This window comes from Streptomyces scopuliridis RB72, assembly GCF_000718095.1.
GTDB classification, from domain to species: domain Bacteria; phylum Actinomycetota; class Actinomycetes; order Streptomycetales; family Streptomycetaceae; genus Streptomyces; species Streptomyces scopuliridis.
In genome coordinates this window covers 286,417-513,840 of record NZ_JOEI01000005.1, presented here as the reverse complement: position 1 = coordinate 513,840, position 227,424 = coordinate 286,417, and the positions used below count along the sequence as shown (strand labels likewise).

At 70.9% G+C, this 227,424-nt stretch carries 197 protein-coding genes and 10 pseudogenes (2 of these 207 cut by a window edge); 110 read left to right on the top strand and 97 right to left on the bottom strand.

Translation table 11 applies throughout. From position 1 onward, the window contains the following. Nucleotides 1-38, bottom strand: the 5' end (the start) of a protein-coding gene (locus IF11_RS0107705; RefSeq protein WP_030350703.1) for a phosphotransferase enzyme family protein. It extends 835 nt beyond the left edge of the window; only the first 38 of its 873 coding nucleotides appear in the window; the start codon lies at nucleotides 36-38; its stop codon lies off the left edge, out of view. 125 nt (nucleotides 39-163) lie between these two features. On the opposite strand from IF11_RS0107705, the gene mgt reads away from it, so the two are divergent. The 3 genes from mgt (at nucleotide 164) to IF11_RS0107690 (ending at nucleotide 2,544) form a co-directional block, all read left to right on the top strand. Then, a complete protein-coding gene (gene mgt / locus IF11_RS0107700; RefSeq protein ID WP_030350702.1) occupies nucleotides 164-1,375 on the top strand; it encodes a macrolide-inactivating glycosyltransferase in 1,212 nt (403 codons plus the stop codon). A 262-nt stretch (nucleotides 1,376-1,637) separates the two neighbouring features. Beyond that, complete coding sequence (locus IF11_RS0107695; protein WP_030350701.1) at nucleotides 1,638-2,186, top strand: DUF1697 domain-containing protein; 549 nt, start codon at nucleotides 1,638-1,640, stop codon at nucleotides 2,184-2,186. After that, entirely contained in the window at nucleotides 2,179-2,544 is a 366-nt protein-coding gene (locus tag IF11_RS0107690) for a nuclear transport factor 2 family protein (RefSeq protein ID WP_030350700.1), read from the top strand. The genes IF11_RS0107695 and IF11_RS0107690 overlap by 8 nt, the downstream gene beginning before the upstream one ends. On the opposite strand, the gene IF11_RS0107685 is transcribed toward IF11_RS0107690, so the two are convergent. Both IF11_RS0107685 and IF11_RS0107680 read right to left on the bottom strand, forming a co-directional pair. After that, the gene (locus IF11_RS0107685) at nucleotides 2,541-2,969 is read right to left on the bottom strand and encodes a PaaI family thioesterase (protein ID WP_420894571.1); all 429 of its coding nucleotides are present in this window, start codon (nucleotides 2,967-2,969) and stop codon (nucleotides 2,541-2,543) included. The two genes, IF11_RS0107690 and IF11_RS0107685, sit on opposite strands and share 4 nt — an antisense overlap. Nucleotides 2,970-3,068: 99 nt before the next feature. Beyond that, the gene (locus IF11_RS0107680; RefSeq protein ID WP_030350698.1) at nucleotides 3,069-3,686 is read right to left on the bottom strand and encodes a LysE family translocator; all 618 of its coding nucleotides are present in this window, start codon (nucleotides 3,684-3,686) and stop codon (nucleotides 3,069-3,071) included. Nucleotides 3,687-3,797: 111 nt separating this feature from the next. On the opposite strand from IF11_RS0107680, the gene IF11_RS0107675 reads away from it, so the two are divergent. Continuing rightward, on the top strand, nucleotides 3,798-4,250 hold the full coding sequence (locus IF11_RS0107675) for an Lrp/AsnC family transcriptional regulator (RefSeq protein ID WP_030350697.1): 453 nt from the start codon (nucleotides 3,798-3,800) through the stop codon (nucleotides 4,248-4,250). Between the two features lie 41 nt (nucleotides 4,251-4,291). Here the strand turns inward: IF11_RS0107675 and IF11_RS0107670 are convergent, their stop codons facing one another. From IF11_RS0107670 to IF11_RS0107585, 19 genes are all read right to left on the bottom strand, one after another. Then, the gene (locus tag IF11_RS0107670; protein WP_030350696.1) at nucleotides 4,292-4,558 is read right to left on the bottom strand and encodes a DUF1876 domain-containing protein; all 267 of its coding nucleotides are present in this window, start codon (nucleotides 4,556-4,558) and stop codon (nucleotides 4,292-4,294) included. Nucleotides 4,559-4,690: 132 nt separating this feature from the next. Then, the gene (locus IF11_RS0107665) at nucleotides 4,691-7,411 is read right to left on the bottom strand and encodes an FG-GAP-like repeat-containing protein (protein WP_030350695.1); all 2,721 of its coding nucleotides are present in this window, start codon (nucleotides 7,409-7,411) and stop codon (nucleotides 4,691-4,693) included. A 121-nt stretch (nucleotides 7,412-7,532) separates the two neighbouring features. Continuing rightward, the gene (locus tag IF11_RS37690; RefSeq protein ID WP_051745624.1) at nucleotides 7,533-8,336 is read right to left on the bottom strand and encodes a DUF4253 domain-containing protein; all 804 of its coding nucleotides are present in this window, start codon (nucleotides 8,334-8,336) and stop codon (nucleotides 7,533-7,535) included. Nucleotides 8,337-8,436: 100 nt separating this feature from the next. Then, nucleotides 8,437-9,195, bottom strand: a complete 759-nt coding sequence (locus tag IF11_RS0107655) for a hypothetical protein (protein ID WP_030350693.1) — start codon at nucleotides 9,193-9,195, stop codon at nucleotides 8,437-8,439. After that, on the bottom strand, nucleotides 9,192-9,809 hold the full coding sequence (locus IF11_RS0107650; RefSeq protein ID WP_030350692.1) for an RNA polymerase sigma factor: 618 nt from the start codon (nucleotides 9,807-9,809) through the stop codon (nucleotides 9,192-9,194). The genes IF11_RS0107655 and IF11_RS0107650 overlap by 4 nt, the downstream gene beginning before the upstream one ends. Before the next feature lie 137 nt (nucleotides 9,810-9,946). Beyond that, on the bottom strand, nucleotides 9,947-10,720 hold the full coding sequence (locus IF11_RS0107645; RefSeq protein WP_030350691.1) for a sirohydrochlorin chelatase: 774 nt from the start codon (nucleotides 10,718-10,720) through the stop codon (nucleotides 9,947-9,949). A gap of 58 nt (nucleotides 10,721-10,778) precedes the next feature. Beyond that, nucleotides 10,779-11,720: an ABC transporter permease gene (locus IF11_RS0107640; RefSeq protein WP_030350690.1), complete on the bottom strand. Its 942-nt coding sequence runs from the start codon at nucleotides 11,718-11,720 to the stop codon at nucleotides 10,779-10,781. After that, nucleotides 11,707-12,498: an ABC transporter ATP-binding protein gene (locus IF11_RS0107635; RefSeq protein WP_030350689.1), complete on the bottom strand. Its 792-nt coding sequence runs from the start codon at nucleotides 12,496-12,498 to the stop codon at nucleotides 11,707-11,709. The genes IF11_RS0107640 and IF11_RS0107635 overlap by 14 nt, the downstream gene beginning before the upstream one ends. A 46-nt stretch (nucleotides 12,499-12,544) precedes the next feature. After that, nucleotides 12,545-13,657, bottom strand: a complete 1,113-nt coding sequence (locus IF11_RS0107630; RefSeq protein ID WP_030350688.1) for an aliphatic sulfonate ABC transporter substrate-binding protein — start codon at nucleotides 13,655-13,657, stop codon at nucleotides 12,545-12,547. 255 nt (nucleotides 13,658-13,912) lie between these two features. Next, on the bottom strand, nucleotides 13,913-15,328 hold the full coding sequence (locus IF11_RS0107620) for a sulfate adenylyltransferase subunit 1 (protein WP_030350686.1): 1,416 nt from the start codon (nucleotides 15,326-15,328) through the stop codon (nucleotides 13,913-13,915). A gap of 2 nt (nucleotides 15,329-15,330) precedes the next feature. Then, nucleotides 15,331-16,269 (bottom strand): sulfate adenylyltransferase subunit CysD, encoded by a 939-nt coding sequence (cysD, locus tag IF11_RS0107615; RefSeq protein ID WP_030350685.1) that lies wholly within the window; start codon nucleotides 16,267-16,269, stop codon nucleotides 15,331-15,333. After that, entirely contained in the window at nucleotides 16,266-16,898 is a 633-nt protein-coding gene (gene cysC / locus IF11_RS0107610; RefSeq protein ID WP_420894570.1) for an adenylyl-sulfate kinase, read from the bottom strand. Before cysC ends, cysD begins: the two co-directional genes overlap by 4 nt. After that, nucleotides 16,895-17,596, bottom strand: coding sequence for a phosphoadenylyl-sulfate reductase (locus IF11_RS0107605; protein WP_030350683.1), 702 nt, complete (start codon nucleotides 17,594-17,596; stop codon nucleotides 16,895-16,897). The genes cysC and IF11_RS0107605 overlap by 4 nt, the downstream gene beginning before the upstream one ends. Then, entirely contained in the window at nucleotides 17,593-17,769 is a 177-nt protein-coding gene (locus IF11_RS41230; protein WP_165371890.1) for a hypothetical protein, read from the bottom strand. Before IF11_RS41230 ends, IF11_RS0107605 begins: the two co-directional genes overlap by 4 nt. Further along, nucleotides 17,766-19,463: a nitrite/sulfite reductase gene (locus IF11_RS0107600; RefSeq protein ID WP_030350682.1), complete on the bottom strand. Its 1,698-nt coding sequence runs from the start codon at nucleotides 19,461-19,463 to the stop codon at nucleotides 17,766-17,768. The genes IF11_RS41230 and IF11_RS0107600 overlap by 4 nt, the downstream gene beginning before the upstream one ends. A gap of 140 nt (nucleotides 19,464-19,603) precedes the next feature. Then, entirely contained in the window at nucleotides 19,604-19,687 is an 84-nt protein-coding gene (locus IF11_RS42895; protein ID WP_326614601.1) for a putative leader peptide, read from the bottom strand. 121 nt (nucleotides 19,688-19,808) lie between these two features. Next, a complete protein-coding gene (locus tag IF11_RS0107595) occupies nucleotides 19,809-20,336 on the bottom strand; it encodes a GNAT family N-acetyltransferase (RefSeq protein WP_030350681.1) in 528 nt (175 codons plus the stop codon). 116 nt (nucleotides 20,337-20,452) lie between these two features. Then, entirely contained in the window at nucleotides 20,453-21,778 is a 1,326-nt protein-coding gene (locus IF11_RS0107590) for a helix-turn-helix domain-containing protein (protein ID WP_078490523.1), read from the bottom strand. Between the two features lie 183 nt (nucleotides 21,779-21,961). After that, nucleotides 21,962-23,614, bottom strand: a complete 1,653-nt coding sequence (locus IF11_RS0107585) for an acyl-CoA dehydrogenase family protein (protein WP_030350679.1) — start codon at nucleotides 23,612-23,614, stop codon at nucleotides 21,962-21,964. Nucleotides 23,615-23,631: 17 nt separating this feature from the next. Here IF11_RS0107585 and IF11_RS0107580 point away from each other — a divergent pair, with 17 nt between their 5' ends. Next, on the top strand, nucleotides 23,632-24,798 hold the full coding sequence (locus IF11_RS0107580) for a YihY/virulence factor BrkB family protein (protein ID WP_078490522.1): 1,167 nt from the start codon (nucleotides 23,632-23,634) through the stop codon (nucleotides 24,796-24,798). Here IF11_RS0107580 and IF11_RS0107575 read toward each other — a convergent pair. Genes IF11_RS0107575 through IF11_RS36465 form a run of 4 tightly spaced genes read right to left on the bottom strand, consistent with a single transcriptional unit; the run spans nucleotide 24,795 to nucleotide 31,760 of the window. Next, the gene (locus IF11_RS0107575) at nucleotides 24,795-28,427 is read right to left on the bottom strand and encodes an SAV_2336 N-terminal domain-related protein (RefSeq protein ID WP_051745620.1); all 3,633 of its coding nucleotides are present in this window, start codon (nucleotides 28,425-28,427) and stop codon (nucleotides 24,795-24,797) included. The two genes, IF11_RS0107580 and IF11_RS0107575, sit on opposite strands and share 4 nt — an antisense overlap. Further along, nucleotides 28,417-29,421 (bottom strand): AAA family ATPase, encoded by a 1,005-nt coding sequence (locus tag IF11_RS0107570; RefSeq protein ID WP_030350676.1) that lies wholly within the window; start codon nucleotides 29,419-29,421, stop codon nucleotides 28,417-28,419. The genes IF11_RS0107575 and IF11_RS0107570 overlap by 11 nt, the downstream gene beginning before the upstream one ends. A gap of 45 nt (nucleotides 29,422-29,466) precedes the next feature. Then, nucleotides 29,467-31,365, bottom strand: coding sequence for a VMAP-C domain-containing protein (locus IF11_RS0107565; protein ID WP_030350675.1), 1,899 nt, complete (start codon nucleotides 31,363-31,365; stop codon nucleotides 29,467-29,469). Beyond that, on the bottom strand, nucleotides 31,362-31,760 hold the full coding sequence (locus tag IF11_RS36465; protein ID WP_037727150.1) for a CU044_2847 family protein: 399 nt from the start codon (nucleotides 31,758-31,760) through the stop codon (nucleotides 31,362-31,364). The genes IF11_RS0107565 and IF11_RS36465 overlap by 4 nt, the downstream gene beginning before the upstream one ends. Before the next feature lie 120 nt (nucleotides 31,761-31,880). Between IF11_RS36465 and IF11_RS0107555 the strand changes: the two genes are divergently transcribed. Next, complete coding sequence (locus tag IF11_RS0107555) at nucleotides 31,881-32,621, top strand: helix-turn-helix domain-containing protein (RefSeq protein ID WP_030350673.1); 741 nt, start codon at nucleotides 31,881-31,883, stop codon at nucleotides 32,619-32,621. Here IF11_RS0107555 and IF11_RS0107550 read toward each other — a convergent pair. Then, nucleotides 32,561-32,968 (bottom strand): VOC family protein, encoded by a 408-nt coding sequence (locus IF11_RS0107550; protein ID WP_030350672.1) that lies wholly within the window; start codon nucleotides 32,966-32,968, stop codon nucleotides 32,561-32,563. The genes IF11_RS0107555 and IF11_RS0107550 overlap by 61 nt on opposite strands. A gap of 143 nt (nucleotides 32,969-33,111) precedes the next feature. Between IF11_RS0107550 and IF11_RS0107545 the strand changes: the two genes are divergently transcribed. Together IF11_RS0107545 and IF11_RS0107540 are read left to right on the top strand one after the other, a co-directional pair. Next, on the top strand, nucleotides 33,112-33,891 hold the full coding sequence (locus IF11_RS0107545) for a response regulator transcription factor (protein WP_106979118.1): 780 nt from the start codon (nucleotides 33,112-33,114) through the stop codon (nucleotides 33,889-33,891). Between the two features lie 7 nt (nucleotides 33,892-33,898). Continuing rightward, nucleotides 33,899-35,014 (top strand): sensor histidine kinase, encoded by a 1,116-nt coding sequence (locus tag IF11_RS0107540; protein WP_030350670.1) that lies wholly within the window; start codon nucleotides 33,899-33,901, stop codon nucleotides 35,012-35,014. 88 nt (nucleotides 35,015-35,102) lie between these two features. Here IF11_RS0107540 and IF11_RS0107535 read toward each other — a convergent pair whose 3' ends face one another. Both IF11_RS0107535 and IF11_RS41935 read right to left on the bottom strand, forming a co-directional pair. After that, on the bottom strand, nucleotides 35,103-35,993 hold the full coding sequence (locus IF11_RS0107535; RefSeq protein WP_030350669.1) for a S1 family peptidase: 891 nt from the start codon (nucleotides 35,991-35,993) through the stop codon (nucleotides 35,103-35,105). 797 nt (nucleotides 35,994-36,790) lie between these two features. Beyond that, a pseudogene (locus IF11_RS41935) lies at nucleotides 36,791-37,419 on the bottom strand (serine hydrolase domain-containing protein); the annotation flags it as partial. Nucleotides 37,420-37,423: 4 nt separating this feature from the next. Here IF11_RS41935 and IF11_RS41930 point away from each other — a divergent pair. From IF11_RS41930 to IF11_RS0107515, 4 genes and pseudogenes are all read left to right on the top strand, one after another. Further along, nucleotides 37,424-37,543 (top strand): annotated as a pseudogene (locus tag IF11_RS41930) (NAD(P)H dehydrogenase); the annotation flags it as partial. A 201-nt stretch (nucleotides 37,544-37,744) separates the two neighbouring features. Beyond that, nucleotides 37,745-38,068, top strand: a complete 324-nt coding sequence (locus IF11_RS0107525) for a hypothetical protein (RefSeq protein WP_030350668.1) — start codon at nucleotides 37,745-37,747, stop codon at nucleotides 38,066-38,068. A 541-nt stretch (nucleotides 38,069-38,609) separates the two neighbouring features. Next, complete coding sequence (locus tag IF11_RS0107520; RefSeq protein ID WP_051745615.1) at nucleotides 38,610-40,337, top strand: glycoside hydrolase family 13 protein; 1,728 nt, start codon at nucleotides 38,610-38,612, stop codon at nucleotides 40,335-40,337. Nucleotides 40,338-40,430: 93 nt separating this feature from the next. Next, nucleotides 40,431-40,697: a GlsB/YeaQ/YmgE family stress response membrane protein gene (locus IF11_RS0107515; RefSeq protein ID WP_030350666.1), complete on the top strand. Its 267-nt coding sequence runs from the start codon at nucleotides 40,431-40,433 to the stop codon at nucleotides 40,695-40,697. A 76-nt stretch (nucleotides 40,698-40,773) separates the two neighbouring features. Here the strand turns inward: IF11_RS0107515 and IF11_RS0107510 are convergent, their stop codons facing one another. Together IF11_RS0107510 and IF11_RS36455 are read right to left on the bottom strand one after the other, a co-directional pair. Next, nucleotides 40,774-41,802: a sporulation protein gene (locus IF11_RS0107510; protein ID WP_030350665.1), complete on the bottom strand. Its 1,029-nt coding sequence runs from the start codon at nucleotides 41,800-41,802 to the stop codon at nucleotides 40,774-40,776. A 153-nt stretch (nucleotides 41,803-41,955) separates the two neighbouring features. Then, nucleotides 41,956-43,009 (bottom strand): annotated as a pseudogene (locus IF11_RS36455) (ATP-dependent Clp protease ATP-binding subunit ClpX). Nucleotides 43,010-43,131: 122 nt separating this feature from the next. On the opposite strand from IF11_RS36455, the gene IF11_RS0107500 reads away from it, so the two are divergent. From IF11_RS0107500 to IF11_RS0107485, 3 genes are all read left to right on the top strand, one after another. Beyond that, the gene (locus IF11_RS0107500) at nucleotides 43,132-44,292 is read left to right on the top strand and encodes a TetR/AcrR family transcriptional regulator (RefSeq protein WP_030350664.1); all 1,161 of its coding nucleotides are present in this window, start codon (nucleotides 43,132-43,134) and stop codon (nucleotides 44,290-44,292) included. Nucleotides 44,293-44,556: 264 nt separating this feature from the next. Next, on the top strand, nucleotides 44,557-45,663 hold the full coding sequence (gene rsgA / locus IF11_RS0107490) for a ribosome small subunit-dependent GTPase A (protein WP_030350663.1): 1,107 nt from the start codon (nucleotides 44,557-44,559) through the stop codon (nucleotides 45,661-45,663). A 140-nt stretch (nucleotides 45,664-45,803) separates the two neighbouring features. After that, entirely contained in the window at nucleotides 45,804-47,300 is a 1,497-nt protein-coding gene (locus IF11_RS0107485; protein ID WP_063759135.1) for a bifunctional transcriptional activator/DNA repair enzyme AdaA, read from the top strand. 4 nt (nucleotides 47,301-47,304) lie between these two features. Here IF11_RS0107485 and IF11_RS0107480 read toward each other — a convergent pair whose 3' ends face one another. Both IF11_RS0107480 and IF11_RS0107475 read right to left on the bottom strand, forming a co-directional pair. Beyond that, nucleotides 47,305-47,670 carry a PPOX class F420-dependent oxidoreductase gene (locus IF11_RS0107480; RefSeq protein ID WP_030350661.1) on the bottom strand — a complete coding sequence of 122 codons (366 nt, stop codon included), beginning with the start codon at nucleotides 47,668-47,670 and terminating at the stop codon, nucleotides 47,305-47,307. Between the two features lie 246 nt (nucleotides 47,671-47,916). Continuing rightward, a complete protein-coding gene (locus IF11_RS0107475; protein WP_030350660.1) occupies nucleotides 47,917-48,909 on the bottom strand; it encodes a helix-turn-helix domain-containing protein in 993 nt (330 codons plus the stop codon). 343 nt (nucleotides 48,910-49,252) lie between these two features. Here IF11_RS0107475 and IF11_RS0107470 point away from each other — a divergent pair, with 343 nt between their 5' ends. Both IF11_RS0107470 and IF11_RS0107465 read left to right on the top strand, forming a co-directional pair. After that, nucleotides 49,253-50,680, top strand: a complete 1,428-nt coding sequence (locus tag IF11_RS0107470; protein ID WP_030350659.1) for a protein phosphatase 2C domain-containing protein — start codon at nucleotides 49,253-49,255, stop codon at nucleotides 50,678-50,680. A gap of 111 nt (nucleotides 50,681-50,791) precedes the next feature. After that, nucleotides 50,792-52,534: a pyruvate dehydrogenase gene (locus IF11_RS0107465; RefSeq protein ID WP_030350658.1), complete on the top strand. Its 1,743-nt coding sequence runs from the start codon at nucleotides 50,792-50,794 to the stop codon at nucleotides 52,532-52,534. Between the two features lie 143 nt (nucleotides 52,535-52,677). On the opposite strand, the gene IF11_RS0107460 is transcribed toward IF11_RS0107465, so the two are convergent. Beyond that, nucleotides 52,678-55,785 carry an alpha-mannosidase gene (locus IF11_RS0107460; protein WP_030350657.1) on the bottom strand — a complete coding sequence of 1,036 codons (3,108 nt, stop codon included), beginning with the start codon at nucleotides 55,783-55,785 and terminating at the stop codon, nucleotides 52,678-52,680. A gap of 229 nt (nucleotides 55,786-56,014) precedes the next feature. Between IF11_RS0107460 and IF11_RS0107455 the strand changes: the two genes are divergently transcribed. Continuing rightward, nucleotides 56,015-56,407, top strand: coding sequence for an ATP-binding protein (locus IF11_RS0107455; protein WP_030350656.1), 393 nt, complete (start codon nucleotides 56,015-56,017; stop codon nucleotides 56,405-56,407). Between the two features lie 176 nt (nucleotides 56,408-56,583). Here the strand turns inward: IF11_RS0107455 and IF11_RS0107450 are convergent, their stop codons facing one another. Beyond that, nucleotides 56,584-57,642, bottom strand: coding sequence for a DUF2637 domain-containing protein (locus IF11_RS0107450; RefSeq protein WP_030350655.1), 1,059 nt, complete (start codon nucleotides 57,640-57,642; stop codon nucleotides 56,584-56,586). Between the two features lie 210 nt (nucleotides 57,643-57,852). After that, nucleotides 57,853-58,701 (bottom strand): (2Fe-2S)-binding protein, encoded by an 849-nt coding sequence (locus IF11_RS0107445; RefSeq protein ID WP_030350654.1) that lies wholly within the window; start codon nucleotides 58,699-58,701, stop codon nucleotides 57,853-57,855. A gap of 117 nt (nucleotides 58,702-58,818) precedes the next feature. On the opposite strand from IF11_RS0107445, the gene IF11_RS0107440 reads away from it, so the two are divergent. Beyond that, entirely contained in the window at nucleotides 58,819-59,652 is an 834-nt protein-coding gene (locus tag IF11_RS0107440; protein ID WP_030350653.1) for a GntR family transcriptional regulator, read from the top strand. A gap of 38 nt (nucleotides 59,653-59,690) precedes the next feature. Here the strand turns inward: IF11_RS0107440 and IF11_RS0107435 are convergent, their stop codons facing one another. From IF11_RS0107435 to IF11_RS0107405, 7 genes are all read right to left on the bottom strand, one after another. After that, nucleotides 59,691-60,455: an enoyl-CoA hydratase/isomerase family protein gene (locus IF11_RS0107435; protein ID WP_030350652.1), complete on the bottom strand. Its 765-nt coding sequence runs from the start codon at nucleotides 60,453-60,455 to the stop codon at nucleotides 59,691-59,693. A 66-nt stretch (nucleotides 60,456-60,521) separates the two neighbouring features. After that, a complete protein-coding gene (locus tag IF11_RS0107430) occupies nucleotides 60,522-61,655 on the bottom strand; it encodes a cytochrome P450 (protein WP_240627780.1) in 1,134 nt (377 codons plus the stop codon). A 221-nt stretch (nucleotides 61,656-61,876) separates the two neighbouring features. After that, nucleotides 61,877-63,247, bottom strand: a complete 1,371-nt coding sequence (locus IF11_RS0107425; RefSeq protein WP_030350650.1) for a cytochrome P450 — start codon at nucleotides 63,245-63,247, stop codon at nucleotides 61,877-61,879. A gap of 9 nt (nucleotides 63,248-63,256) precedes the next feature. After that, the gene (locus tag IF11_RS0107420; protein ID WP_030350649.1) at nucleotides 63,257-63,847 is read right to left on the bottom strand and encodes a GTP-binding protein; all 591 of its coding nucleotides are present in this window, start codon (nucleotides 63,845-63,847) and stop codon (nucleotides 63,257-63,259) included. Then, the gene (locus IF11_RS38600; protein ID WP_078490517.1) at nucleotides 63,822-64,202 is read right to left on the bottom strand and encodes a DUF742 domain-containing protein; all 381 of its coding nucleotides are present in this window, start codon (nucleotides 64,200-64,202) and stop codon (nucleotides 63,822-63,824) included. Before IF11_RS38600 ends, IF11_RS0107420 begins: the two co-directional genes overlap by 26 nt. Then, nucleotides 64,199-64,609 (bottom strand): roadblock/LC7 domain-containing protein, encoded by a 411-nt coding sequence (locus tag IF11_RS0107410; protein WP_030350647.1) that lies wholly within the window; start codon nucleotides 64,607-64,609, stop codon nucleotides 64,199-64,201. The genes IF11_RS38600 and IF11_RS0107410 overlap by 4 nt, the downstream gene beginning before the upstream one ends. Next, entirely contained in the window at nucleotides 64,606-65,757 is a 1,152-nt protein-coding gene (locus IF11_RS0107405; RefSeq protein ID WP_030350646.1) for an ATP-binding protein, read from the bottom strand. Before IF11_RS0107405 ends, IF11_RS0107410 begins: the two co-directional genes overlap by 4 nt. A gap of 591 nt (nucleotides 65,758-66,348) precedes the next feature. Between IF11_RS0107405 and IF11_RS0107400 the strand changes: the two genes are divergently transcribed. The 4 genes from IF11_RS0107400 (at nucleotide 66,349) to fumC (ending at nucleotide 73,435) form a co-directional block, all read left to right on the top strand. Beyond that, nucleotides 66,349-68,220 (top strand): ABC transporter transmembrane domain-containing protein, encoded by a 1,872-nt coding sequence (locus IF11_RS0107400; RefSeq protein ID WP_078490516.1) that lies wholly within the window; start codon nucleotides 66,349-66,351, stop codon nucleotides 68,218-68,220. After that, complete coding sequence (locus IF11_RS0107395; protein ID WP_051745613.1) at nucleotides 68,217-70,061, top strand: ABC transporter ATP-binding protein; 1,845 nt, start codon at nucleotides 68,217-68,219, stop codon at nucleotides 70,059-70,061. Before IF11_RS0107400 ends, IF11_RS0107395 begins: the two co-directional genes overlap by 4 nt. A gap of 252 nt (nucleotides 70,062-70,313) precedes the next feature. Then, complete coding sequence (locus IF11_RS0107390; protein WP_030350643.1) at nucleotides 70,314-71,975, top strand: NAD-dependent malic enzyme; 1,662 nt, start codon at nucleotides 70,314-70,316, stop codon at nucleotides 71,973-71,975. Then, nucleotides 71,972-73,435, top strand: coding sequence for a class II fumarate hydratase (fumC, locus tag IF11_RS0107385; RefSeq protein ID WP_030350642.1), 1,464 nt, complete (start codon nucleotides 71,972-71,974; stop codon nucleotides 73,433-73,435). The genes IF11_RS0107390 and fumC overlap by 4 nt, the downstream gene beginning before the upstream one ends. A gap of 63 nt (nucleotides 73,436-73,498) precedes the next feature. Here fumC and IF11_RS0107380 read toward each other — a convergent pair whose 3' ends face one another. The 3 genes from IF11_RS0107380 to IF11_RS0107370 all read right to left on the bottom strand — a co-directional run bounded on the left by IF11_RS0107380 (nucleotide 73,499) and on the right by IF11_RS0107370 (nucleotide 76,944). Further along, a complete protein-coding gene (locus IF11_RS0107380) occupies nucleotides 73,499-73,801 on the bottom strand; it encodes a hypothetical protein (protein WP_030350641.1) in 303 nt (100 codons plus the stop codon). Nucleotides 73,802-73,962: 161 nt separating this feature from the next. Then, the gene (locus IF11_RS0107375) at nucleotides 73,963-74,751 is read right to left on the bottom strand and encodes a hypothetical protein (protein WP_030350640.1); all 789 of its coding nucleotides are present in this window, start codon (nucleotides 74,749-74,751) and stop codon (nucleotides 73,963-73,965) included. Nucleotides 74,752-75,111: 360 nt separating this feature from the next. Beyond that, the gene (locus tag IF11_RS0107370) at nucleotides 75,112-76,944 is read right to left on the bottom strand and encodes a PucR family transcriptional regulator ligand-binding domain-containing protein (protein WP_030350639.1); all 1,833 of its coding nucleotides are present in this window, start codon (nucleotides 76,942-76,944) and stop codon (nucleotides 75,112-75,114) included. Between the two features lie 256 nt (nucleotides 76,945-77,200). Here IF11_RS0107370 and IF11_RS0107365 point away from each other — a divergent pair, with 256 nt between their 5' ends. From IF11_RS0107365 to IF11_RS0107335, 7 genes and pseudogenes are all read left to right on the top strand, one after another. Beyond that, nucleotides 77,201-78,103, top strand: a complete 903-nt coding sequence (locus tag IF11_RS0107365; protein WP_030350638.1) for an FAD binding domain-containing protein — start codon at nucleotides 77,201-77,203, stop codon at nucleotides 78,101-78,103. 2 nt (nucleotides 78,104-78,105) lie between these two features. Next, nucleotides 78,106-78,699 carry a (2Fe-2S)-binding protein gene (locus tag IF11_RS0107360; RefSeq protein ID WP_030350637.1) on the top strand — a complete coding sequence of 198 codons (594 nt, stop codon included), beginning with the start codon at nucleotides 78,106-78,108 and terminating at the stop codon, nucleotides 78,697-78,699. Between the two features lie 2 nt (nucleotides 78,700-78,701). Further along, the gene (locus IF11_RS0107355) at nucleotides 78,702-81,116 is read left to right on the top strand and encodes a xanthine dehydrogenase family protein molybdopterin-binding subunit (RefSeq protein WP_051745612.1); all 2,415 of its coding nucleotides are present in this window, start codon (nucleotides 78,702-78,704) and stop codon (nucleotides 81,114-81,116) included. Nucleotides 81,117-81,293: 177 nt separating this feature from the next. Continuing rightward, nucleotides 81,294-82,754, top strand: coding sequence for an NCS2 family permease (locus IF11_RS0107350; protein ID WP_030350635.1), 1,461 nt, complete (start codon nucleotides 81,294-81,296; stop codon nucleotides 82,752-82,754). A gap of 101 nt (nucleotides 82,755-82,855) precedes the next feature. After that, nucleotides 82,856-84,010 carry an XdhC family protein gene (locus IF11_RS0107345; RefSeq protein ID WP_030350634.1) on the top strand — a complete coding sequence of 385 codons (1,155 nt, stop codon included), beginning with the start codon at nucleotides 82,856-82,858 and terminating at the stop codon, nucleotides 84,008-84,010. 307 nt (nucleotides 84,011-84,317) lie between these two features. Further along, nucleotides 84,318-84,740: an RNHCP domain-containing protein gene (locus IF11_RS0107340; protein WP_078490515.1), complete on the top strand. Its 423-nt coding sequence runs from the start codon at nucleotides 84,318-84,320 to the stop codon at nucleotides 84,738-84,740. A gap of 167 nt (nucleotides 84,741-84,907) precedes the next feature. Then, nucleotides 84,908-85,969: pseudogene (locus IF11_RS0107335) on the top strand (enoyl-[acyl-carrier-protein] reductase FabV); the annotation flags it as partial. A 35-nt stretch (nucleotides 85,970-86,004) separates the two neighbouring features. Here the strand turns inward: IF11_RS0107335 and IF11_RS0107330 are convergent. The 5 genes and pseudogenes from IF11_RS0107330 to IF11_RS0107315 all read right to left on the bottom strand — a co-directional run bounded on the left by IF11_RS0107330 (nucleotide 86,005) and on the right by IF11_RS0107315 (nucleotide 89,968). Continuing rightward, on the bottom strand, nucleotides 86,005-87,030 hold the full coding sequence (locus IF11_RS0107330; RefSeq protein ID WP_030350631.1) for a LacI family DNA-binding transcriptional regulator: 1,026 nt from the start codon (nucleotides 87,028-87,030) through the stop codon (nucleotides 86,005-86,007). A gap of 73 nt (nucleotides 87,031-87,103) precedes the next feature. Beyond that, nucleotides 87,104-87,253 (bottom strand): triose-phosphate isomerase, encoded by a 150-nt coding sequence (locus IF11_RS38595; RefSeq protein ID WP_206300710.1) that lies wholly within the window; start codon nucleotides 87,251-87,253, stop codon nucleotides 87,104-87,106. A gap of 9 nt (nucleotides 87,254-87,262) precedes the next feature. Next, a pseudogene (locus IF11_RS43135) lies at nucleotides 87,263-87,349 on the bottom strand (hypothetical protein); the annotation flags it as partial. Between the two features lie 307 nt (nucleotides 87,350-87,656). After that, nucleotides 87,657-89,480 (bottom strand): dihydroxyacetone kinase family protein, encoded by a 1,824-nt coding sequence (locus IF11_RS0107320; protein ID WP_030350630.1) that lies wholly within the window; start codon nucleotides 89,478-89,480, stop codon nucleotides 87,657-87,659. Beyond that, nucleotides 89,477-89,968 carry a sugar phosphate isomerase/epimerase family protein gene (locus IF11_RS0107315; RefSeq protein WP_078490513.1) on the bottom strand — a complete coding sequence of 164 codons (492 nt, stop codon included), beginning with the start codon at nucleotides 89,966-89,968 and terminating at the stop codon, nucleotides 89,477-89,479. Before IF11_RS0107315 ends, IF11_RS0107320 begins: the two co-directional genes overlap by 4 nt. A 129-nt stretch (nucleotides 89,969-90,097) precedes the next feature. On the opposite strand from IF11_RS0107315, the gene IF11_RS0107310 reads away from it, so the two are divergent. Next, a complete protein-coding gene (locus IF11_RS0107310; protein WP_030350628.1) occupies nucleotides 90,098-90,832 on the top strand; it encodes a GntR family transcriptional regulator in 735 nt (244 codons plus the stop codon). Between the two features lie 229 nt (nucleotides 90,833-91,061). On the opposite strand, the gene IF11_RS0107305 is transcribed toward IF11_RS0107310, so the two are convergent. Further along, nucleotides 91,062-92,327: a lactonase family protein gene (locus IF11_RS0107305; RefSeq protein ID WP_051745610.1), complete on the bottom strand. Its 1,266-nt coding sequence runs from the start codon at nucleotides 92,325-92,327 to the stop codon at nucleotides 91,062-91,064. A gap of 103 nt (nucleotides 92,328-92,430) precedes the next feature. Here IF11_RS0107305 and IF11_RS0107300 point away from each other — a divergent pair, with 103 nt between their 5' ends. From IF11_RS0107300 to IF11_RS0107290, 3 genes are all read left to right on the top strand, one after another. Beyond that, nucleotides 92,431-93,705 carry a VWA domain-containing protein gene (locus IF11_RS0107300; protein WP_030350626.1) on the top strand — a complete coding sequence of 425 codons (1,275 nt, stop codon included), beginning with the start codon at nucleotides 92,431-92,433 and terminating at the stop codon, nucleotides 93,703-93,705. Continuing rightward, the gene (locus IF11_RS0107295) at nucleotides 93,705-94,568 is read left to right on the top strand and encodes a hypothetical protein (protein WP_030350625.1); all 864 of its coding nucleotides are present in this window, start codon (nucleotides 93,705-93,707) and stop codon (nucleotides 94,566-94,568) included. Before IF11_RS0107300 ends, IF11_RS0107295 begins: the two co-directional genes overlap by 1 nt. A 137-nt stretch (nucleotides 94,569-94,705) precedes the next feature. Next, nucleotides 94,706-94,942, top strand: coding sequence for a hypothetical protein (locus tag IF11_RS0107290; protein ID WP_030350624.1), 237 nt, complete (start codon nucleotides 94,706-94,708; stop codon nucleotides 94,940-94,942). Between the two features lie 171 nt (nucleotides 94,943-95,113). Here the strand turns inward: IF11_RS0107290 and IF11_RS0107285 are convergent, their stop codons facing one another. Beyond that, entirely contained in the window at nucleotides 95,114-96,232 is a 1,119-nt protein-coding gene (locus IF11_RS0107285; protein WP_030350623.1) for an FAD-dependent oxidoreductase, read from the bottom strand. 53 nt (nucleotides 96,233-96,285) lie between these two features. On the opposite strand from IF11_RS0107285, the gene IF11_RS0107280 reads away from it, so the two are divergent. Then, entirely contained in the window at nucleotides 96,286-96,972 is a 687-nt protein-coding gene (locus IF11_RS0107280) for a TetR/AcrR family transcriptional regulator (protein WP_037727144.1), read from the top strand. A gap of 12 nt (nucleotides 96,973-96,984) precedes the next feature. Here the strand turns inward: IF11_RS0107280 and IF11_RS38585 are convergent. The 4 genes and pseudogenes from IF11_RS38585 to IF11_RS0107265 form a co-directional block, all read right to left on the bottom strand. Further along, a pseudogene (locus IF11_RS38585) lies at nucleotides 96,985-97,395 on the bottom strand (diaminopimelate decarboxylase); the annotation flags it as partial. Then, nucleotides 97,392-97,832, bottom strand: coding sequence for an SAV_915 family protein (locus tag IF11_RS36450; protein ID WP_420894590.1), 441 nt, complete (start codon nucleotides 97,830-97,832; stop codon nucleotides 97,392-97,394). The pseudogene IF11_RS38585 and the gene IF11_RS36450, both read right to left, overlap by 4 nt. Before the next feature lie 187 nt (nucleotides 97,833-98,019). Beyond that, nucleotides 98,020-98,664 (bottom strand): LysE family translocator, encoded by a 645-nt coding sequence (locus tag IF11_RS0107270; protein WP_030350620.1) that lies wholly within the window; start codon nucleotides 98,662-98,664, stop codon nucleotides 98,020-98,022. Nucleotides 98,665-98,756: 92 nt separating this feature from the next. Continuing rightward, a complete protein-coding gene (locus tag IF11_RS0107265) occupies nucleotides 98,757-99,611 on the bottom strand; it encodes a helix-turn-helix transcriptional regulator (protein WP_030350619.1) in 855 nt (284 codons plus the stop codon). A gap of 106 nt (nucleotides 99,612-99,717) precedes the next feature. On the opposite strand from IF11_RS0107265, the gene IF11_RS0107260 reads away from it, so the two are divergent. Further along, the gene (locus IF11_RS0107260) at nucleotides 99,718-101,448 is read left to right on the top strand and encodes an AMP-binding protein (protein ID WP_030350618.1); all 1,731 of its coding nucleotides are present in this window, start codon (nucleotides 99,718-99,720) and stop codon (nucleotides 101,446-101,448) included. Continuing rightward, entirely contained in the window at nucleotides 101,445-103,082 is a 1,638-nt protein-coding gene (locus tag IF11_RS0107255; RefSeq protein ID WP_276311376.1) for an AMP-binding protein, read from the top strand. Before IF11_RS0107260 ends, IF11_RS0107255 begins: the two co-directional genes overlap by 4 nt. Before the next feature lie 47 nt (nucleotides 103,083-103,129). Here IF11_RS0107255 and IF11_RS0107250 read toward each other — a convergent pair whose 3' ends face one another. After that, on the bottom strand, nucleotides 103,130-103,921 hold the full coding sequence (locus tag IF11_RS0107250; RefSeq protein ID WP_030350616.1) for a hypothetical protein: 792 nt from the start codon (nucleotides 103,919-103,921) through the stop codon (nucleotides 103,130-103,132). A 198-nt stretch (nucleotides 103,922-104,119) separates the two neighbouring features. On the opposite strand from IF11_RS0107250, the gene gcl reads away from it, so the two are divergent. Beyond that, nucleotides 104,120-105,889 (top strand): glyoxylate carboligase, encoded by a 1,770-nt coding sequence (gcl, locus tag IF11_RS0107245; RefSeq protein WP_030350615.1) that lies wholly within the window; start codon nucleotides 104,120-104,122, stop codon nucleotides 105,887-105,889. 482 nt (nucleotides 105,890-106,371) lie between these two features. On the opposite strand, the gene IF11_RS0107240 is transcribed toward gcl, so the two are convergent. Both IF11_RS0107240 and IF11_RS0107235 read right to left on the bottom strand, forming a co-directional pair. Next, nucleotides 106,372-107,262 carry a 2-hydroxy-3-oxopropionate reductase gene (locus IF11_RS0107240; protein ID WP_030350614.1) on the bottom strand — a complete coding sequence of 297 codons (891 nt, stop codon included), beginning with the start codon at nucleotides 107,260-107,262 and terminating at the stop codon, nucleotides 106,372-106,374. Nucleotides 107,263-107,360: 98 nt separating this feature from the next. Further along, entirely contained in the window at nucleotides 107,361-108,209 is an 849-nt protein-coding gene (locus tag IF11_RS0107235) for a TIM barrel protein (protein ID WP_030350613.1), read from the bottom strand. 368 nt (nucleotides 108,210-108,577) lie between these two features. Here IF11_RS0107235 and IF11_RS0107230 point away from each other — a divergent pair, with 368 nt between their 5' ends. Beyond that, nucleotides 108,578-108,892, top strand: coding sequence for a hypothetical protein (locus tag IF11_RS0107230; protein WP_240627885.1), 315 nt, complete (start codon nucleotides 108,578-108,580; stop codon nucleotides 108,890-108,892). Here the strand turns inward: IF11_RS0107230 and IF11_RS42890 are convergent. The 3 genes and pseudogenes from IF11_RS42890 to IF11_RS0107215 form a co-directional block, all read right to left on the bottom strand. Beyond that, a pseudogene (locus tag IF11_RS42890) lies at nucleotides 108,852-109,094 on the bottom strand (hypothetical protein); the annotation flags it as partial. The gene IF11_RS0107230 and the pseudogene IF11_RS42890 sit on opposite strands and share 41 nt — an antisense overlap. A gap of 6 nt (nucleotides 109,095-109,100) precedes the next feature. Then, the gene (locus IF11_RS0107220; protein ID WP_030350611.1) at nucleotides 109,101-109,946 is read right to left on the bottom strand and encodes a hypothetical protein; all 846 of its coding nucleotides are present in this window, start codon (nucleotides 109,944-109,946) and stop codon (nucleotides 109,101-109,103) included. A gap of 133 nt (nucleotides 109,947-110,079) precedes the next feature. Beyond that, nucleotides 110,080-110,637, bottom strand: coding sequence for an NADPH-dependent FMN reductase (locus IF11_RS0107215; protein ID WP_030350610.1), 558 nt, complete (start codon nucleotides 110,635-110,637; stop codon nucleotides 110,080-110,082). Nucleotides 110,638-111,022: 385 nt separating this feature from the next. Here IF11_RS0107215 and IF11_RS0107210 point away from each other — a divergent pair. The 9 genes and pseudogenes from IF11_RS0107210 to IF11_RS0107170 form a co-directional block, all read left to right on the top strand. Continuing rightward, nucleotides 111,023-111,379 (top strand): annotated as a pseudogene (locus tag IF11_RS0107210) (transposase); the annotation flags it as partial. Nucleotides 111,380-111,458: 79 nt separating this feature from the next. Then, nucleotides 111,459-111,854: a tyrosine-type recombinase/integrase gene (locus IF11_RS38575; protein WP_240627884.1), complete on the top strand. Its 396-nt coding sequence runs from the start codon at nucleotides 111,459-111,461 to the stop codon at nucleotides 111,852-111,854. Nucleotides 111,855-111,889: 35 nt separating this feature from the next. Next, nucleotides 111,890-112,132 (top strand): annotated as a pseudogene (locus tag IF11_RS0107200) (YkoF family thiamine-binding protein); the annotation flags it as partial. Between the two features lie 83 nt (nucleotides 112,133-112,215). Next, entirely contained in the window at nucleotides 112,216-112,605 is a 390-nt protein-coding gene (locus IF11_RS0107195) for a helix-turn-helix domain-containing protein (RefSeq protein ID WP_030350606.1), read from the top strand. Between the two features lie 148 nt (nucleotides 112,606-112,753). Then, nucleotides 112,754-113,269, top strand: a complete 516-nt coding sequence (gene uraD / locus IF11_RS0107190; protein WP_030350605.1) for a 2-oxo-4-hydroxy-4-carboxy-5-ureidoimidazoline decarboxylase — start codon at nucleotides 112,754-112,756, stop codon at nucleotides 113,267-113,269. Beyond that, nucleotides 113,266-113,676, top strand: coding sequence for a hydroxyisourate hydrolase (uraH, locus tag IF11_RS0107185; protein ID WP_030350604.1), 411 nt, complete (start codon nucleotides 113,266-113,268; stop codon nucleotides 113,674-113,676). Before uraD ends, uraH begins: the two co-directional genes overlap by 4 nt. Before the next feature lie 5 nt (nucleotides 113,677-113,681). Further along, nucleotides 113,682-114,629, top strand: a complete 948-nt coding sequence (pucL, locus tag IF11_RS0107180; protein WP_030350603.1) for a factor-independent urate hydroxylase — start codon at nucleotides 113,682-113,684, stop codon at nucleotides 114,627-114,629. Nucleotides 114,630-114,664: 35 nt separating this feature from the next. Beyond that, complete coding sequence (locus IF11_RS0107175) at nucleotides 114,665-116,041, top strand: 8-oxoguanine deaminase (RefSeq protein WP_030350602.1); 1,377 nt, start codon at nucleotides 114,665-114,667, stop codon at nucleotides 116,039-116,041. A 279-nt stretch (nucleotides 116,042-116,320) separates the two neighbouring features. Then, a complete protein-coding gene (locus IF11_RS0107170) occupies nucleotides 116,321-117,718 on the top strand; it encodes a nucleobase:cation symporter-2 family protein (RefSeq protein ID WP_078490538.1) in 1,398 nt (465 codons plus the stop codon). Nucleotides 117,719-117,801: 83 nt separating this feature from the next. On the opposite strand, the gene IF11_RS0107165 is transcribed toward IF11_RS0107170, so the two are convergent. Further along, nucleotides 117,802-118,641: a chitosanase gene (locus IF11_RS0107165; protein ID WP_030350600.1), complete on the bottom strand. Its 840-nt coding sequence runs from the start codon at nucleotides 118,639-118,641 to the stop codon at nucleotides 117,802-117,804. 183 nt (nucleotides 118,642-118,824) lie between these two features. Between IF11_RS0107165 and IF11_RS0107160 the strand changes: the two genes are divergently transcribed. Beyond that, nucleotides 118,825-120,978 carry a HEAT repeat domain-containing protein gene (locus tag IF11_RS0107160; protein WP_030350599.1) on the top strand — a complete coding sequence of 718 codons (2,154 nt, stop codon included), beginning with the start codon at nucleotides 118,825-118,827 and terminating at the stop codon, nucleotides 120,976-120,978. Between the two features lie 104 nt (nucleotides 120,979-121,082). Here the strand turns inward: IF11_RS0107160 and IF11_RS0107155 are convergent, their stop codons facing one another. Next, entirely contained in the window at nucleotides 121,083-121,703 is a 621-nt protein-coding gene (locus IF11_RS0107155) for a TIGR03086 family metal-binding protein (RefSeq protein ID WP_244888226.1), read from the bottom strand. Between the two features lie 235 nt (nucleotides 121,704-121,938). Between IF11_RS0107155 and IF11_RS0107150 the strand changes: the two genes are divergently transcribed. The 6 genes from IF11_RS0107150 to IF11_RS0107125 all read left to right on the top strand — a co-directional run bounded on the left by IF11_RS0107150 (nucleotide 121,939) and on the right by IF11_RS0107125 (nucleotide 127,929). Next, a complete protein-coding gene (locus tag IF11_RS0107150; protein ID WP_037727141.1) occupies nucleotides 121,939-122,679 on the top strand; it encodes a DUF1684 domain-containing protein in 741 nt (246 codons plus the stop codon). 78 nt (nucleotides 122,680-122,757) lie between these two features. Next, nucleotides 122,758-124,275: an ABC transporter substrate-binding protein gene (locus IF11_RS0107145; protein WP_030350596.1), complete on the top strand. Its 1,518-nt coding sequence runs from the start codon at nucleotides 122,758-122,760 to the stop codon at nucleotides 124,273-124,275. Between the two features lie 123 nt (nucleotides 124,276-124,398). Beyond that, the gene (locus tag IF11_RS0107140) at nucleotides 124,399-125,364 is read left to right on the top strand and encodes an ABC transporter permease (RefSeq protein WP_030350595.1); all 966 of its coding nucleotides are present in this window, start codon (nucleotides 124,399-124,401) and stop codon (nucleotides 125,362-125,364) included. Further along, nucleotides 125,361-126,275, top strand: a complete 915-nt coding sequence (locus tag IF11_RS0107135; RefSeq protein ID WP_078490511.1) for an ABC transporter permease — start codon at nucleotides 125,361-125,363, stop codon at nucleotides 126,273-126,275. The genes IF11_RS0107140 and IF11_RS0107135 overlap by 4 nt, the downstream gene beginning before the upstream one ends. Further along, nucleotides 126,272-127,102, top strand: coding sequence for an ATP-binding cassette domain-containing protein (locus IF11_RS0107130; RefSeq protein WP_030350593.1), 831 nt, complete (start codon nucleotides 126,272-126,274; stop codon nucleotides 127,100-127,102). The genes IF11_RS0107135 and IF11_RS0107130 overlap by 4 nt, the downstream gene beginning before the upstream one ends. Beyond that, a complete protein-coding gene (locus tag IF11_RS0107125) occupies nucleotides 127,099-127,929 on the top strand; it encodes an ABC transporter ATP-binding protein (protein WP_051745606.1) in 831 nt (276 codons plus the stop codon). The genes IF11_RS0107130 and IF11_RS0107125 overlap by 4 nt, the downstream gene beginning before the upstream one ends. A gap of 97 nt (nucleotides 127,930-128,026) precedes the next feature. On the opposite strand, the gene aceB is transcribed toward IF11_RS0107125, so the two are convergent. Then, a complete protein-coding gene (gene aceB, locus IF11_RS0107120) occupies nucleotides 128,027-129,658 on the bottom strand; it encodes a malate synthase A (protein ID WP_030350591.1) in 1,632 nt (543 codons plus the stop codon). 212 nt (nucleotides 129,659-129,870) lie between these two features. Further along, nucleotides 129,871-130,491 carry a nucleotidyltransferase family protein gene (locus IF11_RS0107115; protein ID WP_051745603.1) on the bottom strand — a complete coding sequence of 207 codons (621 nt, stop codon included), beginning with the start codon at nucleotides 130,489-130,491 and terminating at the stop codon, nucleotides 129,871-129,873. 187 nt (nucleotides 130,492-130,678) lie between these two features. Between IF11_RS0107115 and IF11_RS0107110 the strand changes: the two genes are divergently transcribed. Beyond that, complete coding sequence (locus IF11_RS0107110; protein ID WP_030350589.1) at nucleotides 130,679-130,996, top strand: DUF5955 family protein; 318 nt, start codon at nucleotides 130,679-130,681, stop codon at nucleotides 130,994-130,996. A 218-nt stretch (nucleotides 130,997-131,214) separates the two neighbouring features. Here the strand turns inward: IF11_RS0107110 and IF11_RS0107105 are convergent, their stop codons facing one another. Next, nucleotides 131,215-132,027 carry an IclR family transcriptional regulator gene (locus IF11_RS0107105; RefSeq protein WP_030350588.1) on the bottom strand — a complete coding sequence of 271 codons (813 nt, stop codon included), beginning with the start codon at nucleotides 132,025-132,027 and terminating at the stop codon, nucleotides 131,215-131,217. Nucleotides 132,028-132,296: 269 nt separating this feature from the next. Here IF11_RS0107105 and allB point away from each other — a divergent pair, with 269 nt between their 5' ends. The 5 genes from allB to IF11_RS0107080 all read left to right on the top strand — a co-directional run bounded on the left by allB (nucleotide 132,297) and on the right by IF11_RS0107080 (nucleotide 138,390). Then, on the top strand, nucleotides 132,297-133,634 hold the full coding sequence (gene allB, locus IF11_RS0107100; protein ID WP_030350587.1) for an allantoinase AllB: 1,338 nt from the start codon (nucleotides 132,297-132,299) through the stop codon (nucleotides 133,632-133,634). Continuing rightward, the gene (alc, locus tag IF11_RS0107095) at nucleotides 133,631-134,749 is read left to right on the top strand and encodes an allantoicase (protein ID WP_030350586.1); all 1,119 of its coding nucleotides are present in this window, start codon (nucleotides 133,631-133,633) and stop codon (nucleotides 134,747-134,749) included. The genes allB and alc overlap by 4 nt, the downstream gene beginning before the upstream one ends. Nucleotides 134,750-135,282: 533 nt before the next feature. Further along, nucleotides 135,283-136,506, top strand: a complete 1,224-nt coding sequence (locus IF11_RS0107090) for a sensor histidine kinase (protein WP_030350585.1) — start codon at nucleotides 135,283-135,285, stop codon at nucleotides 136,504-136,506. Continuing rightward, nucleotides 136,503-137,192: a response regulator transcription factor gene (locus IF11_RS0107085; protein ID WP_030350584.1), complete on the top strand. Its 690-nt coding sequence runs from the start codon at nucleotides 136,503-136,505 to the stop codon at nucleotides 137,190-137,192. The genes IF11_RS0107090 and IF11_RS0107085 overlap by 4 nt, the downstream gene beginning before the upstream one ends. Nucleotides 137,193-137,196: 4 nt before the next feature. Next, entirely contained in the window at nucleotides 137,197-138,390 is a 1,194-nt protein-coding gene (locus IF11_RS0107080; RefSeq protein WP_030350583.1) for a cytochrome P450 family protein, read from the top strand. Between the two features lie 19 nt (nucleotides 138,391-138,409). On the opposite strand, the gene IF11_RS0107075 is transcribed toward IF11_RS0107080, so the two are convergent. Next, on the bottom strand, nucleotides 138,410-139,420 hold the full coding sequence (locus IF11_RS0107075; protein ID WP_030350582.1) for a Gfo/Idh/MocA family protein: 1,011 nt from the start codon (nucleotides 139,418-139,420) through the stop codon (nucleotides 138,410-138,412). A 101-nt stretch (nucleotides 139,421-139,521) separates the two neighbouring features. Here IF11_RS0107075 and IF11_RS0107070 point away from each other — a divergent pair, with 101 nt between their 5' ends. The 7 genes from IF11_RS0107070 (at nucleotide 139,522) to IF11_RS0107040 (ending at nucleotide 146,639) form a co-directional block, all read left to right on the top strand. Next, nucleotides 139,522-140,325 carry a GntR family transcriptional regulator gene (locus IF11_RS0107070; protein WP_051745602.1) on the top strand — a complete coding sequence of 268 codons (804 nt, stop codon included), beginning with the start codon at nucleotides 139,522-139,524 and terminating at the stop codon, nucleotides 140,323-140,325. Between the two features lie 310 nt (nucleotides 140,326-140,635). After that, the gene (locus tag IF11_RS0107065) at nucleotides 140,636-141,652 is read left to right on the top strand and encodes a sugar ABC transporter substrate-binding protein (protein WP_206300605.1); all 1,017 of its coding nucleotides are present in this window, start codon (nucleotides 140,636-140,638) and stop codon (nucleotides 141,650-141,652) included. Then, a complete protein-coding gene (locus tag IF11_RS0107060) occupies nucleotides 141,649-142,716 on the top strand; it encodes an ABC transporter permease (RefSeq protein ID WP_030350579.1) in 1,068 nt (355 codons plus the stop codon). Before IF11_RS0107065 ends, IF11_RS0107060 begins: the two co-directional genes overlap by 4 nt. After that, entirely contained in the window at nucleotides 142,713-143,585 is an 873-nt protein-coding gene (locus IF11_RS0107055) for an ATP-binding cassette domain-containing protein (protein ID WP_051745600.1), read from the top strand. Before IF11_RS0107060 ends, IF11_RS0107055 begins: the two co-directional genes overlap by 4 nt. A 231-nt stretch (nucleotides 143,586-143,816) precedes the next feature. Next, nucleotides 143,817-145,010 (top strand): ROK family glucokinase, encoded by a 1,194-nt coding sequence (locus tag IF11_RS0107050; protein ID WP_030350577.1) that lies wholly within the window; start codon nucleotides 143,817-143,819, stop codon nucleotides 145,008-145,010. Beyond that, on the top strand, nucleotides 145,007-145,585 hold the full coding sequence (locus IF11_RS0107045) for a hypothetical protein (protein ID WP_030350576.1): 579 nt from the start codon (nucleotides 145,007-145,009) through the stop codon (nucleotides 145,583-145,585). The genes IF11_RS0107050 and IF11_RS0107045 overlap by 4 nt, the downstream gene beginning before the upstream one ends. 409 nt (nucleotides 145,586-145,994) lie before the next feature. Next, a complete protein-coding gene (locus IF11_RS0107040; RefSeq protein WP_030350575.1) occupies nucleotides 145,995-146,639 on the top strand; it encodes a hypothetical protein in 645 nt (214 codons plus the stop codon). Nucleotides 146,640-146,659: 20 nt separating this feature from the next. On the opposite strand, the gene uppS is transcribed toward IF11_RS0107040, so the two are convergent. Further along, on the bottom strand, nucleotides 146,660-148,279 hold the full coding sequence (uppS, locus tag IF11_RS38565; protein ID WP_051745598.1) for a polyprenyl diphosphate synthase: 1,620 nt from the start codon (nucleotides 148,277-148,279) through the stop codon (nucleotides 146,660-146,662). Nucleotides 148,280-148,536: 257 nt separating this feature from the next. Here uppS and pcaDC point away from each other — a divergent pair, with 257 nt between their 5' ends. The 8 genes from pcaDC to IF11_RS0106995 all read left to right on the top strand — a co-directional run bounded on the left by pcaDC (nucleotide 148,537) and on the right by IF11_RS0106995 (nucleotide 155,232). Beyond that, nucleotides 148,537-149,829 carry a bifunctional 3-oxoadipate enol-lactonase/4-carboxymuconolactone decarboxylase PcaDC gene (pcaDC, locus tag IF11_RS0107030; RefSeq protein ID WP_030350573.1) on the top strand — a complete coding sequence of 431 codons (1,293 nt, stop codon included), beginning with the start codon at nucleotides 148,537-148,539 and terminating at the stop codon, nucleotides 149,827-149,829. Nucleotides 149,830-149,886: 57 nt separating this feature from the next. Further along, nucleotides 149,887-150,519, top strand: a complete 633-nt coding sequence (locus IF11_RS0107025; protein ID WP_030350572.1) for an MBL fold metallo-hydrolase — start codon at nucleotides 149,887-149,889, stop codon at nucleotides 150,517-150,519. A 45-nt stretch (nucleotides 150,520-150,564) separates the two neighbouring features. Next, nucleotides 150,565-151,344, top strand: coding sequence for an exodeoxyribonuclease III (locus tag IF11_RS0107020; protein ID WP_030350571.1), 780 nt, complete (start codon nucleotides 150,565-150,567; stop codon nucleotides 151,342-151,344). A 66-nt stretch (nucleotides 151,345-151,410) separates the two neighbouring features. Continuing rightward, on the top strand, nucleotides 151,411-151,851 hold the full coding sequence (locus IF11_RS0107015; protein ID WP_030350570.1) for a DUF6278 family protein: 441 nt from the start codon (nucleotides 151,411-151,413) through the stop codon (nucleotides 151,849-151,851). Nucleotides 151,852-151,974: 123 nt separating this feature from the next. Beyond that, nucleotides 151,975-152,718 carry an amino acid ABC transporter ATP-binding protein gene (locus IF11_RS0107010; protein ID WP_030350569.1) on the top strand — a complete coding sequence of 248 codons (744 nt, stop codon included), beginning with the start codon at nucleotides 151,975-151,977 and terminating at the stop codon, nucleotides 152,716-152,718. A 12-nt stretch (nucleotides 152,719-152,730) separates the two neighbouring features. Beyond that, a complete protein-coding gene (locus IF11_RS0107005) occupies nucleotides 152,731-153,669 on the top strand; it encodes a glutamate ABC transporter substrate-binding protein (RefSeq protein ID WP_030350568.1) in 939 nt (312 codons plus the stop codon). A 10-nt stretch (nucleotides 153,670-153,679) separates the two neighbouring features. Continuing rightward, nucleotides 153,680-154,324: an amino acid ABC transporter permease gene (locus tag IF11_RS0107000; RefSeq protein WP_030350567.1), complete on the top strand. Its 645-nt coding sequence runs from the start codon at nucleotides 153,680-153,682 to the stop codon at nucleotides 154,322-154,324. Continuing rightward, on the top strand, nucleotides 154,321-155,232 hold the full coding sequence (locus tag IF11_RS0106995; RefSeq protein ID WP_030350566.1) for an amino acid ABC transporter permease: 912 nt from the start codon (nucleotides 154,321-154,323) through the stop codon (nucleotides 155,230-155,232). The genes IF11_RS0107000 and IF11_RS0106995 overlap by 4 nt, the downstream gene beginning before the upstream one ends. Before the next feature lie 162 nt (nucleotides 155,233-155,394). On the opposite strand, the gene IF11_RS0106985 is transcribed toward IF11_RS0106995, so the two are convergent. Next, nucleotides 155,395-156,117 carry a hypothetical protein gene (locus IF11_RS0106985; protein WP_030350565.1) on the bottom strand — a complete coding sequence of 241 codons (723 nt, stop codon included), beginning with the start codon at nucleotides 156,115-156,117 and terminating at the stop codon, nucleotides 155,395-155,397. A 105-nt stretch (nucleotides 156,118-156,222) separates the two neighbouring features. Here IF11_RS0106985 and ggt point away from each other — a divergent pair, with 105 nt between their 5' ends. Together ggt and IF11_RS40760 are read left to right on the top strand one after the other, a co-directional pair. Then, nucleotides 156,223-158,040, top strand: a complete 1,818-nt coding sequence (ggt, locus tag IF11_RS0106980) for a gamma-glutamyltransferase (protein WP_030350564.1) — start codon at nucleotides 156,223-156,225, stop codon at nucleotides 158,038-158,040. A gap of 202 nt (nucleotides 158,041-158,242) precedes the next feature. Continuing rightward, nucleotides 158,243-158,551: a hypothetical protein gene (locus IF11_RS40760; RefSeq protein ID WP_051745596.1), complete on the top strand. Its 309-nt coding sequence runs from the start codon at nucleotides 158,243-158,245 to the stop codon at nucleotides 158,549-158,551. Nucleotides 158,552-158,810: 259 nt separating this feature from the next. On the opposite strand, the gene map is transcribed toward IF11_RS40760, so the two are convergent. Further along, nucleotides 158,811-159,578 carry a type I methionyl aminopeptidase gene (gene map, locus IF11_RS0106970; protein WP_030350562.1) on the bottom strand — a complete coding sequence of 256 codons (768 nt, stop codon included), beginning with the start codon at nucleotides 159,576-159,578 and terminating at the stop codon, nucleotides 158,811-158,813. 65 nt (nucleotides 159,579-159,643) lie between these two features. Here map and IF11_RS0106965 point away from each other — a divergent pair, with 65 nt between their 5' ends. The 8 genes from IF11_RS0106965 to IF11_RS0106930 all read left to right on the top strand — a co-directional run bounded on the left by IF11_RS0106965 (nucleotide 159,644) and on the right by IF11_RS0106930 (nucleotide 168,543). After that, nucleotides 159,644-159,895: a helix-turn-helix domain-containing protein gene (locus tag IF11_RS0106965; protein WP_030350561.1), complete on the top strand. Its 252-nt coding sequence runs from the start codon at nucleotides 159,644-159,646 to the stop codon at nucleotides 159,893-159,895. A gap of 67 nt (nucleotides 159,896-159,962) precedes the next feature. Next, entirely contained in the window at nucleotides 159,963-160,349 is a 387-nt protein-coding gene (locus IF11_RS0106960) for a PPOX class F420-dependent oxidoreductase (RefSeq protein ID WP_030350560.1), read from the top strand. Nucleotides 160,350-160,484: 135 nt separating this feature from the next. After that, complete coding sequence (locus tag IF11_RS0106955) at nucleotides 160,485-161,960, top strand: hypothetical protein (protein ID WP_030350559.1); 1,476 nt, start codon at nucleotides 160,485-160,487, stop codon at nucleotides 161,958-161,960. A gap of 277 nt (nucleotides 161,961-162,237) precedes the next feature. Beyond that, nucleotides 162,238-163,080 carry a nitrilase-related carbon-nitrogen hydrolase gene (locus tag IF11_RS0106950; protein WP_030350558.1) on the top strand — a complete coding sequence of 281 codons (843 nt, stop codon included), beginning with the start codon at nucleotides 162,238-162,240 and terminating at the stop codon, nucleotides 163,078-163,080. Further along, nucleotides 163,077-164,372, top strand: a complete 1,296-nt coding sequence (locus IF11_RS0106945) for an aspartate aminotransferase family protein (protein WP_030350557.1) — start codon at nucleotides 163,077-163,079, stop codon at nucleotides 164,370-164,372. Before IF11_RS0106950 ends, IF11_RS0106945 begins: the two co-directional genes overlap by 4 nt. A gap of 99 nt (nucleotides 164,373-164,471) precedes the next feature. Next, on the top strand, nucleotides 164,472-165,878 hold the full coding sequence (gene hydA, locus IF11_RS0106940) for a dihydropyrimidinase (RefSeq protein WP_030350556.1): 1,407 nt from the start codon (nucleotides 164,472-164,474) through the stop codon (nucleotides 165,876-165,878). A gap of 20 nt (nucleotides 165,879-165,898) precedes the next feature. Then, on the top strand, nucleotides 165,899-166,900 hold the full coding sequence (locus tag IF11_RS0106935) for a TIGR03842 family LLM class F420-dependent oxidoreductase (RefSeq protein ID WP_030350555.1): 1,002 nt from the start codon (nucleotides 165,899-165,901) through the stop codon (nucleotides 166,898-166,900). 92 nt (nucleotides 166,901-166,992) lie between these two features. Next, nucleotides 166,993-168,543: an NCS1 family nucleobase:cation symporter-1 gene (locus IF11_RS0106930; RefSeq protein ID WP_030350554.1), complete on the top strand. Its 1,551-nt coding sequence runs from the start codon at nucleotides 166,993-166,995 to the stop codon at nucleotides 168,541-168,543. 7 nt (nucleotides 168,544-168,550) lie between these two features. Here the strand turns inward: IF11_RS0106930 and IF11_RS0106925 are convergent, their stop codons facing one another. Continuing rightward, nucleotides 168,551-169,378, bottom strand: coding sequence for a M55 family metallopeptidase (locus tag IF11_RS0106925; protein WP_030350553.1), 828 nt, complete (start codon nucleotides 169,376-169,378; stop codon nucleotides 168,551-168,553). Between the two features lie 43 nt (nucleotides 169,379-169,421). Next, complete coding sequence (gene lplAB, locus IF11_RS0106920; protein ID WP_030350552.1) at nucleotides 169,422-170,477, bottom strand: lipoate-protein ligase LplAB; 1,056 nt, start codon at nucleotides 170,475-170,477, stop codon at nucleotides 169,422-169,424. Between the two features lie 26 nt (nucleotides 170,478-170,503). Between lplAB and IF11_RS0106915 the strand changes: the two genes are divergently transcribed. After that, a complete protein-coding gene (locus IF11_RS0106915) occupies nucleotides 170,504-172,537 on the top strand; it encodes a lantibiotic dehydratase (RefSeq protein ID WP_078490507.1) in 2,034 nt (677 codons plus the stop codon). Continuing rightward, a complete protein-coding gene (locus IF11_RS0106910) occupies nucleotides 172,534-173,616 on the top strand; it encodes an LLM class flavin-dependent oxidoreductase (RefSeq protein WP_051745588.1) in 1,083 nt (360 codons plus the stop codon). The genes IF11_RS0106915 and IF11_RS0106910 overlap by 4 nt, the downstream gene beginning before the upstream one ends. An 89-nt stretch (nucleotides 173,617-173,705) precedes the next feature. Here the strand turns inward: IF11_RS0106910 and IF11_RS0106905 are convergent, their stop codons facing one another. Continuing rightward, nucleotides 173,706-174,305 (bottom strand): TetR/AcrR family transcriptional regulator, encoded by a 600-nt coding sequence (locus IF11_RS0106905; RefSeq protein ID WP_030350549.1) that lies wholly within the window; start codon nucleotides 174,303-174,305, stop codon nucleotides 173,706-173,708. Nucleotides 174,306-174,535: 230 nt separating this feature from the next. Between IF11_RS0106905 and IF11_RS0106900 the strand changes: the two genes are divergently transcribed. The 3 genes from IF11_RS0106900 to IF11_RS0106890 all read left to right on the top strand — a co-directional run bounded on the left by IF11_RS0106900 (nucleotide 174,536) and on the right by IF11_RS0106890 (nucleotide 178,690). Continuing rightward, nucleotides 174,536-176,029, top strand: a complete 1,494-nt coding sequence (locus tag IF11_RS0106900; RefSeq protein ID WP_037727134.1) for an MFS transporter — start codon at nucleotides 174,536-174,538, stop codon at nucleotides 176,027-176,029. Nucleotides 176,030-176,147: 118 nt separating this feature from the next. Beyond that, a complete protein-coding gene (locus IF11_RS0106895) occupies nucleotides 176,148-176,939 on the top strand; it encodes an acyltransferase family protein (RefSeq protein WP_078490506.1) in 792 nt (263 codons plus the stop codon). Next, nucleotides 176,843-178,690: a type I polyketide synthase gene (locus IF11_RS0106890; RefSeq protein WP_063759133.1), complete on the top strand. Its 1,848-nt coding sequence runs from the start codon at nucleotides 176,843-176,845 to the stop codon at nucleotides 178,688-178,690. Before IF11_RS0106895 ends, IF11_RS0106890 begins: the two co-directional genes overlap by 97 nt. A gap of 22 nt (nucleotides 178,691-178,712) precedes the next feature. Here IF11_RS0106890 and IF11_RS0106885 read toward each other — a convergent pair whose 3' ends face one another. Beyond that, nucleotides 178,713-179,345: a TetR/AcrR family transcriptional regulator gene (locus IF11_RS0106885; RefSeq protein ID WP_051745586.1), complete on the bottom strand. Its 633-nt coding sequence runs from the start codon at nucleotides 179,343-179,345 to the stop codon at nucleotides 178,713-178,715. A gap of 86 nt (nucleotides 179,346-179,431) precedes the next feature. Here IF11_RS0106885 and IF11_RS0106880 point away from each other — a divergent pair, with 86 nt between their 5' ends. Continuing rightward, nucleotides 179,432-179,989: a GNAT family N-acetyltransferase gene (locus tag IF11_RS0106880; protein ID WP_030350544.1), complete on the top strand. Its 558-nt coding sequence runs from the start codon at nucleotides 179,432-179,434 to the stop codon at nucleotides 179,987-179,989. A 16-nt stretch (nucleotides 179,990-180,005) separates the two neighbouring features. On the opposite strand, the gene IF11_RS0106875 is transcribed toward IF11_RS0106880, so the two are convergent. After that, entirely contained in the window at nucleotides 180,006-180,416 is a 411-nt protein-coding gene (locus tag IF11_RS0106875) for a cytidine deaminase family protein (RefSeq protein WP_206300753.1), read from the bottom strand. Nucleotides 180,417-180,782: 366 nt separating this feature from the next. Here IF11_RS0106875 and IF11_RS0106870 point away from each other — a divergent pair, with 366 nt between their 5' ends. Both IF11_RS0106870 and IF11_RS0106865 read left to right on the top strand, forming a co-directional pair. Beyond that, complete coding sequence (locus tag IF11_RS0106870; protein WP_030350542.1) at nucleotides 180,783-182,600, top strand: gamma-glutamyltransferase family protein; 1,818 nt, start codon at nucleotides 180,783-180,785, stop codon at nucleotides 182,598-182,600. 148 nt (nucleotides 182,601-182,748) lie between these two features. Further along, nucleotides 182,749-183,609 carry an inositol monophosphatase family protein gene (locus tag IF11_RS0106865; protein WP_030350541.1) on the top strand — a complete coding sequence of 287 codons (861 nt, stop codon included), beginning with the start codon at nucleotides 182,749-182,751 and terminating at the stop codon, nucleotides 183,607-183,609. A gap of 142 nt (nucleotides 183,610-183,751) precedes the next feature. Here the strand turns inward: IF11_RS0106865 and IF11_RS38560 are convergent, their stop codons facing one another. Next, nucleotides 183,752-184,666: a nucleotidyltransferase domain-containing protein gene (locus tag IF11_RS38560; RefSeq protein WP_420894636.1), complete on the bottom strand. Its 915-nt coding sequence runs from the start codon at nucleotides 184,664-184,666 to the stop codon at nucleotides 183,752-183,754. A 107-nt stretch (nucleotides 184,667-184,773) separates the two neighbouring features. Here IF11_RS38560 and IF11_RS0106855 point away from each other — a divergent pair, with 107 nt between their 5' ends. The 4 genes and pseudogenes from IF11_RS0106855 (at nucleotide 184,774) to IF11_RS0106840 (ending at nucleotide 188,961) form a co-directional block, all read left to right on the top strand. Then, nucleotides 184,774-186,192, top strand: a complete 1,419-nt coding sequence (locus IF11_RS0106855) for a phytoene desaturase family protein (RefSeq protein WP_051745585.1) — start codon at nucleotides 184,774-184,776, stop codon at nucleotides 186,190-186,192. Nucleotides 186,193-186,213: 21 nt separating this feature from the next. Further along, a pseudogene (locus tag IF11_RS0106850) lies at nucleotides 186,214-186,782 on the top strand (O-acetyl-ADP-ribose deacetylase). 65 nt (nucleotides 186,783-186,847) lie between these two features. Further along, a complete protein-coding gene (locus tag IF11_RS0106845; protein WP_030350537.1) occupies nucleotides 186,848-188,425 on the top strand; it encodes an AlkA N-terminal domain-containing protein in 1,578 nt (525 codons plus the stop codon). An 11-nt stretch (nucleotides 188,426-188,436) separates the two neighbouring features. Continuing rightward, the gene (locus tag IF11_RS0106840; protein WP_030350536.1) at nucleotides 188,437-188,961 is read left to right on the top strand and encodes a methylated-DNA--[protein]-cysteine S-methyltransferase; all 525 of its coding nucleotides are present in this window, start codon (nucleotides 188,437-188,439) and stop codon (nucleotides 188,959-188,961) included. A gap of 42 nt (nucleotides 188,962-189,003) precedes the next feature. Here the strand turns inward: IF11_RS0106840 and IF11_RS0106835 are convergent, their stop codons facing one another. From IF11_RS0106835 to IF11_RS0106815, 5 genes are all read right to left on the bottom strand, one after another. Continuing rightward, complete coding sequence (locus IF11_RS0106835; RefSeq protein ID WP_030350535.1) at nucleotides 189,004-189,726, bottom strand: SIR2 family NAD-dependent protein deacylase; 723 nt, start codon at nucleotides 189,724-189,726, stop codon at nucleotides 189,004-189,006. A 73-nt stretch (nucleotides 189,727-189,799) separates the two neighbouring features. Next, entirely contained in the window at nucleotides 189,800-191,023 is a 1,224-nt protein-coding gene (locus tag IF11_RS0106830) for a hypothetical protein (protein ID WP_030350534.1), read from the bottom strand. A 121-nt stretch (nucleotides 191,024-191,144) separates the two neighbouring features. Further along, nucleotides 191,145-191,822, bottom strand: coding sequence for a hypothetical protein (locus IF11_RS0106825; protein WP_030350533.1), 678 nt, complete (start codon nucleotides 191,820-191,822; stop codon nucleotides 191,145-191,147). Between the two features lie 19 nt (nucleotides 191,823-191,841). After that, nucleotides 191,842-192,999, bottom strand: a complete 1,158-nt coding sequence (locus tag IF11_RS0106820) for a MerR family transcriptional regulator (RefSeq protein WP_030350532.1) — start codon at nucleotides 192,997-192,999, stop codon at nucleotides 191,842-191,844. 145 nt (nucleotides 193,000-193,144) lie between these two features. Beyond that, nucleotides 193,145-193,663 (bottom strand): NUDIX domain-containing protein, encoded by a 519-nt coding sequence (locus tag IF11_RS0106815; protein ID WP_051745582.1) that lies wholly within the window; start codon nucleotides 193,661-193,663, stop codon nucleotides 193,145-193,147. A gap of 147 nt (nucleotides 193,664-193,810) precedes the next feature. Between IF11_RS0106815 and IF11_RS0106810 the strand changes: the two genes are divergently transcribed. After that, nucleotides 193,811-194,968, top strand: a complete 1,158-nt coding sequence (locus tag IF11_RS0106810) for a glycerate kinase (RefSeq protein WP_030350530.1) — start codon at nucleotides 193,811-193,813, stop codon at nucleotides 194,966-194,968. Nucleotides 194,969-195,013: 45 nt separating this feature from the next. Next, nucleotides 195,014-196,945 (top strand): GNAT family N-acetyltransferase, encoded by a 1,932-nt coding sequence (locus IF11_RS41545; protein WP_063759131.1) that lies wholly within the window; start codon nucleotides 195,014-195,016, stop codon nucleotides 196,943-196,945. On the opposite strand, the gene IF11_RS36430 is transcribed toward IF11_RS41545, so the two are convergent. From IF11_RS36430 to IF11_RS0106755, 10 genes are all read right to left on the bottom strand, one after another. Continuing rightward, a complete protein-coding gene (locus tag IF11_RS36430; RefSeq protein ID WP_037727130.1) occupies nucleotides 196,863-198,755 on the bottom strand; it encodes an AMP-binding protein in 1,893 nt (630 codons plus the stop codon). The genes IF11_RS41545 and IF11_RS36430 overlap by 83 nt on opposite strands. Before the next feature lie 153 nt (nucleotides 198,756-198,908). Then, a complete protein-coding gene (gene pssA, locus IF11_RS0106795) occupies nucleotides 198,909-199,763 on the bottom strand; it encodes a CDP-diacylglycerol--serine O-phosphatidyltransferase (protein ID WP_030350528.1) in 855 nt (284 codons plus the stop codon). Next, entirely contained in the window at nucleotides 199,756-200,403 is a 648-nt protein-coding gene (locus IF11_RS0106790; protein WP_030350527.1) for a phosphatidylserine decarboxylase, read from the bottom strand. The genes pssA and IF11_RS0106790 overlap by 8 nt, the downstream gene beginning before the upstream one ends. A gap of 184 nt (nucleotides 200,404-200,587) precedes the next feature. Continuing rightward, nucleotides 200,588-201,793, bottom strand: a complete 1,206-nt coding sequence (locus IF11_RS0106785) for an acyl-CoA dehydrogenase family protein (RefSeq protein ID WP_030350526.1) — start codon at nucleotides 201,791-201,793, stop codon at nucleotides 200,588-200,590. 7 nt (nucleotides 201,794-201,800) lie between these two features. Beyond that, nucleotides 201,801-202,307 (bottom strand): MaoC family dehydratase, encoded by a 507-nt coding sequence (locus IF11_RS0106780; protein WP_030350525.1) that lies wholly within the window; start codon nucleotides 202,305-202,307, stop codon nucleotides 201,801-201,803. A 2-nt stretch (nucleotides 202,308-202,309) separates the two neighbouring features. Continuing rightward, the gene (locus tag IF11_RS0106775; protein WP_030350524.1) at nucleotides 202,310-203,311 is read right to left on the bottom strand and encodes an HpcH/HpaI aldolase/citrate lyase family protein; all 1,002 of its coding nucleotides are present in this window, start codon (nucleotides 203,309-203,311) and stop codon (nucleotides 202,310-202,312) included. Further along, entirely contained in the window at nucleotides 203,308-205,344 is a 2,037-nt protein-coding gene (locus tag IF11_RS0106770) for a protein meaA (RefSeq protein ID WP_030350523.1), read from the bottom strand. Before IF11_RS0106770 ends, IF11_RS0106775 begins: the two co-directional genes overlap by 4 nt. 11 nt (nucleotides 205,345-205,355) lie before the next feature. Next, the gene (gene ccrA, locus IF11_RS0106765) at nucleotides 205,356-206,729 is read right to left on the bottom strand and encodes a crotonyl-CoA carboxylase/reductase (protein ID WP_030350522.1); all 1,374 of its coding nucleotides are present in this window, start codon (nucleotides 206,727-206,729) and stop codon (nucleotides 205,356-205,358) included. Between the two features lie 424 nt (nucleotides 206,730-207,153). Further along, nucleotides 207,154-207,966: a TetR family transcriptional regulator gene (locus tag IF11_RS0106760; RefSeq protein WP_030350521.1), complete on the bottom strand. Its 813-nt coding sequence runs from the start codon at nucleotides 207,964-207,966 to the stop codon at nucleotides 207,154-207,156. Between the two features lie 61 nt (nucleotides 207,967-208,027). Continuing rightward, nucleotides 208,028-209,809 carry a 3-hydroxyacyl-CoA dehydrogenase family protein gene (locus tag IF11_RS0106755; RefSeq protein WP_030350520.1) on the bottom strand — a complete coding sequence of 594 codons (1,782 nt, stop codon included), beginning with the start codon at nucleotides 209,807-209,809 and terminating at the stop codon, nucleotides 208,028-208,030. A gap of 404 nt (nucleotides 209,810-210,213) precedes the next feature. Here IF11_RS0106755 and IF11_RS0106750 point away from each other — a divergent pair, with 404 nt between their 5' ends. Beyond that, nucleotides 210,214-210,780 carry an adenylosuccinate lyase gene (locus IF11_RS0106750; RefSeq protein ID WP_030350519.1) on the top strand — a complete coding sequence of 189 codons (567 nt, stop codon included), beginning with the start codon at nucleotides 210,214-210,216 and terminating at the stop codon, nucleotides 210,778-210,780. Here the strand turns inward: IF11_RS0106750 and IF11_RS36425 are convergent. Genes IF11_RS36425 through IF11_RS0106735 form a run of 3 tightly spaced genes read right to left on the bottom strand, consistent with a single transcriptional unit; the run spans nucleotide 210,729 to nucleotide 212,814 of the window. Continuing rightward, nucleotides 210,729-211,211 carry a GNAT family N-acetyltransferase gene (locus tag IF11_RS36425; RefSeq protein WP_106979116.1) on the bottom strand — a complete coding sequence of 161 codons (483 nt, stop codon included), beginning with the start codon at nucleotides 211,209-211,211 and terminating at the stop codon, nucleotides 210,729-210,731. The genes IF11_RS0106750 and IF11_RS36425 overlap by 52 nt on opposite strands. A gap of 55 nt (nucleotides 211,212-211,266) precedes the next feature. Beyond that, nucleotides 211,267-211,668, bottom strand: coding sequence for a RidA family protein (locus IF11_RS0106740; RefSeq protein WP_030350517.1), 402 nt, complete (start codon nucleotides 211,666-211,668; stop codon nucleotides 211,267-211,269). Between the two features lie 60 nt (nucleotides 211,669-211,728). Then, the gene (locus tag IF11_RS0106735; protein ID WP_030350516.1) at nucleotides 211,729-212,814 is read right to left on the bottom strand and encodes an Rv2578c family radical SAM protein; all 1,086 of its coding nucleotides are present in this window, start codon (nucleotides 212,812-212,814) and stop codon (nucleotides 211,729-211,731) included. 137 nt (nucleotides 212,815-212,951) lie between these two features. Here IF11_RS0106735 and IF11_RS0106730 point away from each other — a divergent pair, with 137 nt between their 5' ends. From IF11_RS0106730 to IF11_RS0106690, 9 genes are all read left to right on the top strand, one after another. Continuing rightward, nucleotides 212,952-213,407, top strand: a complete 456-nt coding sequence (locus tag IF11_RS0106730; protein ID WP_030350515.1) for an SRPBCC family protein — start codon at nucleotides 212,952-212,954, stop codon at nucleotides 213,405-213,407. 392 nt (nucleotides 213,408-213,799) lie between these two features. Continuing rightward, the gene (locus IF11_RS0106725) at nucleotides 213,800-216,190 is read left to right on the top strand and encodes an MFS transporter (protein ID WP_240627979.1); all 2,391 of its coding nucleotides are present in this window, start codon (nucleotides 213,800-213,802) and stop codon (nucleotides 216,188-216,190) included. A gap of 135 nt (nucleotides 216,191-216,325) precedes the next feature. Next, nucleotides 216,326-218,767, top strand: coding sequence for an ATP-binding SpoIIE family protein phosphatase (locus tag IF11_RS0106720; RefSeq protein ID WP_030350513.1), 2,442 nt, complete (start codon nucleotides 216,326-216,328; stop codon nucleotides 218,765-218,767). A 95-nt stretch (nucleotides 218,768-218,862) separates the two neighbouring features. Then, nucleotides 218,863-219,582 carry a class I SAM-dependent methyltransferase gene (locus IF11_RS0106715; RefSeq protein WP_030350512.1) on the top strand — a complete coding sequence of 240 codons (720 nt, stop codon included), beginning with the start codon at nucleotides 218,863-218,865 and terminating at the stop codon, nucleotides 219,580-219,582. Between the two features lie 157 nt (nucleotides 219,583-219,739). Then, entirely contained in the window at nucleotides 219,740-221,785 is a 2,046-nt protein-coding gene (locus tag IF11_RS0106710; RefSeq protein WP_030350511.1) for an elongation factor G, read from the top strand. Between the two features lie 44 nt (nucleotides 221,786-221,829). Then, the gene (locus tag IF11_RS0106705) at nucleotides 221,830-222,663 is read left to right on the top strand and encodes a M55 family metallopeptidase (protein ID WP_030350510.1); all 834 of its coding nucleotides are present in this window, start codon (nucleotides 221,830-221,832) and stop codon (nucleotides 222,661-222,663) included. Between the two features lies 1 nt (nucleotide 222,664). Continuing rightward, nucleotides 222,665-224,005: a M20/M25/M40 family metallo-hydrolase gene (locus IF11_RS0106700; protein WP_420894637.1), complete on the top strand. Its 1,341-nt coding sequence runs from the start codon at nucleotides 222,665-222,667 to the stop codon at nucleotides 224,003-224,005. Between the two features lie 11 nt (nucleotides 224,006-224,016). Continuing rightward, on the top strand, nucleotides 224,017-226,029 hold the full coding sequence (locus IF11_RS0106695) for a S9 family peptidase (RefSeq protein ID WP_030350508.1): 2,013 nt from the start codon (nucleotides 224,017-224,019) through the stop codon (nucleotides 226,027-226,029). Then, nucleotides 226,026-226,958 carry a S66 peptidase family protein gene (locus IF11_RS0106690; protein ID WP_030350507.1) on the top strand — a complete coding sequence of 311 codons (933 nt, stop codon included), beginning with the start codon at nucleotides 226,026-226,028 and terminating at the stop codon, nucleotides 226,956-226,958. Before IF11_RS0106695 ends, IF11_RS0106690 begins: the two co-directional genes overlap by 4 nt. 37 nt (nucleotides 226,959-226,995) lie before the next feature. Here the strand turns inward: IF11_RS0106690 and IF11_RS0106685 are convergent, their stop codons facing one another. Then, on the bottom strand, nucleotides 226,996-227,424 hold the 3' end of the coding sequence (locus tag IF11_RS0106685; protein ID WP_051745577.1) for an acyl-CoA dehydrogenase family protein. 1,404 nt of this gene lie beyond the right edge of the window; only the last 429 of its 1,833 coding nucleotides appear in the window; its start codon lies beyond the right edge, outside the window — the gene reads right to left on this strand; the stop codon is at nucleotides 226,996-226,998.

The window sequence follows — 227,424 nt, the reverse complement described above, 5'->3', positions numbered from 1 at the left end:
GTCGCGGCCAGGATCTCCCGCGCCCGCGCCTCGTCCATCGATGACTCTCTCTTGCTTCCGGTGATCGCACCCGTCCGGCAAAGTCTCGCATTCGGGAACGCGGGCCTGTTCCTGGGGCTCAATTGAGTTGCACGAGACGTCTCGTCTCGCCTACGGTCGGCCCATGACAGCGTCGAAGCGTGCCCATATCGCCATGTTCTCCATCGCCGCCCACGGGCATGTGAACCCGAGCCTGGAGGTCATCCGGGAACTGGTCGCCCGGGGGCACCGCGTCAGTTACGCGATCCCCGCCTCCTTCGCCGCGAAGGTCGCGGCCACCGGCGCGGAACCGGTGATCTACACCTCCGTACTGCCCGGCCCCGACGACGATCCCGAAGCCTGGGGCACGGAGCTGATCGACAATCTGGAGCCGTTCCTCGATGACGCCGTCCAGGCGCTGCCTCAGCTGGCCGAGGCGTTCGAGGGCGACCGCCCCGAGCTGGTCCTCGGTGACACCATCTCCTATCCGGCGCCCGTGCTCGCGCACCGCTGGGGCGTTCCGTATCTCCAGTTCTCGACGCACATGGTCGCCTGGGAGGGGTACGAGAAGGACGTCGCCGAGCCGATGCTCGCCGAGCTCGACGCCTCCGAACGCGGCAGGGCGTACCGCGCGCGGTTCCAGGAGTGGCTGGACGAGCACCACATGGACCACACCGACCCGGACCGGCTGGTCGCCAGGCCCGCCCGTTCCCTCGTACTGATCCCCAGGGCGCTCCAGTACAACGCGGAGGCGGTGGACGAGTCCGTGTTCACCTTCGTCGGTGCCTGTCAGGGGGACCGCGCCGAGCAGGGGGAGTGGCGGCGGCCCGCCGGGGCGGAGCGGGTGCTGCTCGTCTCGCTCGGTTCGGCCTTCACCAAGCAGCCCGCCTTCTACCGGGCCTGTGTCGAGGCGTTCGGGGATCTGCCGGGCTGGTATGTCGTCCTGCAGATCGGCGCGAACGTCGACGAGGCCGAGTTGGGCGACGTACCGGCCAATGTGGAGGTGCACCGCTGGGTGCCGCAACTGGCCGTCCTCAAGCAGGCCGACGCGTTCATCACGCACGCGGGCGCCGGCGGCAGCCAGGAGGGCCTGGCGACGGGCACGCCGATGGTCGCGGTCCCGCAGGCCGTCGACCAGTTCGGCAACGCGGACATGCTGGTCGCGCTGGGTGTGGCCCGCCGTCTCGACACGGAGGCGGCCACCCCCGAGGCCCTGCGCGCGGCGGTCCTCGCCGTGGCCTCGGACCCCGAAGTGGCCAGGCGGCTGGGGGAGATCGGGCGCGAGATGGCGAAGGAGGGCGGTACGCGACGGGCGGCGGACCTGATCGAGGAGGCCCTGCCTGCGGGCGCGATCTGAACGGCGCGTGCGGTCTGAACGGCGCGTGCGGTTTGAGCGGCGGGGCATGGGCGGGTTCAAGCCGGATCGTCCCGCGCGCCGGCGGTCCGGGAGCGGGGTCCCCTCCGGCCCACCCGGCTGGCTCAGTGCGTCCGGCGGCCGTCGCTTTCTCCCTCGCGGAGCGCGGCGCCCGCCGCGCCGCGCCCGCCTTGCCGCGCCTGGCCCGCCGCGATCCGCTCGCGCCGGGAGCCCCGCGCGCGGCCTCCCGTCCTATCGTGTGCTCATGAGCACGACGTACGCCGCCCTCCTGCGCGGGATCAATGTGAGCGGCCACAGACGAGTCCCGATGGCAGACCTCCGTGAGCTGCTCTCGGAGCTGGGCCACGGCGATGTCCGTACCTACCTCCAGAGCGGCAACGCCGTCTTCACCAGCGAATCGGACGACGAGAGCGCCCTCGGCGCCGCTCTGGAGCGCGCCATCGAGCAGCGCTTCGGGTTCACCGTCGACTGCCTGGTGCGCGGCGCCCCGTATCTGCGGGCGGTCACCGAGGCCTGCCCCTTCCCGGCACACACGCTGGCGGGCAAGCAGCTCCATCTCACGTATTTCTCCGAGCCGGTGGGCCCCGAGCGGCTCGCGTCGCTCGACCCGGCCGCGTATCTCCCCGAGGAATTCCGGCTGGGCGACCGCGCGCTGTATCTGTACGCGCCGGACGGCCTCGGCCGCTCCAAGCTCGCCGGAGCGCTGGCCAGGCCCGCCCTGTTCAAGGGCGTCACCGCCACCACCCGCAACTGGAACACCGTACTCAAACTGGTGGAGCTCACCCGTGACTGACCGAACGTCCGCGATCTCCGCCGCCATCCGGGCCGAACTGCGGCTGCTCGACCGGGCGGTACGGTCCTCGCCGGCCCTTCTCGCGGAGCTTCTCCACCCGGATTTCAGGGAGTTCGGCTCCTCCGGCCGGGAGTGGGACCGCGCCTCGGTCATCGCGATGCTCACGGAGCAGGGCGGGGCCTCGGCGCCCCCGCCGATCACCACCTCCAAGATGCGGGGCGTGCGGCTCGCCCCCGATGTGGTGCAGCTGACGTACGACAGCGACTCCAACGGCCGCCGGGCCCACCGCAGTTCACTGTGGCGGCTGACCGATGGCCGCTGGCTGCTCTTCTTCCACCAGGGCACGCTGTTCGATTAGACCCTGTCCCTGTCCCTGTCCCTGTCCCTGTCCCCGTCCCTGTCCCCGTTCCCGTTCCCGTTCCCGTTCACGCGGATCAGCGTCTGCTGGCCGGTCGCCACGAGCGTCCGTCGCACGTCCTCGACGCCGAACACCTCCAACTGGCAAACGGTCAGCGTCCGTCCGGACCTCACGACCGTTCCCACCGCCTCGATGTGGTCACCTTCGGCAGGCGCGAGGAGATTGATCTTGTACTCCACCGTGAGCACCGAGGTGTTCTCGGGAAACAGGGTGAAGGCCGCGTAGCCGCCGGCGCTGTCCGCGATGGCGCTGGTGGCGCCCGCGTGGAAGTAGCCGTGCTGCTGGGTGACTTCGGGACGTCCCGGGAGGACGATGTGCACACGTCCTGGTGCGATGTGCGCCAGCCGTGCACCGAGGTGGCCCATGAGCCCCTGGCGCTCGAAGCTGGCCCGGACGCGATCCCGCACCTCGGGGCTCACCTGCTCCTGCCGTGCCGGGTTTTCCACGTGCTCTCCTTCCGTCCGTCAGCGGGTCAGGCGTTCCACGAGGAGGAAGCCGCCGATGGCGATCATCATGGCACCGGAGGCACGGGTCACCGCACGGGCCGCTGAGGGCCGCGTCTTCAGCACGGTGCGGGCGAGCACGCCGACGGCGAGGTAGACGATCGCGCAACTGGTCATGTGGAGCGTGCCCAGCAGACCCGTCTGGGCGGCGACGGGCCAGCTGCCTCCGGGGTCGATGAACTGGGGGAACAGCGAGAAGTACAGCAACAGCGCCTTGGGGTTCAGACCGCTGATCCCCGCGCCCTTGAGCATGATCTGCCGACGGGAGGAGGCCACCGCCTCCGTGGACGCGCTCAGCCCGGCCGGCCGGGCCAGGACGTTCCAGCCGAGCCACATCAGGTAGGCGGCCCCGAGAACGGTCAGCGCGGTCAGCAGGCTCGCCGAGCTTGCGACGATCACCACCAGGCCGGCCACGGCGAGCAGGGTGTAACCGGCGTATCCGGCTATCAGCCCGGCGACCGCGGGAACGACCGACCGGTCCCGCAGTCCCGCCGCGATCGCATAGGCCCAGTCCGCGCCGGGGGTGAACACCAGCAGAAGATCCACTGCCAGGAAGGCCGCCAGCGTGGTCGGGTCCATGGACCGATCCCTCTCCGTTCTTCGACAGGAGAGGAAAGATTACGTCCGATCTGCCCGAAAATGTTTCCGTCTTTACCCCGAGAGCCAGCGATGAGAGGGAGAATCTTCCGCATGGATGCCTTGGACCGGAAGATTCTTGCCGAGCTGCAAGTGGACGGCCGCCTTACGGTGACCGAGCTGGCCGCCCGCGTGAAGCTGAGCGTCTCGCCCTGCCACCGACGCGTACGCGACCTCGAACGCGCGGGCGCGATCCGCGGCTACCGCGCCGTCGTGGACCCGGCGGCCATCGGCCTGAACTTCGAGGCCCTCGTCTTCGCCACCCTGCGCTGGGAGGACCGCGACACCGTCACCACGTTCGAACAGGCCGTGGCCGCCGTCCCGCACGTCATCCAGGCCCAGCGTCTGTTCGGCGAACCCGACTACCTCCTGCGCGTGGCCACCACCGACCTGGCCGCCTTCCAGCGGCTCTACGACCAGCGGTTGGCCGTCCTGCCCGGCGTTCAGCGCCTGACCTCGACCCTCGTCATGAAGCACGTCGTCGACGACCGCCCACTGCCCGAGTAACCGCTCTCCGCGGACACCGCCGCTGGGTTGGCCGGGCGGTGTCACTTTCGGGAGGAGTCCGCGGGGCCGGCCAGCTCGACGATGTCGTCGGAGGCGACATCGTGCAGGCGGATGGCCAGATCCTCCAGCGCGCGGCTGGCGGCGAGTTCGTCGCCTATCTCGGGTACGGTCCGGTCGATCGGATTGCGCCGGGCCATGCCTCTGCCCGCGAGACGTGAGGTGTCCTGGGTGGTCAGGATGGCATCGGCCTTGGTCTCGTCACCCTCTTCTGTGATGTGGATCTGCACGGTCCAGTCCTTGGATTCCATGGCTATCACCTTCCGCTCTTCCGAGTCTCCGGACGGACGCGCGCCGTGAATAGGGCCGAACGGTACCGGCAGGGGTCCCCGCGGGCCGGTTCTCCGGCCCGCGGGGACCCCTGTCCGCCTGACAGACAGCCCCTACGGAGCCAGCGTCCGGCCGAGGCGCGCGGTCGCCGGGGTGCCCAGGTTGGAGCGGCTGTAGTAGACGCCGCCCTTCGCCGAGATGCCCGCGCTCCCGCTGTCCAGCTGCAGGATGACTCCGTCGCCGCCGTCCTCGCCGTCCGCCCCGATCGCGAGATCGGCGCGGCCGAAGCCGGAGAGATCGTGCAGGACGACGGACGAGGCGAGCCGGTCGCCGGACTCGGTGGCACCGGCGATGTCGGTCGTGTCCTGCGAGTACGAGAGCGCGCCGGTGCCGGTCATGCCGGTGGCGCTGCCCCGGAACAGGAGCGCGGTTCCCGCGTCCGTACGGGACGCACCGTCGCGGGTGATGTCCTCGTTCGGGGCGCCGGCCAGTACGTCGTCGTAACCGTCGAGGTTGTAGTCGCCCACGGCGACCGAAGCGCCGAGATCGTCGCCCGTCTCGCCGGTGCCGGGGACGCCGGTGGAGTCCTGGTGCAGGGTGATCGCGCCGGTCGATGTCAGACCGGACGTGGCGCCCTTGATCATTGTCACCGCGCCGCCCTTGGCGGTGGTGCCGGACTCGGTGGAGGACGGCTGGCCCACCACGAGGTCGCTGATGCCGTCGCCGTTGATGTCGCCCGAGGCGATCGACCTGCCGCCCTTCGCGGCCAGGATGCCCACGCGCTGGAGACCGGTGGCCGAGCCCTTGAGCCACAGGACGCGCCCGACGCCGCCGGGATCGCGGAAGGTGACGGCGGCGTCCGCGTAGCCGTCGCGGTTGAAGTCGCCGGTCGTGGTGTCCGCGTACGCGACGGACGAGGTGTACGCCGAGGTGTTCAGGTAACCGGACTTCGCCGCACCGGACTTGGAGTCGTAGGACCACCAGCGACCGGGCTTGCCGGGAGCGACGGAGAAGATGTCGGCCCTGCCGTCGGCGTTGAAGTCGGCGACCGAGACGGCCGTACCGAGCTTCTCGCCCGCGGCGCGGGTGGCGGTGGCGGTGGTGTAGGACGTACCGGAGCTGAGATTCGGGCCGTACAGGACCGTGACCGCTCCGGCGTCGGCGTGGCCGGTGGTGTCGTCCTCGCCCGGGGAGCCGATCGCCAGGTCCGCGTATCCGTCGCCGTTCACATCACCGTACGCGGGGGAACTGCCGAACTCGTCGCCGGTCTCCGAGGTGCCGGGCACCCCGGAGCTGCTCTGGGTGAGGGTCTTCTTCAGGGACGCCACGGGGCCGTCCGCGCCGCCGGGTACGAGCGTGAGCGACCCGCCGCCCGAGACACCCGGGGTGCCGGCCACCAGGTCGGGCACCCCGTCGCCGGTCACGTCCGAGGTGGCGAGCGCGTGCGAGATACCGGGGGTCGCCGCCAGGGTGCGGATCAGCGGCAGCTTCGCGTAGAGACCCGCGCCGGGGCAGGCGGTGGCGTTGGTGTCGCGGTGGCCGAAGACCCGCGGCAGCGTGACCGAGGTGCCCTTGGCGACGAGATTGCCGTCAACGCCCTTGTCCGAACCCGAGGTGAGCGCCACCGTCCCGGTCGGGCTGATGCCGTACATGCCGAACTTCCAGGCGACGACCCGGGCGATGGCGTCGAGACCCGCCCGGGTCGGCTTCAGCTTCTCGGTGTTGCCGATGTACGAGACGCCGACCGTGTTGGTGTTGAAACCGATGTCGTGGGCGCCGGTCACCGGGAGATCCATGCCTCCGCTGCGGCCCTCGAAGATCTGCCCGCAGCGGTCGACGACGAAGTTGTAGCCGATGTCGTAGTAGCCGCGCGCGAAATGGTCCTGCTGGATGGTGCGCAGCCGGGCACGCGACTGGGCGCAGGAGACCCCGTTGTCGCTGTCGACGCCCGTGTGGTGGACGACGGCCGCCTTGATCTCCTGGCCGTACGTGGGGGTGCCGTCGTAGTCCGTGGAGGCGCCCCACCGCGCCTGGGAGATGACCGGAGGCTTGACGACGGTCGAGGGGCGGGGCGCCGGCACGGTCTCCGACGGCGAGGGGGACGGCGGGACGGTGTCGCCGGGGGAGGCGGAGGCGCTCGGCGAAGCCGGTGCGGAGGGGGACTCGGACGGGGGCGCCGATTCGGCGGGGGATGGCGGGTCGGACGGTGTAGTGCTGTCGGTCGGTGCGGTGCTGTCGGTCGGGGTCGCGGCGGGCGTGGTCTCCTCCGCGTACGCGGCGGGCGCGGCGGCGAGCGGCTTCCCGCCCTTCGGGTCCGTACCGGGGTCGAGGAGCTTGACGTCCATCCCGGCCGGCAGGGCGGAGGCCGTGGAGCCGTCCTCGGCCACCACGCGCACTTCCACCCCGTCCGAGTCACCGGTCCACACCGAGGCGGTTCCGCCGCGGGTGACGGCACGCTCGCCCTCGGCGCCGTCCGCGGAGAACGGGTCGTCCGGCAGGGGCTGCCAGCCCGACCACTCGCCCGTCGCGAGATCCCGGGACCGCACCTCCGCCCTGCCCTTGAGCTCTGCCTCGGCATCGGGCCAGGTCAGCAGTACCGCGCTGAACCGCTGGGTCTCCTTCTTGGGCAGATTCCGCCGGTCCGTTCCCTGGCCGTCAAGCTTCAGAGTCCGCACGGACGCGGCTCTGGCGCCCGGCGCCGGACGGTCACCGGAAGGGGTGGCGACGGCATAGGTCACCACCCCCGCGCCCCCCAGTACGACGGCGCCGATGGTCAGCCAGGCCCGGCGTTTGATACTCAGTGGTCGATACGCGTGCGACGTACGCGGGCTCAATGCCCCACCCCTCGGTTGCTGTCACGATGCGGCGCGCCGTCATGAACGATGGACGGGCCATGGCTCACCCAGCGCGCGCCCCCGCCCGAACGTCACCAGGGGAAGGAGTGACCCATGTCACTCAGTCCCACCAGAACGACCAGACGGGCTCGTCGCGCAGTTGCACGGCATACCGCGGGAACGTCTCGCTGAAGCTCTGGTAGATGTTGGCGGGGCAGAGCAGCAGATGCTCCAGCGCCATGTGCACGGACTGCTCGGGGCCGGTCGGCGGTGCCGCTACGGAGACGTAGAGCATCGACCCCGTCATCCCGAGCACCCGCGCGCCGAACCGGTCCTCCCAGGTGCGCAGAACGGCCGACAGCGCGGCGGGGCGAATATGGTTCGCCGAGCCGGGCCAGCCGGCCACCGCCGGGATGTCGGCGCTGCGCGCGGCGGCGACCAGGCCCAGGTGCTGGCGTCCTTGCGGCAGCCGGGGGCAGGTGTCGGCGACAGCACGCCGGGCCGCGGCCTCCGGGTCGGGGATCCTCGCCGGTGCCGGGGCGAGTCCTGGCCATGACTCGTACGGTGGACCGGGGTCGTACCGGGGCTTGTACCGGGTCTGTCGGTACTCCTCCCACGACGTCGCCAGCCACTCCTCCCCGTCGATGGCGTCGGCATCGGCGCTCGCGCCCGGAGCCGGGCCGATGTCCGGCCATCCCACGAACACCGGCCGCAGGCCCGTCTCGTCCTGCCGCTCCTGGGCCGCGCCCCACCAGCGGACGATGTCGTCGACGGGCTCGTCGGAGAGCCACATCACGCAGTCGTCGGCCTCGTCGGCCTCCTCAGCGGAACGTTCCGTTCCGTCGCGGAGGATGAACCGGCCCGGTGGCAGCGCGTGCGGTGAACCGGCTAAGCCGGCGGCCCAGTCCGGCGCCGGGCCCGTCACGCGCCCCGCCTCGTTCTCGTACGCACTGGGTTCCCCTTTCGTCCGGTTGCCCGAATGACCCAGCGCGGGGCGGTCCCGAACCGTCACCTCGGGGCCGTTCTCAGGAGGTCTGCTGCTGCCCCTTGCCGTTCTCGGCCGGGCCCTTCCCGGTCTCGTCCTCCGGCTTGTTTTCCGGGGTCTTCTCCGGCGTCTTCTCCGGTGTGGGCTCCGGGGAGGGCGTGTACCCCAGGAGGGCGGCGCAGTACGCCGGTACGTGCTCCTCGCCGCCCGCCGCCTGGACGAGGCGCTGCCAGGCCGTCGCGTTCAGGGCGTTGCCCCGGCCGGTGACCTTCTCGAAGTTGCGGCAGTGCACCTCGGTGGACCTCGACCGGGGAGGGGAGCCCCGCGGGGTGTCGTCGGGTGAGGCGCTGACGGACGGGGCCGGCGCGGAGGACGACGGCGTGGACTCGCCGGTCTGTTGTCCGGGCGTCCCGGAGCCGGTGGAGGAGGCGGGGGGCGAAGCGGTACTCGGCGGGGGACTCTCCGGACTCTTGGCGGGGCGGCCGGGGACGTGGGGGACGCCGAACGTGGCGACGGCCACCCCGCCGAGGGTGAGGCTCGCGAGGAGCGCGCCCGCCGTGGCGCGCCAGGCGCGTGCGGTGAACCGCCGGGGGCGGTGCGGGCGCCAGTCGTCCCTGCGGCGGGTGCGTGCGGTGAGCGCCCCGGCGTCGCGGGCGGCGCGGAAGGCCGCGAGGGCCTGGTCCTGTGACTCGTGGGCGGGGGATTCCGCGCGTACGGCGGCGGCGAGGATGTCCTCGACGGACGGTTCGTGCGGTGCGCCGCCCGTACCGCCCGTGCCGCCCGACTGGTGTGTGTTCATCTTGACTTCCCCAGCGTGGGAGAGGACTCATCCGTCACAGTCGGTATGCGCAGTCGCTGCGCCAGCCGTTTGAGACCGCGGTACGCGGCTGTCCGTACGGCGCCCGGACGCTTGGCCAGGACCCGGGCGGCGGCGGGACCGTTGAGTCCGACGACGACACGGAGCAGTACCGCCTCCGCCTGGTCCCGGGGCAGTTCGGCGATCAGCGCGAGCGCCTGCTGGGTCGAGATGGTTTCGAACGCCTCGTCCTGGGTGCTGTGGGTGCCGGGGAGTTCGAGTAAATCCTGCTCGAAGGCGGAAGGGCGCGGCCGGGACTTCTGCCGGCGCAGATGGTCGAGCGCGCGGTGCCGGGCGATGGTCGCCGTCCAGCCCCGGAAGCCCGCGCCGTCGCCGCGGAAGCGCCCCAGATCGCGGGCGATCTCCAGCCATGCGTCGGCCGCCACATCCTCCGCCTCGTCTCCGACCAGCCCGCGCACATAACCGAGCAGTCCGGGCTGGACCAGACGGTACGCGATGGCGAAGGCGGCCTCGTCCCCCTCCTGGGCACGCGCGACCGCCGCCCCCAGTTCCTCGTCGTGCTGGTGGGCGCGGCGGCCCTCGCCTGCCTGTTTCAAAGCTTCCCTATCCGTGCCGGTACGGCACAGTCCCCCCCGTGCCACTGCCTCTCATGATGATCAGCGCGCGCGAGCACAGGAATGTCACAGGGTCCCCGCGAACCCCACAGGACCCGGCCCGTCACTGGGCGGCGTGGCTACGCGGGACGCGCCAGCGGTGTGATGCGTTCCGGGGCCGCCGCCCTCTCGTCGTAACGGCGCAGCAGCAGCCGTGCCAGCTCGGGGGCGGCGCCCAGCACCCCGGCCAGCACCTCCGCGCCGCCCTCCCGGGCACCGGCCGCGATGCGGTCCGGCAGGAAGCCGGGGGCGATGACGTACGGCGCGACGGCGACCCGCCGTACGCCCTCCGCGCGCAGCGCGCGCACCGCGTCCTCGGTACGGGGGAGTGATGCGGAGGCGAACGCAGGCCGCACGGCGCACCAACCGGTGTGCCGCCACTCCCGCGCGATTTCAGCGATCACTGCGATCGCCTCCGGGTCGGAGGAGCCCGCCGAGGCCAGGACGACCCCGGTCGAGCCCTTGTCGGCGGGGGTGAGCCCCGCCTCGTACAGCCGCCGCTCCAGCGCGACCGTCAGCAGCGCCGAGGGGCCGAGCACCTCGGCCTGCCGGATCCGCAGCAGCGGGTGGCGGGCCGAGGCCTCGCGCAGCACCGCCGGGATGTCGGACTTGGCGTGGAAGGCGCGCGTCAGCAGCAGCGGCAGGGCGATCACGTCCCGTACGTCCTCCAGCGCCAGCCGGTCCAGCAGCTGGGGCACGGACGGGGCGTTGAAGTCCAGGAAGCCGGTCTCCACGCGCAGCCCCGGCCGCAGCGACCGCAGCCGCCCGGCGAGGGCGTGCACGGTCGCGGCATGCCGGGGGTCGCGGCTGCCGTGGGCGATGACCAGCAGTACAGGAGGGTGCGCGTGGTCCATGAGGTGCCTGGAGTGTCTGGGGTGCCTGGAGTGCGAGTGGTGCGTGTGGTGCATGGGATCAGCTCTTCACCAGGAGACCACGGCCGCGCAGCACCCGACGCTCCAGCGGACTGAAGATCAGCAGGTCGATGGCGATACCGACGATCAGGATCAGGAAGATGGCGAGGAACACCATCGGCATACTGCCGACCGTACGGCCGTTCTCCAGCAACTGCCCGAGCCCCACACCGAGATCGGGCGAGGACGCGATGATCTCCGCGGCCATGAGCGAGCGCCAGGAGAACGCCCAGCCCTGCTTCAGCCCGGCCAGATAACCGGGCAGCGCGGCCGGCATGACGATGTGCCAGGTACCGCGCAGCCCGGTGGCGCCGAGCGTACGCCCGGCCCGCAGGAAGAGCGGCGGCACCTGATCGACGCCGGAGACCAGGCCGTTGGCGATCGAGGGGACCGCGCCGAGCAGAATGACCGCGTACATCATCGAGTCGTTGAGCCCCAGCCAGATCACGGCCGGCGGCACCCAGGCCACCGACGGCAGCGACTGGAGTCCGGAGAGGATCGGGCCGATGGCCGCGCGGACGAACTTCACCCGGGCGACCAGCAGTCCGAGCGGCGTGCCGATCACCAGCGCCAGCAGGAAGCCCAGCAGACCGCGCGACACACTGGTCCAGATATAGCCGAGCAGGGTGCCCTGCGCCCAGGCGTCGGACACCTCGGCCCACACCGCGCCGGGCGAGGGGAGCTTGTAGTCGTCGGTGACCTTGGCCCAGACGAGCAGCTGCCACACCACCAGCACCAGCGCGATGGCGACGACGGGCGGCAGCACTTTCTGGACGAGCGTCCGGCGCAGCGGCGTACGCCCGGTCTGTACGGTGTCCAGCGCGTCGAGCCCGGCCTCCAGGCCGGCCATGTCGCCGTGCGGCGAGACGTCCTCCGGTGAGGCGTCCCCCGGCGACGTGCCCTTGGGCGACGTGTCCTTCCGCGTCGTCTCAGTGCTGGCCATGGCGGCGGATCTCCCCACGCAGTTCTTCGGTGATCTCGACGGACAACTCCGCGACGGCGCTGTCCTCGATACGGCGCGGCTGCGGGATGTCCACCCGCCACTCACGGGCCACCCGGCCGGGGCGCGACGACAGCAGGACGACGCGCTGCGCGAGCCGTACCGCCTCGCGCACGTTGTGCGTGACGAAGAGGACCGACAAGCCCGTCTCGTGCCAGATACGGGTCAGCTCGTCGTGCAGGACGTCCCGGGTGATCGCGTCGAGCGCCGCGAACGGCTCGTCCATCAGCAGGAGCCGGCTGTCCTGGGCGAGCGCGCGGGCCAGCGCGACCCGCTGCCGCATCCCGCCGGACAGTTCGTGCACCCGCTTGCCGTACGAGCCCTCCAGCCGTACGAGACCGAGCAGCCGCTCCGCCTCGCCGCGCCGCTCCTGCTTGGGCACGCCGCGCAGCCGCAGCGCCAGCTCGATGTTCTTGCCCGCGGTCAGCCACGGGAACAGCGCGTGCTCCTGGAACATCAGGGCGGGCCGGCCGCCGGGGGTCTCGATGGACCCGGCGGACGGCCGGTCGAGCCCCGCGACCAGATTGAGCAGGGTCGACTTACCGCACCCCGAGGCTCCCAGGAGGGTGACGAACTCGCCCGGTGCGACATCGAGCGTGATGTCGTCCAGGACGAGCTGCTGCCCGGCCGGTGTCACGAAGGACTTCGAGACATGCGCGATACGGGCGGCGTGGTCCACCGCCGGGGTGCTCTCGGCGGCCTTGGCGAAGGTTGTGGCCATGGTCGTCACCTCCTGGGAACGGGTGGATACGGTCCGGGTCCTGGGCTTACTTGACGCCGAGACCGGCGTCGGCCACCTCGGGCTGACCGGCGGCCTTGAGCACCTTGTTGAGGGGCCCCAGGTCGTAAATGCCGTTCAGGTCCGGCTTCTTGAGCAGTCCGGCCTTGACCGCGTGATCGGCCTCCGCCTGGAGCGTCGCGGCCAGCGGGTCATTGGTGATCTGGATCGACTGCCACGCCGGGTCGAGGACCTCGGGCGGCAGCGCCTTGCCGGAGAGCGTCTTCAGCGCCTGGTTGGCGGACGCCTTCGCCTTCTCCTCGTTCGCGTTGATCCACTCGTTGGTCTTCACCGAGCCGCGCAGCACGGCCTCGACCACGTCCGGGTGCTCGCTGAGGAACGTCTGCGACACGATGATGTTCGTGATCACGAACTTCTTGTCCGGCCACAGGTCCGACTCGTCGAGCAGTACCTTGGCGCCCTCCGCGACCAGCTTGGACGCGGTCGGCTCCGGCACCCAGGCGCCGTCGACGGAACCGGACTTGTAGGCGTCCGGGGTGATCTTGTTGTCCGTACGGACGACGGAGACATCGCCCTTGCCGGACTGGGCGTCGACCTTCCAGCCCTTCTCGGAGATCCAGTTGAGGAACGCCACGTCCTGCGTGTTGCCCAGCTGCGGGGTGGCGATCTTCTTGCCCTTGACGTCGTCCAGGGTCTTGATTTTCGCCGGGTTGACGACGAGCTTCACCCCGCCCGACGCGGAGCCGCCGATGATGCGCAGGCTCTTGCCGCCGGTCTGGGTGTAGCCGTTGATGGCCGGCGAGGGGCCGATGAAGCCGATGTCGATGCTGCGCGCGTTGAGCGCCTCGATCTCGGAGGGGCCCGCGTTGAAGGTCGAGGGCGCCACCTTCGTACCGCCCAGCTCCTTCTGGAAGAGACCCTCCTGGATCCCGACCAGGGCGGTCGCGTGGGTGAGGTTCGGGAAGTAACCGATCTTCACCGTGTCGGCGGAGAGCGCCTTGCCCTTGGCGGCCGGGACGGCGGCGCTGTCGCTCTTGTCCGCCTCGGAGCCGTAGCCGCAGGAGGTGAGCGCGACGGCGAGCAGCGGCAGTGCGGCCACGAGGGCGAGTCCGCGGCGGGCGGTGGTGCGGGAGACAGGCACGGGAGGGGTTCCTCTCGTTGGCCCGGTGCTCACGCCCTTTTCTACGGAGTCGGGGGCGCGGCCGGGAAGTCGGCAGGTCTTCGGCGGAACGGGTCGTACGGGTACGGCGGGTGGGGGGTGCGGGCGCGCATGCGGTGCGCGTACGTCATCGCGCACATCGCGCCACCCCGCCCGTTCCCGCGCCGAGGGCGCCGCTGCCCACCCGGCCGCCCTCCTTCGCGAACGTCGCGAAGACGTCGTAGACCGTCAGCGCCATCAGAAGTCCCAGCCTTCTTCGCCGGCGGCCGGGGCCGCGTCGGGCGCGGTGGCCGCGTCGGCGAAGGCGTCGCCCGCCATGCCGGCGCTCAGCGTCGTACCGTCGGCGGGGTCGATCAGCAGGAAGGAGCCGGTGTGCCGGGAGTCGGCGTAGCTGTCGAGCGCGAGCGGCTCGGCGGTACGGACCTTCACCCGCCCGATGTCATTGGCGACCAGCTGTCCGGGGGCCGGGTGCTGGGAGAGATCGTCCAGCGTCAGCCGGGACGGGATGTCCTTCACGATCGCCTTGACCGTACGGGTGGTGTGCTTCAGCAGCACCCGCTGCCCCACGGTCAGCGGCTGGTCGGCGACATGGCAGACCGTCGCCTCGACATCCTGGGTCGTGGCGGGCAGCTGCGCGGTGGGCGCGATCAGATCGCCGCGCGAGACGTCGATGTCGTCGGCGAGCCGGACCGTCACGGACTGCGGCGCCCAGGCGAGGTCCACGGTGGTGCCCGCGCCCGCGCCGACGCCGAGCGCGTCGATGCCCTCGATCGTGCTCGTACGGCCCGAGGGCAGGACGGTCACCGGGTCGCCGACGCGCAGCACCCCGGAGGCGATCTGGCCCGCGTAGCCGCGGTAGTCGGGGTGCTCGGCGCTCTGCGGGCGGATCACGTACTGCACCGGGAAGCGCGCGGGGCAGTCGGCCAGGTCATGGCTGACCGGGACGGTCTCCAGATACTCCAGCACGGTCGGGCCGCCGTACCAGTCCATGTGCGCGGACGGCTCCACGACATTGTCACCGGCGAGCGCGGAGATCGGGATCGCGGTGCACCAATTTTCCCGGGGGTTCCCCCCAGACCCCCAGCCCGGGACGCCCAGGGAGGCCGCGTACGCCGTGAACTCCTCGGCGATCGCGGCGAAGACGGGCTCCGCGTACCCGACGAGGTCCATCTTGTTGACGGCCAGGACCACATGCGGGACCCGTAGCAGGGCGGCCACCGCTGCATGGCGACGGGTCTGCTCGACCACACCGTTACGGGCGTCCACGAGCACCACGGCCAGCTCGGCGGTGGAGGCTCCGGTCACCATGTTCCGGGTGTACTGCACATGCCCGGGGGTGTCGGCGAGGATGAACCGCCGCCGGGGCGTGGCGAAGTAGCGGTAGGCGACATCGATCGTGATGCCCTGCTCGCGCTCGGCCCGCAGCCCGTCCGTGAGCAGCGCCAGGTCCGGTGCCTCCTGGCCGCGGCTGCGGGAGGCGTGCTCGACGGCCTCCAACTGGTCGGTCAGCACCGACTTGGAGTCGTGCAGCAGCCTGCCGACGAGCGTGGACTTGCCGTCGTCGACGGAGCCCGCGGTGGCGAACCGCAGCAGTGTGGTGGCCGGCAGCCCCTCCGCGAACTGCTCCGCGGCGATGTTGCTCGTGCTCGTCATGGCTAGAAGTACCCCTCGCGCTTGCGGTCTTCCATCGCGGCCTCGGACATCTTGTCGTCGGCGCGGGTCGCGCCGCGCTCGGTGAGCCGGGAGGCGGCGATCTCGGCGATCACCGCGTCGAGCGTGGTGGCGTCGGAGTCGACGGCGCCCGTGCAGGACATGTCACCGACCGTGCGGTAGCGCACCAGGCGCTTCTCGACGGTCTCGGACTCCTTGGGCCCGCCCCACTCCCCGGCGGTCAGCCACATGCCACTGCGCCGGAAGACCTCCCGCTCGTGCGCGAAGTAGATCTCCGGGAGCTCGATCCCCTCGCGGGCGATGTACTGCCAGACGTCCAGCTCGGTCCAGTTGGAGAGCGGGAAGACCCGGACATGCTCGCCGGGGGCGTGCCGGCCGTTGTAGAGGTGCCACAGCTCGGGCCGCTGACGGCGCGGGTCCCACTGCGAGAACTCGTCGCGCAGCGAGAACACCCGCTCCTTGGCGCGGGCCTTCTCCTCGTCGCGCCGGCCACCGCCGAAGACCGCGTCGAACCGCTCGGCCTGGATCTTCTCCGTGAGCGGCACGGTCTGGAGCGGGTTACGGGTGCCGTCGGGCCGCTCGCGCAGCTTCCCCGCGTCGATGTACTCCTGTACGGACGCGACATGCAGCCGCAGTCCGTGCGCGGCCACCGTGCGGTCGCGGTATTCGAGCACCTCGGGGAAGTTGTGCCCGGTGTCGACATGGAGCAGTGAGAACGGCACCGGCGCGGGCGCGAACGCCTTCAGCGCCAGATGGAGCATGACGATCGAGTCCTTGCCGCCGGAGAAGAGGATCACCGGCCGCTCGAACTCGCCCGCCACCTCGCGGAAGATATGCACCGCCTCGGACTCCAGGGCGTCCAGATGGCTCAGCGCGTACGGGGCGTCCGTACCCTCGGTGACGGCGGCGACGGTGGTGGTCACGCGAGACCCCTCTCGGCGAGCAGCGCGTGGAGCGCGGCGGCGGACTCCGGTACGGACTGGGTGTGCGACTCGATCCGCAGATCGGGCGAGTCCGGCGCCTCGTAGGGGTCGTCCACCCCGGTCAGCCCGGAGATCTCGCCGGCCGCCTGCTTGGCGTACAGCCCCTTCACATCGCGTACGGAGCACACCTCGACCGGCGTGGCCACATGCACCTCCAGATATCCGGTGCCCTCGGACTGATGGCGCTTGCGCACCGCCTCACGGCTGTCCGCGTACGGTGCGATCACCGGCACCAGCGCCTTGACGCCGTTCGACGCGAGCAGCTCGGCGACGAAGCCGATGCGCTGCACATTCGTGTGCCGGTCCTCGCGGCTGAAGCCGAGGCCCGCGGAGAGGAACTCCCGGATCTCGTCGCCGTCGAGCACCTCGACGCGGTGGCCCTCCGCGCGGAGCCGGTCCGCCAGCGCGTTCGCGATGGTCGTCTTGCCCGCGCTCGGCAGTCCGGTGAGCCAGACCGTGGCGCCCCGCTCCGTTGTCCCCGCCGTGCCGGTCGTCGCTGTCCCCGGTATCCCCGATGTCCCTGTCGTCTCCGGCACGCTCGAACGCCCCTCCTCCTGACGGCCCGTCATCCGTGCAGCCCGCACTCGGTCTTGGCGCGTCCGGCCCAGCGGCCGGCGCGCGCGTCCTCGCCCTCCAGCACCCGGCGGGTGCAGGGGGCACAGCCTACGGAGGCGTAACCGTCCATCAGCAGCGGGTTGGTGAGCACTCCGTGCTCGGCGACATACGCGTCCACATCGTCCTGCGTCCACCGGGCGATCGGGGAGATCTTGACCTTGCCGCGCTTCTCGTCCCAGCCCACGACCGGGGTGTTGGCCCGGGTCGGGGACTCGTCGCGGCGCAGTCCGGTGGCCCAGGCGTCGTATTCCGCCAGGCCCTCCTCCAAGGGCGCGACCTTGCGCAGGGCGCAGCACAGATCGGGGTCGCGGTCATGCAGCCGGGGGCCGTGCTCCGCGTCCTGCTCGGCGACGGTCCTGCGCGGGGTGAGCGTGATGAGACGGACGTCCATCACCGCCTCCACCGCGTCCCGGGTGCCGAGGGTCTCGGGGAAGTGGTAGCCGGTGTCGAGGAAGACCACATCGACACCGGGCCGTACCCGGGAGGCGAGATGGGCGACCACCGCGTCCTCCATCGAGGACGTCACACAGAACCGCGCGCCGAAGGTGTCGACGGCCCAGGTGAGGATCTCCAGGGCCGAGGCGTCTTCGAGCGCCCGGCCCGCACGCTCGGCGAGGGCCCGGGGATCGTCGGTCTCCGTCCGTGCCGTCATATCTCTTCGCCTCCATCGCTCCGTTGGAGTCCACGGGACAGCAGCCCGAGGAACTTCAACTGGAAGGCGCGATTGCATGCCGCGCATTCCCAGGCGCCATGGCCCTGTTCGTTCGGACGCAGGTCCTCGTCACCGCAGTACGGGCAGTAGAAGGGTGCCGCGCGCTCGCTCACGACAGCGCCTCCTCCGACGCGCGCGCCGCCCAGCTGGCGAAGCGCTCGCCGTCCTCGCGCTCCTTCTGGAAGCGCCCGAGCACCCGCTCGACATAGTCGGGCAGCTCCTCGGAGGTGACCTTCAGACCGCGGACCTTACGGCCGAATCCGGCCTCCAGGCCCAGCGCGCCGCCCAGATGCACCTGGAAGCCCTCGACCTGATTGCCGTCCTTGTCCAGCATCAGCTGGCCCTTGAGACCGATGTCCGCGGTCTGGATACGGGCGCAGGCGTTCGGGCAGCCGTTGATGTTGATCGTGATCGGCTCGTCGAACTCCGGGATACGGCGCTCCAGTTCGTCGATGAGCGTGGCACCGCGCCGCTTGGTCTCGACGATCGCCAGCTTGCAGAACTCGATACCGGTGCAGGCCATCGTGCCGCGCCGGAACGGTGACGGACTGACCCGCAGGTCCAGCGCCTCCAGACCGGCCACCAGCGAGTCGATCCGGTCCTCCGCCACATCGAGGACGATCATCTTCTGCTCGGCGGTGGTCCGCAGCCGGCCCGAGCCGTGCGCCGCCGCCAGCTCGGCGATCTTCGTCAGCGTGGCGCCGTCGACCCGGCCGACGCGCGGTGCGAATCCGACGTAGAAGAGACCGTCGCGCTGCCGGTGCACCCCGACGTGGTCCCGCCAGCGGTGTACGGGCTGCTCGGGCGCGGGGCCGTCGATCAGCTCGCGCTTGAGGTACTCCTCCTCCAGGATCCGGCGGAACTTCTCCGCGCCCCAGTCGGCGAGCAGGAACTTCAGCCGGGCGCGGGTGCGCAGCCGGCGGTAGCCGTAGTCACGGAAGACCGAGATGACACCGGTGTAGACGTCCGGGACCTCGTCGAGCGGCACCCAGGCACCGAGCCGCTGGCCGATCTTGGGGTTGGTGGAGAGTCCGCCGCCCACCCAGAGGTCGAAACCGGGCCCGTGCTCCGGGTGGTCGACCCCGACGAACGCGATGTCGTTGATCTCGTGCGCCACGTCCAGCGACGGCGACCCGGAGATCGCGGACTTGAACTTGCGCGGCAGATTGGAGAAGTCGGGGTTGCCGATGATCCGGCGCTGGATCTCGTCGATCGCCGGCGTGCCGTCGATGATCTCGTCCTCGGCGATACCGGCCACCGGCGAACCGAGGATCACGCGGGGGGTGTCACCGCACGCCTCGGTCGTGGAGAGCCCCACCGCTTCGAGCCGGTTCCAGATCTCCGGCACGTCCTCGATCCGGATCCAGTGGTACTGGATGTTCTGCCGGTCGGTGATGTCGGCCGTCCCGCGCGCGAACTCCTGCGAGATCTCGCCGATGACCCGCAGCTGCTCGGTGGTCAGCCGGCCGCCGTCGATCCGTACCCGCAGCATGAAGTACTCGTCGTCCAGCTCCTCCGGCTCCAGGATCGCGGTCTTGCCGCCGTCGATCCCGGGCTTGCGCTGGGTGTAGAGACCCCACCAGCGCATCCTGCCGCGCAGATCATTGGGGTCGATCGAGTCGAACCCGGCCTTGGAGTAGACGTTCTCGATGCGCGCGCGCACATTGAGGCCGTCGTCGTCCTTCTTGAACTGCTCATTGCCGTTGAGCGGAGTGAAGTGACCCACGGCCCACTGGCCCTCGCCGCGGTGACGGCTCACCTTGCGGCGTGGCGTGGCGCTGGAGGGCTGTTCCGGGGTGGCGGCCATGGCGGATACGTCCTTCGAGACATGCAGGAGGGCGGCTCTGAGCCGCACACTCGCGCGTGGGCGCGGCGGTGCGCGGCAAGGAATCAGAGAGACAGTCGGGGAGAGCGGGAGGGCGCTGAATCGCGGCGGTGCTGGGACTCTCAGCCCGCCGGACAGATGGCGCTGGACATGCGGCCGAGGTCGACGTGCAGCCGACTCACCAAGGCAATTCCAGCTCGGGACATGACGGAAGCGTGTCACGCAGATCTCTGGGCAGTCCACTGCTATCCATTATGTGGACTCAGTCGTCCCATATCGCGAGACAGTGTGGCGCCCGTCACGGGCCGGGAGGGTTTAGAGCCTGCTCTACGACTCCTCCTCGATCTTGGTGTCGAAGAGCCGGAAGCCCCGGCGCAGATAGTTGTCCATCGCGTGCGGCCCGTCCTTCGAGCAGGTGTGCAGCCAGACCCGCTTGGTCGGCTCCGTCCCCGGCCACCGTTCGGCCAGATCCCAGGCCCTGGCCACCCCGTACGACAGCAGATGGCCGCCGATACGCCGGCCCCGGAAGGCGGGGATCAGCCCGAAGTACACGATCTCGACCGTGGCCCCGTCCTGCGCCGCCAGCTCGATGTATCCCGCCGGGGTGCCCCGCTCGTACGCCACCCACGTCTCCACCCCGGGCGCGGCGATGGTCTCCTGCCACTGCTCCCGCGTCAGCGAGAGCCGGTCTCGCCAGCTCACATCGTCGCCGACGGCCGTGTACAGGAACCGGCTGAACTCCGCCGACGGCACCTCCGCCCGTACGATCCGCACCTCGCCGGGGGGCGCGGCGGCGGGCCGCAGATCGTCGGGCGAGGTCTGTTCCAGGGACCAGGTGGTCACGGAGATGCTCATACCGGCCAGAAAACCACGCCGCCCGAACACACCGGGACGCGACCCCGTGCCGCCCGGCCCCACCGCCGTCCCGGACGCCGTCACGGATTCCTTCATGGATTCCTTCACGGATTCCTTCACGGACAGGGCAGCCGCCGCGCGCCGAGCACCGCCGGGGCAGTCGAGTGCGGCAGCAGATCGGCGGAGTCCTCGGGCCGTACGACCTCCACCTCGACCTCCTCGCTGAAGCGGTAGGGCCGGTGCGCCAGCACACCCGACAGATGGCGCCGCACCCGCGACATCTCGGCCCGTACGGTCACCGTCCTGGTCGGGTCCCCGAAGACATCGCCGGCCAGCTCCGCAGCGCTGCGGCCGGCCCGGTGCACCGCCAGGATGTACAGCAGCTCGGCATGGCGCGGGGTCAGCTCCTGCGCCCAGCTGCCCGCCGACCCGGACACCGCGACCGACCAGCGCCGGGGCCGGCTCAGGTCCAGCACCACCCGGCTCGGCGTCTCGGTGGGCGGACACTCCTCGTCCACCTGTATGAGCCAGCCGCCCGGCAGCGGCTCGACCGAGCACATCCCCAGCGAGGGCTGCCACAGTCGGCCGGCCCGCAGCGTCTTCGGCAGCGGCAGCCGGTCCACCGGCGGCATGCCCGTCACCGCCGCCGTCCAGCCATGAGGGTCGACCGCCAGGGCGCGGCCCCCCAGCCGGCACATGATCGGCGCCGCCACCGAACGCAGCCGCTCCACGGCCCGGCCGTGCCGCTGGCGCAGCTCGCTCTCCGCGAGCCGGGCGACGGAGCTGACCAGCGCCAGCGTCGTCGGATGGAAGCCCTTCGCCGGGCCGCTCACATCGACCACACCCAGCATCCGCCCGTCGCGCGGATCGTGCACCGGCGACGCCGCGCAGGTCCAGGTGTGCAGTTCACTCACGAAATGCTCGGCCGAGTGGACCTGCACCGGCCGGCCCAGGGCCAGCGCCGTACCTATCGCATTGGTCCCCATGGCCCGCTCGGACCAGGCGGCGCCCTCTTCGAGCCTGATGCCGTCCGCCTGCCGCAGCACGGGGACGGCGCCCTCCCGCCACAGCACCCGCCCGTCGTCGTCGGTCACCACCATCACCTGGCGCGAGGAGTGGACGATCTCCCGGAGCGAGCCGCTGAGCGTGTCCATCGCCTCGCTCAGCGCGGAGGCACGTCTGCGCTGCTCCAGCTCGTCCGGCTCCAGCAGCGCACCGCTCGCGGACCGCTCGGGATCCAGCCCGATCCCGAGCATCCGCCGCCAGGACGCCTCGATCACCGGCCGGGGAGCCACCGGCGGCGGCTCACCCGCGAGCGCGGCGTCCCGTACGCGGTGCAGCAGGCGAGTGGCCCGCGCACCGTCCATGGCCATGAGCCGTGCCAGATCGAGCGGCACGTCGTGCAGAGGTGTGTCCTTGTCCTTCAGCGGTACGTCCTTCATCGGGCCCCCGGGTCACCTGCGGTGCTTCGGATGTCCAGCGCACCCGCTTGCAACGGCCTGCAACTCTGGCGGACCACGGGCGAGTGCGTGAAAGTAAAAGCAGGCCAGGGGTGGTGCCGTGTCGGCGCGGCACCACCCCGGTCTGCCGCCGGACAGCGTCTCGGCCCTGTCCGGCGGACCGGCTCAGCCGGCCGGCCGGGCCCGGTCCACGACCGCCGCCAGACCGAGCGTGTGGGGCAGCGTGCCGAAGGCCGTACCCCAGTCCCCGCCCAGCCGTGAGGCACAGAACGCGTCGGCCACCTCCGGCGGCGCCCACCGCACCAGCAGCGAACCCTGGAGCACCAGCGCCAGCCGCTCCACCAGCCGCCGGGCCCGCGCCTCGATACCGGACAGATCGGCCAGTTCGGTCAGCAGCCCCTTGATCGCGCCGTCCAGCCGGTGATCGGCCCCCCGCGCCTCGCCGAGCTCCTGGAGCACGGCGTTCAGCGCCTCGGGCTCGCGCTGGAGGGCCCGCAGCACGTCAAGGGCTTGCACATTCCCCGAGCCCTCCCAGATCGAGTTGAGCGGCGACTCGCGCAGCAGCCGCGGCATGCCCGACTCCTCCACATAGCCGTTGCCGCCCAGGCACTCCAGGGCCTCCGTCGCCACCGGCGTACAGCGCTTGGTCACCCAGTACTTGGCCGCGGGCACCGCGAGCCGCAGAAACGCCCGCTCCCGCTCCGCGCCGTCGCCGCCGTCCTGGACGGTGTCGTACGCGGACGCCAGCCGCAGCGCGAGCGTCGTCGCCGCCTCCGACTCCAGCGCCAGATCCGCCAGTACGTTGCGCATCAGCGGCTTGTCGATCAACTCACCGCCGAACGCGCTGCGATACGTGGCGTGATGCACCGCCTGCGCCACCGACTGCCGCATCAGCGCGGCCGAGCCCACCACACAGTCGAGCCGGGTCGCCGCCACCATCTCGATGATGGTGCGCACCCCGCGGCCCTCCTCACCGACCCGGCGCGCCCACGTCCCGTCGAACTCGACCTCGGCGGACGCGTTGGAGCGGTTGCCCAGCTTGTCCTTGAGCCGCTGGATACGGAACACATTGCGGGTGCCGTCGGCCAGCACGCGCGGTACGAGGAAACAGGTCAGACCGCCGGGCGCCTGCGCCAGGACGAGAAACCCGTCACACATCGGCGCGGAACAGAACCACTTGTGCCCGGTCAGCAGATACTCGCCGGCCGCGTCCAGCGGCACCGCCCGCGTCGTGTTGGCCCGTACGTCGCTGCCGCCCTGCTTCTCCGTCATGGCCATCCCGAAGAGCGCGCCGGCCTTCTCCCCGGCGGGCCGCAGCCCCGGCTCGTACCGGTGGGAGGTCAGCCTCGGCTCCCACTCGGCGGCGAGCGCCGGCTCCGTACGCAGCGCGGGCACCGCGGCGTGCGTCATCGACACCGGACAGCCGTTCCCGGCTTCCACCTGCGTCCAGACGAGGAAACCGGCCGCACGGCGCAGATGGCCACCGGGCCGGCCCCAGGCGTCGGTCAGCCCCGCGCCGACCGAGCGCTCCAGCAGCTGATGCCAGGCCGGATGGAAGTCCACCTCGTCGATCCGGTTCCCGTAACGGTCATGGGTGCGCAGCTTCGGAGGATTCTCATTGGCCAGCGCACCCCACTCCTGCGCCTCGGCGGATCCGGCGGCCCGGCCGAGGGCCGTCAGCTCCGCACGGGTCTCGTCGAGAAGTGCGGGCGCGCTGTGCCGCTCCACGCCCTCGGTCAGGGCACGGTCGGTGCTGAAGACGTCGTACCCCACCAGGGGCGGAACCTGGTTGGTCACTGTGTGGGTGCTGGCTGCCATGCCGATACGGTAAGGAGGTGCAGGCAGCAAAAGAAACACCCGAGCGACCAGCGGGTCGACTCCACCGGGCCCGAGTCCTCTATCGCGACGTATCCAAGCGGAAGATGGCCTGGTTGCTGCTGAAGGACACCGTCAACTCGTGCATCGAGTACCGCATCCTGGGGCTCGCGGCCGAGGCGGCGTTCTTCACCCTCCTCTCGCTGCCGCCGCTGCTGCTCGGGCTCATCGGGCTGCTCGGCTATGTGGACGACTGGACGAACACCACCACCGTCGCCTCCATCGAGCGGAACATCCTCGCGGCGGCCGGCACGGTGCTCTCGCAGCGGGGGGTCGACGAGATCGCCAAACCCCTGCTCGCGGACATCACGCACGGCGGGCGGCCCGATGTCATCTCGCTCGGTTTCGCGATCGCGCTCTGGTCCGGCTCCCGGGCGGTCAATGTCTTCGTCGACACCATCACGGTGATGTACGGGCTCGACGGCCGGCGCGGCATCGTCGCGACCCGGCTGCTCGCCTTCCTGCTCTACATCGTGGCGATCCTGATCGGCGCGGTGGTGCTGCCGCTCGCCGTGGTCGGCCCCGACCGGGTCGTGGAGTTCATCCCCTGGGGCACGGAGGTCGTCAGCGTCCTGTACTGGCCGGTGGTGATCCTGCTCTCCATCGCCTTCCTCACCACGCTGTACCACGTCTCCGTCCCGGCGCGGTCGCGCTGGATCGAGGACGTTCCCGGCGGTCTGGTCGCCCTCGGCATGTGGGTGCTCGGCAGCTTCCTGCTGCGGATCTATCTGACCAGTACGGTCGAGGGCCCCACCATCTACGGATCCCTCGCCGCCCCCATCGCCGTACTGCTCTGGATCGGTGTCTCCGCGTTCGCCGTGCTGGTGGGCGCGGCGGTCAACGCCGCCATCGACCGGGTCTGGCCGTCGGTCGCCACCGCGGCGGCGCGGGCGGCCAATGAACGGCTGCGCGCGGCCCAGGCGGCGGAGCTGGTGGCCCGTACGGTCGCGGTGGAGGGCCCGGAGGGACCGCAGGACGACGATGTGACCGACCCGGACATGCCTTCGGAGTTCCCGGAGCGCTGGTCCCGGTTCCTGCCGCCGGACGATGTCAAGGCGCGGGTGAGGTCGGGGCTGCACGGGGCGCGGGACAACCGCGGCAAGGGGCGTGACGGTCAGGGGAGTTAGCCCGGCCTCTCGGTGTTCTCCGTAGTCTCCGGCGCCGGGGGATCTGTGTGCCCGTCCTCGGCGGTGGTGCCGCCGCCGAGCAGACGGCGCAGCCAGGAAGGCCGGGAGGCGGGCTTGGGCGGCGCGTAGTGGATCAACCGGTACCAGACGACATGGGTGGTGCCGTCCTCGGTCTCCCTGTCGAAGGGGCGGTAGCCCTCGGGCGCGCCGATCCGCCGGTACAGGTCGTCCCGTAGCCCCAGCATCAGGGCGATCTTCCCGAACCCCAGACCGCCGACCTCGCCCAAGGCCGGTGACTTCCCCTCCAGTTCGAGGGCGGTGGCGTCCGGCGGCCCGTGGTGGAGATGGACGGTCAGCACCACGGGCAGTGGGAAGAGCAGGCTCGACATCCCCTCGGTCAGGATCGGCGCGAACGGGTCGACGAGCCGGTCCAGCACCTGGGCCAGGGTGTATTCCGGTCCGGCAGTGACCCGGAGCGTGGTGTCGGGCACCATGACGGTGCCGTGCTCCTCGAAGATGCCCGCGTCGCCGAACGCCTCCCGGCAGGCCTGCCGGAGCCGGGGGAGGAAGAACAGCGTGGCTTCGGCCCGGGTGTCGCGGGGGACGCCGGACAACTCGGCGCCGCCGATGGCGAGGTGGACATCGTCGCCCTGGACGGCCTGGGGCGGAGCCTCCGGTGGCGCGGCGGTCTCGGGCTCGGACGCGGCTTCTCGCGGGGCCTCGGCTTCCGGCGGGCTCGCCGTGCGGGGCTCCGCCAGCGCGTAGCGGGCGGTCTCCAACGACCTCCGCAACGCGTTCAGTTGGTCCCGCTCCCTGTCAGCCCAGGCGCCCTCGATGCCGTCGAGCGGCTCCCCGTACCAGTGCCCGAGAGCCGCCTCGTACAGCCCGGCGGCGCGCCGTGTCTCGCCCGCCTCCTCCGCGCGCAACGCGTCGGCGGCCAGCTGTTCGGCGACGGAAAGGTCCAACTCGGTGTCCAGCCGCAGACGGTAGTTACCTTCGGGGCCCTCCACAGCATGCCCGTCGTCGAGCAGGACGTCGATCAGATCCGCGACGCCGGTTTCGTTCCACAGCGAGAACCCCAGAGCGCGCCACAGCTCGTACTTGGACACCGACTGGCCACGGGCCAGCAGCAGCCTGCTGAGGACGAGTCGTGCCTCGTACGAGGCGGGTGTACGGTCGCGCCCGCTGTGCATCGCCCGCAGCGGCCCCAGTACGCCGTACTGCCAGGTACTGCCCGGTACGCCCGACGACCTCAGCGCGTCGGCGCCGCGCCGGCGGCTCTCGGGGGCGTCGAAGAGGAGGTCCACGATCGCCGACTCCAGCGCGGCGGGCAGATCGGGCCGCAGCTCTCGCGGCGGGCGCCAGGCGTGCGCGGCGCCGAAGGGCTCGGCGCCGGTGGCGAGTTCGTACAGCACACGGCCCAGGGCGTGCAGTTCGTCGTAGGTCTCGTCGTCCGGGAGAGCGGCCCCGAACCCGCGGAGCTTCACCGCGCCGTCCGGCAGCCTGATGATGTTCGTCAGCGACGGCGGCTCCGGCCGGACGCCTCTCTCCCGGGCATAGGAGAGGACGTCGATCACCTGCGCCGCGATGCCGGTGACCTCGGTCACGGGGAGCGGACGGTGTCCGTTCTCCGCCAGCAGCTCGCCGAGGGTGCTCCCCTCCAGGGCCTCGCTGACCAGGTAGACGACGTCGCCGTCCGTGCCGTGCTCACGCACCTTCACGACACCGGGGCGCCGCAGCACGGCGGTGGACTCGTGCTCCGACCGCGCCATCGCCAGGAGGGAATCGCGCGTCGCCCCCGGCCTATCGAAGATCTTGACGGCGACCGTACGGCCCCGGTCCCGCTCCCGGTCCCGGAACCGGTCGTAGGCCCGCCACACCACGCCGTGCGTACCGCGTTCGATGACCTCCACCAGCCGGTACCGGCCGACGAGTACCCGCTCGCCGTTCTCCGGCACGGGCTCCGGCTCAGGTCCCCGGAGCAGCCGTACGCTCTCCCGGCTCACCAGCGCGAACGGCTCGCCCGCCGCCCGGCCGAACCCCGCCGGGCCGTCGCCGGCGAGCAGCGCCCGGAACTCACCGCGCGCCGAGCCCGCGCGCGACTCGATCACGGCCCCCACCCGTTCGAGCAGGTTGACCGTGTGGGCCAGCCCCGTACGCGGCAGCGCGCCGAGCAGCAGTTCGCGCACGCCCGGCCGGAAGTCATAGGAGCCGGCGGGGCCCGGTACGGCCGTGAGCATCCCGCTCAGCACCACCTCCGCCAGATGCTGCGGCTGCGGGCGCTCCTCGATGGCCGCCTGTACGAGCCGCATCACCGGCAAGTGCGGTGGTCCCACCGCCAGATGGGCCGCGAGCCGGACCGCCTGCGGGGAGGCGACCGAGCGGAAGCGCAGCACCAGCTCCCTGGCCGGCACGTTCCGCGGGATCAGTCCGTCCCCCTCCTCCTCAGGGAGCGTCACGGAAGGTCCGTCCGGTGGTCCGTCCGCCAACAGGGCCGCCGCCCCCGGGAATTCGGCGCCGGCCGGGGACGCCACCAGCCCGGCCCAGTGGCCGAGCCACTCCGGCGCCGGTTCGAGCACCGGCACGGGAACGCCCCGCGCCTCGCCGTCGTACGGGGTGAAGCGCAGCGCGGTGTTGGGCGCCCCGGGACCGGCCGCCGTGAACAGTCCGGGCACCGGCGCCGGCGGGGTGTGCCGCCACATCCGCTCCGGCAGCGGCTGGACCACGGCCACCGGCAGTTCACGGGTCCAGCGCCGCAGCGTCCGGTACCACTGCCGTCCCGCGGCCCCCGCCGCTCCCGTCGGTCCCGGCCGCCACTGCGGGCCCATCATGTCGCTGAGGATCAGCACCATCGTCCGCCCGGCCGTCCACTGCCGAGGCGGTACGGAACCGTCCGCGCCGAGCCGTACCAGCTCCACCGTGCGGAACGCGCCCGTCTGCCCGAAGGCCGTGTACAGATCGCGCGCGAGCGGCTGCCACATGGCCATCGTCGGGCCGCAGTCCAGCACCAGCCGCAGATGGAGCCAGCGCTCCGGTGCGGGCCGCAGCTCGGGCAGCCACCGGCCGGGCCGGGCGCCGAGCGAGGCGATACGGTGCGCCGTGCCCGTCTCGTCCAGCTCCCGTTCGCGCGCCGACGGCACGGTCCTGCGCAGTGGACGCAACGCCCGCTGGACCGCGAGCGGATGGGAGATCATCGGCGGGGCGGGGGCGAGCACCTCGGCCCGCGCGTCCGGACCCGGTGGCGGCGGCGCCGGCCCGGTGACGGGGGGTGGCGCCAGGCGGTGCAGGACGACCCGGCCGCCCGGGCTGTGCACGAAGGGGGTGTCTTCGGAGCCTGGGTCCGGCACGGCCCCTCCCGGGGGAGTCCGCAGGGGATCCATGCCCCGAGGAGACGCGTCGTGGGAGATGGTCGCACGCTGGGCGGGACCCCGCTGGGGCGGCCGAGGACCGTCCTCGGGCCCGGCTCCGGCGGCGGCTTCGGGCTCGGCGTCCGGCTCCGGCCCGGGCCGTACATGCGTCGCCAGCCACAGCACCTCGGCCAGCTCCCTGCCCGTCGGCGGGTCGCCGCCCGCCGCTGTCAGCACCTCACGCAGCGCGGCCGGTCCGGAGAGCGCCCGGTCAGAAGTCATCGGGTTCCGGTGTCCGGCTCAGATAGCTCATCAGCCGGTCCGCCAGCTCGTCGCGCGTCGGCGCTTCGAGCCCCGAAGTCCTGGCCAGATAGATGGCGTTGAGCAGCTGGTCCGTCGCCAGCTCGCCACCGCTGCCCCGCTCCAGGAACCGGTGCACCAGCTCCCGTGCCTGCCCGTCCAGCGGGCCCAGATGCGCCTGGACGATGGCCTCCAGATGCGCCGCCTCCGGCTGCTTCAGCTCCAGCGTGACGCAGCGCCGCAGAAACGCCGGCGGGAACTCCCGCTCCCCGTTGCTGGTCAGGACGGTGAACGGGAACGCGCGGCAGCGCACCCGCCCGCGCTCCAGCGCCACCAGCCGGTCCGAGTCGGCGACCAGCACCTCGGCGGTGGAGCGGGTCCGCGCTGCGCGCACCAGCTCGGGGATCTCGTACTGGCCCTCCTCCAGGATGTTCAGCAGATCGTTCGGGAGATCGAGATCGCTCTTGTCGATCTCGTCGATCAGCAGCGCCCGGGGCCGCTCGTACGGCAGCAGCGCCGTGCCCAGCGGGCCCAGCCGCAGATGGTCCTCGATATTCGTGTTCTCCGGATCGCCGCTCTCCGGGCCCCGGCCCGCCGCGTAGAGCCGGGAGAGCGGGTCGTACTGGTAGAGCCCGTCGCCGAGCGCGCTCCGGCTGGTGATGTTCCAGCGCAGTACGGGACCGAGCCTCAACTCCCGTGCCACCGCGTACGCGAGGCTGGACTTGCCGCTGCCCGGAGGGCCCGTGACCAGCAGGGGCCGCCGCAAGTACAGGGCGGCGTTGACGAGTTGGACGCTCTCGTCCGTCGCGCGGTACGCCTGTGCGCGGTGCAACCGGTCCGGTGAGGGGGCCGGGTCGTCCTGGGGCGGCTCGACCACGGGGCCGCCGTTGAAGGCGCGCCAGGGCGGCGGCTCGGGCAACCGCCCGATGCCGTCGTGCGGTTCATCGGCTCCGGTGTAGACCGGCCACAGGGGCATGGGCGTTCTCCAGGTCTCGGCTTCGACACTGCCGGGGCTGCGGGCTCAGCCGACGGGCGACTGACTCAGTGGGGGGACATCGGGGAACCAGCGCGGATCCTCCCAGACGAAGGAGAGATCGGCGGCCCAGTGCGGCTCGGGCCCGTCATGGCCGAAGGCGCTCTTGCGCAGTTCGAAGATCCGCTCGGGCAGATCGCCGGGCGGCAGTACGGAGAGCTGGTCGGCCAGCGCGTTCAGGAACTCGGCGCCCCGGCAGGAGCCGCCGCAGGACGCGCCGCCGGCGCAGCCCGTACGCGGCCACAGCACGATCGGCGCCGGGGCGTCCAGTACCGCCGTGTGCAGCCGGTCGCGCGGACTCTTCGGCGGTCTCGTGAGCCCCACCGGGCCCACCACGTCCTGGAGTTGTACGGTCAGCCACTCGGGCCTGGCGGAGCCCGCGCAGCTGATCCCATGGACGGCCGAGCCCGGCTGCCGGTCGAGCACGTCCCACATCTTCTTCAGCCGGAACTGGAGCCGCTTGCTGCCCCGCCGGTCGTGGTCCATCACCACCACCGGCGCGACACACCCCAGCGGCGTGCTCATCCCCTTGCGCGTGGTCCACTGGTCGACCGGCTTGTTGAGCCAGCGGCGCGGCAGGGCGAACGCGATCAGCTCCCTGCCCTCGGTGTCGATCTCGGCGAACGCGTCATCGATACGGTCCAGTACCCAGGCCCGGACCTCCCGTTCCGCCAGCCGCTGTTCGGCGACCAGCCGCCGTCCTCCGTCGCGGTACGCGGACACCTCGACCAGCAGCGCGCCGCGGTCGGCCCCGCTGCGCTTGATCTCGACGAGGATCGGGGACCAGCGGCGGGTGGCGGGCGGTGTTCCCACGACGGGTCCCGGAGCCACGACAGGCGGCACGGCCGGGGCCGCTGCGTACGGCGCAGTGTTCAAGGCGGTCTGCGCGGCGGCGTGCCCGGCCGCGTACGTCGGCGCCGGTGCGTAGCTCATGAGGCCCACGGCCGCGTGGCTCACGGCGGGCTGCGCCACGGGCGGTGGATCGTGCCGCGCGCGGTGCGCCCGGGACCAGTCGCGCAGCTCCGCTCCGAGCGTCTCGTCGCCGACCAACCCGGCCAGCCGTGCGGTGAGTTCGGCGAGCGGCAGCGCCCCCGGCTCCGGCCGCCCGGCCTCCGACAGCAGATACCAGACCGCCTCCCAGAGGCTGCCAGGCTCACCGGGCGGCGGCTCGACTCCCAGCGGCCCGGCGGCGCCGCGCAGCAGTCTGCCGAGGGCCCCGGCGAGCGCGGGCGAGCCGACGCGGGCCACCAGCTCGCGCAGCCACCGCTTCTCCTCCGCCGGATAGCCGGGGGTGGGGACGAGATCGGCGAGCGGCGCCCAGTGCCGGGCGAGAATCCGTGCCGGGATCATCCGGCTGGTGTGGCTCACCGGATCGTGCGAGACGACCATCCCGGCGACCGTGCCGGTGCCCTCCACCATCACGGCGGCGCCGCTGAACCCGTGGTCGGTCTCCTGCCCGTATCCGCGCCAGCCTCCCAGCTGCGCCCACTCGTCGCGGATCAACTGGCTTGAGATGGCCCGTAATTCGCTCTGCACGCCCTCTTCGCCGTACCCGAACGGGAAGCCGTACGCCACCAGCCTCGGCGCGGGCGAGGCGTACGGCGCGTCGAGCGGGGCGAAGGCCGCGGGGGCGAGGCCCGGCGGCCGGTCCAGCTCCAGGACGGCCAGATCGCCCGGGTCGCGGTCCCCGCCCGCCCAGGCGTGTCCCCGTACGACCACCCGGGCCGGTACGGGGGCGAGCCCCGGCGCGCCGGGGAAGACCACCGAGGCCCGGTCGCCCGCCACCACATGGGCGCATGTGAGCACCGTACGGCCGGAGACGAGGAAGCCGGAGCCCACCGCCCCGTCGGCGTCGATCCTGGCGTGCCAGGCCGGGGAGCGCGTCACCGGCCCGCCGTTCCCGGACTCCCCGCCGCTCCGGAGTCCCCGGTGGAGGCGGACCCACCTGTGGCGGCGGACTCACCGGTGGTGCCCGGATTCCAGGAGAGCTTGACCGTCATATGGCCCTCGGCCGAGGTCTTGGCGATCACCGCCCCGGCCTCCGCCATCAGCTTCACCCCGAACTCCAGCTCCACACCGTCCGGTTTGAGCGAGCCGTCCCGGAACACCGCGAGGGCGGATTCCGCGGCCGAGCGGATCCCCTGGAGCGCCTCGCCGAAGGTATGGCCCGCCTGCGCGAGGGAGTTGCCGCGCGCCACCGGTCTGGCGCCCGGGGTGTCACGGTCGACCTCGACCACGACGGTGGCACCGCTGTCGGTGGTGAACTCCATCAGTGCCGTCATCGTCGCCCCCGCGATCGAAACGCCCCACGTCCTGCCGGACCTGCCGGAGGCCCATTCTGGATCAATGGCCCTGTTCCAGGCGAGGCTTTGGCCTGATCCAGATGCTTTAGCCTGATCCATATGTACGAGGAACGGACATCGCGGCTGGACGGCGCGATGGTCTGGACGCGGACGGTGCGGGCCGACGACGGTTCCCCTCCCTATCCCGTGCTGCCCGACGGCTGTATGGACCTGCTGTGGATCGGCGGCAGACTGCTGGTCGCGGGGCCCGACACCCGCGCGTACGCCCCCGAGGGCATCACCGGGCTGTACTGCGCCGGAGTGCGCTTCGCCCCCGGGACCGCGCCTGCGCTGCTCGGCGTACCGGCGCACGAGCTGCGCGACCGGCGGGTGGGGCTGGCCGATCTGTGGTCCCCGGCCGAGGTGCGCCGGCTCACCGCCCGGCTGGCGGCGGCTCCGGACCCGACGGCCGCCCTGGAGGCCGTCGCGCTGCGCCGGGCCGCCGCGGCGGAGCCGCCGGACCCGCTGCTCCGGGCGGTCGTCGACGCCCTGGAAGCGGGCCGTACGGTCGCCGCCACCGCCGATGCCGTCGGCCTGGGCGCCCGGCAGCTGCACCGCCGCTCGCTGGACGCCTTCGGCTACGGGCCCAAGACCCTCGCCCGGGTCCTACGGCTCCAGCGCGCGCTGACGCTCGTACGGGACGGGGTGCCGTTCGCCGACGCGGCGCTCGCCGCCGGCTGCGCCGACCAGGCGCATCTCGCCCGGGAGACCCGTGAGCTGGCCGGGCTCACTCTCGGTGCCTACGCGGCACTGGCGAACAGCGAGACCCCGCAGCCGTCCGGGTCGACGACCAGCGCGTAACGCTGTCCCCAGACCGCGTCCCAGGGCTTCAGATGCCCGGTGTGCCCGGCCGCGACCAGCGCTTCGTAGGTGGCGTCCACCTCGGCGGGGCCCTCGCAGAGGAACGCGAGTCCGATCCGCTCGCCGCCCTGCGGCCGGGTCCATCCCGGATCGTAGGAGCGGATGGTCTCCTCCGTGTCCCAGAGGATCCGCAGCCCGCTGGGCAGGGTGGCCTCGGCGTGGGCCGCGGTGTCGGCCTCGGCGGGGATGTCCACACCGAGCAGACGGTAGAAGGCGAGCGAGGCGGCCATGTCGGAGACGACCAGGCCGATGGCGTCGAGTCGTGGAGTACGTGGAGCGGTAGTCATGTGTCCACGGTAGGAGCGCGGGCCGGACGGGTCTTGAACGAATCGGACGTGCCGGGATCCGGACGTGCCGGGATCCGTGGCCGTCATGGTTTCGTAAGAGGTCGGGGGCGGTGCGCCGGCCACCGCCCGAGGAGACTGGACGTATGCACACCATCCTGGTCGTCGATGACGATCCGACCGTCGCCGAGGTCGTCACCGGCTATCTGGAACGGGCCGGTTTCTCCGTGGACCGGGCGGCCGACGGCCCCGAGGCGCTGCGGCTCGCCGCCGCCTGCCCGCCCTCCCTGGTGGTGCTCGATCTGATGCTGCCCGGCATGGACGGCCTGGAGGTGTGCCGGCGGCTGCGGGCCGCCGCGCCCGTACCGGTGATCATGCTGACCGCGCGCGGCGACGAGGACGACCGGATCCTCGGGCTGGAGATAGGGGCGGACGACTATGTCACCAAGCCCTTCAGCCCCCGCGAACTGGTCCTCCGCGTCGAGTCCGTCCTGCGCCGCCACGGCGGCGACCAGGGCCGCGCGACGGGGGCCGCGGAGCCCGAGCTACGCCGGGCCGGTATCACCCTCGACCCGGCGGGCCGCCGCGCCACCAAGGACGGCCAGCCGCTCGCTCTCACGCTGCGCGAGTTCGATCTGCTCGCCCATCTCATGCGCCATCCCGGGCTGGCGATCGGCAGGGAGACGCTGATGCACGACGTCTGGGGATGGGAGTTCGGAGATCTGTCGACGGTCACGGTGCATGTACGGCGGCTGCGCGGCAAGATCGAGGACGATCCGGCCAGGCCCCGGCTGATCCGGACGGTCTGGGGCGTCGGCTACCGCTTCGACGACCCGGCTTCCGTCGAGGCCGTACCCGTACCCGTACCCGTACCCGCGCCCGTGCCCGCCCCTGCACCCGCGCCCGTCCCCGCCGACCCGAGCTGAGCGCGCCGTGCGTGACATGGCGCTGATCGCGCTGTTCGCCTTCCTCGGCGCGGGGGCCGCCGGGCTGCTCGGCGCGCTGGTGCTGCGGCTGCTCCGGGACCGCTCGGTCGCCGTCGCCCTGACCGTCGTCGCCGCCGTCACCGTCACCGCGATGCTCGCGGGCACGCTCGTCGTCGCCCGCGCGATGTTCCTGTCCGCCCATGACCTCTCCGTCGTCACCACGGTCGTGGCGATGGCCGCGGTCGTCTCGCTGGCCACCGCGCTGCTGCTGGGGCGCTGGGTGGTCGCCCGCAGCCACGATCTGGCGCTGGCCGCCCGCTCGTTCGGCGACGGCGGCAGCTTCGCCGCGCCCGACGGCGCCTCCACCGCCGAACTCGCCGCGCTGGGACGGGAGCTGGCGGCCACCAGCGCGAAGCTGACCGCCTCCCGGGAGCGCGAACGGGCGCTGGAGACGTCCCGGCGCGAACTGGTCGCCTGGATCTCGCACGATCTGCGTACGCCCCTCGCCGGACTGCGCGCCATGTCCGAGGCGCTGGAGGACGGCGTCGTCCAGGACCCGGACCGCTACTTCCGGCAGATCAGGGCCGAGGTGGAGCGGCTCAACTCGATGGTCGGTGATCTCTTCGAACTGTCCCGTATCCACGCCGGGGCGCTGGCGCTCGCCCCGACCCGGATGTCGGTGTACGACCTGGTCGGCGAGGCGCTCGCGGGCGCCGATCCGCTCGCCAGGGAGCACGGGGTACGGCTCGTCGGCGGCCGGGTGGAGGCCGTACCGGTCGAGGTGGACGGCAAGGAGATGACCCGCGTCCTCGCCAATCTCCTGGTCAACGCCATCCACCGGACCCCGGCGGACGGCACGGTCGCGGTGGCGGCAGAACGGCGCGCGGACTCCGTGGTCCTCTCCGTGACGGACGGCTGCGGCGGTATCCCGGCGGAGGATCTGCCGCGGGTCTTCGACACCGGCTGGCGCGGCACCCAGGCGCGTACCCCGCCCGCGGGCGCGGGCCTCGGGCTGGCGATCGTCCGGGGCATCGTGGAGGCGCACGAGGGGCGGGCCGAGGTGCGCAATGTGACGGGCGGCTGCCGGTTCGAGGTCACGCTGCCCGCGGCGGCCACCGGCTGACACACCGGTACGGCAGGACGAGATGAACGACACGACGGGCCGCGCACCAGGTGCGCGGCCCGTCAGGCAGTCCGAGGGAGGGTGTCGCTTAGAAGACGCTGACGCCGTAGGCGTTGAGGGCCTCGACGACCGGCTGGAAGAACGTGGTGCCGCCGGAGGAGCAGTTGCCACTGCCGCCCGAGGTCAGGCCCAGCGCCGTGCTGCCGGCGAAGAGCGAGCCGCCGCTGTCACCGGGCTCGGCGCAGACGTTGGTCTGGATCATGCCGTAGACGATGTCGCCGCCACCGTAGTTGACGGTCGCGTTGAGGCCGGTGACCGTACCGCTGTGGACACCGGTGGTCGAGCCGCTGCGACGGACGCTCTGTCCGACCGAGGGGTTCGCGGCGGAGGTGATGTCCTGGTACGTGCCGTTGTACAGGTAGACCCGCCCGTCGGCGTTGGCCGAGTTGGAGTGGCGGATGATGCCGTAGTCGTTGGTCGGGAAGCTCGTACCGGCCCTGGTGCCGATGCTCCAGGAGCTGCTGATGTTGGTGCAGTGTCCGGCGGTCAGCGCGTAGTACGTCGAGCCGCTGCGGACGTTGAAGCCGAGGGAACAGCGGCTGCCGCCGGTGGTGATGGCCTCGCCGCCGGCGATCAGCTTGTTGATCTTGCCGGGGGTGTGCTTGATCGTGACGCCGGCGGCGTTGCCCACGGAGTCCTTGATCGTGGCTATCTCCGAGGCCGTGACCGTGCTGTCGACGGTGACGACGACCTTGCCGGAAGCCTTGTCCGTGTACCAGGCCGTACCGGCGACGTCCGCGTCGGCGATGGCGGCGCTGGCGGTGGCGAACTGTGCCGCGGTCGGCTGGGGGGCCGGGGCCGGGGCGGCGACGGCCGACGGGGCCGCAAGCGCGACGGCGGTCACCAGACCGGCGGCGCCGGCGAGGAGCCGGGCTCGTCTGGAAACCGCGCCGAGGGGGGAGAAGCGCTTGAAGGTCACAAAATCCTCCATAGGTGGGGGAACTGCGTGGCCCGTTGGGTGAGCGGGCCGCTGGGGGATGCGATCGTCCACGGCCATTCGGTTTTAGCCGTGGACCTGTCAACCGCACGGTCTGAATCGTTGACTCCGTTTGCTTTTGAAGCAAGGCCGACTTCTGGACCGACGGCGCGGATCGACCGCCGGCGGCCCGAGTACCCCCGAAGTCATGGGGTTGACAACCCTGTTGGCCGGTCTCGCGGACCCGGCCGACGGCGCGTACGTGAGCTGCTGCAAAGCCTGTGCCGACGGCAAAGCACCGGCAAATATCCTTCAAAGCCCACGCCAGGCAGGGATTTTGTGTCCTGACGTCATTCAGCCACGCGAAGATCCGTCACAAACACACATGCTTCACCGAGGGTGCCGGACGCATGACGCAGTGGCTTCAAGTGACCGGGCGGAGAGGGCTGGTCGCTCGGGTCTATGCGCGTCCGCCGCCCGCTTATGTGCCGTACCACCGAATTGCCCTCGTGTTGATCATGGCTGGAATTATTCGGTACGGGCGTGGAACGGGTACGCAACAGCCCGAGACGGGGCGGTGATTCGACCGGCAGGGCGCTCTTGCGTACCTGTGTGACGTGTGCTGCGGGTGGGTCGGCGACGACGGTCGTTCGATCCCTCGGGCGGGCCGGGAGAGTCAGAGGCCGCCGAGGGTCCGTCAGGGGCGGTCGCGGCGTGATCGCGGTCGACCGGTGGTTCCCCTCCTCCAGGCTGTGCCACGCCTGCGGCACCTTGCAGGACAAGAAGCCACTGCACGTCGCGTACGAGCCGTTCCGTCCGCTCAGCCGGAGCCCGAGACCGATCTCCGTGTCATGGGCGAAGCCCGCGCGCGCACCAGGTACCGGCAGCCGCCCTCGCCGTCACGGACCCGCTCGACGGTCTCTGAAGACAGCACGCGGTGCTCGCCGGCGCGCCCCCGCCCGGCCAGGATCCCGTACAGCGCGGCGACTGCGCGGGCCGTACCGTGCCCGTTGGCGGCGGGGATCCCGGCGGCGCGCCACGCGGCCGTGTGGGCCTCGGCGGCGCGCGCGGCCTCCTTCTCCGGCGGCCCGATGGTGAAGTCAATACCGAGCGGCCCGGTCACCTCCCGGTGCGGGAACTCGCCCGGCAGCAAGCACGTGACACGTCTGACGGCCTCGCCGACCAGGAAGCCGTAGGTGACGGCGTGATAGCCGCACCGGGTGCCTGGCTCCCACCAGGGCTCGGTCGCGGCGCACCGGGACGTGGTCAGCTCCCAGTAGGAGAGCTGGTCGATGGAGTGCGGCTCGCGCAGTCCGGCCGGCCCCGCGCGGTGCGCGAGCAGGTGCCGTACGAGCACGGACTCCTTGCCGGCCGCGGCGAACTCGGGCCAGTACGCGGCGACCGGCGCGTCCGGGTCGGGCGGTCCGCGGCCGAAGTTCGCCGACGGCAACCCGTACGGCACCTCGCACATCGACGAGCAGGGCAACAACCCGGTCGGCGAGGAGACCCGTACGGCCGCGCGCGTGCAGGCCGAGCGCGTGGTCCGGGTCACCGGACGCTCAAGGCCGACGCGGCGGTCTGAACCGAGCCCGCTCCGCCCCGCTGACCCCCGATTCACGAGCCGCCCGGCGCCACAGGGCGCCTATCGGCTCCCGCTGCGCGCGACGGCATCAAGTTGCCGGTCCCGAAAGGGGGTAGGAGGGTGAGCCCAAGAGCACCATCCGGCATAAAACGGACCATGAGGAGTGATCCACATGCCACAAGGCTCCAGCCCGAAACGTGAGCGTCAGTACGAACACATCAAGGACAGCGCGCGGAAGCGCGGCGAGAGCACGGCGCGGTCGGAGGAGATCGCCGCACGCACCGTGAACAAGGAACGGGCCCGGGCGGGGGAGTCCCGTACGGCGAGCAAGACGTCGACCCAGGACATGTCGTCCGCCAGGCGTGGCGGGCAGCGCTCGCACAGCGGGGCGGCGGGGCCCACGTACGACCAGCTGTACGCCGAGGCGCAGCGCCGCAACGTTCATGGCCGCTCGTCCATGAACAAGGCCGAGCTGAAGCGCGAACTGGGCCGCTGACCCGCTCGCGAACCGCTTCACCGGCGGCCGGTCACGGTCTGCCGATGCCGTGACGGCGGCGCTCCGTGCGTCCAGGGCCGCGTTCGGCGTGACCGGATCCGTCTCGGCCGCGCGGAGCGCGGCCGGCCGCGCGGCTCCCCCACCTCCCCGAGCGCGGACCTCGTAGACACCGGCGACCGCCGCCCCGCGCCTTGTCGCGCCCGTACCAGCCCCGGCCCCGGCCCCGTCGCGCAGCGCCTCGCGCGCGGTGGAGCGGCCAGCGCCGAGGGGCGCGACGTCGACTCGTACGTCATCTTCGTACGTCATCCGGCCGAGCGGACCGCCGGGACACCTCCGTACTCACCACCTCCGTACCCACCACCTCCGTACTCACCACCTCCGTACTCACCACCTCCGTACTCACCACCTCCGTACGCACCGCGTCCGTGCACGCGGTCCTGGCGGCCGTCGGCCGCGTGCCGGGCGTCCGGTGCGGTGAAGGGATGATCGCACCGCACCACTACAGTTTCAGCGCCCCCTCAGCCCAGCACGAGAGGTATCTGTGACTCAGTACGCGTTCCCGGACGGCAACGGCAACGGCGACGGCGACGGAAGCGGCGACAGCGAAAGAGACCACGGGCGTGACTGGTGGCGCGAGTCCGTCGTCTACCAGATCTATGTCCCCAGCTTCGCCGACGCCGACGGTGACGGAATGGGCGACCTCCGCGGGATCACCGACCGCCTCGGCCATGTCGCCGAACTCGGCGCGGACGCCGTCTGGCTCACGCCGTTCTACCGCTCCCCGCTGGCCGACGGCGGCTATGACGTCGCCGACTACCGGGACGTCGACCCGCGCCACGGCACCCTCGACGACTTCCGCGCGCTGCTCGGCCGGGCGCGTGCGCTCGGGCTCCGTACGATCGTCGACATCGTGCCGAACCACTGCTCCGACCAGCACCCCTGGTTCGCCGAGGCGCTGGCGTCCGAGCCCGGCTCGGCCGCCCGCGACCGCTTCGTCTTCCGGGAGGGACGCGGCCCCGACGGCGCCGAGCCGCCCGCGGACTGGCAGTCGAAGTTCGGCGGCCCGGCCTGGACGCGGGTCCCCGACGGTCAGTGGTACATGCATATCTTCGCGTCCGAGCAGCCCGATCTGAACTGGGAGAACCCCGACGTCACGGCGGAGTTCGAGAGCATCCTGCGGTTCTGGCTGGACCTTGGGGTCGACGGCTTCCGTATCGATGTGGCGCACGGCCTGCGCAAGGACCTCACCGCGCCGCTGCGCGACACCCGGGGCGGTGACACCGCGCCCCTCAACTCCCCGCCCAGCGGCGAGAACCACCCCTTCTGGGACCGCGACGAGGTCCATGACATCTACCGCGTCTGGCGGAAGATCACCGACTCGTACGCCCCGCCCCGGATCATGGTCGCCGAGGCGGGTGTGAGCGCCGCCAGGCTGCCGCTCTACACCCGGCCCGACGAGCTGCACCAGGCGTTCAACTTCTTCCATCTGCGGTGCCCGTGGGACGCCGGTTCCTTCCGTGACGTCATCGACACCTCGCTCACCGGCGCGGCCTCGGCCGGGGCCCTGCCGACCTGGGTGCTCTCCAACCACGATGTGGTGCGCCACCGCAGCCGGTACGGACTGCCGGAGGGCACGGACCTCCGCGCCTGGCTGCGGACCGACGGCCGGGACCCGGAGCCCGACGACGCCCTGGGAGGCCGGCGGGCGCGGGCCGCCGCGCTGCTGACCCTCGCGCTGCCCGGTACGACATACCTCTACCAGGGCGAGGAACTGGGCCTCCCCGAGATCGCCGGGCTGCCGGCGGACGCGCTGCGCGACCCGATGTGGGAGCGCACGGGACACCGGGTGAAGGGCCGCGACGGCTGCCGGGTGCCGCTGCCGTGGACCACGGCCGGTTCCTCGTACGGCTTCGGTCCCGGCGGCAGCTGGCTGCCGCAGCCCGACGGCTGGGGCGCGTGGTCGGTGGAGGCCCAGTCCGGCCGGCCGGACTCCTTCCTGGAGCTGTACCGTACGGCGCTGTCCCTGCGCCGGGGCTTCCTCGGCGACGAGAGCTTCGCGTGGCTGCCGTCGGCTCCGGACGAACTGGCCTTCAGGAAGGGCGCGGGCCTGGTCTGCCGGGTCAACCTCTCCGACGCGCCACTGCCGTTGACGCTGCCCGTCGGCGCGAGGCTGCTGCTGGCGAGCGGTGAACTGACGGCCGGTGCCGAGCCGGACTCCACGCTGCTGCCGCCGGACACGGCGGTCTGGCTGGAGATGAGGGAAGTCTGACGGCACCTGACAGGGCCGGGCGGTGAACGCGTACTCTTTGGGTATGCGTACAGTTGCGCAACTAAGCAATGTATGCGGACTGGGGAGAACGACGTGGGCATCATCAGCTGGATCATTCTGGGGCTGCTGGCCGGGGTGATCGCGAAAATCCTGCTGCCCGGACGCGATCCCGGAGGGCTGATCGGCACCACGCTCATCGGCATCGCCGGTGCCTTCGTGGGCGGTTGGCTCTCCGCGAAGATCTTCGACCGCCCGGTGCAGAACGAGTTCTTCGACGCGGCCACCTGGGGCGCGGCGATCGGCGGCTCGCTCGTGCTGCTCATCGCCTACCGGCTGCTCTTCGGCAACTCGCGGGACTGACGCGGCGATAGGACACGTGGGGCGGTGGCCGACGGCCACCGCCCCACGCGCGTCCGCGCCGGCGGACGGCGGGCCGCTACTCGTCGCCGCCCTCGTCCTCCTCGTCCTCGAACGCGTCACCGATCTCGTCGACGACCTCGGCGGCCACCATGCCGCCGACCACACCTACCGCCACGCCCGCCGCGACACCGGCCACCACCGCTCCCGTGCTGGGACCGGACCGATGCCCGCCGGAGTGGTGGTCACCGTGGTGCCCGCCGTGATGTCCGCCGTAGTGCTGCTCGCCGTAGTGCTGCTCACCGTGGTGCCCGCCGTAGTGGCCCGGGTGCGCGCCGCGGCTGTCGACAAGTTGCTTGATCCACCTGTCGACTTCGGCGTTCCAGTCCACATGCTGGACGTTGTGGTGCGAGACCGTGAACCGGTTGACCGTGTCGTGTCCGCCGGAGAAGAGCCCTCCGCGCTTGTCGGCCTCGATGACGACGTCCATCCCGCCCGCGGTGGCGAGGAAGGTGACCTCGATCTCGTTCAGCGCGTGCGCGTAGTGCGCCGGCGGGGTGAGTTCGATCTCCTGGTAGAACGGCAGCCGCTGGTCGGTGCCGTTGATGTGGCCCAGTTCCAGATCGGCCGATTTGAAGCCCCAGCCGAGCTGTCCGAGCGCCTCCAGAACGGCTTCCTGGACCGGCAGCGGAGACACGCTGAGCTGGTCGAGATCGCCCTTGTCCCGTGCTCCGGACACCTCCAGCTCGGTCCGTACCCCGAGCACCACGCCCAGCGGCTGACCGTGGAGCTGGGTCACGGGCGTCTCCCACGGCAGGGTCAGCGTGAACGGAATCGTCTGCTCCGACTCCTCCGCCAGCCGGAACCCGCCGGCGACGGTGACCCGGTCGAAGACGACCGTGCCCTCGCTCTCCTCGTCGTGTCCCTCGGCCTCGACACGGGCGACCAGGTCCAGCGTGATCTGCTCGATCTCCAGGTCCGTACGGCCGCCCCGCAGCCGCACCTGGCCCGACAGCGGGCCGCCCGGCACGGCGGCCACGCCGTCCAGCACGGTGTCGACCGAGGGTCCGCCGACACCGACGGCTCCGAGCAGTTTCTTGAACACCATCGTGGCGTCCACTCCTTCATAGAGGTGTTGAACGCCACCAGAACTACCCCAGAAGGTAAAGCGGTTCCCAAGAGGCGCCCCGGCCGGGCATATTTCCAGCCACCCGGCCGGCCGCTCTCCGCGGAGTGGCCGCGCTCTACGCGGAGTGGCCTTCTACGCGGAGCGGTCGCGGCGCTCCCGGGAGCGGCCGGGCTTCTCGCGCGGTACGAGCGTGGGGTTGACGTTGTCGAGCACGGTGTCGCGGTCGACCACGACCCGGGCCACATCGTCCCGGCTCGGCACCTCGTACATCACATTGAGCAGCACCTCTTCGAGGATCGCGCGGGCCGCGCGGGCGCCGGTGCGGCGCAGCAGCGCCTGCTCGGCGATCGCGCCGATGGCGTCCTCGGTGAACTCCAGCTCCACCCCGTCGATTTCGAAGAGCTTCTGGTACTGCCTGATCAGCGCGTTGCGCGGTTCGGTCAGGATGCGCGTCAACGCCGCCCGGTCCAGCGGCTGGACGGTCGTCACCATCGGGAGGCGGCCGACGATCTCCGGGATCAGCCCGAACTTCAGCAGATCCTCGGGCATCACCTCGGCGTAGACGTCGCGCCGCTCCCGCTCCTCCTTGCCGGCGATCGTCGCGCCGAAGCCGATGCCCCTCGTCGATGTAGATGATCCCGGTCTCGGCCTTCTTGACGTCGTAGTCGGCCGCCTGGATCAGCTTCAGCAGGATGTTCTCGACGTCCTCACCGACATAACCGGCCTCGGTGAGCGCGGTGGCGTCGGCGATCGCGAACGGTACGTCGAGCATCCGGGCGAGCGTCTGGACCAGATAGGTCTTGCCGCAGCCGGTCGGACCGATCAACAGGATGTTGGACTTGCCGAGTTCGACCGGCTCGCCCGCGTCCCCGGCCTCCGCGCGGTCGTCCGTCCGGATGCGCTTGTAGTGGTTGTAGACCGCCACCGAGAGCGCCATCTTGGCGTTCGTCTGCCCGACGACGTACTGGTCGAGAAAGGCATGGATCTCGCGCGGCTTCGGCAGCTCCAGGGGCCCGTCCCCGTGCGTACCGTCGAGCTCCTCCGCGATCAACTCATTGCAGAGTCCGACGCATTCGTCACAGATGCAGACCGGACTCGGACCCGCGATGAGCTTCCTGACCTGCTTCTGGTTCTTCCCGCAGAAAGTGCACCTGAGCAGTTCGCCGCCGTCACCGATGTGTGCCACTGGGAAGCGTCTCCTCAACGGTTGTGCGGCATTCGCATGGTTGGACCATATGACATCACCATCTGAGTGGTCACGGTATCTTGAACCGGCACTGAACAGCAACGCGGGGACGAGTGAGGGCGATGGGCCGGCTCAGCAGGGCGGAGCTGCAGGAGCAGAACCGCGCCAAGGTACTGGCCGCCGCCAGGGACGAGTTCGCCGAGCGCGGGTTCAGGGACGCCAAGGTCGACGGTATCGCCGAGCGCGCCGGACTGACGCGCGGGGCGGTCTACTCCAACTTCCCCGGGAAAAGGGCCCTTTACTTCGCGGTCCTGGCCGGTCTCGCCGAGCGCGAGTCGGTATCCGAGTCCGAGTACGAATCCGCGTCCGTATCCGAGTCCACGTCCGCGTCCGAAGCCGGGCCCGCATCCGAGACCACCCGTGACGCGCTCGGCGCGCTGGCCCGCGCGTGGGTCGCGCGGCTGCCGCTCGCCGACACCGACGAGGAACACGGCCCGGCCCGGCTCGGTATGTATGTGATGCCGGAAGTCCTCGCCGAGGGGCGGATCCGGCGGCCCTTCGCGCAGTTGATGAAGCTGGACGCGATCCTGCTCGGGCTGGCCCTGGAGCGCCTTCGGCCGCCTGGGGAACACGACGGGTCCGGCAGTCAGGTGCGGGTCGCGGAGGCCGCGCTCACCACCCTGCACGGCGCGAGCCGGCTCGCCGCCGTCGCGCCCGGCTTCGTGGAGCCCTTCAACGTCGTCAGCGCCGTCGAGCAGTTGGCCGGCCTCTCGCTCCACGACTGGTGGCCGCCCCCGCATGTGATCACCCAGGCATGGCCGACCGACGAGCCGTGGGACCCGCCGCGGGTGCGGGACGCGGTACGCGGCGAGCCCGCGCTGCTCACGGACGACGGCGTGGTGGCGATCCTCGGACTGCACCGCATCGAGGCCGTGGAGGAGGCGGTACGGGCCGCACCGCCCGGCGCCCGGATCACCGCCGTCCTCGTCACCGGCGACCCCGCGGAACTGGCACCGCTGGCGCGGCTGACCGTCGCCGACCTCTGCAACTGCCTGCGCCGGGCCTTCCCGCCCTCGGCCTGGCCCCGGCTGCAAGTGGTGTTCGACGAGTCGGGCGCCTTCGCGGCGGCGGCCGGTCTGCCCGCCGTCAGCGACGCGACCGAGGCCGCCGTACGGGTCGAGGCGGGCCGTATCGTCGCCCGCGCCGACGGCCGAGGCGCGTGCCACGCGGCGGCGTCCGCGGAGGTGGCGGCCCCGGCCGCGGCGGCGGACGGGCCCGGATAAACAGCTCGCGTCACCTCGTCCGGTACGGCTAGGGTGAGCGCCGTACGGCCGACCGCAGCCGTCGGCCGTCATCCATCGGCTGTCGCGGATCGGACCGGATCGAGGAATCAGGAGGTGAGGACATTGATGACTGTCACCACGCTGGGCACCGCCCAGGAACAGAAGTTCATCAATCCCACCCCTGTGGTCTCCGGCTGACCTTCGTCTCTTCGTCTTCTCGCGCCCACGCGCGCGTGCCGGGGCCACCCTTGTGAAGGGTCCCCCTTGTCTTTCTCTTCTCTGCTCGCTTTCCCCACGTCACACCCGCTCGTCCCGTACGGCTGGGACGAGGGCTGGGAAGCCGAGTTCGCTCCGTATGCCGAGCGCGGGCTTGTGCCCGGCCGGGTGGTACGGGTCGACCGCGGCCAGTGCGATGTCATCACCCCGGCCGGACTGGTGCGGGCCGACACCGAGTTCGTGACCCCGCGTGATCCGCTGCGGGTGATCTGCACCGGCGACTGGGCCGCCGTCGACCCGGGCGGCGATCCCCGGTTCGTACGGGAGTATCTGCCGCGGCGTACCGCGTTCCTACGGTCCACCGCCTCCACCCGCTCCGAGGGGCAGATCCTCGCGGCCAATGTCGATCACGCGGTCATCGCGATCTCCCTCGCCGTCGAACTCGACCTCGGGCGGGTCGAGCGCTTTCTCGCTCTCGGCTGGGAGAGCGGCGCCCTCCCGGTCATCGTGCTCACGAAGGCGGATCTCGTGAGCGACCCCGCCGTGCTCGGTCATCTGGTCGAGGACGTACGGACCACCGCGCCCGGAGTGCAGGTGCTGACCGTCAGTTCGGCCACGGGGGAGGGGATCGATGTGCTCTCCGCCGTGCTGTCGGGCGGCACCAGCGTCCTCCTCGGTATCTCCGGGGCCGGGAAGTCGACCCTCGCCAACGCTCTGCTCGGGGACGAGGTGATGGAGGTGCGGGCCATCCGTGACGTGGACGGGAAGGGGCGGCACACCACCACGACCCGCAATCTCCTCGCCATGCCCGGGGGCGGCGTGCTCATCGACACCCCGGGGCTGCGCGGTGTCGGGCTGTGGGACGCCGAGAGCGGGGTCGGGCAGGTCTTCTCGGAGATCGAGGGGCTCGCCGCGGAGTGCCGGTTCCACGACTGCGCGCATCTGGCGGAGCCGGGATGCGCCGTGCTCGCCGCGGTCGAGGACGGCTCGCTGTCCGTGCGGCGCCTGGAGAGCTACCGCAAGCTGCTGCGCGAGAACCAGCGCATCGTCGCCAAGACCGACGCCCGGCTGCGCGGCGAGATCCGGCGGGACTGGAAGCGCAAGGGCGCGGAGGGCCGCGCGGCCATGGAGGCCAAGCGCGGACGGATCCGGTAGCGGCGGGCCGGGCGTACGGCCGTACGCCCGGAGCCCGTACGCCCGGCAGCCCCTACCTCCCGGGGCCGCCGGGCGTGCGGAACGTGGCGTCCGAAATCCGCCGGTCCGGTGGGGCCGGCCGTCGCACACTGGACACCGTGATGGACGAGGAGACGAGATACGAGGCGGTCGCCAGCCGCGACGCGCGTTTCGACGGCGCGTTCTTCTTCGCCGTCGAGACGACCGGGATCTACTGCCGGCCGAGCTGCCCCGCCGTGACCCCGAAGCGGAAGAACGTACGGTTCTACCCGACCGCGGCCGCCGCCCAGGGCCACGGCTTCCGCGCCTGCCGCCGGTGCAGGCCGGACGCCGTGCCCGGGTCGGCGGAGTGGAACGTACGCGCCGATGTCGTCGGCCGCGCGATGCGGCTGATCGGCGACGGGATCGTGGACCGGGAAGGGGTGCCGGGGCTGGCCGGGCGCCTCGGCTACAGCGCCCGGCAGGTGCAGCGCCAGCTCACCGCCGAGCTGGGCGCCGGGCCCGTCGCCCTCGCCCGTGCCCAGCGGGCGCACACGGCACGGGTGTTGCTCCAGACGACCGGGCTGCCGGTCACGGAGATCGCGTTCGCGGCCGGCTTCGCGAGCGTGCGCCAGTTCAATGAGACGATCCGGCAGATCTACGCCCGTACCCCCAGCGGTCTCCGCGCCGAGTCGGGGACGGGAGCGGGGACCGGAGCGGGCACCCGCACCCTCCCCAAGGCCTCGGCGCCCTCCCCGGACCGGGCGCCGCGCACCGACCTGCCGCGTCTCACCGGCATCCCCCTGCGGCTCGCCTACCGGGGCCCCTACGCGGCCCGTGAGGTCTTCGACCTCCTCGCCCGGGAAGCGCTCCCGCATGTGGAAGAGGTGACCGGCGAACCCGGCGCCCGGACCTACCGCCGTACGCTACGGCTGCCGCACGGCCCCGGCTTCGTCTCCGTGGACGAGACCCGGCCGACCGGAGACATGCGCGACCCACGCGACCCACGCGCCCGGAGCGGCTGGCTGGAGGCGCGGATCCACCTCACCGAGCTGCGCGACCTCACCACCGCCGTACAGCGGCTGCGCCGGCTCTTCGACCTCGACGCCGATCCGTACGCCGTGGACGAGCGCCTCGGCGCCGACCCGCGGCTCGCCCCGCTCGTCGCGGCCCGCCCCGGGCTGCGCTCGCCCGGCGCCGCCGAACCGGAGGAGTACGCCCTGCGCGCGCTCGTCGGCGACGCGGCGGCCGGGCGGCTCGTCGAGCGATACGGCGAGCCGGTGGACCGCCCCTGCGGCCGGCTCGACCGGCTGTTCCCCGAGCCGGCGGCCCTGCGTGACGACCCGATGGCGGGCCCGCTCGCCGCCGCACTCGCCGACGGCACCGTACGGCTCGATCCCGGAGCGGACCGCGACGAGGCCGGACGGGCCCTGCTGACCGTGCCCGGGGTGACCCGCCGTACGGCGGCGCTGATCCGGATGCGGGCGCTGGGCGACCCCGATGTGGCGCCCGAGGGGGCGCGGGACGACGAGGCGTGGCGGCCCTGGCGGTCCTACGCGACGCGGCATCTGCGTCTCGGCGCGGAGGACACCGTTCAGCGCGTGGAGGACACCGATCACCCCGGCCCGGGCTCGGTGTGACGGGTCAGTCCAGACCCCAACTGTGGATCCTGCGGGGGTGAATACGGATCAGCTCCTCGCTGAAGTGCGGACCGAGGTCGTGCGGCCCCGTCAGCAGCTCCGCCTCACCCCGGATGTCCACTCCGCGCACCTTCCACGGATTCGTGCTCACGATGTCGTCCACGACCAGCGCCACCCGCGGATTCGCCTGGAGATTGCGCCACTTCTTGGTGGTCCCCAGCGCCAGACCACCGATCAGGATCGTGCCGTCGTCCTGCGGGAAGAAGCCGACCGGGTTGGCCTGTGGCTGCCCCTTGGAATCCACGGTCGCCATCCGCCCCAGCCGCTGGGACCTCAGATACGCGCGCTCGGCCTCGCTGAATTCGGTCATGGTGCCAGCCTCACACGGATACCTCCCACGGCGCATCAGTCCCGGGACCGCCTCCGGTCCTAGGACCAGCGGCGGTCCCGGGCCTACCCCCGGATCACCGCGCCCAGCCACGCGCGGATCGAATAGCCCGTCGCCCGCCGATCGCCCCGGCACACCGGGGACCGGACGAGTAAGCCCGAGCAGCATCACCAGGCCCACCAGGACGAGCTGCCACACTTCCCTCTGCTTCGCTGTGCGGGATCGCGCTCAGGGCCGCAGGTCGCGTGCCACCCAGCCCTTCTCGTAGGCGTGCCAGCCCAGCTGGAGACGGGTCGTCACCCCGCTCAGCTCCATCAGCCCCTTCACTCTGCGCTGTACGGTGCGCAGCCCCAGGTCCAGCTGTTTGGCCACGCTCGCGTCCGTCATACCGGCGAGCAGCAGGGACAGGATCTCCAGGTCGGTGGTGTCAGGACCGGGAAGGTCCAGCTCCGTGACCGCGCCGTCCGTACCGAGCCTGAGCGGCAACGCCTCGCGCCACACCGCCTCGAAGAGCCCCATCAGCGACTCCAGCAGTCCACTGGCGTGCACGACCAGGGCCGCGGGCCCGACCCCACGGCCCGTCAGCGGCACCATCGCCAGGGCGCGGTCCGCCACCACCAGCTTCGTCGGCACCCGCTCGGTCACCCGGACCTGCTCGTCGCGGCCGAGCGCGGCGGACAGTTCGGTGATGCCGGCGGGCAGCGAGAGCACCTCGCGTTCGAGGACCACCCGGTACGCGACCCCGCGCGAGGCCGCCCGCTCCTCGGCCTCGTTGTCCATCCCGGTCACGGCCACCGGCCGGCCGGTGACCAGGGCGCAGACCTCCTCGGTGGCGCCCAGCTGCAACTGGCGGAAGCGGTGGGCCACCGCGCTCGCGCCCGTCACCACCTCGATCAGATCGTGCACCGCCGGCTCGGTGGCCTCCGCGCGGTACTCCTCCGCGAGCAGTACGGCGGCCAGTTCGGCCTGTTCCAGCTCGTGGCGGTGCTGGGTGAGCAGCGCGCCGAGCGCGACGGCGGGCGGCGCCGCGACCCACCGTCCGGTACGGGACGAGGACTGCGCGGCCAGGCCCTGCCGCTCCAGCCGGCGCAGGGCCCGTTCGGTGTCCGGCTCGGGGAGTGCGAGCCGATGGGCCAGATCCGCCACCTCCGCTGCGCCGATCGCCACCAGCGCGCGGTACGCGGACTCCTGTCTCTCGTCGAGACCTATCGCTCCCAGCATCCCTGCCAACCCCTCCCTGGACGCCCGCGCGGCCTTCCCGGCCACGCTCTTTCCGCCACGGGCCGTGGCGGAAACCGGCCACGGCGTAAACCCGCCGCCCCCATCATCCCTGTACAGGCCGTCTGTCTGCCAAGGTGGCGCCATCACAGCAGCAACAGACCCGGTCATATTCCCCGTGGGTATGCATAAACCGGCTCTGGTCGAATCTGTGAATGTCCGCCGGGCGTCCTTCCCGTGGGGGGTGGGGCCGCCCGGCGGACTCTGCGTTTCTCCCGCTCTTTTCTCCGCCTTCTTTTTCCCGACGCCCCGTTTTCGCGTCCCCGGCGCGGTCGACAATAGGGTCATGAGCCAGCAGGGGGAGAAGTCGGCCGACGGCGACTGGTGGAACCGGCTGTACGACGAGTCCACGCCGGACACCGGCCCCGCACCGGCGGCCGGTGACACGCTCGACGACCGCTTCGACTCGGCGGCCGACGCGGTGGCGGACTCGGCGCCGGGCCCAGTTCCGGATGTGGTGCTCGACGCCGTGGGCACGCAGCCGGAAGCCACGGCTCCGGAGCGACCCCGACCCCAGCCCCCCGTCGCCGGGGAGCCATGGGAGCCATGGGAGCCGGCCGTGCCGTACGAGCCCAGCGACGCACGACCGCTGCCGGGCGCCCCGGCCGAGTCACCCCTGCCCTCGCCTCCGCTGCCACCCCGGCCCCCGGACCCGCGTCGGCCAACTCCCGTACCTCCCACGCCCCGCGAGCCCGCCGCCTCGCCCGCCCGCGTCACCCATGTGGGCGACGGGCCGCCCACGTACGACCCCGAGCCCGCCGCCCTGCCCGCCGCGCACGCCGACCGGCTGGACGAGATCGTCGCCGACACCGTCCTCGACGGCGCGCGCTACGGGACGTACACGCTGCGGGCCATGTCCGTACGGGGCGACTCCGCGCGCTACCGTGGCGAACCCCGCCGCGACGCCCTGCTGACCGCCCGCTTCGGGGACGGCGCCGACGCGCTCGTCCTCGTCGCCGTCGCCAGTGGCGCCCGCGCCGCCGAGGGCTCCCATCGCGCCGCGGCGGACGTGTGCCGGTGGATCGGCGGCGCCGTCGGCCGCAGCCACGGCAGCCTCTCCGCGGACATACGGGCGGGCCGCAGGGGCGACCTCAAGTCCGGGCTGCACCGGCTGACCGACCGGGGGTTCGGCAAGCTCCGCGCCCGCGCCGCCGAACTGGGGCTGCCCCCGGGGCAGTACACCGCCGGCCTGCGCTGTCTGCTGCTCTCCGCCGATCCCGACTGCCGTACGCGCGTGTTCTTCGGGGTCGGCGACGGCGGCCTCTTCCGGCTCAGGGACGGCGCGTGGCAGGACCTGGAGCCGCCCCTCGCCGAGCCCGCCGCCACCACCGGCCCGCCCGTGGCCGGCTTCGGCTCCCCGCCCGCCGAGACGCCCGAGGGCGACCGGCTGACGATGGATCTGGCGATCACGAAACCCCCGTCCCCGTACACCCCGTCCCCGTACGCCACCTCTCCGTACGGCGAAGCGCCGCTTCCGCCGCCGCCCGAGCCGTTCCGGTTCCGCGCCTCGGTCGCCCGGCCCGGCGACACCCTCCTGTTGTGCAGCGCCGGTATGTCCGAGCCGCTGCGCGGCGAGCCCGCGCTCGCCCGCGAACTGGCCGACCGCTGGGGCCCGGCCGCCCCACCGGGTCTGGCCGGGTTCCTCGCGGACGCCGGGCTGAGGGTGAAGGGTTACGCCGACGACCGCACGGCGGTCGGCGTCTGGGAGGCGTAACCGCGTCCGGCATGGGTTGATGGACACCGGACAGGGCTGGACGGGCACGTCCGGACGGAGCAGGCCCCCACCGGTGGGGCCCCGGCGGTCCACCAGAAAGGGTGCGCTTCCATGGCCAAGCAGAGCGTGGCGGAACAGTTCGTCGACCTCCTCGTCAGGGCCGGCGTCCAGCGGCTGTACGGAGTCGTCGGGGACAGCCTCAACCCGGTCGTCGACGCCATCCGCCGTACCCGCGCGATCGACTGGATCCAGGTCAGGCACGAGGAGACCGCCGCCTTCGCGGCCGGCGCCGAGGCCCAGATCACCGGCAAGCTCGCCGCCTGCGCCGGCTCCTGCGGTCCCGGCAATCTGCATCTCATCAACGGTCTTTACGACGCCCACCGCTCCATGGCGCCCGTCCTCGCCCTCGCCTCCCACATCCCGTCCGGCGAGATCGGTCTCGGCTACTTCCAGGAGACCCACCCGGATCTGCTGTTCCGTGAGTGCAGCCACTACAACGAGATGATCTCCAGCCCGAAACAGATGCCGCGCCTCGTCCAGACGGCGATCCAGCACGCCATCGGGCAGAGCGGCGTCAGCGTGGTCACCCTGCCCGGCGACATCGCCTCCGCCCCCGCCCCCGAGAAGGCGGAGGAGCACGCGCTCGTCACCTCCCGGCCGTCCGTGCGCCCCGGCGACGCGGAGATCGACAAGCTCGCCCGCATGATCGACGAGGCGAACCGGATCACCCTCTTCTGCGGCAGCGGCACGGCCGGCGCGCATGCCCAGGTGATGGAGTTCGCCGAGCGCGTCAAGTCGCCTGTCGGGCACGCCCTGCGCGGCAAGGAGTGGATCCAGTACGACAATCCGTACGACGTCGGGATGAGCGGACTGCTCGGCTACGGCGCCGCCTACGAGGCCACCAACCAGTGCGATCTGCTGATCCTGCTCGGCACGGACTTCCCGTACAATGCGTTCCTGCCCGACGATGTCAAGATCGTCCAGGTCGACATCAGGCCGGAACGCCTCGGCCGCCGCTCGAAACTGGACCTCGCCGTCTGGGGCGATGTCCGCGAGACCCTGACCTGTCTGACGCCGCGCGTACGGGCCAAGACGGACCGCTCGTTCCTCGACAAGATGCTGAAGAAGCACGCCGACGCGCTGGAGGGCGTGGTCAAGGCGTACACCCGCAAGGTCGAGAAGCATGTCCCGATCCACCCCGAGTACGTCGCCTCCGTACTGGACGAAGTCGCCGACGACGACGCCGTGTTCACCGTCGACACCGGTATGTGCAATGTCTGGGCGGCCCGTTATCTCACGCCGAACGGACGGCGCCGTGTCATCGGCTCGTTCAGCCACGGCTCGATGGCCAACGCGCTGCCGCAGGCCATCGGAGCGCAGTTCACCGACCGCGACCGCCAGGTCGTCTCGATGTCCGGGGACGGCGGATTCTCCATGCTGATGGGCGACTTCCTCACCCTCGTCCAGTACGACCTGCCGGTGAAGATCGTCCTCTTCAACAACTCCTCGCTGGGCATGGTGGAGCTGGAGATGATGGTGGCCGGGCTGCCTGCGTACGGCACGACCAACCACAACCCGGACTTCGCCGCCATCGCCCGCGCGGCCGGCGCCTACGGGGTACGGGTGGAGAAGCCCCGGCAGCTCGCGGGCGCGCTCAAGGACGCCTTCAAGCACAAGGGCCCGGCGCTGGTCGATGTCGTCACCGACCCGAACGCGCTCTCCATCCCACCGAAGATCAGCGCCGACATGGTGACGGGCTTCGCGCTCTCGGCCAGCAAGATCGTCCTGGACGGGGGAGTGGGCCGCATGGTCCAGATGGCACGCTCCAACTTGAGGAACGTGCCCCGGCCGTGATTCTTGGGGCTTGGTTCGCCTCAGGGGGCGCTCTTGCCGACGTCGACGGTCGACCGTGCTCGATTCGTTCGTTCCTCACGAACCTCCGCGCGCTCTCCCTTTCGACGTCGACGCGCCCCCTTCGGCTCACTCGCCGTGAAGGCTCACGCGGGCGTGAGCCGCAGCGTCAGGATCTGGAACGGCCGCAGCCGCAGCCGCAGTCCCTCCTCGTCCGTCTCCGCGTCGTGCAGCGGCCGTTCCAGCAGATCCGTCACCCGCGCGCCGGTCACCGGGAAGCCGACCCGCAGCGTTGCCTCGGCCCGGCCGCCGGCCGCCTCGTAGAGCCGTACGATCACATCCCCGCTCCGGTCCTCCGCGAGCTTGACCGCCTCGACGGTCACCGCCGGGTGGTCGACGTTCACCAGGGGCAGCTGCTCCGGCGCCGGTGCCACGCGCAGCGGCAGGTTCAGCGCCAGGCCCTCCTGTACGGTCTCCTCCACCGTGCCGCCGGGCAGCAGCGCGTACCGGAAGCTGTGCGTGCCCAGATCGGTCTCCGGGTCCGGGCTGTGCGGGGCGCGCAGCAGCGTCAGCCGTACGGTCGTGCCGAGCCCGTCCGCGTGCGGCGCCCGGGTCACATCGTGCCCGTAGGTCGAGTCGTTGAGCACCGCGACGCCGTAGCCGGGCTCCGCGACCCGCAGCCAGCGGTGCGCGCAGATCTCGAACCGGGCGGCGTCCCAGCCGGTGTTGTCGTGCGTCGCCCGGTGCACATGGCCGAACTGCACCTCGGCGGTGGAGCGTTCGGCGTGTACGTCGAGCGGGAACGCGGCCTTGAGGACCTTCTCCGACTCCTGCCAGTCGACCTCGGTGACGATATCGACGCGCCGGGTGTCGGCGGTGAGCCGGATCTCCTGCGTGATCCGGGACGACCCGAACGTCCGCACCACCCGTACCGCCGCCCGCAGCGGCCCCTCCTCGATCAGCTCGACGGAGTCGGCGTCGGTCAGATCGGTGTGCCGGCGCCGGTAGTGCCGGTCGATGTCCCAGGCGTCCCACTGATTGGGGTGGTCGGGGTGCAGTTGCAGCAGATTGCCCCGGCCGCCGGGCGCCAGCACCTCGCGGCCCGCGACGAGATCGCGTACGGAGGTCAGCAGCCCGTCCGCGTCGATGACCACCTCCAGCAGCTGATTGCGCAGCGTGAAGCCACCGTTCGCCGACACGGCCGCCACGGGGGCCGGGGCTAGCGTGGTGAATGTGCCCGGCGCCACCGCCCTGACCAGGGCCGGAGCGAGCACCTCCCCGTCGGCCAGCGGCTGTGTCAGCACGCCCTCCGCCACATCGGAGGCGCGGGCCGCGATGACATCGCGGCGGGCGAACGGGGCCGCGTTCCACACCCCCACCGCGCTGCCGTCGCCGCCCAGCGCCGCCAGCGCGTCCCCGATGATGCCCGTCAGCTCGTCCCGTACCGCCGCATAGGTCGCGCGCGCCTCGCGGTGCACCCACGCGATCGACGAGCCCGGCAGGATGTCATGGAACTGGTGCAGCAGCACCGTCTTCCAGATCCGGTCCAGCTCCTCGTACGGATACGCGTACGGAGCGGCGCGGCCACCCGAGTGCAGCGCCGCCGCCGTCGCCCACAACTCGGCCTCTCGCAGCAGATGTTCGGCGCGCCGGTTGCCCTGCTTGGTCTTGGCCTGGGTGGTGTACGTGGCGCGGTGCAGCTCCAAGTACAACTCGCCCGACCAGACCGGCGCTTGGGCGCCGTACTCCTCCTCGGCCGCCGCGAAGAAGGCCGCCGGGTGCTCGATCTCGACCCGGGGCGAGCCCTCCAGGGACTTCAGCCGCCGTGCCCGCTCCATCATCTCCCGGGTGGGGCCGCCACCGCCGTCGCCCCAGCCGAACGGCACCAGCGACCGGGACGCCCGTCCCTTCTCGGCGAAGTTCCGTTCGGCATGCGCCAGTTCGGCTCCGTGGAACTGCGAGTTGTAGGTGTCGACCGGCGGGAAATGGGTGAAGACGCGCGTGCCGTCGATGCCCTCCCACCAGAAGGAGTGGTGCGGCATCTTGTTGGACTGGTTCCAGGAGAGCTTCTGGGTGAGGAACCACTTCACCCCGGCGAGCTTCGCCAACTGCGGGAAGGCCGCCGTGTATCCGAACGAGTCCGGCAGCCAGATCTCCTCCGTCTCGACGCCCAGCTCCTCCTGGAAGAAGCGCTTGCCGTGCACGATCTGCCGGGCCAGCGCCTCTCCGCCGGGCATATTGGCGTCCGACTCCACCCACATGGAGCCCACCGGCGCCCATGTCCCGTCCGCCACGCTTCGCTTGATCCGCTCCCAGATGTGCGGCTGGTGGTCCCGCACCCAGGCGTACTGCTGCGCCTGCGAGCAGGCGAAGACCAGCTCCGGGTAGTCGGCGGCGAGCGCCGTGACATTGGCGAAGGTCCGCGACGCCTTCCGTACGGTCTCGCGCAGCGGCCACAGCCAGGCCGAGTCGATATGGGCGTGCCCCGCCGCCGAGATCCGGTGGGCGCTCGGGGACGCGGGCCGGGAGAGCGCCTCCGCCAGCTCACCGCGCGCGGCGGCGGCCGTGCCCGCCACATCGTGCAGATCGAGCGCGTCGAGCATGGACTCCAGGGCGCGCAGGATCTCATGGCGGCGTGAGCGGTCCACGGGCAGCTCGCGCATCAGCTCCGTGAGCACCTCGACATCGAGGATCAGATGCCAGACCTCCTCGTCCAGAACGGCCAGGTCGGCGGCGGCGAAACGATAGAGCGGACGGTTGCCCGCGGTCAGTACGTCACCGAGGAGCGTCGGCTCGAAGTCATGCAGGACGGCCGGGTTGGCGGCCGCCTCCAGCAGCAGCCGGACGGGCTCGCCGCCGGCCGCGGGCGCGGCGACGGGGATGTGCCGGTTGCGCGGATGGATGCCCTTGAGCGGCACGCCCGCGGCGTCGTACACCAGCCCCTCGGCCTGGAAACCGGGCCCCTCACCGGTGAATCCCGGGTCGATGACCACCTCGACGGCCCGGCCGGCCCAGGACGCGGGGACCACACCCTCCAGCCGGAACCAACTGGTGGACCAGGGCGAGCCCCACTCCGTACCGGTCGTGAACGGCTTGTAGGAGCCTTGGAGCGCCTGGCCCACCGGCACCGGCTCGCCCGGCGCGTGCCAGACGGAGAGCGAGAGCGGCTCCCGGGCCGCGTACTGCGCGGGGCGGATGAACTGGCGCAGCGCCCGCTCCAGTCGCCCTTCCACCAGGGATCGGTCGTCGTGCATCGGTGCTCCTCGCTCCTCGGGATCGGTTCGCACGGTTTCACTCCCCCCTCACTTCCCCGGGCAGTCCTCGCGCACCCTCCGCGCGCCCTCTGCCCCGACTGCGGCGATCAGGTGATGAACACCATGAGTGGTCCATTCCGGGTGGGGAATGCATCTCCTGTACGCATACGAGCGCGGGGCGGGTCCGGAGCAGCGGGGAGAGGGACGTCATGAGCGGGGGGACAGAGTGATGAGAGGTCTGCGGCGCAGAGTGGGGGGCGCCGATCTCGCGGCCGTCCCCGAAGTACGCCACGCCTTGCGGGAGATGCTGCGGCACTGGCAGGAGAAGGACTCCGCGGCGGTGGCGGAGCTGCTGATCAGCGAGCTGGTCACGAACGCGCTGGTGCATACGGACGACGGCGCCGTGGTCACCGCGACCATCGCGGACTCCCGGCTGCGCGTGGAGGTACGGGACTTCGTCGCGGGAGTGCCGGCGCCGCCCGCGCCGGAGCGGCCGGTGCCCGACGACGCCACGCACGGCAGGGGGCTCGCGCTGGTACGGAGCCTGGCGGACGACTGGGGGATACGGGCGAGGCCGGTGGGCAAGGTGGTCTGGTTCGAGCTCAACGGCGAGGCGGCGTAAGGGCGGTGCGGGACAGGGTGGGGCGGAGTGCCGTGGGGCGGGGAGCTGTGGGGTGGAGTGCTGTGGGGCGGGTGAAAACAGCGGACCGGCGTGACGGCTGTCCGTCACACCGGTCCGAGTGCTGTTCCCCCGAGGTCGCGTCAGCCCGACCGACCGTGTCGGCCGAGCGGCCCGCGTCAGCCGAACTGCTGCTCCAGATCCTTGAGTTTGCGCTCCAGGGAGTCGAGCCTGGGCAGCGCCATGGTGTCGTCCTCCGCGGTCAGATCGACCGTACGAGGAGTCTCACTGGTCTTCACGGGCTGAAGGGAGAGCCGAGAGCGCTGGTTCAGTTGGCCGGGCTCCACTATGGCAGGCTCCGCGGCGGCTTCGACGGCCGGCGGCGAGCCCGATCCCGAGTTCACCGCGGGAAGGGCCACCTGACGGCCGCCACGCCCCCGGCCCCAGGCCCGGTGCTGACGGTTGAGCGCCTTGATCTGCGCCCGGTCCAGCTTCTCCTGCTCCCGCCTGCGGTGCCGGTTGTGCTCCTTCTGGCGACGGTCCTCGCGTACCTCATCGACCGCCTCGTCCAGCGTACGGACGCCTTCGAGCAGCATCAGCGACCAGGCGCCGAAGGTCTCGCGGGGTGCCCGCAGCCACCGTACGATCCGGATCTGCGGCAGCGGACGGGGGACAAGACCCTGCTCGCGCAGCGCCGCACGGCGGGTCTGCTTCAGCGCGCGGTCGAACAGGACCGCGGCCGAGAGGGACATGCCGGAGAAGAACTGCGGAGCGCCTTCGTGGCCGAGGCCCGTGGGCGCGTGCACCCAGTTGAACCAGGCGGCGGCACCGGCGAACGTCCACACCAGCAGCCGCGAGCCGAGGGCCGCGTCGCCGTGGCTGGCCTCGCGCACCGCGAGCACGGAGCAGAACATCGCCGCGCCGTCGAGACCGAACGGGACGAGATACTCCCAGCCGCCGCTGAGACCGAGGTTCTCCTGGCCGAAGCCGACCAGGCCCTTGAACGAGAGCGCGGCGGCGACCGCCGCGCAGCAGAAGAGGAGTGCGTAGGAGGCGATGCCGTAGATGGCTTCCTTGCGTCTGCGGCGCTCCTCGCTGCGTTCCCAGGAATCCTCGACGGGTGCGGGCTTGTCAGCCGCGCGCTTGCCGCGCGCGAACACCGCCGCCGCCACCAGGATTCCGACGAGCAGGACGACGCCGGGAAGCAGCCAGTTCAGCGATATGTCTGTCAGTCGCATGCGGTGTTCCTTGCATCGCAGTAGGGCGTTTGGGACGCCATTTTGGCGTAAGTGCGGTGACGCTCAGGGGGTTTCGGGACAAGAGAACACCAACGAGGCGGTGCAGCACTTGAAGAGGCACGAACGGCTGACACCGCCGTTCGGCAGGTGGCTGTCATGTTCGATTAATATCACCCCTGCGGGTGGCGTGGGACCGAGGGTGACGCGGAGTCAGACGCTCGCGGTGAGCTTCCGGACCCGGTCGTTGTCGCAGGTACGCGGACAGGTGACGCAGGTGTCCTCGGGACGCAGCGTGTAGAAAAGGCAGCAACTGGCCCGGTCACGGGTCGGCAAAGTTTCGCCGTCCGGTCCGGTCAGCTCACGGAAACCCGCCGCACCGACATACGGCGCGGTCGTGCCCGGCATCAGCCGCTCCAGCTCCGCCATCGCGTAGCGCTCCTCGCCCAGCAGCTGGGCGATGTACCAGAGGCCCTCGACGATCTCGTCGGTCGCCATCCCCCACAGCGCCCGCCGGCCGCGCCGCATCCGCGGGGCGAAGCCGTCGAGGACCGGTGCGAGATGTCCGGCGACGGCCGCCCGTACCTCGGCGCGCAGGGCCTCCTCGTCCGGGACGACCCGGGCGCCGGGCAGCGCCGCGGCGGGGTCGTCCGGCAGACAGGCGAACTCGTCGATCCGTACGGTCATCCGGCCCAGCGCCCGCTGGAAGGAGACGGCCTCGACGGGCAGCCGGGGCACCCTGCGGTGCAGGAACCAGGGCACGGTGATCAGCAGACAGGCCGGCCAGGCGTACCGGTGGAAGGCGAAGCCGGCGACCACATCGGGGCGCGCCTCCTGCCGGTAGTCCCGCCGCACCTGCGCCTCGTCCCAGGCGAGGAACGTATCGAGGGCCGCGCCCCCGGCCGCCAGATCCGCCGCGCTCACCCAGCCGCCACCGGCCGGGGGCCGCTCACTCTCGGTGAGCTGGTCGATGCTCAGCGCGGGGAACACCTCGGCCAGACGCGCGTACGCGTCGGTCACGGGCGAGGCGAGGAGGCCGGGCAGCAGCGTGGGCAGGGTCATGCAGGGGGACCACCGAATCGGGATCGTTTGCAGGTAAGCCTTACCTTACCCGACGTGATCGAGGTTTGAACTGCGGCCCGGTCGGCCTATCGTGCATGGCGAAGGAGGTGGACCGGAGTGGAACAGGGCAGAGCGCGCGACGCCGCCGTGCCGCGGCCGTACGCGCCGGGGGCGTCGGGACCGTCCGAGGCGTCGGCCCCCGGGGCCCGGCGGGTGCCGGAGCAGGTGCGCGGCGAGCACACGCACAGTGAGCCCGACCGGTCCGGTTGCCCTTCGCAGTCCCAGTCCCAGTCCCAGTCCCAGTCCCAGCCCTCGCCCCCGTCCCCGCCGGTACGCCGTCATTCCGTACGCGGACAGATCCTCGACGCCCTGCGCACCGCGCTCGTCAGCGGTGAGCTGGTCCCCGGTGAGGTCTACTCCGCCCCCGTGCTCGGCGAGCGCTTCGGCGTCTCCGCCACTCCGGTACGCGAGGCCATGCAGCAGCTCGCGCTGGAGGGCGCCGTCGAGGTCGTGCTCAACCGCGGCTTCCGTGTCATCGAGCGCAGCGCCCGTGAACTGGCCGAGCTGGCCGAGGTGCGCGCCCTGCTCGAAGTGCCGGTGATGCTGCGGCTGGCCCGTACCGTATCCGCCGAACGATGGGCGGAACTGGCCCCGTTGGCCGAGGCGACCGGCGCCGCCGCCGCTGTCGGGGACCGCGCGGCGTACGCGGAGAGCGACCGCGCCTTCCACCGCGCGCTGCTCGCTCTCTCGGGCAACCGGCAACTGGTCATGGTGGCCGACGATTTGCACCGGCGTTCGCAGTGGCCGCTGGTCAGCGCCCCGGCCGTACGCCGTGCCGATCTCGTCGCGGACGCGGCCGAACACTCCGCGCTGCTCGACGCGTTGATGGCGCGGGACCTGCCGGTGGTGCAGTCGCTGATACGGGAGCACTTCACGGGCTCGGCCGGCTGAATCCGCACTGATTCGCCGACGTCACCGATGTGCCGATGTCAGCGATGGCGGGAGGCGGCCGCCGCCGCTGTCAGCGCCGAGGTCATCAGCTCCGCGTCGAGGAGGGTGGTGTCCGCGAGACGGTTCGCGCCGCCGTACGCGTTCAGCATCACCTTGGCGGTCCGCAGAGCCGCCGGGGACCTGCGGACCATCGGCCTGACCCACTGCTGGACAGCGTCGTCGAGCTCTTCCACCGGGACGACCTTGTGCAGGACGGACAGCTCCACCGCCGTCGCCGCGTCGAAATTGTTACCGGTCAGCAGCAGCTCGCGGACCTTGGCAGCGCCCGCCTCCTGCATCAGCCGGGGCAGGGCTCCTCCCCAGGCCGGAGGCATACCCAGAGCGAGTTCGGGCATACGGAAACGGCAGTCGTCCGCCCCTGCCCGCAGATCGCAGAACACGGCGAGAGCGAGCCCCGCGCCTATCACGCCGCCATGCAGCCGGGCGATGGTGACCACATCGGCCGTCGCGAGCGCGTCACAGACCCGGCGTGCCTTCTTGCCGAGGGTGCGAAGGCTCGCCCCGGTGGGGTCCGCGGCCAGGAATTCGGCGAATTCCGCCCGGTCGCCGCCGAGACAGAAGTCGTCTCCCGCGCCGGAGAGGATCAACACCCGGATTCCGGGGTCGTCCTGAAGGGTGCTCAGTACGGTGAGCAGTTCGTCCAGGAGCGTCCCGGAGACGGCATTGCCGGTCTCGGGGGAGTTCAGCTCGACCCTCAGCACGGGCCCTTCCTGTATGACCCGGAGTGCCTTGAACTCGTCCACCGCGCGATTCCCTGTGTATGTGTCAGTTCTCACTGCGTTACGTCCCTTTATGGTCCTGACGGCAGGTCAGGCTCTGGTCACCGGGAGTTCCAGAATCCGGCGGAAGCCCACGCGGGGCGCCCAGACGGGTTCCCCGTCGAGACGGAGATCGGGCAGCCTCCTCAGCAGGGACGTGAGCAGGGTCGTCGCCTCCAGCCGGGCCAGCGGCGCGCCGATGCAGTAGTGGATTCCGCCGCTGAAGCTGAGGTGCGCGGCCTTGCGCCGTATGTCGAAGAGCTCAGGCTCGGCGTGCTGCTCCGGGTCATGGTTGGCGACGCCGACCATGAGATGCACCATCTGGTCACGCTGGACGTACGCGCCGCCCAGGGTGGTGTCCTCGGCGGCGACCCTGCTGATCACATGGTTCGGCGAGTCGTAGCGGAGCACCTCCTCGACGGCGCCCGGTATGTGCTCGGGATGCGTGCGCAGCCAGCTCAGCTGGCGCGGGTGCTTCAGCAGGAGCCACACCATTTGGGAGAGGAGCGTCGCCGTCGTCTCCGGCGCGGCCAGGAGGAAGAGGAACGAGAGGAAGTAGACGGCTTCGTCGGCCGCCCCCTGGTCGTCGTCGAGACCGTCCCAGGTCCGCAGCCATTCCGAGATCGGATCGTCGCCCGGTGTGCGGCGGCGTTCGCGTATGACCGCCGTGAAGTACTCGCGCAATTGGGCGGTGGCGGCGTCCGACAGTGCGAGCTGGCTCGGCGTCGGCAGCAATTCCTGCGAGAACACCTGATCGCGGGTGAGTGAACGGAGCCGTTGGTAATCGGAGGGCGGCAGGCCGAGCCATTCGCCGATCGTCATGATGGGCAATTCGTCGCTGACCAGCGAACTGAAATCGGCCCGGCCGCTCCGCAATTTCTCGGTGAGCCGGTCCAGCAATTGCTCCGTGGACTTCTCGATCGAACCCTTGGAATTCGCGAGAGATTTACGGTCGAAAGTGTTGCCGACCGACCGCCGCACCCGGGTGTGGTGCGGCGGATTCAGTGCGGGCAGAGTCTTTCCCATTTCCCGCGAAGAGGAGGCGTTCCAGCGTGTTGCCGCGCCCTGCCTGGCGCGCCACTCGCTGTCGGGAACCTGCCAGGTCTTGTTCCTCAGTACCTGGTCGCAGAGGTTGTAGGAGGTCACCAGATGCCCGCCCCAGGGGGCGGGGATGATATCTCCCATTGCTCTGAGTTCTGCGTAGAGAGGCAATGGATTTGACTGGCCATTGGATGTGCGCAGGCGGGAGAATATCGAGACTACGGCGCGTCGGTCTACGGACGAGGTAGTCAGGGAGGGCTCCACAGCGACTCCTTTTCAAGGGATCACATAAGATTCGCCCACCCTGCCTACCCCTGCGGTTGAACGTTCATGCGAAGGTAAAGGGCCCCGCTTTGTTGCGGATCTCACACCTTCCACCAGGCGAGGAATCCGCTCCAGAAGCTACCCTTCTGCGCCTTGCCCTGGTGCGCCTGCACGGGGGCATTTCCGGCGGGACGCCCGCTGCTCATCGGATACGGGGTGGATTCCGACTTCTCTTTCCGTACCGGGGTGAAACGGGCCGGAAGCGCGCTGAGCGCCCGGTGGAACGGACCCGGACGGGAGAGCAGCGACTCCGCGGGCACCGCGAGCTCGATGTCCGGCAGGCCGTTGAGCAGCTTCTCGATGGCCAGTACGGAGATGAGCAGCGCCGGGTCCTTCGCCGGGCAGGCGTGCGGGCCGGCGCCCCAGGCCAGATGCGCCCGCTTGCTGAGCGTCTGACGGCTCACGGACAGGCTGGGGTCGGTGTTGGCGGCGGCGAAGCTGATGAGCACGGGGTCACCGGCGTCCAGCTTGCTGCCGTTGAGGTCGACGTCGTACAGCGGGTAGTGCGCCGCGTAGTTGGCGATGGGGGTGCTGTTCCACAGGACGTCGTTGATGGCGTCCTCGACCAGCAGGCCGGCCGAGTGCGGTCCGTCGGCGTACTTGTCGTCGGAGAGCAGCACCCGCAGCGAGTTGGCGATGAGATTCGACAGCGGCTCCGTGCCCGCCCCGATGAGCAGCAGGAGCTGATGGATCATCTCCTCGTCGGTGAGCCGGACCGGATGCTGCATCAGCCAGGAGGTGACGTCCTCGCCGGGCTGGGCCCGCTTGAGCGCGACCAGTTCGTTCAGCGACTCGGTCAGGACCTCGTTCGCCTTCTCCGCGTCGATGCCGTCGAAGATGCCGGAGAACCCGAAGACCAGCCGGTCACCGATCTCGGCCGGGCAGCCGAAGAGGTCGTTGAAGACCAGCAGCGGCAGCACCTGCGCGTAGTCGCCGATCAGATCGGCCTTGCCGCGGCCGCTGAACTGGCTGATGAGATACGACGCGACGCGCTCGACATGCCGGGTCACCCGGTGCGTGTCGATCTTGGCCAGACTCTCCGTCACGGCCTGACGGAGCCTCAAGTGCTCGGCGCCGTCGGAGAACATCGGGTTCGGCCGGTACATCATCATGGGCAGCACGGGGCTGTCGAGGGGCACCCGGCCCTCGTTCAGCGCGCGCCAGCGGCGCGAGTCCCGGGCGAACGCCTCGGGGTTCTGGAGCACATGGAGCGCCGCCGCGTAGTCCGTGACGAGCGAGGCCTCCACCCCGGGGGCCAACTCCACCGGCGCGGCTGGGCCGTAGTGCCGCATGTGCTCGTAGAAGGCGTCCGGGTCGGCAGCGAATTCGGGACCGTGCAGAGGCACGCGCAAGCCGCTGTTGTGCGCCGGGCAGCCAGGTGGTGGGGCCTGGAATTCCGAATGAGATTGCATGCCGAACTCCTAGCGAAGGCGTGACTGGAGGTAGCGGACGAGGACGATGAGCGCGTTGGCTGATGACCGCTGGTCCCGCGCGTCACAATTGACGAGGGGCGTCTCGGGGAGCAGGTCGAGCGCCTCTCGTATTTCCTCGTCCTGATGGGTCTCTGTGTCGTCGAATCGGTTTACCGCTATGGTGTAGGGAATTCCGTAGTGTTCGACGAGGTCCATCACGGGGAAGGACTCTTCGAGGCGCTCGGGATCCACCAGCACCAATGCCCCGAGGGCGCCCCGGGACATGTCTTCCCACACCTGGACGAAGCGCTGCTGCCCGGGTGTGCCGAAGAGATAGAGGACCAGCCTGTCGCTGAGTGTGAGGCGGCCGAAGTCCATGGCCACCGTCGTCGTGGTCTTGCCGGTCGTGCCCTTGAGGTCGTCGATTCCCTCGCCGGCCTGCGTCATCAGTTCTTCGGTACGCAGCGGCGGGATCTCGGACATGGTCCCGATGAATGTCGTCTTGCCCACGGCGAAATGCCCGACCACCAGGATCTTCGCAGCGGTCTGCACTGATTCGCGCAGATAGACACCGTCATCCAAAGCGGGCTTGAAGGCCATTCAGCACCTCCTCAAGTATGTGCCGGTCGACAAGTTTCGCGGCAGGTATGGGGGCGCGTGTGAAGAGATACCCCTCCTCCGTGAGGTCGGACAGCAGGATTTTGACGACACCCACGGGGAGATGAGAGTGTCCGACTATTTCGGCGACCGAGAGATAACCTCCCGAACACAGCTCCAGCAGACGGCGCTTCTCAGGATCGAGATTCCCCGTTCTGGATATGTCCTCGGCCGCCGTGACCAGAGTGATCAAGGAAAACTCGTGGTCACCGAGCAGGTTGCGGCCGTTGGTGATGACATACGGTCGCACTAATTGCGGGGCTACTGGTTCCTGATCCGGCTCATCTGATGTGGTCATGCCTTGGTGTCAGCAATCTCGCGAGGGGGACTGGTCAGGGATTTGCCGAGCTGGCCGACGAGCTGCTGCATACGGAAGGTGATCTCGGCCATGTCGACCTCGGGCGACGCGGAAACGGCGAGATAGGCGCCCTCGCCGGCGGAGATGAGAAAGACAAAGCCGTGGTCGAACTCCACCAGCGTCTGGTGCCACTGCGGCCGATTGTTCGGCGGTCCGCCGCAGAAGTCGGCGACCGTACGGCTCAGCGACTGCATTCCGCTCATCGCCGCGGCGACGGTATCGGCGTGATCCTTGCCGACATCCTTGGAGCGGGCCATGAGCAGGCCATCGGCCGAGACAAGGATCGCGTGCCGTGCTTCGGGCACTTCAAGGGCACTGTCAAGCATCCATGACAGGTCGTAATTCACTGAGTCTCATGCCCTTCGCTGCTTGCGTTGGTGGAACGGCGACCCGACTGCGTACCCCGCTGGAACGCGCCCATGACGGAGGCGGCTTGTTCGCTGGAGCGAGGAGCCGGGGCTTCCGCGCTGTCGGCGGTCGGCACGATGGATATCGCGCCTCTCCGCCGGCGTTTCGGGAGACCGCCGAATGTGGTCGAGGGAGCCACCGGATTCTCCTCGGGCGGCATCGGGGAGGACGCGGCCACGGCGGGGAACTCCTTGGGCTCGGGCTGAGGCTCGGGCGCGGGCTCTGGCATGGCGGTGAGGAGCTCGTCGGGGAGCAGCACCACCGCGCGTACACCGCCGTAGGGGGAGGTGGAATCCACGGACACGGTGAAGCCGTAGCGAGCGGCGAGCACACCGATCACGGTGAAGCCGAACTGCGGCGGATTGCCGAGACCGGAGACGCCGGGGGAGCGTTCGCTCGACAGGAGCTTGGCCGCCCTGGCCTTCTCTTCCTCGTTCATGCCGACACCGGCGTCATCGACGATGATGCAGACGCCCTTGGGCACGGGCCGGATATTGATCTCGATCACTGTTTCCGGCGCCGAGTAACTGGTGGCGTTGTCCAGCAGTTCGGCGAGGGTGAGCGCGACCGGCTCGACGGCCCGGCTGACAATGGCGAAATTACTCTGGGCCCGGATCTCGACCCGGGTGAAGTGGCGAATACGGCCCTTCGCGCTGCGGACCACGTCGTACAGCGAGGCCGCGTCGCGCTGTCGGCCGAGCCATCCGTCGCAGAGCACGGCGATGGACTGCGCACGCCGGGCGAACTGCGAATTCATGTGGTCGATGTCCAGGAGGTCCTGGAGAATCTGGAGCTCGCCGTACTTGTCCTGAAGTTTGGTGATGGCCAGCTGCTGTTCGCTGGCGAGACCCTGAAGCGTCCGCATGGCGGACTTCAGTGCGGTCTTGGTGGCTTCTTCCGCCCTGTCCTTGGCCTCTTCCACGGCCTCCGCGTAATGGTCCTCAAGGGTGGCGTAATGAGCCTTGAGCTCCTGTTTCTCCTTCCGCAGCTCGGCGATCGATTTTCTTCCGCGAATGATCGCGGTCGCGGCGACAGGAGTACCAGCGATCAGACCCCAAAGCGCTGGATCCTGGAAGTATTGCGTCATAAGACTCTCTTCGGGCGACTGGGCCACCAGGTGCTGAATGTCTGGAGGGTACGTTCGAGTGATCTCGCGTTCACAGACATATCGCGGTCACTGATTACGGGATAGGTCGGCGCATACTAGCCTGCCGGACTGCCTTGAAGGCCCGGCTGATGGCATAGTTCTCCCCGGGGAGTGGCGGAATTCTGGGCCGATGCGCTGACTTTTCCTTTATGCCATAGCGGGTTTGGCACCGCTTGGCAAGCTTGGCGATCTTATCACCACACGATGGGGCGACGTCCATGTCGTTCTGTTCCGTTTCTGGCATCTGACGGAAATTCAGCAAGGCTCCCCTTTTGGGGTTGTTGGTGATCCTTCTCCGTCCGCCGGAGAGTGCTCCGGGCCGGATTCATTGCCCTGATTGCGGGTGATGTGTTCCTTTTGCTCTTCCGGTGAGGGTGTACCGGAGGCGTCAACCCGGCGCGTTCGTGGTGAGCCGGTGGTGAGGTCGTGGGGAGGCCGTAACGGTATGCGCGGCGGCGGGCGTTCGCGGCGCCCGGCCGGGTCCGGATCCGGGCGACGCGACCCCTGAGCCGCTCGTCTAGGGTGCGGAGAATGGGGGACTCCTACGTACATCCAGGCATTCCGGACCGGCGTAGCGCCGCGCGGTACTTGTGGTGGCTCGTCACAAGCCAGCGGGGGCGGGTGGCCGCCGGGGCGACCTGGGGCAGCGTCTGGATGATCGGGCTGACCCTGCCGCCGTATCTGCTCTCGCGCGCGATCGACGACGGCCTGGAGCCGGGGAACCGGGCGGCGTTCCTCGGCTGGGTCGGGGCGCTGTTCGGGGTCGGGGTGGCGAACGCCTGGGTCGGCATGATGCGGCACCGGACGATGACCAGGGTCCGGCACGACGCCGCCTTCCGTACGGTGCGTGTCGTGGTCCGCCAGGCGACCCGGCTGGGTGCCACCCTGCCCCGCCGCGTCACGGCGGGGGAGGTCGTCACGATCGGCATCGCCGATGTCATTGTCTTGAGCCGCACGCTGACGATCACCGGCCCCGGGTTCGGCGCGGTGGTCGCGTATCTCGTCGTGGCCGCGCTCCTGTTGTCCGTCTCCTCGCTCCTCGCCGCCGTCGTACTGCTGGGTGTGCCGCTGCTCGCGGTGCTGGTCGGCCCGCTGCTCGGCCGGTTGCAGCGGGTGGAGACGACGTACCGGGAGCGGCAGGGCGCCCTCGCCGCGCGCTTCGTCGACATCGTCGGCGGGCTGCGCGTGCTGAGCGGGCTCGGCGGCAAGGACGTGTACGCAGGGCGCTACCGGCGCGATTCGGCGAAGCTCAAGGAAGAGGGGTACCGGGTAGGAGCCGTCACCAGCTGGATCGACGCCCTCGGCCTGGGACTTCCGGCGCTGTTCCTGGCCGCCGTGACCTGGCTCGCCGCCCGGATGGCCGCGCAAGGGGACATCACCGTGGGCGAGTTGGTGGCCGTGTACGGGTATGTCGCGGTCCTCGTCATGCCCGTGGCGTTCTTCATCGAGGGCGGGTACGACCTGAGCCGCGGCCTGGTGTGCGCCCGCCGGGTCATCCGCTTCCTGGATCTGGAACCCGAATTCGCGGACTCGGAACAGCAGTTGGAATCGGCAGTGGAGGACGGGCCCTCGTCCCCCGCCCCGCTGAGCGATCCGGCCTCCGGTGTCTCCGTCGAGCCCGGCACGCTGACGGCGCTCGTCTGCGCCCGGCCCTCGGACGCCGCGCGAGTGGCCGACCGGCTGGGCCGGTTCGTTCCCTCGGACGCGACGTGGGGCGGCGTACGTCTCGACGCGATCGCCCTGCCCCGGATCCGCGAGCGCGTCCTCGTCGCGGACAACGAGGCCGACCTCTTCGCCGGGACGCTGCGCGAGGCCGTCGAGGGCCGCCGCGAGCGGGACGAGGAAGCCATCACGGAGGCCGTGCGGGCCGCCGTCGCGCAGGACGTCGTGGACGGCCGGCGGCACGGCCTCGACTCGCGGATCCTCGCGGGCGGCCGCGATCTCTCCGGCGGCCAGCGTCAGCGCGTACGGCTGATCCGGGCGCTGCTCGCGGACCCCGAGGTGCTGATCGCCGTCGATCCCACCTCGGCGGTCGACGCGCACACCGAGGCCGCGCTCGCCGCCCGGCTGCGTACCGCCAGAGCCGGCCGCACCACGCTCGTCACCACCACCTCTCCGCTGATGCTGGAGCGCGCGGACACGGTGCACTACCTGGTGGGCGGGCGCGTGGCCGCCACGGGCAGCCATCGGGAGCTGATCCGCGACCGGGCCGGCTACCGGGCCCTCGTCTCGCGCGGCGCGGAGGACGAACCCGGCGCGGAGGGACGCCGTATGGACCTGGGGCACATGGACCTGGGGCACATGGACGAGGGGCACATGGACGAGGGGCACATGGACAAAAGGCGCATGGACGGGAGCCGTACGAACGAGCCCGGTCCGTACGAGGAGGAGGCGGCCCGATGAGTACCGGCCGGAAAACAGCGCCCCCCGCCCAGCACCTGCCCGTCGCCGAACCGCCCCACATCCGGCGCGCGGCGATCGAGCTGATCCGCCAGGACGGCCGTGCCTTCGCCGCCGCGATCATCCTCAACGCGCTGGCGGCGGCGGCCGGGCTCGTCGGCCCCTGGCTGCTCGGCCGCATCATCAACACCGTACGGGCCGGCGGCGGGGTGGATGCCGTCGACCGGTACACGCTCATCATCCTGGGGTGCGCGCTGGCTCAGCTCCTGCTCGCGCGGTACGCACGCCTCATCGGCCATCGCTTCGGCGAGCGGACCTCCGCCCGTATCCGCGAACGGCTCGTCGGCCGGGCGCTCGCGCTGCCCGCCTCGACCGTCGAACGCGCCGGTACGGGCGATCTGACCACACGCGGCACCACCGATGTCACCGCCGTCGGCACCACCCTGCGCGACGCCGGACCCGATGTGTTCATCGCGGGGATACAGGTCCTGTTCATCCTCGGCGCGGTCTTCGTCCTCGACCCGCTGCTCGGCGCCTGCGGACTGCTCGGACTGCTCGGCATCCGGATCGCCACCCGCTGGTATCTCCGCCGCGCGCACGCCGGCTATCTGGCGGAGGGCGAGGCCAACTCCGTGCTGGCGGAGGTCCTTTCGTCCACCGCCTCGGCCGCCCGTACCGTCGAGGCCTTCGGACTCCAGGAGCGCCGGATCGCCGCCTCCGAGGAAGCGGTCGAGGAATGCCTGCGGACACGTGACCGGACGCTGTTCCTGCGCAGCGTGCTCTTTCCGTCGGTGGACATCGGGTACGTGGTTCCCGTCGTGGCGGTCCTGCTGGTCGGCGGCGCGCTGACCGGCAACGGCATGGTGAGTCTCGGCACGGTGGTCGCCTGCGCGCTGTATCTGCGGCAGTTGGAGCAGCCGCTGGACACGATCCTCCAGTGGGTGGAGCAACTCCAGAGCAGCGGGGCCTCCTTCGCCAGGGTCGAGGGACTGGCCGCCGTTGACGCCGATGCCAATGCCGACGCGGACGTTCTGCGGGCACGGCAGCCGGCCGGACCCGTCCCGGACGGCGACCTGATCGAGGTCACGGGGGTGAGGTTCGCGTACGACGGCGGGCGCGATGTCCTGCGCGGGGTCGATCTGACCGTACGCCCCGGCGAACGCCTCGCCGTCGTCGGCCGCTCCGGCGCCGGCAAGTCCACCCTGGGGCGCCTGCTCGCGGGCATCGACCGTCCGCGTACCGGTTCGGTGACGGTCGGCGGCGTACCGATCGCCGCACTCGACCCCGGCGAACTGCGCCGCCAAGTGGTGCTGGTGACCCAGGAACACCATGTCTTCATCGACAGCGTCCGCGACAACCTGCTGATCGCCGCGCCCAACGCCACGGACGAGCGGATACGCGCGGCGCTCCACGCCGTCGGCGCGGACTGGGTCGACGACCTCCCGGACGGCCTGGACACGGAACTGGGCGCGGGCGTGCTCGGCGTCCCGCTGGAGGGCTCCGGCGAGATGGCCATCGATGGCGCGCGGTCGCAGCAACTCGCTCTGGCGAGGGTGGTGTTGGCCGATCCCCATACGGTCATTCTCGACGAGGCGACCGCACTCCTGGACCCGACGACCGCGCGCCACGCGGAACGGGCGCTGGCCGCCGTACTCGAAGGCCGTACGGTCATCGCCATCGCGCACCGGCTGCACACGGCGCGCGACGCGGACCGGGTGGCCGTGATGGACGACGGCCTGCTGACGGAACTCGGCACACACGATGCGCTGGTTGGCGCGGGCGGCGCGTACGCCGGGCTATGGCACTCATGGCATGGCGACACCCCGACGGCACCGTCCGTATAGGGTCCGCGCCGGGGCCACCGTGGACAGGTCGCCCACACTCCCTCCGGGCAGGGGAAGCGCGCTCACAGGGTTTCGCGCCGATCACAGGGGTTCGCCGACCACCACAGGGGTTCGCCGACCGCAGGGGTTCGCGCCGGCCCGGACTCATGGAAACGCCTGGTCCGGGGCCTTCCGATGGCGCCGACTGGGGAAAAGCCCAAGCATGGAACGGGGGGATACGGACGGAGTGACGATACCCGTGGAGTGGTTCTCATGCCGATGCATACACCTCCGGTCCTGCTCGATCCGCTGACCAATCGCGGTACGGCCTTCACCGCCGAGGAACGGGAGCGTCTCGACCTGGTGGGCCGGCTGCCCGACGCCGAATTCACCCTTGACCAGCAGGCGCTTCGTGCTTACGAACAGGTGCGGCAGGAGCCGACGGACCTGGCGAAGTTCATCAGCCTCGACCAGCTGCACGACCGCAACGAAGTGCTGTACTACCGACTGTTGTCGGATCATCTCGCTGAGTTGCTGCCGATTGTCTACGACCCGACGGTCGGGGCGGCGATCAAGCGGTACAGCCACGACTACCGGCGCCCTCGCGGAGTCTTCCTGTCGATCGACCGGCCGCAGGACCTTCGCCGCTCCTTCGAGGCACTGCGGCTCCACCGCGACGAGATCGACCTGGTGGTGGTCACCGACGCCGAGGAGATCCTGGGCATCGGCGACTGGGGTGTGCAGGGTGTCCAGATTTCAGTGGGCAAGCTCGCCGTCTACACCGCCGCGGCCGGGCTGCACCCGGCACGGTGTCTGCCGGTGGTTCTGGACGTCGGGACCGACAACGAGAACCTCCTCAACGACCCCCTCTATATGGGCCTGCGCCACAGCCGGGTCCGGGGCAAGCGGTACGACGCGTTCGTCGAGACCTACCTGGAGACCGTTTCGGAGCTGTATCCCAACGCGCTGCTGCACTTCGAGGACTTCGGGCCCGGCAACGCCCGCCGCCTCCTGGAGACTTATGGAAACCGCTACCGGATGTTCAACGACGACATGCAGGGCACCGGCGCCATCACCCTGGCCGCCGCCCTGTCGGCCCTGAAGGTCACCCGCGTGCCGTTCCGCGAGCAGCGACTGATCGTCTTCGGCGCCGGCACCGCCGGCGTCGGCATCGCCGACCAGTTGCGCGACGCCATGGTCCGCGACGGCCTCGACAGCACGGAGGCCACCCGCCGGGTGTGGCTGGTCGACAAGCAGGGCCTGCTCGTGGAGGGCATGGCGGACCTGCGCGACTACCAGGCCCCCTACGCACGGCCCGCCGAGGAGGTCCACGGCTGGGCGGACGGGGAGACCGGCCTGCTGACCACCGTCCGGCACGTTCACCCCACCATCCTGGTCGGTACCTCCACCACCCCGGGGGCTTTCGACAAGGACGTGGTCACCGCGATGGCCGAGCACGTCGAGCGGCCGGTCATCTTCCCGCTGTCCAACCCCACCGAGAAGATCGAGGCCATGCCGGCCGACCTGATGGCCTGGACCGACGGCAAGGTCCTGACGGCCACGGGCATCCCGGTCGACCCCGTCGAGCACCGCGGGGTGCGCCACGTCATCGGCCAGGCCAACAACGCGCTGCTCTACCCGGGCCTCGGCCTGGGCACCGTCGTCGCCGGCGCGCAGCGGATGACCGCCGGGATGCTGCTCGCCGCGGCGGAGGCGGTCGCCGGGCAGGTCGACGCCCGCGCCCCGGGCGCGCCCCTGCTGCCGCCGGTGGCGAACCTGCGCGCCTCCTCGGCGACGGTGGCGGTGGCGGTGGTACAGGCCGCTGTCGAGGACAAGGTCGCCACCCGCCGGCCGGAAGACCTGGTCCAGGCCGTACAGGACGCCATGTGGCAGCCGGTCTACGGACAGCTGTCCGAGAAGGAGGCGTCGCAATGACCGCCCGTCACCAGAACGCCGATGAACAGCCGCCGAGGGTACGGGACGTGCCGATCGGTATCGACGCCACCGGCCACCGCCGCGAAACCGACTCGATGGGCGCCGTCGAAGTGCCCGCCGACCGCTACTGGGGCGCCCAGACCCAGCGGTCCCTGATCCACTTCTCCATCGGGAACGACCGCATGCCCAAGGCCGTCTACCACGCCTACGGCTACGTCAAGAAGGCCGCCGCACTCGTCAACGGACGCGAGGGCCGCCTGCCGCGGTGGAAGGCCGACCTGATCGCACACGTAGCGGACGAGGTGATCCACGGCGCCCTGGACGACCACTTCCCGCTGTACGTGTGGCAGACCGGCTCCGGCACCCAGAGCAACATGAACGTCAACGAGGTCATCAGCAACCGGGCGATCCAGCTCGTCGGCGGCACCCTGGGCTCCAAGACACCGGTCCACCCCAACGACCACGTCAACATGGGCCAGTCCTCCAACGACACCTTTCCCACCGCCATGCACATCGCCGCCGTACGGCAGATCGACGAGCACCTGCTCCCGGAAGTGAGGGAACTGCGGCAGGCGATGGAAGCCAAGTCCCGTGACTGGTGGGAAATCGTCAAGATCGGGCGCACCCATCTGGAGGACGCGGTCCCGCTCTCCGTGGGCCAGGAATGGTCCGGCTACGCCGCCCAGCTGTCCGGCGCCATCGACCGTATCGAAGCCACTTTGCCGGACCTGCACCAACTGGCCGTCGGAGGGACCGCTGTCGGTACCGGACTCAACGCCCCCGAGGGCTTCGGCGAGCACGTGGCCCAGGAGATCGCCCAGCTGACGGGCTACCCGTTCCGCACCGCCGCCAACTCCTTCGCCGCCCAGGGCAGTCTGGACGCCATAGTGGCGGCCTCGGCCGGGCTGAGGGCTCTGGCCGTACCGCTGATGAAAATCGCCAACGACCTGCGCTGGCTCGCCTCGGGCCCCCGCTGCGGCATCAGTGAACTCGCCCTGCCCGCGAACGAACCCGGCAGCTCCATCATGCCCGGCAAGGTCAATCCGACCCAGTGCGAAGCGATGGTCATGGTGTGCGTCCAGGTACTCGCGGAGGACAGCGCCGTCGCCTTCGCCGGCAGCCAGGGCAACTTCGAACTCAACGCCATGCGGCCCGTCATCATCAACAACTTCCTGCACTCGGCCCGCATCCTCGCGGACGCCGGCGAGAAACTGCGCGTCTACTGCATCGAAGGCGCCGACCTGCACCGTGAGCAGATAGACGCCTACCTCGCACGCTCCCTGATGCTCGTCACCGCACTCTCACCGGAGATCGGCTACGACAAGGCCAGCCGAATCGCCCACAAGGCCGACGACGAGGGCACCACACTTCGCGAAGCCGCCCTCGCCACCGGCTATATCACCGCACAGGACTTCGACCGCATCGTCGACCCCAAGAAAATGGTCAACCTCAATCACTGACGTGGTGAACGAGCACCACATAGCGCCGTCGTCGTCCGCGCCCCGACCGCGACGCGGTGGCGGTCAGCGGGTGAACTTCACCGAGGCGAAAGAGAGGAAACCCTCCGCACCTGGTTTGAGCCGGGTGGCATCGCCTCTGCACTGCTTCTCGCTGTAGACGGTCGCGACACGGTCGGTGGAGTTCTGCGGGTCCTGGGCGTTTCCGACGCTGTAACACAGGCCGTCCGCGGGGTTTTCGAGGACGATCGGGCCGTACTCCGACGTATAGAAGAGAAGACCCTCGGCCGCTTGGGCGCTGAGCGGGAAGCCGACACAGAGAACGGCGGCGGCAGCGGTGGTGACCAGGGTCCTTCCGGGACTCTTCACGGGAACCTCTTTCTGTGAGGGGGCGGAGGTGGAGCGGGGGCAGTCTGGCCACCTCGTTACGCGTATATGCGCCCCTTCACTCGTACGGCCGCCGCGGAAACGTCCCTCCCTCACTCGTTCGTGGGGCGGCCCGTGGCCTGAACGGCGGCGTGACCGACCACTCAGACCGCGGGGGCCGCCGACGCCGGAGGGGCGAGCTGGTCCGCGAGCCAGGTGGGGACGCCGCCCAGCAGTCTGAACAGACGGCCGGCCTCCGCGCGGAGACGGGTCGCCTCCGGTTCCGGTTCCGCGTCGGCCAGGGCCGCGAGGGCCGGCGCCGTGCCCACGAGGTAGCCCAACTCCTCCCGGATCCGCAGGGACTCGCCGAAACCGTGCCGCGCCTCCGCCAACTCGCCCTCCCTCAGGGCCAGTCCGGCCAGATGGCGCCAGGTGAACGAGAGCAGGAGCGTCTCGCCGTGCGCCGTGGCGGCGGCGTGGGCGCGGCGGTACGCGGCGCGCGCCGACTGCGGGGAGTCGGAGAGGTGTTCGGCGACCAGACCGCGCCGGAAGTCGAGCAGGGCGCGCCCGGGAGCCGCCGGGTCCAGCAGCGCGGCCGCCCGCCCCAGCGCCGACCGTGCCTCGTCCGCCCGGTCGCGTACGCCGAGGACGGTCGACGCGTACGCGAGATGGCCGCGCTCGCACGCGGCGGCGCCCCGTTCGTGGTCCTCGCGCGCCGTGGCCTCCGCCGCGCGGAGCGCGTCCTCGGCCTCCGGCCAGCCGCCGCCCGTGAACAGACAGCGCTCGACGAGCAGCGAGGCCCGCTGGAGCGTCCGCGCGGGGACGGAGCTGTGCGGTGCGAGCAGGGCCGCTGCGTCGGTCCAACAGCCGCGCGAGCGCAGCCGCCATACCGCGGTCTGGAGAGGGTCGTCACCAGAGGTGGTTCCGGAACCAGACATGGCGGTATGCGCCACATTGCCCTCCCCGAGCGCGCCATTGTGCTGTTGAGTGTGGACGCATCTCAGCATGGATCGGCACGCCGGGCCAATAGGTCAGGTGAAAGATTTCACAATCTTGTGGTCATCGGCGCCGGCGGTGAGGCGCGGGTGACGGGGGTGTCCGGGGCCGCCGACCGGGGCGCGCGGGACCGCCGGGAGGGCTGTCACCTGCGGCGACCGGTACGGGAGGAGGCGCGGCGGGCGCATCGGGGGCGGTCCTCACGGCGGAAGCGGATCTTCTTGTGACCGTTCAGGGTGATGGCGGTCAACCACCCGTCTCCCTGGCACCCGGTGACCCGGCGGTGGCGGTGCCCCGCGAGGACGGGCCCCGCCATCTCAGCTCATCCGCAGCGCCAGGAAGAAGTCCAACTTGTCCTCCAGGCGCGCCAGATCACGCCCCGTCAGCTGCTCGATCCGACCCACCCGGTACCGCAGTGTGTTGACATGCAGATGCAGCCGCGCCGCGCACCGCGTCCAGGAGCCGTCGCAGTCGAGGAACGCCTCCAGCGTCGGGATCAGCTCCGCGCGGTGGCGCCGGTCGTAGTCGCGCAGCGGGTCCAGCAGGCGCGCGGTGAAGGCGCGCCGTACGTCGTCCGGGACGAACGGCAACAGCAGTACGTGCGAGGCCAGTTCATGGTGGCCCGCCGCGCAGACCCGGCCCGGTCTGGCCGCCGCCACGCGACGGGCGTGGCGGGCCTCCTCCAGCGCGCCGCGCAGCCCCTCCGCCGAGTGCACCGGCGCGCTCACGCCCAGCGTCAGCCGGCCGTCGTCCGCGAGCCCCGCGGACAGCGGGTTCCGTACGGCGGCCAGCAGCGCGTCCGCGTGGATGCCGGAGTCCGCCGCGGCGACATCCAGCGGCTTCTCCGCCCCGGAACCGCCGCCCGGCAGCGCCCCCTCGCCCGCGTCCGGTACGGCTGAGGCCGGGGGTTCCGCGGACACCGCGGGCAGGGGTACCAGCGCGATCGCCTCGTCATCCGTATGCGCCACCGCGATCCGGTCGGAGGCGTCCGCTCCCGCCCCGGCCCCGGTCCACGCGGGGTCGACGAGGATCTCCTCCAGCAGCGACTGGGCCACCGGGCCGCCCTCGATCAGCGCCGCGCCGGGGCCGCCCGCGCCGTTAACGCCATTGCCGCCATTGCCGCCATTGCCGCCGTCGCCCGTGCCCTTCTGTGCCCACTCCACCCGGGCCACCACGACCTGCCAGTGCGGCGCCGTGCCCAGCCCCGGCAGGAGCACCGGGGCTGCCACCCGCAACCGGGCGGCGATCTCGGCCGGGGCGGCGCCCGTCTGCACCAGCTCCAGGACCTCCTGGGCGAGCCGGCGGCGTACCGTACGGGCCGCGTCGCGCCGGTCGCGTTCCACCGCGATCAGCTGCGTCACCCCCTGGAGCAGGTCCAGCCGGGCCGCGGGCCAGTCGCCCGCGTCCGCCTCGACCGCGAGCAGCCAGTCGGAGAGCACTGTCTCGCGCACATCCCGGAAGGCGGTGGGTGTGGTCCCGCGCCCCACATTGCGGACGGGGAAGAGGGAGTATGCCGTTCCGTCGACGGCCGTTCGATAGGGGCTACGGCGGCCCGCGCGGGTGGCGGCCAGATGCTCACCGGCCAGCGCGGCGGCCCTCGCCGGTGACAGCGGGGCACCGGCGCCCGCGATCTGCCGGCCGGTGGGGGAGAGCACCCAGGCCCGCAGATCGAGATCGGAGCCGAGGAGATCGAGGACCACATCGGGGCCACCGCCCGCCGGGCCCGAGGTCATCAGCCTGCGGTGCCGGTCGACGACCGCCGCGAGGTCCCCGGCGCGCTCGCCGGACACCTGGCGCACCACATACTCCGTGATCGTCGCGAACGCCACGTCCTCGTTCACCGCGAAGAGCGGCAGCCGGTGCTGCGCACACGCCGTGACCAGGTCGTCGGGGACGGCACCCAGCTCCGCCTCGCCCGCGGCGAGCCCGGCGACCCCGGCGCTCACGAGGATCCGTACGAACGGTTCCGAGTCCTCGGCGGAGTGCCGCCAGGCGAGGCCGGTGAGGACCAGCTCGCCGCCCGACAGATAGCGGCTCGGGTCCCGCAGATCGGTGGTCATCACCCCGCGGACGGTCCGGTCCAGCTCCTCCTCGCCGCCGAGCAGTCGCAGGCCCAGCGCGTCGGTTTCCAGCAGTGCGCGCAGCCGCATCTCGTCGCCGCCGATCTCTGATTTCGCACCGTTCTCGCACCGTGCGTTTCGGTACGAAGACCTTTTGGTTACCGGGCCTTCGCCTTTCGTTCGAATCTACAAGACTCGGAAGGCGACCAGCCAATTCCTTCATGGTTTCGGTGACTGCACCAGGCGGAAGCGCTGCTTGTGTACTTGTGACACCGGCCGTCCCCGGAGTTCAGCGATCACCAGCGATCACCAGCGATCAACAAGACGATCAAGAAGAGAGCCGCATATGGACTTCCTTCGCCCCGCCAGCTGGGAGGAGGCGCTCGCCGCCAAGGCCGAGCACCCCACGGCTGTGCCCATCGCGGGTGGCACGGACGTCATGGTCGAGATCAACTTTGATCACCGGCGGCCGGAGTACCTGCTCGATCTGAACCGGATCGGCGAGCTGCGCGACTGGGTGGTCGGCGAGGAGAACGTCGAGTTGGGCGCCTCCGTGCCGTACACCCACATCATGGAGCACCTGCGGGCGGAGCTGCCGGGCCTCGCGCTCGCCTCGCACACCGTCGCCTCGCCGCAGATCCGCAACCGCGGGGGTGTCGGGGGCAACCTCGGCACCGCGTCCCCGGCCGGGGACGCGCACCCGGCGCTGCTCGCCGCGGGCGCCGAGGTCGAGGTCGAGTCGGTACGCGGCGCGCGCCGCATCCCGATCGACGCGTTCTACACCGGCGTGAAGCGCAACGCCCTCGCACCGGACGAGCTGATCAAGTCGGTGCACATCAAGAAGGCGGACGGACCGCAGCAGTACTCGAAGGTCGGCACCCGCAACGCGATGGTCATCGCGGTCTGCGCCTTCGGGCTGGCCCTGCACCCCGAGACCCGGACGGTACGGACCGGCATCGGCTCGGCGGCGCCCACCCCCGTACGGGCGCGGGACGCCGAAACGTTTCTGAACGCGGCGCTCGACGAGGGCGGCTTCTGGGACAGCGGCAAGATCATCACGCCGTCCGTCGCCAAGCAGTTCGCGGATCTCGTCGCGGGCGCCTGCAACCCCATCGACGATGTGCGCGGTACCGCGAAGTACCGCCGTCACGCGGTCGGCATCATGGCCCGCCGCCAGCTCGGCTGGACCTGGGAGCAGTACCGCACGGACGGCGGCGGCACCGGCCGGACCCTCGAAGGAGCTGCGTAACCATGCGCGTCAATTTCACGGTCAACGGCCGCCGGCAGGAAGCCGACGACGTCTGGGAGGGCGAGAGCCTGCTCTACGTACTGCGTGAGCGCATGGGCCTTCCGGGCTCCAAGAACGCCTGTGAGCAGGGCGAATGCGGCTCCTGTACGGTACGGCTCGACGGCGTCCCGGTCTGTTCCTGTCTGGTGGCGGCCGGCCAGGCCGAGGGCCGCGAGATCATCACCGTCGAGGGCCTGGCGGACTACGCCAAGCACCGCGACGAGGCGCATCCCGGCGACGGCTGCGCCTCGGGTTCGTGCGGTACGAGCCTTCAGCGCGCCCAGCGGTGGCGGGCCGGGGGCACGGACTCGGGGACCGGCGAGGCGGGCGAACTCTCCCCGATCCAGCAGGCGTTCATCGACGCGGGCGCCGTACAGTGCGGCTTCTGCACCCCGGGCCTGCTGGTCGCGGCCGACGAGATGCTGGAGCACAACCCCTCCCCGAGCGACGCGGACATCCGTGAGGCGCTGTCGGGCAACCTCTGCCGCTGTACCGGCTACGAGAAGATCCTCGACGCGGTCCGCCTCGCGGCCGCCCGTCAGGAAGAGGCGGTCTGAGCATGGCCACGACTGGTTCACCCACCGGCCCCGGGGCCCCCATCGGCGCCCCCACCAGGATCAGCCAGGGCTCGCAGACCAAGGGCGGCATAGGCGAGTCGACGCTCCGTCCCGACGGCGTACTCAAGGTCACCGGCGAGTTCGCGTACTCCTCCGACATGTGGCACGAAGACATGTTGTGGGGCCACACGTTGCGCTCCACCGTGGCGCACGCCGAGATCAGGTCGATCGACACCGCCGAGGCGCTCGCGACCCCGGGTGTCTACGCCGTACTGACCTATGACGATCTCCCGACGGCCGTCAAGAACTACGGTCTGGAGATCCAGGACACCCCCGTCCTCGCCCACGGCAGGGTCCGGCACCACGGTGAGCCGGTCGCCCTTGTGGCCGCAGACCACCCGGAGACCGCCCGCCGCGCCGCCGCCAAGATACGGATCGACTACGCCGAACTGCCGGTCGTCACCGATGAGGCATCCGCGACCGCCCCCGGCGCCCCGCTGATCCACGAGAACCGCGACGACCACCACATCGGGCATGTCGCGCACCCGAATATCGTCCACCGCCAGCCGATCGTCCGAGGCGACGCCGACGCGGCGGCCGCGCGCGCCGATGTGATCGTCTCCGGCGACTATGTCTTCGGCATGCAGGACCAGGCGTTCCTCGGCCCCGAGTCCGGCCTCGCGGTGCCCGCCGAGGACGGCGGCGTCGATCTGTATGTCGCCACCCAGTGGCTCCACTCCGATCTGCGCCAGATCGCCCCCGTGCTCGGCCTGCCCGAGGACAAGGTCCGGATGACGCTCTCCGGCGTCGGCGGCGCCTTCGGCGGCCGGGAAGACCTCTCCATGCAGATCCACGCCTGTCTGCTGGCGCTGCGCACCGGCAAGCCGGTGAAAATCGTTTACAACCGGTTCGAGTCCTTCTTCGGCCATGTGCACCGGCACCCCGCGAAGCTCTGGTACGAACACGGCGCGACCCGCGACGGCAAGATCACCCACATGAAGTGCCGGATCGTGCTGGACGGCGGCGCGTACGCCTCCGCCTCCCCGGCCGTCGTCGGCAACGCCTCCTCCCTCTCCGTCGGCCCGTATGTCATCGAGGACGTCGACATCGAGGCCATCGCGCTCTACACCAACAACCCGCCCTGCGGCGCGATGCGCGGCTTCGGCGCGGTCCAGGCGTGCTTCGCGTACGAGGCGCAGATGGACAAGCTGGCGGCGGCGCTGGACATGGATCCGGTGGAGTTCCGGCAGCTCAACGCCATGGAACAGGGCACGCTGCTACCGACCGGACAGCGCGTCGACTCCCCGGCGCCCGTCGCCGAACTGCTCCGCCGGGTCAAGGCCAGACCGCTCCCGCCCGAGCAGCAGTGGCTCGCGGCCGGCGAGGCGGCCGACGTACGGGCACTGCCCGGCGGGCTCTCCAACACCACCCACGGCGAAGGCGTCGTACGGGGTGTCGGCTACGCGGTCGGCATCAAGAACGTCGGCTTCTCCGAGGGCTTCGACGACTACTCCACCGCGCGGGTACGGCTCGAAGTGATCAACGGGGTGCCGGTGGCCGTCGTCCACACCGCGATGGCGGAGGTCGGCCAGGGCGGCGTCACCGTACACGCCCAGATCGCCCGTACCGAACTCGGCGTCACGCAGGTCACCATCCAGCCGGCCGACACCCAGGTCGGCTCGGCGGGGTCCACCTCCGCCTCCCGTCAGACGTATGTCACGGGCGGGGCGGTGAAGCACGCCTGCGAGAACGTCCGGGAGAAGGTCCTGGAGATCGGCCGGCGCAAGTTCGGTACGTACCACCCGGCCTGGGCCACCGCCGAGTTGCTGCTGGAAGGCGGCAAGGTCGTCACCGACGGCGGCGAGGTCCTCGCCGATCTGGTGGACGTGCTGGAGGACGAGGCGGTGGATCTGGAGCTGGAGTGGCGCCACCGTCCGACCCAGCCCTTCGATCTCCGGACGGGCCAGGGCAACGGCCATGTCCAGTACTCGTTCGCCGCGCACCGCGCGGTCGTCGAGGTGGACACCGAACTGGGGCTGGTCAAGGTCATCGAACTGGCCGTCGCCCAGGACGTCGGCAAGGCGCTCAACCCGCTCTCCGTCCTGGGCCAGATCCAGGGCGGCACCATCCAGGGTCTGGGCGTGGCGGTGATGGAGGAGATCATCGTCGACCCCAAGACCGCGAAGGTGCGCAACCCGTCCTTCACGGACTATCTGATCCCCACCATCCTCGATACGCCGACGATCCCCGTCGACGTACTCGAACTGGCCGATGCCCACGCGCCGTACGGTCTGCGCGGCATCGGCGAGGCTCCGACCCTCTCATCAACTCCCGCCGTTCTGGCGGCCATCAGGAACGCGACGGGTCTGGAGCTGAACAGGACGCCGGTACGCCCCGAGCATCTCACCGGCACCTGACACCCCATCAATTCCCTTCGCTGGCAGTCCCCGGGCGGCGCCGCTCGTGCCGCCGGGGACCGCGCCTTTAATTCGTCTCGGGCCGTCCCCCGGGTCGTGCAGCCCACGCACCATCCCAAATCCCGCAGTCCCCTGTCCTTTCGCGGGAGCCCCTTTGAACCTTGGGAGCAGGCATACATGACCCATTCGTCAGTGGAGCCGAGGACCACCGCCGAGGACGCCGGCACAGGCTCACGTCCCCCGGCCGGCAGGTCCTGGCTCGACCGGTACTTCCACATATCCCCTCGCGGCTCGACCGTCGCCCGCGAACTGCGTGGCGGCGTCACGACCTTCATGGCGATGGCGTACATCCTGCTGCTCAACCCGCTGATCCTCTCCGGCGAGGACGTCGCCGGTGACACTCTCGGACAGAAGGCCCTGATCACCGCGACCGCCTTCGCCGCCGCCCTGACCACTCTGCTGATGGGCTTCGTGGGAAAGGTGCCTCTCGCGCTCGCCGCCGGGCTCTCCGTCTCCGGTGTGGTGGCCGGCCAGGTCGTGCCCGTGATGACGTGGCCGCAGGCCATGGGCATGTGCGTGATGTACGGAGTGGTGATCTGTCTGCTGGTGATCACCGGCCTGCGGGAAATGATCATGAACGCCATCCCGCTCGCGCTCAAGCACGCGATCACGATGGGCATCGGCATGTTCATCGCGCTGATCGGGCTGGTCAAGGCGGGCTTCGTACACGCCTCGCAGGGAGGTGGCCCGGTCACGCTCGGCCCCACCGGTGAACTCGCCGGCTGGCCCGTCCTGATCTTCTGCGTCACGCTGCTGCTGATCTTCATGCTCCAGGCCCGCGACGTGCCCGGCGCCATCCTGATCGGCATCGTCATCGGCACGGTCATCGCCGTCGTCCTCAACGCCGCCGGCGGCATCAGCCCCAAGGCATGGAACAGCGGTCCGCCGGAGCTGACCGGCAGCGCCGTCTCCATGCCCGACTTCTCGCTCTTCGGGAAGGTCGAGTTCGGCGGCTGGGGACAGGTCGGCGCGATGACCGTCGGCCTGATCGTCTTCACCCTCGTACTCGCGGGCTTCTTCGACGCGATGGCCACCATCATCGGCGTCGGTACGGAAGCGAAGCTCGCCGACGACAAGGGCCGGATGCCGGGCCTGTCCAAGGCGCTGTTCATCGACGGCGCGGGCGGTGCCATCGGCGGGGTGGCGGGCGGCTCGGGCCAGACCGTCTTCGTCGAATCCGCGACGGGCGTCGGCGAGGGAGCACGTACCGGCTTCGCCTCCGTCATCACCGGCCTCCTCTTCGCGGCCTGTCTCTTCTTCACCCCGATCACGCAGATCGTCCCGGGCGAGGTCGCGGCGGCGGCCCTGGTCGTCATCGGCGCGATGATGACGCAGAACGCGCGGCATGTGGACTGGGGCGACCGCGCCGTCGCCGTCCCGGTCTTCCTGACCGTCGTGCTGATGCCGTTCACGTACTCCATCACCGCCGGGGTCGCGGCCGGCGTCATCTCGTACGTCGCGATCCGGATCGCCCAGGGCAGGGCCCGTGAGATCGGTGCCTTCATGTGGGGCCTCACCGTGATCTTCGTGGTCTTCTACGCGCTCCACCCGATCGAATCCTGGCTGGGCGTCTCCTGACCCGGCCTCCCCCGCACCCGACCGCAGCCACCGCGCACCCGACCACCCCGCACCCGACCACCCCGCACCCGACCGCAACCACCAGACCAGAGGAGACCGACATGCTGGACATCGCCGAAGAGCTGAACCGGTGGGTCGAGCAGGGACGTGACTTCGCCGTCGCCACCGTCGTGGCGGTCACCGGCAGCGCGCCCCGCCGGCCGGGAGCCGCGCTCGCCGTCGACAGCGCGGGCACGGCGATCGGCTCGGTCTCCGGCGGCTGTGTGGAGGGTGCCGTGTACGAGCTGTGCCAACAGGCCCTCCAGGACGGCGCCACCGTCCTGGAGCGGTTCGGCTACAGCGACGAGGACGCCTTCGCCGTGGGTCTGACCTGCGGCGGGGTCATCGACATCCTGGTGACGCCGGTACGGTCCGACGCCGCCGGAAGCGCCCTGCGGGCGGTGTTCGCGGCGGCGCTGTCCACCGCCGCCCGGGGGGACGCGGCGGCGCTCGCGCGGATCACCGAAGGACCGGACACGCTCCGGGGCCGCGCCCTGCTGGTGCGCCCCGACGGATCGTACGAGGGCGGTCTCGGCGGCCACCCGCAGCTGGACCGTACGGCGGCGGCCGAGGCCCGCGCCCTGCTGGACGCGGGACGTACCGGCACGGTCGTGCTGGGGGAGCGGGGATCGCGGTGCGGGCAGCCGCTGACGCTCCTGGTCGAGTCGAGCGTGCCACCCCCGCGCATGATCGTCTTCGGTGCCATCGACTTCGCCGCCGCGCTGGCGCGCGCCGGCGCGTTCCTCGGCTACCACGTGACTGTCTGCGACGCGCGCCCCGTCTTCGCGACCCGCGACCGCTTCCCCGACGCCGACGAGATCGTGGTCGACTGGCCGCACCGCTATCTGGCGTCGACGGCGGTCGACCGCCGTACGGTGCTCTGCGTGCTCACCCATGACGCCAAGTTCGACGTGCCCCTGCTGGAGCTGGCCCTCAGGCTCCCCGTCGCCTTCGTCGGCGCGATGGGCTCCCGCCGTACCCACGAGGACCGCGACAGACGGCTGCGCGAGATCGGTGTCACCGAGCGCGAACTCGCCCGGCTGCACTCGCCGATAGGGCTTGACCTCGGGGCCCGTACGCCGGAGGAGACCGCGCTGTCGATCGCGGCGGAGATCGTCGCGGTGCGGCGGGGCGGCAGCGGTGTCCCGCTCACGGGCGCGCACACCCCGATCCACCACGACCGGCCGAGGACGCGGGCGATCGGTTCGGTCGCCTGAGGACCCCGTCGGCCGCCCGGACCTCCGGACATCCGATTATTCGGTTGCCGCAGGGCCCCGGCCGCCTGTTTCATCGAGGCGGCGCTCACCGGGAGCTCCGGGCGAAGGTTCAAAAGGTGGTGTTGTATGCCTGTTGCCGGTCGGAACCGTTCTCTTGACCGAGGCAGTTCTCTCTCCGTGATGTCACCCCGGCACCGCTGCTGACACGCACGGCCGACAGGCATCGCCCGACCGGAGCGAACTCCCTTGGTACGAGACGGCGTTCATCCCCGACCGTCCGAGCAACACACCAGGAGTCGTTCTCACGATGTCCCGCAACAGGTCCAGACACACTTCCGGACACACTTCCGGACGCACGTCCCGTTCCACGTCCGGACGCGCGCGCTTCGAAGCACGCGCCGAGTCCTTCCGCTGTCTCCACTGCGGTCTCGACGTACCGATGACCGCGGCCGGCACCAGCCACCGCAACCACTGCCCGAACTGCCTGTGGAGCCGTCACGTCGACGACACCCCGGGCGACCGGGCCGCCGACTGCGGTGCCCGGATGGAGCCGGTCGCCATCTCCGTACGCGGGGACGGCGAATGGGTACTCGTCCACCGCTGCGTCCACTGCGACGTACTGCACGCCAACCGCACGGCGGGCGACGACAACGTCCTGCCCCTCACCCGGCTCGCCGTACGCCCCCTGGCCCAGCCGCCGTTCCCCCTGGAGCGGCTCGGCTCGCTCTGAGCGTGAACGGTCGCCGTTCCGTGCCGTGTCCCCCACGGGATACGGCGCGGAACGGCGCTGTCGCCACAGGACCGTTCACCTTGAGGCGCTCGCGCAGGCGAGGAGCTCTTTGCTGGAGCGCGCTCTCGGAGTCGCCAGGCTCACCCTGCTCGGACTGGTGGAAACCCATCGGTTCTTCCGCCGGGTACGGGCTGGCCGCCACCATCGCGGGACTTGCCCGAGCAGGCATCCGTGGCATCGGAGTCTGCTTCGAGAAAGCACCGGGTCGGCTCACCGGAACGGCCGGCTGGTATCGCACGGCAGCCACCGCTGAACTCGCCCGCAGCCAGGGCCGGGAGATGGTCTTCCTCAACGGTGACGCGTTCTCGGATGCCATGAAGGAGCAGGTCTCCGAACTCATCCGGCATCGTTTCGGCGGGCGCCTGGACTATCTCATCTACTCGGTGGCGGCCCCGCGCCGTACCGACCCCGACACCGGAGCCACCTACGCCTCGGTCCTCAAGCCCGTCGGGGAGGCATACCGCACCAAGACGCTCGTCTTCGCCGACGGGGGCGCACCCGAGGTGAAAGAAGTCGAGACCCAGCCGGCCGAGGGCGACGACATCGATCAGACAGTCGCCGTGATGGGTGGCTCCGACTGGGAGCGGTGGATCGATCACCTCGCCGACCGTGAACTACTCGCCGCCGGCTTCACCACCGCCGCACTGTCCTACATCGGCTCCTCATTGACCGCGGCGATCTACCGGCAGGGCACCATCGGCGCCGCCAAGGCCCACCTCGAACAGACCGCTCGCATCCTCGATGAGCGTCTCGCCAAGCTCGTCGGCGGGCGCGCGGTGACTTCCGTGAACGGCGCCGCCGTCACTCAGTCCTCCACCGCCATCCCGGGCATCGCGCTCTATGTCGGGCTGCTGCGCGGCGTCCTCGGCGACACCATGACGCCGCCGGTCGCTCAGCTCTCCGAGCTGTGGGACCAGCTCACCGGGGCCCGCCCGCTCGACCTCGACGAGGACGGCCGCGTACGCCTCGACACCTGGGAACTCGACCCCGGTGTGCAGGCCGCCGTCGCCGAGCGGTGGAACACCGCCACCACCGACACGATCACCGAACTGGCCGACCTCGACTGGTTCCACGCCGAAGTCCGTCGTCTGTACGGCCTCGCGGTGCCCGGCATCGACTACACCGCGCCCGTCGAGACCGACGTCCGCTGGCCCGACAGCACTTCCTGACGCCCTCCGGAGGAGCGCCGCCACGCCCAAGCCGTTCACCCCGAGGCCCGTCGCACCAGTTCCGTGCGCAGGACCACGTGCTGCCAGGCCGCCGCGGAGTCGTTGATCGTCTCCAGCAGTACCCGGGCCATCGTCCGCCCCATCTCCTCCACCGGCTGGCGCACCGAGGTGAGTTGAGGGTCCGTGTGGCGGGCGAGGGGGGAGTCGTCGAAGCCGACCACCGCCACATCCTCCGGGACCCGGCGGCCCGCCGCTCGCAGGGTGTGCAGGGCGCCCACCGCCATCAGGTCCGAGGCGGCGAAGACCGCGTCGAGATCCGGGTGGAGGCGGAGCAGTTCCGCCATCGCGCGGCGTCCGCTCTCCTCGGTGAAGTCGCCGTGCGCGATCCAGGAGGGGGCGGGGCCGGGGGCGTGTTCGCGTACCGCTTCCTCGTAGCCGCGCAGGCGGCACTGCGCCACATACATGTCCAGCGGGCCGGTGATGGTGGCGATCGCCCGGCGGCCCGACGAGGACAGATGGCGTACGGCGGCCCGCGCGCCGCCCACGTTGTCGGAGTCGACGTACGACACCGATTCGTCCCCGGATCTGCGACCGCTGAGGACCGTCGGCATCTCCATCTCGGCCAGCAGATCGGGCAGTGGGTCGCTGCCGTGGACGGAGACCAGGAAGACCCCGTCGATCCGGCGGGCGCGGGCGTACTGGAGGAAGCGGTGGCGCTCCTTCTCCGTACGGACGAGGGTGAGCAGGAGCTGCAGATCGGTGTCGGCGAGACCGTCGCCCACGCCGTGGACGATCTCGGAGAAGTACGGCTCGGCGAAGAAGCGTTTCTCGGTCTCGGGGATCACCAGGGCCACGGCGTCGGTACGGCTGCCCGCCAGGGCGCGGGCGGCCCGGTTGGGTATGTAGCCGAGCTGGGCGATGGCCTGCTCGACCAGATGGCGTGTGGTGTCCTTCACCCGGGGCGAGTTGTTGATGACGCGGGACACCGTGCCCCGGCCGACGCCCGCGAGCGCGGCGACCTCCTCCAGGGTGGGCTGGCCCGTACGGCCCTTCGTCACCATCGTGCGACCTCCAGTCTCGGCCCGGGCCGTCGGCGGGAACACCGGGAGACCGGGCAGTGGTGCCGCTCTCACGCTACGCCGCCGCGCGTCGCGCCGTCTCCAGCAGGATGAGGAAGCTGTCCACGTCCCAGGCGGCGCGGCCGACGAACAGACCGTCCACGCCCGGCACTTCGAGCAGCGCGGCGGCGTTCCGTACCGTGACCGAGCCGCCGCGGGCCGCCACCTCGGCGCTCTCGCCGCAGCACAGCAGTGGGATCGGTCCGTGCCGCAGGGGCGCCGCGACCTCGCGGGCCGCGGTCGCGTCGGTCTCGGCGAAGTGGGCGCGCCGCTCCGGAGCACGAGGCCGTCACGCGCGCTTCGTGTGCGATCCGTAAGGCTCCCGCGACTCGTACGAACTGAGCGCGGCCACCTTCGTGGCGGACGGCGACGCCGGGTCGAAGGTGTACGTCAGCCACTCACGGGCCGGCCTGCGGGCCAGTTCGGATACGCGGTGTCCTGGCCGGGGGCCACACCCACATCGGTGACCTCGGTGACCTCGGTGACGGCGGCGTGGGCCCGGAGGCCGGCCTTCAGGACCTCCTTGTAGTCGAGACCGGCGGCCTCGGAGCCGACGACGATACGCGGCGTCAGTGGCTCTCCTCGGGCTCGGGCTCGGGCACGTTGGGGACGTCGGGGGAGTCGGGGGTGAGGGCGGCGACGATCAGGGCGAACGAGACGGCCCCCGGGTCGGGCGAGCCGAGCCCCCGGACCCCATGGGTACGGGCCCGGCCCAGGCGCGCGGCGATCGCGGCGGTCGCCTCGGCGGCCTCGCTCGCGGCCCGCGCGGCCTGTGCCCACGCGGCGGCGAACCCGGCCGAGGGCAGGGCCGCCTCCAGCCGGTCGGCGAACGGCACGGCGGCGTCCACCAGCGTCTTGTCGCCGGGCCTCGCTCCGCCGATCCGCAGCACCGCGTCCACGGCGGCCCGTACGGCGCGCGTCAGCCGGGCGCCGTCGGTGGCGTCGCGTCCTCCCGTACTGCCGTTGCGTCCGGCCGGACCGCTGCCACCTCCGCCCGTACCGCCGTCGTGGTCGCCGAGCACCGCGCCGAATGACGTCAGCGCCGCTCCCCACAGCGCGCCGGAGGTGCCGCCGGCCCGCTCCGACCAGGCCGCGCCGGCGTGCGCCAGCACCGTACCGGCGCCCGCACCGAGGGCGACCGCCTCCCGCGCGGCAGCCGCGGCGGCCTCGGCCCCGCGCCGCATCCCGATGCCGTGGTCGCCGTCGCCCGCCACGGCGTCGAGGTCCCCGAGCCGCGCCTCATGCGCGACCACGGTGTCGCGCACCGTCAGCAATGCCTCGGCGAGCCGTGCCCCCAGGGCCCGCGAATCCGGGCCGCCCGGTACGACCGGTGGCATCCGGTGCGTGGTGGTCAGATCGTCGGTACGCGGCGGCCGGGGCGCGAGGGCGCCCCGGCGGAAGGCGGGCGTGGCGGCCGGAGCCGTCCACAGTGCTTCCAGTTCGTCGTCGAGGAAGGTCAGGGTGAGGGAGAGGCCGGCCATCCCGAGGCTGGTGATCTGCTCGCCGACCACCGGCGCGGCGACGGTCAGGCCCTCGGCGGCCAGCCGCTCGGCCACGCGGCGGTACACGACGTACAGCTCCTCGTACTTGGTCGCGCCCAGGCCGTTGAGCAGCGGCGCCACCCGGTCGGATCCGCCCACACCGGCGGCTGCCACCGCCCGCTCCGCGAGGATCCTGTCCACCAGGAGATCGGCGGCCCGGTCGGCGGTGGGCAGCGGGAGTTCCGCGATCCCGGGCTCGCCGTGGATACCGAGGCCGACGCTCATCCGCCCGGCGGGGACGGTGAACAGCGGCCGGTCCGCGCCCGGCAGGGTGCAGCCGCCGAAGGCGAGGCCGAGCGAGCGAGTGGCGGCGTTGGCCCTGCGGCCGGCGCGTACGGCCGCGTCGATACCGAGACCGGCCTCGGCCGCCGCACCGAGGATCTTCAGTACGGAGAAGTCGCCCGCGATGCCACGGCGCGGCGCGGTGTTGTCGGCCGGACCCGACGCGATGTCGTCGGTGACCGCGAGGGTCCTGGCGTCCATGCCCTCCGCACGGAGCTGTTCGGCCGCGCGCCCGAAGTGCAGGATGTCTCCGGCGTAGTTGCCGAAGGCGAGGATCACCCCGCCGCCGTTGTCGGCGGCCCGTGCCACCGAGCAGATCTGCGAGGCGGAGGGGGAGGCGAAGACATGGCCGCAGGCCGCGCCGTGCGCGAAGCCGGGCCCGACCCAGCCCGCGAACGCGGGGTAGTGGCCGGTGCCGCCGCCGATGACGACGGCCACCTGGCCCGGCGGGGTGGCCGAGGCGCGGACGACGCCGCCGTGCACCGTACGGATGTCCTCGGCGTGGGCGGCGGCGAACCCGGCCAGGGCCTCGTCGGCGAAGGCGCGCGGGTCGTTCGTCAGCACGGTCATGGCCGGACCCCCTCGGTCCGGTCCTGGCCGGCCTCGGCGCGGGCAGCGGCAACGGCGGGCAGTTTCACGGCGAGGACACGGCGCAGACAGTCGCGGTCGGTCAGCGACCGGTGGAGCCCGGCGCAGACGAGGGTGGTGCCGAGTTCGGCGGCGGCGTCGAGCGAGCGGAGCAGATAATCGGCGTTGGCCGCGGCGGTGCCGGGGTCCGGGTCGATCACACTGCGCCGGGTCACCGAGATCGCGGAGACACCGAGTCCGCACTCCTTGAGGGTCCGGGACAGCTCGGCCGGCCGGGCGGGGGAGAGATCGCCGGGCCGCAGCCGGCTGTCCGTGAGGTCGACGTGGTCGAAGCCCTCGGCGGCGACCTCGTCCAGGACGCGCTGCCAGGAGGCGGCGGGGGCGTCCTGGACGGAGCGGCCGTCGCGGGTCGTGTGCGGGAACTGCAGGACGGCGGCGCCGCTGGGCCAGTCCTGCGCGGTGTGGGACATCGTCGTCTCCGGGTCTGTCAGAAGTGGCCGGGACCGGACTCTGGATCATAGACCCTATAGGATCTATTCAATCGGAGACACCCCGCCGACCTCACCCGGCCGGCCGGTGACGCTAGGATGGCGAGCGAGATGAACAGGAACGAGAACAGTGCTGTGGCCGCCCCGGCCGCCGGCCGTAAGCCGGTAGTGCCTCGCCGAGCCCTCCGCGACGGTGTGTACGACGCGATTCTGGAGAGGCTGCTCGACGGCTCGACCCCGCCGGGGAGTTCACTCGGTATCGACTCCCTCGCCCGGGAGCTGGAGGTGTCGCCGACCCCGGTGCGCGAGGCGCTCGTCCAGCTCGAACACACCGGACTGATCTCGCGGGTGGCGCTGAAGGGCTACCGCGTCGCCGCGCCGCTCTCTTCCGAGCAGCTCGCGGAGCTCTTCGACATGCGCACGATCCTGGAGACCGCGGCCGTGGAGCGCGCGGTCTCCCAGGTCGACGACCTGGTGCCCGAGTTGCGGGCCGCGCACGCGCGGCAGGTGCTCTGCGCCCATCGCGTACGGAAGTTGCGGGGCGCCGACGGCCGGCCGACCGACTTCTCCGATCTGCGCGAGTACTTCGCCGCGGACTGGGAGTTCCACCTCACGATCATCCGGGCCTCCGGCAATCGCTTCCTCCTCAAGACCGCCGAGTCCCTGAGCGCGCATGTGCACCGGCTGCGGCAGACCGCCGACCACGGCACGACGGATCTCGAGCAGGCCGTGGACGAACACGCCGCGATCCTGGCCGCGTTCGAGTCCGGCGACCCCGAGCGGCCGCTCGTCGCGATGCGTGAACATCTGGCCGCGGTGGCGCGGCGCGTGTCCGCCGCCGGCTGACGCTTCTCTGGCTCACATACATTTCACTCGCATACGTTTCGACGGCCGCGGCTGCCGACTCCCTTGCCGACTCCCGGGCTGCCCCTTAACGTCATTCCGCATATCCAATAGGATCTCTGATGTTGTAGGGGTGATGACACGGAGTTTTCTCCTCGCGGACGCCGGACGCAAGAAGACCCACGATGAAGTCACCGTTCCTCGGCAGCGCGTCATCAACAGCCGGGAGCCACTAGAGCGGAAGCACGCAGACAGCCACCGGCGACCGGAACGGCACGCCCGCCGACCGCAGTTCGCCGGTGCCCGGGTCGACATGGAAGACCGTCACGGAGTTCGACCGCTGATTCGCGGCGAACAGCAGATCCCCGGCGGGGGAGAGGGCGAGCTGCCGGGGGAAGTCGCCGCCGACCGGCACGGTGTCGAGCAGCCGCAGCTTCGCGCCGGACGCCTCGACGGCGTACCGGGCCAGGCTGTTGTGACCGCGGTTGGCGAGATACGCGAAGGCTCCGTCGCCGGTGACCACCAGCTGGGCCGGGAAGTTGCCGCCCGCCTGCCCCGCGCCGGTGGACTGCGGCTCGCCGGGGGTGAGTTCACCGGTCGCGGGGTCGTACGCGCAGACGACGACGGTGTTGTCGAGCTCGTTGGCCAGATAGGCGAACGCGCCCGACGGATGGAAGGTGAGATGGCGAGGGCCCGCGCCGGGGCGCAGCCGCGCGTACGAGACCTGGGCCAGCGTCCCGGCCAATGTGTCGAGACGGTACGTATAGACGGTGTCGTTGCCCAGGTCGACGGCGAGCACATGGCCGCCGTCCGGCGCGGTGAGGATCTGGTGGGCGTGCGGCCCCTGCTGCCCGGGGCCCGGCGGCGGCGCGGAGTGCGTGACCAGGTCCGTACGTTCGCCCAGCGCGCCCGAGGCATCGATGGGGTGCACGGCGACGCTGCCGGAGGTGTAGTTGGCGCTCAGCAGCCAGCGCCCGCCGGGGTGCACCGACAGATGGGTGGGCCCGGCGCCGCCCGTGGAGCGCGTGCCCAGCACGGTCGGGCTCCCGCCCCCGGCCCCGGGCAGGGCGATCGCCGTGACACCGCCGTCCTGCTGCTCATTGACGGTGTAGAGCGTGGTGCCGTCCGGATGGACGGCGAGATACGAGGGGTTCGCGACGCCGGTGACCGTACCGGCGCCCGAGATCGCGCCCGTCACCGTGTCGTACGTCGCCAGGCCGACGCCTGTGCCGCCGCCTTCGGCGGAGGTGTACGTCCCGAGGAACAGCGGCCGGGTGGCGGCGCGCGGACCGGCGGACGCGGAGACGGACGCGGAGACGGACGTGGAGACGGATGCGGAGACGGATGCGGGGGCGGCGAACGGAGCGGGCGCCGCCGCGGCGACCGAGGCTGCGGCGAGCGCACCCACGCCCAGGAAGCGGCGGCGGTTCAGACGGAGCGGGTCCGGTCCGCCGGCGGACCCGGTGAATTCCTTGGACGGTTCGGCTTTCCCGTGCATGAGGTCACCTCGGGGGGTCGGCAAGAAAGCTGACGGTTCGGCGATCTGATGCCCCGTCAGCTCTTGTTTGGTTCCGTGGGGGAATTCTCACTATCATCCGGCGATGATCATAAGTAAATGGCCGGCAGCCGCCGTGTGCGGTCTGGTGGCCACCCTGGCCGTAGGGCTCTTCCCTCCCGCCGCTGCCGCCGCCGACGAACCTACCGGGAAACCGGCCCCGAAGGTCGATCTGGTCCTCGATGTCAGCGGCTCGATGCGGACCCGCGACATCGACGGCCAGTCCCGGATGGCGGCGGCGAAACAGGCGTTCAACGAGGTGCTCGACGCGGTTCCGCAGGAAGTGGAGCTGGGCATCCGCACCCTCGGGGCCGACTACCCCGGCAAGGACACCAAGGTCGGCTGCAAGGACACCAAGCAGCTCTACCCGGTGGGGCCGCTGGACCGCACCGAGGCGAAGACCGCGGTCGCCACGCTCGCCCCCACCGGCTGGACACCCATCGGCCCCGCGCTCCTCGGCGCGGCCGACGACCTGGAGGGTGACGGCGACGCCACCCGCCGTATCGTCCTCATCACCGACGGCGAGGACACCTGCGCCCCGCTCGACCCCTGCGAGGTCGCGCGTGAGATCGCGGCCAAGGGCATCCATCTCACCATCGACACCCTGGGTCTCGTCCCCGACGACAAGACCCGGCGGCAGCTGACCTGTATCGCCGAGGCCACCGGCGGCACGTTCACCTCCGTCCAGCACACCGATGAACTCTCGCGCCGTGTCACACAGTTGGTGGACCGCGCCGCCGACCCCGTCGTCACCCCGGTGGCCACCGAGGGCGCCGCGCGCTGCGCCGACGCCCCGCGGATCAAGCCCGGCCTCTACAGCGACCGCGAGAAGTTCTCGGAGCACCGCTGGTACCGCGTGGACGTGCTGCCCGGCCAGGAGCTGCGCGCCTCCGTCAGCGTCGGCGCCGACCGCGCCGTCAACCAGGACTACGGCGTGCTGCTGCGCGCCGTGACCGTACACGGCAGGGAGATCGTCCGCGGCTCGGAAGCGGGCGACGGGCGCACCGACGTGATCTCGTCGGGGCTGCGCTACCCGAAGCCGCCGCTCGACAACGAGGACGAGGTGAAGCCGGCCGCCGAGACGGTCTGTCTCCAGGTCAGCAACGCCTTCTCCGCGCCCGCCTCCGTCAAGACCACCCCCGGCCTGCCCGTCGAGCTGACCGTCGATCTGGTCGACTCGCCCGACGAGCCGTCCGATCTCGCCGCGTTCGGTCTCGGCCGCGGCTGGTGGCTGCTCGGCACCCTGGCCCTCACCGGACTGGTCGCCGGACTGCTCTGGGGCTGGCTCTCGCGCCTGCGTCTCGTATGGAGGAGCAACTGATGCGTATCACCGGTATGTTCACGGGTTCCCTGCTGGCCGGTGTGCTGCTTCTCGGTACGGCGGGCAGCGCCGTCGCCGACGAGACCCCGACGCCCACCGGCAGCTCGTCCGACGGCTCCGACACCGCTGAGGCGCCGACCGAGGCGGGCACGTCGTTCCGTACGGCCACCGCGTTCCGGCCGGGCCAGCGGGCCACGGCGGACGGCTCCTCGGGCGACTACCTGTACTGGGTGTTCCCCGCGGACGCCGGGCAGCGCCCGACCGTCACCGCGAAGGTCACGCTCCCCGAATCCGCCGCGGCCAGGAAGGGCGCGACCACCTGGCAGGTGGACGTCTACGACGGACTGCGCCGCCGCCAGCCGTGCATGTACGGCGCCCAGACCAAGGCGCTCGCGGCCGACGCGCGCACGGTCGAGCTGCGCTGCACGCTGCGTACCGTACGGGCCTGGGCCGAGCCGTGGTCCAACGATCCGCTGCCGGGCAGCTACTACGTACGGCTCACCGTCCTGAACGCGCAGGAGGTGGACCTCGGGCTGCCGGTACGGGCGGAGATCGAGGCCGCCACGCCGGACAAGGGCGGGGCCTCGGCGGTCGGCGGTCAGCTGGCCGTCCCGCTGACCCCGGGCCGTACCACCGTCTCGGCGGCCGATGACGGAGACGGGAGCGGGACCGACAGCGGTATGGGCGACGGGGCGCGGCTGGCCGCCTCCGGCGTCGAGCCCGAGGGCGGCTGGTCCTCCGGCTGGTGGACGGACCGCTGGATCTGGACCGTGGCCGGCGGGGTGCTCGGCGCCCTCGCGGGCATCGCCGGCTACACCCTCGCGCGCCCGTCCCGCCGGCCGGCGGGACCGAGCGGCATCTGAAACACGAGGCGCGTACGGCGATGGAAGCGGACGGCGGTCCGGGGAGACCCGGGCCGCCGTCCCCGTACCGGCACCACGGGCCGCGCCCTCAACCCGGCCGGCTCTGCCATCCGCTGACCCGCGCGCGGCGGGCGGAGGTGGCCGAGGAGGGGGAGCGGCTGCTCGTGATCCTGTCCGGGGCCCGCGCCAACGGCTGGCTCGGCGAGGTCGAGGGACTTCAGGTCAGCTTCGACGCTGCGATGGCCAAGCTCAAGAGCCTTAAGAACATCCCCACCGACGGACGCCCACAACTGGTCGACCTCGGCATGCCCGTCTTCACCGACGACGCACCGCCGCCTCGAACGGATGCAGGACAACCTGGGCCCCAAGGCTGACCGCCCAGCCCGCGATGAGGATCGGACCGGATTTTCGCGGTAGCGGGCTGAGGGCTGCGTTCGATGCAGGATCCGTGCGTTCGTCTAACGGTGGCTTCGTCGGAAGGGGCCGCGGCGGTGTCCCGAGAAGCCGTGACGAGCTGTTAGTGCTGGTGCTCTCGCGCTTGCCGGTCAGGATGGCTGGACTTCGTCGAAGAGGGCGAGGGCTTCGGCGGGGTCCGGGCTCACGAGGCGTTCCAGACCGGCCGTCGTGATCTTCGACCACCTGCCGGCCCGCGCCCACATCTGTTCCTCGAAGGCGCGGACGGCCTTGTCCAGATCTCCAGGGTCGGTGGCGATGGACTCGGCGAGTTCGGCGCCTTCCAACATCGCCAGATTCGCGCCTGCCCCCAATGGGGGCATCAGATGGGCGGCGTCGCCCAGGAGCGTCACCCCGGGGATGTGGGTCCAGGTGTGGGACACGGGCAGGACGTAGAGGGGGCGGTGCACGAAAGCGGTGCCGTGGCGGAGGAGATCGAGGACGGGAGCGGCCCAGCCGTCGAACAGAGCCAACAGGCCTGATCGCACAGCCTCGACGTCGGCCAGGTCCAGGTTTGTGTGCCAGTCCAGCGGCGCACGGAACTGGGCGTATACCTTGGCGTGGCCGCCGCTGTTGCGCTGGGCGACGAGTGCGCGGTTCACGCCGTACACAGCCACGGAACCGTCACCGATCAACCCGGCGAGGTCGGGGTGGCGGGTGTCGACATCGTCGAGGGAGGTCTCGACCAAGGTGACGCCGGTGTAGTGCGGCGTCACCGACGAGACTGCCGGGCGGATCCGGGACCAGGCGCCGTCCGCGCCGACCACGAGGTCGAACGTTTCCTCTCGCCCCTCCGCGAAATGGACCAGTACGCCATCCCGGGTCCCCGGCACTACCTGCGTCACGGCCCGCCCCCACTGGACGTCGAGTTCGCCGAGCAACAGGTCACGGAGTTGCCCGCGATCGATCTCGGGATTGGCCCGGTCATCCGGACGGGGGCGCCAGTCGCGCAGGACGGTCCCGTCCGCGTCCAGGATGCGCATGGCCTGCCCCTCGGGACGAGACAGCGCCTGGAACTCCGCCAGCAGCCCCGCCTTGTCCAGCGCGAGCTGGCCCAGCCCCTCGTGCAGGTCCAGCGTGCCGCCCCGGGGGCGGGCGCCGGGGGCGGGATCGCGTTCGAGGACGGCGACGGGGTAGCCATGGCGGTGCAGGACACGGGCGAAGGTAAGGCCGGCAGGGCCGCTTCCGACCACGGCAATACGATGTCTCATATCGATACACTGTATTTCTTCAGTGCGATGCATCGCAACAGAACGGTGTGACCATGACTGTGTGGGACCGGCCGGAGCCGCCGACTCGCCCCGTGCCGCTCGACCGGGAGCGGATCGTCGCCGCCGCCATCGCGCTGGCCGACGAGGGCGGGCTGGAGGCGGTGTCGTTGCGCAAGGTCGCCGCCCGGCTGAAGGCTGGCCCGATGCGGCTGTACGGATACATCTCCACCAAGGAAGAGCTGCTCGACCTCATGGTGGACGAGGTCCAGGCCGAGATCCTCCCCGAGGAGCGGTCCAGTGACTGGCGGGAGGCGCTGCGCAACCTCGCCAACGGCACCCGGCAGACCGCTCTCCGGCACGAATGGCTGGCCGACCTGCTCGGCGGCCGCCCGACCCTGGGCCCGAACGGCCTCGCCGTGGCCGAAGCCACGCTGGCCGCCCTCGACGACTTCGCCGACATCGACACCGTCATGCGCGCCGTGGAGACCGTCAGTTCCTACTTCACCGGTGCGATCAGGCGCGAGATCGCGAACCTGCGGGCCGAGCGCGCCACGGGCCTGTCCAGGCACGAGTGGCAGCGCGCCTCCGGCCCGTATCTGACGAGGATGTTGGCCACAGGCCGTTTCCCGGCGCTGACCAAGGCCGTGTACGACGGCACGGACGTGGACGCCGAGGCATCCTTCGCGACCGGCCTGGACTGGGTCCTCGATGCCGTGGCCGCCAAACTCACCCGGCCTTGATCGTTTTCTTAATCCGGAAAAGAGGCGCAGCGCGGTCCTCAGGTCCTGCGGGGATTTGGCGTTGCCGTGCAGCACGATCCGCTCGGGCGGGAAGCCGCGGGTGGCGGCCAGCTCCAGTTCGCCCGCCGAGCAGACATCGAGACCGAGCCCCTCCTGCTCCATCCAGTCGACGACGGCGCGGCACAGGAACGCCTTGGCCGCGTAGACGATCTCGGCGTCGGGCAGCGCCCGGCGCCAGGCCCGCGCACGGGCCCGTACCTCGTCCTCGTCCAGGACATACGCGGGGGTGCCGTAGCGCTCGGCCAGCTCCGCGAGGGAGACCCTGGCCACCGCGATATCACCGCCGGGGGCGAGGGCGGCGGACGCGGGCCAGACCGTCGGTGTGTTCAACTCGCCGACCAGCAGCAGAGGTTCGGCGGTCATACGGCCATCGCCTCCGGCAGCTCCAGGGCGCGCCGGGCACAGGGCCCGGCCGCCGAGGGCCGCCCGCCGATGGCGGGAGCGGTCAGCTGCGGGTCCACGGTGACAAGGGCCGCGCCGAGTGGTTCGGCGAGTGCGCGCAGCGCGGGCTCCGCGAGCCTGATCCACGCCTGCCCCTCACCGAGGACGGCCGTCAGCCGCTGGCTGCTGGTGAAGCCGATCGCGGTCCGCGCGCCGAGTGGCGTGCGTGCGAACCGCAGCTGGTGGCCGCCGGCCGAGCCGAGCCGTACGGGTACGTACAGCGGCCCGGCCGTCCGGCGTTCGTCGGGGTCGGCGTCGGGGTCCGCGGCCGGGGCGGGGTCCGAGCCGCCGTCCGCGTCCTCGGGTACGAGGCGCTCCATGGTGTCCTCCCAGGGGAGTCTGTCGAGCTTTTCTGACACCTGGAAGCTATGCCCCGGGCAGGGCGAGATGGCCGGGCCATAACGCGGCGTTGACCTGGGGAGACCTCATTTTGACGCGACCCTGGCGCCGCGCCGTGCCACACCGCGCCGTGCCACACCGCGCCGTGCCACACCGCGCCCTGCCACACCGCGACGTGCCATACGGGAAGGACCCGCTCGAACCCGCTCAGTCCGCGCGGCCCGTCACCGCGACCGTCACGCCGAGCCCGATCATCGCGCAGCCGCCCGCGCCGCCCACGGCCGACAGCCGCCGCTCCGAGCGGGCGAACCAGGTGCGCGCCGCTGCCGCGCCCAGCCCCCACAGCGTGTCCGTGACAAGACCGATGCCGATCGGTACCAGCCCGAGCAGCAGCATCTGTACGGGCAGCCGGCCTGCCGAGTGGTCCACGAACTGCGGCAGGACGGCCGCGAAGAACACCACACCTTTCGGATTGGTGATCCCCACGACAAAGCCGTCACCGACGGTACGGAGATCACCGCGCGCCGGACCCGCGGGCGCCGACATGGCCGCGGCGCGCATGTCCTTGCGGTGCCGGAACGCCTGCACGCCCAGGAACACCAGATATGCCGCGCCCGCCAGCTTCACCGCGAGGAAGACGGTCACCGACCGTTCGACGAGCGCGCCGATCCCCAGCGCGACCGCCACCACCAGGGCGTACGAGCCGATCACATTGCCCAGCACCGTCGCCATCGCCGTGCGCCGGCCATGCGCCAGCGCGCGGCCGATCACGAACAGCACGCTCGGCCCTGGGATCACGATCACCAGCAGGGACATCGCGGCGAATGCCAGGAAACGGTCCGTGGACACCATGTCCGTACCTCCACTCACATGTGCGGGCACAGTCTGACCCGAACGCCGAGGACGGTGCCAGGCCCATGCGGCGAGTATCCACGCCGGGGAGGTCAGGGCAGCAGGCCCGCCCGGCGCGCCGCCACCACCGCCTCCAGCCGCGTGTGCGTGCCCAGTTTGCGCATCGCCGAGCGCAGATAGCCCTTCACCGTCTCCGGCCGCAGTCCGAGCAGTTCGGCCGCCGTCGCGTTGGTCGACCCCGACGCGACGCAGGTCAGCACGTCCACCTCGCGCGGTGCCAGCGCGACCGGGGCCAGGCGCGGCGCGCCGCCCGCCGGGCCGGACGCGCCGATCGGGTCCGACGCGCCCGCCAGCCGCCCGCAGACGGCGAGCAGTTCCGCGCGCAGCTCCGCGTCGACGACGCGCGGCGCCAGCGCCCGCAGTTCGCTGTGGGCCGCGCGGACCTCCTCCCAGGCCGCCGGGCCGGGCGTGGGCTCGCGGCTCACGCTGAGCAGCCGCCGTACCTCGTCCCGTACGACCAGCGCCTGTTCCACGTCCCGCGCGGCGGCGACCGCCGCGTCGAAGGTGCGTTCGCCGATCGGCAGGGCGCTGCGCAGGGCTCCGTACAGCACCCCGCGCACCGTGCGCCGTACGACCACCGGCACCGCGAGCACCGAGCGCAGGCCCTCCGCCGCCACCGCCGCGTCGTACTCATGGCTGATGTGCCGTGCCACCCGGTAGTCGGTCACCGCGCACGGCCGGGACAGCGCGATGGACTTGCCGCCCAGACCGTTGCCGGCGGAGATCGCCAGGCCGCGCAGCGCGCCCGTCGACGCGCCGTTCAGCTCGGCGATGTCCATCCGTCCCGCCTCGTGCAGCAGCCCGCCGAACGCCACCGGCAGCCCGGTCGTCCTGCGCAGCCGCAGCAGCGCGGCCCGCATCTCCACCGCCTCGACCGGTTCGGCCACGCCTCTTCCTCCCGTCGCCACGGCCCCTCACCCCCATCCGGGGGTGGTGAGACCCACGTCACTGATTACACGATGTCAGAGAGCGGTCCGGCAATGAGGAGGACACATGACGGCAAGGCAGCCGAGGGCGGCCGACGGTCCGGCCGATCCGACCGAGCGGTTCCGGGCGGCCCGGGACTTCCTCCTGGCGCACCGGGAGGATTACGCGACGGCGTACGCCGGTTTCGACTGGCCGCGTCCCGAGCGCTTCAACTGGGCGCTGGACTGGTTCGACCGGATCGCCGACGGCGCGGACGGGCGGGGCAACGACCGGGTCGCCCTGCATATCGTCGAGGAGGACGGCCGCCGGGTCCGCGTCACCTTCGCCGAGATGTCCGCCCGCTCCAACCGCGCCGCCAACTGGCTCCGTGAGCGGGGCGTACGGGCCGAGGACCGCGTCGTCGTCATGCTCGGCAACCAGGTCGAGCTGTGGGAGACCGCGCTCGCCGCGATGAAGCTGCGGGCCGTCGTCATCCCCGCGACGCCGCTTCTCGGCCCCGCCGATCTGCGCGACCGTATCGAACGCGGCCGGGCCGCGCATGTGATCGTCCGCGCCGAGGACACCGGGAAGTTCGACGCGATCCCGGGCGGCTTCACCCGGATCGTGGTGGGCGCCGGCCCGGAAGGCGCGCCAGAGGGCTGGCTGCCGTACGAGGACGCGTACGCCCGGTCCGCCGCCTTCGAGCCGGACGGCCCCACCCACGCGGACGATCCGCTGATGCTGTACTTCACGTCCGGTACGACCGCCCGCCCCAAGCTGGTCGAGCACACGCATGTCTCGTATCCGGTCGGCCATCTCGCGACGATGTACTGGATCGGGCTCAAGCCAGGCGATGTCCATCTGAACATCGCCTCACCCGGCTGGGCCAAGCACGCCTGGTCCAACCTCTTCGCCCCCTGGAACGCCGAGGCGACCGTCTTCCTGCTCAACTACACGCGCTTCGACCCGGCCAGGCTGATGGCGGAGATGGACGGCGCGGGCGTCACCAGCTTCTGCGCCCCGCCCACGGTCTGGCGGATGCTGATCCAGGCCGATCTGTCCCAGCTGCGTACACCACCGCGCGAGGCCGTCGCGGCGGGCGAGCCGCTCAACCCGGAGGTCATCGAGACCGTCCGGCGCGCGTGGGGCGTGACGATCAGGGACGGCTTCGGCCAGACCGAGACGGCCGTGCAGGTCGCCAATTCACCGGGCCAGCCGCTCAAGTCCGGGTCCATGGGACGGCCGACGCCCGGCTTCAAGGTCGAACTGCTCGACCCCGTGACCGGCGCGCCGGGCGCGCGCGAGGGCGAGATCGCGCTCGATCTCTCCGCCCGTCCCGTCGGTCTGATGACGGGCTATCACGGCGACGCCGACCGTACGGCCGAGGCGATGGCCGGCGGCTACTACCGGACCGGTGACATCGGCGCGCGCGACGACGACGGCTACATCACGTACATCGGCCGCGGGGACGACGTCTTCAAGGCGAGTGACTACAAGATCTCGCCCTTCGAGCTGGAGAGCGCGCTGCTGGAGCACGAGGCGGTCGCCGAGGCCGCGGTCGTCCCCGCGCCCGATCCCGTACGGCTCGCCGTACCGAAGGCGTACGTCGTCCTCGCCGAGGGCTGGGAGCCGGGCCCGGACACGGCGAAGGTCATCTTCGCCCACTCGCGGGCGGTCCTCGCGCCGTACAAGCGCGTGCGCCGGCTGGAGTTCGCCGAGCTGCCCAAGACCGTGTCCGGGAAGATCCGCCGGATCGAGCTGCGGGAGCGTACGGCCGAGGGATCCGACGCCGAGTACGACGAGGGGGACCTGCGGTGACGACGGAGACCGCCGCGACGGTGAACTCGTATACACACGGCACCGGCACGACCCCGCTGCTCGGCGACACGATCGGCGCCAACCTCGACCGCGCGATCGCCGCCTTCCCCGACCGGGAGGCGCTGGTCGATGTCCCTTCCCAACGGCGCTGGACCTACGCGGAGTTCGGCGCGGCGGTCGGTGAACTGGCACGGGCGCTGCTCGGGCGCGGCGTGGCGAAGGGCGACCGGGTCGGGATCTGGGCGGTCAACTGCCCCGAGTGGCTGCTCGTGCAGTACGCCACCGCCCGGATCGGCGCGATCATGGTGAACATCAACCCGGCCTATCGCGCGCACGAGGTGGAGTTCGTGCTCCGCCAGTCCGGGATCTCCGTGCTCGTCGCCTCCCTCGCCCACCGGACCAGTGACTACCGCGCCCTCGTCGAGGAGGTCCGCGCGCGCTGCCCCGAACTCCGCTCCGTGCACTACATCGGTGACCCGAGCTGGCGAGAACTGCTCGCCTCAGCAAGCAAAGTGACCGTAGATCAGCTCGCCGCTCGCGAGGCCGGGCTGTCCTGCGACGACCCGATCAACATCCAGTACACCTCGGGCACCACCGGCTTCCCCAAGGGCGCCACCCTCTCCCACCACAACATCCTCAACAACGGCTATTTCGTGGGCGAGACGGTCGGTTACACGGAACAGGACCGGCTCTGTCTGCCGGTGCCCTTCTACCACTGCTTCGGCATGGTCATGGGCAATCTCGGCGCCACCTCCCACGGCGCGTGCGTGGTCATCCCGGCACCGTCGTTCGACGCGGGGGCGACACTGCGCGCCGTCGAGCGGGAGCGCTGCACCTCGCTGTACGGCGTCCCCACGATGTTCATCGCGGAGCTGAACCTCCCCGACTTCGCCTCGTACGACCTCTCCTCGCTGCGCACCGGCATCATGGCGGGCTCGCCCTGCCCGGTGGAGGTCATGAAGCGGGTCGTCGCCGAGATGAACATGGCCGAGGTCTCCATCTGTTACGGCATGACCGAGACCTCCCCGGTCTCCACCCAGACCCGGCGCGACGACAATCTGGAACGCCGTACGGGCACGGTCGGCCGGGCCCTGCCGCATATCGAGGTCAAGGTGATCGACCCGGTCAGCGGGGTGACACTGCCGCGCGGCACGGCGGGCGAGCTGTGCACCCGGGGCTACAGCGTGATGCTCGGCTACTGGAACGAGCCGGAGCGCACGGCCGAGGTCATCGACGCGGGCCGCTGGATGCACACCGGCGATCTGGCGGTGATACGGGACGACGGCTACGCCCAGATCGTCGGCCGGATCAAGGACATGATCATCCGGGGCGGCGAGAACGTCTCGCCCCGGGAGATCGAGGAGTTCCTGTACGGCCACCCGAAGGTCGCGGACGTGCAGGTGGTCGGTGTCCCCGACGAGAAGTACGGCGAGGAGATCCTGGCCTGTGTGATCCCGCGCGACCCGGCCGATCCGCCGGCGCTGGAGGACATCGTGTCGTACTGCCGGGAACGGCTCGCGCACTACAAGATCCCGCGCCGGGTGGAGATCGTGGCCGAGTTCCCGATGACGGTGAGCGGGAAGGTGCGGAAGATCGAGCTGCGCGAGCGGTTCTCGGGCCCTTCGGGGGCCTGATCGGTTCCGCCGCTCCTCCCGCCGTTCTTCCCGCCGCTCCTCCCGGATTACGCCCCCGACGAGACCAGTTCGTCCGCCGGGCCGTTGACGGGCTGCGGCGCGCCCGTGAGATCCAGGACGAAGAGCGGGAGACGTAGATCGTCCGCGCGGGCGCGGGCGTCGTCCGCGTACCCCGCGAGGGAGAAGTACACGCTCGTCGCCGACGCGTTCATGCCGTTGAGCCAGAGGCACTCGACGGAGCGGAGGGACGCCGGGCCGGTGGTCGGGTCGACCCGGGCGACCACATCGGGTCCGCGCAGACCGACACCGGGCGTGCCGCTACCGGGCATGCTGCTACCCGGCGCCGTCGGCTCCCCGGGCTCGACGGACTCGACAACGCTCTTGAAGCCGAGCCAGCGCAGATAGAGCGCGGCCGTGGTCACCGCGTCCTGGGCCGTACGGATCGTCACCGGGCGGAACCCGGGGCGCGGCGAGGCGGCGGTCCGGGGCAGCGGGATATGCGCCGGGCGCCCGGCGGTGGGCGGCTCCGATGCGGGCCGCTCCGGGGCTGGTTCCCCGGCCGCCGCCGTATCGGGTGTCACCGGCTCCACCGCGATCCGCAGCATCGCCCCGCACGGGCAGCCCAGCTCCGGCCGCGGCCACTGGTCCTCGCGCGCGCAGGCCGTACAGCGGACCGTCACCCACTCGTCCGCCCAGGCGCGCCGGGTGACCGTCTCCACCCGGGCGTCCCCGGGCAGCGTCGGTGCCACCGGAGCCCCGCACGCGCACGGATAGGCCGACGCCGTCAACGTATGGCGGCTGCCGCACGACGGGCAGCACACCGAAACGCCCTCTCCCATCACGACCTCCCCGCTCATCGTCCACCAAGGCCGGGTCGTGGGCGAGGGTCTTCGGCCATCCCTTGACGTCGCACCGCGAGGACCCTAGATTTGATTCCGTATAGCAGAACTAAATTTCCGCATCACGGAATTGGCGCTCTCAGGTGGCGCGACAGAGCTCTGATCCGCCGGCCGAAGCAGGAGCACTTCATGCCTCGAATGACCGCTGCCCGAGCGGCAGTTGAGATCCTCAAGCGCGAGGGCGTCAGCAACGCGTTCGGTGTGCCGGGCGCCGCGATCAACCCCTTCTATGCCGCCCTCAAGGCCGCCGGCGGGGTTCATCACACGCTCGCCCGCCATGTCGAGGGCGCCTCGCACATGGCCGAGGGCTACACGCGTACGCACCCGGGCAACATCGGTGTCTGCGTCGGTACGTCCGGGCCCGCGGGCACGGACATGATCACCGGCCTGTACTCCGCGATCGGTGACTCCATCCCGATCCTCTGCATCACCGGCCAGGCGCCGACCGCGGTGATCCACAAGGAGGACTTCCAGGCCGTCGACATCGCCTCGATCGCGCGGCCGGTCACCAAGGCCGCGACGACCGTACTGGAGGCCGCGCAGGTCCCCGGCGTCTTCCAGCAGGCGTTCCACCTCATGCGCTCGGGACGCCCCGGGCCGGTCCTCATCGACCTGCCGGTCGATGTCCAGCTCACCGAGATCGAGTTCGACCCGGAGACCTATGAGCCGCTGCCGGTCTACCGGCCGGCCGCCACGCGCGCGCAGGCCGAGAAGGCCGTCAGGATGCTGAACGCGTCCGAGCGCCCGCTGATCGTCGCCGGCGGCGGCATCATCAACGCCGACGCCTCCGATCTGCTGGTCGAGTTCGCCGAACTCACCGGCACTCCGGTCGTACCGACCCTGATGGGCTGGGGCGTCATCGCCGACGACCATGAGCTGAACGCCGGCATGGTGGGGCTCCAGACCTCGCACCGCTACGGCAACGCCACGTTCCTGGAGTCCGACTTCGTCCTCGGTATCGGCAACCGCTGGGCCAACCGCCACACCGGCAAGCTCGATGTCTATACGCGCGGACGCACCTTCGTCCATGTCGACATCGAGCCCACCCAGATCGGCAAGATCTTCGCCCCGGACTACGGCATCGCCTCGGACGCCAAGGCCGCGCTCACGCTCTTCGTCGAGGTGGCGAAGGAGCTGAAGGCCGCGGGCGAACTGCCCGACCGCGCCGCCTGGGCCGCCTCCGCGCAGGAGCGCAAGGCCACGCTGCACCGTCGTACCCACTTCGACGATGTGCCGCTCAAGCCGCAGCGTGTGTACGAGGAGATGAACCGCGCCTTCGGTCCCGAGACCCGGTACGTCACCACCATCGGCCTCTCCCAGATCGCCGGCGCGCAGATGCTGCACGTCTACAAGCCGCGCCACTGGATCAACTGCGGCCAGGCGGGCCCGCTCGGCTGGACCATCCCCGCCGCGCTGGGGGTGGCCACCGCCGACCCCGAGGCCACGGTCGTCGCGCTCTCCGGCGACTACGACTTCCAGTTCATGCTGGAGGAGCTGGCGGTCGGCGCGCAGCATCGCATCCCGTATGTGCATGTGCTGGTGAACAACTCGTATCTGGGCCTGATCCGCCAGGCGCAGCGCAACTTCGACATCGACTTCCAGGTCAACCTGGAGTTCGAGAACCTCAACTCACCGGAGCTGGGCGTCTACGGCGTCGACCATGTGAAGGTCGCCGAGGGCCTGGGCTGCAAGGCGATCCGGGTCACCGAGCCCGACCAGCTGCTGCCGGCCTTCGAGCAGGCCAAGAAGCTGGCCGCGGAGTTCCGTGTCCCCGTGATCGTCGAGGCGATCCTCGAACGCGTCACGAATATCGCGATGAGCGGCAGCGACATCGCGAGCGTGAACGAGTTCGAGGACCTCGCCACCGAGCCGTGGCACGCGCCCACGGAGATCCTGCCGCTGACCTGACCCCGACCCGGCGGCAGTTGGACGAGTAAGTCCGAAGTCCCGTCTGCCCAGGGGCGGACGACGCTGCTTCGGACTTACTCGTCCAGGCCCCGCACCGGAGCGATCCGGTGCGGGGCCCTCTGTCGCGTCCGCCCGCGCGTGTGCCGGGTACCGGGCACGCGAAAGTGGGACCGCGGCGGCGGCGACGGGAGACGCGCGGCCCTTCCCTCAGGTCGAGAAGGACTGCCGTTCCCTTCACCACCGCACTGGCTCGCTCGCCGCCGCGGTCCTCTCGCTGCCCCGTACCGCCGGCCACCCCTCATACGGGTCCGGTGGTACGGGACTGACGCACGGGAGCTGACCTCCCGTCATCTCCCGTGCGTGGCTCATTGGTTCATTGGGTTCCCTCAGCAGCAGGAGGGGTTTCCGGGCCGCGGCGGCGCCTGGGCGCGACAGGACAGGTGTCAGCGCCACCGCTGCCCGGAGTTCAGGGGGAGCCGGTCTCAGACCTCGGTACCGGAGAGGCGCTCGACCGAGCGCAGCAGCGCGGAGTGGTCGAGCCCGCCGTCGCCCTGCGCGCGCAGGGAGGCGACGAGTTGGGCCACGATGGCGCCCACGGGGAGCGCGGCGCCCACATCGCGCGCGGCGTCGGTGACGATGCCCATGTCCTTGTGGTGCAGATCGATCCGGAAGCCGGGCTTGAAGTCGCGGTTGAGGAAGTTGTCCTTCTTGCGGGTCAGCACGGTCGATCCGGCCAGCCCGCCGTTGAGGACGTCCAGCGCCGCGGCGAGGTCCACACCGGACTTCTCCAGGAAGACCACGGCCTCGGCGCACGCCTGGATGTTCACCGCCACGATCAGCTGGTTGGCGGCCTTCACCGTCTGCCCCGAGCCGTGCGGCCCGCACAGCACGATGGTCTTGCCGAGCGCGTCCAGCAGCGGCTTGGCCTCGTCGAAGTCGGCCTGTTCGCCGCCGACCATGATGGAGAGGACCGCCTCGACGGCGCCGGCCTCGCCGCCGGAGACCGGGGCGTCCAGCACACGGATACCCTTCTCGGCCGCGTTCTTCGCCAGATCCACCGACGTCTGCGGGGTGATGGACGACATGTCGATCAGCAGCGCGCCGGACCGGGCGTGCGCGAGGATGCCGTTCTCTCCGTACGCGATGGCCTCGACCTGCGGGGAGGCGGGCACCATCGTGACGATCACATCGGCGTCCCGTACCGCCTCGGCGATCGAGCCGGCGGCCGTACCACCGGCCGCGGCCAGCCGGTCCAGCTTGTCCCGCTCCAGCGTGAAGCCGGTCACGGAGTAGCCGGCCTTGATCAGATTCTCGGACATGGGGGAGCCCATGATGCCGAGGCCGATCCACGCGATCGTGGGGAGATTACTCATCAGGGTGCCTCTTTCGATACCCGCGCACATCACAACACGCGCGTGAATAAGGTCAGTTGGCGGGCCGGCGGTCGGGGACCCAGGCCCTGTCGGGCCGGTCAGGCCCCCGTGGCGAGCCAGTCGAAGGACTCGGCGCTCGGCCGGTCGCCCGGCTTGTACTCCAGGCCGACCCAGCCGGTGTACCCGGCCTTCCGCAGCCGGCCGAGGAGGTCATCGAGCGGCAGTGATCCGGTGCCCGGCGCGCCACGGCCCGGGTTGTCGGCGATCTGTACGTGGCCGGTCCTGTCGGCGTACCGGTCGATGACCTGGTTCAGGTCCTCGCCGTTCATCGACAGGTGGTAGAGATCGAGCAGGAACGCGGCGTTGCCGAGACCGGTGGCGGCGTTGACCTTGTCCACGACCTCGACCGCGGAGGGGGCGCTCACCAGTGGGTAGAGAGGGGACTCCGGCTTGTTGAGCGCCTCGATCAGCAGGATCGCCCCGACCCGGTCGGCCGCGCGGGCCGCCCGTACGAGGTTCTCCAGAGCCAGTTCGTCCTGCGCCCGCGGATCGACGCCCTCGACGCGGTTGCCGTACAGCGCGTTCAGCGCCCCGCACCCGGTGGCCGCGGCGAAGTCGGCCGCGACCTCGATATTGGCGCGGAACCGGTCGGACTCCTCGCCGGGCACCGAGAGCGCCCCGCGGTCCGGCCCCGGCAGCTGTCCGGCGTAGAAGTTCAGCCCCACCAGCTGGGTGCCCGCGTCGTCGAGCGCCTTCCGCAGGGCGTCGAGCTCGGCCCCCGGCGGGGTGGGGGTGTCGGTCCAGGGCCACCACAGCTCCACCGCGTCGAAGCCGGCCGCCGCCGCGGCGGCGGGGCGCTCCAGCAGCGGGAGCTCGGTGAAGAGGATGGACAGGTTCACATCGAAGCGCTGCTCGGTGCCGCGCCCGTTCGTGAAGTGAGGGGCCATGAGGAGTCAGGCGCTCCTTCCGTATTGCGGAAGTTATCTTCTGCTTGATGGAAGAGTGCCTGGGTGGCTCGGGGGCTGTCAAGGGGGGCTCCCGGAATTCGTCACCCGCGCAGTAGGTTGAGCGCGTGCGATTGAGAGTCAAGTCCTGCTGCGCGGCTCTGACCTGCGGGAACGCACGCCGATCTGTGCTGACCTGCAGTAATGCCCCTCACCTGGGGCTTCTGGGCGTCGCTTTCGACCGTCCCGGACGGACTCGGAGTCTCGTCCGGGGCGGAGATGGGGATCCGCGTGCTCGCGAATCCAGGTGGCCGACTTGCGGGCGGTCCGGCTCGGTTCCGCATCTCCACGATCCCGGCTTCCACCGCAGCGTGCTGGCCGACTTCCGCGAGCGCCTCGCCCAGGACGACCGCGCCGACCGTCTTCTCGATCTGGCGCTCGGGCGCCTGAAGGAAGCCGAACTCGTGCGCGAGCGCACCACGCAGCGCACCGACCCCACTCGTGTCCTGGCCGCGGTGCGCGACCTGACCCGGCTGGAATTGGTCACCGAGGCCGTCCCTGCCGAGCTGGAAGAAGTGGCCCGCACCGCGTCACGCCTGTTGACCGAAGTGCGGCTTGGGGTAGGGGTGCTGGCCGCTGTGCCGGTTACTGCTGCCGGGCAAAGCAGCCGGTGTCAGCTTCGGTGAGGATGAGGATGCCGAGTTTGACCAGGCGCTTCAGCTTGGCCCGGGTGCCTTCGATGTTCTTCGGCAGCAGTTCGTGGCCAAGGGCCTGGCAGACGTCCTTGGCTCGCAGGGGGCCGGTCGACTCGTTGAAGGCGGCGAGGATGCGCGGATAGTCCGGGTGCTCGGGCAGCTCGGCTGGGGATGCGGGGAGCCGGTCGGCGAGGCACGGTCAGCCGGTCCACGCCTTCAAGGACTCGGCGTTCAGATCGCCAAGGGGACCGACCGCTTCGGCCACCCCGAGACACTCGCTGTCACGGAAGACACCCAGTTCGTAGGATACGGAATCGGCGCCGACGGAGCGCACGACGACGCCTATCTCGTAACGGCCGGGATAGGTCACCTCGCCGAGGTAGTGCACTCGGTACGACTGCGGCGGCAGGTCCGGTACCGGATCAGTTCCGGCCGTTCCCGCAGCGTGCCGCACGAACGCGGCGACCGCCTCGTCGTAATAGGTGGCCAGGGCCATGTAGTTGACGTGTTGGTTGGAGTCGACATCCCCTATGCGCGCGAGCAGTGGGGCGAAGTACGGATAGTGGTCTCGCCGGCTGCGTTCCGGGCCCGGCCGGACCGTGGGTGCGGCGCTCGACTCGGGCAACGCCAACTCACCGAGGTCCTCGACCAGCTCATCCGGAAGCGAGAGGGGGCCGCTTGCGCCGATGAGAACGATGGTGGCATCCCCGCTCGCTACACGGCTGCCGTCGATGAAGGCGGCCTGCTCGTAGGTGAACGACGATTGTCCGATGCGGCGCACACCGGTGTGGACCTGGGCGCGGGCGCCTGCCCGGCCGGCGGGACGAAGTCGCTCAATCCGCTGGTTCACAAGAAATATCTGGAACGGAACGAACCCGCCGGAGGCCACCAGCCGTTCGAAGCGGCGCAGGCGTAGCCGTATCCGGGCGTCCTCCAGCCAGCGGGCCGCGCCGATCGCGTCGGCCGAGCCGTCGCGGCCCAGATCGGCCTGGCGAACCAGGACGTCGGACTGAACGGGGAATATGGAACCGTCGGTATTGGGCATGGATCTCAACTTCTCGGTGGAGGCGAGGGGGCGATGATGGTGATGTGATCCGGGTCACCAGAAATGCGGCCGTGGCGCCGGGCCCGGCGGAACCGGACCCGGCACTTGGGGGCAGACCGGTGTCCCGGACGGCTCAGGCGGCGGCCGTACGGAGCGGTGCCAGTGCCTGGCTCCAGGCGACAACCTGGTCGAGCAGGGTGTGGAGGGCCTGCACGCTGTACTCGCCGGGCTTGAGGATGCTGAAGTCTTCGAACTCGTGCCTCAGGGACAGGGCCACCTGCTGGCGAACGTCGGCCATCTGAAGTTCGCCGACGACCAGTCGCAGGTGTTCCACGGCTCGGGTGCCGCCGACACCTCCGTACGACACGAAGCCGACAGCCTTGTTGTTCCACTCGGTGTAGAGGAAGTCGATGGCGTTCTTGAGTACGCCGGAGGTGCTGTGGTTGTACTCCGGGGTGACGAACACGAACCCGTCGAAGGAAGCGATCTTGTCCGCCCACTTCTTGGTGTGTTCCTTCTGGTACTGCCGGGGCAGCGGCTCGTCCAGGTGCGGCAGCGGATAGTCGCGGAGGTCAACGAGCTCGAACTCGGCGTCGTCGCGCTGGGATGCCATGTCATAGACCCAGTTGGCGACCTGCTCGCCGTTGCGCTTGGGGCGGGTACTGCCGAGGATAATGCCGATTCTGGTCATGGATTTCCTTGAAGGTACGGATGGTGGTGCTGTCCTGGACGAGAGTTCAGGACGTGTGGGGGAGGGGCTCGGCCCCAGAATTTCGTTCAGGGTGCGGGCGCCCCACCTCGCCGCGCACCTGGATCTGGGCGGACGAGCGGGGTCTACCCACGCAGCGCTCCCTGGCGGAACTTCCGTACCCGATCCGGCCCAGGAGGGGGGCACCGCAAGAGACCTCTCCTAGCTGAGTCGTCTTCAGCGAATGCGCCGGCTCCCATGCTAGCAATAAGATGATGTATCAACCATATGGCGGTGCTGAGGCCGGCCCGCTCGGCGGCGCTCATCCAAGCCGGGGTCTCGCCAGGTGGCACCTGGTGACCCTTGCGAGGAAAGAAGCACTCGCCAGGTGAAGAAGCGTATCGGGTCCTACCCGCGTGTCCGTGTCGAGGGCGGCGGCCGTGGGGTGGTCTCGCAGGCCGGGGCGGTGCTGCTGGTCGAGACGGTCCGCAAGTCCGGCCTGGACACCGCGATATCGGCGGCACTGGCGCCGTGGCGCAAGCCGCGGACGGTGCATGATCCGGGCAAGGTCCTGCTGGATGTGGCCCTGGCCGTCGCCCTCGGCGGAGACTGCCTGGCCGACGTCGGCATGCTGCGGGCCGAGCGGGACGTGTTCGGCCCGGTGGCCTCCGATCCGACCGTCTCCCGTCTTGTCGACGCTCTCGCCGCGTCCGGCCCGAACGCCCTGGCGGCGATCCGGGGTGCAGCAGCTTCAGCGAGTGCCGGGTGGAAAGGGGGTTCACGTTTGCCCTCCGAAGACTAAGAGGTCTCATCGCAGGGTCCCCTTGCCCAGGATTGTTGCGACAGCACTCAAGGGGCATCTCGACGACTTTCCGGCTCACGGAGAAGAATTTCTGTTCCGAAATGCAAAGGGTGAGCCAATCCACTCGTCGCGCTTCTACGAGCAGATCTGGCGCCCTGCCATAGCCAAGGCCAAGCTGTCCAAGGGCACCGGACCCCACGCCCTACGGCATGCCTACGCATCTCTGCTGATCGCCGCGGGGGAGTCCGTTAAGGTCGTGTCGGAGCGACTGGGGCACACCAACGCTGCGATGGCCCTGAACATCTACAGCCATCTCTTTCCTGAGTCGGAGGAGCAGACCAGGGCGGCGGTGGACCAGGCGTTCGGTGCCCTGAGCGGGGAATGTGCCCCGGATGTGCCCTCTCAGCCGGAGGGCTGAGAGAACGTGCAGGTCAGAGCCGACATGGGGGCACAGTGCGATTGAGAGTCGAGTTCACGACCGAGCCCTTCGACCTGGACGAGGCGCCCGCCCACGCGCTGGTGGCCCGCGAGGTCGTCCAGGGCGCCGAACTGGACGCCGTGGACGTCGGCCCGTTCGGCAATACGGCGGAAGGCGGCGCGGACGCGGTGCTGAGCGCGGTGGACGCGCTGCTGCGCCGGTCGCTGGCCGCAGGGGCGACCCGGGTCTCCCTCCAGGTCAATGTGATCGAGGACGGTCCTGCGGGCGGGGGCGGTCGCGCGACCGGGGACAGTCAGGCGGACGGTGACAGTCATGTGACCGGGGACGGGGAGAACGGCTGATGGCCGAGCCGCTGGACCACCCCTTCGTCGCGGCGGTCAAGCCGCTGGTCGACGCCATGGGCGGCGAGCTGATGGCCCCCGGCGAGGCCCAGCCCGACGATGTCGTGCTCGCCTGGGAGGGCGAGGACCTGCTCGCCGTACGGCTGCCCCAGCTGTCCGACTCCCTGGACCACATCCTGGCCGCGCTCGAACGCAAGCACGGCATGCCGCTCGCCGAACTGGACCGCAAGTCCAAGCAGTCGGTCGTCCGGATACTGGAGGCGCGCGGCGCCTTCTCCGTGCGGCACGGCGTCGAGACGGTGGCAAGCGCTCTCGGCGTCAGCCGCTTCACCGTCTACAACTACCTGAACCGCGAGAACGCGCGGGAAAGCGCGGTCAAGGGTGACTAGGTCCTGTCCGGCCGATCTTCGTGGGCCCGCGACGATCGTCTAGGCCCTGGTGCGGTTTTCGTATACGAGATTTCAACAAAGTGTTGACGCGGTGTTGTCGAGGGCGTTAGCTATGCGAAGCCCGCTCAGCACAGCCACGGAGGCTCCCGTGACGTCGACATCGCAACCGGGCCTCACCCGGTTCAACACCTCACCCGACAGCGTGGCCCTGGCCGCACTGCGCGAGGTGTGCGCCAGCCGGGCGTGGGGGACCAGCCTTCTCGCCCGGCGCCCGTACGCCGGCCTGAACGCTCTCCTCGCCGCCAGTGACACCGCGACGGGTGGGCTGGACGGCGCGGATCTCGCCGAGGCGCTGGCGGGACACCCGCCGATCGGCCGGCCGAAGCCGGGAGACCCGGCCTCCGCCCGTGAACAGCGGGGGATGGCCGGCGCCCCGGAGGAGCTGAAGGCCGAGATGCTCGAACTGAACCTGGCCTACCAGGAGCGGTTCGGACATGTCTTCCTGATCTGCGCCACCGGAGCCACCGGTGAGCAGATGCGCGACGCGCTGAAGACCCGGATCGGCCACACACCGGAACGGGAGCGTGCGATCGTGCGCACCGAACTCGGCAAGATCAACCGGATCCGGCTGACCCGTCTCGTAGCGGAGGACGACGACTCATGACACCCGCCACCACCGCCTCGGTGTCCACACACATCCTGGACACCAGCCTCGGACGCCCCGCCGAGGGCGTCGCCGTCTCGCTCGCGGCCCGCGGTGGCCCCGGCGCGCGATGGGAGGCGCTCGGCGGTTCGCGTACGGACGGCGACGGGCGCTGCAAGGACCTGCCGGCCCTGCCGGAGGGCACCGCACAGGTACGTCTCGACTTCGAGACCGAGGCGTACTTCATCAGCGGAGAAGAAGCCGTCAGCAGAGAAGAAGCCGAGGCGCAGCAGGACGCCCCCCGCGCAAGGGACAGCGGTGTGTTCTTCCCGGAGGTGGCGATCACATTCGCCGTCACCCCCGGCGAGCACTATCACGTACCGCTGCTGCTCAACCCGTTCGGCTACTCCGTATACCGAGGGAGCTAGCAGACATGACCGATCAGTCCCGCCCGAGCCGCCCTGTGATTCTCGGACAGAACCAGTACGGCAAGGCGGAGAACCGCGTCGTCAAGATCACGCGGGACGGCAACACCCACCACATCAAGGACCTGAATGTCTCCGTCGCGCTCTCCGGCGAGATGGAAGAGGTCCACTACTCCGGTTCCAACGCGCATGTGCTGCCGACCGACACCACCAAGAACACGGTCTACGCGTTCGCCAAGGAACACGGCATCGAATCGGCCGAGCAGTTCGGTATCCATCTCGCCCGGCACTTCGTCACCAGCCAGGAACCGATCCGGCAGGCGCGTATCCGGATCGAGGAGTACGCCTGGGAGCGTATCGAGACCTCGGACGGCGATTCCACACTCACCGGCGCCGATGAGGTCAAGCACTCCTTCGTCCGCAAGGGCCAGGAGACCCGGCTCACCCAGATCACCTTCGACGGCGAGCGCTGGCAGGTCATCTCGGGTCTGAAGGATCTGACCGTGATGAACTCGACGAACTCCGAATTCTGGGGTTTCGTCAAGGACGAATACACCACGCTCAAAGAGGCGCACGACCGTATTCTCGCGACCGAGGTGTCCGCCAAGTGGCGTTACAGCTGGTCGAGCGACGACGCACCCATGCCGAACTGGGAGAATTCCTACCGGCAGGCCAGGAAGCATCTGCTCCAGGCCTTCGCCGAGACCTACTCGCTCTCCCTCCAGCAGACCCTGTACCAGATGGGTTCGAGGATCATCAACAGCCGCGGCGAGATCGACGAGATCCGGTTCTCGCTGCCGAACAAGCACCATTTCCTGGTGGATCTGGAGCCGTTCGGACTGAAGAACGACAACGAGGTCTACTTCGCGGCGGACCGCCCCTACGGGCTGATCGAGGCGACCGTCCTGCGGGACGGAACCGAGCCGCAGATCCCGGTCGATCTGACCAACCTCTGACCGTTGCCGGCCCGAACTCAGGAAGAGGAACCGCCATGGCGGCTTCGCGTATCGTTATCGAGAACTGCGCCATCGCGACGGTGGACGCGCACGACACCGAGTACGCCTCGGGACATGTCGTCGTCGCGGACAACCGGATCGAGTCGGTCGGCGCGGGCCCGGCCCCGGCCCGCCTGGAGAACGTGGTCCGCCGTATCGACGGCACCGGCCATCTCGTCACCCCCGGCCTGGTCAACACACACCACCACTTCTACCAGTGGCTCACCCGCGGACTCGCCACCGACCACAACCTGTTCGACTGGCTGGTCGCGCTCTATCCGACCTGGGCGCGGCTCGACGAGCCGATGGTCCGCACCGCCGCGCAGGGCTCCCTGGCGATGATGGTCCGCGGCGGCGTCACCACCGCGATGGACCACCACTACGTCTATCCGCGCGGTACGGGCGACCTGTCCGGCGCGATCATCGGGGCCGCGGCGGAGATGGGCGTACGGTTCACCCTCGCCCGCGGCTCCATGGACCGCGGTACGTCGGACGGCGGACTGCCCCCGGACTTCGCCGTCGAGTCCCTCGACGACGCGCTCGCCGCCACCGAGAAGACCATCGACGCCCACCACGACGCCTCCTTCGACGCGATGACCCAGATCGCCGTGGCGCCGTGCTCGCCCTTCTCCGTATCCACCGAACTGCTCAAGCAGGGAGCTGAGTTGGCGCGCCGCAAGGGCGTCAGGCTGCACACCCACGGCAGCGAGACGGTGGAGGAGGAGCAGTTCTGCAAGGAGCTGTTCGGGATGGGCCCCACCGACTACTTCGAGTCGACCGGCTGGCTCGGCTCCGATGTGTGGATGGCCCACTGCGTCCATATGAACGACTCCGATATCGCCGCCTTCGGCCGTACCGGCACGGGCGTCGCCCACTGCCCCTCGTCCAACGCCCGGCTCGCCGCCGGGATCGCGCGGGTCCCCGACATGCTCGGGGCCGGCGTACCGGTCGGCCTCGGTGTGGACGGCACCGCCTCCAACGAGTCGGGCGAACTCCACACCGAGCTGCGCAACGCGCTGCTCATCAACCGCCTCGGCGCCCGCGGCGAGTCCGCGCTCAACGCCCGGCAGGCGCTGCGCCTCGGTACGTACGGCGGCGCGCAAGTCCTCGGCCGCGCCGGCCAGATCGGCTCGATCGAGCCGGGGAAGCTCGCCGACCTCGTCCTGTGGAAGCTGGACACCCTCGCCCACGCCTCCATCGCGGACCCGGTGACCGCACTGGTCTTCGGCGCCGCCGCTCCCATCACCCTCTCCCTCGTCAACGGCAGGACCGTGGTGGAGGACAGCCATCTGACCACGGTGGACGAGGACGCCATCGCACGCTCCACTCGGAGCGAGGCCCAGCGTCTCGCGCGGATCGCCGCGACGGGCTGATCCCGCCAGGACGTCCGGTCGCGGGGGACGGCCCACGGCCGGAGGCCATGGACCCGAGCGGGGTCCATGGCAGCCGTGACCGGGAGGTGTCGTACCGCACGCTGCCGGTACCACACCTCCCGGGACGGTGACATGTGTCTTGTGCCCGCACGCGCAGACAGGTGTGCAGCCACCTCGTAGCACCTCCCTGACACCCGCGCCGCCGCCGGCGCGTAACCGACCGGAGGAACCGCCGTGCCGACCGAACCCGCAACAGAGCCGGAATCCCCGCCAAAGTCCATATCGACCGGGGAAGTTGACGTCGATCCCCACCGGAAGCACCCGGTCGATGAAGGGCTCCCGCCCGGCAGGATGTTCACCAGCGGCCTTCAGCATGTGGCCGCGATGTACGCGGGTGTGGTGGCCCCGCCCATGATCGTGGGGCCCGCGGTGGGCCTCGATGCCAAAGAGACCGCCTTCCTGATGGGCGCGAGCCTGTTCACCGCCGGGATCGCCACCCTGCTCCAGACCCTCGGCTTCTGGAAGATCGGCGCCCGGCTCCCGTTCGTCAACGGCGTCTCCTTCGCCGGTGTGACCCCGATGATCGCCATCGGCAAGGACCGGGGTGCCGACGGACTCGCCGTGATCTTCGGCGCGATCATCGTCGCCAGTGTGCTGGGCTTTCTGCTCACCCCGTACTTCTCGAAGCTCGTCCGCTTCTTCCCGCCCGTCGTCACCGGTACCGTCATCACCCTGATAGGTGTCTCGCTGCTGCCGGTTGCCTTCAACTGGTCCCAGGGCGGCAACCCCACGGCCGGCGACTACGGTTCGACGCGCAACATCGGGCTGGCCGCCCTCACGCTGGTCATCGTGCTGGTGCTGCGGAAGCTGCTGCGCGGCTTCCTCCAGCAGATCGCGATCCTCATCGGTCTGGTCATCGGTACGGTCATCGCCATCCCGATGGGCATGACCGGCTTCGACGCGATCAAGGACGCCGATCTCGTCGGCTTCCCGGCCCCGTTCCACTTCGGTGCCCCGCAGTTCGAGATCGCGGCCATCATCTCCATGTGCATCGTGATGCTCGTCTGCATGACGGAGTCCACCGCCGACATGCTCGCGCTGGGCAGGATCGTGGGGCGGCCCGCGGACGAGCGGACCATCGAGGGCGGGCTGCGCGCCGACACCCTCGGCAGCGCCATCAGCCCGCTGTTCAACGGTTTCATGTGCAGCGCCTTCGCGCAGAACATAGGGCTCGTCGCGATGACCAGGGTCCGCAGCCGCTTCGTCGTCGCGGCGGGCGGCGGGATCCTGGTGCTGCTCGGGCTCTGTCCGGTGCTGGCGTCCGTGATCGCGCTCGTACCGCTGCCCGTGCTCGGCGGCGCGGGGATCGTGCTGTTCGGCTCCGTCGCCGCGAGCGGGATCCAGACCCTGGCGACGGCCGCGCTGGAGAAGGGCGAGAACGCGCTGATCGTCGCGGCGGCCGTGGGCATCGGGCTGATCCCGATCGCCGCGCCGGACTTCTACCACGCCTTCCCCAAGGACTTGCTGGTGGTGCTCGACTCGGGGATCAGTACGGGGTGTGTGGTGGCCATCGTCCTCAACCTGGTCTTCAACCACCTGGGGGCGAGGAGGAGTTCGGAGGAGGAGCCGGCGGAGGCGGCACCGGAACCGGTGCCGATGGCTCAGAGTGTGACGTAGACACGGCGATGTGAACGGGGACGGCGGGTACGGAGCCGGTGGACCCGGTTCCGTACCCGCCGCGTCTGACAGGGTCCCGGCTGTCAGCCGATGTGGAAGCTGTCGCCGTACACCTTCCAGTCGAGCGGCGGATCCAGGTTCAGATTGCCCTTGTTGAGGAACACCCGCTGCGCGGTGTCCACCCGGCTGGTGTCCTCGTGCGCCTCCTCCTGCTTCATCGCCCAGACGCGGGCGTCGAGGAAGGCATGCAGATACGTCGTCTGATTGCCGCCCTGGGCCGGGCTCTTCGCCTCCGCCAGCGCGCGCTTGCGGATGTTGCTGAAGCTGGTGCTGTCGCCGCCGTCGCCGTGCATCACGATGGCGTCGTAGTACGCGAACTGCCCGAGCGTGCCCAGGCCGTCCTGCTTACCGCGGTTCACGGCCGGGTTGAAGTAGACCCGGTCGCGTTCGTCGTTCTGCGCGGTCTTGAACGCGGAGTCCTTGGCGGCCTGCTTCCAGGCGGCGGTGAACCCCGGGTCGAGGCCCTCGTGCGAGTCCGTGCCGTCGACCGCCCGCAGGGCGGGCAGATACGTGGCGAGCGGGTTGCCGGGCTTGCGCTGGGTGTACAGCTCGACGAGATCCAGCATGTCGCCGGTGCCGGAACAGAATCCGATGATGCCCGCGGTGTAGCCGCGGCCGTCGCCGATGTCCTCGATGTAGCCGTACTGCGCCTTCCAGTCCAGCGAGGAGTTCTCCGCGCTGGAGACGATCTGCATGGCGATGTCCTTCTTCGCCGGGTCGTCGAGTCCGGTTGCCGCCGCCACGGTGGTGCCTGCGGCGGATGAGGCGGCGGGGGGCTCCGCTGCCGCGTGGGCCACGGACGCGGTGGGGACCGCGACCAGCGTCAGCGCGAGCAGAACGGTGCGAATGCGGGGGGTGGGCACCTGACCTCCAGGGTGGGGAGTTCGTGCTGCGGTATCTGTTAGGAAGCTTTCCTACCAAAGGAGGGAGGTGTCGTATACCCGTCCGTCTGTGAAGAAGGAGTGTGGGCCGGTCACTTGTGGCGATACGGCCGCTTTCCTTCGGCCGGGACGCCGTTGTCAGACCCCCGTGGCAGCATTCCGGCCATGGATCTCGTACAGGTATTCGCCGATCTCGATGCCCAGCCGTGGGCGGAACTTGAGCATGCCTACGGCAGCGCCGAAGACCTGCCCGGACAACTGCGGGCGCTGGCGAGTGCGGACGAGGAGGAGGCGGGGGAGGCCCTGGGCGAGCTGTACAGCTGCATCCTCCACCAGGGATCGGTGTACGAGGCGTCCGCGCGGGCCGTGCCGTATCTCGCCGGGCTGGCCGCCGCCGGGGTACGTGCCGACGAGCTGCTGGTCCTCCTCGGGGGGATAGCCGAGAGCGAGGCCGTCCATGACGGCACGCCGCCCGGCGAGTGCCAGGCCGCCGTGATCGGCCAACTGCCCCTGATCCTGCCGCTGGTCGACGCCGAGGACGCGGCCGTACGACAGGCTGCGGTCTGGGCGGCGGCGCGTACGGGGGCCGTGGAGCCGGTTCTTCCGGTGCTGCTGCGCCGCTGGGAGCGGGAGGAAGAGCGGCTCGTACGGGCCGAGTTGGTGGCCGGGGCGGTACTGCTCGACCCGGCGGGCGCGGCGGTGGGCATGGTCGCGGCCGCGCTGGGGGCGGGGGAGCCCGGGGAGGTGCGGATCGCCGCGGTCCTCGGCTCCCTGGACCTGGGGCTGCCCTGGACCGGGACGCACCATCAGGCGGTGCTGTCCCTGCTGCCGGCCGACCCGCTGGTCGCCGACCGCTTCGATCTGGAGCGGACGGAACCGCTGCACTGCATCGTCGAAGCGCTGCTGGACCGCGATACCTCCGCCGATCGTGAGGCGGCGTTCGCGCTGCTCGACTTCGCGCTGCGCGTCCCCGACGACGAGGTTCGCGCGGAGGCCCTGTGGGCAACGGAACAGGCGTGCGTGTCCTCACGGAGCGCCCCCGCCCGGCTCGCGAACCCGCTGATCGCGCTGCTGGACGACCCGGCGTCGACGCGGCCCGCGCTCACTGCCCTGGACAAGCTCGGACCGTACGCGGCCCCTGCCGCTCCCGCGCTGACGGCGCTCGCCACCGAGGGCGGCGATCTCGCAGACCGCGCGCTCAAGGCCCTGGTCGTCGTGGACCCGGAACGGGCGGCCCCGCTGCTCGCGCGTGATCTGCCCGACCGTCCGGCGGCCCTCGGCGCCGCCTGCGGGTTCCCCTACGGCCGGCTCGACGGGCCGTTCCCGTACCACCCGGAGCTGCTCGCCGCCGCCAGGGCCAGGCTGACCGTGCCGGAGCTCGACGGGAACGAGCCGATCCATCTCACCCGGCTGCTCGCCTCCTGGGGCGAGCGGGCCGCGCCCGCCTTTCCCGAACTGGCCGCACTGCTCGGCAGGTTCCCCACGTTCGTGCCCGCCGCGCTGGCCGCCGTCGATCCGGGGCGGGCCGTCGTACCGCTGGAGGAGGCCGCCGTCTCGGGACCCGAGCAGGGCCGGTTCACCGCCGCGCGGGCGCTCCACTCCCTCACCGGCGACCTCGAACCGCTGCTGACCGCTCTCGCCGCGGAGCTCGCGGCCGACGACACCCACCGCATACGGCAGGCCGCCCGCGCCACCGCCGATCTCGGCAAGGACGCCGCCGCGCTGGTTCCGCGTCTGCGGGCGGCGCTCGGCACGGACGACGATCGCGTGACCACCCCACGGCTGGACGCCGACCTGGACATCGCCCTCGCCCTGTGGAGGCTGACCGGCGATCACGGGGAAGCGCTGCCGGTGATCGCCGCCGTCCTGGAGGCGACGGACACCGAGTGGATGCGCTGGACAGCCGTGAACGCCGCCCGCGCCGCCGCCCGGCTCGGCCCGGCCGCCGTGGCGCTCCGTCCGGCCCTGGAACGCGGACTGGCCGACCCCGAACGCGCTCCCGCGATGGCCCTGGCGCTGCTCGCCACCGGAGCCGTCACTCAGCACCGCGCGCGTCTCGCGGACACGCTCCTGCGCTGCGCCGAACGCAACGCGGACCCGATGGGAGCCCTGGAAGCGCTCGCGGCGCTCGGCCCCGAATCACTGACCGAGCCCGAACTGCACCGCCTGACCAGCCTGGCGGAACGGGACCAGCGAATATGGAGCACGGGCCTGGAATCGGATGTCGTCTCCTCGGACGCGCGCTTCCAGGAGACGGCCCGCGCGCTTCTGCGCACGGCCACCGCCTCCCGGCGCACCGACGCCCCGGCCACCGACTGACCGTATTCGGGCCTGTCCTAGGGCGGGCCCGCCGATGACCCGGGCGTCGGTTCCGGGCCGGCCGACCGCAGAGCCCCCCGGACCCTCGGGCGGCCGGCCCTGGCTCACTCCCCGGGCCGCCAGTCGGGGCGGCGACCGCTCAGGCCGATCACCCGGTCCAGCAGCGGGGCGTCCTCGGGGACTTCGACCGGCGGCCCGAACACGCTGTCCGGAGCCGGGCCCGAGTCGCCGGAACCTCCCGAGTCGCCGGACCCGGCCGCCGGGGGTGGGGTCAGCACCGCGAACGACGCCCGGAGCGACGCCTCGGCGGGGGCGTACGGCTGACCCGTGCTCCGCGCCAGGTCCCAGCCGTGGATCTGTACTTCATTGAGAGCCACCAGCCCGGCCACCGCGCCCGGCAGATCGACACCGCCGACCCGGGTACCGCCCTCCCAGGCGGCGGGCGAACGCCAGGACTCGGCCAGTTCGTCCAGTTGCCGGGGCAGCACCTCACGCCAGTCCTCCGGCAGCACGGGAAGGGCCGCGTCCGGCGGAGTGTTCGTCGTCGGCCCGGACTTCTTCGCCGCGGCGTCACGGAACGCCACCGTCAGCCCGACGAGATGCGCCAGCACCTCCCGTACCGCGTACTCGGGACAGGGCGTCGGGCCGGCGAGCTGATCATCCTTGATACCGCCCAGCAATCGCGCCACCTCGCCGCACGCGGGGCCCAGGTCGAAGGCTTCCATCTCTGTCTCTGTGTCCATATGACGTAGACCGGCCCCGCCACCGAAACTCATCGCTCCGGAACATCTCGGCCGGCCCCGCTGTTACCACCCGCGTCCCGGGCGAGAGACAACCTGTCTCGCAGGATGGTCAATCATGGCTGGAAATAACCCTATGTATGTACGATCCAGTCGTTCCAGACCCCACAGCGATGCCGCGCGGGATCGAACCATTCCCTCAGACCGGAGCGAGTCCCGCATGTCCGTGCATACCCGTTCTACCGAGCCGACCGCGGCTGCCGCGCAAGAGGCCGAGGCGGCGCTGGACGCCTGGCACGCCGCGCGGCAGGCCGCCGTGACCGGCCCCGTCGGCAACTTGGCGCTGATAGAGACCCGGTGGCTGGACCCCGGGGTGGACGCCGCCGAGGAGCGGGCCAGGACCGCGGTCCCGGACGGTGTGACCCTCACCACCGTGCGGCGCACCAACCTCCATACCGGCGAGCCGGAAGAGGCGCTGCGCTTCTGGGACGCGAACGCTCCGGCCATCCGGCATTTCTCGCATATCGCCGCATATCCGTTCCATCCGGACTGGGTGGTCGAGGCCACCTTCACCCCGGTATCCACCGACCGCCGGGTGCCGTTCGAGCACATTCGCGACAGCGGAGGCAGCCGCGAACTGGTTGTCCCCGGTGATATTCACGTCACACTGGACGGTGTGGACTACACGCTGTCGGCCTTCGACGACGACGGAACGCTTCTCCTGGTCTTCGGTGACCCGACCAACGGCGGCGACACCTACGGCGCCGGCCGTTTCCTGTTCGTCCCGCGCGAGGCCGACAGCGAAACGGTCGTGCTGGACTTCAACCGCGCTTTCGTGCCGCCGTGCGGATTCTCCGCTCAGTACAACTGTCCACTGCCGCCGCGGCAGAACCGGCTGCACCTGCCCGTCGAGGCGGGCGAGAAGCTTCCGGTCTTCCGCGACGGCTACACGGTCAACTGAGCACACCCAAGGCACCACAGCCGGATCCCACCACCCCTCCCAGGGGCCCCGTCCGGCAGTCGATCAGGAGTAGAAGTGATGAGAAAGTCCGTACCGCTGCTCGGCGGCACCCTGGCGGTCACCCTGTCCCTCGCCCTCACCGCCTGCGGCGCCGGGGCCGACAAGACGAGCGATTCGCCCTCGGGCTCGTACGACAAGAACGCGACCGTCGGGATCGGCTCGCTCTACGAACCGCAGAATCTGGACAACACCGGAGGCGGCGGCCAGGGCGTGACCGAGGCGCTCAACGGCAATGTCTACGAGGGGCTGTTCAAGCTCACCGACAGCGGCAAGGCCGAGAAGCAGCTCGCCAAGGACTACACCGTCAGCCCGGACGGCCTCACGTACACCTTCACCCTGCGCGACGGCGTGAAGTTCCACTCGGGCAAGGCGCTCACCTCCGCCGATGTGAAGTACAGCATCGAGAAGGTCCGCGCCGAGAACTCCCAGTCGGCGCGCAAGAGCAGCTTCGACATGGTCAAGTCGATCACCACCCCGGACCCGGCCACCGTCAAGGTGACCCTGTCGTCCAAGTCGATCTCGTTCGTCTACAACCTCAGCTATGTGTGGGTGGTCAACTCCGAGGCCAAGGACCTCAAGACGTCGGAGGACGGCACCGGCCCCTACACACTGGACAAGTGGACCAGGGGCTCGGCGCTCAGCCTGGCGCGCTTCCCGGGGTACTGGGGTACGGCCGCGACCAACGCCAAGGTCGTCTTCCACTACTACAAGGACGCGACCGCCCTCAACAACGCGCTGCTCACCAACGCCGTGGACGTCGTGACCAGCGAGCAGAGCCCGGACGCCCTCGACCAGTTCAAGAACAACCCGAACTACAAGGTCAACGACGGGAACTCGACCACCAAGCTGCTGCTGGCCTTCAACGACCGGGTCAAGCCGTTTGACAACGTCAAGGTGCGCAAGGCCGTCAGCTCCGCGATCGACAACAAGAAGCTGCTCCAGTCGGTCTGGGGCGACCACGGCACGCTGATCGGCTCGATGGTCCCGCCCACCGACCCCTGGTACGAGGACCTCACCAAGGTCAATCCGTACGACGTGACGCTCGCCAAGAAGCAGCTCGCCGAGGCCGGCTACCCCAAGGGCTTCAGCTTCACGCTCGACACCCCCAACTACGACCCGCACCCGACGGCCGCCACCTTCATCAAGTCGGAGCTGGGCAAGGTCGGTATCAAGGTCGACATCAACGTCATCACGCCGGACGAGTGGTACACCAAGGTCTACAAGAACCACGACTTCAGCGCGACGCTCCAGGAGCATGTCAACGACCGCGACATCGTCTGGTACGGCGACCCGGACTTCTACTGGGGCTATGACAACAAGCAGGTCACCGAGTGGGTGAAGCAGGCCGAGCAGTCGGACACCACCGACCAGCAGACGGCCCTGCTGAAGAAGGTCAACCGGCAGATCGCCGAGGACGCGGCGAGCGACTGGCTCTACCTCTACCCGCAGATCGTGGTGGCCAACACCAAGCTGTCGGGCTACCCGCTCAACGGTCTCAACTCGCAGTTCCACGCCTACGGCATCAAGAAGAGCTGACGCTTCCGCCCGAGCCGAAGCTCCACCCGAGCCGAAGCTCCGCCCCCGCCGTGCGGGCCCGGCCGCCTCACCGCCGGGCCCGCACGGCGGAATCCCCGCTTCCGTCGATCGGTCCCCTGCCTGATGATCTCCTACCTGCTGCGACGGCTGGCCTTCCTGGCCGGCTCGCTGTTCCTGGCCAGCGTGGTGCTCTTCCTGCTGCTGCGGCTGCTCCCCGGCGACCCGGCGAACTCCCTGCTCTCGGTCGGCGCGAGCCCGAAGCAGATCGCCGCCGCCCGCCACGAAATCGGCTCGGACCGCCCCGTACCGGAACAGTTCGTCCACTGGCTCCACCAGCTGGCCACCTTCGACCTGGGGAACTCCTTCGTCAGCACGCTCCCGGTCGGCCCGGAGATCACCTCCCGGCTCGATGTCACCGTCCCGCTGACGCTGCTCTCCTTCCTGCTGGCCGTGGTGATCGCCGTCCCCGTCGGCTTCATCGCGGCCCACCGGTCGGCCACCTGGTACGGGACGCTGATCAGCGGGATCTCCCAACTGGGCATCGCCGTACCGGTCTTCTGGATCGGGATGATCCTCATCACCGTCTTCGCGCTGCGCCTCGGGGTGCTGCCCGCCGGCGGCTTTCCGCAGGACGGCTGGGCGCGGCCGGGGGAGGCGCTCACCTCGCTGGCCCTGCCGGTGATCACCGTCGCGCTGGTGATGTCGGCCTCGCTCATCCGGTACGTACGGTCCGCCGCGCTGGATGTCCTCGGCAGCGACTATCTCCGTACCGCCAGGGCCCTGGGCTCCTCGTTCAACCGCGCGATGTGGCGGCACGGCATGCGTAACGGCGCCGTGCCCGTCGTCTCCGTCCTCGGGATCGAACTGGCCACCACCCTGCTCGGCGCGGTCGTCGTCGAGACGGTGTTCGCGCTGCCCGGCCTGGGCAGCCTGCTCGCCCAGGCCGTCGCCCAGCACGACTACCCCACGGTCCAGGGGGTCCTCTTCGTGAGCACCTTCGCGGTGCTGGTCATCGGGTTCCTCAGCGACCTCGCGCAGCGGCTGATCGATCCCCGGCTGCGCGGCCGGCTGTCAGGAGGCACACGATGAGCGAACGGACCGACCTGAACCCGGGCCCGGGTGAGGCCGCCGCGGCCATGGAGCCCGCCCCTGTCGTGGACAGCGCGAAGGAGGCCCCGGCCACCCGCACCCGCCGCTCCCCGGCCCTGGTGACCGGCTGCGTGCTGCTCGGACTGATCGTCGCCACCGCGCTGGTCTCGCTGTTCTGGGTCCCGTACGCCCCCGAGGACACCACGGGCGGCCGGCTCACGGCGCCCGGACTGCCGCATCTGCTCGGCACCGACAAGCTCGGCCGCGACCTGCTGACCCAGCTGATGACCGGCGCGCGGATCGCGCTGGAGGCCGGCCTCGGCGCGATCGCGATCGGGGCGGTGCTCGGTATCTGCTTCGGTCTCGCCGCGGGCTTCGCCACCCGATGGCTCGACGACACCCTCTCCACCCTGCTGGACGTCCTGATCGCCTTCCCCACCCTCCTGCTGGCGATGCTGATGGTGGCGGCCCGCTCCGCCTCGCTCAGCTCCGCGATCCTCGCCATCGGGCTCGCGATGACGGCCGTGGTGGCCCGGCTGACCCGGATCCTGGTCAAACGGGTGCTGGCGCAGGACTACATCACGGCGGCACGCACCTCGGGCACCTCCTGGCCCCGTGTCATCACCGGCCATGTGCTGCCCAACATCTGGCCCACCCTGGTGGTGAACCTCGCCCAGCAGTTCGGCCTCGCCGTGATGGCCGAAGCGAGCCTGTCGTTCCTCGGGCTCGGCGCCCCGCCGCCCAACGCGTCCTGGGGACGGATGCTCCAGGAGGCACAGGCGACCGTCTTCACCGCCCCCACCGGCGTCATCGCCCCCGGCGTACTGCTGGTCATGCTGGTCGTGGGCGTCAATCTGATCGCCGACGGACTGCGCGACACCCTCGACCCCACCCGGCGGAGGACCCGATGAACGCGCGCGATCCGCGGGCGCTCGACGTCAACGGACTGACGATCCGCACCGACCAGGGCCGGACCCTGGTCTCCGACCTGTCGTTCTCGATCAACGCGGGATCCCGGCTCGGGCTGGTCGGCGAGTCAGGCTCCGGCAAGTCCCTCACCGCGCTCGCCGTGCTGGGCCTGCTGCCCCCAGGGATGAACGCCTCGGGCAGCATCGTCCTGAGGGAGGCCCCGGACGCACCGGGCACCGAAGTCATCGGCGCGACCGAGCAGCGGCTGACCGGTCTGCGCGGCCGGGCCGCCACCGTCGTCTTCCAGGAACCCCTCACCGCGCTCGACCCGCTGATGCGGATCGGCGGCCAGCTCGCCGAACCACTGCGCCGGTGGCGCGGGCTGCGCGGACCGGCGCTGCGCCGCGCGGTGGCGGAAGCCCTCGAACAGGTACGCCTGCCGGACCCCGACCGGATCACCCGCGCCTATCCGCACGAGATCTCCGGCGGACAGCGCCAGCGGGTCGCGCTCGCCATGGCGCTGGCCTGTGACCCGGCCCTGCTGATCGCGGACGAGCCCACCACCGCCCTCGACGTCACCGTCCAGTCGGAGGTGCTCGCGCTGCTGGACGGGCTGGTCGCCCAGCGGGGCATGGCGCTGCTGTTCGTCAGCCACGACCTGGCGGTGGTCTCGTCCGTGACCGATCACGTCCTGGTGCTCAAGGACGGGGCGGCCGTCGAGTCCGGCAGCGTGGACGACATCGTGCGACGCCCCCAACACCCGTACACCCGGGACCTGGTGGACAGCGCCCGGCACCTCGAAAGCGCACTGGAACGGATCGTCCGATGACCACTCCGATCCCGGCCACCCCGGCCCCGGGCCCGCGGGCCGCCGACTCCGCGATCCTGGCGGCGCGGGACGCGGGGTTCGCCTACCGGGGCGCGCCCCCGGTCCTGCACGGCGTCTCCCTCGACATCACGGCGGGCCGCAGCCTCGGGCTGGTCGGCGAGTCCGGGGCCGGCAAGACCACGGTGCTGCGGCTGCTGCTCGGCCTCACCCGCCCCACGAGCGGGCGGATCCTGTTCGACGGGGACGAGCTCAGGCTCCGCGACCGCGAACAGATGCGCCGCTTCCGGCGGGGCGTGCAGAGCGTGTTCCAGGATCCGTACTCCTCGCTCGACCCCCGGCAGCGGGTCAGCGGCATCGTCGCGGAGCCGCTGCGCTCGCTCGGTCTGAGCCGGCCGGTGGCCCGGGGGGAAGAGGATCCGCGGGTCGCCGCCGCGCTGGAGGCCGTCGGCCTTCCCGCCGACGCCGCGCGCCGCTATCCGCACGAGTTCTCCGGCGGTCAGCGCCAGCGCATCGCCATCGCGAGAGCCACGGTGTGCGAGCCCCGGGTGCTGCTCGCCGACGAACCGGTCAGCGCACTCGATGTCACCACGCGCGTCAGGATCGTCGATCTGCTCATCGAGCTGAAGGAGACACGGGGGCTGACCATCGCGATGGTCTCGCACGATCTGTCGGTGGTGGCGGCGCTGTGTGAGCGGACGGCGGTGCTGGAACACGGACGGGTCGTGGAGCAGGGCGACACCGCGTCGGTCCTGGGCTCGCCCTCGCACCCCTACTCGCGCCGCCTGATCGCGAGCGTACCGAGGCTCCCGTCGCCCAAGTCCCCCTGAGACCACGGCCGGAAGGGCGGAAACCCCCGCCGCCGGGGACGCGGAAGCCCCCGGCGCCGTGCGGGGCACCGGGGGCGGGTTCGTACGCGGGGAGGCGTCAGCCGCGCAGCTGCTCGTACGCCGGGAGCGTGAGGAAGTCCGCGTAGTCGTCGTCCAGCGCGACCGTCAGCAGCAGATCGTGGGCCTGCTGCCAGCGGCCGGCGGTGAAGGCCTCCTCGCCGATCTCGGGGCGGATCGCCGCGAGTTCATCGGCGGCGAGGCCGCGGGCCAGTTCCGGGGTGGCGCGTACGGTGCGGCCGTCGTGCTCGAACTCGACGCCCGCGTTGATCCACTGCCAGATCTGCGAACGTGAGATCTCGGCGGTCGCCGCGTCCTCCATCAGATTGAAGATCGCGACCGCGCCCATGCCCCGCAGCCAGGCCTCGATATAGCGGATGCCGACCTGGACGGCGTTGCGCAGGCCCTCGTACGTGGGCCGCGCGTCGAGCGAGTCGATGGCAATCAGATCGCCTGCGGCGACGGAGACGTCCTCGCGCAGCCGGTCCTTCTGGTTCGGGCGGTCGCCGAGGACCGCGTCGAAGGAGGCCATCGCGATCGGGACCAGGTCGGGGTGGGCGACCCAGGAGCCGTCGAAACCGTCGTGCGCCTCGCGGTCCTTGTCGGCCTTGACCTTCTCGAAGGCGACCTTGTTGACCTCGGCGTCGTGCCGGGACGGGATGAAGGCCGCCATGCCGCCGATCGCGTGCGCGCCGCGCTTGTGGCAGGTGCGGACGAGCAGTTCGGTGTACGCGCGCATGAACGGGGCCGTCATCGTGACCGCGTTGCGGTCCGGCAGGACGAACTTGGCGCCGCCGTCACGGAAGTTCTTGACGATCGAGAACAGATAGTCCCAGCGGCCCGCGTTCAGCCCGGAGGCGTGGTCGCGCAGCTCGTAGAGGATCTCCTCCATCTCGTACGCGGCGGTGATCGTCTCGATCAGCACGGTCGCGCGGACGGTCCCCTGCGGAATGCCCACATAGTCCTGGGCGAAGACGAAGACATCGTTCCAGAGGCGGGCCTCCAGATGCGATTCCGTCTTCGGGAGATAGAAGTACGGGCCCTTGCCCAGCTCGATCAGGCGCTTGGCGTTGTGGAAGAAGTACAGCCCGAAGTCGACCAGTGCGCCCGGCACCTGCTCGCCGTTCAACTGGAGGTGACGCTCCGCCAGATGCCAGCCGCGCGGGCGCATCACGACGGTCGCGAGCTCATCGGCGTCCTTGAGGGCGTACGACTTGCCGGAGCGCGGGTCGGTGAAGTCGATACGGCGCTGGTACGCGTCGCTCAGACTGAGCTGACCGAGGATCACGTTCTCCCAGGTGGGGGCGGAGGCGTCCTCGAAGTCGGCGAGCCAGATCCGCGCACCGGAGTTGAGCGCGTTGATGGTCATCTTCCGGTCGGTCGGACCGGTGATCTCCACCCTGCGGTCGTCCAGCGCGGCCGGCGACGGCGCGACCCGCCAGCTGTCGTCCTCGCGGATCGCCGCGGTCTCCGGGAGGAAGTCCAGGCTGGAGGTACGGGCGATCTCGGCGCGGCGTTCGGCGCGGCGGGCGAGCAGTTCGTCACGGCGCGGGGTGAACCGCCGGTGCAGCTCCGCCACGAAGGTGAGGGCCGCTTCGGTGAGCACCTCGTCCTGCCGGGGCAGCGGTTCGGCGTCGACGACGGCCAGCGGGGAGGGCGCTGGTGCGGACATGAGCTGTCACTCCTTCACGGGCGGTGCCCGGGACCGCCGGCCGGCCCGGGACGGCACGGAGTGCCGTGGCACGAGGTACGGTCGCGGGCGCCGTTCGGGGGGTCGGGCGCTTCTGACCTGTGGATAGTAGTTTCCTCATGGTGGAAGTTCAATGGTTTGTTGATATCGAGATTCTCCGGGTCGACAGACCGCGGCGCCGAGTGCCACCCTCCTCACTCAAGGTGCGACAGATCTTCCTCCGTATCGATGTCGTACGCCCGCGCGACATCCCCGCACTCCACCCGCTCGATCTCGCTCTCATGCGCCCGCAGATACGCGCGCGCCCCGCGATCGCCCTCCGCGTCCGCCGCGATCTCCGCCCATCGGCGGGCGCCGAACAGCACGGGGTGGCCGCGCTTCCCGTCGTACGAGGCCGCCACGAGCGAATCCGGCGTGCGGTACGCGCCCACCACCCGGGCCACCGCCGCCGCGCCGATCCCCGGCTGGTCCACCAGCAGCACCACCACGGCTTCCGCGGCCGTCCCCACCAGCGAGGCGAGCCCCGCGCGCAGCGAGGACCCCATCCCCTCGGCCCACCGCGGATTGTCGACCAGTACACAGCCCGGCAGTTCGGCCCGGCTCCGCACCTCCCGGGCCGCCGCCCCCAGCACCACATGCACCGGCCCGCAGCCCCCCTCGCGCAGCGCCCGCGCGCCATGCTCGACCAGTGGCCGACCCCGATGCGTCAGCAACGCCTTGGGCCGCCCCCCGAGCCTGCGTCCGCCCCCGGCGGCGAGCAGCAGCCCGGCGATCACGGGAGGGGGCGGGTTCATGTCGTTCGATGTGCCTGGCATGGGTACTGCGTACCTCATTCCGTCCTACTTCGGTCCGTGGAGTGGCGCGTACCGCGCGTAATGGCGTTAACTTGCCCGCGAACCTTGGCGCTTGACCACCGTCCGAGGAGTCGGCCTTTTGGCATATACCGGTACAGGGACGTGCCCGGCACAACGGTGTGTGCGGGCGAGGGGCAGGGGGAGAGCTTTGTTGCGGAGCGTGGGGCAGACGCCGGTGGCAGAGAAGGGCGAGGACCCGAGGGTCGCGGAGCTGCGTGCCGCGGTGTCCCGGCTCAGACGTGAACTGGCCGCGTATCACGCCGAGTTCAGGGACCGCGCGATCGCCGAGGACGAGCTGGCCGCCCTTGCCGCGATGGTGGCGAGCGGCGCCCCCGAGGCGTCCCGGATGCGCCGTTCGCTGCTGCTGATCGTGGGCTCGATCGGTTCGGTCAGCGCGCTGGGGCAGGCGCTGATGGGGGTACGGGCCGCGGTCGACCTCTTCGGGGACGCGCCCCGCAGGCCCTGACGGGTCCCACCCGGCGCGCCAGGGCGTGTTTCGGAAGTCCCGCCTGCCTGGCGGCGTCTGGCACGCACGCTCGCGGCGTTGTCGGATCACCCCAGTACGTCCAGTACTGGGGAGACCCTCCGCCTTGCGATCGCACGCACCGCAGCGACATCCTGCCGCTGCCGCGGCGGGCGCCAGGCCCGCCCTACGGGCGGACGGCGCTCCTTCCGAAACACGCCCTAGGCGTGGGCCTGCGCCTGTGCCGTGTTCGCCAGCGCCTCGGAGAGATCCCGTGCGACCTCCTGGAGCACCGGCACGATCCGTTCGGTGGCCTCCTCCGTCACCCGGCCCGCCGGACCCGAGATCGAAATGGCCGCCGCCGTGGGGGAGTTGGGGACCGGAACCGCCAGGCAGCGGACGCCGATCTCCTGCTCGTTGTCGTCGACCGCGTACCCGGCCCGGCGCACCAGCTCCAGGGCGTCCAGGAAGCCGTCGGGTGTCGTGATCGTCTTCTCGGTGGCGGCCGGCATCCCCGTACGGGAGAGCAGGGCGCGGACCTCCTCCGGCGAGGTGTGCGCGAGCAGCGCCTTGCCCACGCCCGTGGAGTGCGGCAGCACCCGCCGGCCCACCTCGGTGAACATCCGCATCGAGTGCTTCGAGGGGACCTGCGCGACATACACGATCTCGTCGCCGTCGAGCAGTGCCATGTTCGCCGTCTCGCCGGTCTCCTCGACCAGCCGCGCCAGATAGGGCCTCGCCCACGTACCGAGCAGCCGGGACGCCGACTCGCCGAGCCGGATCAGCCGGGGGCCGAGCGCGTACCGGCGATTGGCCTGCTGGCGCACATAGCCGCAGGCCACCAACGTGCGCATCAGTCGGTGGATGGTCGGCAGCGGCAGCCCGCTGCTCGCCGACAGCTCGCTGAGCCCGACCTCGCCACCCGCGTCCGCCATTCGTTCGAGCAGATCGAAGGCGCGCTCAAGGGACTGGACGCCACCGCTGGCGGGGGCGGATTTGGTGGCGTCGGTGGTGCTGGCGCTGGACGACGGCACGTCAACGGTCCTTTCGGGGCGGGCGGGGCAGGCAAGCAGCCTACCGGGCCGTGTGACCGGGTACCTGATCAATGGCGGAGCGTATCTGCCGGTCAGGACGGTTCCGCCCGGTGCCCGCGGTCAATTGTGTGCGATTCATCCATTCTATCTGGCGAAATCAAGGTTTCACTCTGTGGAAACAATCGAGCCCGGTCCGGTCTTGACTGGCCAGGATCCGGAGTGAAGACTCCTTCAACAGTTCGTTGAATCTCGCTCAGTGAGGGGCACCGGTGTCCGATGTGAGCCTGGTACTGCGCTCGACGCGCGTCATCACCCCGGAGGGGACGCGGGCGGCCTCGATCGCCGTCGCCGGCGGAAGGATCGCGGCCGTCCTGCCGTACGACGCGCAGGTGCCGCCCGGCGCCCGGCTGGAGGACGTCGGGGACGATGCCGTACTCCCCGGCCTCGTCGACACCCACGTCCATGTGAACGACCCGGGACGCACCGAGTGGGAAGGCTTCTGGACCGCCACCCGCGCGGCGGCGGCCGGCGGGATCACCACACTCCTCGACATGCCGCTGAACTCCCTGCCGCCCACCACCACGGCCGCCCATCTGCGCACCAAGCGCGAGGTGGCCCGGCCGAAGGCCCATATCGACGTCGGCTTCTGGGGCGGCGCCGTCCCGGACAACGTCCAGGATCTGCGCCCGCTGCACGACGCCGGGGTCTTCGGGTTCAAGAGCTTCCTGTCGCCCTCCGGAGTCGACGAATTCCCCGAGCTGGACCAGGAACAGCTCGGCCGCTCGCTCGCCGAGATCGCCGGCTTCGGCGGACTCCTGATCGTGCACGCCGAGGACCCGCACGAACTGGCCGCCGCGCCCCAGCGAAGCGGCCCCGCCTACGCCGACTTCCTGGCGTCCCGGCCGCGCGGCGCCGAGAACGCGGCGATCACGAGCCTGATCGCCCAGGCCCGGCGGCTCGACGCCCGTGTCCACGTACTGCATCTGTCCTCGTCCGACGCGCTGCCCCTGATCGCCGAGGCCAAGCGGGACGGCGTACGGATCACCGTCGAGTCATGTCCGCACTTCCTCACCCTCACCGCCGAGGAAGTCCCGGACGGGGCGACGGAGTTCAAGTGCTGCCCGCCGATCCGCGAGGCCGCGAACCAGGACGCGCTCTGGCAGGGCCTCATCGACGGCACCATCGACTGCGTCGTCTCCGACCACTCGCCCTGCACCACCGATCTCAAGACGCCCGACTTCGCGTCCGCCTGGGGCGGTATCTCCTCCCTCCAGCTGGGCCTGCCCGCGATCTGGACCGAGGCCCGCCGCCGCGGCCGGCCGCTGGAGGACGTCGTCCGCTGGATGTCGACGGCCCCCGCCGCGCTCGCCGGACTGACCCGCAAGGGCGCCATCGAGGCGGGCCGCGACGCCGACTTCGCGGTCCTCGCGCCCGACGAGACCTTCACCGTCGACCCGGCCCGGCTCCACCACCGCAATCAGGTCACGGCGTACGCGGGCAGGACGCTGTACGGCGTGGTCAGATCGACCTGGCTGCGCGGCACCCGGATCATCCACGACGGCGCGCTCACGGAGCCCACCGGCCGACTGCTCGAAAGGACCAACTGACCGTGCCCGAAGCCCTGTTCACCGGTGACGCCCGCCCGTACCCCGGCGGCGACCCGTACGCCGACTACCGCACCACCGACTTCCCCTTCGCCCACCTCCCCGATCTCGCCGACCGCCGCCTCGGGGCCGGGGTCATCGCCGCCAACGACGAGTTCTTCGCCGAACGCGAGAACCTGCTGAAGCCGGGAGCGGCGGAGTTCGACCCGGAGCGCTTCGGCCACAAGGGCAAGATCATGGACGGCTGGGAGACCCGCCGCCGCCGCGGCACCGGCGCCGACCGGCCGCACCCCACCGACGAGGACCACGACTGGGCGCTGGTCAGGCTCGGCGCGCCGGGGGTGATCCGGGGCATCGTCGTCGACACCGCCCACTTCCGCGGCAACTACCCCCAGGCGGTCTCGGTGGAGGCCACCGCGCTGCCCGGCTCCCCGTCGCCGGAGGAACTGCTCGGCGACGACGTGAAGTGGACGGTCCTGGTGCCCCGTACGGCCATCGGCGGCCACGCCGCGAATGGCTTCGCGGTCGACGTGGAACAGCGCTTCACCCATCTGCGGGTGAACCAGCATCCCGACGGCGGGATCGCCCGACTCCGTGTATACGGCGAGGTCGCGCCCGACCCGGCGTGGCTCGGTGCCCTCGGTACGTTCGACCTCGTCGCGCTGGAGAACGGCGGCCGGGTGGAGGACGCCTCCGACCGCTTCTACTCGCCCGCCACGAACACCATCCAGCCGGGCCGCTCCCACAAGATGGACGACGGCTGGGAGACCCGGCGCCGCCGGGACAAGGGGAACGACTGGATCCACTACCGGCTGGTGGAGCAGGCCGAGATCCGCGCGGTCGAGATCGACACGGCGTATCTGAAGGGCAACGCGGCGGGGTGGGCGGCGTTGTCGGTACGGGACGGGGGGACGGGGGAGTGGACGGAGATCCTGCCCCGGACGAGGCTGCAGCCGGATACGAACCACCGGTTTGTGCTGGGGGCGGTGGTGGTGGCGAGGGAGGTCCGGATGGACATTTTCCCGGACGGCGGGGTGTCGCGGCTGCGGGTGTTCGGGGGGTTGACGGGGGAGGGGGCGGCGGGGTTGTCGGCGCGGCATCGGGAGCGGAACGGGTAGTTGCGGGGTGTCCGGACTGCTTTCCTCACCGCGCTTCGCGCGAGCTGCGACGCTTTACGTCCGGACACGCACCTCCTCCGACCCCGAGGGCCGCTTGTGCGGGCGGTGAAGGGGGGCGCGCAGGGGTCGTGTCCGGGACACTAAAGCGTGATTTGTGGCGCGTGACCGCCCGAACCCATCGTCAGGGCCGCTGCGCGCCGTAAATCATGCCGTCCCGGGCGCGAGCCCCGGAGCGCCACCCGGCAACAACCCGCACCCGACCACCGGCCTTGGCCGAAACGCACCCTGGACAACGGCCCCCGCCGGAGGCGCACCGCACCCGACCACCGGCCCTGGCCGAAACGCACCCTGGACAACGGACCTGGCCGGAGGCGCACCGCACCCGACCGCCGGCCCTGGCCGAAACGCACCCTGGACAACGGCCCCCGCCGGGAAACGCACGCCCACAACCATCGTCGGCTTCCGCGTGACTTTGGTAGCCGACGCCCTCGCCGACGCCCTCGGCCCCGCCCCGCCTGCGTAAATTGGCTCATATGACACGCACGGACTACCCCTGGCTGCTCCCCTCGGAGATGATCGACCCGCGAGGCCCCGAGCTGCCCGGCGACCGCGGCAGGGCCCGGCCGCGGCGGACCGTGCGGGACTGGATCATCGATACGCTGATGTTTCTGCTCGCCGCCGCGATCGGGCTGATCGCCCTGGAGGCCAGCGAGAAGGCCGGCAACTCGGAGAACATCGTCCTCGTCGACATGATCGTCGGCGTGCTGGCCTGCTGCGCGCTGTGGACGCGGCGGCGCTGGCCCGTGGGGCTCGCGCTCGTGCTCGGTGTGGTCAGCGCGGTGGCGCCGGCTTCCGGCGGGGCCGCGGTCGTGGCGCTCTTCTGCGTGGCCGTGCACCGGCCGTTCCGGGTCGTCGCGGCCGTCGGCGGGCTGTCCCTCGTGGCCGGGTGCCTGCAGACCGTGATCCGGCCGGATCCGAGCACGTCCCTGACGGCCGGGCTCATCGCGACCGTCGTGCTGATCCTGATGGTCACCGGCTGGGGCATGCTCGTACGGGCCCGGCGCCAGCTGGTCGTCGCGCTGCGCGAGCGGGCGACACGGGCGGAGACCGAGGCCGAGCTGCGGGCCGAGCAGGCGCAGCGGCTGGCGCGCGAGGCCATCGCGCGGGAGATGCACGACGTGCTCGCGCACCGGCTGACGCTGCTCAGCGTCCACGCGGGCGCGCTGGAGTTCCGGCCGGACGCGCCGGCGCCCGAGGTCGCCAGGGCCGCCGGGGTGATCCGGGACAGCGCGCACGAGGCGCTCCAGGATCTGCGCATGATCATCGGGGTGCTGCGGGCGCCCGGTGACGAGGGCGACCGGCCGCAGCCCACGCTGGTCACCCTGGACGCGCTGGTCGCCGAGTCACGGGAGGCCGGGATGAAGGTGACCCTGGACAGCCGGATCGACGACCCGGCGGCGGTGCCGGCCGCCACGGGCCGTACGGCCTACCGCATCGCCCAGGAGGGCCTGACCAACGCCCGTAAGCACGCGCCGGGCACCGAGGCCACCGTCGAGGTGAGCGGGGGGCCGGGGGACGGGCTCACCGTACAAGTGCGCAACGCCGCGCCACCGGGCGAGGTCCCGAGGGTGCCGGGTTCCGGCCAGGGGCTGATCGGGCTGACCGAGCGCGCGCTGCTGGCCGGCGGCCGGTTCGAGCACGGAGCCACCGGCGACGGCGGATTCGCCGTCCGGGCTTGGCTACCGTGGGCCGCATGAGTATCCGGTTGATCATCGTCGACGACGACCCCCTTGTCCGCGCGGGACTGACCTTCATGCTCGGCGGCGCCGACGACATCGAGATCGTGGGGGAGGCCGCCGACGGCGCCGAGGTCCCGGCGTTGATCGAGCGGACCGCGCCGGATGTGGTGCTGATGGACATCCGGATGCCCAGGGTGGACGGTCTGACGGCCACGGAGACGCTGCGCCGCCGCCAGGACGCCCCGGAGGTGCTCGTTCTGACCACCTTCCACGCGGACGAACAGGTGCTGCGGGCGATGCGCGCCGGAGCGGCCGGATTCGTGCTCAAGGACACGCCGCCCGCCGAGATCGTCACCGCCGTACGGTGCGTGGCGGCCGGGGATCCGGTGCTCTCACCGGCCGTTACCCGCCAGTTGATGACGCATGTGGCGGGGGCGAACACCGGAGCCCGGAGGGACACCGCGGCGAACCGGCTCGACTCCCTCGCCGAACGCGAGCGGGAGGTCGCGCTCGCCGTCGGCCGCGGCCAGTCCAACGCCGAGATCGCCGCCGGGCTCTATATGAGCATCCCCACCGTCAAGGCCCATGTCTCCCGCATCCTGGCCAAACTCGGCCTCAACAACCGTGTCCAGATCGCCTTGTTGGTGCATGACGCCGATCCGGCCATGGGGGAGGACGGTGCCCGCGGCGGCGACGTACGCTGATCCGATGGCGGCTATCGAACTGGCAGATTACGGACCGGACTTCAACGTCGATCCCTATCCGTACTACGAGAAGATGCGCGAGAGCGGCCCCGTCCACGAGATCCGGACCCCGGACGGCAACCGCTTCTGGCTGGTCGTCGGCTACGAGGAGGGGCGCCTCGCCCTCGCCGATCCGCGGCTGTCGAAGTCGCTCGACACCATGGGCTACGAGTCGGCCGACGAGGCGATCATGGGCCCGCACGTACTGACCCTCGACCCGCCGGACCACACCCGGCTGCGGAAGCTGGTCGCCCCCGAATTCACCCCGCGCCGGGTGGAGAAGCTGCGCCCGCGCGTCCAGCAGATCACCGATGACCTGCTGGACGCCATGATCCCGGCCGGGCAGGGCGATCTGGTCGACGCGTTCGCCTTCCCGCTGCCCATCACCGTCATCTCCGAACTGCTCGGTGTGCCGCACGCGGACCGTGACACCTTCAGGGCCTGGACGAACGAGATCGTCGCGCCCACCACGCCCACCGGCGCGCGGGACAAGACCATCGAACTCTGCGCGTATCTCGACGCGCTCATCGAGGACAAGCGCGCCTCGGCGCCCCGCGACGATCTGCTCTCCACCCTGCTGCGCACGCGTGCGGAGGACGGCGACCGGCTGTCCGCGGCCGAACTGCGCGCCTGGGCCTACGTGCTGCTGATCGCCGGTCATGAGACGACCGTCAATCTGATCGCCAACGCGGTGCGTACGCTGCTCGGCAACCCCGGTCAACTGGCCGCTCTGCAGGCCGACTTCGGGCTGCTCGACGGTGCGATCGAGGAGACGCTGCGGTTCGAGGGGCCGGTGGAGACCAGCACCGTACGGTTCACCAGCGAGCCGGTCAGCTATGGCGACACGGTCATACCCGCCCGCGAGACGGTTCTGGTCTCGCTGGCCTCCGCGGACCGCGACCCGGTCCGCTTCCCCGATCCGGACTCCTTCGACATCCGCCGGTCCGCCACGGCCGGGCGCGGCTCCGGTCATCTCGCCTTCGGCCATGGCATCCACTTCTGCCTGGGCGCGCCGCTCGCCCGGCTGGAGGGCAGGGTCGCCATCCGTACGCTGCTGGAGCGCTGCCCGGACCTGGCATTCGACCCGGCGGCGGGCCCGTACGAGTGGCTGCCCGGACTGCTGATCCGCGGGGTGCGCGGGCTGCCGGTGCGCTGGTAGGCCGCTCCGGGCTCCCCGCTCAGCCCTCCTGGGCGGGGATCTCCGACAGCTCCACCGGGCGTCGCTCGCGCCGGGACAGCTCGCACGCCTCCGCGATCCGCAGCGCGTGCAGCGCCTCCCGGCCGTCGCACGGATTCTCCCGCTCACCGGAGACGACCTGGAGGAAGGCGTTCAGCTCGGCCTCGTACGCCGGGGCGAACCGCTCCAGGAAGCCCGGCCACGGGTTGTCGCAGGGCGGCGGGCCCTTCGGTTCGGTCGAGGTGATCGGCGTACGGTCGTCCAGTCCGACCGCGAACTGGTCCAGCTCGCCCGCCAGTTCCATCCGTACGTCATAGCCCGCGCCGTTGCAGCGGGTGGCCGTGGCGGTCGCGAGCGTCCCGTCGTCCAGGGTGAGGACCGCGGCGGCGGTGTCCACGTCGCCCGCCTCGCGGAACATCGCTGGCCCCGCGTCCGAGCCCGTCGCGTACACCTCCACCACCTCGCGTCCGGTCACCCAGCGCATGATGTCGAAGTCATGCACCAGACAGTCGCGGTACAGGCCGCCGGAGAGCGGCAGATACGCGGCGGGCGGCGGCGCCGGGTCGGAGGTGACCGCCCGTACGGTGTGCAGCCGGCCGAGCCGGCCCGACCGTACGAGCTCGCGCGCCGCGCCGTACCCCGCGTCGAAGCGGCGCATGAAGCCCAGCTGGAGCACCGTGCCGGCCGACTCCACCTCGCGCAGCGCGCCCAGCGTTCCCGGCAGGTCCAGGGCGATCGGCTTCTCGCAGAAGGCGGGGAGCCCGGCGCGGGCGGCGCGGCTGAGGAGATCGGCGTGGGAGGAGGTGGCCGAGGCGATCACCACGGCGTCCACGCCCCAGGAGAAGATCTCGTCGACGGAGGGGGCCGCGGTCGATCCCGTACGGTCGGCGACCTGCGCCGCGCGGGCCGCGTCGGTGTCGGCGACCACCAGCGAGCCGACCTCGCGATGGCGGCTGAGCACGTCCGCGTGAAAGGTGCCGATACGGCCGGTACCGATAAGTCCGATGCGCATGGCCCCAAGGTGGCCGGGGGCCGCGCACCATGTCAAGTGTTTGTCCTGACAATCGAACGTATCGACTTCCCGTCAACATGGCGTGCGGTTACGCTCGCTCCGTGCCCCATCAGCCGAGATCAGCCCAACCCGGACAGGAGACGCCAGGCCCGGAGACGGATCACGCCACGCCGCTCCAGCTCAGCGTCGACCGCACCAGTCCTGTCCCGCTCTACTTCCAGCTCGCGCAGCAGCTGGAGGCGGCCATCGAGCGGGGCAGGCTGGCGCCGGGCAGCCTGCTCGGCAATGAGATCGAGCTGGCGGGCCGGCTCGGGCTGTCCCGGCCCACCGTCCGGCAGGCCATCCAGTCCCTGGTCGACAAGGGGCTGCTGGTACGCCGCCGGGGCGTCGGTACCCAGGTCGTACACAGCCAGGTCAAGCGCCCGCTGGAGCTGAGCAGCCTCTACGACGATCTGGAGGCGGCCGGCCAGCGCCCCGCCACCCGCGTACTGCGCAACACCGTCCAGCCGGCCACGGCCGAGGTCGCCGCCGCGCTCGGGGTGCCGGAGGGCGCGGAGGTGCGGCTCATCGAACGGCTGCGGTACGCGCACGACGAACCGATGGCGTATCTGCGCAACCATCTGCCGATCGGGCTGTTCGACTGCGACACCGCGCGTCTGGAGACGACCGGTCTCTACCGGATGATGCGCTCCGCCGGGATCACCCTGCACAGCGCCCGGCAGACGGTCGGGGCGCGGGCCGCCACCGCCGAGGAGGCCGAGCGGCTCACCGAGCCCTCCGGGGCCCCGCTGCTCACGATGGAGCGGACCACCTTCGACGACACCGGACGGGCCGTGGAGTTCGGCTCGCACATCTACCGCGCCTCGCGGTACTCCTTCGAATTCCAGCTCCTCGTCCGCCCGTAACGGCCGGGTCGCTTCCGTCCCTTCGTAAGAATGTACGGACAAAGTATTGACGCGTCCGTGCGGGCCCGGCTAGAACTCCCCCAGCCGCAACGGGGCGGCCGGGAGAGAAGGCGGATCCATGGCGCGAACCCCTCGCAGGACGCGAACGACCGGAAACGGAGGGCGGGAAGCGGGCCCGCCTCGCCCAGGAGCCCACCCGCCCCGGTACCCGCTGACCGGCCGCCGGGCGGGCATGACCGATACTTGGGCGGCGCCGGGACCGAACGGGACCCGGCCGCACCGAGGAGTACGGCAAGAAGGGCGCGGCGTCGTGGCAAGGGTTCGGACAGGGGTACGTGCGTCGAGCGCCGTGCTGGCGGCGGTACTCGCGGCCTCGGTTCTCGCGGGATGCAGCAGCACCGGCGGCAAGCGCGCGGAGGAGCGGGCCCAGCAGGCGGCCGCCCAGGGGCGGGCCGCGGTGGACACCCCCGAGTGGACCGTGGCCATGGTCACCCACTCGGGCAGCGGCGACACCTTCTGGGACATCGTCCAGAGCGGCGCCAAGCAGGCGGCCGTCAAGGACAACATCAAATTCCTCTACGCCAACAGCGACGAGGGCCAGCAGCAGGCCCAGCTCGTGCAGTCCTACATCGACAAGAAGGTCGACGGACTGATCGTCACGCTCGCCAAGCCCGACGCGATGAAGGCCGTCGTGGAGAAGGCGGTCAAGGCCGGAATACCGGTGATCACCGTCAACTCCGGCGCCGCGGAGTCCGCGTCCTTCGGCGCGCTCAGCCATATCGGCCAGGACGAGACCATCGCGGGCGAGGCCGTCGGCGACGAACTGGACAAGCGCGGCAAGAAGAAGGCCCTCTGCGTCATCCACGAGCAGGGCAACGTCGGCCATGAACAGCGCTGCGCCGGAGCGAAGAAGACCTTCGACGGACAGCTCCAGAACCTCTATGTCGACGGTACGAACATGCCCGACGTCCAGGCGTCCATCGAGGCCAAGCTCCAGACCGACAAGAGCATCGACGCCGTCGTCACCCTCGGCGCCCCCTTCGCGGACGCCGCCGTCAAGGCCAAGCAGTCCGCGGGCAGCGAGGCCGAGATCGACACCTTCGACCTCAACGCCAAGGTCGCCTCCTCGCTCACCTCCGGCGCGCTCGGCTTCGCCGTCGACCAGCAGCCCTACCTCCAGGGGTACGAGGCCGTGGACCTGCTCTGGCTCTACCGCTACAACGCCGATGTCCTCGGCGGCGGACGCCCCGTCCTGACCGGTCCGCAGATCATCACGGAGAAGGACGCCGGCGCGCTCGCCGCGTACACGAAGCGGGGCACCCGATGACCGCGACCGCCCCGCCGGTCAAGGACCGCCCCGGCCGGCCCGCGGGCGGCGACGAGCGGCTGCTGCACGACTCCCCGCTGCGCAAGCTGCTCGGCCGGCCCGAGCTGGGCTCGGTCGTCGGCGCGCTCGCCGTCTTCCTCTTCTTCGCGTTCGTGGCGGACTCGTTCCTGCAACTGTCCAGCTTCGGCACCGTCCTGTACGCGGCCTCCACGATCGGGATCATGGCCGTTCCGGTGGCGCTGCTGATGATCGGCGGCGAGTTCGACCTCTCCGCCGGTGTGATGGTGACCAGCTCCGCGCTGGTCTCCTCGATGTTCAGCTTCCAGATGACCGCCAACGTCTGGGTCGGCGTCCTGGTGTCGCTGCTGGTCACGCTGGCCTTCGGGGTCTTCAACGGCGTGATGCTGACCCGTACGAAACTGCCGAGCTTCATCATCACGCTGGGCACGTTCCTGATGCTCACCGGCCTCAACCTCGGTCTGACGAAGCTGATCAGCGACACGGTCTCGACCAAGAGCATCGGCGACATGGAGGGCTTCCCGTCCGCCAGGAAGCTCTTCGCCTCCCAGCTCACCGTCGGCGGCGTCGAGCTGAAGGTCACCATCCTGTGGTGGGCCGGGCTGGTCGCGGTCGCCACCTGGATCCTGCTGCGTACCCGCTTCGGCAACTGGATCTTCGCGGTGGGCGGCAACGTCGACGCCGCCCGCGCGGTCGGTGTCCCGGTCCTGAAGACGAAGATCGCGCTGTACATGGGTGTGGCCTTCTGCGCCTGGATCGCGGGCCAGCATCTGCTGTTCTCGTTCGATGTCGTCCAGTCCGGCGAGGGCGTCGGCAACGAGCTGATCTACATCATCGCGGCCGTCATCGGCGGCTGTCTGATCACCGGCGGCTACGGCTCCGCGATCGGCTCCGCGGTCGGCGCGTTCATCTTCGGTATGACCAGCAAGGGCATCGTCTACGCGGAGTGGAACCCGGACTGGTTCAAGTTCTTCCTCGGAGCGATGCTCCTTCTGGCCACCCTGCTCAACGCGTGGGTGCGCAAGCGTGCGGAGGCGACACGATGACGGGCGACACGACGGCGGGCGGCGCGACGGTGGGCGGCGCGAGCGGAGCGCTGGTCGAACTCGACAACGTCAGTAAGTACTACGGCAATATCCGCGCCCTGGAAGGCGTCTCGCTGGAGGTCCACGCGGGCGGGATCAGCTGTGTGCTGGGCGACAACGGCGCGGGCAAGTCCACCCTGATCAAGATCATCGCCGGGCTGCACAGGCATGACGCGGGCGACTTCCTGATCGAGGGCGAGAAGACCACCCTCGCCTCCCCGCGCGAGGCCCTGGACCGCGGGATCGCCACGGTCTACCAGGACCTCGCCGTCGTCCCGCTGATGCCGGTCTGGCGGAACTTCTTCCTCGGCTCCGAGCCGAGGAAGGGCAGTGGCCCCTTCAAACGGCTCGATGTCGCCCTGATGCGCGAGACGACCCGCGCCGAGCTGCTGCGGATGGGCATCGATCTGCGCGACGTCGACCAGCCGATCGGCACGCTGTCCGGCGGTGAGCGCCAGTGTGTGGCCATCGCCCGCGCCGTCTACTTCGGCGCGAAGGTCCTCGTCCTGGACGAGCCGACCGCGGCGCTCGGGGTGAAGCAGTCCGGGGTGGTGCTCAAGTACGTGGCCGCCGCACGTGACGCGGGACTCGGAGTGGTACTCATCACCCACAACCCGCACCACGCGTATCTGGTCGGTGACCGTTTCGTCCTGCTCAAGCGGGGCGTCATGTCGGGCAGCCATACCAAGGACTCGATCACTCTGGATGAGCTGACGCGGCAGATGGCGGGCGGTTCCGAGCTGGAGGAGCTGAGCCATGAACTGGAGCGGGCCCCCGTGCCCAGCCATCTCGGCGGCCACCCCGGTGGCGGCCCGGCCGGCACGAACTGACCCCCGGCGCGGCCGTCTCCGTACGGCCGCCGCCGGGCCGCACCGCGAACCCACCCGCCCCGGATGGCACAATCTGGCACGGCGGACACCGTCCGCCGCCGCCGCCCGTCCGGGCCCGGCGGCCCCCGACCCCGCAGGGACGACACGACTCGTGCGCGTACGCAGCCGCCCACTCACCCGGCACGGCGAGCCGGAGTCGCTCGCGCCGACGGACGAGACCAGGCCGGGCCGATGAGCACCTACCGCGACTTCGCACACCGCGGCACCGCCCGCGCCACCGTCCTGCGGACCGTCGGCACCCGCGAGCGCCGCTCCCTCCTCACCGCGCCCCGCGTCCCGACCGTCGGCATCGACATCGGCGGTACGAAGGTGATGGCCGGCGTGGTCGATCCGGACGGCAACATCCTGGAGAAGCTCAGGACCGAGACGCCGGACAAGTCCAAGAGCCCCCGGGTCGTCGAGGACACCATCGTCGAGCTGGTCCTCGATCTCTCCGACCGCCACGATGTGCACGCCGTCGGCATCGGCGCGGCCGGCTGGGTCGACGCCGACCGCTCCAGGGTGCTGTTCGCGCCGCATCTCGCCTGGCGCGACGAACCTCTCAGGGACGCGATCTCCTCCCGGCTCGCCGTGCCGGTGATGGTCGACAACGACGCCAACGCGGCGGCTTGGGCGGAGTGGCGCTTCGGCGCCGGACGCGGCGAGGACCATCTCGTCATGATCACGCTCGGCACCGGTATCGGCGGGGCCATCCTGGAGGACGGCCGGGTCAAGCGCGGCAAGTTCGGTGTCGCCGGCGAGTTCGGCCATATGCAGGTCGTGCCCGGCGGCCACCGCTGCCCGTGCGGCAACCGCGGCTGCTGGGAGCAGTACAGCTCCGGCAACGCCCTGGTACGGGAGGCCAGGGAGCTGGCCGCCGCCGACTCCCCGGTCGCGTACAACATCATCGACCGCGTCAAGGGCAACGTCCACGACATCACGGGACCGCTGATCACCGAACTCGCCCGCGAGGGCGACGCCATGTGTATCGAGCTGTTCCAGGACATCGGCCAGTGGCTCGGTGTCGGCATCGCCAATCTCGCCGCCGCGCTCGACCCGTCCTGCTTCGTCATCGGCGGCGGGGTCAGCGCCGCCGACGATCTGCTGATCGGCCCGGCCCGCGACGCCTTCCGCCGCCATCTCACCGGCCGCGGCTACCGCCCCGAGGCACGGATCGCCAAGGCGCAGCTCGGCCCCGAGGCCGGCATGGTCGGCGCCGCCGATCTCGCCCGGCTGGTGGCCCGGCGGTTCCGCCGCGCCAACCGCCGCAGGGTGGAGCGCCATGAGCGGTACGAGAGATACGCCCAGGCCATCCGCACCGCCCGCCCGACGCAGGAACCCCGTACGACCCAGGAACCCCGTACGACCCAGGAACCGCCCTCATGACCGTGGAGCTCCCTGTGCCGGTGCGCGACGAGGGCGGCAAGCCGCCCGAGGACCGCAGGCACCGCAACCGCCGCCGCTGGCTGACGGCCGTCGTCATCGTGCTGCTCATCGGTATCCCGGCGGGCTATCTGGTGATCTCGGCCGGCCAGAGCCGCGACAGCGGCCGCAACAAGGAGGCCGAGTCCGCGGCCACCGGTCTCCAGCCGCTGCGCCCCTCCAAGATGAAGCGCCGCATCTTCGAGGTGCCGATACCGCTGGGCGCCACCGGGGTGCGCTACTTCGAGACGAGCAACTGGAAGACCAGCCGGCTGTACGTCCAGTTCGATGTCACCTCGGGACGGCTCGACACCTTCCTGACCGAGATGGGTACCAGCCGCTCCGCGCTCAAGGACGACGCCATCACGATCACGCCGCGCGACCGCCGTACCGTCGGCTGGAACTTCGACATCCCCGGCCACGACTGGGCGGGCACCAGCCACCACCAGAAGGGCCCGCGGCCCAGCCAGGACGTGGTGGTGGACCTGACAGAACCCGGCTTCCCCCGGGTGTACGTCGTCTCCACCACGACCCCGTGACGAGTGACTGATACATCGAAGGCCGCTGGCGGACGGACCCGGAACCGGGGTGGAGCACACGGGCCGAGGGGGATGACCACTGGTTCGTTTTCCACACCGTAACGCCCCGCCGCACCGGCACGGGCGTGTCAGGTGCGGCCGGAGCCTTGGTAGAGGTCCAGCTCACCGTCCAATCTCACCCTCCGTCGGTGAGCGGGCCAGGAATCACGGCGGGCGACGTCTGAGTGCCGGCACCGTCCCGGACGACGTTCGAATTCCGTTACAACTGGTGATTCAGATATCTCTGGTGATGCGGTCCGTCCCCCTTCCGGGTGTTACCCGTCCGGTTTCGCGGCCCGGGAATCCCGGCGGGCGGATGATTCCCGCGGGTCGCCAACTGCGGCCCCGAGGAAGGATGGTGGGCACGCCGATGAGTACGGATCGTCGAACGGTTCTGGGCGCGGCCTTGGCCGCGCCCTTGCTGGCGCAGTTCACGGGGGCGGCGTCCGCCGCCGCGGACGAGAAGTGGGGCACGATTTCTGAAGGGTGGGTCGAGGTCCGGTGGACCGAGCAGGTCCAGGCGGAGCTGGACCGGCTGGGAGTGGTGGTCGAGGCCGTGGCACCGGCCGAGCTGGTCAAGGACTCCAGCGGTTCGGCGATGCGGTTCCCCGTACGGTCGGGTAAGGGTGATCCCTCGCTGAAGAGCCTGCCGAAGGCCGAGGGGGACGGTGTCCTCGACGGCGGGATCGCGGTGCGCACGCCGACTGGAAACGCCCGGGTCGTCAACCTGCGGGGCGTCCTGAGGGACGGGCTGGCGTCGGGGAAGTGCGAGGTCAACGGCGTCGAAGTCGGGCACCGCTCGGTGTTCCGGTGTGCTGTGTCCGAGGGGCTGCTGACCACCGGTGATGTGCCAGTGGGCCAGCCGCTGAAGGTCCGGATCAACAAGGTGCCGCTGCACCCCACCGCCGAGGCGCTGGAGGTGTTCACCGCCACCTTCGGCGCGCCCGCGTTCACCGCGGACACGGTGCTGGCGCACGTGACCGCGGAGGGCGTGTACACCCCGCCGAAGCAGTAACCCCGGGGGCCGGCTCCGGCTCAGGGAGCCGGGGCCGGCTCCACCGGTCGGGCAGGACGGGGAAGGGTGCCCCCGAAGCGGCGCTCGCGGTCGGCATACGTGGCGAGGGCCTCCCGTAGCTGTGCCAGGCCGAAGTCGGGCCAGGGCGTCGGGTCGAAGATCAGCTCGGCGTAGGCGAGGTGCCAGGGCAGGAAGTTGCTGATGCGCTGCTCGCCGGAGGTGCGGATCAGCAGATCGATGTCGGGCAGGCCGGGCACGTACATGTTCCGGGCCAGGTCGGCGGGGCCGATGTCCTCGGGCCGGATCGTCCCCGCGACCGCTTCGGCGGCCAGCGCGCGGGCGGCGTCGGTGAGTTCGTCCCGCCCGCCGTAGTCGACGCACAGGGTCAGCGACAGCACATCGTTGTTCGACGTCAGGCTCTCCACCAGCGTCAGGACGGAGGCGAGTGACGGATCGATACGGTCACGCCGTCCGCACCAGCGCACCCGCACGCCCAGTTCGTGCAGCCACTCGGTGCCCCGGACGATCCCGTCGGCCATGGTGTCGAACAGAGCGGTCAGTTCCTCCTGGGAACGGTCCCAGTTCTCGGTGGAGAACGCGTAGATGCTCAGGTGCCGTACCCCGAGCCGCAGGGCGGCGTTGACCAGGCGCATCGCGGCCTGCGCGCCCGCCTGATGGCCCCGCGAGACCGGCAGGGTCCGCTGAGTGGCCCACCGCCGGTTGCCGTCCATGATCACCCCGACATGGCCCGGCACCACACCCACCACCGGCCATGCCGGGCGGCGCCGCGCCGCACCGGTCGACGTCAGTGGTTCCATGCCGTCCACGAAGACCCGGGACTTCCGGAGCGTGACCTCGTCGAACTGCATCCACGCGCCCAGAAGCACCGTATGCAGGAACGGCTGGTACTCGGGACTCACCATCCCGCCCAGCGGCATCGCCTGCTCCAACAGGTCGCGCCAACGCCCGAGTTGGATGTCCACCAGCTCATCCAGTACCTCACGCCGTTCACCGCGCCGGAGGTCGCCGGTCTCCAGCCCCAGCTGCCGCAGGTCGGCGCGCGGCAGATAGCACCGGCCGGCCGCCAGGTCGACCGGCAGGTCCTCGAAGGTGTCCACCAGCTGGCACACCTCGCCCAGCACCGAGGCCAGCGCCAACGCCTGCGGCCCTCTCACCTCCAGCAGCGACATCCACATCTCGTTGGTCGTCCCCGAGATTCCCCGCAGATAGCGCCGCTGCTCCGCGAACGTCTCGAAGACGGGAGGGGAGACGCAGTCGGCCCGCATGGTGTCGAGGAACTCCTCGACCAGCGCGTGGTCGATCTCCCACCGCCGCACCGTGTCCACGAACGCCCGCCGCAGCGGATGCTCGCTGCGCCCGGTGCGCAGCTCCTCCAAAGTCTCGGAACGCCACCGGGCGAACCGTTCCTCGCGGAGCTGCCGCGTTCCTCCCTCATCGGCGATGCGGTCGCTGTACACCGTGAAGCTGTTCACGGCCAGGACGTGGGGACGGATCGCGGCGGGCAGCACCTCGGTCGCCTTCCACATCGGCGTCAGGAACTGCCTGATCTCAGCCGCGCACACCTCGTAAGACGCGCGCAGTTCGGGCGAATCGATGAACGACGCCTCGCTCCCCGACATTCCGTACCTCCCCCTCGATCGCGCTGCCGGTATCAGGCGGCGGCGCCTCCTCACCGGCCCATGGCCGGGGTCTCCACCGTCACTAACGACCCGTCGGCCGCCCGGTGCCGGTCCGGACGCGGTGGGGCCGCTGGTCCGCTTGGTCCGCTGGTCCGCTTGTACGATGCCCGCGCGGGTTTGTTCGGCGGCGGACGCATGAGAGGCGAGTGTCCCGACCCTCTCCCGAAAGAAAATGTGGGATATGGGAGCGTGAGCGGGTGAGTGAGACGATGACTAAGACCCTGCAGTACCGCATGGACGGGCCGGAAGACGCACCCATCCTGATCCTGGGCCCCTCCCTCGGCACCACCTGGCACATGTGGGACCGCCAGGTGCCCGAGCTGGCCCGCCAGTGGCGGGTGCTCCGCTTCGATCTGCCCGGCCACGGCGGCGCACCCGCGCACCCCGCGACCAGCGTCCCCGAACTGGCGGAACGGCTGCTGGCCACGCTCGACGGGATCGGGGTGCAGCGGTTCGGGTATGTGGGCTGCTCCATCGCCGGTGCCATCGGCGCCGAGCTGGCGCTGCGCCGCCCCGACCGGATCGCCTCGCTCGCGCTGGTGGCCGCCTCGCCCCGGTTCGGCACGGCCGACGAGTTCCGGCAGCGCGGGGTGATCGTCCGTGCCAACGGGCTGGATCCGATGGCCCGCAGCGCGCCCGAGCGATGGTTCACCCCGGGCTTCGCCGCCGCCCAGCCGGCCATCGTCGAGTGGGCCGTGCAGATGGTCCGTACGACCGACCCCGGCTGCTACATCGCCTCCTGCGAGGCGCTGGCCGCCTTCGACATCCGGGCGGAGCTGGGCCGTATCGCCGTTCCGACCCTGGTGCTGGTCGGCGCCGAGGACCATGTCACGGGGCCCGCCGAGGCGCGCACGCTGGTCGCGGGGATACGGGACGCCCGGCTCGCGCTGGTGCCCGGAGCCTCCCATCTGGCGCCGGTCGAGCAGCCCGCCGCCGTCACGGATCTGCTCGTCCACCACTTCTCCACCGCCTGGTACAACCCGTCCGACACCTCCACCGGCCTCACCGTGCTGCCCGACCGGGGCCCCGCGCCCTCGCTCTCGGCGACGATCGGCCCGGTCGCGGAGATCGCCCCCGCCGAGCAGCCCGAGGCCGTGACGACCGGGCGGCCCGATCCGTACGAGGCGGGCATGCGGGTGCGCAGACAGGTCCTGGGCGACGCCCATGTGGACCGCGCCATGGCCGCCGCCGACGACTTCACCGGCGACTTTCAGGAGCTGATCACCCGCTACGCCTGGGGCGAGGTATGGACCAGGGAGGGCCTGGACCGCCGCACCCGCAGCGCCGTGACGCTGACCGCGCTGGTCGCGGGCGGCCATCTGGAGGAGCTGGCCTTCCATACGAGGGCCGCGCTGCGCAATGGCCTCACGCCCGCCGAGATCAAGGAAGTGCTGATCCAGACGGCCGTCTACTGCGGAGTCCCGGCCGCGAACACGGCGTTCCGGGTGGCGCGGACCGTGATCCAGGAGGAGACCACGCCCGAGGCGTAGCAGGATGGCAGTACGCACACGCGTACCCGGCACCGACAGCGGCGAAGGCGGTCAGCGGTGAAGCTCACCAAGAAGTCACACTCGTGTGTCCGGCTGGAGAAGGACGGCCGTACGCTCGTCATCGACCCCGGCGGTTTCACGGAGGACGACGCCACGGACGGCGCGGACGCCCTCCTCGTCACCCACGAGCACCCCGACCACTTCAACGAGGCGCATCTGCGGGCCGGTCTTGAGGCCAACCCGGCGGCTGAGCTGTGGACGCTGCGCAGCGTCGCCGAGCGGATGTCCGCCGCCTTCCCCGGCCGTGTCCACACGGTCGGCCACGGCGACACGTTCTCCGCCGCCGGTTTCGACATCCGGGTCCACGGCGAGCTGCACGCGGTGATCCACCCGGACATCCCGCGGATCACCAACGTCGGCTATCTCGTGGACGGCTCGGTCTTCCACCCCGGCGACGCGCTGACCGTCCCCGACCAGCCGGTCGAGACGCTGCTGCTGCCCGTACAGGCGCCCTGGAGCAAGATCTCCGAGGTGATCGAGTACGTACGCGAGGTCAAGCCGCGGCGCTCCTTCGACATCCACGACGCGCTGCTCACCGAGCTGGCCCGGCCCCTCTACGACGCCCAGATCGGGGGCCTGGGCGGCGCGGAACACGGCAGGCTCGCCCCGGGCCGCTCCGTCGAGCTGTGACTGGCCGAACTGTGACTGTCAGACCCCGCCGATAGGCTGTCCCGCATGCGCATCGCCACCTGGAACGTCAATTCGATCACCGCCCGGCTGCCCCGGCTGCTGGCCTGGCTGGAGAGCTCCGGCACGGACGTGCTGTGCGTCCAGGAGACCAAGTGCACGGAGGAGCAGTTCCCCGCCGAACAGCTCCGCGAGCTGGGCTACGAGTCGGCGGTCAACGCCACCGGACGGTGGAACGGGGTGGCGCTGATCTCCCGGGCCGGCCTGACGGACATCGTCAGGGGGCTTCCCGAAGGACCGGAGTACGAGGGCGTGACGGAGCCGCGCGCGATCGCCGCGACGTGCGGCCCGGTCCGGCTCTGGTCGGTCTATGTGCCCAATGGCCGCGAGGTCGGCCATGATCACTACGCGTACAAGCTGCGCTGGCTGGAGGCGCTGCGCAAGGCGGTGGCCGACGACGCGGCGGGCGCGCGGCCGTTCGCGGTCCTCGGTGACTTCAACGTGGCCCCGACCGACGAGGACGTATGGGACCTGTCCCGCTTCGAGGGGGCCACGCATGTCACCCCCGCCGAGCGCGCGGCGCTCGCCGCGCTGCGTGAGGAGGGGCTCGCCGATGTGATGCCCCGCCCGCTCAAGTACGACCGGCCGTACACCTACTGGGACTACCGGGAGCTGGGCTTCCCGAAGAACAAGGGCATGCGGATCGACCTGGTCTACGGCAACGCGGCGTTCGAGGGCGCGGTCAAGGACAGCTATGTCGACCGCGAGGAGCGCAAGGGCAAGGGCGCGTCCGACCACGCCCCTGTGGTGGTGGACCTCGACGTCTGAGGACGGCCTCCGGCCGTTGCGCGCGCCCTATGGTGCCCCGGCAGGGGGAATGGCAGGGTGAGTGGTATGAACATCCCTTTCTTGGACAACTGGCGCAAGCGGCACGGCGGCGAGGACGCGGCCTCGCTCGCCTCCGTCGTCGACGGCGACCTGGAGGGCGTGGCCGAGTTGCTCTCCGAGTGCGAGCTGCTGCGGGTCCGGGCAGGGCAGAACGGTCTTGAACTGGACGACTCCCCGGCGTCGTTGGAGGCCCTCGACCAGCTGCCGCCGCGCTGGCGCGACGACCCCGAGGAGCTGCCCTGGCTGGGCAACGACGCGGGGCTGTATCTGGGCACGGTGATCGTCCGTACGGTGCCCGGCGCGGTCTGGCACATCTGGCCCGGCGGGCACCCCGTGGTGCGCCTCGTCTCCGGGCGCGAGATCCAGGTCGTCGAGTCCGGTCTCGACTGGGCGGCGACCGGAGCGCCCGAGCTGTCCCAGGTGTACGCGGAGGCCGCCGAGGCCTGACCCCGGCCTCCTTTGCAGTAAATACGGCTTATGCCCCACATGTGCGTGTCGAGCGTGAAGTCCCTTGTCCGGCTGGATAGTTTGCGCTGACTTCGACACAGCCGGGAGTGGGTGGGGCAGCGTATGGCCGTCGATTCATTGATCGAACTGCGGGGCGTCAACAAGTACTACGGGCCGTTGCATGTCCTCCAGAACATCGATCTGACGGTCGCCCGCGGGGAAGTGGTCGTGGTCATCGGCCCTTCCGGCTCCGGGAAGTCCACGCTCTGCCGGGCCATGAACCGGCTGGAGACGATCGAGTCGGGCCTGATCACCATCGAGGGAACACCCCTGCCGGCCGAGGGCCGCGGACTCGCGCGGCTCCGTGCCGAAGTGGGCATGGTCTTCCAGTCGTTCAACCTCTTCGCGCACCGGACCGTGCTGGACAATGTCTCGCTCGCGCAGATCAAGGTCCGCAAGCGCAAGAAGGAGGACGCCGACCGGCGTTCCCGGGAACTGCTCGACCGCGTGGGACTTCTCTCGCAGGCCGACAAGCTGCCCGCGCAGCTCTCCGGCGGCCAGCAGCAGCGCGTCGCCATCGCCCGCGCGCTCGCCATGGACCCCAAGGCCCTCCTTTTCGACGAACCCACCTCGGCGCTCGACCCGGAGATGATCAACGAGGTGCTCGAAGTCATGCGGCAGCTGGCCCGCGAGGGCATGACGATGGTCGTCGTCACCCATGAGATGGGTTTCGCCCGCTCCGCCGCCAACCGCGTGGTCTTCATGTCCGACGGCCGCATCGTCGAGGACCGCACTCCGGAGGACTTCTTCACCGCGCCGGAGAGCGACCGGGCGAAGGACTTCCTCTCCAAGATCCTCAAGCACTGAGGGGTGCGGTCCATGAACTCCGGTCGCGCACCGCGTACGAGGAGAACCCTTACGGCGCTCCTGCCCCTCCTGCTCGCCCTGCTGGCGCCGCTCGCCGCCGGCTGCGGAAAGCCGGGCAGCCCGCCCGTGAAGGGCCCGCGGGCCGACGCGCTGCCCCACTACCGGGTGGACACGGCCTTCCGGCTGCCCGGCTCACCGACCTGGACCATGGCGAAGCGGCGCGGGTATCTGATCGTCGGCGCCAAGGAGGACCAGCCGTACATGGGGGAGAAGGACCCGGCCACCGGCGTCTACTCCGGCTTCGACATCGAGATCGCCAAGATGATGTCGGCGTCCCTGGGCTTCGATCCGAAGACCATCCGCTTCCGTACGATCGCCTCCGCGAACCGGGAAACCGCCCTGCAGAACGGGCAGATCGACTACTACGTCGGCACGTACACCATCAACGAGAACCGCAAGAAGCTCGTCGGATTCGCCGGCCCCTACTACATGGCCGGCCAGTCGCTGCTGGTGCGGACCGACGAGCACAACATCCACGGGCCGCAGGACCTCAACGGCAAACGCGTCTGCTCGGCCTCCGGCTCCACGCCGTACCAGCGGATCCAGCGGGACTACCCGCACGTCCAACTCGTCGGCTACGACACGTACTCCGTCTGTGTGGACAATCTGCTCACCTTCCAGGTCGACGCCGTCACCACCGACGACACGATCCTCCAGGGCTACGCCGCCAAGGTGCCCGGCGAACTCAAGGTGGTCGGCAAACCCTTCTCCAAGGAGCCCTACGGCATCGGCGTACCGCGGAGCGACAACGCGCTGCGTCTCGCGCTCGACGACGCACTCGCGGTCAACGAGAAGAACGGCAACTGGCAGAAGGCCTACAACGCGACCCTCGGCCTCTCCGGGCGCCGGGCCACCCCGCCCCCGCCGATCGACCGCTACCCGGCGAGCTGAGGCAGGAGCCATGGACGTACTGACCAACAACCTCTCCCTCTACGGCAAGGGCTTCCTCGGCACGGTCGAGCTGACGGTCTACGCCTCACTGCTCGCGCTGGCCCTCGGGTTCGTGATGGCCTCGTTCCGGGTCGCGCCGGTCCGCGCGCTGCGGGCGCTGGGCACCGTATGGGTGACCGTCCTGCGCAACACCCCGCTGACGCTGCTGTTCTTCGCGGTCGTCCTCGGACTGCCGCGCTTCGGTCTGGTCCTCCCCTTCCAGCTCTTCGCGATCCTCGCGCTCGGCTGCTACACCTCCGCGTTCATCTGTGAGGTGCTGCGCTCCGGCATCAACACCGTGCCCAAGGGGCAGGGGGAGGCGGCCCGCAGCCTCGGGATGACCTTCGGGCAGACCCTGGGCGGTGTCGTCCTGCCGCAGGCGTTCCGTTCCGTCATCCCGCCCATCGGCTCCACCCTGATCGCCCTCGCCAAGAACTCGGCGATCGCGGGGGCGTTCAGCGTCACCGAGCTGCTCGGCACGTACAAGAGCCTGAGCGAGATGGGCTACAGCATCATCTGGACCTTCGTCTGGATCGCGGTCGGCTATCTGATCATCACCCTGTCCATCAGTGCGCTGTTCCACTTCATGGAGAAGCGCTGGGGAGTCGCCCGATGACCTCGACGGCCTCGAAAGCGCCGAAGCCTCCGCGGACCACGAAGGCGTCCCGGAGCGACTCGACGGCGCTGTACGACTTCCCGGGGCCCCGGACGGAGCGGCGGCACCGCTGGTACGGCGTGCTGGCGACGGCCGCGGTCGCCGCGCTGTTCGGGTGGCTGCTCTATCTCCTCTTCGCCACCGACCAGTTCACCGCGACCAAGTGGACCCCCTTCGAGTACCAGGGCATCCAGGATCTGCTGCTGCGCGGCCTCGGCAACACCCTCAAGGCCTTCGCGTACGCCGCGGTGTTCTCGCTCGCCCTCGGCGCGGTCCTCGCCTGCGGCCGGCTCTCCGAGCACCCGCCGCTGCGCTGGCTGGCCACCGCGCTGGTCGAGTTCTTCCGCGCCATGCCCGTACTGGTGATGATCTTCTTCATCTTCGTGGCGCTGAAGGTGCACGCGCTGCCCGCGCTGGTGGCGGGACTGACGCTCTACAACGGCTCCGTGCTCGCCGAGGTGTTCCGTACCGGAGTCAACTCGGTGGAGCGCGGTCAGCGGGAGGCGGCGTACGCGCTCGGCATGCGCAAGACGCAGGTCATGACGTACGTGCTGGTGCCGCAGGCGGTCCGCGCCATGCTGCCCACGATCATCAGTCAGCTGGTGGTCGCTCTCAAGGACACATCACTCGGCTATCTGATCACCTATGAGGAGTTCCTCCATGCCGGAAAGCTCATCGCCTCGAATCTCGACTACGATTTGCCGTTCATCCCTGTGGTGATGGTGATCTCACCGATCTACATCGGGATGTGCATGCTGCTCTCCTGGTTCGCCCACTGGCTGGCCGGGCGGCAGCGGCGCAACCCGAGAACAGAGGCCGTGGGCATCGCCCCGGCTTCCCCAGGGACGCTGCTGCCGGGCGGGCAGTAGCTCAGGGGCAGTGGCCCGTCCGGCGGCAGCCGGAGATCACTTCTCGTACGGATCTCGTACGGACGGGAAGAAGGTCAGCTGTACGCCGGTCGGGTTGTGCTCCACCGGGAGCGCGCCCGGCGGGCGGGCCACTTGGGATGTTTCGTCGTTCGGGGCGGTCCCTCACGCGGCGGCCGGGACGGGCTCGTGGGCCGCCCGGGTCACATCCGCGACCAGCTCCACCACATCGGGGCCGTAGGCCAGCGAGTTGACCACCTTCAGCAGCAGACAGAACGAGTTGCCGCCGTGCTTGCGCGCCAGCTTCTCGTGGTGGCGGTACAGATAGCGCGTGGCCGCCTGGTTGGTGATGGCCCGCTGGCCGCAGAAGAGGAAGACCGGCCGTGCCCCCTCCCCGACGGTGAGCCGCGCCAGCAGGACGTACTCGGTGACGCCCCCCTCCGCGCGATAGCGCTCGGAGCCGATCTGGAACGAGCCCCGGTCCGGCCCGGATTCGGTACTTGTGTCGACTTTCACGCCGGGCAGCAGCGAGGTGAGGTGCGCGGCCATCCGGCGATTCGAGTACGGGCCGCCGAGGCAGAACTCCGTACGCTCCCCGAACCCCTGGCGCGCGGTGTCGTGCTGGACGATCTCGGCGTGCGCGCCGCAGTCCTTGATCAGCGCGGCCAGCTCCAGCAGGGCGGAGACGTCGTAGCGGTGGACCGCTCCGTCGCTGCCCGCCTCACGATTGACGACCAGCAGACATTCGGAGTTTCCCGGCAGACCGAAGAACGCCTGCTTGCGGCGGAGCCTGCGGCGCCAGAGATAGGTACGGGCGAGCCAGCCCAGGGAAGCGCTGATCCCGGCGGCGACCACGCCGAGCACGATGTTGCGTATGTCGTCACTCATGGGCGCGCATCGTAGCGGGACGAGGCGAACAGAGTTCGAGACGGTCCTGACGGAGCGGGGGCGCCGGCGCTACGCTGCGCGAACAGTTCTCGACTGGAGGTACGGATGCGTCGCTCCGCTGCGCGGAATGTGTCGTTGGCGGCCGTTGCCGCGGCCCTGCTCTCGGTGGGCGCGTGCGCGCCCGCCTCGGTCTCCGAGGCGGGCACCCCAGCACCTCCGCGGGCCAAGACTCCGGTGGCGACCGGGTACGGGGGAGCGGTCGCGAGCGTCGACGCCGATGCCTCGGCCGCCGGTATCGAGGTGCTCAGGAACGGCGGCAACGCCGTGGACGCGGCCGTGGCCACGGCCGCCGCGCTCGGTGTCACCGAGCCGTACTCCGCCGGTATCGGCGGTGGCGGCTACTTCGTCTACTACGACGCCAAGTCCCGTACGGTGCACACCATCGACGGCCGCGAGACCGCGCCGAAGTCGGCGGACAGCTCGCTCTTCCTGGAGAACGGCAAGCCGCTCCCGTTCGCGGACGCCGTGACCAGCGGGCTGAGCGTCGGTACGCCGGGGACCGCCGCCACCTGGAACACCGCGCTCGACGCCTGGGGCAGCCGCTCGCTCCCCCAACTGCTCAAGCCCGCCGAACGGTTGGCGAAGGACGGCTTCGTCGTCGACGACACCTTCCGCGCGCAGACCCAGTCGAACCAGGCGCGGTTCGCGGACTTCCCGGACAGCGCCCGGCTCTTCCTGCCCGGGGGACAGCTCCCGGTCGTCGGCTCGACCTTCAAGAACCCCGATCTGGCCCGTACGTACAAGGAGTTGGGGCGCACCGACACCCGTTCGCTGTACGAGGGCGAGCTGGCCCGGGACATCGTCCGTACCGTACGCAAGCCTCCCGTGGCCCCGGACTCCGGCCGCAACGCGCGCCCCGGCGATCTGACCGAGCGCGATCTCTCCGGCTACCGCACGAAGAAGCAGGCGCCGACCAAGGTCTCGTACCGGGGACTCGACGTGTACGGCATGGCGCCGTCGTCCTCGGGCGGTACGAGCGTCGGCGAGGCGCTCAACATCCTTGAGCGCACGGACCTTTCGAAGGCGACCCAGGCGCAGTATCTGCACCGGTTCATCGAGGCGAGCCGGATCGCCTTCGCGGACCGGGGCCGCTGGGTCGGTGACCCGGCCTTCGAGAACGTACCGACCACGGGGCTGCTGTCGCAGCGCTTCGCGGACGCGCGCGGCTGCCTGATCAAGGACGACGCGGTCCTCAAGAGCCCGCTGGCGCCCGGCGATCCGAGCGATCCCACGCCGTGCGCGCCCGGCGGGACGGCGGCGCCGACCACCTTCGAGGGCGAGAACACCACGCATCTCACGGCGGCCGACAAGTGGGGCAATGTCGTCGCCTACACGCTGACCATCGAGTCGACGGGCGGCAGCGCGATCACCGTGCCCGGACGGGGTTTCCTGCTCAACAACGAGCTGACGGACTTCTCCTTCGCCCCGGCCAACCCGGCCGTCCACGACCCGAACCTGCCGGGCCCCGGCAAGCGCCCGCGCTCGTCCATCTCCCCGACGATCGTGCTGGACTCCCACGACCGGCCGGTCCTCGCGGTCGGCTCACCGGGCGGCGCGACCATCATCACCACCGTGCTCCAGACGCTGACCGGCCGGCTGGACCGCGGTCTGCCGCTCGTCGACGCGATCGCGGCACCCCGGGCCAGCCAGCGCAACGGCGCGACCACGGAGCTGGAGCCGGGCCTCTGGAACAGCCCCGTGCGCCAGCAACTGGAGGTGCTGGGGCATGTGTTCAGCCAGAACCCGGAGATCGGCGCGGCGACGGGCGTGCAGCGGCTGCCTGACGGCCGCTGGCTGGCCGCGGCCGAGAAGGTCCGCAGGGGCGGCGGCTCGGCGATGGTGGTCCGCCCGGACGGCAAGTAGCGGGTCGTACGGAACGACTTCTGACACCCGGGTCCCGTCCCGCCGGCCTTTCCGGCCGGGCCGGGACCCGGGGCCGTTTCGCGCCCTTGTTGACAAGGGGGGGCGGAACCTCGATGGAGCGGTGATCAGGTCGTCTTCTTCGGCGATACCGGATCTCTGCTCAACCGGGCGCTTCAGTGAGAGTCGATCGAGGGAGCCGATTATGAGTAGTGCGTACACCATGCCCACGTCGCCCGAGACACTGGAGTTCCTGGACTCCATCGCGGACGACATGGTCTCGGAGTTCGGGGTGTCGCGCGCGGAGGCCGTCGCGCGCATCAATGAGCAGTGGCACGGACAGGACTTGTCGGACGAGGACAGCCTCATCCTCCATGAGGAGGAAAGTTACTGGGCTTTCGTCATCTACTACGGGGGGAATGTGCCGGACTGGAGCCCGGGGGCGGATCGCACCGCGTGGGTTCCCAAGTCCCCGCCGGCCGCCGATTCGGGTTTCTGGACCGTACCGGCCTGATACGGACCGCTTCTGCGCCCCCCTTCGAGGGCGTGGGCGCCCATCGCCTCGATCAGACGCCGGAACGTCAGCGGGTGACCATCAGCGATCACCGGCTGTTCCAGATCGTCAGCCACGCGTGTGACCGGGAACCCCTCACCTGCCGGCCAGCGCGACCGGCACCCGGACCTCACCCCGGGCCGAGTCCGGATACTCCGTCGACCGGGCGATCCGAACCCGCCGTGAGTCCCTTTCCCACATGCCCCCCGCGCCCGTCCACTCAGAGCGCCGTCAGGATCCGCGGGCCCTCGTCGGTGATCGCGACGGTGTGTTCCGCGTGGGAGGCGCGGCTGGAGTCCAGGGTGCGGATCGTCCAGCCGTCGTGGGCCGTGAAGTGCTGGTCGGTGCCGCTTCCGATCAGCATCGGCTCGATCGCCAGCACCATGCCGTGCCGCAGCGGCATCCCGCGTCCCGGGCGCCCCTCGTTGGGCACGCCCGGGTCCTCGTGCATCGTGCGGCCCACTCCGTGGCCGCCGAAGCCGTCGGGGATGCCGTAGCCCGCCCCGCGGCAGACGCGGCCGATCGCATGGGCGATGTCACCGATGCGATTGCCGACGACGGCCGCCGCGATACCGGCCTCCAGCGCCTCGTTGGCCGTGTCGATCAGCCGTACGTCGTCCGGGCGTGCGCGGCCGACCGTGAAACTGATCGCCGCGTCGCCGACCCATCCGTCGAGCGCCGCACCGCAGTCGATGCTGACGAGATCGCCGTCGTGCAGCCGGTAGCCGTCGGGGACGCCGTGCACGATCGCGTCGTTGACGGAGGTGCAGATGACGGCGGGGAAGGGCGTGGGCGCCCAGTCGGGGTGATAGTCGAGGAAGGGCGAACCGGCCCCCGCCTCGCGCAGGACGGCGCGTGCGGTCTCGTCGAGGGCGCGCAGCGTGCTGCCCACGGCCGCCGCTTCCCGTACCGCTGTCAGGGCCTGGGCGACGACCCGGCCCGCGGCGCGCATGGCGTCCAGGGACGCATCGGTTTTGATCTCCACCATTCCAATAACTATACCGGTCGCGAGCGATCCCGGGCACCCTTGTGCGGCGGTATTAGAATGACGGGATGGTACGTAGTCCCCTCACTCCCCAAGAGCGCGAGCGCGGCGAGCGGCTCGGCCGGCTGCTCCGTGAGGCGCGTGGTGCGCGCAGCATGGTGGAGGTCGCCGCGGTCGCCGGACTCTCCGCCGAGACCTTGCGCAAGATCGAGACCGGCCGGGCGCCGACGCCGGCCTTCTTCACCGTGGCGGCGCTGGCCGGGGCGCTGGGGCTGTCGATGGACGAGATCGCGGCTCGTTGCGTGCTGGTGCCGGTCTGAGTCCCGTGTGCGGTCGCGGGTGAGCCGGGGCTGTCGGGGGCGGCTGGGACCGCGTAGTCTCCCGCCCGTGACCACCCTCGACGAACTCGGCCGTAGCCGCTATGTCAGCCTCACCACCTATCGCAAGGACGGTACGGCGGTCGCCACCCCCGTCTGGCACGCGGTGGCGGACGGCGAACTGCTCATCTGGACCAGGTCCGACGCCTGGAAGGTCAAGCGGATCCGCAACAACAGCCGGGTCGTGGTGACGGCGTGCGACGTGCGCGGGCGGATCGCGCAGGGCGCGCCGACTGCCGAGGGTACGGCGCGGCTGCTTGAGGAGCCGACGGCGCTGGAGCGCATCCGTAAGCTGCTGGCCCGCAAGTACAGCTGGCAGTTCTGGCTGGTCGACTGGCCGGCCAGGGCCGTGCGGCGCGGTAAGCGTCCGCACACCGGGATCGCCATCACCCTCTGACTCCATGGTCCGGTAGGACACCGAACCGTGCCGGAAAACTGTCCGTAGCGGCCCTGTAACACGACTGAGGTCGAATGCCAGCGGACCGGAGGGCTCCCTTCGGTGGAGCGCGGCGGGGCAGGAACGGGGCCGGCGATGGCGGTACGTCAACTTCCAGCGGAGATCGGGGCGTTCGCGCGGTATTTAAGGGACTTGACGTCTCTCCTCGATCCGGAAGGCGGCTGGTACGGAGTCTTCCGCCACCGTGACCCCGATGGTCTGCGCGCCTGCTTCGACGGCACAGAGGTGCCGCCCTGGGACGTGGTGGAATCGCTGCTCCAGGACTTCGCCGCCGGACGTGACGACCGGGTGGTGGCGGCCGAGACCGAGCGGGCCGGTCAGCTCTACACGGCGTCCGCCGCCGCGCACGACCGGCTCCCCGGCGGTTCGGAGGCGCTGTCCGACCGGCTGCGGCTGATGGTGCGCGAGCAGGCGCACGCGGCGGGCCGGGCCGAGGAGTTGGTCCGGCTGCTCAGTACCACCCCGGAGCGCTCGCCCCGGGCCGAACAGCTCGCCCACGATCTCGCCTGGGTACGCGACGACCACGCCCGCGCCTCCGCGCGCTGCGCCGAACTCCGTTCCCGGCTGGCGTCGTTGGCGCCCCCGGCCCGCACCGCCAGGCCCGCGCGCCCACCGGCCCCGGAAGGCTGGTTCCGCGCGGAGGAGCACTCGGTCTTCGACCGGCCGGGCCCGGAGGAGCCGTCCGGAGCGGCGCCCCGCGGGATGTCCGGTGAGGTGTCTGACGAACTATCTGACGCTGCATCAACTAGTCACCGGGAAACGGTGTTTACGCACCCGACGGACCGGGGCCGCGCCGACCCGGCCCCGGAGCCCGAGGAGAAGAAGAAGCGGGCGCCCGCGCCCCGGCGCAAGCCCCGTGGCGCCCGCTTCGCCGGGCTGGAGGTCGATGACCTCGACGAGGCCGCGCCCGCGCCCGCACTCCCTGTACCGCCGCCGTCCGCCCCCGCCTCCCCGCGCGGCGCCCGCTTCGGCGGCGCACCCGCCGCGCCTGTCGAGCCGGCCGCGCCCCGGCACTCCGCCGAAGATCTGCGGGCCGCCGCCGAGATGGTCGCCACGCTGATCCGGCTGCGCGCCGACGGCCGGACCGGCGAGGCGCATGTCGTGCTCTGCGAAGCCGCCGGCCGGCCCCCCGAACAGTTCCCGCTGCTCGCCGCCGAACTGCACCGCGCCGGACTCGGCGCCGACTGGGCCGAGCTGTTGTGGGAAGCGGCCTTCCTGCCGCCCGCGCGGCTCGCCGCCGCCGCCGGGGCACTCGCCGCGGCGGGCCGGGACGGTGACTGCGGGCAGCTGCTGCGCCAGGGCGTCTCCCGTCCCGCCGAGGAGATCAGCGACGCCGTACTCGCGCTCGGCGAGGCGGGCCGCGCGCACGAGGCGCGGGCGCTGCTCAGCGCCTTCGTCCAGGCCCGTACGCCCGAGGACGCGGTGCTCATCGCCGCGCCCGATCCGCGCCGGCTGGTCCCGCAGCTGATCGACGCCGCCCGCGCGGTCTCGGTGGCCCGTGAGCGCGATCTCGTACACGCCCTGCGGGTCGCGGGGATCGTCAGCACCTGACCGGCCCAGGACTTGAGCGGGACCGGCCCCGGACGTGATGCGGGACCGGCCCCGGACTTGAGCGGGACCGGCCTCGGACGTGATGCGGGACCGGCCCCGGACTTGATCGGTTTGATGCATCTTGCCCAATGTCGACCGCTCGGGTGTGAAACTTGATCGACTCTGCGGGTTAACGGCGATGGTCTTGCCCCAGTGTGAGACGGGGCTTACGTTCTCCTCCTACGCATCGAATCTACGTGCGTAGAGCTCATCGACGCACCCGCCGAAGGAGCAGCTCGTGGCCAGAGTCGTACGCGCCGCACTCGTCCAGGCGACCTGGACGGGCGACACCGAATCCATGATCGTCAAGCATGAGGAGCACGCCCGCGAGGCGGCCCTGCAGGGCGCGCAGGTCATCGGGTTCCAGGAAGTCTTCAACGCGCCCTATTTCTGCCAGGTGCAGGAGCCTGAGCACTACCGGTGGGCCGAGCCCGTCCCCGACGGCCCGACCGTCACCAGGATGCGGGAGCTCGCCCGCGAGACCGGCATGGTGATCGTCGTCCCGGTCTTCGAAGTCGAGCAGTCGGGGTTCTACTACAACACCGCGGCGGTCATCGACGCCGACGGCTCGTACCTCGGCAAGTACCGCAAGCACCACATCCCGCAGGTCAAGGGGTTCTGGGAGAAGTACTACTTCAAGCCCGGCAACGCCGGCTGGCCCGTCTTCGACACGGCGGTCGGCAAGGTCGGTGTCTATATCTGCTACGACCGCCACTTCCCGGAGGGCTGGCGCCAGCTCGGGCTGAACGGCGCGCAGCTGGTCTACAACCCCTCCGCCACCTCCCGCGGCCTCTCCAGCTACCTCTGGCAGCTGGAGCAGCCGGCCGCCGCCGTCGCCAACGAGTACTTCGTCGCCGCGATCAACCGCGTCGGACAGGAGGAGTACGGCGACAACGACTTCTACGGGACGAGCTACTTCGTCGACCCGCGTGGTCAGTTCGTCGGTGAGACCGCCAGCGACAAGGCGGAGGAACTGGTCGTACGGGACCTGGACTTCGGGCTGATCGACGAGGTGCGGCAGCAGTGGGCGTTCTACCGGGACCGCCGCCCCGACGCGTACGAGGGACTGGTGCAGCCGTGACGCGACCGCTCGCGAACGATCTGTACGGCCGCCACCGCGCCGTACTCCCCGACTGGCTCGCGCTCTACTACGACGAGCCCATCGAGATCACCCATGGCGAGGGCCGCCATGTCTGGGACGCGGCGGGCAACCGCTATCTCGACTTCTTCGGCGGCATCCTCACCACCATGACCGCCCACGCGCTCCCCGAGGTCACCAAGGCGGTGAGCGAGCAGGCCGGGCGGATCATCCACTCCTCGACGCTCTATCTCAACCGTCCGATGGTCGAACTCGCCGAACGGATCGCCGCCCTGTCCGGCATCCCGGACGCCCGGGTCTTCTTCACCACCTCGGGCACCGAGGCCAATGACACCGCGCTGATGCTGGCGACCGCGTACCGCGGGTCGAACCAGATCCTGGCGATGCGCAACAGCTACCACGGCCGGTCCTTCTCCACCGTCTCCATCACCGGCAACCGCGGCTGGTCGCCCACCGGCCTCTCGCCGCTCCAGACGCTGTACGTGCACGGTGGCGTCCGCAACCGGGGCCCGTACGCCGGGCTCACCGACGAGCGGTTCATCGAGGCGTGTGTCGCCGATCTGGAGGATCTGCTCGGCCACACCCGCACGCCCGCCGCGCTGATCGCCGAACCGGTGCAGGGCGTCGGCGGGTTCACCGCCCCGCCGGACGGGCTGTACGCCGCGTTCCGGGAAGTCCTCGACCGGCACGGCATCCTGTGGATCAGCGATGAGGTGCAGACCGGCTGGGGCCGTACCGGCGAGCACTTCTGGGGCTGGCAGGCACACGGCGAGAACGGTCCGCCGGACATCCTCACCTTCGCCAAGGGCATCGGCAACGGCATGTCCATCGGCGGTGTCGTCGCCCGCGCCGACATCATGAACTGCCTGGACGCCAACTCGATTTCGACCTTCGGCGGCAGCCCCGTCACCATGGCGGCCGGTCTCGCCAATCTCTCGTATCTCCTGGAGCACGACCTCCAGGGCAACGCCCGCCGCGTCGGCGGACTGCTCATCGAGCGGCTGCGGGCCATCGGCGCAGGGGTCGACTCCGTACGCGAGGTACGCGGACGCGGACTGATGATCGGCATCGAGCTGATCAAGCCGAGCACCGGCCAGGCGGCCCCCGGGACGGCGTCGGCCGTGCTCGAAGCGGCCCGCGAGGGCGGGTTGCTGATCGGCAAGGGCGGTGGCCACAACACCAGCGTGCTGCGGATCGCCCCGCCGCTCTCGCTGACCGTCGCCGAGGCCGAAGAGGGCGCCGCGATTCTCGAACAGGCCCTGCGCGGGGCGTAGTCGGGCCCCTCGGGACCCGTTCCGTCCGCCTCCGAGGACCGGACCTCGGGCCTTCCCGGACCGCAGCAAGCCGACCGTACGAAAGGGAGCGCCACCAGCATGAGCAGTACCCGCACCCTGATCCGCGGCGGACTCGTCATCACCGCCGCCGACGAGATCCACGCCGATGTCCTGATCGAGGAAGGCCGGATCGTCGCCCTCGCCGCGCACGGGTCCGACGTGGCCGAGGGCTGGACCGCCGGCCGGACGATCGACGCCACCGGCAAGTACGTCATCCCGGGCGGGGTCGACGCCCATACGCACATGGAGATGCCGTTCGGCGGCACGTTCGCCGCCGACACCTTCGAGACCGGTACCCGCGCGGCGGCCTGGGGCGGCACCACCACCATCGTGGACTTCGCCATCCAGTCCCCGGGACAGGCGCTGCGCACCGGACTCGACGCCTGGTACGCCAAGGCCGACGGCAACTGCGCCATCGACTACGCGTTCCACATGATCATGGCCGACGTCAACGAGAGCTCCTTGAAGGAGATGGATCTCCTCGTGCAGGAGGGCGTCACGTCCTTCAAGCTCTTCATGGCCTACCCCGGGGTCTTCTACAGCGACGACGGCCAGATCCTGCGGGCCATGCAGCGCGCCGCGCACAACGGCGGGCTGATCATGATGCACGCCGAGAACGGCATCGCGATCGATGTCCTCGTCGAACAGGCCCTGGCCGCCGGGCACACCGACCCGCGCTACCACGGCGAGGTACGGAAGGTGCTGCTGGAGGCCGAGGCCACGCACCGGGCGATCCAGCTCGCGCGGGTCGCCGAGGCGCCGCTGTACGTGGTGCACGTCTCGGCCGAGGAGGCCGTCGCCGAGCTCGCCGCCGCCCGTGACAAGGGGCTGCCCGTTTTCGGCGAGACCTGTCCGCAGTATCTCTTCCTCTCCACCGACAATCTCGCCGAGCCGGACTTCGAGGGCTCCAAGTACGTCTGCTCCACGCCGTTGCGGCCCAAGGAGCACCAGGATGCCCTCTGGCGCGGACTGCGCACCAACGATCTCCAGGTGGTCTCCACCGACCACTGCCCGTTCTGCTTCGCGGGCCAGAAGGAGATGGGCCGCGGCGACTTCTCGAAGATCCCCAACGGGCTGCCGGGGGTGGAGAACCGGATGGATCTGCTCCATCAGGCCGTCGTCGAGGGGAAGTTGACCCGCCGCCGCTGGATCGAGATCGCCTGCGCCTCCCCGGCCAGGATGTTCGGCCTCTATCCGCGCAAGGGGACCATCGCGCCGGGCGCAGATGCCGATGTCGTCATCTACGACCCGCACACCGAGCAGACCGTCTCCGCCGAGACCCATCACATGGACGTGGACTACTCCGCGTACGAGGGCAAGCGGATCACCGGACAGGTGGAGACCGTCCTCTCACGCGGTGAACTCGTCATCGACAAGCGGCAGTTCACCGGACGGGCGGGACACGGGCAGTACACCCCCCGCTCCCTCTGCCAGTACCTCACCTGAGACCTAGGAGTGACCAGGCCATGGACTTCGGACTCGTCCTCCAGACCGACCCGCCCGCGTCGGCGGTCGTCGGCCTCATGCGGCGCGCGGAACGCAACGGCTTCACGTACGGCTGGACCTTCGACTCGGCCGTGCTCTGGCAGGAGCCCTTCGTCATCTACAGCCGCATCCTGGAGCACACCACCACACTGACCGTCGGCCCGATGGTGACCAACCCGGGCACCAGGACCTGGGAGGTGACCGCCTCCACGTTCGCCACGCTCAACGAGATGTACGGCAACCGCACCGTGTGCGGCATCGGACGCGGCGACTCCGCGATGCGGGTCGTGGGCCGTAAACCCAACACACTGGCCCGGCTGGGCGAGGCCATCGAGGTCATCCGCGATCTGGGGGAGGGGCGCGAGGCCGTGGTCGACGGCCGGCCGCTGCGGCTGCCCTGGGTACGCGACGGGAAGCTGCCCGTGTGGATGGCGGCGTACGGTCCCAAGGCGCTGGCCATGGCGGGGGAGAAGGCCGACGGCTTCATCCTCCAGCTCGCCGACCCGTTCCTCACCGAGTGGATGGTCAAGGCGGTCCGTACGGCCGCGTCCGACGCCGGACGCGACCCGGACTCCGTCACCATCTGCGTCGCCGCGCCCGCCTATGTCAGCGACGACATCGCGCACGCGCGGGAGCAGTGCCGGTGGTTCGGCGGGATGGTCGGCAATCATGTGGCCGATCTGGTGACCCGGTACGGAGAACACTCCGGGCTCGTACCGGACGCGCTGACCGACTACATCAAGCGGCGTGAGGGGTACGACTACAGCCACCACGGCCGGGCCGGGAACCCGTCCACGGACTTCGTGCCCGACGAGATCGTGGACCGGTTCTGTCTGCTGGGGCCGGCCGAGGCGCATATCGAGAAGCTGAGGGCGCTGCGCGACCTGGGCGTCGACCAGTTCGCCGTCTACAACATGCATGACGCGAAGGAAGCGACGATCGACGCGTACGGCGCCGAGATCATCCCCGCGCTCCAGGACTGACCCGCACGACCGCGCTCTCCCGTCCCACCACCGCCCGCACGGCCTCGTTCGACGTCCCCGACACCCGCTCTCGAACGAAGGGTCCCACCGTCATGACCGCGACCGTACCGCCCGCGTCCCCCGACCCCGGAGAACCGATAGCCGCCGCGCGGACCGACCCCCAGGGCCGCGTCGAGCTCCCGCCCGGCGTGGTCCCCGACGACAGCCGCTTCGCCAACGCGGATCTGCTGCCCGTACCGGTGGCCCGCCGCCGGTGGACGACATACAACTTCGCCGCCCTGTGGGTCGGGATGGCGCACAACATCCCGTCCTGGCTGCTCGCCTCCGGGCTGGTCACCCTCGGCATGGACTGGAAGCAGGCGGTCTTCACGATCGCGCTGGCCAATCTGATCGTGCTGTTCCCGATGCTGCTGACCGGGCACGCGGGGCCGAAGTACGGCATCCCCTTCCCGGTGCTCGCCCGCGCCTCGTTCGGGCTGCGCGGCGCGAATCTGCCCGCGCTGATCAGGGCGGCGGTCGCCTGCGCGTGGTTCGGGATCCAGACCTGGATCGGCGGCCAGGGCATCTTCGTCCTGCTCGGCAAGATCTTCGGCGGCTGGGCGGACGCGTCGAGGATCGGCGGCCAGCCGTGGACCCTCTGGCTCTGCTTCGTCCTCTTCTGGGCGCTCGAACTCGCCATCATCTACCGGGGGATGGACACCCTGCGGCGCTTCGAGAACTGGGCGGCGCCGTTCGTGATCGTCGGCGCGCTGGTCCTGCTGGTCTGGATCACCGTCAAGGCGGGCGGCCTTGGACCGCTGCTCGACCAGCCGTCCGAGCTGGGCTGGGGCGCGGAATTCTGGCCGGTCTTCTTCCCGTCCCTGATGGGGATGATCGCCTTCTGGTCCACGCTGTCCCTGAACATCCCGGACTTCACCCGCTTCGGCGCGGGCCAACGCGCCCAGATCTGGGGCCAGTCGCTCGGTCTGCCCACGACCATGACCCTCTTCGCGCTGCTCTCGGTCTTCGTCACCTCGGGCTCACAGGCGGTGTACGGGGCGGCCGTCTGGGACCCGGTCGAACTGGCCGCGAAGACCGACAACGTCTTCGGCCTGCTCTTCGCGCTGGTGACCGTACTGATCGCGACGATCTCCGTGAACATCGCCGCCAATGTCGTCTCGCCCGCCTACGACCTCGCCAATCTCGCGCCCAAGCTCATCAACTTCCGTACGGGCGCGCTGATCACGGGTGTGGTCGGCGTCGTCATCATGCCGTGGAAGCTCACCGCCACCCCCGAGCTGTACATCTTCACCTGGCTCGGACTGGTGGGCGGCCTGCTCGGTACGGTCGCGGGCATCCTGATCGCGGACTACTGGATCGTCCGCCGCACCGTCCTCGACCTGGCCGACCTGTACCGCCCCGGCGGCCGCTACTGGTACCGCAACGGCTGGAACCCACGGGCGGTCCTCGCCTTCGCCGTCGGCGGCGTACTGGCGGTGGGCGGCTCCCACTCGGCCCCGGGCAAGGGCCCGTTCCCCGAGGACGGGTTGATCCCCTTCCTGAAGCCGCTCGCGGACTACGGGTGGGCGGTGGGTCTGGCGGCGTCGCTGGTGCTGTATGTCGCGCTGACACGGCCACGCCCGGCTGGGCGGGCGGAACTTTGAGGGCGGGCTAGCCGGGTTTGACGCCGGCGAGCTGTACGAGGAGAACGACCAGCCTGTAGGCCTCGGCGAAGTCGGCGGCGGTGAAGCTGATCGTTCGTGCGCCCTCGGCACGTGAGACACCCGGCACGAGTGTCGCCAGATCGACCATGTACGGGCCGCTCAGGTCGACTTCGACATCGAGCGGCCCGGCAAGGGTCAGCGGCGGAACCAGTGCCCGCCGCGTCATGGCCTCGGCGGCCGCCCGGCGCAGGCGATCCCGGGCTTCCTCGGGGTGCAGAGCGACGGCGGCAGCCTGACCGAGGGCTTGTTTGACCGCGACGGTGCCGGCCGAGGGGACCAGATCGAGCAGTTCGGCGCAGGCGGCGGCGTCGCCACTGAGCAGGACGACCGGCACGCCCAGATGCCCGGCCATGGCCGCGTTAAGACCGATCTCGCCCAGGGAGCGCCCGGCCACACGCACATCGAGGATGCTGTCGCTCATGGTGTGCGCGAGCACGGCGGGTCCGGCACCGGCGCGGGCGTGGTAGCCGATGAACAGAGCGGCGTCGGTGTGTTCGTCGAGCCCGCCGAGCATGCCCAGCGGGCGCGGCTTGCCACGTACCAGGTGCGCCCGTCGGTCGAGCTCCTCCGGCAGCAGGTTGCGGTAGGTCCCGTGTGAGTCGGCGACCAGAACCTCCGCGGTGGGTTCGGCCTCCAGGACGCCGGCGATCACGGCGTTCGCCTCGGCCGTCATCAACGCCCGGCCATGCTCGTAGTCGTAGCGATCCGGATTCGTCTCGACGGGATGCACGATCCCCGAGATGCCTTCCATGTCAACAGAGATCAGTACCTTCATGACCGAGGGAGTTTACGCGCCCCCGATCCGCGGGCGGCGCCCCCTACGGGACGCGGGCCGTCCACTCCGGGGTGGAGAACTTCGTCGTGGCCAACTCCCTGGCCCGGGCCATCTCCTCGTCGGTGACCTTGCCCGTGGTCAGTCCGTACCGGTCCCGGAAGGAGTCGATCATTCGCTCGATGACGGTCTCGCGCGGCAGTCCGGTCTGGCGGCGCAGTGGATCGACGCGCTTCTTCGCGCTTCGGGTGCCCTTGTCGGAGAGCTTCTCGCGGCCGATGCGGAGCACGTCCAGCATCTTGTCGGCGTCGATGTCGTACGCCATGGTCACGTGGTGCAGCACGGCGCCCGTACCGCTCACGATCCGCTTCTGGGCCGCGCCCGCGATCTTGCCGGCGTCGGTGGCGATGTCGTTGAGGGGCTGGTACCAGGCGGTGATGCCCATGTCGCCGAGCGCGCCGAGCACCCAGTCGTCCAGATAGGCGTAACTGTCGGCGAAGGTGAGGCCCTTGACGAGGGAGTCGGGCACGGAGAGGGAGTACGTGATGGTGTTGCCCGGCTCGATGAACATCGCGCCACCGCCGGAGATCCGGCGGACCACCGTGATGCCATGACGTTCCGCGCCCTCGGGGTCCACCTCGTTGCGCAGTGACTGGAAGCTGCCGATCACCACGGCGGGCGCCGCCCACTCCCAGACCCGCAGGGTGGGCGGGCGCAGTCCGGCGGCGACCTCGGTAGTAATCACCTCGTCGAGCGCCATATGGAGGGCGGGGGACTCCGGAGTGGAGTGGATCAGCTGCCAGTCGTAGTCCGTCCAGTCGGTGGCGTGCGCCAGCGCGCGGCGTACGGCGATGGCGACGCCCTCGGCGCTGAGCCCGTACATCACGGTGCCGGGCGGCAGCGCCGCCTCGATACGGGCGCTGAGACCGGCGGCGTCGGTGTCGGCGGGGGCGCCCTCCAGCGCGTGGTCGATCGACTCGATCGCGTCGTCGGGCTCCAGGAAGAAGTCCCCGGCGACCCGGACATGGCGCAGCAGCCCGTCCTCCGTGTCGAGATCGACCACGACGAGCTTGCCGCCGGGGACCTTGTACTCACCGTGCACTACCTTGCCTCCCGCTCCTGTGCCGGATGACCGACGCCCCGGCTTCGCATACGGAGAACGCCGGCGTCGAAGCGGTTCATTCCGCGCGGTCGGCCATCCCTCCGCTCCGGGCAGCGCCGGGGCACCACTCCGGGCTCCGCCGGCGCCCCGACCGCGAGTGCGCAGGTGGTGCCGGGCCGGCTGCCCTCCGCGTCGTACAGCCCCTCCGGAACGGACGACGCGGCCTCGGCCTGCCCGACGCCTACCTCAGGCGGCCCGGGCCCCGACCCGAACCGCACCCCGGCACGGAGCGGCGCGACCGGGTGCTCGGTGAGCTGTTCCTGGCCGCCGCCCGGCGTGCGGCCGGCCCTGGCCGGATCCCCGAAGTGCAGCTGGACGACGAGGCGTTGAGCGCGCTCGTCCCCGAGGAGCCACGCACCCTCCCCGCTTCTCTGGAGCTCGGCGCCGAACTGTTCGCGCCGAGTCGGCAGGGCCTGTACGACGGGGACTTCCGGCTGGTCCTGGGCGCGAACCCGGGTTCGCCGCTGGCCGGCGCCACCTTCAGCCGCTTCGCGCCCGTCCTGGGGGAGGACGCAGCCCGGGTACGGGCCTTGATCCGGCGCAGCCACGAGAGCACGTCCGAGAGTGAGCGCGCCGCCTGTGTGGCCTACCGGCCGCGGGTGATGCGCTCCGCCAATGTGGCCACCGTCCCGCAGTGGCTGCCGCACCGCATTCCGCTGGGGGTCGGCCCCGCCGCGACGGACGGGACCGAGGACCTGAACCTCGCGGACCTGGCGGTCCGAGCCGACCTCGACGGCCTCCGTCTCGTCGACCTCGGCACCGGCCGGCGGGTCCGCCCGGTGTCGTACTCGATGCTCAACCCGAGCAGCGGCCATCTTCCGCACACCGCACGCTTCCTGTTGGAGCTCGGCCAGGAGGGCCTGCACTGGTGCGTCCCGTGGAACTGGGGCGCCTGGTCAGCGGCCCCCGCGCAGCCCCGGGTCACCCTCGGCCGGACCGTGCTCGCCCCCGCGCGCTGGCTGCCCGACCGGGGACTGCGGGACGCCGCCGAGGCCGCCGGCCGGCCCTGGCACGGTGAGGTGGCGAGCTGGCGGCAGCGCTGGGACGTCCCCCGGCACATCCATCTGACCCGTGCCGACAACCACATCGCCGTCGACCTCGACGATCCGCTCCATCTCCTTGTGTTCCAGGAGGAGTTGAAGCGTGTTAAGGGCCTGTCGGTCGTGGAGCGGTTCGACGGGGCGCGGCACGGAGGCCGGCTCGCGGGTCCCGACGGAGCGCACGCCGCCGAACTCGTCATACCGCTGCTCGCCCGCCCGGCGCGGAAAGCCCCCGCGCCGGCCCCGCTGTCGCCCGCGGAGGTCACCCCCGCCCGTCGCGGCGCCTACGCGCATGTGCCGGGCGGCGAGTGGCTGTACGCCAAGCTCTACGTTCCCGAGCCCTTCCAGGCGCGGGTGCTCACGCGCCATCTGCGTCACCTCACCGATCCCGCGGTCCTGGCGGCGGCCGGTGCCGACACCTGGTTCGTCCAGCGCTACGCCGACCCCGAGGCCCATCTGCGGCTGCGGATCCACGGCAAACCCGCCCAGCTCTGGCCGGTCCTGCTGCCCGCGCTCCGCCTGTGGGCCGAGGGGCTGCGGGACGCGGGACTCGCCGACCGTCTCGTCCTGGACACCTACGACCCCGAGATCGAGCGCTACGGCGGCAGCTCCGTCCAGGCCCACGCGGAACGCGTCTTCGACACCGACAGCGCGGTCGTCATCCGTCAGCTGGGCCTGCCGACGGATGACCTGGCCGACGTTCCCGGCCGTACCGCGCTCGCCGCGCTCGGCACCCTTGCCATCCTGACCCGTCTGTGCGCCGAGGACGAGGCGCTGGGCCTGCTGGGGAATGGCGAGCGGAGGATGCCTCCGTATAGTTCTTCGGGAGGGCTCGAATTCGCGTTCCCGGGCTTTTGGGACGAGTTTCTCCGGTTGCCCGTTCCACGCCCCGGCTCGGGCAGACGCGCACCTCGCCAAGCACCCCGACCGCATGCCGTACCGACGGAGACACTGATATGAGCGAATCGCGGCGAATACCGCTATCCGCGCTCGACACCGCCCCGGTGTTCGAAGGGTCCACTCCTACGCAGGCCCTGCGCGGCTCCCTCGCCCTCGCCCCGGAGGTGAAGCGTCTGGGCTATACGCGGTATTGGTTCGCCGAGCATCACAACACGCCCAGCCTGGCCACCTCCTCGCCGGCCGTTCTCATTGGCCGGGTCGCGAGCCTGACCAGCACCCTGCGCGTCGGCTCGGGCGGCGTCATGCTGCCCAATCACCCCCCGCTGGTGGTGGCCGAGCAGTTCGGCACCCTGGAGGCCATGTACCCGGGGCGGATCGACCTGGGCATCGGGCGGGCGCCGGGTACCGACCCGGTCACCGCCAGGGCGCTGCGCAGGGACGCGGCCTTCGACTTTCCCCAGCAGATAGCCGAACTGGTCGAGTACTTCACCTCCTCCGGCCCTGGCCGTCCCGCCTCCGGCATCGCGGCCATCCCCGCCCATGAGAATCAGCCGCCCATCTGGATGCTCGGCTCCAGCCCCAACAGTGCGCGATTCGCGGGGGTGTTGGGGCTGCCGTTCGCCTTCGCCTTCCACTTCAGCCCGCATGCGGCCGAGGCCGCGCTCGCCGCCTACCGCGACGCCTTCCGTCCCTCGGCGCATGTCGACCGTCCGCACGCGATCCTCGCCGGATTCGGGATCGTGGCGGAGAGCGACGACGAGGCCGAGTGGCCGGCCGGGCCGGTGAAGCTGTTCACGGCGCGTGGCCGGCAGAACCCCCACGGGCTCTTCCCGCGACCGGAGGAGGCGGCAGCGTACACCTACTCCAGCGGAGAGAGCGCGCTCATCCGGGAGTTGTTCGGCCCGCAGCTGATCGGCTCCCCGGAGACCGTGCGCAAGCAGACCGTCGAACTGCTGGCCCGCACCGGGGCCGACGAGTTGATGATCGCGACCTCGGTGCACGACCACACCGCACGGGTCCGCTCCTACCAACTGCTCGCCGAGGCGCTGGCCCCGGAGGGCATCGGTGCCGGCCCGCGGACCGGCATCGAGGCGCAGATCGGCCGGACAGGGCCTAGGACGTTGGCGAACAGGCCGTAGGCCGTCCCCGGTACGCAGAGCCCCTGCCCGTCTCCCCCCCCGTCGGGCAGGGGCCCTGTGCTGTCCGGAGCGTCCGGGCCCTTGGGCGCTCAGTGTGTGCGCAGCCCCTCCATGGTCAAGGTGAGCAGCCGTGCGGCCAGCGGCCCGCTCTCGGACCTGGATGTGGTGGTCTCCTCCGCCGCCCAGGCCACGGAGTTGGCCAGCGTGTAGAGGTCGGCCGCCGTGACGTCCGGCCGGATCTGTCCCGCCTGCTGTGCCCGGTGGAGGAGTTCGGCTCCCGCGGTGAGCACCGCGCCGCAGGACGGGGACAGCGGCGAGTCCGCGTCACGTACACCGAGGAGCAGCGCGGCCGCCAGTCCCCGGTACCTCGTCGCGTGCAGCGCCACCGACCGGAGCCAGCCCAGCAGCGCGTCGGCGGGAGCGGGGTTGTCCAGCAGCAGGACCGCCTCGCTGTGCAGCGCTTCGAGGCGGTCGTGCAGGACGGCCTGGAGCAGCGCCTGCCGGGTGGGGAAGTGGCGGTAGAGGGTGCCGATACCGACACCGGCCCGGCGCGCGATCTCTTCCAGCGGGGCATCGGTGCCGTATTCGGCGAAGGCGTCCCTGGCGGTGGTCAGCAGTCGTTCGCCGTTTCGGCGGGCGTCGGCCCGCTGGGGGCGGGACGGGGTGTCCGGTGCGGGGGAAGGGGTCATCGGAACTCTCCTGAGCCGGTTGCGAATCGGAGGCTGCCTCCGTATGCTACCTAACCGGAGGGTCCCTCAGATTATTGCGCAGCGTCCAGTCCCTCCGCCCGCATCGCGCTCCACAGGTTCCGCCCTGCGGCGCAGCGCCGCCGCGCTGCCGATGACGTCAGTGCCGGGCACGCCCCCCCGCGCCGCACTTCCCGCTTCTCCGTTACGTGTCGTTCGTTGGAGGTAAATCGATGTCGACCACCCCGACATCCAAGGTGTCACCGGCCGCCGGTGGCTCACCCGATGTCAAGCAGCGCACCGGCCTTGTGCTCGCCGTCATCGTCATCTCGCAGCTGATGATCATCCTCGACACCACCGTGGTGACCATCGCCCTGCCCGACATCCAGGAGAGCCTGGACCTCTCCGCCACCAGCGGCTCCTGGCTGATCAACGCCTACACCCTCGCCTTCGGCGGACTCCTGCTCCTCGGCGGCCGGGCCGGCGACATCCTGGGCAGAAGGCAGGTCTTCATCGCGGGCATCGCCATCTTCACCGCCGCCTCACTGCTCGGCGGCTTCGCCCAGAACGCGGGCTGGCTGCTGGCCTGCCGCGCACTGCAGGGCCTCGGCTCCGCCCTGGCCTCGCCCACCGCGCTCGCGCTGATCGCCACCAACTTCGAGGAGGGCGCCCCGCGCAACCGTGCCTTCGGCCTCTACGCCGCGGTCTCCGGCGCCGGCACGGCCATCGGCCTGATCCTGGGCGGTCTGCTCACCGAACTCGTGTCCTGGCGCTGGGTGCTGTTCATCAACGTCCCCATCGGTGTGCTGGTGCTGCTCGGCGCCCTGTCCATCCGCAACTCCGAGCGCATCGCCGGCCGCTTCGACCTCAGTGGAGCGTTCGCCTCGACCGCGGGTGTCACCGGCCTGGTCTACGGGTTCATCCGCATCTCCGAGGAGGGCTGGAGCGACGGAGTGGCCCTCGGCGCCATCGCGCTGGGTGTGGTGCTCCTGGCGGTCTTCGTCGCCATCGAGCGGAAGGCCCGTCAGCCGATCACGCCACTGCGGCTGTTCGCCAACCGCAATCGTGCCAGCTCGTACCTGATCATGCTGCTGCTGGTGGCCAGCATGCTCGGCATGTGGTTCTTCCTGACCCAGTTCCTCCAGGAGGTCCTCGGCTTCAGCCCGATCAAGGCCGGCATCGCCTTCCTCCCGCTGACCGTCGCGATCCTGGGCTTCACCCAGGCCTCCACCAAGCTGATCGCCCGCTACACCCCCAAGGCGCTGATCGCCACCGGCGCCGCCATCATGCTCGTCGGCATGACCTGGTTCACCCAGATCTCCGCCGACAGCAGCTACCTCTCCGGCGTACTCGGCCCGATGCTGCTGCTCGGCGTCGGACTCGGCCTGCTCTTCGTCCCCGCGACCGCCACGGCCATGTCCGCCGTCGCCCCCGAGGACAACGGCGCGGCCTCCGGCCTGGTCAACGTCATGCAGCAGATCGGCGGTTCGCTGGGTCTGGCGATCCTCGTCACCGTCTTCGGCACCGCCACCCGCAACTCCGCCGAGCACGTCCCGGCGGGCTCCACCGCGGAGGAGGCGAAGAAGTTCGTGCTCTCCGACGCGATCTCCACGGCCTTCACCGCCGGCGTCATCTTCAGCGCCGCCGTGCTCCTCGTGGCCCTGCTCGCCATCAGCACCAAGAAGCAGCAGGCCGCTCCCGACGAGGTGGCCGGCGCCGCCGCCTGATCCACCCGCGACCCCCGTGCGCAAGCCCGGCTTTGGCGTGAGCGAAGGCCGGGCTCAGCCCGCCCCTCCACTGTGGTGCCGACAGCAGATCGGCAGCGGCAGGGAGGGGCGGAGCAGCATGTCTGTGCAGCAATCCACCGAGCGGGACGGCGAGAGGCCGGCCGGACCCGCCCCTGGCAGCCGGCTGCCCTCCCTGACCGGACTGCGCTTCGTCGCCGCTGCTCTGGTCTTCCTCCACCACGCCATTTACACCAATGTCTTCGCCGACCCCGACGTGGTGCGCGTATTCCACGATCTGTTCATCAACACCGGACAGATGGGCGTGGCCTTCTTCTTCGTCCTCAGCGGATTCGTGCTGACCATCGCCGCGCGGCCGGGCGACACCACCCGCCGCTTCCTGCGCCGCCGACTGGTAAAGATCTACCCCAACCACGTCGTCACGTTCCTGCTCGCCGCCGTCCTCATCATCCCGGCGCTGCACTGGACCGAAGTGGTTCCCAATCTGCTGCTCGTGCAGACCTGGTGGCCGCGGTACGAGAACCTCTTCAGCGGCAACCCGCTCAGCTGGTCTCTCCCGTGCGAGGTCTTCTTCTACCTCGCCTTCCCGCTGCTGCTGCGCGGAATCCGGCGGATCCGCCCCGAACGGCTGTGGTGGTGGGCCATCGGCACCATGACCGCCGTCGTCGCCGTCACCCTGACACGCTGTTCGGTGTGGAGTGGGTGCCGGTGGTGCCTGGCGGCGGAGACGGGGCCGAGTCGAGTTCCGCACATGTCGTCGTCGCCACGCCCGGCCCCGTCGCGGACGAGGACGCGGTGGCCGCAGCCCATCAGGCAGCGCGGCACGCGCTGGAACTCGTACAGCGGTGGCTCGGCACGGAGCCGGCGCCCGCCGAGCGGCTGCTTCTCGTAACACGCGGTGCGATGGCCGTGCGACCGGACGACGGGGTGGCCGACCTGGCCGGTGCAACGGTCTGGGGCCTGCTGCGCAGCACGCAGTCCGAACACCCTGGGCGGTTCATCCTGCTGGACATTGAGCAAACCGGTGAGACCGGTCAGGCCGATCGTGTCGGCGGCATCAGCCACATCAGCGACGTCGGCCACGTCGTTCAGGAAGTCGGCCCGGCGCGGGAAGAGGCTGAGTCGCAAGGCGCCGTGACCGCCGAGGTGATTCAAGCGGTTCTCGCCACCGGGGAGCCTCAACTTGCCCTCCGGGACGGTGCGTTGCTGAGCCCTCGTCTCGTACGGGCCACGGAGGAGGCGCCCGCGGCCACCCCGCGGCTGGACCCTGATGCCACGGTCCTCGTCACCGGCGGTACGGGTGCGCTGGGCAGGCAGGTGGCCCGGCATCTCGTCACCGAGCACGGGGTACGTCATCTGCTGCTCACCAGCCGCCGGGGTCTCGACGCCTCCGGCGCCGGTGCCTTCCGCGACGAACTGGTCGCGTTGGGGGCGGCGGTGACCGTGGCCACCTGCGATGCGGCCGACAGGGAAGCCCTGGCGGAGGTGCTGGCCGGAGTCCCGGACGAGCATCCGCTCGGTGCTGTGATCCACGTCGCGGGTGTGACGGACGACGGTGTGGTGGAGTCGCTGACCCCGGACCGGTTGGCCACCGTGCTGCGGCCGAAGGTCGACGCGGCCTGGAATCTCCATCTGGCCACGCGGGAGCACGAGTTGGCGGCCTTTGTCCTCTACTCGTCCTACGCCGCGACCATCGGTAACGCCGGACAGGCCAATTACTCGGCCGGCAACGCGTACCTGGACGCGCTCGCCGCCCACCGTCGGGCCCAGGGACTCAGCGCCGTCTCGCTGGCCTGGGGCCTGTGGGCCGATGAGGCGGAGCGGCCGGCCGGGACGGAGCCGGAGGCGGTCAGCGGCGTCACCGCGACCCTCGGCGCCGCGGACCGGGCCCGGCTCGTACGCAGCGGCATCGGGGCGCTTTCGCCCGCCGAGGGCCTGGAGCTCTTCGACACCGCGCTCGCCTCGGACCGGCCGTTGCTGGTGCCCGTACGGCTCGATCCGGCCGCGCTGCGGGCACGGGCGGAGGCGGGTGAACTCCACCATCTGTACAGGTCGTTGGTGAAGCAACCGCTGAGGCGAGCGGCCGTGCGTGCCGAGGTCGACGGGGCCGAGGCGCTGCGCAAGAAGCTCGCCGCCGTCGGAGAGGAACCGGAGCGCACCCGGCTCCTGCTGGAACTCGTGCGGGCCGAAGCCGCCGCCATCCTGGGCCACTCCTCGCCGAACGCGGTGGAGTCCGGCCGCGGGCTGCTCGACATGGGCTTCGACTCGCTGACCGCGGTCGAACTCCGCAACCGGCTGGGGGCGGCCACCGGACTCCGGCTGCCCACGACCTTGGTCTTCGACCACCCGACCCCGTCGGCGATCGCCGAACTGCTCCGCTCGGAGTTGCCCGGTGCCGGCGGAGCGCCATCGCGCGGATCCGGTGACCTCTCCGCGCTCGACACCCTGGAGGCAGAGATTTCGGCGATCTCGGCGGACGAAGCGCTGCGGACCCACCTCCGGCTCCGGCTGGAGGCCGCGCTGGAGAGAGTGATCGGACTGGAGAGCGAGGGAGGACATGGCGAGGAGAAGGATCTGACGGGGCGGCTGGACGGCGCGACGGACGATGAGATCTTCGACTTCATCGACAGCGAGCTGGGCTGAGCCGACGGCACCGTTCCGTCCCTCACGCGTCGGGGGCCCGAGTCGGCCGTTCGGCCGTGAGGGACCGGAGGAAGCCGTCGACCATGGACGTCTGTACGGCCGGGGGGAACCGTTCGGGGTCGAAGAGGGCCTGGACGACGAGGCCGTGCGCGAACGCGACGACGGTGGCGGCGAGTTGGTCCGTATCCGCGCGGTCCGTATCCGCGCTCCCGGGCAGTTCACCCAGGCGGCGGGCGGCCTCCAGGTGCGGGCGGATCGCGGAGCGCATGCGGGCGTAGCGGTCGGCCTGGTCCGCGCCCAGGTCCCCGTCGGCGAGCGCGAGGTCCCAGGAGCTGACCCAGACACGGTTGCGGGCGGTGTCGTCGGGGGCCAGCGGGAGGATGTCCAGCAGCGTCGCCCGCAGGGCCGCCAGGCCCTCGGCGGGGCGGTCGCGCCGGGGACGGTCCGCGGTGCGCTTCTCCAGGACGTCCAGGGCGTGGACGACCAGCGCGTGCTTGGTCGGGAAGTAGTGCATGAGCATCCCGGTCGAGACGCCCATCGTGGCGGCGACGGCGCGCAGCGTCAGTCCGCCGAACCCCTTGTCGGCGAGTGTCCGCCACACCGCCTCCGATACGTCCTCGCGGCGGGCGTCACGGTCTCCTCGTGCTGGCGGCATGCCTGCTACCTTACATACCGAACGCTCGTTACGTACCTCTCGTATCTGAGTACGCACCTATTTGTCCACGTCGGAAAGAGATCACCGTGTTCGCGCTCGCCCTGGGTGACGACGCCCAGCTCCGCCCCCTCGAACCCTGGCAGGCCCCGGAGTTCCTCGCCCATATCGACCGCGCCAGACCCACCGTGGACCCGTGGATACCCTGGGCGACGCTCAGCACCGACCTGGCCTCGGCCACGGCCGTCCTCCAGCGCTACGCCGACAACCAGGCCAAGGACACGGCGCGGATCTATGGCATCTGGCTCGACGGCACACTCGTCGGCGGCGTCATGTTCACCACGTTCGACGCCGCCTCCGGCGTGTGCGAGATCGGCTGCTGGCTGGAGGCCGCCGCCGAGGGGCGCGGCCTGGTCACCAAGGCATCGCGCGTATGCGTCGACTGGGCGTTTCAGGAGCGCGGGATGAGCCGCGTCGAATGGTGGGCGGCGGCGGGCAACACCCGCAGCGTCGCGACCGCGCGCCGGCTCGGGATGACCCGCGACGGTGTGCTGCGGCAGCGCTATCCGTACCGCGGTGTCCGGCACGACAAGGAGATCTGGTCGGTCCTCGCGGACGAGTGGCCCGCGTCCGCGGACCGGCCGTGAGCGAGCCCGCCGCGGGTCAGTCGAGCGGGCTCGGCCACTCGTTGGCGGGCAGCAACTCCCGGAGCCCCGCGGAGACATGACGGCCGAGGACCACCTCGGTGTCGAGATTCGCCGGATCGATCTGGCGGATGAACTCCCGGCAGCGTCCGCACGGCGGCAGCACGTGCAGGGCCCCCTCCTCGTTGCGCCAGACGGCCACGATCTTGACGATCCGGTACTCCCGGGCCGTGACCATGGCGCCGATGGCCGCGTGCTCCGCGCAGAACCCCGTGCCCGAGCCGGTGTCGATACACACGCCCGAGTAAAGGTTGCCCGCGTCGGTGACCAGCGTGGACGCCACATCACCGAAGAGCCGGTTACCGACCGTGTGCGGGTGCAGTACGGTCTGGGCGGCCTCGATGAGTTCATCGTTGGATGATGTGATCACACGGCAGAAGCTATCGGCCCGCCCGCGCTCCCGGCCACCGAATTGCCGCGCGGCCGGGGCAGTCGGACCGCCCGCCGGTCGATGCGCCGCTGGGAGACCGGGCGAACGACGGGTCGGCGTCAACCGCCAGGTGACGCGGCAATGTTCACGACTCGACCGACCCTCCAGTACACCTCCGGCATGGAGGCCCCGAGACCGGACCGGGGTGACCCGCCCCATCGCGTCGCGTCCGGTCGATAGCCTGTTTCCCGATCAGGTCAACCAGAGCAGGGCCGGAACTTCCGGACTCGGAACGGACAGACTCTCCCGGAGTGGATCCGGAGTGCTGGCGGGGCCGGCTGACGCGCGCGAACACCGAGGTGAGACATGCGGTTTACCACCCGACCGACCCTCCAGGGCACCTTCGGCATGGTCTCCTCCACCCACTGGCTCGCCTCGCAGTCCGCGATGGCCGTTCTGGAGGACGGTGGCAACGCCTACGACGCCGCCGTCGCCGCCGGCTTCGTGCTGCATGTCGTCGAACCCCATCTCAACGGGCCCGCCGGTGAGGTGCCGATCATCCTCGCGCCCGCCGGCGGTGAGGTACGGGTCCTCTGCGGCCAGGGACCCGCGCCCGCGGGTGCGACCATCGGCCACTATTGTTCGCTCGGCCTCGAACTCGTCCCCGGCACCGGGCCGTTGGCCGCCGCCGTGCCGGGTGCCTTCGACGCCTGGATGGTGCTGCTGCGTGACCACGGCACCAAGTCCCTTTCGCGGGTGCTGCGTTATGCCATCGGTTACGCGGAGGACGGCCACGCCCCCGTCGAACGGGTCGGCGAGACCGTCGAGACCGTCCGTGAACTCTTCGAGGCGGAGTGGACCTCGTCCGCCGATGTCTACCTCCCCGGCGGCAAGGCACCCGCGCCCGGTGAGCTGTTCCGCAACCCCGCGCTCGCCGCGACCTGGCGCCGGCTGATCGCGGAGGCCGAGGAGGCCGGCGGTGCGGACCGGGTGGCTCAGATCGAGGCCGCCAGAGAGGTCTGGCGTACGGGGTTCATCGCCGAGGCACTGGTGGCGCACTCCGCCCGTCCCACCATGGACACCAGCGGCGCCCGCCACACCGGCACCCTCACCGCCGCCGATCTGGCGGGCTGGTCCGCGACGTACGAGGCGCCCGTCACCTACGACTGGAACGGCTGGACCCTGTGCAAGGCGGGCGGCTGGAGCCAGGGCCCCGCCCTCCTCCAGCAGCTCGCCCTGCTGCCCTCCCGCGCGGCCGAACTGCCCCGGTACGGCTCGGCGGAGTATGTCCATCTCCTCATCGAGGGCTGCAAGCTCTCCATGGCGGACCGGGAGGCCTGGTACGGCGACGCCGAGCCCGAGGGCACCCCGCTCGCCGCGCTGCTGTCGGAGCCGTACAACACCGCGCGCCGCGCCCTCATCGGTGAGCGCGCCTCGTACGAGCTGCGCCCCGGCAGCCCCGGGGGACGCGCACCCGCGCTCAGCGGCCATGCCACCGCCGTCGCCGCGGGCGAGCCCGGCTTCGACCCGCTCGGGATCCCCGGCGCGGGGGAACCGACCGTGGCCAGGGACGGCGCCACCCGGGGTGACACCTGCCACCTCGACATCGTCGACCGCTGGGGCAATATGATCGCCGCCACCCCCAGCGGCGGCTGGCTCCAGTCCAACCCTGTCGTGCCCGAGCTGGGCTTCCCGCTCGGTACCCGGCTCCAGATGGCCTGGCTGGACCCCGGTCTGCCGAACTCCCTGACGCCGGGCCGCAGGCCCCGTACCACCCTCACCCCGTCCCTCGCGCTGCGCGACGGCGTACCGGTGCTGGCCTTCGGCACACCGGGCGGCGACCAGCAGGACCAGTGGCAGCTGCACTTCTTCCTGGCACTCGCCCTGCGCCCGCCCGTACGCGGCGGACTCGATCTCCAGGGCGCCATCGACGCGCCCAACTGGCACAACGACAGCTTCCCCGGCTCCTTCTACCCGCGTGGCATGCGCCCCGGCAGCGTGACCGTGGAGTCCCGGATGGACCCGGAGGTCATCGGGGAACTGCGCCGCCGGGGCCACGAGGTGACCGTCGGCGATGCCTGGTCGGAGGGGCGGCTCTGCGCGGTCGCCAGGGACCCGGAGACCGGCATCCTCTCGGCCGCGGCCAACCCCCGTGGCATGCAGGGGTACGCCGTGGGCCGCTGAGCGTCGCCCCTACGACGCTACGACCGTCGCGACTGTCGCCCCCATGACCGTCGCCCCCCCCGATGACCGTCGTCGTCCCTCGGCCGTCCGCCGTCCCGTCATATGACCTGGCAGGCGGCCGCTCCCCCGGGCGTGGTTGGCTGGGGGCATGATCGATGACTCTGTGTACGGAACGGTTCCCCTCCCGGGGGCGGCCCGCGGACCCCGCGTGTCCGCCGTCGAGGAGGCGCTGCGCGCAGCCGCCGCCGCGGAGATCATGCCGCGCTTCCGGCAGCTCGCCGCGCACGAGATCGTCGAGAAGCACGGCCCGCACGATCTGGTGACGGTCGCGGACCGGGGCGCGGAGGAGCATCTCACCGCCTCCCTCACCGCGTTGCTCCCGGGCTCTGTCGTGGTCGGTGAGGAGGCGGTGCACGCGGACCCGTCGGTGTACGACGCGCTGCGCGGTGACGCGCCCGTGTGGATCGTCGACCCGGTCGACGGCACCCGCCCGTTCGTCCGCGGCGAGCGGGGCTTCTGCACGCTCGTCGCCCTCGCGCAGGGCGGCGACGTGCTGGCGTCCTGGACGTACGCGGCGGCGCTGGACAAGATGGCGATCGCCGTACGCGGCCGGGGCGCCACCCTCGACGGCGTCCCCCTGCACTCCGGAGCGCCCGCGCCCGGCGCGGTGCTCCATGTCGCGATGTCCCACCCCGACTACACCACGGACGAACAGAAGCACGCCCTCCTGGGGCTGCGCACCGAGGGCATCGAGGCCCGCCCGTGCGGCTCGGCGGGACTCGAATACCTGGGCGTGGCGCGGGGCGCGCTCGACGCGGTGGCCTTCAACTGGGAGCTGGCCTGGGACCACGCGGCGGGCCTCCTGCTGGTCGAGGAGGCGGGCGGCGCGCAGATGACGCTCACGGGCGAGCGGTTCCGTATCACCGGCGACAACGCGCTGCCCTTCACGGCGGCCAGGGACACGGCGACGGCCCAGCGGGTACGCGAGAAGCTGCTCGCCGGAGGCTGACCACGCGGCGGGCACGAGTACCGGTACCAGTGCGGGGTGCGGGTAACGCGGTGCGGATAACGGGGTACGGGTACGCCGTTACGCTCGTACGCCGTCGCACCCGTACGCCGTCACGCTCGTACGCCGTCGCACCCGTACGCCGTCAGGCGCCGCCGTCCAGCACCGCGCGTACGTCCCGCACCAGCGCGCCCGCCGCCTCCACCGCCGCGGCGTCCAGCCCCTGGAGCGCCGCCGCGACCCGGTGCGCGAAGTCCGGCGGGGTGTGCGGCAGCGCGGCGGCCGTCGCGAGCGCGCCCTTCTCGTTGAGGCACCAGACCCGGTGGTGGGCGAGGAGGGCCTGTACGAGGATCCCGAAGGCCCGGGACAGACAGAGCGACACATACAGCACGTCGCCCGTGGGCCCGCTTTCGCCCCCGGTCCCAGGCCCGCCCCCGGTCCCAGGCCCGCCCCCGGTCCCAGGCCCGCCCCCGTTCCCAGCCCCGCCACCGCTGCCGGCCCCGCCACCGCTGCCGGCCCCGTTTCCGGCCGGGCCCGCCGCCTTGCGGGCCGCCGCCACCGAGAAGTCCGCCTCCCAGACCGCCTCGGCGAGCGCGGTCCGCAGCGGCTCCGGATAGCTGCGCGCCGCCGCCCGGAGCGCCGTCAACTCGCCGTCCGTATCCGCCAGTACGCGGCAGAGCGCGACCTCCCCGGCGTACGCGGGCGACCAGAAGCCGAGCGGATGGCCCGGCTGCGTGCCGATCTCGAACCGGCCCTGCTCGCACTCCGCCCAGACCCGTTCCACCCGGTCCAGATCCCGCAGGATCCAGTCCACCGCGACCCCGTCGACGGAGAGCCAGGCGCCACCGTTCACCCACGGACCCCAGCCGCCGGGGCCCGCGACCTCCACCGGGGAGCCGGTCACCTCGGCGGCCAGCGCGGCGAGCGCGGCGACGTCCGGCTCGCCGCGGTAGTAGACGCCCAGGTCCCAGTCGGAGTCCGCGCGGTGTGTGCCCCGGGCGCGGCTGCCGCCGAGGGCCACGGCGCGTACGCCGCGTACGGACATCAGGCGGAGGGCCATAGCTTCGATCGTCGCGTTCATCGTCGCGGACAGTACCGGGGTTCGGGCTGTCAGTGCCCGGGAATATCCTGGGGCTCCTTGCCATCGGCTGACAAAGGAGTCCGAAGGTGACCTCGATGCTCGATGCCGTCGTCGTGGGGGCGGGACCCAATGGGCTGACCGCCGCGGTCGAGCTGGCCAGGCGTGGATTCTCCGTGGCCGTGTTCGAGGCAAAGGACACGGTCGGGGGCGGTGCCAGGACGGAAGAGCTGACGCTCCCCGGATTCCGCCACGACCCCTGTTCCGCCGTCCATCCGCTGGGGGCGGGATCGCCCGTCTTCAAGACGATGCCGCTCGCCCGGTACGGCCTCGACTGGCTCCATCCCGAGCTGCCGATGGCGCATCCCTTCGACGACGGGACGGCGGCCGTGCTGTCCCGCTCCGTCGCCGAGACGGCCGCGTCGTTCGGGCCGCGCGACGCGGGTGCGTACCGCCGGCTCGTCGCCCCGTTCCTCGGCAAATGGGACAGCCTCGCCCAGGACTTCATGTCCCTGCCGCTGACCGCGCTGCCGCGCGACCCCGTCACCCTGGCGCGGTTCGGTCTCACCGGACTGCCGCCCTCCACGTGGCTGACCCGCCGGTTCCACGACGAGAAGGCGAAGGGCCTGTTCGCCGGACTCGTCGCCCATGTCATCGCCCCGCTGAACGGGTTCGCGACCGGCGCCGTCGGTCTGGTCTTCGCGCTCGCCGCGCACGCGGGCGGCTGGCCGATGCCGCGCGGCGGCTCCCAGTCGATCGCGGACGCGCTCACGGCGTTCCTCCGTGACCTGGGAGGTACGGTCCACACCGGATACGAGGTCAAGCGGCTGGACGATCTGCCGCCGGCCCGCGCGTATGTCTTCGACACCTCACCCACCGCGCTGGCCAGGATCGCCGGCCTCGGCAGGGCGTACGACGGCTACCGGTACGGGGCGAGTGCCTTCAAGATCGACTACGCGCTGGACGGCCCCGTGCCCTGGACGGCCGAGGAGCCCAGACGGGCCGGTACGGTCCAGCTCGGACCCACCAGCGGGGAGATCGGCACCGCGCTGCGCCAGGCCGCGGGCGGACAGGCGCCGTCGACACCGTTCCTGATCACCGCGCAGCCCAGCCTCGTCGACCCGTCCCGCGCGCCCGAGGGCAAGCATGTCTTCTGGGCGTACGGCCATGTCCCGAACGGCTGGCGGGGCGACCTCACGGACGCGGTCGAACGGCAGATGGAACGCTTCGCGCCCGGCTTCCGCGACCGCGTCCTGGCCCGCGCCACCGCGGGCCCGCCCGAGCTGGCCGCCCGTAACGTCAACTACGTGGGCGGGGACATCGCGTGCGGGGCCGCCTCCGGGCTCCAGCTGCTGCTGCGCCCGAAGATCTCCCTCTTCCCGTACGCCACCCCGCATCCCGCGGTCTTCCTCTGCTCCTCCGCGACCCCGCCGGGGCCCGGGGTGCACGGGATGTCCGGGCACAACGCGGCGAAGGCGGTGTGGCGAAAGCTGCGTGCCGTCCGATGAGCCGATGAGGAGGCCACGCCCATGACGAACCTGACTCTCGTCCTCGGAGACCTCACCGACCAGCACGCCGACGCGCTGGTCAACGCCGCGAACTCCTGGCTGCTGGGCGGCGGCGGTGTCGACGGCGCGATCCATGCCCGCGCCGGGCGGGCCCTCACGGAGGCGTGCCGTGAGCTGCGCGAATCCCAGTACGGCCGCGGGCTGGCCACCGGACAGTCCGTCGCCACCACCGCGGGCCGCCTCCAGGCCCTCTGGGTGATCCACACCGTAGGACCGCGCTGGGACAGATACGACGACCGGTCGAGCCTGCTCGCCTCCTGCTACCGCACCTCACTGGAGGTAGCGGCCGAGCTGGGGGCGCGCACGGTCGCGCTGCCCGCGATCTCCACCGGCACCCACCGGTGGCCGCTGGACGACGGCGCCCGGATCGCCGTGCGCACGGTCAGAGAGACGCTCGCCTCCTGGGCGGAGTCGCAGACGGGGGAGCGACGGGGGCCGGAGACGGGACCATCGAGGAGGTACGGTTCGTGCTCTTCAACCAGCGGACGTACACGGCGTTCGAGACGGCGATGGCGGCCCTGGACGGGTGAGCAGTGCGAAGGCTGATGTCGGATTCCTGCCAGCCGGGAGCCCCCGCGTCACGGATGCTGGAGCCATGTACACCGATACCGAGCGCTGTGTGCGGGCCGTCAGGTCCAAGGACGCGCGGTTCGACGGCTGGTTCTTCACCGCGGTCCTGACCACGCGGATCTACTGCCGGCCCAGCTGCCCCGTCGTGCCGCCCAAGGCCGAGAACATGACCTTCTACCCCAGCGCCGCCGCCTGCCAGCAGGCCGGGTTCCGCGCCTGCAAGCGGTGCCGGCCCGACACCAGCCCCGGTTCCCCGGAGTGGAACGCCCGCGCCGACACCGTCGCCCGCGCCGTACGGCTCATCCAGGACGGCGTCGTCGACCGCGAGGGCGTCCCCGGCCTCGCCGGCCGGCTCGGCTACTCGGCGCGCCAGATCGAGCGCCAGCTCCTCGCCGAACTGGGCGCGGGACCGCTCGCCCTGGCCCGCGCCCAGCGCGCGCAGACAGCCCGGCTGCTGATCGAGACGACGGGCCTCCCCATGGCGGACGTCGCCTTCGCGGCCGGCTTCTCCTCGATCCGGGCCTTCAACGACACCGTCCGCGAGGTCTTCGCGCTGTCACCGAGCGAACTTCGCGCACGCGGCGCACGCGGTACGGGCGGCGCACGCGGTACGAGCGGCGCACGCGGTACGGGCGGCGCACGCGGTACGGGCGGTACGCGCGGCACGAGCGGTGCGGATCGGGCCGGTACGAGCGGTACGGAGCCGACGACCACGCCCGGGGTGATCTCGCTGCGGCTGCCGTTCCGGGCGCCCCTCAACCCGGACAACCTCTTCGGACATCTCGCCGCGACCGCGGTGCCGGGCGTCGAGGAGTGGCGGGACGGCGCGTACCGCCGCACGCTCTCCCTGCCGTACGGACACGGCATCGTCGCCCTCACCCCGCGCCCCGACCACATCGCGTGCCGGCTCTCGCTCACCGATCCGCGCGATCTCACGCTCGCCATCAGCAGCTGCCGCCGGATGCTCGACCTGGACGCCGACCCGGTGGCCGTGGACGAACAGCTGCGCGCCGACCCGCAGTTGACCCCGCTGGTCGACAAGGCGCCGGGGCGACGCGTGCCCCGTACCGTGGACGCCACCGAGTTCGCCGTGCGCGCCGTGCTCGGCCAGCAGGTCTCCACCGCCGCGGCCCGCACCCACGCGGCCCGGCTGGTCACGGCGCACGGCGTGCCGGTCGACGACCCCGAGGGCGGGCTCACCCATCTCTTTCCGTCCCCGGAGGCACTGGCCGCGCTCGATCCCGAGGCGCTGGCCCTGCCGCGCAGCAGACGTACCACCCTCACCACGCTGGTCGCGGCCCTCGCCGACGGCTCGCTCCGGCTCGGCCCCGACAGCGACTGGGACCGGGCGCGGGAACAGCTCATCGCCCTGCCCGGGTTCGGGCCGTGGACGGTCGAGGTGATCGCCATGCGCGCGCTCGGCGACCCCGACGCGTTCCTGCCGACGGATCTCGGTATGCGCCGGGCCGCGGCGGGCCTCGGCCTGCCGTCCACCCCCGCCGCGCTCACCGCACGCGCCGCCGCTTGGCGGCCCTGGCGGGCGTATGCCGTGCAGTATCTGTGGGCCACCGAGGACCATGCCATCAACCATCTCCCCGCGTAAGGAAGTTCGCCATGACAGCAGAACATGGGCGGCACATCGTCCACACCGTGATCGACAGCCCCTACGGACCGCTGACCCTGGTCGCCACGGACGGCACGCTGAGCGGCCTCTACATGGTCGGGCAGCGGCATCGCCCGCCGGAGGAGAGTTTCGGGGAGCCTGACCCGAGACCCTTCCCCGAGGTGGTGCGCCAGCTCGGCGCGTACTTCGCCGGTGAGCTGACCGAGTTCGATCTGCCCCTGCGGCTGAACGGCACCCCGTTCCAGCGCGAGGTCTGGGGCCGGCTCCAGCGGATCCCGTACGGCGAGACGCGTTCGTACGGCGAACTGGCCGAGTTGCTCGGCAAGCCCGGCGCCTCGCGCGCGGTGGGGCTGGCCAACGGAAAGAACCCGGTCGGCATCATCGTGCCCTGCCACCGGGTGATCGGCTCGACCGGCGGCCTCACCGGCTACGGCGGCGGGCTCGACCGCAAGCAGCGCCTGCTGGTCTTCGAAGGCGCGGCGGCCGAGGCCCCGGCCACCGCCACGCTCTTCTGAACGCGTGCCCCCCGGTTGAGCGCCCCCGGCCGCCCCTGCCGGTCAACCGGGGTGGAACCTCTTGAGCAGCGCGGGCAGCGCCGTACCGATCGGCTCCCGGACGATCTCGTCGGCGCGGTCGTCGTACGGCGTCGGCTCGGCGTTGACCACGATCAGCCGGGCCCCATGGTCGGCGGCGATCCCCGCGAGCGAGGCGGCCGGCTGCACCCGAAGGGTCGTACCGACCGCGAGGAACACCTCGCACGCCTTGGCGATCGCCATCGACTGCGCCAGTACCTCGGGGTCGAGCCGCTCGCCGAACATCACCGTCGCCGACTTGAGGACCCCGCCGCACTCCGGACAGGGCGGGTCCGCCTCGCCCGCCGCCACCCGCGCGAGTGCCTCCTCCATCGACGAGCGCGCATGGCACGCCGTACATGTCACCGACCGTGCCGTGCCATGGAGTTCGAGCACCTTACGGGCGGGGAGCCCGGCCAGCTGATGCAGCCCGTCCACATTCTGGGTGATCACCCGGACCGCCGTCCCCGCCCGCGCCAGCTCGGCCACCGCCCGGTGAGCGGCATTGGGCTCGGCGCGCAGCGTGGGGCTCTCGCTCCGCATCCGCCAGGAGCGGCGGCGGATCTCCGGGTCCGTCATATACGCGTCGTACGTGACGAGCTTCTCGGCGCCGGGATCGCGCCGCCACAGACCGTTGGGCCCCCGGTAGTCGGGGATGCCGGAGTCCGTGGAGATCCCGGCGCCGCTGAGGATCGCGACGAGAGTCATGCCGCGAGGGTACGCAGCGACGCCGGGGGCGGCGAACGGATTACCCCATGGGGCGGGGCCGCCTCGCGGGCCGCTACGGTACGGGCTTCACCGGCGGCACCGGCGTCACGGGCGCGAAGGGGTTCGGGGTCAGGCCCGTCCAGCGGTGCAGGACCGCGCGGCCGGTCTGCCGAGTGACGCCGTCGACCTGGACCGTGCCGGCCTCGGCGACGTAGTGGCGCCCGCCGCCCAGCGAGATCAGCCCGTACTGTCCGGCCGACTCCCAGCCGTACACCCCGGACGCCGGGTCATGCAGCCCGCGCGGCACGAGCGACAGCAACTGCCCCTGTTCGGACGGCTGCTGGCCCGGGACGGCGCCCCGTACGGGCCGCTTCGAGCCGTCGAGGACGAAGAGCGAGTAGTTCGGGAAGCCCGGCTTGGTGCCCTTGTACACGGCCATCAGCCAATTGCCGCTCTCCGCGTCGAACTCCAGGTTCTGCACGCCGTACGTGGTGTTCCCGGTGTACGCGAAGTACTTGCCGTCGGGGGAGGACGGGCCGCTCGTGTGCGGCGCGTCCTCCGTCAGCGGGCGCTCGTACCGCTTCCACTGCCGGACGTCGTACTGGAGCAGGACCTGATTGTCGTTGTCCTGGCGGCCGGTGTGGGCGTAGACGCCGTACGCGACGGTCAGCTTCGTACCGCCCTCGCGGTCGAAGGAGGGCCCGAACGCGACGCCGTCGATGCCGCTGCATCCGTACCGGTGGTCGGGGGTCTTGGCGGTGTCGCCGTCGAAGACGCCGTCGCCGTTCATGTCGGCGGTGTAGTCCTTCACGACCTCCTGGAGATGGACGGTGGTGACCACGCCGGTGGACGCGGCGTCCATGTTCATCCGGGTGATGCGGTCCCCGTCGAAGACCGCGATGTAGAACGCCTTCGCGGCCTTGTACTCCAGCGAGCCGTAGACCCGTCCGTCCTCCTCGTTGAAGTCCAGGTCACCGAGGTGGCCCGTGAATCCGGTGACGGAGCCGAGGGGCTTGCCGGCCAGATCCGTCTTCACCAGGAGGTTGGTGAAGGAGAAGTACATACGGCCCTTGCGGCGGTCGATGGCCATGCCCTGGAGATGGCCGGACTGCCACGTACCGCCGTCGATACGGGCGGGCAGCGCGGCGGGACGGCTGGGCAGGGTGGCGGGGCGGGCGGGCGGCGCGGCCTCGGAGGAGGTCAGGGCCTGCGCCGCGCCGGCGCCGGCGACGACGGCCGACACGACGACCACGGACATGAACAGGGCCGCGAACCGGCCGCGTGGGTGCCTTCGCATGATGCCTCCGAGTCCTGGGATTCCAGGATGATGCCGGGCGGCCGTGCACGGAGGACCAACGCGGAATGAATGTGGGGTGCCGACCCTGACGAACCGTCAACCACCCACCCGGCGCCGGGTGTCAGGCGGCGCGCAGTGCGATGGCCTCACCCAGTGCGGACTGTTCGGGGGCGGGCAGCCGCTTCTCGGCGTGGAGCATCCGCAGGGCGGTGGTGAGGCGTTCCTCGCCCTCGGGCGCGCCGAGGCTGCCCATATAGGCGAGGCTGCCCGTATAGGCGAGGCTGCCCGTATAGGCGGGGAGGAGCAGGCTCAGCGCTTCGAGATCGGCACGCGCGCACAGCCGCTTCAGCAGGACACGGACCGGATCGTCCGGCGCGGGCGCGTCGTCGGTGGCCCGCAGCCCCCTGGCGACGCAGAGCCGGACCCACTCCCGGTACGGGCCGGGCGGTACGGCGTCGAGATGCCCGGCCGCCGAGCGGAAGTGCGCGCGGGCCGGTCCCCGCCGGCCGAGGGCGAGTTGGGCCCGGCCCATGGTGCCGTGGAGGGAGGCGTAGAAGCCGCGGACGCGGTCGTCGCCGACCCGGTCGGCGCGGGTCAGGCACTCCTGGTTCCAGCGCAGGGTCTCCTCCGGGGTCGGCTGATGGCGGGCGAGACAGTGCGTGGCGACGCACGCCTCGTAGTCGTCCCCGGCCGCTTCCCAGGCCCGGAGGAACAGCTCGCGCGCGTCGGCCTCCCGCCCCTCGGTCTCGGCCTTCATGCCCTCCGCGCAGAGCTGGACGACGGGGTTCTCGGGGTCCATGTCCACTCCCTCTTTTCGGTCAGACGGCAGCGCGGTCGAGGCTGACGGGCATCACCAGCGTGGTGAAACTGCCCTGGTCCGCGGAGCGCACCACCACCGGCTCGCTGACGGTGGCGATCTCCAGCAGGACGTCAGGGCCCACGCTCGCCTCCAGGGCAGGGGCCAGCACGGCGGGGTCGAAGCCGATACGCGGGGGCTGTTCGCCGGGGCAGACGGCCGGCAGAGCCGTGGCCCGGGAGTGGTCGGGCAGGGAGACGGTCACCTCGTCCTCGCCGAGCCGCAGCACGACCGCCGGTGTTTCCCCGCAGCCGTTGACGGCGTCGAGCAGGGCCGACCGGTTCACGATCAGCCGGTGCCGAGCCGGTGTGAGGGCCGACAGCATCTCCCGGTACGCGGGGAACTCGGCGGTCGAGACGGGGAGTTCACGGGACGCGGCGCCCGCCGTCTCGTGGAGCGTGGCCCCGTCCGGGCCCGCCTCGATCGTCACGGCGGCGCACCGCGCGGCCCACGCCCCGGTCCCGGGCAGCGAGTTGGCCGCGAGCAGCAGCCGGCGGGCGGGCCCCTCCACCGCCGCCACCGGCCTCAGGACCCGCATCGACAGCCGGTAGCGGTCGGTGGCCACCAGCCGGACCTCGCCGTCGTCGATCTCGACGAGGACGCAGCCGAGTTCCGGGTGTTCCGGGTCGTGTCCGACGGCCGGCACGACCTGGCGGAACGCGCTCGCCAGCTCCACGCCCCCGAGATGTACGAGCGTGACGGCCTCGGTCTCAGCCCCGGCTCCGGACCCGGCTCCGGCCCTGGAATCCGTACGCGTCCCGTCGCCTTCGCCGGAGAGGGACCGCAGCACCGCCTCGATCGTGGCGTCGGCCGTCCGCGTCCGGTCCCGTACGGTGTTCCGGTGCCGCTCCAGCACGGCACGGGCCTCGTCCTCGTCGCCGTCGAGCACGACGGTGACCTCGGCCAGCGGCAGCCCCGCCGCCCGCAGGCTCCGCAGCAGCCGGGCCCGGATGTCCTGGTCGGGGCGGTAGAAGCGGTAGCCCGTCGTCGCATCGACCCGGGCGGGCCGCAGCACACCGCAGTCGTCGTAGAAACGCAGTGCGCTCGGCGCGAGGCCGACGCGCCGGGCGAAGGCGCTGATGCCGAGGAGGTGCGCGGTGCTGTTGGTGGTGAGGTCCATGCCGGTGATTGTCGACGTTCAGCCAACCTGAAGGTCAACTCGCCGCCGGAACCCCCACCGAGGCGGTCTCACGCCCGGACAGGACCTGGACGAGTAAGTCCGAAGTCCCGTCTGCCCGGGGGCGTCTGGCGACGCTGCTTCGGACCTAGCCGGCGCTGTGCCCGTTCTCCAGCTCCACCGCGCCCGCGCCGGAGTCCAGTACGTCGAGCGCGGCCAGTACCCGCAGTCCGAGCGAGCCCGGCAGAAACGCCGGGACCTCGGCGCGGTCCAGCAGCCGCCACGACAGCAGCTCCTCCTCCTGGAGCCGGATCGCCGCCAGCCGCTCGTCGTCCAGCACCCCGCCGTCGTACAGATACGCGGCGATCGGCGGCCGGGCCTGCCCCTGCACCCAGTCGATCGCCAGCAGCCGCCCCGGCTCGATGTCGAGGCCGATCTCCTCCAGGGTCTCCCGCCGGGCGCCCTGGCGAGGGGTCTCGCCGTCGTCGGACTCGATGGTCCCGCCGGGCAGCGCCCAGCCGTCCCGGTAGTTGGGCTCGACGATCAGCACGCGCCCCGCGCCGTCCCTGAACAGCACGGCGGCCCCGGCGAGGACGCGGGGGAGACCCGCGATGTACGTGGCGTAGTCGGTATCGGTACCGGTATCCGTATCAGCGTGTGTTTTCACACGGGAAAGCCTAGGGCCTGTCTTCCGGCGGGGCCGAACATCGCACGCGGGCCCCATAGCCGCACAAGGGTGGCCTATGGGCACGGAGCCGCCGTCCGGATAGGGTCGGGGGCGGCGCGACTGCCTGTTCGAAGAGCAAAGGGATTCATGGTGACGGACGGAGCAGTAACGAAGGCCGCACGCGTGCTCATCGCGGCGGACAAGTTCAAGGGTTCGCTCACGGCCGTGCAGGTCGCGGAGCGGGTGACGGCCGGGCTGCGTCAGATCGTCCCCGACGTGGCGGTGGAGACCCTGCCCGTAGCGGACGGCGGCGACGGTACGGTCGCGGCGGCCGTGGCGGCCGGTTTTGAACGACGTGAGGTACGGGTCACCGGTCCGCTCGGCGATGAGCTGACGGCGGCCTACGCGCTGCGTGACGGTACGGCCGTCGTCGAGATGGCGGAGGCATCGGGCCTCCAGTGTCTGCCCGACGGAGTCTTCGCGCCGCTGACGGCGACCACCTACGGCTCCGGCGAGCTGCTGCGCGCCGCGCTGGACGCGGGCGCGCGCAGCATCGTCTTCGGGGTCGGCGGCAGCGCCACGACCGACGGCGGCGCCGGGATGCTCGCGGCGCTCGGCGCCCGTTTCCTGGACGCGGCGGGGCAGCCGGTCGGACCGGGCGGCGGCGGGCTGCGCGAGCTCGCCACCGCCGACCTCTCCGGTCTGGACGAACGGCTCGCCCGGACGGAGATCGTTCTCGCCAGCGATGTCGACAATCCACTGACCGGCCCCAAGGGCGCCCCCGCCGTCTACGGGCCGCAGAAGGGCGCGAGCCCCGAGGACGTCGCCACCCTCGACGCGGCCCTCGCCCACTACGCCACGGTCCTGGAGGCGGCCATCGGCTCCCGCGCCGCCGCTCTCGCGCTCTCGCCCGGCGCGGGCGCGGCCGGCGGTATCGGCTACGGCGCGCTGGTCGGCCTCGGCGCGGGCTTCCGGCCCGGGATCGAGGTCATGCTCGACGTGCTGGGCTTCGCCGACGCCCTGTCCCGGGCGACCCTCGTCATCACGGGCGAAGGCTCCCTGGACGAGCAGACCTTGCACGGCAAGGCCCCCGTGGGCGTCGCGGCGGCGGCCCGCGCACGGCGCATCGAGGTCATCGCGGTCTGCGGCCGACTGGCCCTCCCGCCCGAGGCCCTGGGCAGGGCGGGCATCCGCCGCGCCTACGCTCTCAGCCGGCTGGAACCGGACCCGGCCGTGTCCATGGCCCAGGCGGGCCCGCTGCTGGAACGCCTGGCGACGGAGATCGCACGGGACTTCCTCCTCTGAGCCCAGCCGCTCCGAGCTCAGCCGGACACCGCCTAAAGTCGGGGCGTGCGAATACGGGAGGCACGCCCCGACGAGGCGCCGGCGCTGAGCGCGCTGGTGCTGCGCTCGAAGGCCCACTGGGGTTACGACGAAGCGTTCCTGGCCGCCTGCCGTGACGAACTGACCATCTCCGCACATGAGGTGACGGCCCGTCGGCTCGCGGTCGCCGAGGACGAGACATCCGGGGAGGCCCTGGGCGTCGCCTCGCTGGAGGGCCGGGCCCCGGACGGCACGCTCGGCCTGCTCTTCGTCGAACCCCGCGTGATCGGCCTGGGCATCGGCCGCGCCCTGTACGCCCATGTCCTGGACCGGGCACGCGAGTTGGGCTTCGAGCGGCTGACCATCGATTCCGACCCGCACGCGGTGGACTTCTACCGGACGCTCGGCGCGCGACCCGTCCCCGGCGGGGGCGCGCTGCCCCGGCTCCTGGTGGAACCGCCGCCACGCAGGGCCTGGGTACGGGCCTGGACGCGCGGCCTGCGCACCGTACAGCTCGGCAATGTCGGGGAGTTCCAGACGCAGTTCGGTGAACTGACCCCGCTCGCGCGCCGGGCGAGCGGACACTACTCCTGCCTGGCCGCACTCGGCAGCCCGCACCCGGCCGCGGTCGTACTGCCGGTGACCGTGCCCCCGGGCTGGGTTGAGCTGCTGTGCCGTCAACTGGCCTGGGAATCGGTGGAGGTGTACGACGGCCTCGGCGCCCACCACAACGACGAGGCCCCTCCCCCCGGGCTCGCCGCCGCGATCCTCGCCCGCCCCGCCCTCACCCGCCGACTGCGCGGGCTCCAGCTGCCGTTCGTACCGTGGGGTCACACGGGACCGTCCGGTGAACTGTCCGGGGAGCCCCTCCCGCCCGGGGCGCTGCGGTACGAGTCCAAGAGCGCGGCCAACAGCCTCTTCCGGCGGCTCGCCCCCGCGCATCCCGCCATCACCGTGCCCGTTCAGCGGACGGTGGCCAACCGCCGCGAGGCGGCCCGGCTGCTCCTCGCGCTGGTCCGCTCCGGCGCGGGCGGTGTCGTCAAGACCGAGCACGGCGTGGGGGGTTCGGGCACCCATGTGGTCAGATCCGTACGCGGTCTGCTGCCGGTGCTGCGCGCGCTGCCCCGGGGCCCGCTTCTCGTGGAGGATTACCTCACGGACGTGGCGGACGGCTCCGCGCCGGGCCAGGGCGACAGCCCGCCCGACCTGCCGCCCGACGTCCCCCGCGACCTCACCTACGACGGCCTCGTGGACCCGGCCGGCACGGTGCACGACGTCGGCGCCGCGCGGATGGACGTCGCGGATACGGCGTACCGGGGAGCGACCGTCGGTCCCGGCGCGGTCCCGGACCGGGCCGCCTCGATCGCCCTGCGGTTCGGGCACGCGGTCGGCCTCGAACTGGCCGCGAGCGGCTACCGCGGTTGGTACGACGTCGATTTCGTGACCGCCACGGCCGGCCGGCTCGCGCCGACGGAGATCAATCTGCGGCTGACAGGACCGTCCGTCGCGTTCATGGTGAAGGCCCGTCTCGACGAGACCAGGGGCGGCGATCATCTCGTACGTTCCCTGGATCACATCCCGCTCGGCGCCCGGCTTCCGGATGCCCAACTCATCGCGTGGCTCAAGGAACTGACGACCCGTTGTGCGGGGATCGGGGCGGTGCTCGTGCCCTCGATCCCCACGGCCGCCTTCGACCCCGCCCCGTTTCTGGGCGTCCTGCTCGCCGCCCGCGCGCCGGACTGTCTCGACGCGGCCGAGGCGCTGGTCCGCGGCGCGGCCCAGGACCTCGGCCGAATCTTCGCCCAAGCCGGCGGGATCTTCGCCCAAGCCGGCGGGATCTCCGCCCAAGCCGCCCCGGCCAGCAGCCCCGCCGCCCCTACCGGTCCCGCTGTCCGACAGCGGGCAGCGACACCACCCAGATCACCACGATCAGCGCCGCGATCATCAAGGGCACATTGAAGGAGTAGACGAGAGCCGCCTGCCGTGGCCAGTCGGTCTTGGCGGCCAGCCGGTAGAGGTTGTCCTGCGGCCACCAGGCGACCAGCAGATAGACGATCGCCAGATGGGCCGCGGCGGTCAGCCCCCGCGATTCGCTCCGCCGCAGCATCACCCCCCGGCCCACCGCCAGGAACCCCATACCGACGGCGAACGCGCACCACTCGGCCAGATACAGCAGTGCGAACAGTACGTTCCACGGCCCCGGCACCCCGGTCAGATCCGTGGAGCCGGGAAAGATCACGTTGGTGAGCACAAGAGCCAGGAAGCCGGAGCAGACCCCGACCGCGGCGGCGATAGCGCCCTCGGTCGCGTCGTCGCTCGCCCCGCTCTTGCCGCTCGCCCGCACGGCCCCAGGGACCGGTGGCAGCGGCAGCTCCCCCCGGTCCACCTTCCCGGCCGCGTTCACCGGCAGCTTTCTGAGGCGCACCACCGCCTCGGGGACGTCCCCCGCCGGGACCAGGCCGGTGAGCCTGGCACGCAGGGAGGCGGCCTCCGGCGCGGCGCCGAACGGAGCCCCGGCGCCCGGCACCACGAACGCGATCAGACGACCGCCCCTACGGCCCCGGTCCCCGGTGATGACCACGTCCTGGATATGCGGGTGACCGGCCAGCGCCGACTCCACCCGGTAGGTGTCGACCGTCCTGCCGTCGATCTTGACCCGGTCGGCCGCCCTGCCGCGGAACTCTATGGGCCCCTCGCCCTGCCGCCGTCCCACGTCACCGGTGGGGACCGCGTCGCCGCCCTCCGGCGGGGTGAGCCAGATCCGGCCCTTCCGCAGCGCCGCCGCGCACCCCGGGAACGGCAGCCCCAGATACGCGGCCCGCTCCGGGTTCGCCACGGGACCGGGCAGCTGCTCGGGCTCGAACCAGGTACCGCACCCGGCGACCTCCGCCGTCCCGTACACACTCAGCACCCGTGCCCCGGTGGCCGGCAGCAGCCCCTGGAGCCGCAATTGCTCATCGAGGCGCAGCGGTGCGCCGCCCACCGCGAGCAGCCGCAGGGACGGCAGCTCCTCCTCCGTCAGCCGGGCGGCGGTCGCCGGGCTCATTTCGGCGACCGTGATCTGCTCCGCCGTGATCCGCTCGGAGGTGATCGGCCGTTCGGAGAGCACCAGCGTCGCGCCCGAGCACAGGGCGCGTATCCAGCCGCCGGTGAATTCGGTGGTCGCGGGCGGCGCGGTCACCAGCAGCCGGTCCTCCGGCGACAGCCCGTAGACCTCGGACCAGGCGGCGTACGCGGCGAGCAGCCGGTCGTGCCCGGTGGAGACGGCCGTGCGGCTGCCCGTCGTCCCCGCCGTGAACAGCACGGCGGCCGGTCCGTCCGGGGGAGAGCCGGCCGCGTCCCGGGGGGCGGGTCCCGCGTGGGCGATAGCCGTCGCGTCGGTGTCCAGACAGATGGCCGTCCGGCCGCGTCCGTCGTCGATCCGCGGCAGCAGCGATTCGTTCGTGATGACGGCCTTGGCCCGCGCGAGCCCGAGTAACCCGTGCAGCTCCTGGGCCGGAGTCCCCGGGTCCAGGACGGCGTACGCGTGGCCCGCCTTCAGTACGGCGAGGATCGACACCAGCACCTCGGCCGGGTGCCGCGTACAGATGGCGACCGTGGATCCGGAATCCGGCAGTCCGGTGTTCGTGGCGAGATACGCGGCCAGTCGTCCGGCGTCGGCGTCCAGCCGTTCGTAGCCGATCCGGTCGCTGTCGGTGATGACGGCGATACGGTCGGGTGTCTGTCGTGCCCGTTCTTCGAAGAGCTGATGTATCGATCCCCCGGTCATGGCGGTCGATCCTTCCAGAGGGACAGGGCTCGCGGAAGGGGGAGGCCGCCGGAAAGGGAGCGCACGGGAAGGGAAGAGCGCACGGGAAAGGGCCCGGGCGCGCGTACGCACCCGGGCCCTTCACGATCATTCGCCGTACGGCGACAGTCCCGCCTACGGCAGCTGCGCCGCCCGTGCCTCGCGGCGGTTGCCGCGGAACGTGTTCACGCGCCGGGCCGTGGCGAAGAGCGGGATCACCGCTCCCGTCACCACCTGGAGCGCACAGCCGGTCTGGAGCAGCAGCTGACCACCCGGCGCGTCGAACGCCCAGGCCGCCAGCAGCCCCATCGCGGCCACGATCCAGCTGAGCATCGCCACCGCGAGAATGCCCCGCGGCTTGGGGTACTCGACCCGGCTCACCATCAGCCAGGCCACTCCGATGATCGCGAGCAGCGTCGGTACGAAGGGAAGCTCCAGCAGCACGATCGAGATGACCGTCAGGGCGCCGAAGGGACTCGGCATCCCCTGGAACATGCCGTCCTTCATCGTCACGCAGGAGAATCTCGCCAGTCGCAGCACGACGGCCAGCAGCACCACGACCGCCGCCAGCGCGGAGACCCGTTGATGCGCGTCGTCCGCGACCATCCCGTACACCAGTACGAAATACGCCGGGGCGAGGCCGAAGCTGATCAGGTCGGAGAGGTTGTCCAGCTCCGCGCCCATCGGCGAGCTGCGCAGCTTGCGCGCCACGAGCCCGTCGAAGAGGTCGAAGATCGCCGCCGCCAGCATCAGGATCACGGCCGTCGCGGCGGAGTGCCGCGCCATGCCGCTTTCGTCGCTGCCCGTGAGATGCGGGATGAGGATGCCGGTGGTGGTGAAGTAGACGGCCATGAAGCCGCAGGTGGCGTTACCGAGCGTGAGGGTGTCCGCTATCGACAGCCGCAGTGACAGCGGCATGTCTTCCGCGTCGTCCTCCTCCTCGGCCTCGGCCTCCGCCGCCCAGCCGGCTTGCGTATCGGGATCAATCACGGTCAATTCGAGTCACCCCTGCGGTCGTGGTCTGACCGACCTCGACAGCGACATCGACACCTTCCGGAAGGTAGATGTCGACACGCGAGCCGAACCGGATCAGGCCGATGCGCTCGCCCTGTTCCACCTTGGTCCCCTGGGGCAGATACGGGACGATGCGCCGGGCTACCGCGCCGGCGATCTGCACCATCTCGATGTCGCCCAGTTCGGTGTCGAAGTGCCAGACAACGCGCTCGTTGTTCTCGCTCTCCTTGTTGAACGCCGGAACGAATCCGCCGGGGATGTGCTCAACGGATGTCACGGTTCCCGCGAGGGGTGCGCGGTTGACATGGACGTTCAGCGGGCTCATGAAGATGGCGACCCGGGTGCGCCCGTCCTTCCACGGCATGATGCTCTGCACCACACCGTCGGCCGGGGAGATGACCCGGCCCTGAGTGATCTCGCGCTCGGGGTCGCGGAAGAACCACAGCATGCCCGCCGCGAGCGCGGTGGCGGGCACAGCGAGGACCGCTGCGCGCTTCGAGTGACGTGCGCGGACAAGACCGATCGCGGCGGTGGCGACGGTGGGCAGGAGCCACGGCGATGCTCCGCGCGCGAGGCGGACACGGCCGCGTGGTGCAGAGGTTTGGCTGTGGGGCATGGATGACCTTCGTAGCGGATGATGCCGCGCTGGCAACGGGGGGACGGCGGCGGCTTTCCAGCGATGGTACTGGTTTCGAGCCGCAACTGAGCAAGCCAGGACCCGAGTCGAGCGGCTTGAAGCCAGCACCAGAGGGCGACAGGGTGTGATCTTCTTCGCCATTAAACCCGAACAAAAGTGACAATTAACCCTGGAATCGGTACTCCTCCAGCAGTCGGCGGCCGATGATCATTTTCTGGATCTCGGCGGTACCTTCGCCGATCAGCAGCATCGGGGCCTCGCGGTAGAGGCGCTCGATCTCGTACTCCTTGGAGAAGCCGTAACCGCCGTGGATACGGAAGGCGTCCTCGACGACTTCCTTGCAGTACTCGGAGGCGAGGTACTTCGCCATCCCTGCCTCCAGGTCGTTTCGTTCCCCGGAGTCCTTTTTGCGTGCCGCGTTGACCATCATGGCATGGGCGGCCTCGACTTTCGTGGCCATCTCCGCCAGCTTGAACTGGATCGCCTGGTGCTGCGCGATGGGCTTGCCGAAAGTGTGACGCTGCTGGGCATACGAGACTCCGAGCTCGAAGGCGCGCTGTGCGACCCCGCAACCACGCGCCGCGACATTCACCCGGCCGACCTCGACGCCGTCCATCATTTGGTAAAACCCTCGGCCGGTGGCCCCGCCGAGCACCCGATTGGCCGGAATGCGCAGTCCGTCCATGATCAGCTCGGTGGTGTCGACCCCCTTGTAGCCCATCTTGTCGATCTTCCCCGGGATGGTCAGACCGGGCCGCACCTCGCCGAAGCCGGGCTCCTTCTCGACCAGGAACGTGGTCATCGACTTGTGCGGGGCCGTGCCCTCCGGGTGCCCCTCGTCGCTGCGGCACAGCACGGCGACGAGATGGGATGTGCCGCCATTGGTCAGCCACATCTTCTGGCCGTTCAGTACATACGAGTCACCGTCCCTGATCCCCTTGGACGTGATCGCCGCGACGTCCGAGCCGAGACCCGGCTCCGACATCGAGAACGCGCCACGCACCTCGCCGGCCGCCATCCGTGGCAGGAAGGTTGCCCGCTGCTCCTCGGTGCCGTGCTGCTTGAGCATGTACGCCACGATGAAGTGGGTGTTGATGATGCCGGAGACGGACATCCAGCCCCGGGCGATCTCCTCCACGCAGAGCGCGTAGGTGAGCAGGGACTCGCCCAGGCCGCCGTACTCCTCGGGGATCATCAGCCCGAACAGGCCGAGCTCCTTGAGCCCCTCGACGATCCGGTCCGGGTACTCGTCGCGGTGCTCCAGCTCGGTGGCGACCGGGATGATCTCCTTGTCGACAAAATCCCTTACGGTCGCCAGGATCTCCCGCTGGATGTCGGTCAGCCCGGCTGTCTGGGCGAGTCGGCTCATATCTCTGTCACTTCTCCCGCAGCTCGGGGCGGCCGGGCTGCTCGCCGCCGCGTTCCTTGATGTACGCCTCGGTCGGGACCATCACCTTGCGTCTGAACACGCAGACCAGCGTCCCGTCCTGCTTGTAGCCCCTGGTCTCCACGTACACGATTCCGCGGTCGCTCTTCGAACGCGACGGTGTCTTGTCCAGTACGACCGTCTCGCCGTAGAGCGTGTCCCCGTGGAAGGTCGGCGCGACGTGCTTGAGCGACTCCACCTCCAGATTGGCGATGGCCTTCCCGGAGACATCCGGCACCGACATGCCCAGCAGCAGCGAGTAGATGTAGTTGCCCACGACGACGTTCTTCCCGAAGTCCGTCGTCTTCTCGGCGTAGTTGCTGTCCAGGTGCAGTGGATGGTGGTTCATGGTGAGCAGACAGAACAGATGGTCGTCGTACTCCGTGACCGTCTTGCCCGGCCAGTGCTTGTAGACCGCGCCGACCTCGAACTCCTCGTAGGTGCGTCCGAACCGCATCGTCACGCCTCCGGGGCTTCGAACGAGGTGGTACGCCGCATCCCCGCGGCCCGGCCCTTGCCCGAGATGACCAGCGCCATCTTGCGGCTCGCCTCGTCGATCATCTCGTCGCCGAGCATCGCGGAGCCCTTCTTGCCGCCCGCCTCCGACGTGTAGTACTCGTACGCGTCCAGGATCAGCTCGGCGTGGTCGTAGTCCTCCTGGGAGGGCGAGAAGATCTCGTTCGACGCCTCGATCTGGCCCGGGTGCAGCACCCACTTGCCGTCGTAGCCCAGCGCCGCCGCCCGGCGTGCCACCTCGCGATAGCCGTCCACATCGCGGATCTGGAGGTAGGGGCCGTCGATCGCCTGGAGATCATGGGTACGGGCCGCCATCAGAATGCGCATCAGAATGTAGTGATAGGCGTCCGCGCCATAGCCGGGCGGCTGCTGGCCGACGACGAGGGACTTCATATTGATGGACGCCATGAAGTCGGCGGGGCCGAAGACGATCGTCTCCAGACGCGGCGAGGCGGCGGCGATCTCGTCGACGTTCACCAGGCCCTTGGCGTTCTCGATCTGCGCCTCGATCCCGATCCTGCCGACCTCGAAGCCCATCGTCTTCTCGATCTGGGTGAGCAGCAGATCGAGGGCGATGATCTGCTGGGCGTCCTGGACCTTCGGCAGCATGACGCAGTCGAGATTGTGTCCCGCGCCCTCCACCACCGTGATCACATCGCGGTAGGTCCAGTGCGTCGTCCAGTCGTTGACCCGTACGACCCGGATCTTGCCCGTCCAGTCGCCCTTGTTGAGCGCGTCGACGATCGTGTGCCGGGCGCCCTCCTTGGCGAGCGGCGCGCAGGCGTCCTCCAGATCCAGGAACACCTGGTCGGCCGGCAGTCCCTGGGCCTTCTCCAGGAAGCGCGGGTTCGACCCCGGTACGGCGAGACACGAGCGGCGCGGCCGCAGCCGGTTCGCGGCGGTTCCGGGCGTCTCGGTGGCGTCGGTGGTTGCAGGCGCGGTCATGCGGGGACCTCCCATGGGTCGAGCTTGTTCGCTGTGCGGATCTCGTCGACGATACGGCCGATGATCTCCGTGATCCCGAAGTCCTTCGGGGTGAAGACGGCGGCCACTCCGGCCGCCCGCAGCTCCTCGGCGTCGGCGTTCGGGATGATCCCGCCGACGATCACCGGGATGTCGCCCGCGCCCGCCTCGCGCAGCCGCCCGAGAACCTCGGGCACCAGCGCGGCGTGCGAGCCCGACAGGATCGACAGGCCCACGCAGTGCACGTCCTCGGCGAGCGCGGCACTCACGATCTGTTCGGGCGTGAGCCTGATGCCCTGATAGACCACCTCGAATCCGGCGTCGCGGGCGCGGACCGCGATCTGCTCGGCGCCGTTGGAGTGCCCGTCCAGACCGGGCTTGCCGATCAGCAGCCGCAGCCGCCCGGTGCCGCCCGGGGCGCCGGCGGCCGAGGTCAGCTCCCCGGCGGTACGAGCCACCTTCTCGCGTACGGCCGCGAGCGCGCTGCCCGTCTCCGCGGATACCGCGACCGGGGCGCCGCTGACGCCCGTAGGCGCGCGGAACTCGCCGAAGACATCCCGCAGCGCCCAGGACCACTCGCCGGTCGTCACCCCGGCCCGCGCGCACTCCAGGGTGGCGGTCATCAGATTGCCGGTGCCCGCGGCGGCCTTCTTCAGGGCGGTCAGCGCGTCGGTGGCCCGGGCCTCCTCGCGGTTGACCCGCCAGCTCTGGAGAGCCGCCACCACCCCGGCCTCGTTTGCCGGATCGACCGTCATGATCGCGGTGTCGAGATCGGCGGTGAGCGGGCTGGGCTCGGTGGACTCGTAGCAGTTGACGCCGACGATCTTCTCCTCGCCCGACTCGATCCGCGCCCGCCGCTCGGCGTGCGAGGCGACGAGCCGCGACTTGAGATAGCCGGACTCGACGGCGGTCATCACCCCGCCCATCTCCTCGATCCGGTCGATCTCGGCGAAGGACTCGGTGACCAGGTCCGCCACCTTGGCCTCGATGACATGCGAGCCCTCGAAGATGTCCGCGTACTCCAGCAGATCGCTCTCGTGCGCCAGCACCTGCTGGATACGGAGCGACCACTGCTGGTCCCAGGGGCGGGGCAGCCCCAGCGCCTCGTTCCAGGCGGGCAGCTGTACGGCGCGGGCGCGGGCGTCCTTGGAGAGCGTCACGGCGAGCATTTCGAGGACGATCCGCTGGACGTTGTTCTCCGGCTGCGCCTCGGTCAGCCCCAGGGAGTTGACCTGGACGCCATAGCGGAAGCGGCGCTGCCTGGCGTCCTCGATGCCGTACCGCTCCCGGGTGATCCGGTCCCAGATGCGGGAGAAGGCCCGCATCTTGCACATCTCCTCGATGAACCGGACCCCCGCGTTGACGAAGAACGAGATCCGGCCGACCACCTCCCCCCTGCGCTCCTCGGGGACCTGCCCGGACGCGAACACCGCGTCCAGTACGGCGATCGCGGTGGACATCGCGTACGCGATCTCCTGGACCGGGGTGGCCCCCGCCTCCTGGAGGTGGTAGCTGCAGATGTTGATCGGATTCCACTTGGGGATGTGGTTCACCGTGTACGTGATCATGTCCGTGGTCAGCCGCAGACTCGGCGCCGGCGGGAAGACATGCGTCCCGCGCGAGAGGTACTCCTTGACGATGTCGTTCTGGGTCGTCCCCTGGAGCCGGCTGATGTCCGCGCCCTGCTCCTCCGCGACCACCTGATAGAGCGCCAGCAGCCACATGGCGGTGGCGTTGATGGTCATCGAGGTGTTCGTACGCTCCAGCGGGATGTCCTGGAACAGCCGGCGCATGTCGCCGAGGTGCGAGACCGGGACCCCGACGCGGCCGACCTCGCCGCGGGCGAGGATGTGGTCGGGGTCGTAGCCCGTCTGCGTCGGGAGATCGAACGCGACGGACAGGCCCGTCTGCCCCTTGGCGAGATTGCGCCGGTACAGCTCGTTGGACGCCTCGGCGGTCGAGTGACCGGCGTACGTCCGCATGAGCCAGGGCCGGTCCTTCTGACGATCAGGCATGTAGGGAACCCTCAGCTGTCGCGAGTGTGGGGGGCGGTCCGCTCCGCCGAAGCGTCGCGGAACAGATCGATGGCGTCGAGATGGCGTGCGCGCAGCTCCTTGTCGCGCACCCCGAGGCCCTCGCGCGGCGCCAGCGCCAGCACGCCGACCTTGCCCTGGTGGCGGTTGCTGTGCACGTCGTGGGCGGCCTGGCCGGTGTCCTCCAGCGCGTACACCTTCGACAGGGTGGGATGGATCTTCCCCTTGGCGACCAGCCGGTTGGCCTCCCACGCCTCGCGGTAGTTGGCGAAGTGCGAGCCGACGATCCGCTTCAGTGACATCCACAGATAGCGGTTGTCGTACTCATGGGTGTAGCCGGAGGTGGAGGCGCAGGTCACGACCGTGCCGCCCTTGCGGGTCACATACACGCTCGCGCCGAAGGTCTCGCGCCCCGGGTGTTCGAAGACGATGTCGACGTCCTCGCCGCCGGTCAGCTCGCGGATGTGCTTGCCGAAGCGTTTCCACTCGCGCGGATCCTGGTGGTGCTCGTCCTTCCAGAACCGGTAGTCCTCGGCGCTGCGGTCGATGATCGCCTCGGCGCCCATCCGCCGGCACAGCTCCGCCTTGCGGTCGCTGGAGACGACACAGACCGGGTTCGCGCCGCCGGCCAGCGCGAACTGCGTGGCGTACGAGCCCAGTCCGCCGCTCGCGCCCCAGATCAGCACATTGTCGCCCTGCTTCATCCCGGCGCCGTTGCGGGACACCAGCTGGCGGTACGCGGTGGAGTTGACCAGCCCGGGGGCCGCGGCCTCCTCCCAGCTGAGGTGCCGGGCCTTGGGCATCAGCTGATTGGACTTCACCAGCGCCAGCTCCGCCAGACCGCCGAAGTTGGTCTCGAAGCCCCAGATCCGCTGTTCGGGGTCGAGCATCGTGTCGTTGTGGCCGTCGGACGATTCCAGTTCGACGGAGAGGCAGTGCGCGACGACCTCGTCACCCGGGTGCCAGGCGTTGACACCGGGCCCGGTGCGCAGCACGACGCCGGACAGGTCCGAGCCGATGATGTGGTACGGCAGATCGTGCCGCCTGGCGAGTTCGCTGAGCTTGCCGTACCGCTCCAGGAAGCCGAAGGTCGGCAGCGGCTCGAAGATCGAGGTCCACACGGAGTTGTAATTCACCGAGCTGGCCATGACGGCCACCAGGGCCTCTCCGGGGCCCAGTTCGGGCACCGGCACCTCATCGAGATGGAGCGACTTGCGGGGGTCCTTCTCCCGGGTGGGGAGGTCGGCGAACATCTCCGTCTCGTCCTTGTGCACGGTCACCGCGCGGTACGAGCCGGGCAGCGGCAGTGCGGCGAAGTCGGCGGACGTCGTGTCCGGCGACAGGATCGCGTCCAGGATTTCCTTCACGGTGTTGCCTCCGGCGAAGCTGAGGGTGCGAGATGCAAGGGGGCTGCTTGCTGGTGCGGTGGAGGTGTGCCGTCGGTTCGGCGGGTGCGGGTGCTGATCGAGCGGTGCTCGGTGCTGATCGGCGGCGCCGGGTGGGCGCGGAGGTGCCTGTGACGCAGGCGTCCTGGCGCACAAGCGAGATGGCTTGCGGGAACAGCCGGACAACTTCACGGTATGGCACCCCATGACAGCTGACAAGGCACTGGGTGCCAACAATTTCTCTCGTTTGTCACCCGCGGGGCACGCATGAGCAATGTTTACCGCTCAATCGGCCACACATATCACCGTACGAGATCAAGCGAGCGCATGGCGTAGGCGGGGGCGGAATGCGAAAGCGCACCGGACCGCGCGGGTCCGATGCGCCGGGCGCGCTACCGGGGGGCGCTCACGCGTCCCTGAGCGCCTGCCTGATGGTGCGCATGACCTCGTCCAGCGGAGCGTCCGTGTGCGCCACCGCCACGAGCACGTCGCCGGTGGTACGCGCCGTGGCCGCCACATGCTCCGGCTTGCCGCCGATGGTCCGGCCCGCGCCGATGCCCGTACCGAACGTGTCGCGCACGATCGAGAAGGCATGGTCGAGCTGCGCCTCGACATCGCCCCGGCCGCCGGCCCGCAGCCAGCGGCGCAGCACATGGTTGTGTGCGGTGACGACCGCGGAGGCGGCCACCTCGGCCAGCAGCGGGTCGTCATTGCCGTCGGTGTGGTCGCGCTCGTCGAAGTGGCCCAGCAGATAGCGGGTGAACAGCCGCTCGTAGCGGGCCACCGAGGCGATCTCGCGCTCCCGGAGCGTCGGGACCTCGCGGGTCAGCCGGTAGCGCTCCACGGAGACCGCGGGGGAGGCCGCGTACATCCGCATGACCTCCTTGATGCCCCGGCAGACCGTGTCGAGCGGGTGCTCATGGGCGGGGGCGGCGTTGAGGACCGCCTCCGCCCGTACGAGTGTGTCGTCGTGGTCGGGGAAGATCGCCTCTTCCTTGGAGCGGAAGTGCCGGAAGAAGGTACGGCGGGCCACCCCCGCCGCCGCGGCGATCTCGTCGACGGTCGTCGCCTCGTACCCCTTGGTCGCGAACAGTTCCATGGCCGCGGCCGCCAGCTCGCGGCGCATCTTGAGCCGCTGGGCGGCGGCGCGGGTACCGGCGGCACTCTCCGGAACGTCGGTCCTGGAGTTCGTACGGGAGGACTTGGCGGGCTGGGACATGAGGTGAACGTACTGCATCGGCGCAGGAGAGCGCGCCTGCGGGGGCGGCCCGCCCCCGGAGTCAGCGCCGGGCATATTCGCGGAAGCCGCGGCCCGTCTTGCGGCCGAGGCAGCCCGCGGCCACCAGATGTTCGAGCAGCGGCGCCGGGGCCAGGCCCGGGTCCCGGAACGCGCGGTGCAGGACCCGCTCGATGGCCAGCGACACATCGAGGCCGACCACATCGAGGAGCTCGAAGGGCCCCATCGGATAGCCGCCGCCCAGCCGCATCGCGGCGTCGATGTCGTCCAGCGTCGCGTAGTGCTGCTCGACCATCTTGATCGCGTTGTTCAGATACGGGAAGAGCAGCGCGTTGACGATGAAACCGGCGCGGTCGCCGCAGTTCACCGGGTGCTTGCGGACGGCCGTGGACACGGCGTGGACGGTGGCCACCGCCTCGTCGGAGGTGAGGACCGTACGGACCACCTCGACCAGCTTCATCGCCGGGGCCGGGTTGAAGAAGTGCATCCCGACGACGTCCCGCGGACGCGAGGTCGCGCGGGCGCAGGCGATCACCGGGAGGGACGAGGTCGTGGTGGCCAGCACCGCGCCCGGCCGGCAGACCTTGTCGAGCGTGGCGAACAGCCGCTGCTTGACCTCCAGATCCTCCGCCACCGCCTCGACGGCGAGGTCCACCTCGGACAGCGCGTCGAGCGAACCGGCCGGGGTGATCCGCGCCAGCGTCTCGGCACGCGCCTCGGCTGTCATCCGCCCCTTGTCGACCGACCGGGCCAGCGACTTGGCGATACGGGAGACGGCGCCCGCGGCCTTCTCCGGGGTACGGGCGGCGAGTACGACGTCGTATCCCGCCTTGGCGAAGACCTCCGCGATACCGCTCGCCATCGTGCCGGAGCCCGCCACCCCCACCGCGTGGACGGGCCGCCCGGCGCCGCCCTCCGGGCCGGCCGCCGGGGTGAGCGCGTCCGGCACGACCGTGCCGCTGCCGGGCGCCTCGTATGTATAGAAACCGCGCCCGGACTTACGGCCGGTCAGTCCGGCGTCGCTGAGCTGGCCGAGGACCGGCGCGGGGGCGTGCAGCCGGTCGTGCGACGCCGCGTACATCGCCTCCAGCACGGTACGGGCGGTGTCGACCCCGATCAGATCGAGCAGGGCGAGCGGCCCCATCGGCAGCCCGCAGCCCAGCCGCATCGCGGCGTCGATGTCCTCGCGGGAGGCGTACTTCGCCTCGAACATCGCGGCGGCCTGGTTGAGATAGCCGAAGAGCAGCCCGTCCGCCACGAAACCCGGCCGGTCGCCCACCGCGACCGGCTCCTTGCCCAGCTCCCGGGCGAGCGCCGTGACGGCCGCGACCGCCTGCGGCGAGGTGAGGACCGACGAGACCACCTCGACCAGCTTCATCGCCGGCGCGGGGTTGAAGAAGTGCAGGCCGAGCACGCGCTCGGGGTGCGCGGAGTCGGCGGCCAGCCGGGTCACCGACAGCGCGTTGGTGCCGGTCGCCAGGATCGTGGTGGGGCTGACGATCGTGTCCAGCGCGCGGAAGACCCGCTGCTTCGTCTCGTACGACTCCGGCACGACCTCGATCACCAGCTCGGCGTCGGCGGCGGCGCGCAGATCGGAGAACGTACGGAACCGCGCGAGCGCGGTCCGCCGCTCCTCCTCGCTGATCCGGCCCCGCTCCACGGCCCGCGCGGTGGACGCGTCGAGCGCCCCGGCGGCGCGGACCGCGGCGGCGTCGCTGATGTCGATACCGATGACCTCGTGGCCGGCCCGGGTGAGGATCTCGGCGATACCGGTGCCCATCGTGCCGAGGCCGACGACGGCGATGGTGGAGAGAGGGATGTCCATCACGGGACTCCAGGGGATGAGAGTGACGACTGAGGGCGCGCGGCGAGCGCCGGGCGCGCGAAGGCGTGCGGTCACGGTGGTGGGGCGGTGGTGTGGCGGCGGACTCTGTTCCGGAGCCGCGCCGTACATCGCCGTTGAAGGCCGTACAGGCTGTACATCGCCGTACAGGCTGTACGTGGCCGTGCTGAACCGACAGCACTCACGACGGCTGCGTCACCAGGCCGTCGAAAGCCGCGGAGGTTATCCGCTCATCTGAGGCTAACCGACGGGTAACGAGCGCGCCATAGCTGGGTCGCTGTGCGCTGTGTCACGGGCGGCCGGAATTGCTCGTTCAGGCGTGAAGTGGCCGGTGGGGCGGGCCACTTGGTGCCGACAGCGCCACGCCGGGTCGATACGCTGGACGGATGGACGAGGACTTCCGCTCGCTCGCGGACCGGGTGCGGGACGAGTCCCGGGGCTCCGACGCCTGTGAGCGGCTGATCGCCACCGAGGATCCCGAGGCTCTGGCCGGTGTCCTCGTCGCGCCCGAACAGCCCCTGTGGGCACGGGAGATCGCGGCGTTCCGGCTCGGCTGCGCGGGGGACAGGCGGGCCTTCGAGACGCTGGTGCTGCTGCTCAACCACCGGGATCCGGAGCGCTGTGTCTCCGCCTCGTACGCGCTGGCACGCCTCGGCGACCCGCGCACCCCCAGAGCCGCCGCCGCGCTCGCCACCAACGGGCTGCGCACGGCCTACGCGCTCCATCCCGTACGGCTGCTCACGGAACTGCGCGCGCCCGAGTCCGTACCGGCGCTGATCAGCACGCTGGAACGGCTGCTGGCGCCGGACGAACCGTACTGGCGGGTGGCGCTCGCCTGCGTCGAGGGGCTGGGCCGGCTCGGCGACGACCGGGCGCGCCCCGCCCTGGAAGCCGCCCGCTGTCACCCGAGGCTGGGCGCCGCCGCGACCGAGGCGCTCAGCCGTCTCGCGTAGCGCACTTCCGGTACGGAGACCCCGCCCACCTCGAACGCCTCGGCGGCCCCGTCCGGCGCGAAGCCCGCCTTCGCGTAGAAGCGCCGGGCGCGCTCGTTCCCCGCGAGGACCCAGAGCCGCATGTCCTGGTACCCCGCCCCGGCCGCGCGGGCGGTCAGCTCGTCCAGCAGCGCCCGGCCGGTCCCGGTGGAGAGCCGCTCCGGCAGCACGTAGAGCGCGTACAGCTCGGCGGAGCCGGCAGCCGCGTCCGCGTCGCGGCCCGGTCCGTAACAGCCCCATCCGGCCCGCGAGTGCGGGCTGGGGGGCGATACGTTCCGGCTGCTGTCTTTCCGGTGGCGAGTGAGCCAAAGGGCGCGCCGCTGTCGAAAGGGAGGCTGTGCTCGATATGCGGCTCCGCCGCGCGGGCGGAGGTTCCCGAGGTACGAGGGAATCGAGCACGGTCGACCGTCGACAGTGGCATAAAGCGCCCGGAGGCGAACCGAGCCCTCAAAAAAGGGGACTGATCGCGAACGCCTCTATCTCCACCAGCAGTTCGGGCCGGAACAGCGCGGCCACCTGGACCGCCGAACTCGCCGGCGGACGCGCCGTGTCGATCACCGCGTCGCGCGCCTCCCGTATCGCCGGGAGATGGGCGACATCGGTGACGAAGTACGTCAGCTTGACCACATCGTCGAACGAGGCGCCGGCCGCGGCGAGGCAGCGGCGCAGATTCTCGAAGACCTGGCGCGCCTGGGCGGCCGGATCGCCTTCGCCCACGATCGCGCCCGCCTCGTCGAACGCGCACTGGCCGGAGACCGCGACGAACCGGCCGGTGCCCCAGACGACATGGCTGTAGCCGTTGCCCGGGGCGATACCGGCGGGGGAGCGCAGATGGGTGAGTTCCGTCATGGGTGCCATCCTCGCCGACGCCACTGACAACGGACCGCGAGGGTGCCGTGACCGGCGGCGTTACAGCAGCGTGAGCTGGGTGGCGCCCGGCCCCGGGTCCGCCGCCACCGGGCGGACCGGCAGGCCCGGGAGGTCCGGATTCCGTGGCACGGTGATCCGCCGGGCCTCGCCCCGGCTCACGGGGCCGATGCCGAACTCGTCGGCCAGTTCATGCACCTGCCGCGTGATCCGGCGCTGGTACCACTTGGGGGCGTACGCCCCCTCCGCGTACAACCGCTCGTACCGCGCCACCAGATGGGGATGGTGCTTCGTGAGCCAGGCCATGAACCACTCGCGCGCGCCCGGCCGCAGATGCAGGACGAGCGGGGTCACGGAGGTGGCGCCGGCCGCGGCGATCGCGCGTACTGTCGCCCGCAGCTGGTCGGGGCCGTCGCCCAGGAAGGGGATCACGGGCGCCATCAGCACCCCGCAGCCGATGCCGTTGTCGCTCATCGCCCGTACGACGTCGAGGCGGCGCTCGGGCGAGGGCGTGCCCGGTTCGACCGTGCGCCACAGCTCCTGGTCGACAAAGCCGACGGAGACCGAGACGCCCACCTCCGTGACGGCCGCGGCCTCCCGCAGCAGTTCCAGATCGCGCAGGATCAGCGTGCCCTTGGTGAGGATGGAGAACGGGTTCGCGTGGTCGCGCAGGGCCGTGATGATGCCCGGCATCAGCCGGTAGCGCCCCTCCGCCCGCTGGTAGCAGTCGACATTCGTACCCATCGCGATATGGGCCCCCTGCCACTGGCGGGAGCCCAGCTGGCGGCGTACCAGCTCCGGCGCGTTGATTTTGACCACGATCTGGGAGTCGAAGCCGAGCCCCGTGTCGAGATCCAGATAGCTGTGGGTCTTGCGGGCGAAGCAGTAGACGCAGGCGTGTGTGCAGCCCCGGTACGGGTTCACCGTCCATTCGAACGGCATACGGGACGCGCCCGGCACCCGGTTCACGATCGAACGGGCCCGGATCTCATGGAAGGTGATGCCGCGGAATTCGGGCGTGTCGAAGGTACGGGTGGTCACGGTGTCCGTGCCGAAGAGCGCGATGTCCCCGGTCGGCCCGGTCTGCCCGGTCGTCGAGGCGTTCTCGACCAGATTGTCCCAGCGCATGGGTGCCTCCTCGGTAGCACTGACCACAGAATAGAACACATGTTCCCTTGATCGCCGCAACCAGGATTTGGGCGGGCGTACCGGAGGGTGGTTGGCTGGCCGCACCCCACCGGAAAACGAGTGCTGGAGGAAGAGAAATGGCGCAGGTCGAGGCCACGACGGAGCGAATCATCGCGGCGGACCCGGAGACGGTGTTCGATGCTCTGGCCGACTACGAGAACACCCGCGCGAAGCTTCTGCCCGGACACTTCAGTGAGTACGAGGTGCGGGAGGGCGGCGACGGCGAGGGCACCCTGGTCCACTGGAGGCTCCAGGCCACCAGCAAGCGCGTCCGTGACTGTCTGCTGGAGGTGACCGAGCCCAGCGACGGCCGGCTCGTGGAGAAGGACCGCAACTCCTCCATGGTCACGACCTGGACCGTCACCCCGGCCGGTGAGGGCAGCTCGAAGGCCGTCGTCACCACCGTCTGGGACGGCGCGGGCGGCATCGGCGGCTTCTTCGAGCGGACCTTCGCCCCCAAGGGCCTGGGCCGTATCTACGACGAGGTGCTCGCGCGGCTCGCCAAGGAGACCGAGAAGGGCGCCGCTGCCTGACACCTGTCAGGTCGGACAGAAACCGACCGAGTCCCCCTGCCTTCCGGCAGGTTGAGACCACCTCCCGGCAGATAGTTGCCGGGGTCACCGTTTCGAGTGGTTTTCCCCGCGGCGCCGTAGCGTGCCCCCGCACAACGCGTCGCGGGAAAGCCCCTGATGAGCGCCTCGGTGTCGGCTCCACCGGTCAACCCGCCCCCGTCACAACCCCGTTCAGGGGAGAGCGGCCCGCTTGCTCCCGCTTGGCGCGCGATGCGAACAATGGCGCCGCGCAGGTGTGACGAGGGGAGCAGTACGTGGGCGGGACCACTCTGGTGAAGGGCGTCGGGAACGGTACCGGAAACGGCGCCGGCGGCGTCGGGAACGATGCCGACGAGGCCGCACAGGCCGCGTCACTGCCCGCACCCGCCGCGGCGGACCCTCCGCCGCCCCCGTCCGCCGGCGGCGCGGCCTCCGCCGAGGCCCTCAGCCCCCGCCGGGTGCGGCTGGTCTTCGTCGGGCTGATGCTCGCCCTGCTGCTGGCCGCGCTGGAACAGATGATCGTGGCCACCGCGCTGCCGAAGATCGTCGGTGAACTCCAGGGCCTGGACCGGATGTCCTGGGCGATCACCGCGTATCTGCTCACCGCCACGGTCGGACTGCCGATCTACGGCAAGCTCGGCGACCTCTTCGGCCGCAAGGGCGTCTTCCAGTTCGCCATCGTCGTCTTCGTCATCGGCTCCGCGCTGGCCGGCTGGTCGCGCACCATGGACGAACTCATCGCCTTCCGCGCCGTCCAGGGCATCGGCGCGGGCGGGCTGATGATCGGCGTCCAGGCGATCATCGCGGATATCGTGCCGCCCCGGGAGCGCGGGCGCTTCATGGGGCTGATCGGCGCGGCCTTCGGCCTCGCGTCCGTGGCCGGCCCGCTGCTCGGCGGATTCTTCACCGACCATGTCTCCTGGCGCTGGTGCTTCTACATCAACGTGCCCTTCGGTCTGGTCACGCTCGCCGTCGTCACCGTCGTCCTCAAGCTCCCCAAGCCGACCGCCCGCGCCCGCCTCGACGTCCTGGGCGCGCTGTTGCTCGCCGCCTCGTCCACCTGTCTGGTGCTGCTGACCAGTTGGGGCGGTACGGAGTACGCCTGGGGCTCACGCGTCATCCTCGGACTGACCGCGGGCGCCGCCGGAACGGCTCTGCTCTTCCTGGTCGTTGAGCACTTCGCCGCCGAACCGATCATCCCGCTGCGGCTGTTCCGCGACTCCGTCTTCAACATCACCAGCCTCGTCGGGGCGGTGGTCGGTGTGGCGCTGTTCGGCGCCGCCAGCTATCTGCCCACCTATCTCCAGATGGTCGACGGGGCCAGCGCCACCGAGTCCGGTCTGCTGATGCTGCCCATGATGGGCGGTGTCGTCGTCGCCTCCGTCGTCTCCGGCCAGCTCATCAGCCGTACCGGCCGCTACAAGATCTATCCGGTGCTCGGCGGGGCGCTCTCGGTGGCCGGGATGTGGCTGCTGTCCCGGCTGGACACCGGCACGTCCCAGCTGGAGTGCGGCATCGCGCAGGCGACTCTCGGCCTCGGGATGGGGCTGGTGATGCCCGTACTGATCCTCGCCGTGCAGAACTCCGTAGGGCCCGCCGATCTCGGCACCGCCACCAGCGCCAACAACTACTTCCGGCAGATCGGCGGCAGTGTGGGCGCCGCCATCTTCGGCACGCTCTTCGCCAACCGGCTCGCCGACGCCCTCGCCGACCGGGTCCCCGCGGGTACCGGCCTCCCCGACGTCGAGTCCATCACCCCGCAGGCGGTCCACGCGCTGCCGCCCGCGCTGCGCGACGGCTATATCCAGGCGTACGCGGACGCCATGCCGCGGATCTTCCTCTATCTCGTGCCGGTGCTCGTCCTCGGCCTGTTGATCGCCTTCTTCCTCAAGGAGAAACCGCTGGTGTCCCAGAACGTCTCGGCCGCCGAGTCCGGCACCGTCCCCGCCGCGCGCAGCGCCTCCGCCCCCGGCATCCCCGCCGCGCCGGCCCCGGCCCCGTACATCTCCGGCGTCGCCGTCTGCGGCACCGTGCAGCACTACGACGGCTCGACCGTGCCGCGCGCCGCCCTCACCCTCATCGACGTCCATGGCAAGCAGATCGGACGCGGCGCGAGCGGCGAGGACGGACGGTACGCGCTGAGCGTGCCGGGCTCCGGTTCGTATGTGATGATCGCGGCGGCCGGCGGGCATCAGCCCCAGGCCGTCACGGTCACCGTCGGCGAACGCCCCGTCGAACTGGACGTGGTCCTCGGCGGCGCCGGGCGGCTCGCCGGGGCTGTGCTCACCGCGGACGGCACGCCCGTACGGGACGCCGCCGTGACCCTCACGGATGTACGGGGCGAGGTGGTGGCGAGCACCCGCAGCGGGCGCGAGGGCGCGTATGTGATCTCGGAGCTGGTGGCGGGCGAGTACACGCTGGCAGCGAGCGCCCCCGCCTTCCGGCCCGCCGCGCTGCCGGTCAGTGTGCAGGCCTCCCGGGAGACCCGGCAGGACATCGAACTGGCCGGCGGGGCGGTACTGCGCGGCACCGTACGCGCCGGGGGCGGCCGCCCCGTCGAGGACGCGCGGGTCACCCTGCTCGACGCGGCGGGCAATGTGGTGGACACCCTCACCACCAACGCCGACGGCACTTTCCGGTTCGTGGATCTCTCGTCGGGCGAGTACACCGTGATCGCCGCGGGCTATCCGCCGGTGGCCACGGTGCTCCAGGTGGCGGGCGGTGGACGCACCGAACGCGATCTCCAACTCGGCCATGAAGACTGACTGAATTTCAGTCAACAGGGGGTTGTGCGCGGGCGCACTACTGATTAGTTCATTGCCCGGCGCATCCCCCTCGCAGGGCCGTACCGTGGAGGGCGGAGCCGCGGATCCTGGCGGCAGGGAAGGAGCCTCCCACCCATGGACAGTGGTGTTCCGCCGGGACCGTCGCGGCAGCGCCTCGCCGCGGCCGGCCGGATTCCGCTCGCCGTGGTCGTCGTCGACGGAGACGGTCTGGTCTCGCACTGGTCGACCGGCGCACGGAGACTTTTCGGCCATTCGAAGGACGAGGCGGTCGGTCAGCCGGCCACCGATTTGATGCCGGTCGCCGGTGCCCTCGCCGCGGAGGAACGCGGCGTGGCGCACGGCACGTACGACACCGGGGACGGGGGCGGACCGGAGCTGCACGGCCGCGGCTCCTACGCGACCGCGGGACGCGCGGCGCTCTCCGAGCGGGGCCGCGACCGGCTCGACGTGGTGTGGTGGGCGTATCCGCTGATCGGTCCGGGACCGGGGCGTCATCTCGTACTCGCCGCGGACGCGGCCCAGTTCAAGGGGGACGACGCGGACGGCAGGGCCGACACCCGGCGGATCTCCCCGGCCTTCGCCCTGCACACCGAGTTCCCGGACGCCGAGGTGCTGGCCCGGCGGCTGCCGGACATCCTGCCGAACATGGGCCCGGCCGAATCCAGTCGCATCGTCGCGCAGGTCCTCGAACTCGGCTATCCGGTCCTGGAGTTCAGCCATCACGACCGGGTGCCGGTCACCCCGGACTGGGGTGTGCCGAGGCGGCCCGCGGGCCGCGGCGGTCTGACGGATCCGGTGGACGAGGACGGGAATCCCCGGCGGCGGGCGGCGCCCCGTCCCGAACTGGACCTCGAATACGCGGCGGTGCGCGAGCGGCTGGAGTTCCTGAACGAGGTCAGCGGCCGGATCGGCTCGTCCCTCGATCTGGCCCGTACCATCCGCGAGGTCACCAGCGCGGCCGTGCCCCGCTTCACGGACTTCGCGGGTACGCATCTGCGCGCCGCCGTACTCGCCGGTGAGGGGTTCCCGGACGGACCGCCCGATGTGACCACTGTCTGGCACCGGGTCTGGGTCGAGCACAACGACGAACCGGGCCGCTGGGACGACACCGTGCCCGTCGGCGAGGCCATCGCCTTCCCCGAACACACCCCGTTCTTCCAGTGCATGGTCACCGGCGAGCCGGTGCTCATCCCGCGGCTCAGCGAGGAGGCCGGCGACCGTATCTCCGCCGAGTTCGAGAAGCGCGATCTGCGCCCCCTCATCAACCACCGGTCGATGCTGCTCGTCCCGCTGAAGGCGCGTGATGTGGTGCTCGGCTTCATGGTGCTGATGCGGCGGCCCGACCGGCAGCCGTTCGACGACATGGACCGTACGACCGGCGCGGAACTCGCCGCCCGCGCCGGGCTCGTACTCGACAACGCCCGGATGTACACGTACCAGGAGAATGTCGCCGAGACCCTCCAGGACAGCATGCTGCCGCAGGTCCCGCCGCACATGGCGGGGTGTGACATCGCCACCCGCTATCTGCCGGGCGCCCGGCTCGGCCGGATCGGCGGCGACTGGTTCGACGCCGTCAAACTGCCCGGTTCGCGCACCGCGCTGGTCGTCGGCGATGTGATGGGCCACGGGCTCAACTCGGCAGCGATGATGGGCCAGTTGCGCACCGCCGTACAGACCATGGCGACCATGGAGATGCCGCCTGCCCAACTGCTCCGCAATCTTGACGACTTGGCGCAGCGGCTCGGCGAACTGTATCTGGCGACCTGCCTGTACGCGGTGTACGACCCGATCAGGTCCGAGCTCCAGATCGCCAACGCCGGGCATATCCCGCCCGTGCTCGTCCACGCGGAGGACGGCAGGGCCGAGGTGCTCGATCTGCCGACCGGCGCCCCCATAGGGGTGGGCGGAGTCGCCTTCGAGACCGCGACCGTGAAGGTGGGGCCCGGCGACCGGCTGGTGCTCTGCACCGACGGTCTGGTCGAGGTGCGCGGGGCGGACATCGGGGACGGTCTGGCCGCGCTCTGCGCCTCGGCCGCGCACCCCGCCGCGTCGATGGACCACGCCTGCGACACCATCATCCGCGCGCTCAACACCCGTGAGGGGCGCAAGGACGATGTGGCGCTCCTGATGGCCCGGCTGAACGGCATCCCGGACAGGGACGTCGCGGAGTTCCACCTCGCGCTCGACCCGCGCGAGGTGGCCAGGGCCAGACGGCTGGTGCGCGGGCAGCTGCTCGACTGGGAGCTGCCGGCCGCGGTGGAGACGGCCCAGCTGATGGTCAGCGAACTGGTCACCAACGCCGTGAAGCACGCGCGGTCCCGGCGGGTCGGGCTGCGGCTGGTACGTACGGACGCGCTGCTGTGCGAGGTCATCGACGACGAACCGGCCCCCGCCGCCCTGCTGAACGCGGGCCGGGACGACGAGTTCGGGCGCGGACTGCGCGTGGTGAGCACCCTGGCGCGGGAGTGGGGCAGCAGCAGTTCGGCGGGCGGCAAGACGGTCTGGTTCGAACAGGCTCTGGCGCGAAAGGTACGGACGCGGTCGAACGGAAGCTGACAGAAGCATCCGCCCTCTTGTCCGCCGACCTGCGCGGACGGTAGTCCGGTCTTCCAGCGCTCGCCTTCGGCGGGCCGGAACAGGGGAGGCCGTATATGGACGTTTCGCAGCGTTACCGCGAGGCATGGGAAGGATTCTGGGCGGAGACCTCCGACACGCCCGGCGAGGCGATCTGGGACTCGGACCCGTCGCTCACCTCCGTACCGGACAGCGAACTGCTGCTGCCGTACGCCGACGCCACCCTGCCCGTGGTCGACCTCGGCTGTGGCAACGGCACCCAGACCCGCTATCTGGCCACCCGCTTCGCCCGGGCGATCGGGGTGGACCTCTCGCACGCGGCGATAGCGCACGCGCGGCGCGCCGACACCGGGAGGGCCGTGGAGTTCGAGCAGCTCAATCTGGTGGACCATGACGCGGTGCGCGCGCTCCGGGAGCGTACGGGCGACACCAACGTCTATATGCGCGCGGTCATCCACCAGAGCGAGCCCCAGGACCGGCCGGCCGTGGCGGGCGCGGTCGCGGAGCTGCTCGGGGAGCGCGGCCGGGCGTTCGTCGCCGAGCTGACCCCCGCCTCCAAGACGGTGCTACGGCAGGCGGCGGCGGGGCCGGACGGCCCGCCCGCGAAGCTGCGGCGGGTCTTCGACCACGGGCTCAGGCCGGCCGGCGCCGGGGACAAGGAGGTGCCCGAACTGCTGCGCGCGGCGGGGCTGCGGATCCTTGCGGACGGGGACACCGCGCTGGTCCAGACGGAACGGCTGCCGGACGGCACCCGTATCGATCTGCCGGCCCGGTGGTACATCCTCGCCCGCGACTGAACAGCAAGGCCCGAGCCGCCCCGGAAATGAGTTGCCGTCCGGGGCGGCTTCTGCTGTACTCCCCGCGACAGCCGATTGATCAAGGAGAAGATTATGCGCCGAGCGTCTATGCCCATCCAGAAGGTCACCACCGCCTATCTAGAGGACATGACGCTCCATGAGTACGTTGAACCTGGGAATTCTGGCGCATGTCGACGCCGGTAAGACAAGTCTGACCGAGCGGCTGCTCTTCACCGCCGGTGTCATCGACGAGATCGGAAGCGTCGATGACGGCAGCACCCAGACGGATTCCCTGACGCTGGAACGCCAGCGTGGCATCACCATCAAATCCGCGGTCGTCTCTTTCGTCGTCGGCGACACCACGGTCAATCTGATCGATACCCCCGGCCACCCGGATTTCATCGCCGAAGTGGAACGGGTCCTCGGCGTGCTCGACGGCGCCGTGCTGGTCATCTCCGCCGTCGAAGGAGTTCAGGCGCAGACCCGGGTGCTCATGCGCACGCTGCGGCGGCTGCGCATTCCCACCCTGATCTTCGTCAATAAGATCGACCGCACCGGCGCGCACGACGAACGCGTACTGCGTGGCATCTCCGAGAAGCTCTCCCCGTCGGTGATCGCGATGGGGGCGGCCACCGGCCTGGGCACGCGTGACGCCCTGCCCGTGCCGTACGGCGCCGGCGACGCCGCGTTCACCTCGGCACTCGCCGAGTTGCTCGCCGACCACGATGACGCCCTGCTGGCCGCGTACGTGGACGACGCGACGGCGCTCCCGTACCACCGGCTCCGCGAAGAGCTGGCCACCCAGACCGGACGGGCGCTCGTCCACCCGGTCTACCTCGGCTCGGCGATCACCGGCGCGGGCGTGGACGCGCTCATCGACGGGATCAGCGAGCTGCTGCCCAGGGCCGGGGGCGATCCCGAAGGGCCCGTCTCCGGCACCGTCTTCAAGATGGAGCGGGGACCCGCGGGCGAGAAGATCGCATACGTACGGATGTTCTCGGGCACGGTAAGAACGCGCGATCTGCTGCGATTCCACCGGACTACGGAGAACGACACGGCGGGCAATGCGGCGGGCGATACGGCGAACGAGGTACGGGAAGAGGAGGACAAGGTCACCGCGATCAGTGTGTTCGACCGCGGATCCGCCGTCCGGCGCGCGTCGGTCCCCGCCGGGCGCATCGGAAAGCTCTGGGGTCTGAGCGATATCCGGATCGGCGACGGGATCGGAATTCCGCGCACCACTCCCGCGGAGCGCCGGTTCTTCTCCCCGCCGACGCTGGAGACAGTCGTCGTTCCCCGCCGCGCCGCCGACAAGGGGACGCTGCATGCCGCGCTCACCCAACTCGCCGAACAGGACCCGCTGATCAATCTGCGGCAGGACCGGATTCGACGGGAAATCTCCGTCTCGCTCTACGGCGAGGTACAGAAAGAGGTCATCCAGGCGACGCTGCTGGATGAATTCGGGGTCGATGTCACCTTCCGCGAGACCACGACGATCTGTGTGGAGCGGCCCGCCGGCAGCGGAGCGGCCGTCGAGATCATGGGAAAGGAACCCAATCCCTTTCTCGCGACCGTCGGGCTGCGCGTCGATCCCGCCCCCGTCGGCGCGGGCGTGGAATTCCGGCTGGAGGTCGAGCTGGGGTCGATGCCGTACGCGTTCATGAAGGCCGTGGAGGACACCGTGAAGGAGTCGCTGCGGCAGGGGATCCACGGCTGGCAGGTCATCGACTGCGTCGTGACCATGACGCACTCCGGCTACGCGCCCCGGCAGAGCCACTCCCACGGCGTCTTCGACAAGAGCATGTCGAGCACGGGCAGCGACTTCCGCCATCTCACCCCGCTGGTGCTGATGAGCGCGCTGGAGCGGGCGGGCACCACGGTGTACGAGCCGATGCACCGCTTCCGGCTCGACCTTCCGGCGGACGCGCTCGGCGCCGTACTGCCCGTCCTGGGGCGGCTGCGCGCGGTCCCGCGCACCTCGGCGGCGAACGGCTCCTCGTATCTGCTGGAAGGGGAGATTCCGGCGGCGCGGGTACATGAGCTGGAACAGCGGCTGCCCACGCTGACCAGTGGTGAAGGTGTGCTCGAAGCATCCTTCGACCACTATGAAGCGGTGCGCGACACCATCCCGGCCCGGCCCAGAACGGACCACAATCCGCTCAACCGCAAGGAGTATCTGCTGCATGTCGTACGACGGGTGTAACGTCCCGCCGACGACCGCCCCTCCCCACGGAGAACGGAGTACCTGTGAAGATCCTCATCAGCGCCGACATGGAGGGCGCCACGGGGGTGACCTGGCCGGCCGATGTCCTGCCCGGCACGCCGCAGTGGGAACGCTGCCGCGCCCTGTTCACCTCCGATGTCAACGCCGCCGTGCTCGGCTTCCTCGACGGCGGGGCCGATGAGGTGCTGATCAACGAGGCGCACTGGTCCATGCGCAATCTGCTGCTGGAACGGCTGGACGAGCGCGCCGAGATGCTGACCGGCCGTCATAAGTCGCTGTCCATGGTCGAGGGCGTTCAGCACGGGGACGTCGACGGCATCGCCTTCGTCGGCTACCACACCGGCGCCGGTACGGAAGGCGTGCTCGCGCACACCTATCTCGCCAACTCCCTGACCGGCGTGTGGCTGAACGGCACCCGGGCCAGCGAGGGGCTGCTGAACGCGCGTGTGGCCGCGGAGTACGGGGTGCCCGTGGTGCTGGTCACCGGCGACGATCTGACCTGCGTGGACGCGGAGGGCTACGCGCCGGACGCCCGCAAGGTCGCCGTCAAGGACCATGTCTCGCGGTACGCGGCCGTCTGCCGGACCCCGGCCCGTACCGCCACCGACATCCACGCCGCCGCCAAGGAGGCCACCGCCCTCGCCGGACGGTACGAACCGGTCGCGGGCGGCCCGTTCACCGTGGAGATGGAGTTCGACGCCACGCATCTCTCCGATGTCGCCACGGTCGTACCGGGCGTGGCCCCCAGCGGGGAGCGCCGGGCCGCGTACACCAGCGGGACGATGTATGAGGCCATTCGTACCTTCAAAGCGGTCACGACGATCGTTTCGGCCGCCGTGGAGGAGCAGTATGGCTGACATGACACCCATCGACACCAGTGGTGCCCCCGATACGGCCGCGCTCGACGAGGTGGTCGCGTTCACCTCGGACCTCATCCGTATCGACACCACCAACCGGGGGAGCGGGGACTGCCGCGAGCGGCCGGCGGCCGAATACGTGGCGGAGCGGCTCGCGGACGCGGGGATCGAACCCACGCTGCTGGAGCGGACCCCCGGGCGCACCAATGTGGTGGCCAGGATCGAGGGCACCGACCCCTCGGCCGACGCGCTGCTCGTCCACGGCCATCTGGACGTGGTGCCCGCCGAGCCCGCCGACTGGACCGTGCACCCCTTCTCCGGCGAGGTCAGCGACGGGGTGGTGTGGGGGCGCGGCGCGGTCGACATGAAGAACATGGACGCGATGGTGCTGTCGGTCGTCCGCGCCTGGGCCAGGGACGGTATCCGGCCGCGCCGGGACATCGTGCTCGCCTACACCGCCGACGAGGAGGCCAGCGCCGAGGACGGCTCCGGATTCCTCGCCGACCGGCACCCGGAGCTGTTCGAGGGGTGTACGGAGGGCATCAGCGAATCCGGGGCCTTCACCTTCCACGCCGGGCACGGTATGGCGCTCTACCCGATCGCCGCCGGAGAGCGCGGCACGGGCTGGCTGAAGCTCACCGCCCACGGCAGGGCCGGGCACGGCTCCAAGGTGAACCACGCCAACGCGGTCAGCAGGCTCGCCGCCGCCGTCGCCAGGATCGGCAGCCACCCCTGGCCGGTCAGGCTCACCCCGACCGTACGGGCCGCCCTCGCCGAACTCGCCGCGCTCCACGGCATCGACACCGATGCCTATGCGGAGGACTTCGACACGGAGGGACTGCTCGGCAAGCTCGGCCCGGCCGCCGCACTGGTCGAGCCGACCATAAGGAACAGCGCCAACCCGACCGTCCTGGAAGCCGGTTACAAGGTCAATGTGATCCCGGGCCAGGCCACCGCCTATGTCGACGGGCGCATGGTGCCCGGCGGCGAGGAGGAGTTCCGTACCACCCTGGACCAGCTCACCGGACCGGATGTGGAATGGGAGTTCCACCACCGGGAGGTGGCCCTCCAGGCGCCGGTCGACTCGCCGACGTTCGCCAAACTGCGCGCCGCCGTCGAGCGCTTCGACCCGGCCGGCCATGTGGTGCCGTACTGCATGTCGGGCGGGACGGACGCCAAGCAGTTCTCCCGGCTCGGCATCACCGGCTACGGCTTCTCGCCGCTCAAGCTGCCTCCCGGCTTCGACTACCAGGCGCTCTTCCACGGCGTGGACGAGCGGGTGCCCGTCTCGGCGCTGCACTTCGGCGTCCGTGTCCTCGACCACTATCTGAAGTCCGCTTAGGAGCGTGGCTCATGCTGTCCATGGGGGCCTACGGAACGTGGCCGTCACCGATCGACGCGGCGCTGGCCGCCTCGCACGACGGGCGCCCCGAGTATGTGGGGGTCGTCGGCGACGAGGTGTGGTGGACGGAGCCGCGCCCCGCCGAGGCCGGCCGGCGCGCGCTCGTACGGCGACGGGCCGACGGCCACGAGGAGTCGCCGCTGCCGGCCCCGTGGAACGTCCGCAGCCGGGTCATCGAGTACGGCGGGGTGCCCTGGGCCGGCGCCGCCCGCCCCGACGGCGGCCCGCTCGTCGTCTTCGTCCACTTCCCCGACCAGCGGCTGTACGCGTACGAGCCGGACGGCGGCGGTGAACCCCGGCCGCTCACCCCGGTGTCAGCGACCGGCGGCGGACTGCGCTGGGCCGATCCGCGGCTCCTCCTCGACCGCGGTGAAGTCTGGTGCGTGCTGGAGGAGTTCACCGGCGAGGCGCCCACCGACGTACGGCGGGTGATCGCGGCCGTGCCGCTCGACGGCTCGGCCGCCGAGGACCGTACGGCCGTACGGGAGCTCTCCGACGACCGGCACCGCTTCGTCACCGGTCCCCGGCTCTCGCCCGACGGGCGCCGGGCCGCCTGGATCGCCTGGGACCACCCGCGGATGCCCTGGGACGGCACGGAGGTGATACTCGGCGAGGTGCCGGAGAGCGGCCCCTTCACCGGCGTCAGGGCCGTTGCCGGAGGCACCGACGAATCGGTCGCGCAGGTCGACTGGGCGCCGGACGGCTCGCTGCTCCTCGTCTCCGACGCCGGCGGCTGGTGGGAGATCCAGCGCGTCCGCCCCGAGGCCCTGGGCCGGAAGGGAGCCGCCGGTGTCATCCCGAGCACCAGCCTCTGCCCCGGTCGCGGGGAGGAGTTCGGCGGACCGCTCTGGAAGATCGGCCTCCAGTGGTTCCACCCCATGGAGAACGGGCTGATCGCCGTCATCCACGGCAAGGGCTCCACCGCGCTCGGCGTGCTCGACCCCGTGACCGGCGAAGTGGTGGACGCCGCCGGACCCTGGACCGAGTGGGCCGCCACCCTCGCCGTCCAGGGCGACCGCGTGATCGGCGTCGCGGCCAGTCCGCGCAGCGCGTACGAGATCGTGGAGCTGGACACCGGCACGGGACACGCCCGGGTGATCGGCGCGGCGCACCAGGACCCGGTGGACCCCGCCTACTACCCGGAGCCCCGGATCCGTACCTTCACCGGGCCCGACAACCGCGAGATCCACGCCCATATCTATCCGCCGCACAGCCCCGACCACAGCGCGCCCCACGAAGAACTACCGCCCTATGTGGTGTGGGCCCATGGCGGACCCACCGGCCATGCCCCGCTCGTCCTCGATCTGGAGATCGCCTACTTCACCTCGCGCGGCATCGGCGTCGCCGAGGTCAACTACGGCGGCTCCACCGGCTACGGCCGGGCCTACCGCGACCGGCTGCGCGAGCAGTGGGGCGTGGTCGATGTGGAGGACTGCGCGGCCGTCGCCTCCGCGCTCGCCGCCGAGGGCACCGCCGACCCGGCCAGACTCGCCGTACGCGGCGGCAGCGCGGGCGGCTGGACCACCGCCGTCTCGCTCACCTCCACCGATGTCTACGCCTGCGGCACCATCAGCTATCCGATCCTCGATCTGCTGGGCTGGGCCACCGACGAGACCCATGACTTCGAGTCCCAGTACCTCGAATCGCTGGTCGGCCCGCTCGCCGAGGTCCCCGGCCGCTACCGGGACCGCTCGCCGGTGCACCACGCGGACCGCGTCAGCGCGCCGTTCCTGCTGTTGCAGGGGCTCGACGATGTGATCTGTCCGCCCGCGCAGTGCGAACGGTTCCTGGAGCGGATGGCCGGCCGCGGCGTACCGCACGCGTATCTCGCCTTCGAGGGCGAGGGCCACGGCTTCCGAAGGGCCGACACGATGGTGAGCGCGCTGGAGGCCGAACTGTCCCTGTACGCACAGACCTTCGGCATTGACCGTACCGACATCGCCCGGCTGGAGTTCCGCAGATGACGCTCACTCCACTGACCCGGCCCGCGCGACTGCGGCCCGGGGCCCGGGTCGCCGTCGTGGCGCCCAGCGGCCCCGTGCCCGCCGAACGGCTCGAAGCCGGGCTGGACATCCTGCGCGGCTGGGACCTCGATCCCGTCGTCGCGCCGCATGTGCTGGACGTCCATCCCCGGCTCGACTATCTCGCCGGGACGGACAAGGACCGCGCCCGCGACCTCCAGGAGGCCTGGTGCGACCCGGCCGTCTCCGCCGTGCTCTGCGCCCGGGGCGGCTACGGAGTCCAGCGCATGGCCGGTCTGCTCGACTGGACCGCGATGCGGGCCGCGGGCCCCAAGGTCTTCGTCGGCTACAGCGACATCACCGCGCTGCACGAGGCGTTCGCCCAGAGGCTCGGCCTGGTCACCCTGCACGGTCCGATGACCGCCGCGATGACCTTCCTCAAGGACTCCGGGACGCAGGAGTCGCTGCGCGCCACGCTCTTCGAGCCCGAGTCGGTGCGCACCCTCGGCCAGGACACCGCCCGGGGGCTGGTCCCCGGCCGCGCCTCGGGCGTCACCCTCGGCGGCTGCGTCAGCCTGCTCGCCGCCGAACTCGGCACCCCGTACGCGCGCCCCTCGGCGGCGGGCGGGCTGCTGCTGATCGAGGACGTCGGCGAGGAGCCGTACCGTCTCGACCGTATCCTCACCCAACTGCTGCGCTCCGGCCGGCTGGACGGCGTCGCGGGGATCGGCCTCGGCTCCTGGGCGGAGTGCGGACCGTACGAGGACGTCAGGACCCTGCTCCTCGACCGGCTCGGCGGGCTGGGCGTACCGGTCGTGGAGGAACTGGGCTTCGGGCACGGCGAGTCGAACCTGACCGTACCGCTGGGCGTGCCCGCCGTACTGGACGCGGAGAGCGCCACCCTCACCCTGGATGTGCCCGCCCTCGTCTGAACGGGAGGGCCGGTCCGGGGTGAGGGTGGGGCGCCACTCAGCCCCTGTGGCCTTCCGGAACGCGGCCCATGGCCTCCGGATGGCTGATCGGGTGGTCGAGCAGGACCTCCTCGGCGATGGCGAAGCCGCGGGTGAGCGCCGGGGCGTGGGGAGCCAGCTCGACGACGGCGTCCTCCGCCAGGTCGGGGAGCTGCCTCACCTGGCCGGCGGTCAGCCGCCCTTCGGCCAGCAGATCCCCGCTGTGGGCGGCGATACGGCGCAGCGCGAAGAGCCGGTGCAGCGTGTGCAGGAGATGCCGCGCCCCCGGCCCGTCGGCCTCCTCGGCGGCGGTCAGCAGCGCCTCGGCGGCCCGGCGGTGGGCGTGCGCGTCGACCAGTTCGAGGGCGGGTGTGACCGTCGCGTTCCACCGGTTGAGCGGATTGCCGGCCTTGCCGCCGCGCAGCCGCGTGCGGGCCCGCTGGTGCCA

Bases quoted from the DNA above. Each gene is read 5' to 3' on its own strand.
- IF11_RS36465 (WP_037727150.1), bottom strand. From the start codon at position 31,760: ATGACGGCACTGATGGAGTTCACCACCGACAGCGGTGCCACCGTCGTG.
- IF11_RS0107595 (WP_030350681.1), bottom strand. From the start codon at position 20,336: ATGAGCATCTCCGTGACCACCTGGTCCCTGGAACAGACCTCGCCCGAC.
- IF11_RS0107260 (WP_030350618.1), top strand. From the start codon at position 99,718: ATGACGGCAAGGCAGCCGAGGGCGGCCGACGGTCCGGCCGATCCGACC.
- IF11_RS0107140 (WP_030350595.1), top strand. From the start codon at position 124,399: ATGATCTCCTACCTGCTGCGACGGCTGGCCTTCCTGGCCGGCTCGCTG.
- IF11_RS38560 (WP_420894636.1), bottom strand. From the start codon at position 184,666: ATGGCCCTCCGCCTGATGTCCGTACGCGGCGTACGCGCCGTGGCCCTC.
- IF11_RS0107310 (WP_030350628.1), top strand. From the start codon at position 90,098: ATGAACAGGAACGAGAACAGTGCTGTGGCCGCCCCGGCCGCCGGCCGT.
- fumC (WP_030350642.1), top strand. From the start codon at position 71,972: ATGACCGCCCGTCACCAGAACGCCGATGAACAGCCGCCGAGGGTACGG.
- IF11_RS0106700 (WP_420894637.1), top strand. From the start codon at position 222,665: ATGACACCCATCGACACCAGTGGTGCCCCCGATACGGCCGCGCTCGAC.
- IF11_RS0106715 (WP_030350512.1), top strand. From the start codon at position 218,863: ATGGACGTTTCGCAGCGTTACCGCGAGGCATGGGAAGGATTCTGGGCG.
- IF11_RS0107300 (WP_030350626.1), top strand. From the start codon at position 92,431: ATGATCATAAGTAAATGGCCGGCAGCCGCCGTGTGCGGTCTGGTGGCC.
- IF11_RS0107355 (WP_051745612.1), top strand. From the start codon at position 78,702: ATGGCCACGACTGGTTCACCCACCGGCCCCGGGGCCCCCATCGGCGCC.
- uppS (WP_051745598.1), bottom strand. From the start codon at position 148,279: ATGTCGGGGAGCGAGGCGTCGTTCATCGATTCGCCCGAACTGCGCGCG.
- IF11_RS0107020 (WP_030350571.1), top strand. From the start codon at position 150,565: ATGCGCATCGCCACCTGGAACGTCAATTCGATCACCGCCCGGCTGCCC.
- IF11_RS0106965 (WP_030350561.1), top strand. From the start codon at position 159,644: ATGGTACGTAGTCCCCTCACTCCCCAAGAGCGCGAGCGCGGCGAGCGG.
- IF11_RS0107585 (WP_030350679.1), bottom strand. From the start codon at position 23,614: ATGGCAGCCAGCACCCACACAGTGACCAACCAGGTTCCGCCCCTGGTG.
- IF11_RS0107050 (WP_030350577.1), top strand. From the start codon at position 143,817: ATGAGCACCTACCGCGACTTCGCACACCGCGGCACCGCCCGCGCCACC.
- IF11_RS0106930 (WP_030350554.1), top strand. From the start codon at position 166,993: ATGACCGCGACCGTACCGCCCGCGTCCCCCGACCCCGGAGAACCGATA.
- IF11_RS0106820 (WP_030350532.1), bottom strand. From the start codon at position 192,999: ATGGACCTCACCACCAACAGCACCGCGCACCTCCTCGGCATCAGCGCC.
- IF11_RS0107005 (WP_030350568.1), top strand. From the start codon at position 152,731: ATGAACTCCGGTCGCGCACCGCGTACGAGGAGAACCCTTACGGCGCTC.
- IF11_RS0107510 (WP_030350665.1), bottom strand. From the start codon at position 41,802: ATGGTGTTCAAGAAACTGCTCGGAGCCGTCGGTGTCGGCGGACCCTCG.
- IF11_RS0106810 (WP_030350530.1), top strand. From the start codon at position 193,811: ATGGTGACGGACGGAGCAGTAACGAAGGCCGCACGCGTGCTCATCGCG.
- IF11_RS0107320 (WP_030350630.1), bottom strand. From the start codon at position 89,480: ATGACCGTGCTGACGAACGACCCGCGCGCCTTCGCCGACGAGGCCCTG.
- IF11_RS0107195 (WP_030350606.1), top strand. From the start codon at position 112,216: ATGGCCGAGCCGCTGGACCACCCCTTCGTCGCGGCGGTCAAGCCGCTG.
- IF11_RS0107485 (WP_063759135.1), top strand. From the start codon at position 45,804: ATGGACGAGGAGACGAGATACGAGGCGGTCGCCAGCCGCGACGCGCGT.
- IF11_RS0106825 (WP_030350533.1), bottom strand. From the start codon at position 191,822: ATGGACCCCGAGAACCCCGTCGTCCAGCTCTGCGCGGAGGGCATGAAG.
- IF11_RS0107060 (WP_030350579.1), top strand. From the start codon at position 141,649: ATGACCGCGACCGCCCCGCCGGTCAAGGACCGCCCCGGCCGGCCCGCG.
- IF11_RS0107015 (WP_030350570.1), top strand. From the start codon at position 151,411: ATGAACATCCCTTTCTTGGACAACTGGCGCAAGCGGCACGGCGGCGAG.
- IF11_RS0106915 (WP_078490507.1), top strand. From the start codon at position 170,504: ATGACCGACGCCCCGGCTTCGCATACGGAGAACGCCGGCGTCGAAGCG.
- IF11_RS0107600 (WP_030350682.1), bottom strand. From the start codon at position 19,463: ATGGCCGCCACCCCGGAACAGCCCTCCAGCGCCACGCCACGCCGCAAG.
- aceB (WP_030350591.1), bottom strand. From the start codon at position 129,658: ATGTCCGCACCAGCGCCCTCCCCGCTGGCCGTCGTCGACGCCGAACCG.
- IF11_RS0107115 (WP_051745603.1), bottom strand. From the start codon at position 130,491: ATGCCAGGCACATCGAACGACATGAACCCGCCCCCTCCCGTGATCGCC.
- IF11_RS0107175 (WP_030350602.1), top strand. From the start codon at position 114,665: ATGGCGGCTTCGCGTATCGTTATCGAGAACTGCGCCATCGCGACGGTG.
- IF11_RS0107305 (WP_051745610.1), bottom strand. From the start codon at position 92,327: ATGCACGGGAAAGCCGAACCGTCCAAGGAATTCACCGGGTCCGCCGGC.
- IF11_RS0107645 (WP_030350691.1), bottom strand. From the start codon at position 10,720: ATGGACCACGCGCACCCTCCTGTACTGCTGGTCATCGCCCACGGCAGC.
- IF11_RS0107360 (WP_030350637.1), top strand. From the start codon at position 78,106: ATGCGCGTCAATTTCACGGTCAACGGCCGCCGGCAGGAAGCCGACGAC.
- IF11_RS0107350 (WP_030350635.1), top strand. From the start codon at position 81,294: ATGACCCATTCGTCAGTGGAGCCGAGGACCACCGCCGAGGACGCCGGC.
- IF11_RS0107390 (WP_030350643.1), top strand. From the start codon at position 70,314: ATGCCGATGCATACACCTCCGGTCCTGCTCGATCCGCTGACCAATCGC.
- IF11_RS0107135 (WP_078490511.1), top strand. From the start codon at position 125,361: ATGAGCGAACGGACCGACCTGAACCCGGGCCCGGGTGAGGCCGCCGCG.
- IF11_RS0107400 (WP_078490516.1), top strand. From the start codon at position 66,349: ATGGGGGACTCCTACGTACATCCAGGCATTCCGGACCGGCGTAGCGCC.
- IF11_RS0107445 (WP_030350654.1), bottom strand. From the start codon at position 58,701: ATGACCCTGCCCACGCTGCTGCCCGGCCTCCTCGCCTCGCCCGTGACC.
- IF11_RS0107555 (WP_030350673.1), top strand. From the start codon at position 31,881: ATGTACGAGGAACGGACATCGCGGCTGGACGGCGCGATGGTCTGGACG.
- IF11_RS0107680 (WP_030350698.1), bottom strand. From the start codon at position 3,686: ATGGACCCGACCACGCTGGCGGCCTTCCTGGCAGTGGATCTTCTGCTG.
- IF11_RS0106985 (WP_030350565.1), bottom strand. From the start codon at position 156,117: ATGAGTGACGACATACGCAACATCGTGCTCGGCGTGGTCGCCGCCGGG.
- mgt (WP_030350702.1), top strand. From the start codon at position 164: ATGACAGCGTCGAAGCGTGCCCATATCGCCATGTTCTCCATCGCCGCC.
- IF11_RS0106935 (WP_030350555.1), top strand. From the start codon at position 165,899: ATGGACTTCGGACTCGTCCTCCAGACCGACCCGCCCGCGTCGGCGGTC.
- IF11_RS0106835 (WP_030350535.1), bottom strand. From the start codon at position 189,726: ATGACTCTCGTCGCGATCCTCAGCGGCGCCGGGATCTCCACGGACTCC.
- IF11_RS0107455 (WP_030350656.1), top strand. From the start codon at position 56,015: ATGAGAGGTCTGCGGCGCAGAGTGGGGGGCGCCGATCTCGCGGCCGTC.
- hydA (WP_030350556.1), top strand. From the start codon at position 164,472: ATGAGCAGTACCCGCACCCTGATCCGCGGCGGACTCGTCATCACCGCC.
- IF11_RS0107460 (WP_030350657.1), bottom strand. From the start codon at position 55,785: ATGCACGACGACCGATCCCTGGTGGAAGGGCGACTGGAGCGGGCGCTG.
- IF11_RS36430 (WP_037727130.1), bottom strand. From the start codon at position 198,755: ATGACCGGGGGATCGATACATCAGCTCTTCGAAGAACGGGCACGACAG.
- IF11_RS0107150 (WP_037727141.1), top strand. From the start codon at position 121,939: ATGTCCGTGCATACCCGTTCTACCGAGCCGACCGCGGCTGCCGCGCAA.
- IF11_RS0107620 (WP_030350686.1), bottom strand. From the start codon at position 15,328: ATGACGAGCACGAGCAACATCGCCGCGGAGCAGTTCGCGGAGGGGCTG.
- IF11_RS0106770 (WP_030350523.1), bottom strand. From the start codon at position 205,344: ATGCCTGATCGTCAGAAGGACCGGCCCTGGCTCATGCGGACGTACGCC.
- IF11_RS0107295 (WP_030350625.1), top strand. From the start codon at position 93,705: ATGCGTATCACCGGTATGTTCACGGGTTCCCTGCTGGCCGGTGTGCTG.
- IF11_RS0107465 (WP_030350658.1), top strand. From the start codon at position 50,792: ATGGCCAAGCAGAGCGTGGCGGAACAGTTCGTCGACCTCCTCGTCAGG.
- IF11_RS0107550 (WP_030350672.1), bottom strand. From the start codon at position 32,968: ATGACTACCGCTCCACGTACTCCACGACTCGACGCCATCGGCCTGGTC.
- IF11_RS0107500 (WP_030350664.1), top strand. From the start codon at position 43,132: ATGGGCCGGCTCAGCAGGGCGGAGCTGCAGGAGCAGAACCGCGCCAAG.
- IF11_RS0107130 (WP_030350593.1), top strand. From the start codon at position 126,272: ATGAACGCGCGCGATCCGCGGGCGCTCGACGTCAACGGACTGACGATC.
- IF11_RS0107655 (WP_030350693.1), bottom strand. From the start codon at position 9,195: ATGAACACACACCAGTCGGGCGGCACGGGCGGTACGGGCGGCGCACCG.
- IF11_RS0107685 (WP_420894571.1), bottom strand. From the start codon at position 2,969: ATGGGCCACCTCGGTGCACGGCTGGCGCACATCGCACCAGGACGTGTG.
- IF11_RS0107430 (WP_240627780.1), bottom strand. From the start codon at position 61,655: ATGGGAGATATCATCCCCGCCCCCTGGGGCGGGCATCTGGTGACCTCC.
- IF11_RS0107640 (WP_030350690.1), bottom strand. From the start codon at position 11,720: ATGGCCAGCACTGAGACGACGCGGAAGGACACGTCGCCCAAGGGCACG.
- uraH (WP_030350604.1), top strand. From the start codon at position 113,266: ATGACACCCGCCACCACCGCCTCGGTGTCCACACACATCCTGGACACC.
- IF11_RS0107370 (WP_030350639.1), bottom strand. From the start codon at position 76,944: ATGCGGCTGCGCGCACTGCTGGAAACCGACGCGCTGGGCCTGCGACTG.
- IF11_RS0106760 (WP_030350521.1), bottom strand. From the start codon at position 207,966: ATGTCCCAGCCCGCCAAGTCCTCCCGTACGAACTCCAGGACCGACGTT.
- IF11_RS0107285 (WP_030350623.1), bottom strand. From the start codon at position 96,232: ATGAGACATCGTATTGCCGTGGTCGGAAGCGGCCCTGCCGGCCTTACC.
- IF11_RS0107155 (WP_244888226.1), bottom strand. From the start codon at position 121,703: ATGGAAGCCTTCGACCTGGGCCCCGCGTGCGGCGAGGTGGCGCGATTG.
- IF11_RS0106690 (WP_030350507.1), top strand. From the start codon at position 226,026: ATGACGCTCACTCCACTGACCCGGCCCGCGCGACTGCGGCCCGGGGCC.
- IF11_RS0106910 (WP_051745588.1), top strand. From the start codon at position 172,534: ATGAGCGAATCGCGGCGAATACCGCTATCCGCGCTCGACACCGCCCCG.
- IF11_RS0107605 (WP_030350683.1), bottom strand. From the start codon at position 17,596: ATGACGGCACGGACGGAGACCGACGATCCCCGGGCCCTCGCCGAGCGT.
- IF11_RS0106750 (WP_030350519.1), top strand. From the start codon at position 210,214: ATGGACGAGGACTTCCGCTCGCTCGCGGACCGGGTGCGGGACGAGTCC.
- IF11_RS0107125 (WP_051745606.1), top strand. From the start codon at position 127,099: ATGACCACTCCGATCCCGGCCACCCCGGCCCCGGGCCCGCGGGCCGCC.
- IF11_RS0107250 (WP_030350616.1), bottom strand. From the start codon at position 103,921: ATGGGAGAGGGCGTTTCGGTGTGCTGCCCGTCGTGCGGCAGCCGCCAT.
- IF11_RS0107395 (WP_051745613.1), top strand. From the start codon at position 68,217: ATGAGTACCGGCCGGAAAACAGCGCCCCCCGCCCAGCACCTGCCCGTC.
- IF11_RS0107160 (WP_030350599.1), top strand. From the start codon at position 118,825: ATGGATCTCGTACAGGTATTCGCCGATCTCGATGCCCAGCCGTGGGCG.
- gcl (WP_030350615.1), top strand. From the start codon at position 104,120: ATGACCGCTGCCCGAGCGGCAGTTGAGATCCTCAAGCGCGAGGGCGTC.
- IF11_RS0107425 (WP_030350650.1), bottom strand. From the start codon at position 63,247: ATGCAATCTCATTCGGAATTCCAGGCCCCACCACCTGGCTGCCCGGCG.
- IF11_RS0107270 (WP_030350620.1), bottom strand. From the start codon at position 98,664: ATGGTGTCCACGGACCGTTTCCTGGCATTCGCCGCGATGTCCCTGCTG.
- IF11_RS0107475 (WP_030350660.1), bottom strand. From the start codon at position 48,909: ATGCTGGGAGCGATAGGTCTCGACGAGAGACAGGAGTCCGCGTACCGC.
- IF11_RS0107365 (WP_030350638.1), top strand. From the start codon at position 77,201: ATGGACTTCCTTCGCCCCGCCAGCTGGGAGGAGGCGCTCGCCGCCAAG.
- IF11_RS0107345 (WP_030350634.1), top strand. From the start codon at position 82,856: ATGCTGGACATCGCCGAAGAGCTGAACCGGTGGGTCGAGCAGGGACGT.
- IF11_RS0107590 (WP_078490523.1), bottom strand. From the start codon at position 21,778: ATGAAGGACGTACCGCTGAAGGACAAGGACACACCTCTGCACGACGTG.
- IF11_RS0106720 (WP_030350513.1), top strand. From the start codon at position 216,326: ATGGACAGTGGTGTTCCGCCGGGACCGTCGCGGCAGCGCCTCGCCGCG.
- IF11_RS0107090 (WP_030350585.1), top strand. From the start codon at position 135,283: ATGACACGCACGGACTACCCCTGGCTGCTCCCCTCGGAGATGATCGAC.
- IF11_RS0106790 (WP_030350527.1), bottom strand. From the start codon at position 200,403: ATGCCCCACAGCCAAACCTCTGCACCACGCGGCCGTGTCCGCCTCGCG.
- IF11_RS0107010 (WP_030350569.1), top strand. From the start codon at position 151,975: ATGGCCGTCGATTCATTGATCGAACTGCGGGGCGTCAACAAGTACTAC.
- IF11_RS0107280 (WP_037727144.1), top strand. From the start codon at position 96,286: ATGACTGTGTGGGACCGGCCGGAGCCGCCGACTCGCCCCGTGCCGCTC.
- IF11_RS0106775 (WP_030350524.1), bottom strand. From the start codon at position 203,311: ATGACCGCGCCTGCAACCACCGACGCCACCGAGACGCCCGGAACCGCC.
- IF11_RS40760 (WP_051745596.1), top strand. From the start codon at position 158,243: ATGAGTAGTGCGTACACCATGCCCACGTCGCCCGAGACACTGGAGTTC.
- IF11_RS0107695 (WP_030350701.1), top strand. From the start codon at position 1,638: ATGAGCACGACGTACGCCGCCCTCCTGCGCGGGATCAATGTGAGCGGC.
- IF11_RS0107315 (WP_078490513.1), bottom strand. From the start codon at position 89,968: ATGTCCCACACCGCGCAGGACTGGCCCAGCGGCGCCGCCGTCCTGCAG.
- map (WP_030350562.1), bottom strand. From the start codon at position 159,578: ATGGTGGAGATCAAAACCGATGCGTCCCTGGACGCCATGCGCGCCGCG.
- IF11_RS0107240 (WP_030350614.1), bottom strand. From the start codon at position 107,262: ATGAGTAATCTCCCCACGATCGCGTGGATCGGCCTCGGCATCATGGGC.
- IF11_RS0107405 (WP_030350646.1), bottom strand. From the start codon at position 65,757: ATGACGCAATACTTCCAGGATCCAGCGCTTTGGGGTCTGATCGCTGGT.
- IF11_RS0106865 (WP_030350541.1), top strand. From the start codon at position 182,749: ATGATCGATGACTCTGTGTACGGAACGGTTCCCCTCCCGGGGGCGGCC.
- IF11_RS0106735 (WP_030350516.1), bottom strand. From the start codon at position 212,814: ATGCGCTGGGACAATCTGGTCGAGAACGCCTCGACGACCGGGCAGACC.
- IF11_RS0106955 (WP_030350559.1), top strand. From the start codon at position 160,485: ATGGCGGTACGTCAACTTCCAGCGGAGATCGGGGCGTTCGCGCGGTAT.
- IF11_RS0106740 (WP_030350517.1), bottom strand. From the start codon at position 211,668: ATGACGGAACTCACCCATCTGCGCTCCCCCGCCGGTATCGCCCCGGGC.
- IF11_RS0106695 (WP_030350508.1), top strand. From the start codon at position 224,017: ATGCTGTCCATGGGGGCCTACGGAACGTGGCCGTCACCGATCGACGCG.
- IF11_RS0106895 (WP_078490506.1), top strand. From the start codon at position 176,148: ATGTCTGTGCAGCAATCCACCGAGCGGGACGGCGAGAGGCCGGCCGGA.
- IF11_RS0107575 (WP_051745620.1), bottom strand. From the start codon at position 28,427: ATGACTTCTGACCGGGCGCTCTCCGGACCGGCCGCGCTGCGTGAGGTG.
- IF11_RS0107330 (WP_030350631.1), bottom strand. From the start codon at position 87,030: ATGGTGACGAAGGGCCGTACGGGCCAGCCCACCCTGGAGGAGGTCGCC.
- IF11_RS0107215 (WP_030350610.1), bottom strand. From the start codon at position 110,637: ATGACCAGAATCGGCATTATCCTCGGCAGTACCCGCCCCAAGCGCAAC.
- IF11_RS0106870 (WP_030350542.1), top strand. From the start codon at position 180,783: ATGCGGTTTACCACCCGACCGACCCTCCAGGGCACCTTCGGCATGGTC.
- IF11_RS0107045 (WP_030350576.1), top strand. From the start codon at position 145,007: ATGACCGTGGAGCTCCCTGTGCCGGTGCGCGACGAGGGCGGCAAGCCG.
- IF11_RS0107055 (WP_051745600.1), top strand. From the start codon at position 142,713: ATGACGGGCGACACGACGGCGGGCGGCGCGACGGTGGGCGGCGCGAGC.
- IF11_RS0106845 (WP_030350537.1), top strand. From the start codon at position 186,848: ATGTACACCGATACCGAGCGCTGTGTGCGGGCCGTCAGGTCCAAGGAC.
- IF11_RS0106710 (WP_030350511.1), top strand. From the start codon at position 219,740: ATGAGTACGTTGAACCTGGGAATTCTGGCGCATGTCGACGCCGGTAAG.
- IF11_RS0106840 (WP_030350536.1), top strand. From the start codon at position 188,437: ATGACAGCAGAACATGGGCGGCACATCGTCCACACCGTGATCGACAGC.
- IF11_RS0106885 (WP_051745586.1), bottom strand. From the start codon at position 179,345: ATGCCGCCAGCACGAGGAGACCGTGACGCCCGCCGCGAGGACGTATCG.
- IF11_RS0107145 (WP_030350596.1), top strand. From the start codon at position 122,758: ATGAGAAAGTCCGTACCGCTGCTCGGCGGCACCCTGGCGGTCACCCTG.
- IF11_RS0106925 (WP_030350553.1), bottom strand. From the start codon at position 169,378: ATGAAGGTACTGATCTCTGTTGACATGGAAGGCATCTCGGGGATCGTG.
- IF11_RS0107075 (WP_030350582.1), bottom strand. From the start codon at position 139,420: ATGCGCATCGGACTTATCGGTACCGGCCGTATCGGCACCTTTCACGCG.
- IF11_RS0106785 (WP_030350526.1), bottom strand. From the start codon at position 201,793: ATGAGCCGACTCGCCCAGACAGCCGGGCTGACCGACATCCAGCGGGAG.
- IF11_RS0106730 (WP_030350515.1), top strand. From the start codon at position 212,952: ATGGCGCAGGTCGAGGCCACGACGGAGCGAATCATCGCGGCGGACCCG.
- IF11_RS0107670 (WP_030350696.1), bottom strand. From the start codon at position 4,558: ATGGAATCCAAGGACTGGACCGTGCAGATCCACATCACAGAAGAGGGT.
- IF11_RS0107525 (WP_030350668.1), top strand. From the start codon at position 37,745: ATGCCACAAGGCTCCAGCCCGAAACGTGAGCGTCAGTACGAACACATC.
- cysC (WP_420894570.1), bottom strand. From the start codon at position 16,898: ATGACGGGCCGTCAGGAGGAGGGGCGTTCGAGCGTGCCGGAGACGACA.
- IF11_RS42895 (WP_326614601.1), bottom strand. From the start codon at position 19,687: ATGTCCCGAGCTGGAATTGCCTTGGTGAGTCGGCTGCACGTCGACCTC.
- IF11_RS0107675 (WP_030350697.1), top strand. From the start codon at position 3,798: ATGGATGCCTTGGACCGGAAGATTCTTGCCGAGCTGCAAGTGGACGGC.
- IF11_RS0107545 (WP_106979118.1), top strand. From the start codon at position 33,112: ATGCACACCATCCTGGTCGTCGATGACGATCCGACCGTCGCCGAGGTC.
- IF11_RS0107480 (WP_030350661.1), bottom strand. From the start codon at position 47,670: ATGACCGAATTCAGCGAGGCCGAGCGCGCGTATCTGAGGTCCCAGCGG.
- IF11_RS38600 (WP_078490517.1), bottom strand. From the start codon at position 64,202: ATGACCACATCAGATGAGCCGGATCAGGAACCAGTAGCCCCGCAATTA.
- IF11_RS0107635 (WP_030350689.1), bottom strand. From the start codon at position 12,498: ATGGCCACAACCTTCGCCAAGGCCGCCGAGAGCACCCCGGCGGTGGAC.
- IF11_RS0107000 (WP_030350567.1), top strand. From the start codon at position 153,680: ATGGACGTACTGACCAACAACCTCTCCCTCTACGGCAAGGGCTTCCTC.
- IF11_RS0107085 (WP_030350584.1), top strand. From the start codon at position 136,503: ATGAGTATCCGGTTGATCATCGTCGACGACGACCCCCTTGTCCGCGCG.
- IF11_RS0107220 (WP_030350611.1), bottom strand. From the start codon at position 109,946: ATGCCCAATACCGACGGTTCCATATTCCCCGTTCAGTCCGACGTCCTG.
- pucL (WP_030350603.1), top strand. From the start codon at position 113,682: ATGACCGATCAGTCCCGCCCGAGCCGCCCTGTGATTCTCGGACAGAAC.
- ggt (WP_030350564.1), top strand. From the start codon at position 156,223: ATGCGTCGCTCCGCTGCGCGGAATGTGTCGTTGGCGGCCGTTGCCGCG.
- IF11_RS0107040 (WP_030350575.1), top strand. From the start codon at position 145,995: ATGAGTACGGATCGTCGAACGGTTCTGGGCGCGGCCTTGGCCGCGCCC.
- IF11_RS0106900 (WP_037727134.1), top strand. From the start codon at position 174,536: ATGTCGACCACCCCGACATCCAAGGTGTCACCGGCCGCCGGTGGCTCA.
- IF11_RS0107080 (WP_030350583.1), top strand. From the start codon at position 137,197: ATGGCGGCTATCGAACTGGCAGATTACGGACCGGACTTCAACGTCGAT.
- IF11_RS0107235 (WP_030350613.1), bottom strand. From the start codon at position 108,209: ATGGCCCCTCACTTCACGAACGGGCGCGGCACCGAGCAGCGCTTCGAT.
- IF11_RS0107420 (WP_030350649.1), bottom strand. From the start codon at position 63,847: ATGGCCTTCAAGCCCGCTTTGGATGACGGTGTCTATCTGCGCGAATCA.
- IF11_RS0107450 (WP_030350655.1), bottom strand. From the start codon at position 57,642: ATGCGACTGACAGACATATCGCTGAACTGGCTGCTTCCCGGCGTCGTC.
- IF11_RS0106780 (WP_030350525.1), bottom strand. From the start codon at position 202,307: ATGCGGTTCGGACGCACCTACGAGGAGTTCGAGGTCGGCGCGGTCTAC.
- IF11_RS0106755 (WP_030350520.1), bottom strand. From the start codon at position 209,809: ATGGACATCCCTCTCTCCACCATCGCCGTCGTCGGCCTCGGCACGATG.
- IF11_RS0106830 (WP_030350534.1), bottom strand. From the start codon at position 191,023: ATGCGAAGGCACCCACGCGGCCGGTTCGCGGCCCTGTTCATGTCCGTG.
- IF11_RS0107340 (WP_078490515.1), top strand. From the start codon at position 84,318: ATGTCCCGCAACAGGTCCAGACACACTTCCGGACACACTTCCGGACGC.
- IF11_RS0107570 (WP_030350676.1), bottom strand. From the start codon at position 29,421: ATGCCCCTGTGGCCGGTCTACACCGGAGCCGATGAACCGCACGACGGC.
- IF11_RS0106905 (WP_030350549.1), bottom strand. From the start codon at position 174,305: ATGACCCCTTCCCCCGCACCGGACACCCCGTCCCGCCCCCAGCGGGCC.
- IF11_RS0106995 (WP_030350566.1), top strand. From the start codon at position 154,321: ATGACCTCGACGGCCTCGAAAGCGCCGAAGCCTCCGCGGACCACGAAG.
- IF11_RS0107470 (WP_030350659.1), top strand. From the start codon at position 49,253: ATGAGCCAGCAGGGGGAGAAGTCGGCCGACGGCGACTGGTGGAACCGG.